At 62.7% G+C, this 229,768-nt stretch carries 205 protein-coding genes, 3 tRNA genes and 5 pseudogenes (2 of these 213 running past the window's edge); 115 read left to right on the plus strand and 98 right to left on the minus strand.

The window, feature by feature from the left end:
• Nucleotides 1–588, minus strand: partial view of a phospholipase D-like domain-containing protein gene (locus IWY39_RS09635; RefSeq protein WP_107125910.1) — the 5' portion only. The gene continues 888 nt to the left of window position 1, outside the view; the window shows 588 of its 1,476 coding nt (coding positions 1–588); it begins with the start codon at nucleotides 586–588; the stop codon falls past the left edge of the window.
• On the minus strand, nucleotides 585–1,487 hold the full coding sequence (gene ubiA / locus IWY39_RS09640) for a 4-hydroxybenzoate octaprenyltransferase (protein WP_107125911.1): 903 nt from the start codon (nucleotides 1,485–1,487) through the stop codon (nucleotides 585–587). The genes IWY39_RS09635 and ubiA overlap by 4 nt, the downstream gene beginning before the upstream one ends.
• A 96-nt stretch (nucleotides 1,488–1,583) precedes the next feature.
• On the opposite strand from ubiA, the gene IWY39_RS09645 reads away from it, so the two are divergent.
• Nucleotides 1,584–2,330 (plus strand): 16S rRNA (uracil(1498)-N(3))-methyltransferase, encoded by a 747-nt coding sequence (locus IWY39_RS09645; RefSeq protein WP_107125912.1) that lies wholly within the window; start codon nucleotides 1,584–1,586, stop codon nucleotides 2,328–2,330.
• A gap of 100 nt (nucleotides 2,331–2,430) precedes the next feature.
• Nucleotides 2,431–3,804, plus strand: coding sequence for a glutamate--cysteine ligase (locus tag IWY39_RS09650; protein ID WP_107125913.1), 1,374 nt, complete (start codon nucleotides 2,431–2,433; stop codon nucleotides 3,802–3,804).
• A gap of 18 nt (nucleotides 3,805–3,822) precedes the next feature.
• On the opposite strand, the gene IWY39_RS09655 is transcribed toward IWY39_RS09650, so the two are convergent.
• Nucleotides 3,823–5,124 (minus strand): methyltransferase family protein, encoded by a 1,302-nt coding sequence (locus tag IWY39_RS09655; protein ID WP_107125914.1) that lies wholly within the window; start codon nucleotides 5,122–5,124, stop codon nucleotides 3,823–3,825.
• Nucleotides 5,125–5,274: 150 nt separating this feature from the next.
• On the opposite strand from IWY39_RS09655, the gene IWY39_RS09660 reads away from it, so the two are divergent.
• On the plus strand, nucleotides 5,275–5,595 hold the full coding sequence (locus IWY39_RS09660; protein WP_107125915.1) for a hypothetical protein: 321 nt from the start codon (nucleotides 5,275–5,277) through the stop codon (nucleotides 5,593–5,595).
• Nucleotides 5,596–5,616: 21 nt separating this feature from the next.
• Here the strand turns inward: IWY39_RS09660 and IWY39_RS09665 are convergent, their stop codons facing one another.
• Complete coding sequence (locus IWY39_RS09665; RefSeq protein WP_107125916.1) at nucleotides 5,617–6,252, minus strand: DUF1345 domain-containing protein; 636 nt, start codon at nucleotides 6,250–6,252, stop codon at nucleotides 5,617–5,619.
• Between the two features lie 7 nt (nucleotides 6,253–6,259).
• Nucleotides 6,260–6,835 carry a peptidase S14 gene (locus IWY39_RS09670; protein ID WP_026002350.1) on the minus strand — a complete coding sequence of 192 codons (576 nt, stop codon included), beginning with the start codon at nucleotides 6,833–6,835 and terminating at the stop codon, nucleotides 6,260–6,262.
• A 127-nt stretch (nucleotides 6,836–6,962) separates the two neighbouring features.
• Here IWY39_RS09670 and ruvA point away from each other — a divergent pair, with 127 nt between their 5' ends.
• From ruvA to bla, 5 genes are all read left to right on the plus strand, one after another.
• A complete protein-coding gene (ruvA, locus tag IWY39_RS09675; RefSeq protein ID WP_107125917.1) occupies nucleotides 6,963–7,571 on the plus strand; it encodes a Holliday junction branch migration protein RuvA in 609 nt (202 codons plus the stop codon).
• Nucleotides 7,572–7,643: 72 nt separating this feature from the next.
• Nucleotides 7,644–7,970 carry a GIY-YIG nuclease family protein gene (locus tag IWY39_RS09680; RefSeq protein ID WP_107125918.1) on the plus strand — a complete coding sequence of 109 codons (327 nt, stop codon included), beginning with the start codon at nucleotides 7,644–7,646 and terminating at the stop codon, nucleotides 7,968–7,970.
• A gap of 37 nt (nucleotides 7,971–8,007) precedes the next feature.
• Complete coding sequence (gene ruvB, locus IWY39_RS09685) at nucleotides 8,008–9,027, plus strand: Holliday junction branch migration DNA helicase RuvB (RefSeq protein WP_107125919.1); 1,020 nt, start codon at nucleotides 8,008–8,010, stop codon at nucleotides 9,025–9,027.
• 126 nt (nucleotides 9,028–9,153) lie between these two features.
• Nucleotides 9,154–10,896: an AMP-dependent synthetase/ligase gene (locus tag IWY39_RS09690; protein ID WP_107125920.1), complete on the plus strand. Its 1,743-nt coding sequence runs from the start codon at nucleotides 9,154–9,156 to the stop codon at nucleotides 10,894–10,896.
• Between the two features lie 19 nt (nucleotides 10,897–10,915).
• Nucleotides 10,916–11,800, plus strand: coding sequence for a subclass B3 metallo-beta-lactamase (gene bla, locus IWY39_RS09695; protein ID WP_107125921.1), 885 nt, complete (start codon nucleotides 10,916–10,918; stop codon nucleotides 11,798–11,800).
• A 10-nt stretch (nucleotides 11,801–11,810) separates the two neighbouring features.
• Here the strand turns inward: bla and IWY39_RS09700 are convergent, their stop codons facing one another.
• Genes IWY39_RS09700 through IWY39_RS09710 form a run of 3 tightly spaced genes read right to left on the minus strand, consistent with a single transcriptional unit; the run spans nucleotide 11,811 to nucleotide 13,428 of the window.
• On the minus strand, nucleotides 11,811–12,212 hold the full coding sequence (locus IWY39_RS09700; protein ID WP_174827322.1) for a hypothetical protein: 402 nt from the start codon (nucleotides 12,210–12,212) through the stop codon (nucleotides 11,811–11,813).
• A gap of 53 nt (nucleotides 12,213–12,265) precedes the next feature.
• Entirely contained in the window at nucleotides 12,266–12,988 is a 723-nt protein-coding gene (gene gloB, locus IWY39_RS09705) for a hydroxyacylglutathione hydrolase (RefSeq protein ID WP_196871639.1), read from the minus strand.
• Nucleotides 12,989–12,993: 5 nt separating this feature from the next.
• Nucleotides 12,994–13,428 carry a VOC family protein gene (locus tag IWY39_RS09710; RefSeq protein WP_017182924.1) on the minus strand — a complete coding sequence of 145 codons (435 nt, stop codon included), beginning with the start codon at nucleotides 13,426–13,428 and terminating at the stop codon, nucleotides 12,994–12,996.
• Between the two features lie 102 nt (nucleotides 13,429–13,530).
• On the opposite strand from IWY39_RS09710, the gene IWY39_RS09715 reads away from it, so the two are divergent.
• The gene (locus tag IWY39_RS09715; RefSeq protein ID WP_107125924.1) at nucleotides 13,531–14,238 is read left to right on the plus strand and encodes an SIMPL domain-containing protein; all 708 of its coding nucleotides are present in this window, start codon (nucleotides 13,531–13,533) and stop codon (nucleotides 14,236–14,238) included.
• Nucleotides 14,239–14,279: 41 nt separating this feature from the next.
• Here the strand turns inward: IWY39_RS09715 and IWY39_RS09720 are convergent, their stop codons facing one another.
• Both IWY39_RS09720 and IWY39_RS09725 read right to left on the minus strand, forming a co-directional pair.
• Nucleotides 14,280–15,161 (minus strand): tetratricopeptide repeat protein, encoded by an 882-nt coding sequence (locus tag IWY39_RS09720; protein ID WP_107125925.1) that lies wholly within the window; start codon nucleotides 15,159–15,161, stop codon nucleotides 14,280–14,282.
• On the minus strand, nucleotides 15,161–15,916 hold the full coding sequence (locus IWY39_RS09725) for an alpha/beta fold hydrolase (RefSeq protein ID WP_107125926.1): 756 nt from the start codon (nucleotides 15,914–15,916) through the stop codon (nucleotides 15,161–15,163). Before IWY39_RS09725 ends, IWY39_RS09720 begins: the two co-directional genes overlap by 1 nt.
• A gap of 130 nt (nucleotides 15,917–16,046) precedes the next feature.
• Here IWY39_RS09725 and IWY39_RS09730 point away from each other — a divergent pair.
• Together IWY39_RS09730 and IWY39_RS09735 are read left to right on the plus strand one after the other, a co-directional pair.
• A tRNA-Leu gene (locus IWY39_RS09730) sits at nucleotides 16,047–16,133 on the plus strand.
• A gap of 162 nt (nucleotides 16,134–16,295) precedes the next feature.
• Nucleotides 16,296–17,519 (plus strand): tyrosine-type recombinase/integrase, encoded by a 1,224-nt coding sequence (locus IWY39_RS09735; protein ID WP_107125933.1) that lies wholly within the window; start codon nucleotides 16,296–16,298, stop codon nucleotides 17,517–17,519.
• A 10-nt stretch (nucleotides 17,520–17,529) separates the two neighbouring features.
• On the opposite strand, the gene IWY39_RS09740 is transcribed toward IWY39_RS09735, so the two are convergent.
• The gene (locus IWY39_RS09740) at nucleotides 17,530–18,600 is read right to left on the minus strand and encodes a hypothetical protein (RefSeq protein WP_229380743.1); all 1,071 of its coding nucleotides are present in this window, start codon (nucleotides 18,598–18,600) and stop codon (nucleotides 17,530–17,532) included.
• Here IWY39_RS09740 and IWY39_RS09745 point away from each other — a divergent pair.
• Nucleotides 18,590–19,761, plus strand: a protein-coding gene (locus IWY39_RS09745) for an IS3 family transposase (protein ID WP_107124077.1) whose coding sequence is annotated in 2 segments (ribosomal slippage) — nucleotides 18,590–18,854 and nucleotides 18,854–19,761 — 1,173 coding nt in all. Because the reading frame shifts where the segments join, the coding sequence is not laid out codon by codon here. The two genes, IWY39_RS09740 and IWY39_RS09745, sit on opposite strands and share 11 nt — an antisense overlap.
• A 31-nt stretch (nucleotides 19,762–19,792) precedes the next feature.
• Here the strand turns inward: IWY39_RS09745 and IWY39_RS09750 are convergent.
• The 3 genes from IWY39_RS09750 to IWY39_RS09760 form a co-directional block, all read right to left on the minus strand.
• Nucleotides 19,793–20,395, minus strand: a complete 603-nt coding sequence (locus IWY39_RS09750; RefSeq protein ID WP_196871426.1) for a hypothetical protein — start codon at nucleotides 20,393–20,395, stop codon at nucleotides 19,793–19,795.
• Nucleotides 20,395–21,024: a protein NO VEIN domain-containing protein gene (locus tag IWY39_RS09755; RefSeq protein WP_196871427.1), complete on the minus strand. Its 630-nt coding sequence runs from the start codon at nucleotides 21,022–21,024 to the stop codon at nucleotides 20,395–20,397. The genes IWY39_RS09750 and IWY39_RS09755 overlap by 1 nt, the downstream gene beginning before the upstream one ends.
• Before the next feature lie 101 nt (nucleotides 21,025–21,125).
• A protein-coding gene (locus IWY39_RS09760; RefSeq protein WP_107124775.1) for an IS5 family transposase occupies nucleotides 21,126–21,892 on the minus strand; the annotation gives its coding sequence in 2 pieces (ribosomal slippage) (nucleotides 21,126–21,568 and nucleotides 21,568–21,892; 768 coding nt in all).
• Between the two features lie 78 nt (nucleotides 21,893–21,970).
• Between IWY39_RS09760 and IWY39_RS09765 the strand changes: the two genes are divergently transcribed.
• Nucleotides 21,971–22,168: a hypothetical protein gene (locus tag IWY39_RS09765; RefSeq protein ID WP_107124774.1), complete on the plus strand. Its 198-nt coding sequence runs from the start codon at nucleotides 21,971–21,973 to the stop codon at nucleotides 22,166–22,168.
• On the opposite strand, the gene IWY39_RS09770 is transcribed toward IWY39_RS09765, so the two are convergent.
• From IWY39_RS09770 to IWY39_RS09780, 3 genes are all read right to left on the minus strand, one after another.
• Nucleotides 22,165–22,455 (minus strand): hypothetical protein, encoded by a 291-nt coding sequence (locus tag IWY39_RS09770; RefSeq protein WP_196871428.1) that lies wholly within the window; start codon nucleotides 22,453–22,455, stop codon nucleotides 22,165–22,167. The genes IWY39_RS09765 and IWY39_RS09770 overlap by 4 nt on opposite strands.
• Complete coding sequence (locus IWY39_RS09775; RefSeq protein WP_107126586.1) at nucleotides 22,452–25,475, minus strand: BPTD_3080 family restriction endonuclease; 3,024 nt, start codon at nucleotides 25,473–25,475, stop codon at nucleotides 22,452–22,454. The genes IWY39_RS09770 and IWY39_RS09775 overlap by 4 nt, the downstream gene beginning before the upstream one ends.
• 172 nt (nucleotides 25,476–25,647) lie before the next feature.
• Nucleotides 25,648–26,532, minus strand: a complete 885-nt coding sequence (locus IWY39_RS09780) for a WYL domain-containing protein (RefSeq protein ID WP_107126585.1) — start codon at nucleotides 26,530–26,532, stop codon at nucleotides 25,648–25,650.
• Nucleotides 26,533–26,655: 123 nt separating this feature from the next.
• Between IWY39_RS09780 and IWY39_RS24440 the strand changes: the two genes are divergently transcribed.
• From IWY39_RS24440 to IWY39_RS09820, 8 genes are all read left to right on the plus strand, one after another.
• The gene (locus tag IWY39_RS24440; protein ID WP_196871429.1) at nucleotides 26,656–27,090 is read left to right on the plus strand and encodes a nucleotidyltransferase domain-containing protein; all 435 of its coding nucleotides are present in this window, start codon (nucleotides 26,656–26,658) and stop codon (nucleotides 27,088–27,090) included.
• A gap of 101 nt (nucleotides 27,091–27,191) precedes the next feature.
• A complete protein-coding gene (gene istA, locus IWY39_RS09790) occupies nucleotides 27,192–28,745 on the plus strand; it encodes an IS21 family transposase (RefSeq protein WP_107126060.1) in 1,554 nt (517 codons plus the stop codon).
• A gap of 42 nt (nucleotides 28,746–28,787) precedes the next feature.
• The gene (gene istB, locus IWY39_RS09795; protein ID WP_231377638.1) at nucleotides 28,788–29,537 is read left to right on the plus strand and encodes an IS21-like element helper ATPase IstB; all 750 of its coding nucleotides are present in this window, start codon (nucleotides 28,788–28,790) and stop codon (nucleotides 29,535–29,537) included.
• A gap of 87 nt (nucleotides 29,538–29,624) precedes the next feature.
• A complete protein-coding gene (locus IWY39_RS09800; protein WP_196871430.1) occupies nucleotides 29,625–30,251 on the plus strand; it encodes a CBASS oligonucleotide cyclase in 627 nt (208 codons plus the stop codon).
• A gap of 5 nt (nucleotides 30,252–30,256) precedes the next feature.
• Nucleotides 30,257–30,772 (plus strand): HORMA-1 domain-containing protein, encoded by a 516-nt coding sequence (locus IWY39_RS09805; protein WP_107126168.1) that lies wholly within the window; start codon nucleotides 30,257–30,259, stop codon nucleotides 30,770–30,772.
• Nucleotides 30,772–31,707: an AAA family ATPase gene (locus IWY39_RS09810; RefSeq protein ID WP_107126169.1), complete on the plus strand. Its 936-nt coding sequence runs from the start codon at nucleotides 30,772–30,774 to the stop codon at nucleotides 31,705–31,707. The genes IWY39_RS09805 and IWY39_RS09810 overlap by 1 nt, the downstream gene beginning before the upstream one ends.
• Nucleotides 31,708–31,717: 10 nt before the next feature.
• Nucleotides 31,718–32,104, plus strand: coding sequence for a hypothetical protein (locus tag IWY39_RS09815; RefSeq protein WP_196871431.1), 387 nt, complete (start codon nucleotides 31,718–31,720; stop codon nucleotides 32,102–32,104).
• Between the two features lie 100 nt (nucleotides 32,105–32,204).
• Entirely contained in the window at nucleotides 32,205–33,221 is a 1,017-nt protein-coding gene (locus IWY39_RS09820; protein ID WP_196871432.1) for an SAVED domain-containing protein, read from the plus strand.
• 59 nt (nucleotides 33,222–33,280) lie between these two features.
• Here the strand turns inward: IWY39_RS09820 and IWY39_RS09825 are convergent, their stop codons facing one another.
• Complete coding sequence (locus tag IWY39_RS09825) at nucleotides 33,281–34,477, minus strand: Fic family protein (RefSeq protein WP_107126170.1); 1,197 nt, start codon at nucleotides 34,475–34,477, stop codon at nucleotides 33,281–33,283.
• A gap of 186 nt (nucleotides 34,478–34,663) precedes the next feature.
• Here IWY39_RS09825 and IWY39_RS09830 point away from each other — a divergent pair, with 186 nt between their 5' ends.
• The 14 genes from IWY39_RS09830 to IWY39_RS09895 all read left to right on the plus strand — a co-directional run bounded on the left by IWY39_RS09830 (nucleotide 34,664) and on the right by IWY39_RS09895 (nucleotide 47,763).
• Nucleotides 34,664–35,620, plus strand: a complete 957-nt coding sequence (locus tag IWY39_RS09830) for a HEPN domain-containing protein (protein ID WP_231377505.1) — start codon at nucleotides 34,664–34,666, stop codon at nucleotides 35,618–35,620.
• 161 nt (nucleotides 35,621–35,781) lie between these two features.
• Nucleotides 35,782–37,806, plus strand: coding sequence for a conjugal transfer protein TraG (locus IWY39_RS09835; protein ID WP_107126172.1), 2,025 nt, complete (start codon nucleotides 35,782–35,784; stop codon nucleotides 37,804–37,806).
• Nucleotides 37,807–37,813: 7 nt separating this feature from the next.
• Nucleotides 37,814–38,218, plus strand: coding sequence for a CopG family transcriptional regulator (locus tag IWY39_RS09840; RefSeq protein WP_107126173.1), 405 nt, complete (start codon nucleotides 37,814–37,816; stop codon nucleotides 38,216–38,218).
• Nucleotides 38,218–39,216 carry a P-type conjugative transfer ATPase TrbB gene (gene trbB, locus IWY39_RS09845; RefSeq protein WP_107126174.1) on the plus strand — a complete coding sequence of 333 codons (999 nt, stop codon included), beginning with the start codon at nucleotides 38,218–38,220 and terminating at the stop codon, nucleotides 39,214–39,216. Before IWY39_RS09840 ends, trbB begins: the two co-directional genes overlap by 1 nt.
• Nucleotide 39,217: 1 nt before the next feature.
• Nucleotides 39,218–39,553 carry a TrbC/VirB2 family protein gene (locus IWY39_RS09850; protein ID WP_107126175.1) on the plus strand — a complete coding sequence of 112 codons (336 nt, stop codon included), beginning with the start codon at nucleotides 39,218–39,220 and terminating at the stop codon, nucleotides 39,551–39,553.
• Nucleotides 39,550–39,810 (plus strand): VirB3 family type IV secretion system protein, encoded by a 261-nt coding sequence (locus IWY39_RS09855; protein WP_107126176.1) that lies wholly within the window; start codon nucleotides 39,550–39,552, stop codon nucleotides 39,808–39,810. Before IWY39_RS09850 ends, IWY39_RS09855 begins: the two co-directional genes overlap by 4 nt.
• On the plus strand, nucleotides 39,804–42,242 hold the full coding sequence (trbE, locus tag IWY39_RS09860; RefSeq protein WP_107126177.1) for a conjugal transfer protein TrbE: 2,439 nt from the start codon (nucleotides 39,804–39,806) through the stop codon (nucleotides 42,240–42,242). The genes IWY39_RS09855 and trbE overlap by 7 nt, the downstream gene beginning before the upstream one ends.
• A 6-nt stretch (nucleotides 42,243–42,248) precedes the next feature.
• Nucleotides 42,249–42,995 (plus strand): P-type conjugative transfer protein TrbJ, encoded by a 747-nt coding sequence (gene trbJ, locus IWY39_RS09865; protein WP_107126178.1) that lies wholly within the window; start codon nucleotides 42,249–42,251, stop codon nucleotides 42,993–42,995.
• A 111-nt stretch (nucleotides 42,996–43,106) separates the two neighbouring features.
• On the plus strand, nucleotides 43,107–44,411 hold the full coding sequence (gene trbL, locus IWY39_RS09870; RefSeq protein WP_107126179.1) for a P-type conjugative transfer protein TrbL: 1,305 nt from the start codon (nucleotides 43,107–43,109) through the stop codon (nucleotides 44,409–44,411).
• Nucleotides 44,412–44,430: 19 nt separating this feature from the next.
• Entirely contained in the window at nucleotides 44,431–45,231 is an 801-nt protein-coding gene (trbF, locus tag IWY39_RS09875; RefSeq protein ID WP_107126180.1) for a conjugal transfer protein TrbF, read from the plus strand.
• On the plus strand, nucleotides 45,228–46,088 hold the full coding sequence (trbG, locus tag IWY39_RS09880) for a P-type conjugative transfer protein TrbG (RefSeq protein WP_107126181.1): 861 nt from the start codon (nucleotides 45,228–45,230) through the stop codon (nucleotides 46,086–46,088). Before trbF ends, trbG begins: the two co-directional genes overlap by 4 nt.
• Nucleotides 46,085–47,305, plus strand: coding sequence for a TrbI/VirB10 family protein (locus IWY39_RS09885; protein ID WP_107126182.1), 1,221 nt, complete (start codon nucleotides 46,085–46,087; stop codon nucleotides 47,303–47,305). The genes trbG and IWY39_RS09885 overlap by 4 nt, the downstream gene beginning before the upstream one ends.
• A 9-nt stretch (nucleotides 47,306–47,314) precedes the next feature.
• Nucleotides 47,315–47,530, plus strand: a complete 216-nt coding sequence (locus tag IWY39_RS09890; protein WP_107126183.1) for a DUF2274 domain-containing protein — start codon at nucleotides 47,315–47,317, stop codon at nucleotides 47,528–47,530.
• Nucleotides 47,527–47,763, plus strand: coding sequence for a helix-turn-helix domain-containing protein (locus tag IWY39_RS09895; RefSeq protein WP_107126184.1), 237 nt, complete (start codon nucleotides 47,527–47,529; stop codon nucleotides 47,761–47,763). Before IWY39_RS09890 ends, IWY39_RS09895 begins: the two co-directional genes overlap by 4 nt.
• Here the strand turns inward: IWY39_RS09895 and IWY39_RS09900 are convergent.
• Nucleotides 47,760–48,374 carry a type IV toxin-antitoxin system AbiEi family antitoxin domain-containing protein gene (locus tag IWY39_RS09900; RefSeq protein WP_107126185.1) on the minus strand — a complete coding sequence of 205 codons (615 nt, stop codon included), beginning with the start codon at nucleotides 48,372–48,374 and terminating at the stop codon, nucleotides 47,760–47,762. The genes IWY39_RS09895 and IWY39_RS09900 overlap by 4 nt on opposite strands.
• A 200-nt stretch (nucleotides 48,375–48,574) precedes the next feature.
• On the opposite strand from IWY39_RS09900, the gene IWY39_RS09905 reads away from it, so the two are divergent.
• The 3 genes and pseudogenes from IWY39_RS09905 to IWY39_RS09915 all read left to right on the plus strand — a co-directional run bounded on the left by IWY39_RS09905 (nucleotide 48,575) and on the right by IWY39_RS09915 (nucleotide 51,716).
• Nucleotides 48,575–48,787, plus strand: coding sequence for a type II toxin-antitoxin system Y4mF family antitoxin (locus tag IWY39_RS09905; RefSeq protein ID WP_107126186.1), 213 nt, complete (start codon nucleotides 48,575–48,577; stop codon nucleotides 48,785–48,787).
• On the plus strand, nucleotides 48,784–50,037 hold the full coding sequence (locus IWY39_RS09910) for a type II toxin-antitoxin system HipA family toxin (RefSeq protein WP_107126187.1): 1,254 nt from the start codon (nucleotides 48,784–48,786) through the stop codon (nucleotides 50,035–50,037). The genes IWY39_RS09905 and IWY39_RS09910 overlap by 4 nt, the downstream gene beginning before the upstream one ends.
• 451 nt (nucleotides 50,038–50,488) lie before the next feature.
• A pseudogene (locus IWY39_RS09915) lies at nucleotides 50,489–51,716 on the plus strand (tyrosine-type recombinase/integrase).
• Nucleotides 51,717–51,900: 184 nt separating this feature from the next.
• Here the strand turns inward: IWY39_RS09915 and IWY39_RS09920 are convergent.
• The 4 genes from IWY39_RS09920 to IWY39_RS09935 all read right to left on the minus strand — a co-directional run bounded on the left by IWY39_RS09920 (nucleotide 51,901) and on the right by IWY39_RS09935 (nucleotide 54,283).
• A complete protein-coding gene (locus IWY39_RS09920) occupies nucleotides 51,901–52,821 on the minus strand; it encodes a nucleotidyl transferase AbiEii/AbiGii toxin family protein (RefSeq protein ID WP_107126188.1) in 921 nt (306 codons plus the stop codon).
• A complete protein-coding gene (locus IWY39_RS09925) occupies nucleotides 52,811–53,647 on the minus strand; it encodes a type IV toxin-antitoxin system AbiEi family antitoxin domain-containing protein (RefSeq protein WP_107126189.1) in 837 nt (278 codons plus the stop codon). The genes IWY39_RS09920 and IWY39_RS09925 overlap by 11 nt, the downstream gene beginning before the upstream one ends.
• Before the next feature lie 190 nt (nucleotides 53,648–53,837).
• A complete protein-coding gene (locus tag IWY39_RS09930; protein WP_107126190.1) occupies nucleotides 53,838–54,053 on the minus strand; it encodes an AlpA family phage regulatory protein in 216 nt (71 codons plus the stop codon).
• A complete protein-coding gene (locus tag IWY39_RS09935) occupies nucleotides 54,050–54,283 on the minus strand; it encodes a DUF2274 domain-containing protein (RefSeq protein WP_107126200.1) in 234 nt (77 codons plus the stop codon). The genes IWY39_RS09930 and IWY39_RS09935 overlap by 4 nt, the downstream gene beginning before the upstream one ends.
• A gap of 138 nt (nucleotides 54,284–54,421) precedes the next feature.
• On the opposite strand from IWY39_RS09935, the pseudogene IWY39_RS09940 reads away from it, so the two are divergent.
• Nucleotides 54,422–55,666 (plus strand): annotated as a pseudogene (locus IWY39_RS09940) (tyrosine-type recombinase/integrase).
• A gap of 36 nt (nucleotides 55,667–55,702) precedes the next feature.
• Here IWY39_RS09940 and IWY39_RS09945 read toward each other — a convergent pair.
• A complete protein-coding gene (locus IWY39_RS09945; RefSeq protein ID WP_107126201.1) occupies nucleotides 55,703–56,020 on the minus strand; it encodes an MbcA/ParS/Xre antitoxin family protein in 318 nt (105 codons plus the stop codon).
• A 188-nt stretch (nucleotides 56,021–56,208) separates the two neighbouring features.
• On the opposite strand from IWY39_RS09945, the gene IWY39_RS09950 reads away from it, so the two are divergent.
• Nucleotides 56,209–56,424, plus strand: coding sequence for a helix-turn-helix domain-containing protein (locus tag IWY39_RS09950; RefSeq protein ID WP_181316849.1), 216 nt, complete (start codon nucleotides 56,209–56,211; stop codon nucleotides 56,422–56,424).
• 2 nt (nucleotides 56,425–56,426) lie between these two features.
• Entirely contained in the window at nucleotides 56,427–57,737 is a 1,311-nt protein-coding gene (locus IWY39_RS09955) for a type II toxin-antitoxin system HipA family toxin (RefSeq protein WP_107126192.1), read from the plus strand.
• Between the two features lie 85 nt (nucleotides 57,738–57,822).
• On the opposite strand, the gene IWY39_RS24580 is transcribed toward IWY39_RS09955, so the two are convergent.
• Complete coding sequence (locus IWY39_RS24580) at nucleotides 57,823–58,080, minus strand: DUF262 domain-containing protein (RefSeq protein WP_107126193.1); 258 nt, start codon at nucleotides 58,078–58,080, stop codon at nucleotides 57,823–57,825.
• A gap of 213 nt (nucleotides 58,081–58,293) precedes the next feature.
• Between IWY39_RS24580 and IWY39_RS09965 the strand changes: the two genes are divergently transcribed.
• Complete coding sequence (locus IWY39_RS09965; RefSeq protein WP_409994384.1) at nucleotides 58,294–58,659, plus strand: peptide chain release factor-like protein; 366 nt, start codon at nucleotides 58,294–58,296, stop codon at nucleotides 58,657–58,659.
• On the opposite strand, the gene rtcR is transcribed toward IWY39_RS09965, so the two are convergent.
• The gene (gene rtcR / locus IWY39_RS09970; RefSeq protein ID WP_107126195.1) at nucleotides 58,651–60,234 is read right to left on the minus strand and encodes an RNA repair transcriptional activator RtcR; all 1,584 of its coding nucleotides are present in this window, start codon (nucleotides 60,232–60,234) and stop codon (nucleotides 58,651–58,653) included. The genes IWY39_RS09965 and rtcR overlap by 9 nt on opposite strands.
• 250 nt (nucleotides 60,235–60,484) lie before the next feature.
• Here rtcR and IWY39_RS09975 point away from each other — a divergent pair.
• The 4 genes from IWY39_RS09975 (at nucleotide 60,485) to rtcA (ending at nucleotide 65,293) form a co-directional block, all read left to right on the plus strand.
• Nucleotides 60,485–60,562: transfer RNA gene (locus IWY39_RS09975), tRNA-Pro, on the plus strand.
• Nucleotides 60,563–60,609: 47 nt separating this feature from the next.
• Nucleotides 60,610–62,157, plus strand: a complete 1,548-nt coding sequence (locus tag IWY39_RS09980) for a vWA domain-containing protein (RefSeq protein ID WP_107126196.1) — start codon at nucleotides 60,610–60,612, stop codon at nucleotides 62,155–62,157.
• A gap of 849 nt (nucleotides 62,158–63,006) precedes the next feature.
• Nucleotides 63,007–64,233, plus strand: a complete 1,227-nt coding sequence (locus IWY39_RS09985; protein ID WP_107126197.1) for an RtcB family protein — start codon at nucleotides 63,007–63,009, stop codon at nucleotides 64,231–64,233.
• 43 nt (nucleotides 64,234–64,276) lie between these two features.
• Entirely contained in the window at nucleotides 64,277–65,293 is a 1,017-nt protein-coding gene (gene rtcA, locus IWY39_RS09990) for an RNA 3'-terminal phosphate cyclase (RefSeq protein WP_107126198.1), read from the plus strand.
• 223 nt (nucleotides 65,294–65,516) lie between these two features.
• Here rtcA and IWY39_RS09995 read toward each other — a convergent pair whose 3' ends face one another.
• Together IWY39_RS09995 and IWY39_RS10000 are read right to left on the minus strand one after the other, a co-directional pair.
• Nucleotides 65,517–66,110 (minus strand): plasmid pRiA4b ORF-3 family protein, encoded by a 594-nt coding sequence (locus IWY39_RS09995; RefSeq protein WP_229380777.1) that lies wholly within the window; start codon nucleotides 66,108–66,110, stop codon nucleotides 65,517–65,519.
• Nucleotides 66,107–66,664, minus strand: a pseudogene (locus IWY39_RS10000) (IS66 family transposase); the annotation flags it as partial. The pseudogene IWY39_RS10000 and the gene IWY39_RS09995, both read right to left, overlap by 4 nt.
• Nucleotides 66,665–67,464: 800 nt before the next feature.
• On the opposite strand from IWY39_RS10000, the gene IWY39_RS10005 reads away from it, so the two are divergent.
• Genes IWY39_RS10005 through IWY39_RS10015 form a run of 3 tightly spaced genes read left to right on the plus strand, consistent with a single transcriptional unit; the run spans nucleotide 67,465 to nucleotide 70,684 of the window.
• A complete protein-coding gene (locus IWY39_RS10005; RefSeq protein ID WP_196871299.1) occupies nucleotides 67,465–68,703 on the plus strand; it encodes a site-specific integrase in 1,239 nt (412 codons plus the stop codon).
• A complete protein-coding gene (locus tag IWY39_RS10010) occupies nucleotides 68,700–69,671 on the plus strand; it encodes a tyrosine-type recombinase/integrase (protein ID WP_196871433.1) in 972 nt (323 codons plus the stop codon). The genes IWY39_RS10005 and IWY39_RS10010 overlap by 4 nt, the downstream gene beginning before the upstream one ends.
• A complete protein-coding gene (locus IWY39_RS10015; RefSeq protein WP_145169984.1) occupies nucleotides 69,668–70,684 on the plus strand; it encodes a tyrosine-type recombinase/integrase in 1,017 nt (338 codons plus the stop codon). Before IWY39_RS10010 ends, IWY39_RS10015 begins: the two co-directional genes overlap by 4 nt.
• A gap of 145 nt (nucleotides 70,685–70,829) precedes the next feature.
• On the opposite strand, the pseudogene tnpC reads toward IWY39_RS10015, so the two are convergent.
• Nucleotides 70,830–71,726: pseudogene (gene tnpC / locus IWY39_RS24585) on the minus strand (IS66 family transposase); the annotation flags it as partial.
• Here tnpC and IWY39_RS10025 point away from each other — a divergent pair.
• Nucleotides 71,646–71,831 carry a hypothetical protein gene (locus IWY39_RS10025; RefSeq protein ID WP_107126049.1) on the plus strand — a complete coding sequence of 62 codons (186 nt, stop codon included), beginning with the start codon at nucleotides 71,646–71,648 and terminating at the stop codon, nucleotides 71,829–71,831. The pseudogene tnpC and the gene IWY39_RS10025 overlap by 81 nt on opposite strands.
• 37 nt (nucleotides 71,832–71,868) lie before the next feature.
• Here the strand turns inward: IWY39_RS10025 and tnpB are convergent, their stop codons facing one another.
• Nucleotides 71,869–72,225 (minus strand): IS66 family insertion sequence element accessory protein TnpB, encoded by a 357-nt coding sequence (tnpB, locus tag IWY39_RS10030; RefSeq protein ID WP_409994392.1) that lies wholly within the window; start codon nucleotides 72,223–72,225, stop codon nucleotides 71,869–71,871.
• Entirely contained in the window at nucleotides 72,222–72,614 is a 393-nt protein-coding gene (tnpA, locus tag IWY39_RS10035; RefSeq protein WP_107126048.1) for an IS66-like element accessory protein TnpA, read from the minus strand. The genes tnpB and tnpA overlap by 4 nt, the downstream gene beginning before the upstream one ends.
• A gap of 200 nt (nucleotides 72,615–72,814) precedes the next feature.
• Between tnpA and IWY39_RS10040 the strand changes: the two genes are divergently transcribed.
• On the plus strand, nucleotides 72,815–73,000 hold the full coding sequence (locus IWY39_RS10040; protein ID WP_107126047.1) for a hypothetical protein: 186 nt from the start codon (nucleotides 72,815–72,817) through the stop codon (nucleotides 72,998–73,000).
• 266 nt (nucleotides 73,001–73,266) lie between these two features.
• Nucleotides 73,267–74,145 (plus strand): OmpA family protein, encoded by an 879-nt coding sequence (locus tag IWY39_RS10045; protein ID WP_107126046.1) that lies wholly within the window; start codon nucleotides 73,267–73,269, stop codon nucleotides 74,143–74,145.
• A 484-nt stretch (nucleotides 74,146–74,629) separates the two neighbouring features.
• Here the strand turns inward: IWY39_RS10045 and IWY39_RS10050 are convergent, their stop codons facing one another.
• The gene (locus tag IWY39_RS10050) at nucleotides 74,630–75,583 is read right to left on the minus strand and encodes an acyl-CoA desaturase (protein ID WP_107126045.1); all 954 of its coding nucleotides are present in this window, start codon (nucleotides 75,581–75,583) and stop codon (nucleotides 74,630–74,632) included.
• A gap of 86 nt (nucleotides 75,584–75,669) precedes the next feature.
• On the opposite strand from IWY39_RS10050, the gene IWY39_RS10055 reads away from it, so the two are divergent.
• Nucleotides 75,670–75,993: a metalloregulator ArsR/SmtB family transcription factor gene (locus IWY39_RS10055; RefSeq protein ID WP_107126044.1), complete on the plus strand. Its 324-nt coding sequence runs from the start codon at nucleotides 75,670–75,672 to the stop codon at nucleotides 75,991–75,993.
• A gap of 89 nt (nucleotides 75,994–76,082) precedes the next feature.
• Here IWY39_RS10055 and IWY39_RS10060 read toward each other — a convergent pair whose 3' ends face one another.
• Together IWY39_RS10060 and IWY39_RS10065 are read right to left on the minus strand one after the other, a co-directional pair.
• Nucleotides 76,083–77,252: a PepSY-associated TM helix domain-containing protein gene (locus IWY39_RS10060; RefSeq protein ID WP_229380763.1), complete on the minus strand. Its 1,170-nt coding sequence runs from the start codon at nucleotides 77,250–77,252 to the stop codon at nucleotides 76,083–76,085.
• Between the two features lie 17 nt (nucleotides 77,253–77,269).
• Nucleotides 77,270–79,381: a TonB-dependent siderophore receptor gene (locus IWY39_RS10065; RefSeq protein WP_107126043.1), complete on the minus strand. Its 2,112-nt coding sequence runs from the start codon at nucleotides 79,379–79,381 to the stop codon at nucleotides 77,270–77,272.
• Nucleotides 79,382–79,682: 301 nt separating this feature from the next.
• Here IWY39_RS10065 and IWY39_RS10070 point away from each other — a divergent pair, with 301 nt between their 5' ends.
• On the plus strand, nucleotides 79,683–79,970 hold the full coding sequence (locus tag IWY39_RS10070) for a hypothetical protein (protein ID WP_196871434.1): 288 nt from the start codon (nucleotides 79,683–79,685) through the stop codon (nucleotides 79,968–79,970).
• Between the two features lie 27 nt (nucleotides 79,971–79,997).
• A pseudogene (locus IWY39_RS10075) lies at nucleotides 79,998–80,804 on the plus strand (alpha/beta fold hydrolase); the annotation flags it as partial.
• Between the two features lie 297 nt (nucleotides 80,805–81,101).
• Here the strand turns inward: IWY39_RS10075 and IWY39_RS10080 are convergent.
• Entirely contained in the window at nucleotides 81,102–81,629 is a 528-nt protein-coding gene (locus IWY39_RS10080; protein WP_107124903.1) for an AAA family ATPase, read from the minus strand.
• 812 nt (nucleotides 81,630–82,441) lie between these two features.
• Between IWY39_RS10080 and IWY39_RS10085 the strand changes: the two genes are divergently transcribed.
• Together IWY39_RS10085 and IWY39_RS10090 are read left to right on the plus strand one after the other, a co-directional pair.
• Nucleotides 82,442–83,230 (plus strand): polysaccharide deacetylase family protein, encoded by a 789-nt coding sequence (locus IWY39_RS10085; protein WP_107124904.1) that lies wholly within the window; start codon nucleotides 82,442–82,444, stop codon nucleotides 83,228–83,230.
• 225 nt (nucleotides 83,231–83,455) lie between these two features.
• The gene (locus tag IWY39_RS10090; RefSeq protein ID WP_107125021.1) at nucleotides 83,456–85,150 is read left to right on the plus strand and encodes a glycoside hydrolase family 43 protein; all 1,695 of its coding nucleotides are present in this window, start codon (nucleotides 83,456–83,458) and stop codon (nucleotides 85,148–85,150) included.
• A 267-nt stretch (nucleotides 85,151–85,417) separates the two neighbouring features.
• Here the strand turns inward: IWY39_RS10090 and IWY39_RS10095 are convergent, their stop codons facing one another.
• The 9 genes from IWY39_RS10095 to IWY39_RS10130 all read right to left on the minus strand — a co-directional run bounded on the left by IWY39_RS10095 (nucleotide 85,418) and on the right by IWY39_RS10130 (nucleotide 100,016).
• Complete coding sequence (locus tag IWY39_RS10095) at nucleotides 85,418–87,016, minus strand: GH39 family glycosyl hydrolase (RefSeq protein ID WP_315897826.1); 1,599 nt, start codon at nucleotides 87,014–87,016, stop codon at nucleotides 85,418–85,420.
• Between the two features lie 41 nt (nucleotides 87,017–87,057).
• Nucleotides 87,058–87,960 carry a discoidin domain-containing protein gene (locus tag IWY39_RS24445; protein ID WP_196871435.1) on the minus strand — a complete coding sequence of 301 codons (903 nt, stop codon included), beginning with the start codon at nucleotides 87,958–87,960 and terminating at the stop codon, nucleotides 87,058–87,060.
• Nucleotides 87,846–89,687, minus strand: coding sequence for a glycoside hydrolase family 2 protein (locus tag IWY39_RS10105; protein WP_196871436.1), 1,842 nt, complete (start codon nucleotides 89,685–89,687; stop codon nucleotides 87,846–87,848). The genes IWY39_RS24445 and IWY39_RS10105 overlap by 115 nt, the downstream gene beginning before the upstream one ends.
• 66 nt (nucleotides 89,688–89,753) lie before the next feature.
• Complete coding sequence (locus IWY39_RS10110) at nucleotides 89,754–90,368, minus strand: hypothetical protein (protein ID WP_145169746.1); 615 nt, start codon at nucleotides 90,366–90,368, stop codon at nucleotides 89,754–89,756.
• Between the two features lie 88 nt (nucleotides 90,369–90,456).
• Nucleotides 90,457–91,953, minus strand: a complete 1,497-nt coding sequence (locus IWY39_RS10115; protein ID WP_107124907.1) for a tryptophan halogenase family protein — start codon at nucleotides 91,951–91,953, stop codon at nucleotides 90,457–90,459.
• 185 nt (nucleotides 91,954–92,138) lie between these two features.
• Nucleotides 92,139–95,570, minus strand: a complete 3,432-nt coding sequence (locus IWY39_RS10120; RefSeq protein ID WP_196871437.1) for a TonB-dependent receptor — start codon at nucleotides 95,568–95,570, stop codon at nucleotides 92,139–92,141.
• A 180-nt stretch (nucleotides 95,571–95,750) separates the two neighbouring features.
• Nucleotides 95,751–97,958, minus strand: coding sequence for a WD40/YVTN/BNR-like repeat-containing protein (locus IWY39_RS10125; protein WP_107124909.1), 2,208 nt, complete (start codon nucleotides 97,956–97,958; stop codon nucleotides 95,751–95,753).
• A 43-nt stretch (nucleotides 97,959–98,001) separates the two neighbouring features.
• On the minus strand, nucleotides 98,002–98,130 hold the full coding sequence (locus IWY39_RS24325) for a hypothetical protein (protein WP_261375991.1): 129 nt from the start codon (nucleotides 98,128–98,130) through the stop codon (nucleotides 98,002–98,004).
• Nucleotides 98,127–100,016, minus strand: coding sequence for a sialate O-acetylesterase (locus IWY39_RS10130; RefSeq protein ID WP_181316759.1), 1,890 nt, complete (start codon nucleotides 100,014–100,016; stop codon nucleotides 98,127–98,129). The genes IWY39_RS24325 and IWY39_RS10130 overlap by 4 nt, the downstream gene beginning before the upstream one ends.
• A 162-nt stretch (nucleotides 100,017–100,178) precedes the next feature.
• Here IWY39_RS10130 and IWY39_RS10135 point away from each other — a divergent pair, with 162 nt between their 5' ends.
• Complete coding sequence (locus tag IWY39_RS10135) at nucleotides 100,179–101,801, plus strand: alpha-L-fucosidase (RefSeq protein WP_107124911.1); 1,623 nt, start codon at nucleotides 100,179–100,181, stop codon at nucleotides 101,799–101,801.
• A 125-nt stretch (nucleotides 101,802–101,926) separates the two neighbouring features.
• On the opposite strand, the gene IWY39_RS10140 is transcribed toward IWY39_RS10135, so the two are convergent.
• The 3 genes from IWY39_RS10140 to IWY39_RS10150 are packed head-to-tail and all read right to left on the minus strand — an operon-like array spanning nucleotide 101,927 to nucleotide 108,985.
• A complete protein-coding gene (locus tag IWY39_RS10140; protein ID WP_107124912.1) occupies nucleotides 101,927–104,836 on the minus strand; it encodes a glycoside hydrolase family 31 protein in 2,910 nt (969 codons plus the stop codon).
• A 17-nt stretch (nucleotides 104,837–104,853) separates the two neighbouring features.
• On the minus strand, nucleotides 104,854–106,503 hold the full coding sequence (locus IWY39_RS10145) for a DUF5597 domain-containing protein (protein ID WP_196871438.1): 1,650 nt from the start codon (nucleotides 106,501–106,503) through the stop codon (nucleotides 104,854–104,856).
• Nucleotides 106,504–106,525: 22 nt separating this feature from the next.
• Nucleotides 106,526–108,985: a glycoside hydrolase family 3 protein gene (locus IWY39_RS10150; RefSeq protein WP_107124913.1), complete on the minus strand. Its 2,460-nt coding sequence runs from the start codon at nucleotides 108,983–108,985 to the stop codon at nucleotides 106,526–106,528.
• A gap of 442 nt (nucleotides 108,986–109,427) precedes the next feature.
• Between IWY39_RS10150 and IWY39_RS10155 the strand changes: the two genes are divergently transcribed.
• Nucleotides 109,428–111,557, plus strand: a complete 2,130-nt coding sequence (locus IWY39_RS10155) for a glycoside hydrolase family 2 protein (protein WP_229380647.1) — start codon at nucleotides 109,428–109,430, stop codon at nucleotides 111,555–111,557.
• Nucleotides 111,558–111,707: 150 nt separating this feature from the next.
• On the opposite strand, the gene IWY39_RS10160 is transcribed toward IWY39_RS10155, so the two are convergent.
• The 8 genes from IWY39_RS10160 to IWY39_RS10195 all read right to left on the minus strand — a co-directional run bounded on the left by IWY39_RS10160 (nucleotide 111,708) and on the right by IWY39_RS10195 (nucleotide 124,313).
• Complete coding sequence (locus tag IWY39_RS10160) at nucleotides 111,708–113,591, minus strand: glycoside hydrolase family 97 protein (RefSeq protein WP_107124914.1); 1,884 nt, start codon at nucleotides 113,589–113,591, stop codon at nucleotides 111,708–111,710.
• A 44-nt stretch (nucleotides 113,592–113,635) separates the two neighbouring features.
• Nucleotides 113,636–115,522, minus strand: a complete 1,887-nt coding sequence (locus IWY39_RS10165) for a glycoside hydrolase family 97 protein (protein ID WP_181316760.1) — start codon at nucleotides 115,520–115,522, stop codon at nucleotides 113,636–113,638.
• 134 nt (nucleotides 115,523–115,656) lie between these two features.
• A complete protein-coding gene (locus IWY39_RS10170; protein WP_107124916.1) occupies nucleotides 115,657–116,538 on the minus strand; it encodes an SMP-30/gluconolactonase/LRE family protein in 882 nt (293 codons plus the stop codon).
• Entirely contained in the window at nucleotides 116,538–117,320 is a 783-nt protein-coding gene (locus IWY39_RS10175; RefSeq protein ID WP_107124917.1) for an SDR family NAD(P)-dependent oxidoreductase, read from the minus strand. Before IWY39_RS10175 ends, IWY39_RS10170 begins: the two co-directional genes overlap by 1 nt.
• Nucleotides 117,321–117,374: 54 nt before the next feature.
• A complete protein-coding gene (locus IWY39_RS10180) occupies nucleotides 117,375–118,526 on the minus strand; it encodes a fumarylacetoacetate hydrolase family protein (RefSeq protein WP_107124918.1) in 1,152 nt (383 codons plus the stop codon).
• Between the two features lie 139 nt (nucleotides 118,527–118,665).
• Nucleotides 118,666–119,895 carry a cation:proton antiporter gene (locus tag IWY39_RS10185; protein ID WP_196871439.1) on the minus strand — a complete coding sequence of 410 codons (1,230 nt, stop codon included), beginning with the start codon at nucleotides 119,893–119,895 and terminating at the stop codon, nucleotides 118,666–118,668.
• A 474-nt stretch (nucleotides 119,896–120,369) separates the two neighbouring features.
• Nucleotides 120,370–123,246, minus strand: coding sequence for a beta-galactosidase GalA (galA, locus tag IWY39_RS10190; protein WP_107125024.1), 2,877 nt, complete (start codon nucleotides 123,244–123,246; stop codon nucleotides 120,370–120,372).
• A gap of 92 nt (nucleotides 123,247–123,338) precedes the next feature.
• Nucleotides 123,339–124,313, minus strand: coding sequence for an alpha/beta hydrolase (locus IWY39_RS10195; RefSeq protein ID WP_196871440.1), 975 nt, complete (start codon nucleotides 124,311–124,313; stop codon nucleotides 123,339–123,341).
• Between the two features lie 405 nt (nucleotides 124,314–124,718).
• Here IWY39_RS10195 and IWY39_RS10200 point away from each other — a divergent pair, with 405 nt between their 5' ends.
• The 3 genes from IWY39_RS10200 to IWY39_RS10210 all read left to right on the plus strand — a co-directional run bounded on the left by IWY39_RS10200 (nucleotide 124,719) and on the right by IWY39_RS10210 (nucleotide 131,366).
• Nucleotides 124,719–127,619: a TIM-barrel domain-containing protein gene (locus IWY39_RS10200; RefSeq protein ID WP_107124921.1), complete on the plus strand. Its 2,901-nt coding sequence runs from the start codon at nucleotides 124,719–124,721 to the stop codon at nucleotides 127,617–127,619.
• A gap of 233 nt (nucleotides 127,620–127,852) precedes the next feature.
• The gene (locus IWY39_RS10205) at nucleotides 127,853–130,222 is read left to right on the plus strand and encodes a glycoside hydrolase family 127 protein (RefSeq protein WP_107124922.1); all 2,370 of its coding nucleotides are present in this window, start codon (nucleotides 127,853–127,855) and stop codon (nucleotides 130,220–130,222) included.
• 58 nt (nucleotides 130,223–130,280) lie between these two features.
• Nucleotides 130,281–131,366 (plus strand): non-reducing end alpha-L-arabinofuranosidase family hydrolase, encoded by a 1,086-nt coding sequence (locus IWY39_RS10210; RefSeq protein WP_231377508.1) that lies wholly within the window; start codon nucleotides 130,281–130,283, stop codon nucleotides 131,364–131,366.
• Nucleotides 131,367–131,514: 148 nt separating this feature from the next.
• Here the strand turns inward: IWY39_RS10210 and IWY39_RS10215 are convergent, their stop codons facing one another.
• From IWY39_RS10215 to IWY39_RS10280, 14 genes are all read right to left on the minus strand, one after another.
• Nucleotides 131,515–132,321, minus strand: coding sequence for a class I mannose-6-phosphate isomerase (locus tag IWY39_RS10215; protein ID WP_181316763.1), 807 nt, complete (start codon nucleotides 132,319–132,321; stop codon nucleotides 131,515–131,517).
• A 202-nt stretch (nucleotides 132,322–132,523) separates the two neighbouring features.
• Nucleotides 132,524–133,690 carry a nucleotide sugar dehydrogenase gene (locus tag IWY39_RS10220; RefSeq protein ID WP_107124924.1) on the minus strand — a complete coding sequence of 389 codons (1,167 nt, stop codon included), beginning with the start codon at nucleotides 133,688–133,690 and terminating at the stop codon, nucleotides 132,524–132,526.
• 415 nt (nucleotides 133,691–134,105) lie between these two features.
• Nucleotides 134,106–134,606, minus strand: coding sequence for a L,D-transpeptidase family protein (locus IWY39_RS10225; RefSeq protein WP_107124925.1), 501 nt, complete (start codon nucleotides 134,604–134,606; stop codon nucleotides 134,106–134,108).
• The gene (gene ribA, locus IWY39_RS10230; RefSeq protein ID WP_107124926.1) at nucleotides 134,603–135,676 is read right to left on the minus strand and encodes a GTP cyclohydrolase II; all 1,074 of its coding nucleotides are present in this window, start codon (nucleotides 135,674–135,676) and stop codon (nucleotides 134,603–134,605) included. Before ribA ends, IWY39_RS10225 begins: the two co-directional genes overlap by 4 nt.
• Nucleotides 135,676–136,473, minus strand: coding sequence for an exodeoxyribonuclease III (gene xth / locus IWY39_RS10235; protein WP_017183147.1), 798 nt, complete (start codon nucleotides 136,471–136,473; stop codon nucleotides 135,676–135,678). The genes ribA and xth overlap by 1 nt, the downstream gene beginning before the upstream one ends.
• 275 nt (nucleotides 136,474–136,748) lie before the next feature.
• Nucleotides 136,749–137,384 carry a LolA family protein gene (locus IWY39_RS10240; RefSeq protein ID WP_019054603.1) on the minus strand — a complete coding sequence of 212 codons (636 nt, stop codon included), beginning with the start codon at nucleotides 137,382–137,384 and terminating at the stop codon, nucleotides 136,749–136,751.
• Nucleotides 137,385–137,485: 101 nt separating this feature from the next.
• Entirely contained in the window at nucleotides 137,486–139,804 is a 2,319-nt protein-coding gene (locus IWY39_RS10245; protein ID WP_107124927.1) for an FtsK/SpoIIIE family DNA translocase, read from the minus strand.
• A 250-nt stretch (nucleotides 139,805–140,054) separates the two neighbouring features.
• A complete protein-coding gene (locus tag IWY39_RS10250; RefSeq protein WP_107124928.1) occupies nucleotides 140,055–140,549 on the minus strand; it encodes a GNAT family N-acetyltransferase in 495 nt (164 codons plus the stop codon).
• Nucleotides 140,550–141,449 (minus strand): DMT family transporter, encoded by a 900-nt coding sequence (locus IWY39_RS10255; protein ID WP_107124929.1) that lies wholly within the window; start codon nucleotides 141,447–141,449, stop codon nucleotides 140,550–140,552. It lies immediately after the preceding gene.
• 20 nt (nucleotides 141,450–141,469) lie between these two features.
• Nucleotides 141,470–142,630 (minus strand): flavodoxin-dependent (E)-4-hydroxy-3-methylbut-2-enyl-diphosphate synthase, encoded by a 1,161-nt coding sequence (gene ispG / locus IWY39_RS10260; protein WP_017183155.1) that lies wholly within the window; start codon nucleotides 142,628–142,630, stop codon nucleotides 141,470–141,472.
• 120 nt (nucleotides 142,631–142,750) lie between these two features.
• Nucleotides 142,751–144,046 (minus strand): OmpP1/FadL family transporter, encoded by a 1,296-nt coding sequence (locus IWY39_RS10265; protein WP_107125026.1) that lies wholly within the window; start codon nucleotides 144,044–144,046, stop codon nucleotides 142,751–142,753.
• A 399-nt stretch (nucleotides 144,047–144,445) separates the two neighbouring features.
• Entirely contained in the window at nucleotides 144,446–145,828 is a 1,383-nt protein-coding gene (pgmG, locus tag IWY39_RS10270) for a phosphoglucomutase/phosphomannomutase PgmG (RefSeq protein WP_107124930.1), read from the minus strand.
• Nucleotides 145,825–146,250 (minus strand): J domain-containing protein, encoded by a 426-nt coding sequence (locus IWY39_RS10275; RefSeq protein WP_107124931.1) that lies wholly within the window; start codon nucleotides 146,248–146,250, stop codon nucleotides 145,825–145,827. Before IWY39_RS10275 ends, pgmG begins: the two co-directional genes overlap by 4 nt.
• Entirely contained in the window at nucleotides 146,250–147,056 is an 807-nt protein-coding gene (locus IWY39_RS10280; protein WP_017183159.1) for a division plane positioning ATPase MipZ, read from the minus strand. The genes IWY39_RS10275 and IWY39_RS10280 overlap by 1 nt, the downstream gene beginning before the upstream one ends.
• 109 nt (nucleotides 147,057–147,165) lie before the next feature.
• Between IWY39_RS10280 and panC the strand changes: the two genes are divergently transcribed.
• Nucleotides 147,166–148,011: a pantoate--beta-alanine ligase gene (panC, locus tag IWY39_RS10285; RefSeq protein ID WP_107124932.1), complete on the plus strand. Its 846-nt coding sequence runs from the start codon at nucleotides 147,166–147,168 to the stop codon at nucleotides 148,009–148,011.
• A gap of 157 nt (nucleotides 148,012–148,168) precedes the next feature.
• Here the strand turns inward: panC and IWY39_RS10290 are convergent, their stop codons facing one another.
• Genes IWY39_RS10290 through hemE form a run of 3 tightly spaced genes read right to left on the minus strand, consistent with a single transcriptional unit; the run spans nucleotide 148,169 to nucleotide 149,979 of the window.
• Nucleotides 148,169–148,609: a CopD family protein gene (locus IWY39_RS10290; RefSeq protein WP_107124933.1), complete on the minus strand. Its 441-nt coding sequence runs from the start codon at nucleotides 148,607–148,609 to the stop codon at nucleotides 148,169–148,171.
• Nucleotides 148,609–148,935, minus strand: coding sequence for a helix-turn-helix transcriptional regulator (locus IWY39_RS10295; protein ID WP_107124934.1), 327 nt, complete (start codon nucleotides 148,933–148,935; stop codon nucleotides 148,609–148,611). The genes IWY39_RS10290 and IWY39_RS10295 overlap by 1 nt, the downstream gene beginning before the upstream one ends.
• Nucleotides 148,936–149,979 (minus strand): uroporphyrinogen decarboxylase, encoded by a 1,044-nt coding sequence (gene hemE / locus IWY39_RS10300; RefSeq protein ID WP_107124935.1) that lies wholly within the window; start codon nucleotides 149,977–149,979, stop codon nucleotides 148,936–148,938.
• 289 nt (nucleotides 149,980–150,268) lie between these two features.
• Here hemE and IWY39_RS10305 point away from each other — a divergent pair, with 289 nt between their 5' ends.
• From IWY39_RS10305 to IWY39_RS10355, 11 genes are all read left to right on the plus strand, one after another.
• A complete protein-coding gene (locus IWY39_RS10305; RefSeq protein ID WP_017183163.1) occupies nucleotides 150,269–151,096 on the plus strand; it encodes a pyruvate, water dikinase regulatory protein in 828 nt (275 codons plus the stop codon).
• Nucleotides 151,093–151,686: a Maf family protein gene (locus tag IWY39_RS10310; RefSeq protein ID WP_017183164.1), complete on the plus strand. Its 594-nt coding sequence runs from the start codon at nucleotides 151,093–151,095 to the stop codon at nucleotides 151,684–151,686. Before IWY39_RS10305 ends, IWY39_RS10310 begins: the two co-directional genes overlap by 4 nt.
• A complete protein-coding gene (aroE, locus tag IWY39_RS10315; protein WP_107124936.1) occupies nucleotides 151,683–152,507 on the plus strand; it encodes a shikimate dehydrogenase in 825 nt (274 codons plus the stop codon). Before IWY39_RS10310 ends, aroE begins: the two co-directional genes overlap by 4 nt.
• A gap of 11 nt (nucleotides 152,508–152,518) precedes the next feature.
• On the plus strand, nucleotides 152,519–153,112 hold the full coding sequence (gene coaE, locus IWY39_RS10320) for a dephospho-CoA kinase (protein WP_107124937.1): 594 nt from the start codon (nucleotides 152,519–152,521) through the stop codon (nucleotides 153,110–153,112).
• 32 nt (nucleotides 153,113–153,144) lie between these two features.
• A complete protein-coding gene (gene dnaQ / locus IWY39_RS10325) occupies nucleotides 153,145–153,846 on the plus strand; it encodes a DNA polymerase III subunit epsilon (protein WP_107124938.1) in 702 nt (233 codons plus the stop codon).
• Nucleotides 153,847–153,921: 75 nt separating this feature from the next.
• On the plus strand, nucleotides 153,922–154,527 hold the full coding sequence (gene hpf / locus IWY39_RS10330; protein ID WP_017183168.1) for a ribosome hibernation-promoting factor, HPF/YfiA family: 606 nt from the start codon (nucleotides 153,922–153,924) through the stop codon (nucleotides 154,525–154,527).
• Between the two features lie 130 nt (nucleotides 154,528–154,657).
• Nucleotides 154,658–155,125, plus strand: coding sequence for a PTS sugar transporter subunit IIA (locus tag IWY39_RS10335; protein ID WP_017183169.1), 468 nt, complete (start codon nucleotides 154,658–154,660; stop codon nucleotides 155,123–155,125).
• A complete protein-coding gene (locus IWY39_RS10340) occupies nucleotides 155,112–155,582 on the plus strand; it encodes a PaaI family thioesterase (protein WP_261375994.1) in 471 nt (156 codons plus the stop codon). The genes IWY39_RS10335 and IWY39_RS10340 overlap by 14 nt, the downstream gene beginning before the upstream one ends.
• Complete coding sequence (locus tag IWY39_RS10345; protein WP_107124940.1) at nucleotides 155,572–155,925, plus strand: DUF1491 family protein; 354 nt, start codon at nucleotides 155,572–155,574, stop codon at nucleotides 155,923–155,925. Before IWY39_RS10340 ends, IWY39_RS10345 begins: the two co-directional genes overlap by 11 nt.
• Before the next feature lie 177 nt (nucleotides 155,926–156,102).
• The gene (locus tag IWY39_RS10350) at nucleotides 156,103–156,777 is read left to right on the plus strand and encodes a cell wall hydrolase (protein WP_107124941.1); all 675 of its coding nucleotides are present in this window, start codon (nucleotides 156,103–156,105) and stop codon (nucleotides 156,775–156,777) included.
• Nucleotides 156,778–156,888: 111 nt separating this feature from the next.
• Nucleotides 156,889–157,383, plus strand: coding sequence for an MmcB family DNA repair protein (locus IWY39_RS10355; RefSeq protein ID WP_026002392.1), 495 nt, complete (start codon nucleotides 156,889–156,891; stop codon nucleotides 157,381–157,383).
• 13 nt (nucleotides 157,384–157,396) lie between these two features.
• Here IWY39_RS10355 and IWY39_RS10360 read toward each other — a convergent pair whose 3' ends face one another.
• Nucleotides 157,397–158,023 (minus strand): ankyrin repeat domain-containing protein, encoded by a 627-nt coding sequence (locus tag IWY39_RS10360; RefSeq protein ID WP_229380651.1) that lies wholly within the window; start codon nucleotides 158,021–158,023, stop codon nucleotides 157,397–157,399.
• A gap of 41 nt (nucleotides 158,024–158,064) precedes the next feature.
• Between IWY39_RS10360 and IWY39_RS10365 the strand changes: the two genes are divergently transcribed.
• The 4 genes from IWY39_RS10365 to IWY39_RS10380 are packed head-to-tail and all read left to right on the plus strand — an operon-like array spanning nucleotide 158,065 to nucleotide 160,148.
• A complete protein-coding gene (locus IWY39_RS10365) occupies nucleotides 158,065–158,718 on the plus strand; it encodes an SCO family protein (RefSeq protein ID WP_019054486.1) in 654 nt (217 codons plus the stop codon).
• Nucleotides 158,719–158,721: 3 nt separating this feature from the next.
• On the plus strand, nucleotides 158,722–159,147 hold the full coding sequence (locus tag IWY39_RS10370; RefSeq protein ID WP_017183176.1) for a YcgN family cysteine cluster protein: 426 nt from the start codon (nucleotides 158,722–158,724) through the stop codon (nucleotides 159,145–159,147).
• Nucleotides 159,128–159,844: a M48 family metallopeptidase gene (locus IWY39_RS10375; protein WP_107124943.1), complete on the plus strand. Its 717-nt coding sequence runs from the start codon at nucleotides 159,128–159,130 to the stop codon at nucleotides 159,842–159,844. The genes IWY39_RS10370 and IWY39_RS10375 overlap by 20 nt, the downstream gene beginning before the upstream one ends.
• A 4-nt stretch (nucleotides 159,845–159,848) precedes the next feature.
• Nucleotides 159,849–160,148, plus strand: a complete 300-nt coding sequence (locus IWY39_RS10380) for a hypothetical protein (RefSeq protein ID WP_107124944.1) — start codon at nucleotides 159,849–159,851, stop codon at nucleotides 160,146–160,148.
• 47 nt (nucleotides 160,149–160,195) lie between these two features.
• On the opposite strand, the gene trhO is transcribed toward IWY39_RS10380, so the two are convergent.
• The gene (gene trhO / locus IWY39_RS10385) at nucleotides 160,196–161,053 is read right to left on the minus strand and encodes an oxygen-dependent tRNA uridine(34) hydroxylase TrhO (RefSeq protein ID WP_107124945.1); all 858 of its coding nucleotides are present in this window, start codon (nucleotides 161,051–161,053) and stop codon (nucleotides 160,196–160,198) included.
• Nucleotides 161,054–161,096: 43 nt separating this feature from the next.
• On the opposite strand from trhO, the gene pdeM reads away from it, so the two are divergent.
• Together pdeM and IWY39_RS10395 are read left to right on the plus strand one after the other, a co-directional pair.
• Nucleotides 161,097–161,756 (plus strand): ligase-associated DNA damage response endonuclease PdeM, encoded by a 660-nt coding sequence (gene pdeM / locus IWY39_RS10390; protein WP_107124946.1) that lies wholly within the window; start codon nucleotides 161,097–161,099, stop codon nucleotides 161,754–161,756.
• Nucleotides 161,757–161,944: 188 nt separating this feature from the next.
• Nucleotides 161,945–164,740: a TonB-dependent receptor gene (locus IWY39_RS10395; protein WP_107125027.1), complete on the plus strand. Its 2,796-nt coding sequence runs from the start codon at nucleotides 161,945–161,947 to the stop codon at nucleotides 164,738–164,740.
• Here IWY39_RS10395 and IWY39_RS10400 read toward each other — a convergent pair.
• Entirely contained in the window at nucleotides 164,718–165,464 is a 747-nt protein-coding gene (locus IWY39_RS10400; protein WP_107124947.1) for a YggS family pyridoxal phosphate-dependent enzyme, read from the minus strand. The genes IWY39_RS10395 and IWY39_RS10400 overlap by 23 nt on opposite strands.
• Before the next feature lie 23 nt (nucleotides 165,465–165,487).
• Between IWY39_RS10400 and IWY39_RS10405 the strand changes: the two genes are divergently transcribed.
• Complete coding sequence (locus tag IWY39_RS10405; protein ID WP_107124948.1) at nucleotides 165,488–166,045, plus strand: thiamine phosphate synthase; 558 nt, start codon at nucleotides 165,488–165,490, stop codon at nucleotides 166,043–166,045.
• A gap of 152 nt (nucleotides 166,046–166,197) precedes the next feature.
• A complete protein-coding gene (locus IWY39_RS10410; protein WP_145169749.1) occupies nucleotides 166,198–166,434 on the plus strand; it encodes a hypothetical protein in 237 nt (78 codons plus the stop codon).
• Nucleotides 166,435–166,781: 347 nt separating this feature from the next.
• Here IWY39_RS10410 and IWY39_RS10415 read toward each other — a convergent pair whose 3' ends face one another.
• A complete protein-coding gene (locus IWY39_RS10415; protein WP_026002396.1) occupies nucleotides 166,782–167,504 on the minus strand; it encodes a hypothetical protein in 723 nt (240 codons plus the stop codon).
• A gap of 240 nt (nucleotides 167,505–167,744) precedes the next feature.
• Here IWY39_RS10415 and IWY39_RS10420 point away from each other — a divergent pair, with 240 nt between their 5' ends.
• The 9 genes from IWY39_RS10420 to IWY39_RS10460 all read left to right on the plus strand — a co-directional run bounded on the left by IWY39_RS10420 (nucleotide 167,745) and on the right by IWY39_RS10460 (nucleotide 178,049).
• A complete protein-coding gene (locus IWY39_RS10420) occupies nucleotides 167,745–168,194 on the plus strand; it encodes a DUF3576 domain-containing protein (RefSeq protein ID WP_107124950.1) in 450 nt (149 codons plus the stop codon).
• Nucleotides 168,195–168,329: 135 nt separating this feature from the next.
• Nucleotides 168,330–170,858: a leucine--tRNA ligase gene (gene leuS / locus IWY39_RS10425; RefSeq protein ID WP_107124951.1), complete on the plus strand. Its 2,529-nt coding sequence runs from the start codon at nucleotides 168,330–168,332 to the stop codon at nucleotides 170,856–170,858.
• Nucleotides 170,859–170,980: 122 nt separating this feature from the next.
• Entirely contained in the window at nucleotides 170,981–171,484 is a 504-nt protein-coding gene (gene lptE / locus IWY39_RS10430; RefSeq protein WP_107124952.1) for an LPS assembly lipoprotein LptE, read from the plus strand.
• A complete protein-coding gene (gene holA / locus IWY39_RS10435; protein ID WP_019053133.1) occupies nucleotides 171,481–172,506 on the plus strand; it encodes a DNA polymerase III subunit delta in 1,026 nt (341 codons plus the stop codon). The genes lptE and holA overlap by 4 nt, the downstream gene beginning before the upstream one ends.
• 73 nt (nucleotides 172,507–172,579) lie before the next feature.
• Nucleotides 172,580–173,635, plus strand: coding sequence for a type III polyketide synthase (locus IWY39_RS10440; RefSeq protein WP_107124953.1), 1,056 nt, complete (start codon nucleotides 172,580–172,582; stop codon nucleotides 173,633–173,635).
• Nucleotides 173,632–174,306, plus strand: coding sequence for a methyltransferase domain-containing protein (locus IWY39_RS10445; protein WP_107124954.1), 675 nt, complete (start codon nucleotides 173,632–173,634; stop codon nucleotides 174,304–174,306). Before IWY39_RS10440 ends, IWY39_RS10445 begins: the two co-directional genes overlap by 4 nt.
• A complete protein-coding gene (locus IWY39_RS10450; protein ID WP_107124955.1) occupies nucleotides 174,285–175,367 on the plus strand; it encodes an NAD(P)/FAD-dependent oxidoreductase in 1,083 nt (360 codons plus the stop codon). The genes IWY39_RS10445 and IWY39_RS10450 overlap by 22 nt, the downstream gene beginning before the upstream one ends.
• Nucleotides 175,368–175,398: 31 nt before the next feature.
• Entirely contained in the window at nucleotides 175,399–175,803 is a 405-nt protein-coding gene (msrB, locus tag IWY39_RS10455; RefSeq protein ID WP_026002397.1) for a peptide-methionine (R)-S-oxide reductase MsrB, read from the plus strand.
• Between the two features lie 161 nt (nucleotides 175,804–175,964).
• A complete protein-coding gene (locus tag IWY39_RS10460; protein ID WP_107124956.1) occupies nucleotides 175,965–178,049 on the plus strand; it encodes a transglycosylase domain-containing protein in 2,085 nt (694 codons plus the stop codon).
• Between the two features lie 62 nt (nucleotides 178,050–178,111).
• Here IWY39_RS10460 and IWY39_RS10465 read toward each other — a convergent pair whose 3' ends face one another.
• A complete protein-coding gene (locus tag IWY39_RS10465) occupies nucleotides 178,112–179,101 on the minus strand; it encodes a retroviral-like aspartic protease family protein (RefSeq protein ID WP_107124957.1) in 990 nt (329 codons plus the stop codon).
• 299 nt (nucleotides 179,102–179,400) lie between these two features.
• On the opposite strand from IWY39_RS10465, the gene rho reads away from it, so the two are divergent.
• On the plus strand, nucleotides 179,401–180,657 hold the full coding sequence (gene rho, locus IWY39_RS10470) for a transcription termination factor Rho (RefSeq protein ID WP_017183196.1): 1,257 nt from the start codon (nucleotides 179,401–179,403) through the stop codon (nucleotides 180,655–180,657).
• A 16-nt stretch (nucleotides 180,658–180,673) separates the two neighbouring features.
• A complete protein-coding gene (locus tag IWY39_RS10475) occupies nucleotides 180,674–181,396 on the plus strand; it encodes a YjbE family putative metal transport protein (protein ID WP_107124958.1) in 723 nt (240 codons plus the stop codon).
• 263 nt (nucleotides 181,397–181,659) lie between these two features.
• On the opposite strand, the gene IWY39_RS10480 is transcribed toward IWY39_RS10475, so the two are convergent.
• Both IWY39_RS10480 and IWY39_RS10485 read right to left on the minus strand, forming a co-directional pair.
• A complete protein-coding gene (locus tag IWY39_RS10480; protein WP_107125028.1) occupies nucleotides 181,660–182,610 on the minus strand; it encodes a quinone oxidoreductase family protein in 951 nt (316 codons plus the stop codon).
• A 17-nt stretch (nucleotides 182,611–182,627) separates the two neighbouring features.
• Complete coding sequence (locus IWY39_RS10485; RefSeq protein WP_107125029.1) at nucleotides 182,628–183,326, minus strand: dienelactone hydrolase family protein; 699 nt, start codon at nucleotides 183,324–183,326, stop codon at nucleotides 182,628–182,630.
• Nucleotides 183,327–183,475: 149 nt separating this feature from the next.
• Between IWY39_RS10485 and IWY39_RS10490 the strand changes: the two genes are divergently transcribed.
• The 7 genes from IWY39_RS10490 to pepN all read left to right on the plus strand — a co-directional run bounded on the left by IWY39_RS10490 (nucleotide 183,476) and on the right by pepN (nucleotide 191,992).
• Entirely contained in the window at nucleotides 183,476–183,724 is a 249-nt protein-coding gene (locus IWY39_RS10490) for a DUF6489 family protein (RefSeq protein WP_107124959.1), read from the plus strand.
• 15 nt (nucleotides 183,725–183,739) lie between these two features.
• Complete coding sequence (mnmE, locus tag IWY39_RS10495) at nucleotides 183,740–185,023, plus strand: tRNA uridine-5-carboxymethylaminomethyl(34) synthesis GTPase MnmE (RefSeq protein WP_107124960.1); 1,284 nt, start codon at nucleotides 183,740–183,742, stop codon at nucleotides 185,021–185,023.
• A 61-nt stretch (nucleotides 185,024–185,084) separates the two neighbouring features.
• On the plus strand, nucleotides 185,085–186,935 hold the full coding sequence (gene mnmG, locus IWY39_RS10500; RefSeq protein WP_107124961.1) for a tRNA uridine-5-carboxymethylaminomethyl(34) synthesis enzyme MnmG: 1,851 nt from the start codon (nucleotides 185,085–185,087) through the stop codon (nucleotides 186,933–186,935).
• Nucleotides 186,932–187,576 (plus strand): 16S rRNA (guanine(527)-N(7))-methyltransferase RsmG, encoded by a 645-nt coding sequence (gene rsmG / locus IWY39_RS10505; RefSeq protein ID WP_196871441.1) that lies wholly within the window; start codon nucleotides 186,932–186,934, stop codon nucleotides 187,574–187,576. The genes mnmG and rsmG overlap by 4 nt, the downstream gene beginning before the upstream one ends.
• Complete coding sequence (locus IWY39_RS10510) at nucleotides 187,573–188,355, plus strand: ParA family protein (protein ID WP_017183204.1); 783 nt, start codon at nucleotides 187,573–187,575, stop codon at nucleotides 188,353–188,355. Before rsmG ends, IWY39_RS10510 begins: the two co-directional genes overlap by 4 nt.
• On the plus strand, nucleotides 188,352–189,275 hold the full coding sequence (locus IWY39_RS10515; RefSeq protein ID WP_017183205.1) for a ParB/RepB/Spo0J family partition protein: 924 nt from the start codon (nucleotides 188,352–188,354) through the stop codon (nucleotides 189,273–189,275). The genes IWY39_RS10510 and IWY39_RS10515 overlap by 4 nt, the downstream gene beginning before the upstream one ends.
• 119 nt (nucleotides 189,276–189,394) lie before the next feature.
• A complete protein-coding gene (pepN, locus tag IWY39_RS10520; RefSeq protein ID WP_107124963.1) occupies nucleotides 189,395–191,992 on the plus strand; it encodes an aminopeptidase N in 2,598 nt (865 codons plus the stop codon).
• A gap of 13 nt (nucleotides 191,993–192,005) precedes the next feature.
• Here pepN and IWY39_RS10525 read toward each other — a convergent pair whose 3' ends face one another.
• Nucleotides 192,006–192,521 carry an outer membrane protein assembly factor BamE gene (locus IWY39_RS10525; protein WP_026002401.1) on the minus strand — a complete coding sequence of 172 codons (516 nt, stop codon included), beginning with the start codon at nucleotides 192,519–192,521 and terminating at the stop codon, nucleotides 192,006–192,008.
• Between IWY39_RS10525 and IWY39_RS10530 the strand changes: the two genes are divergently transcribed.
• From IWY39_RS10530 to dinB, 4 genes are read left to right on the plus strand one after another with little or no spacing between them, the layout of a single operon-like run.
• Nucleotides 192,501–192,680 (plus strand): hypothetical protein, encoded by a 180-nt coding sequence (locus tag IWY39_RS10530; RefSeq protein ID WP_167383138.1) that lies wholly within the window; start codon nucleotides 192,501–192,503, stop codon nucleotides 192,678–192,680. The two genes, IWY39_RS10525 and IWY39_RS10530, sit on opposite strands and share 21 nt — an antisense overlap.
• Nucleotides 192,681–192,685: 5 nt before the next feature.
• Nucleotides 192,686–193,213, plus strand: a complete 528-nt coding sequence (locus tag IWY39_RS10535; RefSeq protein ID WP_107124964.1) for a ubiquinol-cytochrome C chaperone family protein — start codon at nucleotides 192,686–192,688, stop codon at nucleotides 193,211–193,213.
• Nucleotides 193,210–193,740 (plus strand): DUF177 domain-containing protein, encoded by a 531-nt coding sequence (locus IWY39_RS10540; protein ID WP_107124965.1) that lies wholly within the window; start codon nucleotides 193,210–193,212, stop codon nucleotides 193,738–193,740. The genes IWY39_RS10535 and IWY39_RS10540 overlap by 4 nt, the downstream gene beginning before the upstream one ends.
• A gap of 58 nt (nucleotides 193,741–193,798) precedes the next feature.
• Complete coding sequence (gene dinB / locus IWY39_RS10545) at nucleotides 193,799–194,887, plus strand: DNA polymerase IV (RefSeq protein WP_107124966.1); 1,089 nt, start codon at nucleotides 193,799–193,801, stop codon at nucleotides 194,885–194,887.
• Nucleotides 194,888–194,923: 36 nt separating this feature from the next.
• Here dinB and IWY39_RS10550 read toward each other — a convergent pair whose 3' ends face one another.
• Nucleotides 194,924–195,706, minus strand: coding sequence for a DUF1134 domain-containing protein (locus IWY39_RS10550; protein ID WP_017183211.1), 783 nt, complete (start codon nucleotides 195,704–195,706; stop codon nucleotides 194,924–194,926).
• A gap of 234 nt (nucleotides 195,707–195,940) precedes the next feature.
• Here IWY39_RS10550 and IWY39_RS10555 point away from each other — a divergent pair.
• Nucleotides 195,941–196,032, plus strand: a tRNA-Ser gene (locus tag IWY39_RS10555).
• Between the two features lie 20 nt (nucleotides 196,033–196,052).
• Nucleotides 196,053–196,604, plus strand: coding sequence for an arsenate reductase/protein-tyrosine-phosphatase family protein (locus tag IWY39_RS10560; RefSeq protein ID WP_107124968.1), 552 nt, complete (start codon nucleotides 196,053–196,055; stop codon nucleotides 196,602–196,604).
• Here IWY39_RS10560 and IWY39_RS10565 read toward each other — a convergent pair.
• The 4 genes from IWY39_RS10565 to IWY39_RS10580 form a co-directional block, all read right to left on the minus strand.
• On the minus strand, nucleotides 196,573–197,787 hold the full coding sequence (locus IWY39_RS10565) for a carboxylate--amine ligase (RefSeq protein ID WP_107124969.1): 1,215 nt from the start codon (nucleotides 197,785–197,787) through the stop codon (nucleotides 196,573–196,575). The genes IWY39_RS10560 and IWY39_RS10565 overlap by 32 nt on opposite strands.
• A complete protein-coding gene (locus tag IWY39_RS10570; RefSeq protein WP_107124970.1) occupies nucleotides 197,784–198,764 on the minus strand; it encodes a polysaccharide deacetylase family protein in 981 nt (326 codons plus the stop codon). Before IWY39_RS10570 ends, IWY39_RS10565 begins: the two co-directional genes overlap by 4 nt.
• Before the next feature lie 163 nt (nucleotides 198,765–198,927).
• Nucleotides 198,928–199,425, minus strand: coding sequence for a flavin reductase family protein (locus tag IWY39_RS10575; RefSeq protein WP_017183215.1), 498 nt, complete (start codon nucleotides 199,423–199,425; stop codon nucleotides 198,928–198,930).
• Between the two features lie 67 nt (nucleotides 199,426–199,492).
• On the minus strand, nucleotides 199,493–201,754 hold the full coding sequence (locus tag IWY39_RS10580; protein ID WP_107124971.1) for an NADP-dependent malic enzyme: 2,262 nt from the start codon (nucleotides 201,752–201,754) through the stop codon (nucleotides 199,493–199,495).
• Nucleotides 201,755–201,866: 112 nt separating this feature from the next.
• Here IWY39_RS10580 and mutS point away from each other — a divergent pair, with 112 nt between their 5' ends.
• Both mutS and IWY39_RS10590 read left to right on the plus strand, forming a co-directional pair.
• On the plus strand, nucleotides 201,867–204,518 hold the full coding sequence (gene mutS / locus IWY39_RS10585) for a DNA mismatch repair protein MutS (RefSeq protein WP_107124972.1): 2,652 nt from the start codon (nucleotides 201,867–201,869) through the stop codon (nucleotides 204,516–204,518).
• A 9-nt stretch (nucleotides 204,519–204,527) separates the two neighbouring features.
• On the plus strand, nucleotides 204,528–207,290 hold the full coding sequence (locus IWY39_RS10590) for a [protein-PII] uridylyltransferase (protein ID WP_107124973.1): 2,763 nt from the start codon (nucleotides 204,528–204,530) through the stop codon (nucleotides 207,288–207,290).
• Between the two features lie 113 nt (nucleotides 207,291–207,403).
• Here IWY39_RS10590 and IWY39_RS10595 read toward each other — a convergent pair whose 3' ends face one another.
• From IWY39_RS10595 to IWY39_RS10610, 4 genes are read right to left on the minus strand one after another with little or no spacing between them, the layout of a single operon-like run.
• Nucleotides 207,404–208,015 (minus strand): ABC-type transport auxiliary lipoprotein family protein, encoded by a 612-nt coding sequence (locus IWY39_RS10595; protein WP_107124974.1) that lies wholly within the window; start codon nucleotides 208,013–208,015, stop codon nucleotides 207,404–207,406.
• 17 nt (nucleotides 208,016–208,032) lie between these two features.
• Nucleotides 208,033–208,995, minus strand: a complete 963-nt coding sequence (locus IWY39_RS10600) for an MlaD family protein (protein ID WP_017183220.1) — start codon at nucleotides 208,993–208,995, stop codon at nucleotides 208,033–208,035.
• Between the two features lie 3 nt (nucleotides 208,996–208,998).
• Nucleotides 208,999–209,883: an ABC transporter ATP-binding protein gene (locus tag IWY39_RS10605; RefSeq protein ID WP_107124975.1), complete on the minus strand. Its 885-nt coding sequence runs from the start codon at nucleotides 209,881–209,883 to the stop codon at nucleotides 208,999–209,001.
• The gene (locus tag IWY39_RS10610) at nucleotides 209,883–210,992 is read right to left on the minus strand and encodes an MlaE family ABC transporter permease (protein ID WP_019053159.1); all 1,110 of its coding nucleotides are present in this window, start codon (nucleotides 210,990–210,992) and stop codon (nucleotides 209,883–209,885) included. The genes IWY39_RS10605 and IWY39_RS10610 overlap by 1 nt, the downstream gene beginning before the upstream one ends.
• Nucleotides 210,993–211,090: 98 nt before the next feature.
• Here IWY39_RS10610 and IWY39_RS10615 point away from each other — a divergent pair, with 98 nt between their 5' ends.
• Nucleotides 211,091–211,765: an HAD family hydrolase gene (locus tag IWY39_RS10615; RefSeq protein ID WP_026002403.1), complete on the plus strand. Its 675-nt coding sequence runs from the start codon at nucleotides 211,091–211,093 to the stop codon at nucleotides 211,763–211,765.
• Nucleotides 211,766–211,803: 38 nt separating this feature from the next.
• Here the strand turns inward: IWY39_RS10615 and IWY39_RS10620 are convergent, their stop codons facing one another.
• From IWY39_RS10620 to IWY39_RS10630, 3 genes are all read right to left on the minus strand, one after another.
• Nucleotides 211,804–213,651: an AsmA family protein gene (locus IWY39_RS10620; protein WP_107124976.1), complete on the minus strand. Its 1,848-nt coding sequence runs from the start codon at nucleotides 213,649–213,651 to the stop codon at nucleotides 211,804–211,806.
• A 71-nt stretch (nucleotides 213,652–213,722) separates the two neighbouring features.
• A complete protein-coding gene (locus IWY39_RS10625; RefSeq protein WP_107124977.1) occupies nucleotides 213,723–214,664 on the minus strand; it encodes a 2-hydroxyacid dehydrogenase in 942 nt (313 codons plus the stop codon).
• Between the two features lies 1 nt (nucleotide 214,665).
• A complete protein-coding gene (locus IWY39_RS10630; RefSeq protein WP_017183226.1) occupies nucleotides 214,666–215,985 on the minus strand; it encodes a cystathionine gamma-synthase family protein in 1,320 nt (439 codons plus the stop codon).
• A gap of 185 nt (nucleotides 215,986–216,170) precedes the next feature.
• Here IWY39_RS10630 and IWY39_RS10635 point away from each other — a divergent pair, with 185 nt between their 5' ends.
• Nucleotides 216,171–218,579 carry a ligase-associated DNA damage response DEXH box helicase gene (locus IWY39_RS10635; RefSeq protein ID WP_181316765.1) on the plus strand — a complete coding sequence of 803 codons (2,409 nt, stop codon included), beginning with the start codon at nucleotides 216,171–216,173 and terminating at the stop codon, nucleotides 218,577–218,579.
• On the opposite strand, the gene IWY39_RS10640 is transcribed toward IWY39_RS10635, so the two are convergent.
• On the minus strand, nucleotides 218,576–219,112 hold the full coding sequence (locus IWY39_RS10640) for a COG3650 family protein (RefSeq protein ID WP_107124979.1): 537 nt from the start codon (nucleotides 219,110–219,112) through the stop codon (nucleotides 218,576–218,578). The two genes, IWY39_RS10635 and IWY39_RS10640, sit on opposite strands and share 4 nt — an antisense overlap.
• 2 nt (nucleotides 219,113–219,114) lie before the next feature.
• Complete coding sequence (gene gyrB / locus IWY39_RS10645) at nucleotides 219,115–221,604, minus strand: DNA topoisomerase (ATP-hydrolyzing) subunit B (protein ID WP_107125030.1); 2,490 nt, start codon at nucleotides 221,602–221,604, stop codon at nucleotides 219,115–219,117.
• Between the two features lie 86 nt (nucleotides 221,605–221,690).
• Between gyrB and IWY39_RS10650 the strand changes: the two genes are divergently transcribed.
• Entirely contained in the window at nucleotides 221,691–222,173 is a 483-nt protein-coding gene (locus IWY39_RS10650) for a hypothetical protein (RefSeq protein WP_017183599.1), read from the plus strand.
• Nucleotides 222,174–222,187: 14 nt separating this feature from the next.
• Here the strand turns inward: IWY39_RS10650 and IWY39_RS10655 are convergent, their stop codons facing one another.
• From IWY39_RS10655 to yczE, 3 genes are all read right to left on the minus strand, one after another.
• Complete coding sequence (locus IWY39_RS10655; RefSeq protein ID WP_107124980.1) at nucleotides 222,188–222,694, minus strand: DUF1993 domain-containing protein; 507 nt, start codon at nucleotides 222,692–222,694, stop codon at nucleotides 222,188–222,190.
• Between the two features lie 14 nt (nucleotides 222,695–222,708).
• Complete coding sequence (locus IWY39_RS10660; protein WP_107124981.1) at nucleotides 222,709–223,893, minus strand: hypothetical protein; 1,185 nt, start codon at nucleotides 223,891–223,893, stop codon at nucleotides 222,709–222,711.
• A 68-nt stretch (nucleotides 223,894–223,961) separates the two neighbouring features.
• On the minus strand, nucleotides 223,962–224,564 hold the full coding sequence (gene yczE / locus IWY39_RS10665) for a membrane protein YczE (protein ID WP_107124982.1): 603 nt from the start codon (nucleotides 224,562–224,564) through the stop codon (nucleotides 223,962–223,964).
• Nucleotides 224,565–224,654: 90 nt separating this feature from the next.
• Between yczE and yczR the strand changes: the two genes are divergently transcribed.
• Nucleotides 224,655–226,118: a MocR-like transcription factor YczR gene (gene yczR / locus IWY39_RS10670; protein WP_026002479.1), complete on the plus strand. Its 1,464-nt coding sequence runs from the start codon at nucleotides 224,655–224,657 to the stop codon at nucleotides 226,116–226,118.
• Nucleotides 226,119–226,288: 170 nt separating this feature from the next.
• Here the strand turns inward: yczR and IWY39_RS10675 are convergent, their stop codons facing one another.
• Nucleotides 226,289–227,332: a quinone-dependent dihydroorotate dehydrogenase gene (locus IWY39_RS10675; protein ID WP_107125031.1), complete on the minus strand. Its 1,044-nt coding sequence runs from the start codon at nucleotides 227,330–227,332 to the stop codon at nucleotides 226,289–226,291.
• Between the two features lie 350 nt (nucleotides 227,333–227,682).
• On the opposite strand from IWY39_RS10675, the gene IWY39_RS10680 reads away from it, so the two are divergent.
• From IWY39_RS10680 to sufB, 3 genes are all read left to right on the plus strand, one after another.
• Nucleotides 227,683–228,627, plus strand: coding sequence for a helix-turn-helix domain-containing protein (locus IWY39_RS10680; protein ID WP_107124983.1), 945 nt, complete (start codon nucleotides 227,683–227,685; stop codon nucleotides 228,625–228,627).
• A 100-nt stretch (nucleotides 228,628–228,727) separates the two neighbouring features.
• Nucleotides 228,728–229,138: an RrF2 family transcriptional regulator gene (locus tag IWY39_RS10685; RefSeq protein WP_017183592.1), complete on the plus strand. Its 411-nt coding sequence runs from the start codon at nucleotides 228,728–228,730 to the stop codon at nucleotides 229,136–229,138.
• A protein-coding gene (gene sufB, locus IWY39_RS10690; RefSeq protein ID WP_107124984.1) for a Fe-S cluster assembly protein SufB crosses the window boundary here: on the plus strand, nucleotides 229,135–229,768 show its start. Its footprint extends 854 nt past the window's final position; only the first 634 of its 1,488 coding nucleotides appear in the window; the start codon lies at nucleotides 229,135–229,137; its stop codon lies off the right edge, out of view. The genes IWY39_RS10685 and sufB overlap by 4 nt, the downstream gene beginning before the upstream one ends.

Consider the following 229,768-nt stretch of genomic DNA (forward strand, 5'->3'; position numbering starts at 1 on the left):
CGCCGCGGCGACAGGTCCGGTCAGCGCCGTGGTCGCATCGTGCCAGGGGCCATAGGGCGACCCGTCCGGATGCAGCCGACCCGGTTCTTCATCGCGATGATGGCGCGTGTCCCATCGGTCGCCGGTCATGTCGATGCCGCCGCAAAAGGCGAAGCAATCGTCAATCACCACGATCTTCTGATGGTGGGAGGCAGCGGGCGGATGATGACTGTCCAGCTTCACCGTCACGCGCGGATGGGCCATCCATTTGAGCGTCGTGAACAGGTTGGTCGGCCGCACCATCGACTTCATCGCGCCGACATCCCAGCGCAGCAGGAAGATTTCCAGATCCGGCGTGCGGTCCACCAGCCAGCTGATGAAATCGCCGATCACCACCGGCGCGCCATCATGGACCTCATCCTCGCGCACCAGGCTGATCGCGGCGTCGAAATCCCAGCCGATCAGCATGATCCGCCGTTTCGCCTTGAGCATCGCCGTGCGGGCATGGCGGAAATAGGCGTCGGCGTCGATAATCGTGCTGGCGCGCGTCGCCCGTGCGATCTGCCAGCAATCCTCTCCGGCGACGGGGCCGGCAATTGGCGCGCTCATGCGCTGCCGACCGCTAGGCATCCCAGAAACATCAGCAATCCGGCAAAGCGGTTGGATCGGAATTTGACGAGTGGATCGACACCATCCTCGCGCAGGGTGGCGACCTGCCACAGCAGATGCACCGCCACCGGCAGCAATGCGGCCAGCGCCAGCATCTGGGGCCGCACCTGCCAGATCGCCCCGCTCCACAGGCCGAGCGCACACAGATAACAGAGCGCCACGCCCAGCCGGACGTGCCGCCCCATGGATAGGGCGCTGGAACCAATGCCGATCAGCGCGTCGTCCTCCCGGTCCTGCAGCGCGTAGATCGTGTCATAGCCCACAACCCAGAAAATGGTTCCGGCATAGAGTGAAATTCCCGGCAGCGTCAGCGCGCCCATCACCTCGCTCCACCCGACCAGCGCCGCCCATGAAAAGACGAGGCCAAGCCAGACTTGCGGCCAGCCGGTGATCCGTTTCATGAAGGGATAGGCCGCGACCAGCGCCAGCGACGCCAGCGCAACAACCTGCGCATAGAGGCGCAATTGCAGCAGCACGATCAGCCCGACCAGACATAGCGCAACCAGCCACAGCCAGGCCGTGCGCAGCGTCATCGTGCCGCTCGCCAGCGGGCGCGCGGCCGTGCGCGCCACTTTGCGGTCGAGATCGCGATCGACGATATCGTTGAATACGCAGCCAGCGCCGCGCATCGCGATGCTCCCCGCCAACAGCCAGAGTATCAGCGGCCAGCGCGCAAAGCCGCCCCCCGCCAGCGCCACCGCCCAGGCCCCCGGCCAGAAGAGCAGCCACCAGCCGATGGGCCGGTCGAACCGCGCCATCTGCACCAGCGCGCGCGGGGTGTCCGGCAGCCGCGCCAGCAGCCCACGCGCCTGGCTGTCGGGAACGATGGTCTGGCTCAACTGACGCACTCCATTCGGGCCGACTTGTCGAAGCCCCGTTCTTCTCTAAAGACTCCCATAGCCTCCGGGCAAGTTTCGTCGAACGGAAAGCGCATCATGACCGCAACTCCCGCCTGGCCGCCGCAAAGCGCGCCGCGTCTGCATGTCGAAACCCAGCTGGGGGATGGCGTGTCGGTGCCTGTCGATGGCAATCCGGCCCATTATCTGATCAGCGTCATGCGGGTGAAGCCCGACGACATCGTCCTGCTGTTCGACGGCCGGTCGGGCGAATGGGCCGCCCGCGCCCGCGACATCCGCAAGCGCGACCTGATATTGGAATGCATCCGCCAGACGCGACCGCCCGAATCCGTCCCGGATTTCTGGCTCTGCTGCGCCCCGATCAAGAAGGGCCGGATAGATTTGATCGCTGAAAAGGCGTGCGAACTGGGCGTGGCCAAGCTCCAGCCGGTCCTCACTCGCCGCGCCGTAGTGGACAAGCTCAATCTGGATCGTTTGCACGCCCATCTGGTCGAGGCCGCCGAACAATGCGGCCGCACCAGCCTGCCGGATCTTGCCGCGATGGTGAAGCTCGATGCGTTGCTGCGCGACTGGCCGCAGGACCGTCACCTGTTCTTTGCCGATGAAACCGGCGGCGCACCGCTGGCCGCAGCCTTTGCCGCCCACCCCGGTCCCGCCGCTTTCCTGATCGGGCCGGAGGGCGGATTCGATCCTGCCGAACGCGAAGCGATCCGCGCCCACCCGCGCGCCGTGGCGGTTTCGCTCGGTCCCCGCATCCTGCGCGCCGAAACCGCTGCCATCGCCGCAACGGCCGCGTGGATGACGCTGAACGGGGACTGGCACTAAGTTTCATTTCGCTATTGGATTGAACCGTTTATAGACAGGCCCTATCTGATCAACGCCAGTCGCTGTTTGACCGGCCGAGGGGAAGCATTAAGGGCGGGGCATGAGCACCAGAACCGACTCAGCGGGCGAAGATCCCGTCATCGAAAGCCGCGACCAGTTGATCGCGGCCTTTGCCAAGGGCGAAAAGCCCAAGGATCGCTGGCGCATCGGCACGGAGCACGAGAAATTCGTCTATAACCGCAAGGATCATCACGCCCCTTCCTATGAGGAAAAGGGTGGCATTCACACGCTGCTGATCGGCCTGACCCGTTATGGCTGGAACCCGGTGTTCGAGGGTGAGAATATCATTGCCCTGTCCGGCGCCGACGGCACGATCAGCCTGGAACCGGCCGGCCAGCTCGAACTGTCCGGCGCGCCGCTCGACAATATTCACCAGACCTGCGCCGAAACCGGCCGCCATCTGGAGCAGGTGAAATATGTCGGCGACATGCTGGGCCTGGGCTTTCTGGGCCTTGGCATGTGGCCCGACAAGACGCGCGCAGACCTGCCGATCATGCCCAAGGGCCGGTATGAAATCATGCTGCGGCACATGCCGCGCGTCGGCTCCATGGGGCTGGACATGATGCTGCGCACCTGCACCATCCAGACCAATCTGGACTATGGCAGCGAAGCGGACATGGCCAAGAAGTTCCGCGTCTCCCTCGCCCTGCAACCGCTCGGCACCGCGCTGTTCGCCAATTCGCCCTTTACCGAAGGCAAGCCCAACGGCTTCCTCTCCTACCGCAGCCATATCTGGTCGGACACCGATCCCAAGCGCACCGGCATGTTGCCCTTCGTGTTCGAAGACGGCTTTGGCTATGAACGCTATGCCGACTATGCGCTCGATGTGCCGATGTATTTCGTCTACCGCGACGGCAAATATATCGACGCTTCGGGCCTGTCGTTCCGCGATTTCCTGAACGGCGAACTGTCGGTCCTGCCGGGCGAAAAGCCCACGGAGAAGGATTGGGAGGATCATCTTTCCACCGCTTTTCCCGAAGTGCGGCTCAAAAGCTTCCTTGAAATGCGCGGCGCCGATGGCGGACCCTGGGGCCGCATCTGCGCCCTGCCCGCGCTGTGGGTCGGCCTGCTCTATGATCAAGGCGCGCTCGACGCCGCCTGGGATCTGGTCAAGGACTGGAGCATGGAAGATCGCCAGATATTGCGCGATTCCGTGCCACGCCTCGGCCTCGATGCGCCGGTCGGCAAGGGCCGCACGCTGCGCGACATCGCCCGTCCCGCGCTCGACATCGCGCGTTCAGGCCTCGCCGCCCGCGCCCGCCTCAATACGGCTGGCGACAATGAAACCGGCTATCTGTCCGATCTGGAAGAGGTCGTGTCGTCCGGCAAGACCCACGCCGAACGGCTGCTGGACCGCTATCATGGCGAATGGGGCGGCGACGTCAGCAAAATCTATGCGGAAGAAAGCTTCTGATCGCCCGATAAGGGCGGCTTATTCGGCTGCCTGAATCACCGCGGCGGCGGGGCGCTTGCGTCCCGTCACCCACGCGAAGAAGCGCGGCACCGGCGCGTTGCGCTCCATCCAGTCGCTATAGGCGCGATAATCGGGGTCGGCGGACAGATGCTGTTCTTCCGTCCGGGCGCGCCAGTAATAGACCGCGTTGGTGAGCGCCAGCATCGCGCAATTGCGCACTATGTCGGTCATGGACCCGGACACGCTCAGGAAAGGCAGCGCCGAAAACCACCAGAACAGATTTTTCGCCAGATAGGCCGGATGCCGGGTCCAGCGATAGGGACCGTGCGTCAGGATACCGCGATGGGTCAGGTTGGAAAAGCGCAGGCCGAACGCCACCGTCGCCCAGGCATAGATGCCGGTCAGCAGCACCAGCCATCCACCCAGCGCCCATTGCAGCACGCCCGACCCTTGCGTCCAATAGTCCCATTCCGCCCCGCCCGCATGATAATCGAGCGGCCCCCCGCCCCCCATCAGCACGAACGGCGGATAGCAGATCAACGCCGCAACCCAGCCCGCCAGATAGGGGTTGGCGGTGCGGATATGCGAATCCAGCGGCTTGAAGGTCAGAATATAGCCGACCGTGGCAAGGCACACGTCGATCATGAACATGACCGCAATCAGGAAACCGGCCATCGCCACGGGATTGGCGAAGGCCTCCTCGATCCGCCAGTCCACGACATTGGCGAAATTGCCGGGCACGATGGAGACCATGAAAGCCAGGAAAAAGCCCTTCACCGTCCAGGCGCGGGCATGATGGGCGACCTGGCGCATGTCGGGCACGCCCGCCGCGCCGCCGATCACCCATTGGCCGAAACTGTAACTGGCGTCCTTGGGGTGCACCAGCCGCCGGTCGATCCAGATGATGTAGGGGATGGACAAAGCGAGCAGCCAGGGCGCAGCAGCGGTGAACAGATCCATCGAAAATCGGTAGTTGCCGTTCCAGTACCAGCGCGCGATGCAATAGAAGATCGCGATGGCAAGCCAGGTCGCCCACAATCCCGCAATCTTGACGATGCTGATGTCCAGCACGTCGCGCACGGGACGCGCCGGGCCATGCCAGTCAATGCCGGTCGATGCGTTGCGATGCACCTTGTCCACCATCAGCGACCACAGCACCATTGGCAGGCCGCAGGCGACGACCGCGGCCAGCCCGGCATTGGGACCGTCCATGCCATAATGGCGCGCCACCAGCGTCCAGAGGCCAAGGCCGACAAGGCCAGCGATGCCCACGCCGTGGCTGACGGCGGATTTGGGGCAGGGATCGACGGAATCGCGCATGATCGCTGCTCTAGCGCAAAAGGGTAAGCAAGCGGTGAAAGGCATGGCGCGCGTCGGCCGACAGGAATCATCTTAACCTGTAGCAAGGCCATGAACCCTTTTTATCTCAGTGCGTTATCTCAACCTAAGCTTCGAAAATGGAGACAGGAGATGACGATTGCGGTGCGATTTCCCGATGGCAGCGTGCGCAACGTCCCTGCCCAGTTGAAGGAAGTCCCGTCCCTTGGCAGCGCCAATGGCCAACCCGTGTTTGAGCGTGTGCCGCTCAACTGCGATCCGGTCTGGCGTTTCCAGCGTGTCGGCGACGACTGGTACGCCGCGCCCCGCAGCGGCAGCCTTTCGGTGCTCAAGCCGATATTGCCCGAATGGTGGAGGACGGTACGGCATATGGGACTGGACGATTCGGCGCCCCGCTCCGCCAAGCAAAGCCAGTCGCAGGGGCGACGCGGCCCGATCGACACCGCCGCCTGATGGGCCGGGTTTGAATTTCGCTCAGCCGCCTAACACGTTGATGGTAAAGGCCAATATGCCAAGGTTGAATAGGAAGGCGGCAAGGCACTGAAACAATACGGTGCGCCGCACGCCGCTGTCGGTGATGGATATGTCGGACGTCTGGAACGTCATGCCCAGCGTGAAGGCGAAATAGAGAAAATCCCAATAGCCCGGCTCCTTCGTGTCCGGGAAATCCAGCCCGGCGCAGTCGCCGCCGCCCTTGTCCGCCCGATAGAAGATATGGGCGTAATGCATCGCGTAAATGAGGTTGGAAAATAGCCAGGCGACCAGCAATGTCGCCAGCAGCAACGCGACCACCCACGCCTTGGGCCCGCCATGCTGGCTCACGGCCACGCCGACCGCAACCAATATGACCAGGCTGACGATCCCGGTCAGCAACAGCATCAACTCGCGATTGGCGTCATTCGCCTGCGCCTTGCGCCGGATGGCGGCGGGATCGGCACGGATCAACGGCACGACCGACGCCATGAAAGCCAGCGCGGCGATGTCGAAACCCGCCATCACCGCTTCATGCCAGCGCAGCCAGAGGCCAAGCGGCGCTGCCGTCACCAGCAGCGCCAGGAACATGCCATAACGCCAGGGGAAGATGGGCTGGCGGGAAATCGTGCGGCTCATGCGCCCTTCATAGCACGGCGGCGATCAGTCCGCGCGCCTGCGCTTCATTGGCCTCCAGATACCAGTTTTCAGGCGCTTTCTGGAGCAATTCCTCCATGCTGATGTCCGATCCCAGGATCAGATTCTGGAACCCTTCATTCTGGATCGCGATCGACGATTCAATCTCGTTCAGCGTCGCCTTCAATGTCGCGATGCAGGTGGAAAGCGGCCCTGACAGCTGGATGTTCTTCGTGATCAGCCGCTCATGGATCATGATCCGGGTACCGCGTGTCACATAGCGATTTTCGGTGGCGAAAAAGCTCATGAAGGTCGCCCCCGCCGAATAGACTGCGGTTCGCCCCAGAAATACCAGCCGTCGTTCAGGATAAAGGTCGGAATGGAAACGAATATCCTCGCCCATCAGCCGGGCAATTTCCGGGTCGCCGCCCAGGGTGGAAATTTCCACCACCACCAAACCCTGCTGCGGCGCGTTTGACAGGCAGTTCTTGAAATGCAGATACATGCCATGGTCGACCACCCCCGACAGCATGATCGATGGATATTCAAAATCCTTTGGGCCCAGCATTGGTGCGGTCATGAGCATTGTCGCGTCCTTGGAAGATCGGTGTCGCGCTGCACTACGCATGGGCGCGCAAAAGGTGCCGCGCTTTTACGCTGGCGCCGCGCGCGGGAGCCTGTAAAGAACAGATCATGACCATGGGGCAGCGGACATGATCGCGAAATTGAAAGGACGGCTCGACAGCACCGGGCTGGACCATGCCATCATCGATGTGGGCGGCGTGGGCTATCTGGTCGGCGCGTCTTCGCGCACGCTCGCGGCGCTGGGCAGCATCGGCGAAGCGGTAACGATCCACACCGAAATGCTGGTCGCGGCAGATTCGATCCGCCTCGTCGGCTTCGCGCGCGCAGAAGAGCGCGACTGGTATCGGTTGCTCACCCATGTGCAGGGCGTGGGATCACGGGTGGCGCTGGCGATCCTGTCCGCACTCGAACCGCTCGAACTGCACCGCGCTGTCGCCATGGGGGACAAGGCGATGATCGCGCGCGCGAACGGCGTCGGCCCCAAACTCGCCCAGCGCATCGTCAATGAATTGAAGGACAAGATCGGCGCAACCCCGGCTGGTGGCCCGATCGACGCGGGCGGCGGCGCCATGCTGCCGACCGGCAGTTTCGCCGCCGACGCGCTCTCTGCGCTCCAGAATCTCGGCTTCAAACCCCATGAAGCCAGCACCGCCGTCGCGTCTGCCGAAGCCGAACTGGGCGATGACGCCAGCCTCGATGCGCTCGTGCGGCTCGCTCTGCGGAAGGCCGCGAAGTGATGCGGTTACACACCCGTCATGCTGAACTTGTTTCAGCATCCATTGGGCCGCACAAGCCGAAGGGGGGTGTCGATGAAGCAACCATGCGTCTATATCCTCGCCAGCCAGCCCTACGGCACGCTCTACATCGGCGTGACGTCCAACCTGATCGGTCGGCTGATGCAACACAGAACGGATGCACTGGCGGGCTTCACCAGCCGATATGGCGTCCATCGCCTCGTTCGCTTCGAGGCTTGCGATACGATGGAGCAGGCCATCCTGCGCGAGAAGCAGCTCAAGCGCTGGCATCGACAATGGAAGATCAATCTCATCGGATCGGAAAATCCCGATTGGGTCGATCTGGCGGTCAACCTCGGCTTGCCGCCGGTCCATCCACGATTGACGCACGATGGATGCTGAAACAAGTTCAGCATGACGAAGTTGGTGAGGGTCGCCCATGACCGAAGACCGCCTCCTCACCCCCACTCGTCGCGTCGAGGATGTCGACGCCGCGCTGCGCCCGAAATCGCTCGACGAATTTATCGGGCAGGAAGCCGCGCGCGGCAATCTGCGTATCTTTATCGAGGCTGCGAAGTCGCGGGGCGAGGCGCTGGACCATGTGCTCTTCTTCGGCCCGCCCGGCCTTGGCAAGACCACACTGGCGCAAATCGTCGCCAAGGAAATGGGCGTGGGCTTTCGCGCCACGTCCGGCCCGGTCATCGCCAAGTCCGGCGATCTGGCTGCCCTGCTCACCAACCTCGACGAAGGCGACGTCCTGTTCGTGGACGAAATCCATCGTCTCAACCCGGCGGTGGAGGAAGTCCTCTACCCCGCGATGGAGGACCGCGCGCTCGACCTGATGATCGGCGAAGGCCCGTCCGCCCGATCGGTCCGCATCGACCTGCCGCCCTTCACCCTGGTCGGTGCGACCACGCGGCAGGGGTTGCTCACCACCCCCCTGCGCGATCGCTTCGGCATCCCGGTGCGCCTGCAATTCTACACCGTGCCCGAACTGGAACTGGTGGTACGCCGCGCCGCCCGCTTGCTCGACCTTCCCATCACCCCCGACGGCGCTGTGGAGATTGCCCGCCGGTCGCGCGGCACCCCGCGCATCGCCGGGCGGCTGCTGCGCCGGGTGCGCGATTTCGCCAATGTCGCCGGCGTCCCCGCCGTCGATGCCAAGGTCGCTGACGCCTCGCTTCGGCGGCTGGATGTCGATGATCTGGGCCTTGACCTGATGGATCGCCGCTATCTGATGATGATCGCCGACATTTATCGGGGTGGCCCGGTGGGCGTCGAAACGCTTGCCGCCGGCCTGTCCGAAGCGCGCGACACGATCGAGGAAGTGATCGAGCCTTATCTCATCCAGCTTGGCCTCATCGCCCGCACCGCGCGTGGCCGTTGCCTCAACGGTCCGGGCTGGAAGCATCTGGGCCTCAACCCGCCGCAGGACGTCCAAAACGGGCTGTTCGACTGAGAAAAGCATGGCCGCTACGGCATGGCGGGGCTATAGCCATGGCCAAGATCAGGCGCGCGCCAGATGCGTCGGAACCGCAGGAGTCGAGCCTTGAGGGCCATCGAGACATTTCCCAACCTTGTCACCATGTTCTTCACGCGCGCCGCAGAGCGCGGCGACACCCCCTTTCTGTGGCGCAAGAGCGGCGGGACATGGCATCCGCTCAGCTGGAATGAGGTCGCCCGCCGGGTCGCCGCCCTGTCCACCGCGCTCAAATCCCTGGGCCTCAAGCCCGGCGACCCGGTCATGCTGGTCAGCGAGAATCGGCCCGAATTCTGCATCGCCGACCTGGCGATCATGGCGGCGGGCTGCATCACCGTGCCGACCTACACCACCAACACCACGCGCGATCACCAGCATATCCTGACCGACAGTGGCGCCCGCGCCGTCATCGTCTCGACCGCCAAGCTGGCACAGGCGCTGATGCCTGCCGTCGTCCGCTCGCAGGCCAGCTTCGTCATCGGTATGGAGCCGTTGCGCGGCGCACAGGGGCAGGCGACCTGCCATTTGTGGGACGATCTGATCGCCGCCCACCCCACCGACGTTGCCGCCTGCGCCGCCGCCCAGACCGCAACCCGCCAGGATCAGGCCTGCATCATCTATACCAGCGGCACCGGCGGCGCGCCGCGCGGGGTGATGCAGCATCATGGCGCGATCCTGCTCAATGCCGAAGGCGCTGGCACCATCGTTGCGGAGGATTTCGGCTGGGGCGAGGAGACATTCCTCTCCTTCCTCCCCCTCTCCCATGCCTATGAACATAGCGGCGGGCAGTTCCTGCCCATGCTGCTGGGCGGGCAAATCTACTATGCGGAAGGGTTGGAAAAACTCGCCAGCAATATCGAGGAAACCCGGCCCACCATCATGGTCGTCGTCCCCCGCCTGTTCGAAGTGCTGCGCGCCCGCATCATCAAGTCGATCGAGAAGCAGGGCAAATTCCCGACCTGGCTGATGGCGCAGGCGCTGCGCATCGGCGCAAAGGAACAGCAGGGCAAGGCGTCCGTCCTCGACCTGCCGTTAAAAGCCCTGCTTGCCCGCACGCTTCTTCCCAAGATCCGCGCCCGCTTCGGCGGCAGGCTCAAGGCGCTCGTGTCGGGCGGCGCGCCGCTCAACCCCGATGTCGGCCTGTTCTTCGATGCGATGGGCCTCACCCTGCTCCAGGGCTATGGCCAGACCGAAGCCGGTCCCGTGGTCAGCTGCAACCGGCCCAGCGCGGGCATCGCCATGGACACGGTCGGCCCGCCGCTCAAAGGGGTGGAGGTCAAGATCGCGGACGATGGCGAAATCCTCGTGCGCGGCGAACTGGTCATGCACGGCTATTGGCGCAACCCGGCCGAAACCGAAAAAGTGCTGAAGAATGGCTGGCTTCACACCGGCGATATCGGCGAATTCGATGCCAAGGGGCGCATTCGCATCACCGACCGCAAGAAAGACCTGATCGTCAATGACAAGGGCGACAATGTCTCCCCGCAAAAGATCGAAGGGATGCTGACGCTCCAGAATGAAATCGGTCAGGCGATGGTGCATGGCGACCGTCGCCCCTATCTGGTCGGCCTGATCGTGCCGGACGCTGAATGGACCCGCGAATGGGCGCAGGCCAATGGCGTCGTGCCCGCCGACGCGCCCGCCAATCCGGCCTATATGGCGGCGCTGCGCGCGGCAGTGGACCGGGTCAATGCCGACCTGTCTGTGATCGAACGGGTCCGCCGCTTCATCCTGGCCGACGAACCCTTCACCATCGACAATGAGGAAATGACCCCGTCGATGAAGATCCGCCGCCATGTCATCCGCAAACGCTATGCCGATCGGATGGACGCGCTGTACAAGGGATGAAGGATTGAAAGCTCTGCCTGTGCCAATCTTGGCCGCGATGGTCGCCAGCGCGCCATTGCACGCTGCAACGCCATCCGGCCCGGCCAGCATGGCCGAGCATCAGCGCCAGTGCGCGGGCAAGGATGGCTGGAGCGATCCCGCCCCGCCCGTCCGCATCTTCGCCAATGTCTATGACGTAGGCAGTTGCGGCATCACGGTACTGCTCGTCACCGGGGCGAAGGGCCATATATTGATCGACGGGGCCACCGCGCAGGCTGCCCCTTCGATCATCGCCAATATCGAGCGGCTGGGCGTTCGCCCCAGGGACGTTAAATATCTGCTCTCCACCCATGAGCATGTCGATCATGCCGGCGGGCTGCACGCCCTTCAGCAGCGCACCGGCGCCACCCTGATCGCGTCGACGGCCGCCCGGCCGATGCTGGAAAGCGGCACCCCGGCCCGCGACGATCCGCAACACGGCGGCCTCGATGCCTTTACCGGCGCGCGCGTCGGGCGCATCGTCAGGGATGGCGAAACCGTCACGCTGGGGTCGCTCCGCCTGACCGCCCATCTGACGCCGGGCCATTCGCCGGGCGGCACCAGCTGGTCATGGACCGCCTGCGCCGGAAAAAATTGCCGCAGGATCGTATATGCCGACAGTCTGAGCGCAGTATCGGCGGACGGGTATCGCTTTGCCGATCACCCCGCCTATGTCGCGCGCCTGCGCGCGACCATCGCCAAGGTCGCGGCGCTCCGCTGCGACCTGCTTATCACGCCGCATCCGTCCGCCAGCGCTCTTTACGATCGCCTCGCGGGAACTGCCCCTTTGATCGATAGCAAGGCTTGCGCCCGCTACGCCGCTGCTGCGCGTTCGAATCTGGACAAAAGGCTCGCCCGCGAAGCGGCTGCCGTCAAAGGACGATAAGGGCAGCCGTTCACTTGCCGGGCGTGCGATAAGGTATGAAATCCCCCAGTGCGCAACTGCCCGTCGTCATCCCCGACATCAAGTTGGCGCTGGCGGCCAGATCGCCCCGGCACAATTGCGTCCCGAAAACGCGCACGATCAGCGTGTCACCAAAGGTCAGGCCGTTGCAACTGCCCATCAGCTCATTCTTGTAGATGAGCCGCTTGTTCACGCGATAGAGCAGCACATTGTTGCTGATCACCGTCAGGTTGGTCTGCGGCTGTTGGTCGATGCAGTTGACCTTTTCGCCTGCAACCTTGCCGGCTAGCTCCTCTTCCAGCTTTGTCGCCTGCTTCTGGGTCAGGGGGGTGGGTTCGTAGCTACCGGTGCAGGCGGCCAGTAGCATGGGCGTCAGGCATATCCATGCACGCATCATGGCTCTCCTCTTTCTCTGCCCCCAAAGACGGCAACATAGCGCAGAATCCGTCAGGCCGCATCCTTCGCCGCACGCCGCTGCGCCAGCTCATCAACGTTCCGCGCCCGCATGAAGATGTTGGTCGCCCGCTCCAGTCCGATCGTCGTCGGCACGGTCGCCTCGCCACGCGCACGCGCAGCCTCCACTTCTACCATCCGTGCAGCCAGCGCCGCATTGTCCGGCTCCACCTCTAAAGAGAAACGACCGTTGGAGAGTGTATATTCATGCGCGCAATAGACCGCCGTATCCTCCGGCAGAGCGCCCAGCCTCGCCATATTGGCGAACATCTGCGCCGCGGTCCCCTCGAACAACCGCCCGCAGCCCATCGCAAACAGCGTGTCGCCGACAAAAACGATATGCTCGTCGGCCAAATGATAGGCGATATGCCCGGCGGTGTGAGCCGGGATTTCCATCACGGTCGCGACATGTGCGCCGATCCGCACCTCATCGCCTTCTCCCACCATCCGGTCGAGCGTGCCGATCTTGTCCGCTTCCGCCGCCGGGCCGGTAATCGTGCAACCCGTGGCCGCCTTGATCGCCGCATTGCCGCCGACATGATCCCCATGCCAGTGGGTGTTCCACACCTGCCCAATGGTCCAGCCGCGCGCCTGTGCCGCTGCCAGAACCGGATCGGCGACGGCAGGGTCGATCACCACCGTCTCACCACTTGCCGCGTCATGCATCAGCCAGACATAATTGTCGCTGAGCACCGGGATGCGGATCACTTCCAGCATAGCGCTCACCATGTACCGACATTGGGCATCGACGCCCAGGGTTCGGCCGGGTCCAGCCGTCCGTCCTGCAACAGTTCGATCGAAATGCCGTCCGGCGATCGCACGAAAGCCATATGCCCGTCGCGCGGCGGCCGGTTGATCGTCACGCCCGCGTCCAGGAAACGCTGGCAGGTCTCGTATATATTCTCGACCCGATAGGCGAGATGGCCGAAATTGCGCCCGCCATCATAGCTTTCCGGCTGGCTGCCGTCGGTCGGGGGCCAGTTATAGGTCAATTCAACCTGCGCCTCCTCATCGCCCGGCGCGGCGAGAAAGACCAATGTGAAGCGCCCCTGTTCGCTATCGAACCGCTTGACCTCTTTCAGCCCCAGCAGGTCGAAAAAGGCGATGCTTTTGTCCACGTCGGTCACGCGGATCATGCTATGCAGATATTTGGGCAAGGGTCACTCCGTTCGTCGCCATAAAGCAACGGTTCATCTCAGTTCTGGCACGACAACCCTATAGATAAGGTCGCGCATCCCCCGAAGGAAGAGGAAAGCATTATGGCATTGGAATTGCGGGACAAGGTTTTGCTGGGCAGTGCCGCGTTGCTGGCGCTGGGCGTCATGAGCGGCGGCTATCTGCTGGGCGACGGGCTGAAACGGGCCAGGGCGGCGGACCGCTCTGTCACCGTGCGCGGCCTTGCCGAAAAGGATGTGACGGCGGACCTTGCCACCTGGTCGATCAGCTATTCGGCAACCGGCTTCGACCTGCCTACGGTGCGCGCGGAAATCGACAACAACACGCGCGAACTCAAGGCCTATTTTGCCAGTCTGGGCTTCAAGCCTGACGCCCTCACCCCGGTCGGCGCTGGCGTGAACCAATATCTCAACAATGGCGTCAACAATATCACCATTACCCAGCGGATGCTGCTGCGCACCACCGACATCGCCCGCGCCCAGCGCGCCGTCGCGCAACAGTTCGACCTGGTCCGCCGCGGCGTGACGCTGCAGGAAGGGTCAGGCATGCGCTACAGCTTCACCAAATTGAACGACCTCAAACCCCCGATGGTCGCCGCCGCCACCAAGGATGCGCGCAACGCCGCCGAACAATTCGCGAAAGACAGCGGCACCAGCGTCGGCGGCATCAAAAGCGCGACCCAGGGCTATTTTTCGATCGACGCACGCGACGGCGAAGGCGGCGACGGATCGAGCGATACGCCCTACAAAAAGGTCCGCGTCGTCACTACGGTTGATTTTTACCTTAAATAACAATATCTTAGCTAAAAATCGGTAAAAATCATTGCATATGTCTAGTTCAGTGTCGGTTTAACCGCGCCCGCGGCGGGCAATCGCGACAGATTGTCCGCCGCTGCCTTCCCCGCCGCTGTCGTCGGCGCCAGCCTGACCGCGCGCTGCCAGGCCGAGCGCGCGACATCGTCATGCTGTGTCAGCACCGCGATATTGCCTTCCTCCAGCGCCACCGACGCATCGTCAGGCGACAGTTGCACGGCACGGGCAATATGCGCCTGCGCCAAGGCCATCTCGCCCGACCGCCGCGCCAGCGTCGCCGACAGCAGCCAGCCGAGCGGGTCTCTTGGGGCCTGCGCGAGCGCCACATCCAGCGATTCCCGTGCCGCTGCCGTATCGCCCAGCGCCACCAGCGCCCGCGCCCGATCGAGATGCACTTCGCCTTTCTCAAGTCCATCCGGCAGCCCCCGCGCCAGCGCCGCATCGAAATCCTGCCGCGCCTTGGTCGGATCACCACTGGCCAGCGCCGCATTGCCCGCCTGCGCCCACAACCGCGCGCTCTGCGCCATTTCGGCGCTACGTTCCGCCTCCTCGGCAGCCTGCTCAAACGCGACGATCGCAGGGCCCCAGCGCTCGGCGCGGGCATAGGCAAAGCCCATGCAATGCCGCGCATAGAAACTGCCGCCGTCGATCCGCCACTTCTGGGCAAAGGCGACGCCTGCATCGGGCGCTTCAATCGCCTGATCCAGACAGGCCTGAAAAGGCGCGGCATATTTGGCCGGAACCGGAATCCGTCCATCCTCCCGCGCCGCTGCTGGCTTGGGGGCCGCAGCCGTCGCAGCCGCCGCTGCTTCCTGCTTCTCCTTCCGGCTGCGGTTCATCACCGCCTCGATTTCCGGGTCATAACCTTGCGCAAGGAACAGGAGCGGCAGGAAAAAGGGCATCAGAGACTATCCAGCAGGCTGGCGACGGTGCGGATCAGCAGGGCGATGTCGCTGTCGCGGGAAAGGCGGTGGTCGCCGTCCTTAACCAGCAGCGTCTGCACATCGGATGAACGCGCCTGCGCCGCGATCCGCAATGCCGTTTCCCAGGGCACAGCATCGTCGCACTGCCCGTGCAGCAACCGCACCGGGCAGTCGATGGCGATCGGTCCGCCCAGCAGCCGCGACGCCTGCCCCGATTCCCAGAAGCCCCGCGTCGTCACATAGGGCTGGTCACTATAGGGCGTTGGCTCCTCGATCCGCCCCTCGGTCATCAGCAACGCCTTGTCCGCCTCGGTAAAGCCCCAGTCGGTAAAATCGGGTGCTGCGGCGATGCCCACCAGTCCCGCCATCCGCTCTGGCCGCGCCAGCGCCACCAGCAATGCCAGCCAGCCGCCCATGGACGATCCCACCAGCACCATCGGCCCTTCGACCAGCGCATCGACCAGCAACAGCACATCGTCCCGCCAACTGGCCAGCGTGCCATCCTCGAACCGCCCGTCGCTGGCCCCGCACCCGGCATAGTCCAGCCGCAACATCGCGCGCCCGCTGCGCGCCGCCCAAGCGTCCAGCGCGATCGCCTTGCCCCCTTCCATGTCGGACATATAGCCCGGCAAAAAGACGATCGTCGGCCCCGCGCCACTCCGCTGACGATAGGCAAGGCGCACCCCGTCAGGCCGGGTAAACAGGGCGGGCGGTACGAAATCGGCATGGGTCATGGCGGGGCATCCTGTCAGGCAAAGGGCTTGATCGCCCATAACCCGGCTTTTTGCCCAAGCCACAAAAATTATCCGCTTTCCTGCGTTGACAGCCCCAAGGCCAGCGGCTAGTTGCGCGCTCCTACCCCGTGCCCAGATGGCGGAATTGGTAGACGCACCAGCTTCAGGTGCTGGCGATCGCAAGGTCGTGGAGGTTCGAGTCCTCTTCTGGGCACCATTTGTTCTTCCGGCGACGTCCGGGGATGTCCCGAAAATGGCTGATTTCAGCCGTTTTTTGTGCTAAGGCCGTCCGGTCAAATCCGGGCTGATCCGGCACCAATCGGGAACAAATATGGTATCCTGCATGGTATCGAAGGCCCCTTATGGACGGGCCGATACCATGGGAAAACTCTTCGCGACCACCGTCACGAGCGCCAGGCCGAGGGAGCGCGAATACAAGCTCACCGACGGCGCCGGCCTCTATCTTCTCGTCAAGCCAAACGGTCGGAAGCTCTGGCGTCTTAACTACGCCTATCTCGGCAAGCAACGCACGCTTTCCTTCGGCGCCTGGCCCGACGTCGGCCTCGCCGATGCGCGCGAGCGGCGCGACGAGGCGCGCAAGCTGATCGCCGCCGGCCTCGATCCCTCGCACGAAGCCAAGCTCGCCGAGGCGCGCGCGATGCTGTCCGAGGAAAACAGCTTCAAGCTGGTCGCCGAGGAATGGGTGGCCAAGCAGGAACGCGAGGGCATGTCGGAGGTCACGCTCAGCAAGATCCGCTGGCTGCTCGCCAAGGCCTATCCCAGGATCGGCAGCCGTCCGGTAGCCAAGATCACCCCGCAGGAAGCGCTGACCGTGCTCCGCTCGATCGAGGCCACCGGACGCTACGAAAGCGCGCGCCGGATGCGCAGCGTCCTCGGTCGCGTGTTCCGCTACGCCATCGCCACCACGCGCGCCGAAATGGATCCATCCCGCGATTTGCGCGGCGCACTGACCGTTCCCAAGGCCAAGCATCTCGCCGCCATCACCACGCCCAAGGGCGCTGGCGAACTGATGCGCGCCATCGAGGGGTACACCGGCCACGCCATCACCCTGTTCGGGCTCAGACTGTCCGCCCATCTGTTCGTGCGCCCGGGCGAACTGCGCCAGGCCGAGTGGAGCGAATTCGACTTCGACCGCTCGGTCTGGAACATCCCCGAGCAGAAGATGAAGATGCGGCGGCCGCACCGCGTGCCGCTGTCCACGCAGGTCATCGCGCTCTTCGAACAGCTTTGGGAACTGACGGGCACGGGACGATACTGCTTCCCCTCTTTCCGCTCGCCGCTTCGCCCGATGTCCGAAAACACGGTCAACGCGGCCCTTCGAGCGCTCGGTTTCAGCCAGGAGGAGATGACGGCGCACGGCTTCCGGGCGATGGCGGCGACGCTGCTCAACGAAACGGGCAAGTTCAATCCCGACGCCATCGAGCGCCAGCTCGCCCATATGGAGACCAACGCTATCAGGCGTGCCTACACCCGCGGCGAATATTGGGACGAGCGCGTGCGGATGATGCAGTACTGGTCGGATCAGCTCGACGAGATGCGCGATGGCGCGAGGGTCTTGAAGCCCAACTTCCGACGCGCATGAGGCTCCCGGCCTAGCGGTCACAATAGGTCCTCTCCGTCACTTCGGCAATCGACTGGAAGACTGCAGAAGAATTCTGTGTGAGCGGATCATGGGCCTGCACATGCGCTTGCGCCCATTCCAGCCACTCGGCAGCTGGCCTGCCGCCAATTTCCAATGATGAGTCCGGGATCGCGGTGCGCAGCGCCATGAGGAAATCCCGCGCCAGTTCAGCTTCGCGCCATCTGCCGGCCTGTTCGAGAAAGCATCGGAAGCGGTCGCGGTCGAGCTTGAGCTCCTGCGCCAGGATCTGGCGACGCCGTTCCTCGGTCTCCCTTAGCCGCTGCCGCTCCTCGGCCTCTTCGCGTGCTGCGGCCATCATCGGGAATGCCGCAAGCAGGGTCGCGAGTATGTCGCCCACCCTGTCCTCGATCATGCCCTTGCGGCCGTCCTGCCAGACGCGCGGCAAGTCGCCGGGCAACCAGCGCTTGATCTCGAAGACCAGCACATCCGTCTCGACCAGTTCTCGCCGGTATTGCTTGCCGGAGCCATGCCACGGTCTCTCTTCGGCAGTGAGGAGCTGGCGCACTTCCTTGAGCCGGGGCCTGAGTTGAAATGTGATCTCGTCCTGTCCGCACCGCGCAACGGGACCATGCCGGTCTGTCTCGGCGACGACGATCTTTTCTGCTTCCAAGGCTTTGAACAGGGTGTCCAATATCCTGAGGCGACGCCGTTCGATCGGCGTGAAGGGCGCGCCCCGGACCGGCCGGTTGGGCCAGTTATCATAGACCAGCCGGCCCATGGCGATCGCCTCCCTTCGATTTGCAAGCCAGCCGGCAATGATGGGGTGGGGATCCGAGAGCCGATCTGCCACGCGCACCGCTTTGCCATTCTGGCGGGCCGCGGCAAGGGCGGCGTGCGCAGTTGACGACGCACCACCATCCGGGTGCCGGGCAATTTCTATCTTCTCGTCCATGCCGGCTTTTGCGGGCGGCAAGGCCGGCGCGGCGATCTCCTTTCCGGCCGCGACCTGATCTGCCCCCTGCTGAGTGGCCCAGAGACTATGATAGTCTGGACCACGAAGGGGAAAATGAATGCCGAGCAAGAAGCACAAGCCGGAAGAGATTATCGGCAAGCTGCGTGAAGTTGAGATTGTGCTGGCGCAGGGGGCCTCGACAGCGGAGGCCTGCCGGCGGATCGCGGTCAGCGAGCAGACCTATTATCGCTGGCGGAAGGAATATGGCGGGCTGAAGACCGACCAGGCGCGGCGGATGAAGGATTTGGAGAAAGAGAACCAGCGTCTTCGCCGGGCGATTTCGGACCTGACGCTGGACAAGTTGATCCTGCAGGAGGCTGCCAAGGGAAACTTCTGAGCCCTGCGCGGCGGCGGCGCTGCATCGATCATTTGCGACAAGAGCTTCCGGTGTCCGAGCGACGGATATGCCGGGTGCTGGGTCAGCATCGATCGACACAGCGCAAGGTGCCGCGCGGGGCGGATGACGAACAGGCACTGACAGAGGATATCATCGCTTTGGCGAAGCAATATGGTCGCTATGGCTACCGCCGGGTGACGGCATTGCTGTGCCATGCGGGATGGACGGTGAACCATAAACGCGTTGAGCGGATCTGGCGGCGTGAGGGGCTGAAGGTTCCGCTGCGCCAGCCAAAGCGCGGACGCCTATGGCTCAACGACGGATCCTGTATCCGCCTGCGGCCCGAATATCCAGGTCATGTATGGGCCTACGACTTCGTCGAAGGGCGCACGCATGACGGGCGCAAGTTCCGCATTTTGACGATCATCGACGAGGCCAGCAGGGAGTGCCTGGCGCTCATCGTCGCGCGGCAGCTCAAGCATGAGGATGTTCTGGCAGCGCTCGCCGACCTGTTCATCTCGCGCGGGCCACCGGCGCATATACGGTCCGATAATGGCAGCGAATTTATCGCGACTGCCGTCCAGAAATGGTTGGGGCAGATCGGCGTGAAGACGCTCTACATCACGCCGGGTTCACCATGGGAGAATGGCTATAACGAAAGCTTCAACGGGTCGCTTCGCGACGAACTGCTCAACGGCGAGATCTTCTACAGCCTTGCCGAGGCCAAAGTGCTGATCGAAGCCTGGCGGCGGCATTACAACACCGTCCGCCCGCATAGCAGCCTGGGCTATCGACCACCGGCCCCGGAAACGGCGACACCGCCATATCCGGCCTCCGGTTCCGCTTCGCTCCACCTCCACCCGGATATGGCGGCGATGAGCTTAATGCACTAACAAACCAATCGGTCCACTCGGTGGGGGCAGATCACCAGGTGTCGCGGAACGCCTTTACCTGCTCAGGCTCGCGACTGAAATGATCAGCTTTCTTGTCCTGAACCTTCGGATTGGTGGTGCTCCACTGGAAGTTGCTATTGAATTTGATGCCATAGGGCGGATCGATATAGATGCACTGCACCTGCCCCTTGAGCCCTTCGCGCTCGGCTAGACTCGACATCACCTTCAGGCCATCGCCCAAGATCATCCGGTTCGACCAATGCTGGTCATGTTCGTAAAATTCTGTACGCTGAGCCGGCTCGATCCCATTGAAGTCGGCAAACAGGTCAGGCGCGTCCTCGGGCTCGCGTCGTCGTTCACTTGCGCGCTTTAGATCCTCGATCAACGCCTTGGGGTGGATCTTCTCCTGGATATAAAGCGGCGGCGCCTCAACGATCAGGTCGGACCAGTCGGCCGCGTCTTTGCCGCGCCAGACGAGCTGCGGGTCTAGGTCCGGGTTACGCCGCTCATAGGCCGCGCGGATCGGCGTCTTCACCTCCGCCGGCACGAAGGCCTCTAGCTCGGCCGTCGGCGCATTGCGTCGCGTCGCCTCATCATGAGTCAGCGTTTCAACGGTGAGGGGCTTCTTGGCCATCAGGACTTTTCTTTCAGAGTGCCGCGCCAAGCATAGGGCGCCAGATCGAAGTTGCGTGTCATCTCGGTATATTTGTACTCGTGTACGGTCGGTGTTCCGAGCGCGTCGGACACCACCGCGAGCCGCCAAAGCGGTCGCCACGAACCATCCTTACTCTTCCTTGCCCGGTTATCGTTACGACGAAGGCTTTCGGCGTAACCGAGTTCTTTCTGGGTGAGGAAGAAGCAGGGCGCGGCCAGCGATGTGCCCTTCACTTCCACATGCAGGATCTCATCCGTCTCCCGATGCGTGAGAAGCAGATCGTAGCCGCACTTTTCCGCCTCCTTGCTTACGCAAGCGTAGTCAGAGAAATGTTGTTCGACGGCCTTGACCGCAGCCTTTTCGACAGCCTGTCGGCGCTCAGGATCCCCGGAAAAGCGCAAAGCCGGCTCGTCGTCTTCGATCGCCGCGCCAGCCAGAAGCGGTATCAGCTCGTCACGGTAACGCAAAAGCTCGCCGGCAAGGGTAGTCCGCCACGACTGATCCTCACCTGACCCCCGCACATAAGCATAGGATCGTTTGAGATGATCACCCTTGATCTTTCGGCTGCGAAGGGGAAGCGGAACCAGAAAGCCAGCAGTGGATGTCACCGTGTACAGGAATTTCCCGCCGTCCGAATCCGGACCGAAGCGCTCTGCGTCGGGACGAGGTTCATATGCCCTTAAGAAGAGCGCGTCCTCATACCAGCCTACTAGGCCGTAGACTCATAAACGCGCAGCCACAGGCGGATCGAGGCGAGTTTGACCATGGTAAGGAAGTTTTCGGCGAGCTTGTCGTAGCGGGTTGCGACACGGCGGAAGTGCTTCAGCTTGGAGAAGAACCGCTCGATCAGGTTGCGCTCGCGATAGAGCCGTTTGCTGAAGCAGGGCTTCCACTTTCGATTAGATTTGGCCGGTATGTTGGGCGTGGCTCCTTGCTCCTCGATCAGTGTGCGGATGCGATCCGCATCGTAGGCCTTGTCGGCAAGCACGACCATGTGCGGCCCGAGATGGTTGAGCAGTTCGTCGGCGACCTGCCCATCATGGGCTTGGCCAGCAGTCAGGCCGAGCCTGATCGGGAGGCCTTGCGCGTCGACGACGGCATGGATTTTCGTCGTGAGTCCACCGCGTGATCGACCGAGACAATGATCTCGACCCCCCTTTTTGCCGTCGCAGCCTGTTGGTGCGCCCGGATGGAAGTGCTGTCGATCATCTGGATGTCACCGTCATGGGCGGCGGTGATGGCATCCATCATTCGGTCCCACACCCCTGCCTTGCGCCAACGCACAAGGCGATTGTAGCAGGTGGTGCGCGGACCATAGCGCTCTGGCAAGTCACGCCAAGGTGCGCCCGAACGCAAGACCCAGAAGATGCCGTTCAGCACGCGGCGGTCATCAACGCGTGGGACGCCTCGGGGTTTGTTGGGCAAGAGCGGCTCGATCACGCGCCATTCAAAGTCTGTCAGATCATATCGGCTCATGCTGATCCTGAATCAGCTTTCGTGCATAAAGAAAAGCCACTGTAGGTGGCGCGACCGAAATACGATATTGTCTGCCTCATGTCAGACCCATTCAACGAGGACCTGATCGCTGCAAAGTCCGCGTTCGCTGCCATAGGTGCGGCGGCTGTTTTTGGGGCAATTCTGCTCTTCAATGCCGAAACCCAAACTATCTGGGGCGTAGCAAAGGGCATCGCAGGGATCGCTCTTTGTGTCGCCGCCATCTTCGGAGCGAGAGCCTTATACAAAGGGCTTTAGCCGCCGCCATTTATGGGTTCACGACCTAGATACAGACCATTCCGACCCGGTCGTTTCGATACAAAGAAGACCAGCCATCCCTCGGGATTCTCAGGCTTGGGGGGGCTCCAGGATTCTCCGAGCGGAGGAGCGTAACCATAGAAGCGCCCGTGCCGGTCGGACAGAAAATTGAAACGCTCATGGCCCACGCCATCGGCAAGATAACCGAAATCCCCGCGGACCTGATCTTCACGATAATCATCCGACCAGCCGGTATTGATTATGGCGATGCGGGGATAGTCCGTCATGCGGCTGCCCCTTCAGCCACTTCATCCAGCCACACCTCCACCTTCGCCGCAAACTCGGTGGCGATGGTCCACACATCGGTGAACTCGGCGAAACCCCAACGGCCGTGCTCGCCCAGCGCATTCACGCCAGGCACCCACAGCGTACGCATGGTCTCGGCCTTGTCCTTGTCGTCCTCGTCGCGGGCGCCCTTGATCTCCACCACCAAATTCAGCGTATCGTCGGGGCCGTACCCATCATCGATGCGCAGGATGAAGTCCGGACGGTAGCGCCGCGCCTCGCCCCCTGCGCTATAGGGCACCTCGTAACCGAGATTGTGATTCTTCACCCAGGCAAGTACCCGCGGGTGCTTGTCTGCTACGCGGCAGAATTCCGCTTCCCAGTCGCTGTCGATCACCGCGTAGTTGACGTGGCAGCGCTCGCCCGTCTCATAGCGGTCTTTGCTCGTCATGAAGCTGACGTGGCGAGTGCTGCCCTCCCGGTTATAGGGATCCAGCATGGCAATGACGCGTCCACCGCCTTCCTGGCCACGCGTGATGGCAGCCATGATGCGATCGGCGACGCGATCGGCAATGTTGTAGTAGAGCAGCTGCGCGGGCTGAGTGCCGCCAGCCAGAACGAGATGATGGGCCATCCATTGCCGCACGATCGATTTCGTCTGAATGATGAGGCCGACATTCGGCCGGTCGCCCGCGTTGGTCATCTTCCGTTTCACGATCCATTCGGCGAGCTTCAAATGGATCGTTGCCGCGCGCGTGTCGGCCAGATGCTCAATGGTCAGGTCGGCCGTCTCGCCGATGATGCCGGAATTTACGGTCTCGGTCGCGCCGACCAGCTCGGGGGTCAGTTCCAGCGTCGAGTCGGCGGAGAAAGACGCGGTCAGACGCTCGCTCGGCAGCTCGGTGCGATAGCCCTCGACGCGGGGGTAGCGGATCTCGGACACGTCGCGTGCCGGGCTGATCGCGTGGACGCGCTCCATATTCTCGGGCGGTGAGGGCTTTGACACCACTGGCTGCGCGGTGAAGTCGAACGGGATTCCGAGCACATCCGCATATTCAACTTTGAACTTGCCGGTATCGGGGCCATCGTTTTGCAAGCGGTACGATTGGCGCCGTAGCGCTCGGCCGATCACCTGCTCGCACAACAACTGCGTGCCGAAGGCACGGATGCCCAGAACGTGAGTTACTGTGTTGGCGTCCCATCCTTCGGTCAGCATCGACACGGAGACGACGCAGCGGATGCCTTCGCCGAGCTGTCCCTTGCGGCCTACGGTATTCATTACCTCGCGCAGAATGGTGGCGTCGTCGATTTTCTCGGCGGCCGCGCGGTCGCCCGTGCGCTGGATAAGTTCGTCCTTAAAGCGGGCGATTTCATCCTTGGCAGCGTCACGAAACTCGTTGCTGATGGCTTCGCCGCTTTCCAGTTGCTGGCTGTCTATCAGCAGGGTGCGCATCCGCGGAAGCGCGGTGCCGTCCGGATCGAAGTTGCGGAAAAGCGGGCACTTACCCTTCATCGGCGTGACGTTGCCGTTGGCGTCCTCAATCTCGTAGCCGGCGATATAGTCGTGGACGAGCTTCGAGGTGGCGGTGTTGTTGCACACCACGATGAACACGGGATCGACGCCGACCCCTGCCTCACGCCACAGCGCATGGGTTTTTTCGTAGTGACCATAGAGGGCGTCGATCGCGGTTAGTAGTTCGTTCGGAAGCTTCTGTGGGTCGAGGCCCTTGGCGCTACCGCGTCCTTTCTTCGGCAGCTGCTTACCGACGTGATCCCATAGGTTCCGGAACATCGGCGTGTCACCGCCGGGGACATTGTCCATCACTGGCACGCGCGGAAGCTTGACGATGCCGCACTCGATCGCGTCCATCAGGTTGAAATCGCTCATCACCCAACCGAACAGCGATCCCTCGCGATAGCCCGAGCCACGCAGGAAGAAGGGCGTAGCCGAAAGATCGTAGACCATAGACACGCCTAGCTCACGCTTCACCGCTTCGATGCCGGAGATCCACAGACGGGCGGCCTCGTTCGCTTCCTTGGCCTCGGCAAGTTCATCGCCCTTGAGCGCCTTCTGTTCCTCTTCGGTCAGGGGACGTTCGCGATAGCAATGGTGTGCTTCGTCATTAAGGACGACAACGTTCTTGAGCCCCATCAGCTCACCAGCGACCCGGCGGATCATGGCGCCGTCGCTCTCCGGCTTTGGTGTGGTGCGTAGCGCCGCCTGCTGGACCTTGTTGAGGGCCACTTCGTCCTTCTTCTTGAAGGCGTGATAATTGGTGATGACAATCTTCGCCCGGCCGAGATCGAGTAGCATATCTTCCGGCACGATCTCGCGACTCTTATAATAGCTGTCCGGATCGTTGGGCTGGAGGACGCGTAGGCGGTCCTTGATTGTAATGCCCGGAGCGATGATCAGAAACCCTTTCGAGAAGCGCTTTGCATTTGGATGACGTACGGCATTGAGCGTCTGCCACGCGACCAGCATCGCCATCACCGTCGTCTTGCCGGCGCCGGTGGCAAGTTTAAGCGCCATGCGCATCAGCTCGGGATTGGACGCGGCGTTTGCCGCCTCGAGGTGCGTCCAAAAGCGACGCCCCTGCGACGAAGAACGCGGCGCGACCTCGGTCAGCCAGATCACTGTCTCCACCGCCTCGATCTGACAGAAGAAAGGGCGCTGGTCCGCGAAATCATGCGTGCGCCAGTGTCGCAAAAGACGTGCCGTAGTCGGCGTCACCTGCCACTGGCTTTCTGGCAACCGCCGCCAGCTTTCCACGGCAGACCGAATGCCGTTGATGACCTCGGTCGGATTATATTCCTGACCGGACTCGTCCGTGAGCAGGTCAGCTTGCACAGCCTTCCCACGAACCTTCTTTGCCTTGGGAATTGGCGAAACAAGCGCGCTTTGTCGCCGGCGTTCAACTATAATGCTGGTGGGTTGACCATTCTCGTCGAGTTCCCAGTGACGATTTGGCTCCTTATATGGAGTGTTCAGGATCGGCGACTGAAAAAATAAATCACTCATTCAATGTCACCCATCCGTTGTATCGATTCCTGCGCCGATAATCTTCACTATTGAACGATTCTGGCCATCCACTCATCACGTTTAACGGTACACACCAATGTACTAAAAGCCGCTCCGCTTGTCGTATCGCGAAATCGAACTTCGATATTGTCTTCTTGGTGTCTTTCAAGGATCAAAACGACCAGTCCGCTGTCCGAAGAGCCTTACTCGTCTCTACATGGTTAAGCACGACGATATGCTGCGTACGAGCCGGCTTCTTTTCCGGGTTGTCCAGCAGCCCCAAGCGTTTGAGGACGTAGAAGAGCATCGCATAGCGCACTTCGAGCACCGTCGATCCGCCAACCATGCCATAATCCTTGGCGACGATAGCCTGCTGGTTGGGGCCGAGGTCGGGATGCGGTCCGATCACGACGCTGAATCGGTCGTTCCATATCGTGTCTTCGCTGCCGCCTTTGCCGGGAAGATCGAAGTCGCGGATGCCAATGATGCGTGGGACCAGGAAGTCTTTGAACAGGTCGGTCGAATGGCAGTACGCTCGGGCGTGCCACCGGAAGCCGTCATAGCCGAAGGCGTGCGGCGTGATCCGCCGCCAGGTGGGATCCGGCCGGTCCTTGCTCATCGATTGGTAACGGACCTCGACGGACCGCTTCTCCCGGACAGCCCTCAGAAGAGCGCGCAGGCAGTCCGTGTCGACCTCGCGAGCGGGGTTAAGCACCACATCGATCTCCGGCGGTGCGCCAAGCCACGTCTCGGCAGGCTCGATCAATCCCTCGCCCAAAGATCGTAAGCGTATCAAATACTCGGAAGGTCCCGGTGTTAGGAACACGGGCGCAAAGTTCGGCCCCGCGACGTACCGTTTGGAATTCTTGTCATAAACAGCATTGCCTGGCGCATGCTCCTGATAGAGCGTGAGGTCCTTGGACGCCTGCGGCTCGGAAACGCCGAAGGTCCTGATAATGTCGGAGCGGCGGATGCCGTCCTCCCAAAAGAGGCGAAACTCGATAAATTCGAGCCGTCGCTCGACGCCCCACTTCAATGTCGTCAAGCCATCCGTCATCCAAAATTTCCCTGGCACAAATCCATATAAAAACTATATGGACATATCTTTACGACCCGGATAGTTTCTATCCCTGATAGAGAATCGCGTCAAGGCCATGTTCTAAACCTCAGGGAGGCATCAGTGTCACGACAGCATGTTGATCATCGTGAGATCGCGGCGTTCGCGCAGGATAAGGTCAACCTGCCCAAAGACTGGGCGGACGAGTATCGTGCTCAGGCGCGGCGACTGCGGGAGCGCCTTGAAACCTATCTCGACGAGCATCCGGATTTTTCGCTGAAGCGGATGCAGTTGTCAGGAAGCTTGGCCAAGGGGACGGCGCTCAAGACGCTCAACGACATAGACGTCGCTTGCTACATCAGTGGCGCCAACGCGCCCCACGAGATCTCAACACTTCTCGATTATCTGGCGGAACGCCTGCGCAAGGCCTTCCCCAACTTCACCGCAGACCAGGTGAAGCCGCAGACCTACAGTGTCACTGTCTGCGTGTTTCGGAAAATTCCGGACAGTTATTTCACTAAATCGCGGACAGGCATTTCAGTAAATACGGGACAGTGATTCCGCTAAATCCCGGACAGGGTTTGGGACAGGATCAAGGTTAGGTTTTGTGATGCGCCGCTCTGGCATTGTTGCTCCTCATCGTTGCGATGGGAGGGGTGATGCCAAGGCGGAAGCAGACGAGACGAACCGACGTGAAGGACATGCGATCGATCCTCCGGCTGACCTACGATCAGGGTTTGTCGGTACGGGCCGTGTCAGAGCGGCTGAAGCTTAGCAAGACGACGGTGTCGACCTATTTACTGCGGGCGCGCGAGGCTGGGCTGACAGGCTGGCCGTTGCCGGCCGGCTACGACGACGACGCAGCGATCGAACGGCTGGTGTTCCGCCGTGTCGGCCGCCCTCCTCAGGATCTGGGCGAGCCGGACTGGCCAGTGGTTGCGCGGGAGATCAAGCGCAAGGGCGTGACGCTGGTTTTGCTGTGGCAAGAATATCGGGCTGCCCATCCCAATGGCTATGGCTATACCTGGTTTTGCGATCGGTTCCTGTCCTTCCAGCGGCGGACCCATGTCAGCTTTCGCAATCGGTATGAGGCGGGCGCCGTCCTGCAAACCGATTATGCCGGGCAGACTGTGCCGCTGATCGATCCTGTGACGGGCGTCATCACCCAGGCACAGATCTTCGTAGCGGTGCTGGGTGCTTCATCCTTCACCTTCGCAATGGCCAGCTTGAGCCAGCAGTTGCCGGACTGGATCGACGCGCAGTGCCGGGCATTGGCCTTTGTTGGCGGCGTTCCGCGCGCGATCGTGTGCGACAATCTGAAAGCGGGCGTTGCCAAAGCGCTATGGTTCGAGCCCACGCTCAGCGCGACCTTTGCGGCGATGGCCGAGCATTACGATACGACGATCCTGCCTACCCGGAGCCGGCGGCCGCGCGACAAAGGAAAGGTCGAGGGCGCAGTGTTGATCGTGGAGCGCTGGATCCTGGCGCGGCTGCGCAATCGGCGCTTCTTCAGTCTGGCGGATCTCAATGCCGCGATCGCGGACTTGCTGGTTGATCTCAATGATCGGCCCATGCGCCATGTCGGCAAATCCCGTCGCGCAATCTTTGACGAGATCGAACGGACGGCATTGGCGGCGTTACCTACGTCGGTGTTCGAATATGCCGAGTGGAAACGCGCCAAGGTCCATCCTGATTATCATGTCGAGGTCGACAAGACCTTTTACTCCGTGCCGCACGGACTGATCGGCCGGCAGGTCGATATCCGCCTGACGCATCGAGTGGTCGAGATCTTCTACGATCATGCGCGGGTCGCCAGCCATATGCGGACATCGCAGCGCCGTGGGCACGTTACCGTGAATGAGCACATGCCCAAGGCGCATCAGCGCTATGCGAATATATCGCCAGCGAGCCTGATCGAGCGCGCCAGGAAAACCGGTCCTAACACAGCGACGTTCGTGGAAAGGCTGATGATCGACAAGCCACATCCCGAGCAGGGCTATCGCTCCGCCATGGGCGTCCTCTCGCTGGCCCGGCGCTACGAGCGCGATCGGCTTGAAGCCGCCTGCGATCGAGCGCTGGTGATCGGCGCCGTTACCTACTCATCCCTCAACGCCATCCTCAAGGCCGGGCTCGACAAGATCCAGCCGACAGCGGGGCCGCTCAAACCAACACCGGCGCACGACAACATCCGTGGCGGGTCCTATTATCAATAATGAAAGGACGATCTTGTGCTGACGCATCCTACCCTTGATCAAATGCATAGCCTGGGGCTAGCGGGCATGGCGGCCGCGTGGCGCGACATTGCCGAGCAAGACACCGCTGGCGATCTGACCCGAGACGAATGGCTCGGGCTCATGCTGGACCGCGAGATCGCCACTCGCGCCGATCGACGGCTGACTAATCGTCTTGCCAGCGCGAAACTGCGCTTTGTCGACGCCTGTGTCGAAAATATCGACTTCGGGGCGCATCGCGGACTGGATCGCCGCAATATCCTCTCGCTCGCACAGGGTGCCTGGCTCAAGGCAAATGAGAATCTCATTATCACCGGCCAAACCGGCACGGGAAAAACGTGGCTGGGATGTGCGTTCGGGCGACAGGCGGCGCGCCAGGATCACTCCGTCTTATATCTGCGCATGCCGCGCCTGTTCGAGGATCTTGCACTCGCGCGCCTCGACGGTCGCTTCCCACGCGTCGTCGACAAGCTTGCCCGCGTTCAGCTGCTCATTCTGGACGACTGGGGTACCCATAGTCTCAACGATCAGCAACGCCTTGATCTGCTCGAAATCTTCGAGGAACGGTATCGCCGCAGATCCACGCTCATCACCGCCCAGCTCCCCGTGGCGGCCTGGCACGAAATGATCGGCGAGCCCACGATCGCCGATGCTATCCTCGACCGCATCGTCCACAATGCCCATCGCATCACGCTGAAAGGAGACAGCATGCGGCGACAAAAAGCTCCGCATGGCTTGACCCAGGAAGCAAATATCGAAATCACTCAACCCTGACAGCAACCAGGCATCCACTGCCTACACCAGCTGTCCCGGATTTACTGAAGCGCTTGTCCGGGATTTAGCGAAGCAGCTGTCCGACTTTTGCGAAATACGCACACTGTCTCCTTCAAGGGATCCGGGCTAGACGTCGATATCGTCCCCATCCTCTATGACGGGGATCCGCAATGGTATGGCAATCTGGTTAGCCAGGACGACGGCTCTTTCCTCAAGACGAGTATCCCGCTGCACCTCGATTTCTGCAAGAAGCGCAAGCAGGCGCAGGAGAAGCATTTTTCGCAGGTCGTTCGCCTGATAAAGTTCTGGGCACGTCGCATGAAAGCGGAGCAGGACGGATTCCGCTTCAAATCCTTCATGATCGAGCTGATCCTCGCCAAGCTCTGTGACGATGGGCTGGACTTCTCGGACTATCCCGACGCCCTCCAGCACTTCTTCTCGTATGTGGCGCGCACGAAGCTGCGCGAGAAGATTGCCTTCACCGACTGCTACGCAGCCTCGAAGGTCCCAAGCTTCACCGAGCCGGTCCAGATCATCGATCCGGTCAACGAACTCAACAACGTCAGCAAGCTTTACACCGTAACCAACGCTGACCTCATCGTGGACGCCGCGCTGGACGCCGGCGATGCGATCGACTCCGCCCTATACGCCCCCACCAAGCAGGAGACCGTCCGTTACTGGCAGAAGGCCTTCGGTCCCTCCTTCCAGGTGTAACGACCATGGCCTCCAGCTATACCATCTCCGCTTCGACCAGCTTCACGATCACCCACGCGCGGCACATGGCGGCGAAGGTTGCGGCCGACCTGAAGCGTATGCAGCGTCATTATGGGAAGCCTAGCGACGCCGATATCGCAACCTATGAGGAAGAGGTCGTCCAGCTCCTCAAGGCAGGATATCTCGGTACCGTTAGCTACGGCTACAAGCGCGACGGCAACTGGATCGAACCGACGCTACGCTACATGGCGAAGGATTTGTTGGGCATGAGCGGCACCGACGACGATCCTGGCAAGATCAAGCCGTGGGCGGATATCAGCGGCGCGTCGTTCTACAGCTTCCTGACCTATTCGCCGGCATGGGACGCGCTCACCAGCACGCAGCAGGACGCTTTCAAAAAGTCGCTTCCCTTTTACCGTGGCGGTGCATCCGAGCCGGGGATCAGCGGTTATCTCGAACAGGATCGAACCTATTCCGCAGGTGGCCACGCGCTGGGCCGCTCGTCTGTGAGGAGCTACTAATGTCCAATGGAATCGACGTCGCGGCGCTGTTCGAGCGCCGCATCAGCTACCCGGATCCTGGTGCAAAACAGCGCCTCGACCGCCTGGTCGGCATCGATGACCACAAGCAGCGCCTGTCCAAGATCCTCGGTCTGCTGGTTAATCCGGCCGGTCTTGAGAGGTGGGCCAAGGCGCATCACCCTGATGCCCATTTGCTTCTCGACACGGTGCTTCGCCGCCCCCCGCTCGTGATCCTCGCCGGAGACGTTGGATCGGGAAAGACCGAGCTCGCCGAGACCATCGGCGACGCGGTCGCACGCGCCGAGGATATCGACGTCACCCTGCTGCCGCTCAGCCTGTCTACCCGCGGGCAGGGCAAGGTCGGCGAGATGACGCAGCTTCTGACCGCCGCCTTCGACTATACCGCCTCGGAGGCGGCAAAGCTTAAATCCAGTGGCCGGTCGCGCGGCGCGCTGATCCTGCTTGTCGACGAAGCCGACGCGCTCGCGCAATCGCGTGAAGCGACACAAATGCACCATGAGGATCGCAGCGGCGTGAATGCCTTCATTCGCGGGATCGACCGTCTCGCCAACAACCGCCTACCGGCAGCCGTCATTATGTGTACCAATCGGCTGAGCGCGCTCGATCCTGCCGTCCGTCGTCGCGCCGCGGAGCTTCTTGCGTTCGACCGGCCCGATGACGCACGACGCCGCGAGGTCCTAGGGCCGCGGCTGGCGCCGCTCGGGTTCAATGCCACCCAGATCGACAACATGATCGCGTTAACCGGGCCGCGCGCGAAGAATGAAGCGGCCTTCACCTTCTCAGATCTCACCCAGCGCCTATTGCCTGCGATCGTCCTAGACGCCTATCCCGCTCGCGCTGTTGACCCAAGGCGCGCGATCGAGATCACCAAGCAGATGGCGCCAACGCCGCCCTTCCGCGACGGGCCGATATAAGGGGCGCGTCATGACCGAGGCCGTGACCGTCCGCCGCGATGGCGACACCTTCCAGGCGCGCATGTTCTGGCTGCGGGCGGGGCGCCTGCTAATTCCGGAAAGTGCAATTACGCGCGTCGCGTTCGAGACTGGTCCCAAAAGCTACGACGACATTTGGGTCGACTACATACCTGGTCGGGGTCAGCTCGATCAGGACGGGATGGCGCTCGTGCGCGAGCATATCCAGTGTAAATGGCACGTCTCGCCGGGCACCTACGGCTATACGCATCTAATCGATCCCGAGTTTGTGAACGCGAACGCGCGTTCCCTGCTGCAGCGGGCGCTCGCTGCGCAAACGGGTCGCCGGCAACCAAGCGGCCGGCACCCGGTTCAAGCTGCTCACCAACTGGACCATTGATCGCGACGATCCCCTGCGAACGCTGATCGGCACGCGATCCGGCGCGATCCGTGCTAAACGCCTGTTCGACGATACGACCGATCGCAGCCGGGTCGGAGGCGTGCGGAAACTGTGGCGTGAGCATCTCAAGTTGGATGACGTCGGGTTGCAGGCGTTCGCGGCCACGCTCGCTTTCGGCCAGGCCGGAGACTCGCTTGACGATCTGCGGGATCAGCTCGATCTGATCTTTTTTGTGGCCGGCATGCGGCGCATTCCGCCGAGCGACAGCGCCTTTCCGTATGACGACCTGATCTTTCAGTGGATGGCGCAAGGTCGGCTCGAATTTGATCGGGCGTCACTGCATGACGCGCTTCGGCGCGAGCGCCTGCTGGCGGACGCGACACCGCCGACGATCGTCTATGGCGTCAAGTCATTCGAGCATGCAATCGACCCACTTGAGCTGCGTTGCACCAAAGTACTCGATCTCACCCCCGAGTTCGACGACCGCTTCGTGCGCAACGAAGCCGATTGGGAGACTAGCATTTATCCACGCCTCGTTGCGTTCCTACGAGAAGCCGCGCGCGACGGCGATCGGCTGCGCCTTGCGCTGGATGCACATGCCACGCTTGCCTTCGCTGCGGGATCCGTGCTGGATATCAAGTCGGGGCGCGCAATCGAGCTTGAGCAGCGCAGTCCCAACCGTCAGATCTGGTCGGCCGACGATGGCGAACTACAGGATGGTTGGCCTGTCCTGGAAACAGAGCTGCGGGAGGTCGGGACAGGGTCTGAGATCGCGATCGCCGCCGGCTTCACCCACGATATCACGAAGGACGTCGAGCGCTTTCTGGCGGAGCGCTTACCCGATGTCGGCCGACTGATGCTGTGCGAACCTTCAGGCGGAGCGAGCCCGCAATCGATCCGATCGGGGCGACATGCAGCCAATCTCGCGACCGCATTGGTGGCGGCGCTCCGCTCAACGAGTTCTGCGCCTCGAGTACATCTGTTCCTAGCGGCACCAAATGCGCTAAGCTTCTTCATTGGTCAGCGTCGACCGCAGCTCGGCAGATTAACATTGTACGAATTCGATTTCGAAGGTGGAAGCGACCGAACCTATCGGCCATCGCTGGCGTTGCCCTAACCACGTTCTCGCATGCGCTCGAGCATTTTAGGCTGAAGCCTGAATGACAGGAATCAATATTATACCTGCCTACCTATGATTGGCGATGCCATTGGCTCCGTACCCTCACCGAGGATGGCGAGGTATCGACGATAACCGAACACCCGGCCCCGTTTCCTGCCAGTTACTTCATCAACGATAGCAAGGCGTTCGAGGTCCGCTAACACGGCATTGACCGTCGGCGCCGAGAGGCCGGTCCGTTCCACCAGATGATTCGCGGTGAGAAACGGGTTCTGCTGGAAAAGATCATGAACCCGTAGCGCCGAGCCGGCACGATCGCTCTCCGTCGTAATACGTTCGCGGTCTTCCTTGAAAAGATCGACTATTCGGGTGGCGGCGTCGAAGGCTTGATTGGCGGTGTCGGCGACGCCGGCGAGGAAGAAATCGAGCCACGCCTCCCAAGCGCCGTTCTCCCGCACTTCTTGAAGCAGTCGATAATATTCGGCGCGGTGTGATTTCAGGTAGAGGCTGAGGTAGAGCAGTGGCTTGCGCAGGACGCCGTTGACGCAGAGGTACAGCGTCACCAGCAGGCGGCCGATGCGGCCGTTGCCATCAAGGAACGGGTGGATCGTCTCGAACTGGACGTGAAGGAGACCTGCCTTGATCAGTGCTGGCAGGCGTGACTCGCTCTCGTGCATGAAGCGTTCGAGAGCATCCAGGCAGCCATCGAGTTCCGTAATCGGCGGTGGCACGAACAGTGCGTTGCCTGGGCGCGTGCCGCCGATCCAATTTTGCGAACGGCGGAATTCGCCGGGGCTCTTGGTGCCGCCGCGGCCGCTTTGCAGTAGGCGCTCGTGCATCTCTCGGATGAGACGAAGCGACAGTGGCAGCTCTTCCAGTCGATCGAGCCCGTACATCATGGCATCGACGTAGTTCGAGACCTCGCGGATATCGTCGATCGGCTGGCCGGCCTGCGCCTCAGTTTCGAATCGGAGCAGGTCCGACAAGGTCGATTGCGTGCCCTCGATCTGAGAGGACAGCACCGCTTCCTTTCGCACGTACATGTAGAGGAAGAGTTCCTGGCGCGGCAGCAGCATGGTGATGCCGTCGAGGCGCCCCAAGGCGCGCTCGGCCAAGCTGAGACGGTCGAGCAGGCCCAGCACATCGACGGGTGGCGCTGGTGGAAGCGGCGGCGGTACGAAGGCCCGCACAACCTCGCCCGCAACGGGGGTCTCGACGAAGCGGCCCAGCCGCAGATTCGGTTCAGGATCGGCCATGCGGACCCATATGCGGAAAACATCTTATTTAAGCAACTGGCGCTTGGCTTAATTAGCAAACAAGCTAAGGTAAGCGGGCTTAAATAAGGGAGACGACGGGGCGATGCACAGGCGTGTTCGATATCTACGAGGCCGCGCTCGTGCGTGAGGCAGGACCATCGGCGTGTCCATGCGCGCGGTCAAGGCTTGCCAAGCGCCTGGTCTCTCGCGAGAATCGCCGCCGTGCGCTCTAATGTTGATCATCTGCCCTCGGTCCAGCAAGGTGAACTGGATCGGGTGAAGCAATTGCTGATGGGCGAGTTCGCTGAGGCGACGGCGCGCGCGAACCAGCCGTGGAAGAAGAACGGCCGCATCCTCAAGGTCATCCTGTTCGGCAGCTATGCGCGGAACGATTGGGTCGACGAACCCGAGAATGGCTACCAGTCTGACTACGACCTGCTGATCATCGTCAGCCATCCCGATCTTACCGACATCGCCGACTACTGGTACGTCGCCGAAGACAAGATCCTGCGCGATACCGCAATCGCTCGGCCGGTGAACATCATCGTCCACACCTTGCAGGAGGTGAACCAGGCGCTGAGCCGTGGTGAATATTTCTGGGTCGATATCGCTCGCGACGGCATCGAACTCTACGGACTGCCCGGCAATGCGCTCGCCACGCCGCAGCCGCTGACGGCGGCTGACGCGTATGAAATGGCATCAAAATACTTCGAGGAGAAACTGGGCGATATCGACGTCTGGCTTGAAACTGCATCGGCGCAACAGGCCCGTACCGATGATCCAATTCGATATCGACGGCATGCGGCTTTCAACCTGCATCAAGCCACGGAAACGGCCTACGCCTGCTTCCTTCTCGTCCGCACTCTCTATTTCCCGCGCTCGCACAATATCAAGTTCCTGCGCTCGCTCGCCGAGGACAGCGAACCGCGCCTGATCGAGGCGTGGCCGCGCGCCACCCGGATCGACCGCCGCCGCTTCGAACTGCTGAAGCGCGCCTATGTCGAGGCGCGCTATTCGGCCAGCTACGAAATCGGCAATGACGACCTCGTGGCGCTTTCGCAGTCGGTCCGCGCTCTCCGCGATATCGTCGAGACCGTTTCGCGCGAACGCGTCGAAACGCTCCGGACAGAAGCCGGTCTCTAACCGCCTGGCGAAGCCTGCCAGATAGCTTCCGGTCCCCACTTCCGGCCGAAGTCGGCCGACACGAGCCCATCTGCGCCCATCAGCCCCGTTCCGTTTTTGGACCCCGTCACCGAGTCTGAATCCGCCCCAGCCGACCCTGTCCGGCGGGCGGGAGCTTCGACGTGACACCCACCAAATTGCTCATCGGCCAGATACTTGTCGTCCTCGCGATCGTCATCGCGGGGGTCTGGGCCGCGACGCAGTGGGCGGCGGCGATGCTCGCCTATCAGCCCGAACTGGGGTTGCCGTGGTTCCGGCTCGGCAATGTTCCGATCTACCATCCCTGGGCGCTGTTCGGCTGGTGGTATCACTATGACGCCTACGCCCCGATCGTCTTCGACAAGGCGGGCATGCTCGCCGGCGCCAGCGGCTTCATCGGCTGCGCGGCGGCGATCTTTGGTTCACTGTGGCGCGCGCGCCAGTCGAGCAACGTCACCACCTATGGTTCGGCGCGCTGGGCAAGCCCCCGCGAGATCGAGCGCGCCGGGCTCCATCGCGACGCGGGCGTCATGCTCGGCACGCTCGGCGGGCGCTATCTCCGCCATGACGGCCCCGAGCACATCATGGCGTTCGCGCCAACGCGATCGGGCAAGGGCGTGGGCCTTGTCGTCCCGACCTTGCTGTCCTGGACCGGCTCGACCGTCGTCCACGATATCAAGGGTGAGAACTGGACGCTGACCGCCGGATGGCGCGCGCGGTTCTCGCACTGCCTGCTGTTCAATCCGACTGACGCCGCGTCGGCGCACTATAATCCGCTGCTCGAGGTCCGTCGCGGCATCGACGAGGTGCGTGATGCCCAGAACATCGCCGATATCCTGGTCGATCCCGAAGGCGCGCTCGAACGCCGCAATCATTGGGAGAAGACCAGCCATTCACTGCTGGTGGGCGCGATCCTCCACATTCTCTACGCCGAGGAGGAGAAGACGCTCGCGCGGGTCGCGACCTTCCTGTCCGATCCGCAGCGCAGCTTCGTCGCCACGCTCAGCCGGATGATGACCACCAATCATCTCGGCGACGGCAAGAACCCCCGGGTCCATCCCGTCGTCGCTTCCGCCGCGCGCGAGCTCCTCAACAAGAGCGAGAACGAGCGCTCGGGCGTGCTGTCGACCGCCATGTCTTTCCTCGGCCTCTACCGCGATCCGACCGTCGCCGAGGTCACGTCGCGCTGTGACTGGCGGATCGACGACCTGATCGAGGCCGAGCGGCCCTTGTCGCTCTATCTCGTCATTCCGCCATCTGACATCAGCCGCACCAAGCCGCTGATCCGCCTCGTGCTCAACCAGATCGGCCGCCGGCTCACCGAGCGGCTCGACCAGCCTGGCACATCCACGCGCCGGCACCAGCTGCTGATGATGCTCGACGAGTTTCCGGCATTGGGCCGCCTCGATTTCTTCGAGACCAGCCTTGCCTTCATGGCCGGCTACGGCATCCGCGCCTTCCTGATCGCGCAGAGCCTCAACCAGATCGAGAAGGCGTATGGCGAGCACAACGCCATTCTCGACAATTGCCATGTCCGCGTTGCCTTCGCGACCAATGACGAGCGGACCGCGAAGCGCATTTCCGACGCGCTCGGCACCGCGACCGAGCAGCGCGCCATGCGCAACTATGCCGGCCACCGGCTCGCCCCCTGGCTCGCCCACGTCATGGTCAGCCGCCAGGAGACCGCCCGCCAGCTCCTGACGCCGGGTGAGGTGATGCAGCTTTCGCCCGACGAAGAGCTCGTGCTCGTGTCCGGGCTCGCGCCGATCCGGGCAAGCAAGCTGCGCTATTTCCGCGATCGCAACTTCGCCGCGCGCGTGGCGGCCGCTCCCAAACTGGCGTCGGGCCAATATGCCGATCGGCCGAAGTCGCGCGGCGACGACTGGTCCAACCAGGTGCGCAGCACCGACGACCGCCTGCACCAAGCGGAGGATGCCGCAGGCGGCGAGGACGATGGCGGCATGCAGCAGCAGCGTCACCCAGGCCTTCCCGAACAGGTTTCCAAGGCGACCGACGCCGCCGAAACGCGCGATCCCCAGATCGTGCCCGATGACGACGATGTCGCCGCCGACAAGCGCGCCATGGACCAGGCGCAAGGGCAGAACGCCGTCGTCCGGGGTCATGCCATCAACGAGGGCGCGAAGCGCGACCTCATACCGGATTTCTGAGGCCGCGATGAAGATCCGCCAGAACCTCTATATCGACCGCGAACTCAGCGACGCGCTGGAAGCAATCGCCGCCGGTCCGCGCGGCAACAAGAGCCACCTCGTCAACGATGCGCTGAAGGATTGGCTGGCGCGCCGGGGGACCAAGGAAATCGACGACCTCCTGAAGGTTCGCCTCGACCGTCTGACGCGCGAGCTCGCCGGCGCGCGGCGCGACATCGACGTGCTGCTGGAAAGCCTGTCGCTGTTCGTCCGCTACCAGCTGATGGTGACGGCGCCCTTGCCCGAAGCCGATGCCGCCGCCCGCGCGATCGGCCGCGATCGGTTCGAGGCGTTCGTCTCGCAGGTCGGCCGCCACCTCGCCGGTGGCACACGCACGCTGGCGCCCGCCCAACCCGATGGAGGCGCATCGTGATGTCCGCCCAGACGACAAGCGTCTCGGCGGAACGCCGTCGCGCCATGCTGCGCACCGCGATGGGGCCGGCGATAGCCGCCGCGCTCGCCGACCCGCGGGTGATCGAGATCATGGTAAATCCCGACGGGGCGCTGCGTGTCGATATCCTCGGCGAGGGCCTTGTCGATACCGACGTGAAGCTCGATGCGCCCCAGGTCGAGCGGATCATCCGGCTGGTCGCGTCCCATGTCCGGTCAGAGGTGCATAGTGACAAGCCCATCGTATCGGCCGAGCTGCCGCCGCTTGGTTCTGGCGCGGGCGAGCGGTTCGAGGGAATCCTGCCGCCCGTATCCACCGCCCCCTGCTTTTCGATCCGCAAGCCGGCGGCGCGGATCTATACGCTGATGGACTATGTGACCGACGGCATCATGTCGGCGGAGGCCGCACGCCTGCTGTCGCTCGCCGTCGTCGATCGCCGCAACATCCTCGTCGCCGGCGGGACCAGTTCGGGCAAGACGACGCTCGCCAACGCGCTGCTCGCCGAGATGGCGCATCTCGACGAACGGGTGATCCTGATCGAGGACACTCGCGAGCTGCAATCGCCGGCGCGCGATACGGTCGCGCTCAGGACTCGCCCAGGCGCCGTCACCATGGGCGATCTCGTGCGCTCGACGCTGCGCCTTCGACCCGATCGCATCATCGTCGGCGAGGTACGCGGCGGCGAGGCGCTGGACATGCTCAAGGCCTGGAACACCGGCCATCCCGGCGGGATCGCTACCGTCCATGCCAACAGCGCCGCTTCCGCTCTCTACCGGATCGAGCAGCTTATCCAGGAAGCCGTGGTCACTGTGCCGCGCCGCCTGGTCGCCGACGCAATCGACATGATCGTTTTCATCGCCGGGCGCGGCACCGCGCGGCGGATCGAAACGATCGCGCGCGCCGCCGGACTCGATCCAGACGGCGGCTATGCCGTCGTCGATCTCACCCCAACGCCGACCCCCAACAATGAAGGAGACTGACATGACCATCGTTCGTATTTCCCCCCGCGACCGCTTCTTCCTCACCGGGCTGGTGCTCGGCCTGTCGATCACCATGACCAGCCGCGTCTATGCCAGCGGCGCGGGTATGCCGTGGGAAGAACCACTCCAGCAGGTACTGGAGTCGGTCCAGGGCCCAGTCGCCAAGATCGTCGCGGTGCTGATCATCATTTCCACCGGGCTGGCGCTCGCATTCGGCGAGACCGCCGGTGGCTTCCGCAAGCTCATCCAGATCATCTTCGGTCTGTCGATTGCGTTCGCCGCCTCGAGCTTCTTCCTGTCCTTCTTCAGCTTCGGCGGTGGGGCGCTCGTCGCGTGAGCCACATCGAGGGATTCGAGGCGCCGATCCACGCCAGCCTGGGGCAAGCCATCCTGCTGGGTGGCGCGCCCCGGGGCATCGCGATCGTCAACGGCACGATCGCCGCCGCGGTTGGCCTGGGCTTGCAGCAATGGCTCGTAGGGATCGCGATTTGGGCCGTCGGCCACAGCATCGCCGTTTTCGCTGCCCGCCGCGACCCGGACTTCGTGCAGGTGCTGCTGCGCCATCTGCGCCAGAAAGGATATCTGGCATGCTAAACCTTGCCGAATACCGGTCGCGCGCCGACCGGCTCGCCGATCATCTGCCATGGGTAGCGCTGGTCGCACCCGGCGTCGTCCTCAACAAAGACGGCAGCTTCCAGCGCAGCTTCGGCTTTCGCGGTCCTGATCTCGAAAGCGCGACGGAGGCCGAACTGGTGTCGGCCTGCGCGCGAGCCAACAATGTGCTCAAGCGCCTCGGCTCAGGCTGGGCATTGTTCTTCGAAGCCGAGCGGCGCGACGCGCTCGGCTATCCCGAGAGCGTCTTTCCCGACGCGGCGTCCTGGTTGGTCGAGCAGGAGCGGCGTGCCGGGTTCGAGGCCGAGGGCCAGCATTTCGAGAGCCGCTTCCACGGCACGCTGGTCTGGCTGCCATCCGCCGACAGCAGCGACGCGGCGGGACGGACACTGGTTGAGCGGCCTGACGACGCGAAAGGGCGGGACTGGCACGCCGGCCTCGCCGGTTTCATCGCCGAGACCGATCGCGTACTCGACCTCTTGTCGGGCTTCATGCCCGAGGTGCGCGCGCTGGGCGACGCCGAGACGCTGACCTATCTGCACGGCACCGTTTCCAGCCGCCGTCACCCGGTCGCGGTGCCGGAGACACCGATCTATCTCGATGCGCTGCTCGCCGACACGCCACTGGTCGGCGGGCTGGAGCCGATGCTCGGCGCGAGCCATCTGCGCACGCTGACAGTGCTGGGATTCCCGAACCTCAGCCGGCCGGGTATCCTCGACGCGCTCAATCACCAAGATTTCGGATACCGCTGGGTCACGCGCTTCATCGCGCTCGATAAGACCGACGCGACCAAGGCGCTGACGAAGATCCGGCGGCAATGGTTCAACAAGCGCAAGTCGATCACCGCGCTGCTGCGTGAGGTGATGTACAACCAGCCGGTCCAGCTCCTCGATACCGATGCCGACAACAAGGTCGTCGATGCCGACCTCGCTCTGCAGGCGCTCGGCGGCGATCATGTCGCCTTCGGCTACCTCACCACGACGATCACGGTGTCGGACGCCGACCGTAACCGCGCCGAGGAAAAGGTCCGCGCGGCCGAGCGGATCATCAACGGCCTCGGCTTCACAGCGAAGCGCGAGGGCGTCAACGCGGTCGAGGCATGGCTGTCGTCGCTGCCCGGCCAGGCCTACGCCAATGTACGCCAGCCGCTGGTCCACACCCTCAACCTCGCCCATCTCATGCCGCTGTCATCGGTGTGGGCTGGCCCAGCGGAAAACCAACATCTCGATGGACCGCCGCTGCTCTATGCGCAGACCAGCGGATCGACGCCTTTCCGCCTCTCGACCCATGTCGGCGATGTCGGCCATATGCTCGTCGTCGGGCCGACCGGTGCTGGCAAGTCGGTGCTGCTGGCGCTGATCGCGCTGCAGTTCCGGCGCTACGGCGGCTCCCAGCTCTACATCTTCGACAAGGGCTATTCGGCGCGTGCGGCGGTGCTGGCGATGGGCGGCGCCCATCATGCCCTCGGGCTTGGCGCGGACAGCGGCGACACCCTGGCGTTCCAGCCGCTCCGCCGTATCGACGATTCGAGCGAGCGGAGCTGGGCCGCGGAATGGATCGCGGCGCTGTTGGCGCACGAAAAGGTCATGGTCACCCCCGAGGTGAAGGACGCCGTCTGGTCGGCGCTGGGCAGTCTCGCATCGGCGCCCCCTGAGGAGCGCACGCTGACCGGGCTCGCCATGCTGCTCCAGTCCAATGCGCTGCGTACCGCGCTTACGGCCTATACGCTCGACGGCCCCTATGGCCGCCTTCTCGACGCGGCCGAGCAGCATCTCGCGCTCGCCGACGTCCAGTGCTTCGAGACCGAGTCCCTGATGGGACAGGCCGGCGTCGTCGCCCCGGTGCTGACCTATCTCTTCCATCGCCTAGAGGAGCGCTTCGACGGCAGGCCCACGCTGCTGGTGCTCGACGAGGCGTGGATCTTCCTGGATCACCCGCTCTTCGCCGCGCGCATCCGCGAATGGCTGAAGACGCTACGCAAAAGGAATGTCGCGGTGCTGTTCGCGACGCAGAGCCTGGCGGACATCGCCGACAGCAGTATCGCGCCGGCCATCATCGAAAGCTGCCCGCAGCGCATATTGCTGCCCAACGACCGGGCGATCGAACCGCAGTCACGCGCCGCCTATGAGCGGTTCGGCCTCAACGAGCGGCAGATCGAGCTCGTCAGCCGCGCCACCCCCAAGCGGCATTATTATCTGCAATCCGCACGCGGCAACCGCCTGTTCGAACTGGGCCTTGGCCCGATTGCGCTGGCCCTGTGCGGTGCTTCGGATCCCGCGACCCAGACCCGCATCGATGGGTTGCTGGCCGAACATGGCGGCGACGATTTCGCGGCCCGCTTCCTCGATGGAACTGGCCTCGACTGGGCCGCCGACCTCCTCGCCGATTTTCCCGTCCCCCCAGCCAAGGAGTAATGTGTGATGCGTATTCCAACCCGCAAATATCTGGTCGCGACCGCGCTCGGGGCCGGCGCCATCGGTTCGCTCGCAATCACGCTGATCGTGCCGAGTGCGCCCGCCCATGCGCAGTTCACCGTGTTCGATCCGAGCAATTACAGCCAGAACCTGCTCACCGCTGCGCGAACGCTCCAGCAGGTCAACAACCAGATCCGCTCGCTTCAGAACCAGGCCCAGAGCCTGATGAACCAGGCGAAGAATCTCACCACGATCGGCTTTCCCGAGATTCAGGCGATCACAAGCACGCTCCAGCAGATCGACCAGTTGATGGGCCAGGCGCAGGGTATCCAGTTCCGTGTCGACGGCCTCGACCAGCAATTCCGCCAGCTCTTTCCCCAGAACTTCAACCAGGCGATGACCATGGACAGCCAGGTTGTTGCGGCGCGGACGCGGCTCGACGCCGAGATGGCGGCCTACAAGCAGACGATGAGCGTGCAGGCGCAGGTCGTCGAGAATGTCCAGGCCGACGCGCAGACCCTGAACAGCATCGTATCGCGGAGCCAGGGCGCCGAGGGCGCGCTGCAAGCGCAACAGGCGACCAACCAGCTGCTTGCGCTGACCGCCAAGCAGCAGTTCCAGATCCAGAACCTGATGGCGGCGCAGTACCGGGCGCAGGCGATCGAGCAGGCACGCCGCGCGCAGGCCGAAATCGACGCACGCGCCGCGACGACCAAGTTCCTCGGTTCCGGCTCGGCCTACACCCCCCAATAGGCCCGAGCCGGTGCGCGGGCGCCGGCGAATTCGCCTCTTCGCCGCTGCCGCCGCGGGGTTCGGTCCCGCTCCCCAGATCGGACCCCGCGGCTTCATTCCCAGGATTTCCCTATGAACGACCTGAACGTCATCGATCGATTCCTGCAGACCTTCATCCGCTACATCGACAGCGGGTTCGGGTTGCTGGGTGGCGATGTCGCCTTCCTGACCACGACCCTGATCGGCATCGACATCACGCTCGCCGGCCTGTTCTGGGCGATGGGCGGCGAACAGGACGTGATCGGCCGTTTTCTGCGCAAAATCCTCTATGTCGGCGCGTTCGCCTTCATCCTGAACCGGTTCTCGACGCTGGCCGACATCATCTTCCGTTCCTTTGCGGCCGCCGGCCTGACTGCCGGCGGCGGCACGCTCTCGGCGGACGACCTCCTGAAACCCGGCCGCCTCGCGGGCACCGGTTTCTCGGCCGCCTGGCAGCTGCTCGATCAGGTCGCGAAGCTGATGGGCTTCACCAGCTTCTTCGATCATTTCCTGACCATCATCGTGCTGCTGTTTGCCTGGGCGATCGTGATCATCGCCTTCTTCATCCTCGCCGTGCAGATGTTCGTCTGCATCGTCGAGTTCAAGCTAACGACGCTCGCCGGTTTCGTGCTGGTGCCGTTCGCGCTCTGGAACCGGACCAGCTTCCTCGCCGAGCGAGTGCTGGGCAACGTGGTCAGTTCCGGCATCAAGGTGATGGTGCTCGCCGTCATCGTCGGCATCGGCTCCAATTTCTTCAGCGAGTTCACCACCGCCCTGCAGGGCCAGGAACCCGACATCGCCCAGGCCATGAGCCTCGTACTGGCGTCGCTCACGCTGTTCGGCCTCGGCATCTTCGGTCCCGGCATCGCCTCGGGCCTCGTCTCCGGCGCGCCACAACTGGGGGCAGGCGCCGCACTCGGTACAGCCGTCGGCGCGGCCGGCATTACCATGCTTGCCGGCGGCGCTACGATCGGCGCCGCCCGTGCGGTCGGCGGTGCTGCGCTCGGTGCGATCCGGGCCGGCACGACCATGGGTTCGGCGGCTTCGGCCTCCTACCAGCTCGGCCAGACTGCAGCCGGATCGTCGAGCGTCGGCGCCGGCATCGGCGGCATGGCGCAGGCGGCGGCGGGCGCGGCCCGCCAGAAGGCCTCGGCAGCGCTGGGATTGGGCGAGGCTGCCGAGCGCGGTCGTGACGCCGCCTGGTCCGCGCTCAATGGCGGCGCCAATTCGAATGGATCATCTTCGGGCGGTGCTGTTGACGGCGCACCGCCCTGGGCACGCTCGCTGCGCCGCCAGCAGGACGCCCGCCACCACCGCCATGTCGCCATGCAGACACTGAAGGAAGGCGATCGCGGCGGCGTCTCCGCCACCCCCGACATCAAGGAAAGGGAAGATTGAGCCATGATCTTCATACCCCATGTTCTTTAAGCGCGCCGTCCAGCGCTACGCGCAGACGCCTGAGCCGGAGACACCCTATCAACGCGCCGGCCAGGCCTGGGATGACCGCATCGGGTCGGCCCGCGTCCAGGCCCGCAACTGGCGATTGATGGCGTTCGGCACGCTGTCGCTGTCGACCGCCATGTCGGGCGCGCTCATCTGGCAGTCGCTGCAAAGCCGGGTCACGCCCTATGTCGTCGAGGTCGATCGCCTGGGCGAGGCCCGGGCCGTGACCGAGGCCGAATCGGGCTATCACCCGACTGATCCCCAGATCGCCTGGCATCTGGCGAAGTTCATCGAGAATGTCCGGGGGGTTTCGCTCGACCCCGTGCTGATGCGCCGCGATTGGCTGTCCGCCTATGACTTCACCACGACGCGAGGAAGCCAGTTTCTCGGCCACTATGCGCGGGCCGCGGACCCCTTCGCCAGGATCGGCGAGCGCACCGTATCGGTCCAGGTTACCAGCGTCGTCCGGGCATCGGATCGCTCCTTCCAGGTCAAATGGACCGAGACAGCCTACGAACGTGGCAGTGAGGCAGGTTCCTCCCATTGGACTGGCATCCTGACGATCCTGACGAAGCCGCCGGCATCGGCCGACACGCTCCGGAAGAACCCGCTCGGCATCTACATCGACGCGATCGACTGGAGCCGCGAACTCGAGCCTGCGGCGTCGACTGCTCCCGCGCGTACCGCACCGCCGCTCAGCAACGTGCCGCTCGGCTCGCCGCTCGACCCGAATCTTGCCGCTCAACCGACCGTTAATACGGAGACCCAGCCATGACCCGAACTCTCGCAGCGACCGCGCTGCTGGCACCTTGCCTCATCCTTCTCTCCGGCAACGCAGGGGCGACCTCACCGAACCGCAACGTGTCGCGCGAAGCCACGCCGATCGCCATCGCCAACCGCGCGGCGACGATCGAGCCGACCGCTCAGGGGTTCATCAACGCCGTGCAGGTCTATCCTTTCACCGACGGCGCCATCTACCGTGTCATCACCGCCCCGGAGCGGGTGACCGACATCGCGCTGCAACCGGGCGAGACGCTGGTCGCCGTGGCGAGCGGCGACACGGCACGGTGGGTGATCGGCGATACCACCAGCGGGTCCGGCGCCGAAAAGCGGACCCATATACTGGTGAAGCCATTCAGTGCCGGCCTGTCCACCAACCTGGTGATCACCACAGATCGGCGCAGCTATCACATTGCGCTGACCAGCATGACGAAGACCGCGATGGCGGCGCTTTCCTGGACCTATCCCCAGGATGCGCTAATCGCATTGAAGCGCGCCGCCGCAGCGACCGAGACAGCGGCTCCCGTCGCGGCCGGGATCGAGGTCGAGCAGCTCCACTTCAACTATGCCGTATCGGGCGATCGACCGGCCTGGCGACCATTTCGCGCGTTCGACGATGGGCGGCAGACCTTCATCGAGTTCCCGGCGACGTTGGCCGTCGGCGAGGCGCCGCCGATCTTCCTGGTGGACGGAAAAGGCGAGGCTCAGCTCGTCAACTATCGCGTCAAGGGCCGCTTCTACGTCGTCGATCGCATCTTCGACGTCGCCGAACTTCGCCTCGGGACAAAGCACCAGCAGGTCGTCCGCATCAGCAGGGTGGCGGAAGGCGCGCCCAAGCGGAGGGGGTCATGACTGTCGAGACGGCAACTCCAACGGCACCTGAGACCCCCGCCGCACCGGGCAAGGTGGACCCGGAAACGCTCGCCCTTCGCGCCCAGCCGGCGCGGGCGATCCGCTTCAAGCGGGGCGCCGTCGTCGCGATCGCGGCGCTCGGCTCCGTCAGCCTGATCGCAACGGCCTGGGTTGCGCTGCGGCCGTCCGCGTTGCACCTCGCAGGGCAGGCCGACGACCAGACGATCGCGGCGAAGGCACCGACTGATGCACTGAGCGGGCTCCCGGGCAGTTATGGCGACGTGCCGAAGCTGGGACCGCCATTGCCGGGCGATCTCGGCCGGCCGATCCTCGATCATCAGCGCGCGATGGGCGTCGCGCCGGCGAGCGGCGAAACCGGTCGCGCGGAACAGGCCGCCGCGACCGAACGCGATCGGCGCGCGGAGGAACTGAAGGCGGCGCGCGAGTCGGGATTGCTGGTACAATCCGGCAACCGCACCGATCCGACCCGCAGCGCCGATGCGACACCATCTTCTCCGCCGGCAGCGGCTGCGGAGGAGGCCCGGCTCGCGATCGATCCAGATCGCGACCCCAATGCCCAGCGGCGCAAGGCCGACTTCGTCGCTGCGCGCGACACCGGCGGCGACGTAAATGAGCATCGGTTGAGCCCACCGGCGTCGCCGGACATGCTGTCCGCTGGCAGTGTCATCGCGGCAAGCCTGATTACCGGGCTCAGGTCCGATCTCCCCGGCCTCGTCACCGCCCAGGTGACGGAACGGGTCTTCGACAGCGCAACGGGCAGCATTCTTCTCATTCCGCAGGGCGCGCGGCTGATCGGCAGCTACGACAGCGTCGTCGCCTTCGGGCAGAAGCGCGCTCTGGTCGTGTGGCAGCGGATCATTTTGCCCGACGGCAGCTCGATCCGCCTCGACAACGTGCCCGCAACGGACCCGTCAGGCTATGCCGGGCTCGCTGACAAGGTCGATTTCCACACATGGACGCTGCTCAAGGGCGTCGCGATTTCGACCCTGCTTGGCGTGGGTGCGAACGTGACCTTCTCCGGGGAGAGCGATCTCGTCCAGGCGATCCGCGAATCCACGCAGCAGAATGTGTCCCGCGCCGGCGACCAGATCACGTCCCGCAATCCGCAGATACAGCCGACCATCACCATCCGGCCGGGCGCGCCGGTCAGGCTCATCGTACATCGCGATCTCATTCTCGCGCCGTGGCGCGGTTAGGAGGAACACATGCCGGAACTCAAGCTTCCCAAGCTGCCGGACAGGACGCCGATCAAACTGCCGATCACCGTCACACCCGACCTGCACCAGATGCTACAGGAATATGCCGCACTCTACGCGGCAGCCTATGGGCGTGAAGAACCGATCGCAGAACTCGTCCCTGCGATGCTGATGGCATTCCTCGAAAGCGATCGCGGGTTTGCGCGTTCGCGGACCAGATCATGACCCGCGGGTTGAGTGACGACGAGCGTCGCAAGCAGGCGCTCAAGGCGATAGCCGAGCAGGATGCACTGCCGATGGAACCGCTCACCGTTCGGATCAAGACGGCGGTCAAGTTGACGGGTATCGGCCGTTCGACCCTCTATGAGCTTATCCAATCCGGCGAGATCGAAACTCTCAAGATCGGGCGATCCACGTTCATCCCCTACCGATGCATCAAGCGATTGGTAGAGCGCTAGCAGGTGAGAGCCTCGAGATAAGGCCGCATGATACGCCATGCGCCGCCGGCGATGGCCGCTTGCGCGATCACGCCCGGGGTCGCTCTGCGTTGGGCAAGGGCCGCGCGCAGCCCCTCCACCGCTATGGAGTGTTCGACCAGTCTGGAGTTGCGAAACAGATCGGCGAGCGTTTTCGGAACCGAGTAGACCGGGACACTGACGCCCGAAATCATGTGATGCTCGACGCCTTGATGGAGATATTTCTCGCTGAGCCGGATAATCCGCGTGGGAGGATAGAAAGCGACTGGCGACCAGTCGCCGCGGCCGATCGCAACCCACACTCTGCGCGGCATCTGGTCGGTGAGTTCGTGGAATGCGAGCGCCGAAACCATGGCGATCACGCCCTTGGGGATTTTCTTCGCGGTCTCCGCGAGTGTGTGTGCGGCATCAATCGGTGCGTCCGGGCGCTGATAGAGTCCACGCGCGACCCGCTCGATCTCGCCGGCCTTCACTGCACGCGCGATCGTTTCCGAGGCTATTCCGGCGCTGCGAAGCTCCCGCGCACGCACAAGGGCGCTGCATTGGAGCAAGCACGTTAGGCGATCACGCTGGTTTGCGGCGTTAATGGTCATGTGACAATTCCTATGGCAAAATTAGAATATGTCAGAGGTTTTGTCACATGGATTTGCTTGGGCCGATTTCGTCGAGTTGCCATGAAATTCTCGATCGGGAATAATTCAGCCCTTCGAAGATCCGCGAGTCATAAATTTCCCGTTCGGGAATAATCGCCTTGTTCAGGCGGGTCGGATGATTTATGTTCCCGCTCGGGAATATGGATAGCAACGCACTTGGCAGGATCGTTCGAGAAGAACGCAAGGCGCAAGGGTTGCGGCAGCAAGAGCTCGCCGCAGCTTGCGGTGTCGGAGTGCGCTTCATCGTCGATCTCGAGGCAGGCAAGCCCACGCTGCAAGTGGGCAAGGCATTGCAGGTTCTTGCGACCCTCGGCTGCGATGTTTCCATTGCAACGCCGGCACGCATCAAATGAGCAAGCAGCTTTCCATATGGTGGGGCGGTAAGGTCGCTGGATTCCTGCACCTCAACCACTATGGCGACATGGGGTTCAGCTACGCACCCGAATGGCTCGAAGACGCCGACGCGCCCGCGCTGTCCTTCTCGTTGCCAAAGCAGGTGGAGCCGTTCGGCAGACGGGTATGTCATTCCTTCTTCGGCGGTATTCTGCCGGAAGAGGGGCAGCGTAGCGCGATCGCCAGGGCATTAGGCGTTTCGGCCGGGAATGAATTCCAGTTGCTGGAGCATCTCGGCGGCGAAGTCGCCGGCGCACTGATGCTGTTGCCGGAAGGTCAGCTTCCACCAGCACCTGCGAGCGGAACGCCTGACATTCTTGATGACGAGCATTTGCTGCAATTGCTGCAGCATCTGCCGATGAGGCCCATGCTCGCCGGTGAAGGCGGTCTGCGCCTATCCCTGGCGGGCGCGCAGTCCAAGCTGCCCGTCCTGCTGATCGACGATCATATCGCGCTCCCGGCACCGGGGCAGCCCACCAGCCATATTCTCAAGCCACCGATCGCGCGGTTCGAGCAGACGACCGAGAACGAATATTACTGCATGACCTTGGCCCGAGAGATCGGGCTGGACGTGGCATCGGTCACCATGCGGAGGGTCCAGGATCAATCCTTCCTGCTGATCGAGCGTTACGACCGAACTCGGGACGCCGATGGCCGATTGGTTCGCCTTCATCAGGAAGATTTTGCCCAGGCGTTGGGCGTCCCGTCACAGCGCAAATATGCCAGCGAAGGCGGTCCCACGTTCAAGGACAGCTTCGCTTTGCTACGCCAGGCCGCCACCCGCCCCGCGCGCGACATATTGAAGCTGGCGGATGCGGCCATCTTCAATCTGATCATCGGCAATGCCGACGCGCACGCCAAGAATTTCAGCCTGCTGCACATCGACGGGGCAATCCGGCTTGCGCCGCTCTATGACCTACTTTCCACGGTCGCCTATCGCGATCTGTCGCCCAAGCTGGCAATGAAAATTGCGAAGAAGGCAACGCTGGAAGAGATCGAGTCACGCCACTGGGATCAGTTCGCGGAGGACGTCAATATTGGTGCCCCTTATCTTCGGCGTCGCATACGGCAGTTGTGCGAGGCGACCTTGGCGCAATTGGATGCGCCCGACAGCAGCCTGAAACAGAGGCTGCCAGGCAGTGAGAACTTTGTCAGGTTTGCCGATCTGATCGCCGATCGGGCCAGGCGCTTGCTCATCAAGGCGGGATGACCCGGCCAGCCTCTGGGCTTGGGTCGAGTTGTCTGGGGCGTTCGGATTTTAGGTTATTGTGCTGCGCCGAAATTAGGCTTTCGTGCCGATCAACGCCTGGAGCGAATCACGCGGCTGACGGGCTCGATTTCGCACTTGAACATGCGCCAAGGGACTCGAACCTCCGGAGTAAAAAGTCCCAGGGTATCGACTATGGTATCGACCGACGCTAACCATAGTAAGATACTGAATTATAGAAATAAATATGCTGTTTTCGAGTCCTCTTCTGGCACCAATACTGGCTCTGGATACGTCCAGTAGCGTCCAGTAAGCGGCTGGTTTCACAGCATTTTCAGACCGAGAATCGCCAGACACCGTCCGGCGAAATCCGGCTAAGGGCATCAGCAGCGACTCCAAAATGCTGCCCTTTTTGATGCCTTCGGATCGACCCGGCCTTGCTGGGAAAACGACCATGCTGACCTACATTCAGATCAATGCCGCCAAGCCGAGAGCGAAGGCTTGGCACCTTTCCGATTCACAAAACCTCTATCTCGTCATCCAGCCAAACGGCTCGAAGCTGTGGCGCTTCAATTGCCGCTTTCTGGACAAGCAGAAGAAGCTGCACCTCGGAGGGTGGCCAACCGTAAGCCTCGCAGAAGCCCGTGTCCGGCGCGACGAAGCCAGGAAGAAGATTGCTGAGGAGATCGATCCAGCACTCGAGAAAAAGGCGCGCCAGGATCGCGGCCAAGTACGCCGCGGCCAATACCTTTGAGGTGGTCGCCAAGGAATGGCTGGTGAAGTGCGAGCGGGACGGCCTCGCGCCAGTGACCGTCGACAAGATTCGCTGGCTTCTCGCCAAGGCCTATCCCTTGATCGGGAGCATCCCGATTGCGCAGATTACGCCACACGAGGCGCTCGCCGTGCTTCGAAAGGTCGAGGCGACCGGCGCCTACGAGACTGCCAGGCGGATGCGCAGCGTGCTCAGCCGCATATTCCGCTACGGCGTGGCAACGGTTCGGTGCGAAAAGGATGTCGCGGCCGACCTTCGTGGCGCGATCGCCGTGCCTAAGGTCAAGCATTTCGCGGCCATCACGCGACCGTCCGAAGTCGGCACGCTGCTCCGCGCTATCGATGGCTATACCGGGCACAAAGTGACAATCATGGCGATGCGGTTGTCGCCCCACGTGCTGCTGAGGCCAGGTGAGCTGCGGCAGGCCGAGTGGACCGATATCGATTTCGAGGAAGAGATCTGGTTCATCCCTGCTGAGCGGATGAAGATGCGTCGACCTCACCGTGTGCCACTGTCGCGACAGGTAATTGCGATGCTCAAGGAACTGCACGAGCACACACACTGGTGGAAGTACCTTTTCCCCTGCCTCGGCAAGCCGCGCAAGCCAATGTCGGAAAATGCCGTGAACCAGGGCTTGCGCAAGCTTGGCTACACCAGCGACCAGATGACCGCGCACGGGTTCCGGGCGATGGCGGCCACGCTGCTCAATGAAATGGGCGAATGGAACCCCGACGCGATCGAGCGCCAGCTCGCGCACGTCGATACCAACCAGGTCCGCCGCGCCTATGCCCGGGGTGAGTATTGGGACGAGCGCGTGCGGATGATGCAGCACTGGTCTGACTATCTCGACCAGTTGCGCGACGGCGGGACTGTCCTTCGGCCCGATTTCAGGGCTGGTCGAAAAGCATAGGTCCGGAAGGTATCGAGGCGCCGGGCATTGAGCCCGGCGTTTCGATCCGGCGATCGGGGCAGTGACAAATCCTCTGGCTCAGCGCCGCCCAGTCCGAGGTTTTGTCACAGCGCGAGCGTTGCGGCTTTTACCTGTCGAACGGGAGACCTCTTTTCATCCGAGTCTGCCGAGCCTTGATGCCGTCTCAAATTCGCAAAGCGGCCAATAGCCTGGCGCGCTGGTCAGCATGCTTATCCGGGTTGCCGTCCTTGAGCTTTCGCAGGTTGAGCAGCTTCCATCTGATCGCCGGCAGTTCTGCGGCGCCCGGCAAGCGGATCAGGTCGAAATCAGGCTCGACGTCGTGGATCGAAAGCAGGAAAGCGGCGGCCGCGCCGGTCATCCGGGATCCAATATCCTCGATCAGCCGCTCGCGTGCTGCAAGCAGCGTTGCAAGCGGAACGGGCTCGATCGTCATGCCGTCGAATTCGTCGGCGAAGGCGCGGTCGATAGCGATCCGGTTGGGATCGATCAGTTCGTGCAAGGGCCGGCCCGAACAGGCGGCATAGACGAGGAATGTGCGGAACAGCGCGCCGGTGAGGCCTTCATGCTGGTACAGCAGATGGACATCGTACAGGTCGCGCGGATGCTGGCGGTCGAGCGCGGCGCACAGCTTGCCCGCGAAGAGGTCCTCGAAGGCAAGCACGCTTGTTTCCGCGAAGCCGAAGACTTCTTCGACCGCGTCGGTCACACGCATCACGCGCGGCGGCGCGACCGTACCGCGAAGCACCGGCGACACCTCGACCTTCACTTCGGCGCCGGCAGCACGCAGCAGCAGCCGTGTATCGACGTCACCGCCTCCGTTGATGCGATGCGCATCGACACCGGGCAGAAGCTGCCGCGCCCGTTCGACCATGCGGTCGAAGGCCGTGTCGATGGCCGCGAGAGCCGTGGCGCGTTCATCGAGCGGCAGATAAGTAAGGTCGATGTCGACCGAGAGCCGCGGCATGTCACGATAGAAGAGATTGATCGCCGTGCCTCCCTTGAGGGCAAACGACGGCTCGTCGGCGATCACGGGAAGCGCGCGGACGAGCAGCGCGACCTGCGCCGTGTAGCGCTCACGCGCCATCGTCGGCCTCGTTCGATGGCGATGTGGCGAACTCTTCCGGAACAACGAGTTGATAGGCGGCGGCGTAGCGACCGCCCTCGACCAGCATCCGCGGCCCCTTGCCCAGATCGACCCCGGCCCGGTCGAGATGAGCAAGCCAGCGGTGCCCGTGCCGGTCGGCGAACAGGAAGAACAGCCGCTTCACCTTCACGCTTTTGCAGGCGCGCAGCAGCGCGGCAAGGCGGCCGGGCCGAAGTGATGTCATTCCTTGGAAGAGCATGTCCACCTTGTGGAAGCTCTCCTTGTCCGGAAGTTCGTTGAGCACTTCGAGCAGCGCCCGCTCCGGACTCGATCGCCGGAACGGCCAGTCCCACGGGTTGGGAGCATCCTTCGCGGTGGGGTCGAAGTCCTGATCGTCGATGCCGAGAGGTTCAGAGCCGAACAGCTGCCGTCGGCGCAGGATGACATGGGCGTCGAGGCTGAGGCGGGGCATCCATGCCGGCACATCGCCATAGAGATAGACATTCGCGCTGCGTCCCAGGCCAAGATAGTGTTCGTGTCCTTCAAGACTGAGTGCGGTCATCCCTCCGACGTGAAAGTCATAGCCCATGAGCCACTGCGCGGAGAGTACCGCCAGCTTCCAGTCGCCCACGTCTTGTGATGGCTTTTTCGGATAGGGGCGGCGATAGACGCCCCGTGCGACGCGATCGAGCCAGCCTTCGCGATGATAATCCGACGCCGAACTCTTCGCCACATCGCTATCAGCGAGCCAGCGCGAGTCGACCAGGAATCCGGGCGGAACCTGATCGAGGACGCGTTTCAGGCGATGGCTATTTGGTCCGCCCATGACGGACTAAATGGCATTTCTATAAAATAAAATCAAGTCTGTCATTTCATGATTGACGCTGAATGTCCGTTCAAGACGGACTTATTATCAATTATCCAAAATATGCCTTGCTTGATCAGGCCGATCGGGAGCCGACCGAGATCGGCATGCCGTCGACAGCGGCGGTACTGCGTATCGGTCTTGAAGCAGCTCAATCCGGCTCGTCCTTGCTCGATGTTTCGTTGCCCGTCAGGAGCTTCAGGCTTCGATATTGCACCAGTGTTGCGCGTCCGACCTTCGTTGCCTCGAGATCGCCCGACTGGATGAGCTCATAGATCCGGGATCGGCTGAGCCCGGTAATCCGGACGGCAGTGGTAATACGGACCGTTAGCGGCTCGATCTTGCTTTCCCATGCCCGCTCGATCATTGTCGGCCCCGCATTCTCGCATCCCGGCTGCGCACGAAGTTGCGGTCGCCTTCGAGAAACGCGGCCAGCATCGCTGGTACGAGCTCTACGACCGGCTCCTCGACACCATAGGGTTCGGCATAGACCGCCGCATAATCCTGCAGAGATGCCTGCAGGTCGGGCGTAATGGTGATCGAGAGCTTCACTGGGGTTCGGTCGGGCAGCTTGCCAAGCTTGAGTTCTTCTGGCACCTTTCCGGACACTTCCGCAAGTGCCCGGAAAAACCAAGAAAACAGCTACTTACGACAAGTTTGGCGTCCATCGGCATCCAGCCGAATTCGTTGAAATTGGCGGTACATGACGGTATCAAAACCGACAGAGGTGGCACCATGCTGACCGATCTGGCCGTCCGAAAAGCCGCGCCACGCGACAAGCCCTACAAGTTCTCTGATGGGGGCGGGCTGTACCTGCTGGTGACGGCCGCGGGTCAACGATACTGGCGGATGGACTATCGTTTTGGTGAAAAGCGGGCCACTGCGGCACTCGGGGTTTATCCGACCATCACCCTTGCCGAGGCGCGAGCCAAGCGACTGGAGATCAAGAAGCAGATCGCCGAGGGCATCAACCCCGCCGCCAAGCGCAAGATCGATAAGATCACCGGGCCGCTCGCCAATGTGAACAGCTTCAAGGCCGTGGCGGAAGAATGGCTCGACAAGGCCCGACGCGAGGGCCGTGCCGATGTGACTGTGGGCAAGCTGACATGGCTGCTCGAATTCGCCTACCCCGTGATCGGAGATCGCAAGGTGGGCGAGATCAAGGCTCCCGAATTGCTGGCCGTGCTGCGCGCGGTTGAGAAACGCGGCCATTACGAAACCGCACGACGACTGCTCAGCACCTGCGGACAGGTCTTCCGCTATGCCATTGCCACCGGCCGCGCGGACCGCGACGTGTCGGCAGACCTGCGCGGCGCGCTGATCGTGCCCAAGGTGACGCACCGCGCCGCCATCACCACGCCGAAGGAAACGGGCGCTCTGCTGCGGGCCATCGATGCCTATTCAGGCTGTCCGGTTACCCATGCGGCGCTGCGGCTTGCCCCCTATGTTTTCGTGCGTCCGGGCGAACTGCGGCAGGCAGAATAGAGCGAGTTCGACTTCACCCGCAACATCTGGACCATCGCCGCCGACAAGACCAAGGTGCGCGTCGCGCACTGTGTGCCGCTCAGCCGTCAGGTCCTCGCCATCCTGGAAGAGCTGCGCGAGATCACCGGCAACCGCCGCTTCCTCTTACCCGCCCAGGGCAAGCGCGATAGACCCATGTGCGAAAACACGATCAACCTCGCGCTGCGGCGAATGGGTTTCGACGGCACCACGATGACCGCCCACGGTTTCCGCGCCATGGCGAGCACCTTGCTTAATGAGCAGGGTCACTGGAACCCCGACGCGATCGAGCGCCAGCTCGGCCATGCCGAGACCGATGACGTCCGCCGCGCCTACGCGCGCGGCGAGCACTGGGATGAGCGGATCAGGATGATGCAGAGCTGGGCGGACTATCTCGACCAGCTAAGGTCCGGTGCAAAGGTGCTGCAAGGCAGCTTCCGCAAGCCATCGGGCACTGCGAGCTCGTTGCCAGGTTGATCCTGCCGCACCGCTCAGGGTCTGTCACCAATCTGGTCAGCTGGCGATTTCCGCATCCAGGTAGGCCTTGACGCGCCGCATACCTGCGAGGCCATCTGCCAGCATGAGATCGAGCGCGCTGGCCCCATCGAAGGCCTCGTTAGGTGCAGCGATCCACCGCGCGGCTCTATCGCTGTCAGCGAACACGCATCGCAACGCGCGATGAATGCCGAGCAGCGCTGCAGCCCGCCCTTCGCCGTTGAGAAGCCGCTCGGCTGCTTCATCCTGAACGCCCCGGCGCGCGACCAATGCAGCGGCCGCCCGTGTCATGGCCAGTATTTCTTCATCGTCGTATGGAGCGCTGGCGATCGACACGGACAAGATCCAATGACTTCGACGCGCCTTCGATAACACGGAACGTCCGCCCAGGCCACCAATAAACTTACCGATCGGTAAGAATTTCCGTATAGGCCTCAACATCAGGGGGCTTCCTTCCCGATCGGGAAGAAATGCTCTTGAATCTTTACGGCATATATGGGAACTTCCCGCTCGGTAAGAATGACATGATCGACAACGCAACCCAATTCGGCGCAGCCGTCGCCTCGGCCCGCAAGGCCCTTGGCCTTACCCAGCGGGAGCTGGCGCTCGCCATCAACAGCGGCGAACGCTTCATTGTCGATCTGGAAGCAGGCAAGCCCACCGCGCAACTCGGCAAGGCACTCGCCGCAGCCAAGGTTGTGGGCCTGCGGCTCACCGCAACCGGCACTCCGCAGGCCTGACGTTGGAACTTCCCGTCCACTACGAGAACCGCCTGGTCGCCAAGATCAGTGCCGATGCACGGGCGACCCGCCTCGCGTATGACGAAGCATGGCTGTCTTCCCCAGACAGCTTCCCGGTCTCGCTGGCAATGCCGAACCGGCCGGAGCCGTATGACGGGGAACAGGTCCTTCCCTGGCTGATGAACCTCCTGCCGGAGGGCGAACCGCTGCGCGCCATGACGCGCGCGCTCGGTGCAGCACCGGAGGATGCGCTTGGCCTGATCGCGCATACCGGCAACGATCTGGCAGGCGCGCTCAGCATCGCGCCGCAGCAGCCGCGCGGCGAGCCCGGCTATCGTCCGATCCCGGATGGCGGTGCACTGGAACGGATCATCGAGGAACTGCCCTCCCGGCCATTCCTGGTGGGCGAAGACGGCGTCTCGATGAGCCTTGCCGGCGCACAGGAAAAGCTGCCGGTGGCCGTTATCAAAGGCCAGATTGCGGTGCCTATCAACGGCGCGCCATCCACCCATATACTCAAGCCCGACAATCCACGCCTGCCCGGCAGCGTCCAGAATGAAGCACTGTGCATGGTTCTTGCCCGCCGCATCGGTCTCAATGTCGCGCCGGTGACCACAGGCGTAGCAGGGGAACGCAGCTACCTCCTTGTTGAGCGCTACGACCGGATAGGCACCGGCAACGATGTCCGCCGCCTGCATCAGGAGGATTTCTGCCAGGCCCTCGTCCGTCCTCCCGCCGCCAAGTATGAGTTCAACGGCACCGGCGTTCGCGGCCCCTCTATCGCCGACATGTTCGCCCTTGTCCGCCAGCATATGACCGCGCGCGACATCACCCGCCTGCTGGACGCCGTGATCTTCAATATCGCCATCGGCAACGTCGACTCCCACGCCAAGAATTACTCGATCCTGCTCGGCCCGGGCGCGCCGCAGCTTGCCTCGCTCTATGATCTGATGTCCGGCCTCGCCTGGACCAACATCACCCAGAACCACGCTCAGGCCATTGGCGGGCAGCGCCGTGGCCGCCACATCTACGGCCGCCACTGGCGGCGCATGGCAGAAGCCGCAGGACTGGCAGCACGGGGGACGGTGCAGCGGGTCGAACAAGTGACGGCGCGGTTGCTGCGCGAATTGCCCGCGACGGTCGAGGAGGTGGCGGCGATGCCAGCAGGTTCCTCAATGCTGGAGGTCTTCGCAAAGGAGATCGAGGAAAGGGCAACCGAAGTCAGAACGCACGCCGGGCAGGAAGGTGTACCAGAAGTAAGCGGAGGCGTAGATGAGGCACCTTCATTGGGAAGCTCGGCATATGGTCAATAAGATCTGACCACTCGCGTCCTGGTCAGGCCCTGCGATATCGGTTATCGAAATAGAAATGCACCTTGATCGGCCGCTTCTTGGCCGTCTAGGTAGCTACCGGCATAGGCGAGAAGGTCGACTGATACAGCGAAGTCATCCGCTGTTGGCCATCGAGCAAGTACGCTTCGAGGGGCTTGATCGGTGCAGGAGCGCCTTCTACGGGCCGAACGGCAAAAGACACTTCTCCCGACGCATCTAATGTCATCAAGGCGCCAACAGGAAAACCCTCGGAGATTGAGGCAAGCAGATCAATAATCCGGTCCTGATCCCAAGCCCATCCGCGTTGAAAATCGGGGAGCTGCAACTTCCCCTCAGGCCCGGCGCTTGCTTACCGAAGTGGCACTCGACGGTCTGCCCAAGCGCGCAGTGGTCAAGGCGACGCCGATCCTCTCAGATTTTGTCAATACCTATTGGGATGACTTGTCACGGGTCTGGAAAGCCTCGACGACCAAGCGAAACTGGAACGCGTGGAAGACTGTCATTGCACCGGCCAGGGCACAAACGACAGAACTGGTTCGTGGGCGTATCGCTGGCCCCCGAGCCTGAGGCGTTTGCCGATCTGAACGAGGCGGACATCGACTATCAGGCGATGCGCGCGAGCGGGCCGGGCGGCCAGCACGTCAACAAGACCGACAGCGCCGTGCGCGCGCACCACCGGCCCACCGGGCTGGTGACCACCGCGCAAGAACAGCGATCGCAGCACGCCAACCGCAAGCTTGCGCGGCTGAAGCTGGCGATCATGCTGGAGCAACTGCGCGGACAATCGCAGGACGAAACTCGCCGCGCGCAGTGGCAAAAAAACCACCGCGATCTGGAACGCGGTAACCCGGTGCGCGTCTATGTTGGTACCCGGTTTGAACTGCGTAGAAGGGGGTCAGGCTAGATCGCGCCAGTCGATACCGAAGCGCGCCAGATACTTGCGTAACCGGTCGGCATCGTTGGTACTGGCGCGCTTTGCCCGCGATGCGGCGAACAGTTTACGGCCGGAATCCGAGAGCGAACGGCTGGCCCGGCAGGTTTCGACAACGAAAGCCAACTGGACGCGGTCAAAGGGGTCGAGCGCTTCCAGCGCATCGATTGCCAACAGCGTGCCGAGTTCGTCGGATGGCTGGCCGGCTCCCGACCACAGTCGCTTCAACCGCGCGATCTCGCTTGCCACAACCTCGCCATCGATCCGGCCCTTGGGCGAAAAGGTCGCCATGCGGGTGACGCTCGAGGCCAGATCGCGAAAATTACCCGGCCAAAGCGCTTCGCCAGACATCGCGAATGCCAGGTAACGATCGCGCGCTTCCTTGTTGAAGGTCACTCGCTCGCCCTCGCGCTCGGCGTGGCGGTCGAGCTCATAGTCGAGGTTGGGCGCGATATCTTCGCGGCGGTCGGCGAGGCCGGGGAGCGCGAAGGTCCAAAGGTTCAGGCGCGCGTAGAGGTCTTCGCGAAAGGTGCCGTCAGCGACGCACTTGGCAAGATCGCGGTTGGTGCCCGCGATCAGTTGGAAATCGCTGTCTGCTTCGCGATCGGCTCCGACGGGCAGGAACCGCTTGTCCTCGATCGCGCGCAGGATCATCGCCTGCTCGTCGAGCCCGAGCTCTCCGATCTCGTCGAGGAACAGCATCCCGCCATCGGCGGTGCGCAGCAAGCCCGGCCGATCCGCGGCTGCGCCGGTGAAGGCCCCCTTCTTGTGTCCGAACAGCGCCGACATCGCGCTGTCGCCGCGCAGGGTGGCACAGTTCACCTCGACGAACTGGCCGCTAACCTGTCGTTTGAGCTTCTTCAGTTCAAAGATCCGCCGGGCGAGCTGGCTCTTGCCCGCGCCAGTCGGCCCCATCAGCAGGATCGGCGCGCGGGTGCGACTGGCCACATGCTCGATCTCGTCGATCATCGTGTTGAATGCCGCGTTGTGCGTCTCGATGCCCGACTTGAGGAACGAGGTGCTCTCGACCACCTCGCTGGCAAAGCGCGTGGCAATGCTGTCGTAGCGCGACAGATCGAGATCGATCACGCTCCAGGTCCCTGCCGCATCAGGCGCGCCGCGCTTGGGCTGGGTCTGGAGCAGGCGGCCGGGCAAGTAGTGCGCCTCAGTCAGTAGAAACAGGCAGATCTGCGCGACGTGAGTGCCAGTAGTGATGTGGATCAGGTAGTCTTCGACATCCGGGTCGAGCGGCTGTGCTCGCGCGAAGTCGAGCAACTTGCCGTAAACCTCCTCGAAATCCCAGGCGTCGGTGAAGTCAATCACGTGCCGTTCGACCAGGGTCTCGGGAGAAACCGAGGCGATGTCTTCGCTGACATATGCGGCGAGGCGGCTGTGCGCCGAGCCGTGGATCATGATGAAGCGGTCAACCCGCAAATCCTCATGCATACACAGTCCGACCGACGGCCGCCATTTCATCCAGCGCGACGGGCCGAACTTCGAGGCATCGAGCGTTGAGCCGAGAAAGCTGATAACTGTAGCGGGCTTCATGCGCCTGACGTATATCATCTTATACCATGATATACAATTTCAATGCAGTGGCGCGAGATCGGTTCGCGCCTCTCACAGTCAAGTTCCTAAGATTTTCTTTGTATTACAATGAACTAGAAAATATTTACGCACTCTCGCACAAAACTGGCACGCCTTCTGCAAACACTATTGTGTCGGGTCGGTCGAACAGCCCGGCACACGCGGAACCGAGGGGCGGCTGGAATGGGCCAGCTGCCCCCAAGGTCCAAGACAGGGTGTAGCTCAGGTGCGCCAGAGCGCCGGCCTTGGGAGCCGGAGGCCGCTGGTTCGAGTCCAGCCGCCCTGACCAGTTTTTCCCTCGGCGGCATTGCCGAGAGCAATTGAAGGAGTTGGACTATGGCCAACAAGAGTCTTTTCGCTTCGGCGCTTTCGCGGTTTCTGCCGCGCGCCGACACGGTCAACCAGGCGGGCGGGTCCGCTTATGCCTATGGGCCCGAAGCCAGGCTGGCCCAGCTTGCCGTAACCGGCACGCTGGCCGACGGCTTCTACTCGAATGCCGAGACCCAGCTCGCCGATGTCGTGTTGGCGGCCAAGGACGTCGATCCCGATTGGGTCGCCAAGTGCGCGGTCTATTCGCGTAAGTCTGGCGCCATGAAAGATATGCCCGCCTTGCTGGCCGCCTATCTGACCATGGCCGATCCTGACCTGTCGGTGCGCGTCTTCAAGCGCGTGACCGACAACGGCCGCATGCTGCGCACCTTCGTGCAGATCATGCGTTCGGGTCAGGTTGGGCGAGCTTCGCTTGGCTCGCGGCCAAAGCGGCTCGTTCGCGAATGGCTGGAGCAGGCGTCGATGGCGCAGCTGATGCACGCTGCGACCGGTAACGATCCAAGCCTGGCGGACATCGTCAAGATGGTCCACCCGGCACCGGCCTCGGCAGAGCGGCGCGCGTTCTACGGCTGGCTGATCGCCAAGCCCTATGACGTCGCAGCGCTGCCGCCAGAGATCGCGGCGTTCGAGGCCTGGAAGCGTGCGCCGCAAGGCGAACTGCCCCAGGTGCCGTTCGAATGGCTGACGGCTTTCCCGCTCTCGGCAGAGCAGTGGGGCGTGCTTGCCAACCGCATGGGTTGGCAGGCGCTGCGGATGAACCTCAACACGTTGGCGCGCAACGGCGCGTTCGCGGTGGATGGGGTCACCGAAGCAGTCGCAGCCCGGCTGGCCGATGCGCAGGCGATCGCCAGCGTACGCCCGATGCCTTACCAATTGATGGTGGCGATGGGACAGGTGGGTGACGGTGTGCCGCTGACGGTGCAGGCAGCGCTCGAAAGCGCGCTCGAAGCATCGCTCGCAAGCGTGCCTTCGCTCGAAGGCCAGGTCGTGGTCTGCCCCGACGTCTCGGGCTCGATGAGTTCGCCGGCGACGGGCTACCGGAAGGGGGCCAGCTCGAAGGTGCGCTGCATCGACATTGCCGCGCTGGTCGCAGCCGCCGTGCTGCGCCAGAACCGCGATGCCCGGGTGATCCCGTTCGAACAGACCGTGGTCAAGCTCAAGCTCGATCCTTACGCCCGCCTTGCCGTGAATGCGGCGAAGCTGGCGGGGGTCGGTGGTGGCGGGACCAATGTCTCGGCTCCGCTGGCGCTGCTCAACAAGGAGCGGGCGCGAGTGGATACGGTGGTGATCGTCTCGGACAATGAGAGCTGGGTCGATCCCTCGCGGCGCGGGGCTACGGCGACGATGGCGGAGTGGAACAAGCTGAAGGCCCGCAACCCGGGCGCGAAGCTGATCTGCATCGACATCCAGCCCTATGGCTCCACGCAGGCCAAGGACAGTGCAGACATCGTGAATGTCGGTGGCTTCACCGACGCGGTGTTCGACGCAATGGCGCGTTTTGCCTCCGGGCAATCGCGTGACTGGGTCGAGATCGTTCAGAATACGGAGGTATAGGAAAAGGGGTCACGGCGAATGCCGGATAGGACTACAACGATAATGTGGGTGTCGTGGGTTCGAATCCCACCTGTCTGGAAACGGACAGTAGCTCAGCCTGGTAGAGCACCAGCCCTTTGGGCAAGTCTTGTTCAACTCTCGTCGCCGTAACCCTTTGACGAAATTCGCAGAATTGCCGTGGCGAATGCCGGTGGGACTACATGTCTCCAACCGAAGGTCCGACGAGTAAAGCGCCCTGATCCGCCAAATCTCCTTCGGGGGACGCGGTGACGGGAGATGCGGGTTCGAATCCCGCCGCCGATACGTAGCTTAAGGACCGCGTCTCGCCATCCCTTGTCGCCACGGCAACTCCAATTCACGGCGAATGCCGGGTAAGGACTACATCCTGTCACGATGCAGACGCGGGTTCAAATCCCGCCGGGTCCACCAACTATGGGCCCGTAGCTCAGCGGATAGAGCGGCGCCCCTTCGGGGGCATGTCTTTCCCACACCTCGTCGCCGTGAACACTTTAAATGCTGGCGAATGCCGACGGGACTACATCGGTAAAGGCCGAAAGGCCGAGCGGTTCGATTCCGCCCCGGAGTAATCCGGGATGTCTCGTCAAACCTTGTCGCCAGTACCCAATCAACGTCGGCGAATGCCGGCGGGACTACATGGGTAGAGCGCCCGCCTTCACGGCGGGAGGTCGGTGGTCCGAATCCACCCTCGGAGCAATCCGAAGTAGCTCAGGAAAAATGTCTCGCCAAAACATCGTCGCCGGCAACTTATTGTTTGGTCGCATTTTCGAACCGCAAAACCGGTTCCCACTTTTGTTGAAAATGCTCCATGATGACTACAGGAGGTCAGCGATGACCAATACGACTTTTGAATTCCAGGCCGTTGAAGGCGGCGTGCCGATCAAGATGTGGACGCGCGGCGTGCCGGTCGATGACAAGGCGCGCGACCAGCTTTCGCGTGCGGCGAAGATGCCGTTCATCTTCAAGCATGTCGCGGCCATGCCCGACGTGCATGTGGGGATCGGCGCTACCGTTGGTTCGGTGATCCCGACCAAGGGCGCGGTAATCCCGGCGGCCGTTGGCGTGGATATCGGCTGCGGCATGATGGCCGCCCGCACCTCGCTGATGGCGCATGATCTGCCCGACAGCCTGGAAAGCATCCGCTCGGCGATTGAGCAGGCGGTGCCGCACGGGCGCGATGTCGGGCGCGGCAAGCGCGACAAGGGTTCGTGGGGCTCTCCGCCCCCGGCAATTGTCGATGCCTGGGCCGTGCTGGTGCAGCGGTTTGACCGGATCTGCGAGAAGTTTCCGCGGCTAAAGAACACCAACAACCTGGTGCACCTCGGTACGCTGGGAACGGGTAACCACTTCATCGAGCTGTGCCTCGATCAGGAAGCCCGCGTTTGGGTGATGCTCCATTCCGGTTCGCGCGGAGTGGGCAATGCGATCGGTTCGTTCTTCATCGAACTGGCCAAGCAGGACTTGCGCAAGTGGCACATCAACCTGCCTGACGAGAACCTCGCCTACTTCCCGGAAGGGACCGACCACTTCGACGATTACGTCGAGGCAGTCGGCTGGGCGCAGGACTTCGCCGCGCTCAACCGCCGCATGATGATGACAAACGTCGTCGCCGCGCTGCGGGGCCAGATCGCCAAGCCGTTCGAGGCCGAACTCGAAGCGGTAAACTGCCATCACAACTACGTGACGCGGGAAAACCACTTCGGCGAGAACGTGCTGGTGACCCGCAAGGGCGCAGTACGCGCGGCCCAGGGCGTGCTGGGAATTATCCCGGGCTCGATGGGGGCGAAGAGCTTCATTGTGCGCGGGTTGGGCAACCCGGAAAGCTTCGACAGCTGCAGCCACGGCGCGGGACGGATCATGTCGCGTACCGAGGCGAAGAAGCTGGTGACGCTCGACGAGCACATCCGCGACACTGAAGGCGTTGAATGCCGCAAGGACGTGGGGGTGATCGACGAGACGCCCAAGGCCTATAAGCCGATCGAAGCCGTGATGGCCGCCCAGGTCGATCTGGTGGAGATCGTCCACACACTGAAGCAGGTGGTCTGCGTGAAGGGGTGATCCCCTTTGCGCAGGCTGCCACTGGATTTTGATTGATGGGGCAATGATCACAATCGATGGATCGGAAGGCGAAGGCGGGGGGCAGATGGTCCGCAATTCATGCGCGCTGTCGCTCGTGACCGGTGAGCCTTTCCGGATCAGTAACATTCGCGCCAAGCGCTCAAAGCCCGGCCTTATGCGGCAGCATGTCACGGCAGTCGAAGCCGCTTGCGTTATCTCGGGATCGGAGTGCTCCGGCCTCACCGTCGGCGCGTCCGAGCTCGAATTCCGTCCCGGCCGCGTGACGCCGGGCGAGTATCGGTGCGCCGTGGGCACGGCCGGTTCGACCGGGCTCGTGCTGCAAACGGTGTTGATGCCACTGATCCTGGCGGACGGGCCCTCGCGGCTCATCCTGGAAGGCGGCACGCACAACATGCTGGCGCCACCGTTCAACTTCATCGAGCGGACCTTCCTACCCGTGATCAATCGGATGGGGCCGAGCGTTTCCGCCCGCATAGTGCGACACGGTTTCTATCCGCGCGGTGGGGGGCGCATCGAGATTGATATAACTCCCGCGCTACTTGCGCCGATCGATTGCATCGAGCGCGGTGAGCAGCTTGGCATCTCCGGACAGGCAGTCTTCACCGGGCTACCCTTTGAGATCGCCGAGCGCATGCTGGCGCGCGCCCGGCGCGACCTGTCCGACTGGCCTGACAGCGCTTTTGCTGTGCATGAACTGCCCGCCGATCAGGGGCCGGGGGTGATCCTGATGCTCGAGGCGCAGTACGCCAATGTAACGGAGGTCGTCAGCGGTTTTGGTCAGCTCGGCGTACCAGCGGAACGGCTTGCGAAGACCTCGGCTGCGCGCATGAAGGGCTACATTGAAGCCTCCGCTTTCGCGGGGCCGTATCTTGCCGACCAGTTGGTGCTACCCTTCGTGCTGACGGGAGGCGGAAGCCTGACGACTGTGAAGCCGAGTCAGCACACACTGACCGCTATCGACATCGCCAAGCGATTCACCGGCAGGCGAATAGAGCTGACCAGGCAGGACAGTGGTGAGCATTTGCTGACGGTTGGATAGGGCGAAGGCACGACAGCGAATGTCGCGCAATTCACGCGACCAAAGCGCCTTCGTTCATCCAAGGCACCATCCCCTCCCATGACTAATCCACGCCCCTGACCGAACCCGGCCTCATCGGGGCTCAGTCAAAGGGATGGTCCCTTGGACGGAAGAACGGCTTGGAAAGGTCTGTATCATTAAAAACACTGTAAGCGCCGACGGAAGGTGGCGTTGACGCGGCCTGTCAGGCTTTCCGGCGTGTTCGCGGCGCCCATTTTTTCGCGAGCGCTTCCAGCCTTGCCTCGATCAGGGGGATATCGGGCTGGGCGTTGGGATCATGGTCTTCGCCGAGGGTATCGAGCGCTTCTTCATGATACTCATGCTGGGGGTCGCCGAGCGCTTCGAGCTTTTCGGCGTAACCCCATGGGCCGCCACAGTCCTCTGGAGGCCGCATGCCTACTGCGTCGAGGATGAGTGGATATGTCAGGTGCGGGCTGGCCGGGCTGACGCGCTCGATCTTGACGCTATGCTCCCAGGCGTCGCCAAAGTCATAGAGATATCGGAAGGTCTTGCGCCTCGTATCCGCCAGGACCTGGGCGAGAGTGGCCTTACGGGCATCGAGCGGCCCGTCGAAGCCATATTCAGGATCAGGGATGCCAAAGCCAGTCTGCCCGAAGCTCATTTCCCACAGGTGAGAGTCCGTCCACGAGAAGGCGGTCTGGATGACGGTGTGCAAGCGGTCCAGGCGGATATTGAGCGGCACCTCCAGCGTTCGGCTGACGGCCGGTGTGACATCGTCCAGCGCAATCTTCATCCGCACCACAGTGCCGTTGCTCACGCAGCCTTCTCCAGATCGTTGCTCAGCTTTGATGCCTGCCATTTCCACGGCAGGAAGTCATCGATCCGATTGATCGGATGGTTGCCGATGCGCTCAATGACGTCTGTGAACCACGCTTCAGGCTCGACGCCGTTGAGCCGGCATGTGCCGGCCAGGGAGTAAAATAACGCGGCCGCCTCTCCCCCCTTCATGGAGCCGACGAACATCCAGTTCCGGCGCCCGAGCGCGACACCGCGCAGGGCATTTTCCACCAGATTGTTGCTGATCTCAAGCCGACCGTCATCGCAGTAACGGATCATGGCCTGCCAGCGGTTAAGCGGATAGCGACACGCACGCGCCAGATTGCTGTCAGACGACAAGCCTCGGTTCTGGGTTTCGAGCCAGACGCGCAGCGCCTCCAGCTTCGGCACCGCCTTGATCTGGCGGATGCGTCGTCGCTCATCGGGTGGCGCGCTCTTGATGTCGCGCTCGATGGCGAAGAGCTCGGCGATCCGCACAACCGCCTCCGCCGCGATCGGTGACGGGCTCTTGTCCAAGATGTCGGTAAATTTCCGGCGCGCGTGGCTCTTATGTCGATCTCGACATAAGAGCCATTATCCAGAGCATGGTTTTATCTGGGGTATTTTGGGATATAGTCCGTGCTTGCCGGAGATTTCGGCGCGCTGGGCTCCAGATAAAAGCCGCGACCTTGCTGTTGGCGGCCGCCGCGTGCGGGGGCGAAGTTGCAGATACCATTGCGTACCAGGTCGACGATCGAGGACTATGTCGCCACACAGGAGTGGCGGCGCGCGCGACTGTCGCGCTGCCCGCTCCACCCGAACGGTGGCTGTGCATTTCGGCGTCACGGCAGTTATGCGCGCCTGACCAGCCCGGGTGTACGGATCGCTCGCTGCTATTGCCCACAAGGGCGCATAACATTCAGCTTGCTCCCGGATTTTCTCGCCGCTCGCCTGCCCGGTTCGCTTGCCGCGATTGATCGCAGCGCTGGGATCGCCGCGTCGGCGCGGAGCATGGAAGCCGCCGCAGACGCAGCACGCGGGCCCGATATTTGCCTTCCAGGCGCGGTGCGCTGGCTTCGCCGCCGTGTGGTCGCGGTGCGCAGATCCGTTGCCGCCGTTGAAGTGATGGCGCCCCAGCTGGCAAGGCCGGGCTTGCCGGTGGGTGACGTTCCGGCCCTTGCAATGCTTCGCCGAGCTCTTTCCCCGCAGCTGTTGCACTGCATTCCGGCGCCCCTGGGATTCCGGCCTATCCAGAGGATTGGCAGTGGCGACGCCGCCGGTGGCTCTTGCCAACACGATGCGGGGCGTGATCACGCGTTCATCGCGAGCTACGCTTTGCCGATCGAGGTAAAGCCATGCCCATACATGTCGATCATATCGCCGCAGCCGACCCTGCCGCGCCCACCCCCGACGATATCCGCCGCATCTGGAGCGCGGAGCGGCGGCTTGGGGCAGGAACAACGATTGTCTATCTGAACCGCATCCAGCAGTTTCGTACCTATTGCGCCTTGCACGGCTTGGTCGAGCGAGAAGAGTTGACCCTCGAACGAGTTGGCCGGTTCATAGACTGGTATGCGAAGCGACGGGGTCTCGACCCGCTTTCTCTCCGCCTTTCCAGCACCGCCCTGCTGTCGCTCAGCCGTGTCTATCATCGCTTGGGGCTTGCCCCACCTGACTGGCGACCGCCTCGTCCGGTGAAGGCTCTGCTGACGCCGTTGCTCGCGCAATATGCCGCCTATCTGACCCAGCACCGCGGTAATCCAGAGGTGACGGTTCACAAGAAGCTGGGCCACATCGGCAGACTTCAGGATCATTTGATCCAGGCCGGCAAGGACTGGCACTCGATGCAGCTAACCGATGTCGACGCATTTCTGGTTGGCTGCGCCGCGCGATATTCCCGATCGCATGTGAGCGATCTCGCTTGCACGGTACGCTGCTTTTCCCGTTTCCTGCACTGGAGTGGCCAGAGCCCGGTCGATATCAGCGAGGCCGTGATCGCGCCCGTGCAACGACGGCACGAGCGACCGAGACGGTCCCTTTCCTGGGACGATGTGAAGCGGCTCCTGATGGCCGTGGACAGATCGAGTCCGTCGGGCCTTCGCGACTACGCGATCCTGCTGATGATGAGCACCTATGGCTTTGGCGCCGGCGAGATCATCCGCTTGCAGTTTCAGGATATTGACTGGGATAGCGGCACGCTGTCAGTCCTTCGCCCAAAGACGGGCGTCGCATTCACGCTGCCGCTGTTGCCACCCGTCGCCAAGGCGCTGGCAGAGTATCTACGCCACGGCCGGCCCGCTGATACACCCACCCGCCATCTTTTCGTGCAGATGAAGATGCCGCTGGAGCCATTCGTCGCTTCGAGCGCGATACGCCACATCTTGATGAAGCATGCGAAGATCGCGGGGATCGATGCGCCATTTCTGGGCAGCCATGTCTTGCGACACTCTCACGCGGCGCGCCAGATCGACCTTGGTGCGCGGCCCCAGGTGGTATCGGATCTCCTTGGTCACCGGGATCCAGAGTCGGTCTCGGCCTATGTGCGGATCGCCACCGCATCCCTGCGCGAGATCGCATTGCCGGTGCCAACATGACCACCGTCGTCGTCCTGGAAGAGTTGAGGAACGACGCCGCGAGCTTTCTGGCATTCAAGCGCGCCATGGGCTATCCCTATCGACGCGGCGAGTTTGAGATCGAACGCTTCCTTCGCTTCGTCGAAGACCAGTGGGGCGACGATGTCGATATTCCGCTGGCCGAAGCGATTAGCCGCTGGTGTGGCCGCTTGCCCGACCGCAAGGCCGTCACGCTCGGCAATGAGTTCGGGGTCATTCGTCAACTTTGCCTGCATCGCCGTCGTCGCGATCCCACCAGCTATGTGCCCGAGCACGCCTTTGCGCCGGTGAAGGAGTCGACGTTCTTTCCTTATATTTTCAGCCGCGACGAGATCCGCTGCATTCTCGCCGCCGCGTCAGCGCACCAAGGCCGCTTCATATGGGCATCGATGCTGCGAAGGCTGATTCTCGTGCTTTACTGCACCGGCCTCAGGCTCGGCGAGGCGGTGCGTCTGACCATGGATGATGTCGATCTCGACCGTGGGACCTTGCTCATCCGCAACAGCAAACGGCGTACGCGGATCGTCCCCATGCGCGACGATCTTGTCGCAGAGCTTCGCCTCTATGTCGATGATCGATGCCGGTTACTTCACGATCGTGGTCAAGTGGATTCCGAAGCGCTGTTCGTTCGCCTCAACGGCGCGCCACTCCATACCCACGCTGCGTCCGAAGCTATTCGCAAGCTCCTGCGCCGCCTCGATATCAAGCCTGCGCAAGGGCGCGTCGGAGCGCGTCCATATGAGTTTCGGCATGCATTCGCGGTTCACCGCCTGACGGCATGGGCGGAGGAAGGTGCTGACATTCACGCCAAGCTCCCTTGGCTTTCGGCCTATCTCGGGCACCAGAACGTCATTGGGACCGAGGTCTATCTGAAGGCGACGCCGCAACTCCTGGAACTCGCGAGCACGCGCTTCGAACAACATATGCGACACGCCCGGCAGCCACGATGAGTAAGGCCGGACCTCAGATGCTGTTCGCTCTGGTGGAGTCGTTCTTCTCCAACTATCTGCCGCGTCAGCGCGGCGCGAGCCCACATACGACGCGCGCCTATCGCGACACGCTCAAGCTGCTGTTTCAATTCATTGCCCAGCATCGCAGCCGCGAGGTCGCCGCGCTTGTGCTGGAGGATCTCGATGCCGACACCGTCGCTGGGTTCCTCGATCATCTCGAGGGCGGAAGATCGAACTCCACCGCGACGCGCAACTGCCGCCGTGCCGCGCTTCGCAGCTTCTTCAAGCACCTCTTGCGCAACGATCTCGACAATGCCCTCCGTTACACGCAGGTGCTGGCGCTGCCGTCGAAGCGGGCGAGGCAAAAGCCCGCAACTTACCTCGAAGCAACCGACGTGCGGGCCATCATCGCCCATCCCGATCGGCGGACCCGCAGTGGCTGGCGCGACTACACGCTGCTGCTTTTCCTCTATAATTGCGGCGCCAGAGTGAGCGAAGCAACCGGCCTGCTGTGGCAGGACCTTCAACTGACGCCGCCACACCAGGCCCGACTACATGGGAAGGGCCGCAAGGAGCGGTTCGTTCCGCTATGGCGCGAGACGGCCGACGCGTTGCGGCGCCTGCAAAACCTGTCGGGTGCCGCGGGTCAGCAGCATGTTTTTATGAACCGACACGGCCAGCCGCTGACCCGCGATGGAGCGGCGTACATCCTTACCAAGCATGCCTCGCCAGTCGTCCAGGATCGGCCAAGGTTGGCGCGTGACCGCATCACTCCTCACGTTTTCCGCCACAGCTGCGCCGTCGCGCTCCTGCAGTCAGGCACCGACGTGACCGTGATCCGCGATTATCTCGGTCATTCCAGCATCGCGACCACGAACCGGTATATCTTAACGAACCTGAAGATGAAGCGCGATGCGCTACAGAACTTTTGGAAGCACGCTGGCATCGAACCCGCAAAGGCCACGCCTTGGAAGCCAAAGCCGGATCTGCTTTTGTACCTCCGGTCCCTATGATTTTATCACGAGGTCCACGCAGAGCTTTTTCGCCGATCCCGGACATCAGCATCGCGTGGCCCCAGATAAAACCATGCTCTGGATAATGGCTCCAGCATCCCACTTCGACGATATCCCTGGGCGCCTTGGTCTTGGGGTCACGGTAAAGTGCGTTGTACCCGGCAAAGCCGTCTGCCTGTAGATACCCCCGATAGTCGGCGAGATGTTCTGCCGGATGCGCTCCGCCACGATCGGCGCTGAAGCGGAAGACCACGGCAGGCGGGCTCATATCGCCGCTGGAGCGGTCATCACGCAGATATACCCAGAAGTGCCCAGTCCGGCTGCCATCGCCATTGCCCAGCAGCGTGACCGGCGTGTCGTCACCGTGGATCTTGGCGGCTTCCCGGATATAGGCGAACAGCCGCTCACCCAGCGGCGCCAGCAGCCATGCCAGTTTTCGGGCCCAGCGGCTCATCACGTCCCGATCGATGTGGAGTCCCACGCGGCGGAAGATCACCGACTGCCGATGCCAGGGCTGATGATCGACAAAGCGATTGACGACGAGATGGGCCAGCAAGCTGCTGCTCGCCATCACCTTGGGGAGTGGCAGATCGACAGCGGGGGCCTGGCGGATCTGTTCGCAGGACCGGCACACCAGTCTTGGTCGCACGTGGCGAATGACCCGGAAGCGCGCCGGGACATAGTCGAGAACCTCAGTGACAGCCTCGTTAATCTGTACTGACGGCCCGTTACAACCGGTACTGCACGGGCTGGGCTGATGATCGACTGTATGACGCGGGAAGTGCGCAGGAAGCGGAACACGGCCGCCGGATTTGCGGGCCGATTTCGCCACAGACGGTGCCGCCACCTCATCGTTGGCGGGTTGCGGTGCCTCGACCTCCTCGAACATCAGCCGCAGCTGGGCGATATCCATTTTCTCTGAGCTACGACCGAACTGGACGCGCAGCAGCCGCGCGACGCGATGCTCGAGCTTTTCGATCCGCAAGGTCTGGGCTTTGACCGTGGCTTCCGCGGCCCTCCGTTCGGCCCGTTCCTGCTCCATGGCATCGGCCATCTCCAGCAGCATTTTCTGCAGGAGGACTGGGTCTGTGGGAAGGCGATCAAGGGCGAACCGCATGCCACCGATAATAGCCCAAGCCCACGGTAAATCCTACATAAAATGGCGGCTTTCCTGATCTTTTTGGCTATGCGAGCCTCGGCGTGATGACCTCGTCGTGGACGATCGCCTGCTTCCAGTTCATGCCTTCGAGCAACATCGCAAGCTGGGCTGCCGACAGCCGCAGCGCACCCTCATGGGCACGTGGCCAAACAAACTTTCCGCGCTCGAGACGCTTCGCATACACGCATAGCCCTGAGCCGTCCCAGACCAGAGCCTTCAACCTGTCGCCCCTTTTCCCGCGGAACAGGAAAACCGCCCCCGAGAAGGGATCAAGCTGAAGAATATTGCGCACCTGCGCCGACAGCCCATCAAACCCCTTGCGCATGTCGCACGGCGCCAGCGACAGATAGATTTTCGTCGAAGGCGGGAAAGCCAGGCTCAATGATCCAGCTCCCGCAAGACATCGAGCACCTGTTTCAGGGCGGCCCGATCGACCTCGCCATCAACCAACACCGTCAGGCCGCACCGCCCTCGAACCTCAATCCGCCCTGGCTGCCGAGCTTTGGCCGACGGAGAAGACGATGCCAGTTCGACAGGCACGAAGCCCGCCATCGCCCCGCGAAGCAGCTGCTTGCGCCAGGTATAAAGCTGGCCTGTTCCAACGCTGTGCCGCCGAGCCACGGCCGAGACGATCGCCCCCGGCACCGTCGTCTCCTTCAGGATCGCCAGCTTCTCCTCGTCGCTCCAGTTCCGACGCCGCTCCACCCGTACAAGCGCTCCGCCATCACCGCGACCGCTCATACGAGGCTCGTTTGACTGCTCGATGTCCATGCTCACACCTCCTCAAAGGCCGCGAGCTTTCCTATTCCGATGCCGGCAACAAGGCCGCCTTCCGTCGGCGCTTACAAAACACCGTCACTCTCGTCGGCTTCGTCGGCAACAATCCCGCCTTCAACCTAGGCTGTGGTGTGGCGTAGCGCTGGGCAACAGCAGCCTGCTGGTTTAGGCATTGCCTGTAACGGGGAGCAGCTATGAACGGATATGTGCAATTCGAGTCGCCGGACGGCGAGCCTATCGTCGTCAATACGGATCGGGTCAATTTCGTGCGCCGGTTCAGAGGCGAAAACGCCGCTTGCGCCATTAATTTCGAGAAAGGAAATTATATCGTCGTGAGAGGCGGCCTTGATGAGGTAATGAATGCACTCGCTGAAAGTTGAGATGGAACGAAGCCATGGATTGATGGCCGCAAACCTATGTCGGCTCGTCGCGTGGCGAACGCAAACTATCGATGCTATTATCGATTCTGGCATCTGTTCATCTGTTGGACAGGTTATCCTCAACAGTCTGAATGTCACGTTCGCAGAGCATAATTTCAGGCTGCGAATCCAGTGAGTAGACGGCGGGTTAATGTTTTTTGCCCGCGTCCGGCAGATGGGTCGACGATTAACGTTGATCCACGGCTCAATTGCTGAAGAGGAACGCGATGAGTATCATTTCTAATAGTACAAGACTTCTGTTGCTGAGTGCGCTGTTTACTGGCGCAGCGACTAATGCATCAGCACAGACGCAGCCGCTTCCTGACGCCCCCCTTGAAGTGACCGTTACTTATCCGACCCCGGCGGAACGGTCAGAACTGTCCGAAGGCCCGAAAGTAGAGGGCATCATTTCTGCGCGCAGCGGTGCCAAAGTGCAGGTCACTGCCGTTGATGGTACTAAATCGATCGTCACGATCGACGACATGACCCGCATCACCGCCAGCAAAGGCCTCTTTGGCTTGAACAGCGACAAGCTGGCAGCGACCTCGCTGATTAACGGCCTGCCGGTGACCATCAAAACGTTGCGGTCGGGCGACGCCCTTCTGGCAAGCCAGATCAAGCTGACCGGCAAGGATCTCAAGACTGCCACGATGATCCACAACGGAACCGATCAGCGCTTTAACGAACAGACCGCTGCAACAGAGGCGCTGCGCGGACGCATGGGCGAGATCGATCAGTATAACATCAAGAGCACAACCAGCGTGAATTTTGAAACTGGCAAAGCTGTTTTATCCCCGCAAGCGAAGAGCGACCTGTGCAATGCTGCGAGCACCGCGCAAGGCATGGACAATGCCCTCCTGCTCGTCGTGGGATATACCGATTCCACAGGCAGCGCTGAATTCAACCAGGCACTTAGTGAGAAGCGAGCCGGTGGCGTCGTCAATTATCTCCAGCAAGCCTGTCACTGGAAGCCCTATCGCATGTTGACCCCCACCGGCATGGCACAGGCAGACCCGCTGGCGGACAATAGCACGGAGGAAGGTAAGGCACAGAATCGTCGCGTCGAGGTGAACGTTCTAGTCAGCAAGGGGCTGGACGGCCTTTGAAGTAAGGGATGGGGCGCCCGGCCCCATCTTATACCAGCCGTTGTGTCTCCCATCTCGAGTGGGCCATGCGCCATTTATTGTCATTCCGGGGCGAATTTTCGTTTCCCAATAGCCGACTTAAACTGTCAGCTTCGCCGCAGCACAAGCAGCCATTCGACCGTGCTATGGGGTTTTTGGCCCCCCGTTTGATTAATCCGAACCACGGCATGTCGCGCCGCGTGATTGCCCGGAGCTTTCGGCTATAATACAACTATGGACCGGATCACCACGAGGAACAGGCACGCCGCTGGCGACGATCAATGTGACCGAATGCGCACCTCCCATGCTGGGCGGCATGTGTGCGATCGGTCGAACAATCCTTAACGCGCCGTTGGATTTACGCTCAATGGCGCCTGATCCAAGCAATTGTGAAAGTCCCATCTGGCTCGGCAGAACCTTGTAGGCTTCGACAGATCCTTTCGCCAGAAAGAGGACGGCGCATGGGCTATATCTCTTTCAGAGTTATCGGGCTGGCGGGGAGGAACTGAGGCGCGTTCGCTATCTGCGTTACAGCTTCGGCGCGGTCCAGATGGTGCGGGAGGACGATGTCCCATGCTAGCCCAAGCTTCTGAAGCAACTGAATAGAGGCGTAACCCCAGTCGCTTTGACCGGGATGCAGGCCGATTCGCGCCGATCCCGGAAAGGCATGATGGTTGTTGTGCCAAGCCTCACCCATCGTCGGCATCGCGGCCCACGGCACGTCATGGGCCTGAACACCGGCACCATTGACCAGCCAGCTTTGCGGTCCCGTGCGATGCGCCAGATGGCCCACGAACCAGTGTCCGGTCACCGAAATGCTGACACGGGCGCAGATGCCCCAGACCACCCAGCTCCAGCCGCCGCCGATGAATAGTAACGCGGCGACAGGGATTTGCTGCGCCATCCATGTGGCTTCCAGAAAGCGGTAGAAGGAGTCTTTTCCCGCCTCGCCATACTCAAAGGTCGGCGGATGCTTGAGATCCAGTCGGCAATGGAGTTGCCAGAAGGCATCCCTTGGCATCGACCGGCGATGGGCGAGATAGTCATGGCAGTCGGGCTGGCGCTGAGCCCAGTCGCGCATGTCATGGGTACGGATCATCCAGAGCGGGCCGCTCATGCCCACGCTGGTGCCGATCCAGACCAGCGTCCGTTCCAGCCATTTGGGGCAATCGAAGCTGCGATGGATCAGGCGGCGATGGAAACCGACGCTGTGCCCCAATAGCAGCGAGGCGCCGGTCAGGAACAGGAAGATCGCGACGGCGCTCCAGCTGAAAAAGATCGGGGCGAGACAGACAGCCCCCAGCAACATGCCGCCATTCCACAGGGAATGCGTAGCATCCCACCGGACGGTCCCGTCCACAGGGTTGCAACCCGGCACTTCCCTTAAGCTGTTCACGCTGCACCGATCAGTGATGTCCATAGCGCTAACCTCCAAGGTATTTAACTCAATTCTTAAATGATAGCCGAGGCTTGTCAAGTGGTTAGCTTATTCCTTAAATATGCCCCATGCAGAAAGTCTTCGAAGCTCTCGCCTCAGCGCCGCGCCGCAAGATACTGGCGTATCTCGCGCATGCCGAACTCAACGCCGGCGACATTGCGTCCCGGTTTGAGATGTCCAAGCCTGCGGTGTCACAGCATTTGGCGGTACTGGAGAATGCAGGCTTGATCGTCAGCGAAAAACGCGGCCAGTTCGTCTATTACAGCCTCGTCCCCGACAGCCTCGCGAACACTCTCAACGCCTATGTCCAGGAGGTCTGTCCGGTGTCGCGGCCACTCAAGGCGGAAAGCGCGAAGATTGCGAAATCTCGGAAGGGTCCTACCGAGACCTGATCAGTGACCTAGTCGCGGGACCGAAGCAGAATGTCCGCTGGTGGGTGAGAGAATTTGCATCCCGAGCGGCCGGAATGGGTCGACTTCCTTCAACTCGCTCCCCCAATCGCCCCCGGCGTCAGGATCAGGGTGAGGAGAATGAGGGCAATGCCGATATATCCCCAGGCACCCATGCCCTGCCAGGCGATCTTCACGGTGCTCGCATCGGATCGCGACGATCTGGCCAGCCGCATTGCGTAGATCATCGTGCCGGTGACGGCCATCGCCGTCAGCAACGCGCCGAACAGGAACCAGATGACTTTCGTCCACAGGCCGCCGAACGTGCCGAAATGCAGCGGATCGGCCATTTCGGAAATGCGCTGATGCGCGCTTAGCGTGCGTCCGTCCAGCTGCGCAACGACGCGCGACGTCGCCGGATCGACGACCACTGCATTGGCGCGATCGCGCACCAGCCAGGCGGATGACTGGCCCAGGAGGATTACGCCATTGTCGGGCGTGAAGCGGACTTCCCGAACGTCGAGCGCAGGATCGGCTCTGCGCGCTATGGCAACCAGCCGGTCCAGCGCAACGCCGGTCGGCATGGGACTTGCCTCGACGTCCGGCACTTTGGGCACCCTGGCGTTCCCGCCCAATGTCTCCACCAGATACCACAGGCCCGTGACCGCAATCAGCGCCACAAACCACAGGCTCCACAGCCCGATCAGGCGATGCAGGTCACCGGTCATCCGTCGGCCATCTCCGCCGCGCGGTGCTCGAAAGAAGCCGCGCCACCATTTCTTGTAGGTGACCATGCCCGACACCAAAGATACCGCCAGCAGGAGGGCCAGCGAACAGACGATCGGTATGCCGATCTTCGTCGGCAGCATCAGGTGGCGATGGGCCTGCCGCAGGAAGCGATGGACATTGGCCCAGCCATGCCGGCCTGTAACCTTTGCTGTCCACGGATCGACATAGACCCGCTCCGGCGCGCCCTTGCCACGACTGACCCAGGCCTCGACCGCGAACCAGGGGTCGATCGGCGCATAGAGCGTCTGTAGCCGGGCGTCGGGCGCGGCGCGGGCCGCCGCCTGCGCCAACGCCCCCCAGGACGCGACGGGTTCAGACCGGGGCGATACCCGCATGGCGGGCGTCGCCAGCCAGTCGATTTCATGCGCGAACACGGCGAAGGTGCCCGTCGCCAGAATGAAGGTCAGCAAGATCGACAGTTTGAGGCCAATCCAGCTATGCACCACCCACCACAGCGATCGGCCCTTTTTCACGCGCAGCTGATCCATGGTCAGAACTGAAAGCGCAGTTCGGCCAGGAATGTCCGCGGCTCGCCGGGAAAGTGCCCGCTCTGCGCAGAAAAGCCCGATGCCGCATAGACTTTGTCGAATATATTATCGACGCGCAGCATCAGTTCGGCAAAGCCAAGCCCCTTGATGATCGATGCGTCAAAGATCGTGTAGGGCTTGACGGTCTGCCCCGACAGGCTGATCCGCTTCGACACATGTTCACCGCCCACCGCAAAGGCGGCGTCGATCGCCGGCACCTGGTAGCGGGTCCAGAAGCCCACTTTATGCTTGGGCGCATTGGCGAAGCGATTGCCGACGGCATTGGTGATCGCCTGGCCCGCAATCGTGCCGGTGATCTTCGTGTCGTTATAGCCATAATTGACCAGCGCCACCCAATTGGCGGTTATGTCGGTCGACAGGTCGATCTCGAACCCCTTGCTCGTCACCTCGCCGATCGGGCGCAACTGGTCCTGGCCGTTGACGGGCGGCAGGCTGGTATCGGCCTGGAGGATATTCTTGCGCACGATGCGGTAGGCCGCCAGATTGGCCTGGAGCCTGCCGTCTAACAGGTCGGTCTTGATGCCGCCTTCGAACTGGTCGCCGGTAACAGGCGCGAAGGGACCACCGACATCGCCATTCTGGCTAGCGGCCGTCTGTGGCTCGAAACTTTGCGACCAGCTCAGATAGACGGACACATCCTTGCGCGGCTTGTAGATCGCGCCGGCGCGGAAGGTGATATCCTCATCCTCATAAGAAGCAGCGTTGACAACCGCGTCCTCGAACTTGTCGTAGCGCACGCCACCGACCAGCATGAAGGCTTCGCTCAGGCTGATCTGGTCCTGCAGATAAGCGCCCTGGCGCTTCGTGCGCGTATCCGTGACGGTGAAGGGCAGCAAAGCGGCCCTCGCGACATCGCGCGCGCTGTTGGTGTAGACAGGATTGCTGAGGCTGAGCGGCGTCACGCCCGCCCGCAGGATACGCGAATTAAGCACGCTCGTTTCGTCATACCAGTCCGCCCCGGTCTGGAATTTATGCTCCATCCCGAGCAGATCGACCCGCGCCGTCAGATTGGCGGAAAAGGACAGGCCATCGACATTGCGGATCTGGTCGCGAAACTCGCGCGCGACCAGATCGTCGCTACCCGCCACCAGTCCGCGCGGCTCATGATATTGCTGCGTCTCGGTCGCTTTGAAATAGCGGACACCTGCGTCGAACGTGACCCGGTCGCTGATCGCGGTCGCATACCGCGCCTGATAGGCCTGCGACTTGAGGTGGAGAAAGTCGGTGGGTTCGTTGGCATTCCAGCGAATATCGGTCAGAAAATTGCCGTCATTATCGGTCAATATGCCGCGCAGACGGTTGGCCTGAAGATCATTGTCATAGACCGTGGCCTGAAGCGTCAGCTTGCCGCCGTCGTTGGTCTTGATGGCAAGGCCGCCATCGCCGATCAGCGATACATTCTTCGTATTGCGCCGATAGGGATTCATCGCCTCGTAAAAGCCGCCGAGGCGGTAAGTGACGATTCCGTCTTTGTCGATCGGGCCGGTCGCTTCAGCCGATATACCGCGACGATCATAATTGCCCGCCGTCGCCACCAGACGCATGGCGCTAGTGTCGCCGGGCACCTTCGACACATAATTGATGATGCCGCCGGGCGAACCGGGACCAAAGAAAAGCCCAGCCGGTCCCTTCAGCACCTCTACCCGTTCGATATTGAACAGCTGCGGCACGGAAAAGCCGATGAACGGATTGCCACGCATCCCGTCGTAGAAGGACTGGTCCTGGCGAAATCCGCGAAAGGTGACCCCTGCATAGCTGAAGAAACTGACGCCAGAAATATTGCGATAGATGTCGGTCGCGTCGCGCGCGCCCTGATCGGCAAACAGATCCTTGTTGATCACCTGCAAGGCCTGCGGAATGTCGAGCGGATCTTCGGCGCTTTTTCCGACGGTGGTGGTTTCTGTGCGGTAGAGGCGCTGGGCGCGGCCGGTTACGATGATCTGATCGCTCTCGGCCGTGCCCACATCCGGCGCCGACGCGGGGGCGTCCTGCGCAGAAGCCACCGACGCGCAGAAGGAAACAGACACAAACAGCGCCGCGCGGAATATGGACAAGATAACCCCCTTATCGGCTTCGCTAATGATAGTGATTCGCGATAGAGAGTTTGAATGGTCAGGGCAAGTCGCCAAACTCTATTCTCGCTGTTCACGATAGCGAGAGACAGACACGGCGCTAAGCTGGCAGCCCGTTAAGAGCGGACCTTCCGCACCTGGAATCGTTCATTGGCAGGCTGAACGGCAAACAAGGGTCGGCCGCTGCCGGAATATCTGGTCATGTCGGCCCAATCGATGATGGACGGGCGGTCAGAAAATTTGGCAAGCTGGCAGTCCGATATCCAAGATGATTGTGAAGTGTATGAAAAAGCTAGTCGCACTAGCCGCAACTATCGCCGCGTTTCCCGCAGCCGCCCAACCACAGATCCAAGAAGGTTTTGTGGGGCCGCACAACCGGGCGGAAGCGGTCAAAATCATTGCCGATCTGCGGGAGATCGTCAGCCCGGAGGGTTTGCAGGCGATTGAGACGGTGCCGATCGGTGGCATTTCCCAAGCCGTATCAATCCGCAGCCAGGATTTGCGAAACCCCGTGTTGATCTACTTCCATGGCGGTCCCGGATTCGTCGAGATGCCCCTCGATTGGTGGTAGGATCGCGGGTGGGACGAGTATTTCACTGTTATTCATTGGGACCAGCGCAACGCTGGCAAGACGTATACATTGAGCGGCGCGAGTGATCCTGCCACGTTGACGCCCGAGCGCTTCCAAGCCGATGCCGAAGAGTTGGTGCAGTGGGCACGCAAGCGGTTCGGTAAGCGCAAGGTGTTCGTGCTCGGACACAGCTGGGGCAGCATGTTAGGACTGAAGCTTGCGGTAGCGCATCCCGAATGGCTCTATGCCTACATTGGGATGGGCCAGCTAACGGACGGACTGGAGAGCGAGCGGCGCGGTTGGCAATGGACAATTTCCAAGGCGCGGGCCGACGGTAACACGCAAGCCGTGCACGAAATGGAAGCAATCGCCCCCTACGGCGCCGCTGACCGTCCGCTCACCGTTGCCGCTATCCTGACGCAGCGCAAGTGGCTGAACCATTACGGCGGTGCGGCGTGGCGCAGGCCGGGCGGCGACTTCGAGGCGGCCGCTTTCAAGCTGGCTCCGGAATACACCGATGAAGATGTCCGAAACGCGTTCAAGGGTCAGGAACCGGTCACCCAGGCCCTGCTGCCCAAGGTTTTAGCAACCGACCTCTCGACGATACGGCGATTGAATGTCCCGCTGGTGCTGCTGCTTGGCCGGCACGACGTGAATGTGTCGAGCGAGGTGGCAGCCGAGTGGTTCGCGAGGGTGGACGCGCCGTCGAAACGATTGATCTGGTTCGAGCGATCAGGCCATCACATCACCAGCGAGGAACCGGGCAAACTGCTATCGACGCTGGTGACCGAGGCCCGGCCGATCGCTGCAAGTGCCGGCGATTTTGCCCCGTAGATTATGCCAATTCGGCAAACGTCTTTGGCGCCTGTCCAAAAAGCTTCGTTCGGATTTTCGAGATCAGCAGTCATGCCCTCATCCGACGAAAGGGCTAATTTGGTCGACACCTGCCCGGAGACCCGCGAGAGTGAAATTCAGCCGCTGAGCGTCCGACAAGGGTCGATTTCACCCTGGGCCAACGCCGCGTCGTGGGACTTTGCATTCGTTTACAAAGAATTCGTCAAAAGGCGGGTTCAATCGAGAGCCGCCGTTCGCGCGAGTCCCGATCGGGATGCCGAGACGAGAATGTGCGGCCTAACGCCCCAGGCCGTTGGCGTGGTAGAAGGCTGCCAGCGCTTTGGTCGTAGTGATGTGTATCTTGGGCAGGCCTATGCCGTCGATCATGTCGCGATGACGAGTGCGGTTGGCTCTGGTGGCGAAGACGATGTGTCGGATCATATCCCATTTTACGCTATCGCGACCGCCCTCCAGCGCTCCGCGACGATCGCGCTCGAACCAGCAGCGCCGAATGTACCTAAACAGGCTGATTGTCATTGGAACGTCGAAAAGGATGAAGTCGGTCGCTCGTTTCAGCCGTTGGAGGAGCAATCGGGAGTAATTGCCTTCGACCACCCAGTGGTCGCCAGCGATCGCCGTATCGTGCAGCGCCGCGAACTCGTCTGGCGCTCGTGGAACCCAGTCGGTGTGCGGGAGATGGCGTAGCTGGTCGAGATGGATCACCTCCAAGCTCTGCGCTCGCCCTATTGCATCCGCAAGTGCCGACTTGCCGCTGTTCGACGGTCCCATGATGCAGATGCGTGTGCCCAACTCGTCCAGCGTCATGGCGCAAAATAACTCCTCGCGGCGTTAGATATGTCCGTGGCGGGTTCGGACAAGGGTTGTTCCCGATTGCGTTTTCCCGAAACGGCATATCGAGCTTGGAGAAGCAGGACGGTCGCGCATTCCTAAAACGGCCTGTTTCGGCAAGCTGGCAATGTCTGAGCGGCTGTCGACCGGCGGTTACATGACGCTCGGCCGACGACTCCTGGCAAATCCGGACGCTTACTTAACCGCAGAGTAACGACGACGCCTGATCGTGAATTGCCGTCTGGGCCGATGCGACCAAGCTTTATTTGGGCAAAAAATATTAGAGTAATCACGTTCACAATAATGCTCGAGAAGTGTAAATCGTCCAATTCATTCACGCTCGCTTTTTTCCGAGATTCTCCAACTTTCTAAATACGATCTAGGCGATTTATTGAACAGTAATTCGCTGTTAGATTAATAAATTGCTTGTCCATGGCGAAAGCTCTTCTGGCGCCATTTGTTCCTCCAGAGAAATCCGCAGAGATCAAAAAAGACCGCTGAATTCAGCGGTTTTTTGTGTCCAGCGTCCACCGGTTTCCGCTGGTGGATTTGCGAATTCAGGGTAGCTGAGGGTATCGGCCAACAGGGCTGAATCACATCGCCCCGCAGCTAGTCAGTGCGTCCCAAGGCTGAATACGCGCCGACAGTTTTATCCTCGCCCGGCGTGGCTCAATATCCAAAGCGCTTCGATCCTCATCGCCCGTATCAAAGCATATTGATGTATTGTCGGCAGACAATTTATGGTACCGCTATCAGAATCAATAAACTGCTTGATCGAGGGGATGATAATGAAAGGAATTTTGGCGCTCGCGCTGAGTCTGGTGTGCGGCGTGTCTGCGGCGTCGGCTAATAAATGGCCCAATGGGGCCAAGGCGGCCATCGTGCTGACATATGACGATGCGCTGGATTCCCAACTCGACAACGCCGTGCCGGTACTGGACGAGGCCGGGTTCAAGGCCACCTTCTTTCTCGCCAGCGTAAAACCCTCCGCGCTGTCGCGTTGGCGCGATGTGGCGAAGAAGGGACACGAACTTGGTAACCACACCAAATATCATGCCTGCCCAGCTTCCAGCAACGCCACCGATCTCAGCCACACATCCAACGTCTATACAACCGAGCAGATGCTGAAGGAGATTGAGGAACAGAATGTGTTTCTGACCTCGCTGGATGGCAAGTCGACCCATGGGTTCGCGTCGCCATGCGGTCAAACCCTGGCAGGCGGCGTGAATTATCTGGAGGCGTTGCGGGACGCAAAGCTGGTGACATATGTGCGCGGCGTCTACACTTCGCCTGAGAATTTGCGCGCCGACGTCGCAAAGATGGACCCGATGCGCATGCCCTCGCGCGGGTTCGAAGAGGGCGTCACAGGCGCAAAGCTGATCGAGTTCGCCAAGGAGGCGGAAGCCGGTGGCGGCATGGCCGTCTATCTGTTCCATGGTGTCGGCGGCGATTATCTTCAGGTTTCCAAAGCGGCACACCGCGAACTGATCGACTGGCTCGCCGCCCATCGCAGCGATGTCTGGGTGACCACCCTACAGGGCGCACTGGACTGGGCCAAGGCGCACCCGAATCCCTGAAATAGAGCGCCCCATCAACGGCTCGCGGAGGACGAAGGCAACATAATTGGGTGCGCAAGAGGCTACCATAGCAACCGTTATCACGGGAATGCATGTGATTGGCCGGAACGGCTCAAACTCCGCCCCCCTCCCGACTATGCGACGCAATGACATATGGCAGCGTCATACGCTGGACTGTGCCGCCCATCGACCTGCCTGGACACACCAAATGAAACGGAGATGCCGATGATCAGGCTCACCGCCCTTGCGACCATCGCATTCACCACCGTTCTGCCTCAGAGCGCCGCCGCCGGGGACGCACGCTTTGACTATTTCAGTTATGCCGGTCGCAGTCAGGAAAGAATTACGCTGGGGCCAGGGCAATATCGCAACCCGATCTTGTCAGGCTATGCACCGGATCCAAGCATCGTCCGCGTCGGGCAGGACTATTATCTGGTCAATTCCAGCTTCACCAACTTTCCCGGCCTACCGATCTATCACTCTCGCGATCTGGTGACGTGGCGCCAGATTGGTAACGCCATAAGCCGTTTCGGCCAGTTCGATTTTTCAAATCAATGGGTTTCGGGCGGCATCATGGCGCCTGACATCTCCTATCATAACGGCACCTTCTACATCGTCTCGACAAATAACCGCAATTTCGTGATCACGGCAAAATCTCCGCAAGGCCCCTGGTCGGATCCGGTGTGGCTGGATTTTGACGGGATCGACCCGTCATTATTCTGGGATGAGGACGGAACGGCCTACATTGTAAACAATGGCCCGCCCGACGGCCCTGCAAAATTTCCCGGACACCGGGTTCTATGGCTCCAGGCATTCGACCCGGTTGCCAAAACGACGGTCGGGCCGCGCATCCCCCTGGTAGGGGGCGGGGAAAATCCGCCGCATCTGTTCTGGCCAGAGGGGCCGCACATTTTCAAGAAAGATGGATGGTATTATCTGATTGCTGCCGAGGGCGGCACAGGCCCGGACGAGAAACATTCCCAAATCGTTTTCCGCAGTCGCATGATCGGCGGGCCTTATGAGGCCTTCAAGGGCAATCCGATCCTGACGCAGGCCGATCTGCCGACGACGCGGCCCCACCCGGTCGAAGCCGCCGGTCATGCAAAGTTCGTTACCACGCCGTCAGGTGACTGGTGGGCGGTCTTTCTGGCAGCCCGCGCCTACGCGCCAACCTTCTATAATATCGGGCGGGAAACCTATCTGTTGCCCGTCAGCTGGTCGGCCGACGGATGGCCCACCATATTGCCACATGGGACAGCGATCCCCTTCGCTCTGGACAAGCCAGCATCGGCGGGCGTGACTGAACCCGGCACACCGCAGAATGGCGATTTCTCCTATTTCGATAATTTCGACGAAAAGCGTCTGGGTCTGGGCTGGATGGGCATTCGCGTACCGGCCAAGTCCTTTTACGACCTTAGTGAAGGCCGCCTGATACTGGCGCCGGGTCATCGCTTCGGCGATCTTTCCGCAGCGCCAGCCTTCATTGCGCGCAAACAGGCGCACGCGACGGCAGAAGTATCGACCGCGCTGGACTATGAGCCTGACCATGAAGGCGACCGTGCAGGCCTCGTCGCGCTGCAAAGCGATAATGCCTATCTCTTTCTCGGCGTGATCAAAAGTCAGGGCAAGCGGCAGATTGCCGTCATGCGCCGCGAAACGGCGGGCGATCCGCAGGCCGGGAAGGCCGTTTCGTCGGTGGTCCTGCCACGCGGAGCACGGACAGTCCGGCTCAAGTTGACAATCGACGGTGGAGCGCTCAGCGCATCCTATGCCTGGGGCAGGTCGGGATGGAGGCCTTTGCAGACAGGTGGGGACGCAACGTTCCTCAGCACGAAAAAGGCGGGAGGCTTTGTTGGCACGATGATCGGATTGGCGAACGAAACCCATCGGTCGAACCACCCTGCCCCCGCCGCACCTTAGCTATATCGCTCGCGGCCGTCACTCTCTGTCCATCCGTCGCCTGTTGGCCATTTCACGCAGAATATGCGCGGGGTCGTCGTCTCGGCCAGCGGCATAGACCCATCCTGGTTCGGACAGGTTTTGAACTTTCGCAGTCCAAACCTGTCCGAGCCTCATAAAGGCCGCGCAAATCTGCGCTATCACCCGAAAAACGGCTGATCGGGGCCGATAGCCCATCCTTCCTTGTCGAGGACGTCCGAAAGCGGGTGCCAGATCAAGCCGCGATAGTTAGCTCCCTGCTCTCTCAAGCTTCACCAGCAATACGTCGTTGCTTCGGAGCGGAATGCTGCGGCGCATGCCGCCATCTGCGCCCACCTTGACAGTCTGGTCGATCTCCGGCGCGTCGCTGGTCAGCCCCTGCAAAGTGCTGATCTGGTCCGACGTCAATTTGTCAGGGCGGCCCCATTCCATATATTGCGTATAGGGGTCATTGGCCTTGTAACCAGTGCGATAGACCCGCAACCTGTAGCTGCCCGGCTTGAGCGAAGAGAGTTTCAGGTCAACCGGCGCCAGATTCGTCGCTGGATGAACCTTGGTGAAATAGGGTCGGTTGCTCTCTTTCTGGTCGGGGATGGTGTAATTCCAGATCACCCCGGCGAAATTGTCTCCATCGCGCGTCAGCCAGGATTCCTGGTCGCTGTTCCGCAACTCCTGCGAACCCAGCGCATGCAGATATTTATAGGCGAAGAAGGCAGATTTGCGGATGCCTTCCCGGTTGACGAGGCCAAAGCCACCATGGAAAGGCGTCGGCGGCGGACCGGCTTCCTCGAACAAGTCGGAATAGACCCAGTAGCTCATCGACTGGGCGTCCTTTTCCGTCCCTTTCAGCTTGTTGAGGATGAAGGGAGCGCTCAGATAGGCATCGTGAATGGGGTCACGCGGATTATAGCTGGTGCTCCATTCCGTAATGTAGAGCGGCAGACCCGGCTTGGATGACGCATCAATCTGGCTGCGCGCCCTGCGTATATCGCCGATCACGGCATTTCGATCGGGCACCAGCTTGTTGTCGCCCTGGCCCTTTTCGTCGAGGAAGCCCCCCGCGACACCATAGGTATGGGTGGCGATGAAATCGACAGGGAGCTTGTTCGCTTCGGCATAGGCGATGAATTCGGGAATCCATGCGACGCCTGCGGTAGCCGGACCGCCAACTTTCAGCGCGGGGTTTACGCCCCTTATGGCCTTCACCGTTTCCCCATAGAGACGGAAATAGGCCTGCTGGTCGGCATTGACCCAGAACCCGTCGAGATTTGGCTCGTTCCACATTTCGAAGCGCCAGCTTTCGACCTCTTTCCTGCCGAAATTGGCCTCCAGATTCTGGACGAAGGCCGTGATGAAGTCGGACCATTTCTTCCAGTCCTTGGGCGGCGACACATTGCCCCGCCAGTAGAAGATTGTGCGGTCCTGCGACGCCAGATCCTTGGGCATGAAGCTTACTTCGATCATCGGCTTGAAACCGGCCTTCAGCACCTCGCGGTACACCTGGTTGACCCGGTCGAAATTATAATAGGGCCGTCCGTCAATCTCGCGATAAGCATCCGTATCTTCGGTAAAAATGCCGTGGAAGCGGATATATTCGAAACCAGTCTCGTCATGCACCAGGCGCATCTGGTCCTGATTTTCCTTGCGCAGCAACAGCCCAGCATGACCCGAACCCACGCAATCCCGCCAGACCGTGCTCATAGGCCCGGAAATCGACTTCATGTTAGCAGAAATTGTGCGCGTGCCCTGTGCCGACGTCTGGGCGGACGTTAGCGAGACTATTGCCGCCATCGTCGCGACCGTCATTTTCCCGGCGAGAGATTTCATTGGAAAGTGCCTTTCATTCATTCTGAACTGAAAGAGAAAATCTCTCTTCCCTGTTGCCAAGCCTACATCGCGCCAATGATGCGGATGTCGGCAACACCCGCAGCAGCGCCAGCCGGCGCCATGATTTTCATCCGCAGGCGCGATCCAACGACCCGTTTCACATCGATGATCCGCTTCTGTGCCGTCTCAGTAGTTGCTGATTGATCGGCCACGACGATCCACCGTCCATTCTGATCTTCCACCTCAGCAACGAAGCGATAATTGCCGGGCTGCGGGAAAGTGATTTCCAGCTTTCGGAATTGCAGAATCTTTTCCGGACTGACCGAAACCCATGGCGCATCATCGCCCTTCGCCGCCATCCACGACGTTCCCGGATCGCCGTCATTGACCAGCCGGGATGAATGCCCCTGTTCACTGGAACTCGCGCCTGTCGGGTTATCCTTCCCAAAACTGGCATCGGGAGCGAACATGAATTCAGCGTCTGTTCGCTTGGCTTCGGTATAAGGTCGATCGGGCGCAATCGGCGTTACTCCGGGGACGAATGCCGGTCCGCCGATCGTTTCGGTCGTCAGTATTGCGTCCTTGAGGCCGGGCGAACGGGCGCGCAAAATGCTCTTCCCCGATTGCCAGCTCCGCATCGTGATGGCCGCCTGCCCATCGCGGATGGGAATGTCACTGTCAGGCGCAAAGCGGATCGTCCGGCCGGTGGGCAATTCGCCCGGCCCCGATTCGATCGACAGCGTTACCGGCGGGCTGTTGCTCAGCGCGCGGCCCTGCGCATCGAGCACGGTGACCACCACATGCACGTCATCGGTCCCATCGGCCCGTTCGATCACTGCGCTGTTAGACGTCAGGCGCAGCGCCGCTGGCTCACCTTGTACAGGCCATTGGGGCGGCGCGACGCCGCGATAAGCCTGACGGTACCAATAATAGCTGCGTTTGGGCAGGCGGGCATAGTCGACCACCCCCATGGATCCGAATTTGCGTCCCACGATGGAGCCGTGATCAAACCCGGCCCAGACAGCTTCACCCGATCGCCACCTAGGCGCCAGGGGTACTCCCCTTCCCCCTCCGCCGCGCCGGGCGTTCTGGGCAAGTCGCCCCAGCCTGGATCGAATTCGCCGGGCCTATCCAGCATGGTGGAGCCATATTCCGACACCATGTTGGGAATGCCCGGATTGGGGAAAAGCGCAGCCCCGTCGCCATTATAACCGGCCACATCGCCCAGCTTGTCGATCTCACCGCGCTGCGCGCCACCGATTGCGGCGGGCCTTGTCGGATCGAGCTTATGGCTCAACGCGACCAGATCTTTGAGGAAATACCGCACCTCCGGCATGACCTCGCCCGCCGAGAAAAATGGCTCGTTGCTCATGCTCCAGGCGATGACCGACGGATGATTGCGGGAAATGCGGATCATCTCCCTCAACTGCTGCTTGACGCTCTCTTCAAAGCCCGCCTTGTATCTGGGATCGACGGGGTAGGCGCTGGACATCCAGCTTCCGTCAGGCCCGAAACCGCCAATCCCCCAGAACGACGCTTCGGACCAGAACAACATGCCGATCTGGTCGGTTGCCTCGGCGAAGTGGGGATCGTGGGGATAGTGCGAACCGCGGATGAAATCGAAACCGGCATCCTTCATCATTTGCACGTCGCGTTCCATGGCGCGGTTGGACACGGCATCGCCCCAACCAGCCTGGTCCTGATGCACGTTCGCGCCCTTCAAATAGCGGTGTTTCCCGTTGAGGAAAAAACCGCGATCTGCGGTCCATTCGAACCAGCGGAACCCGAATGGCGTTTCGTATCGATCCACCGGCCGACCATTGGCCAGCACCGTGGTCACCGCCTTGTAGAGGATGGGTGTTTCCGGGCTCCAAAGTGCTGGAGCCATGATCGGCCCGGACGACTGGCTCAACGTGGCGAGGGCACCGGCTTCAAGCCGCCGTCCGTCCTCCTTCATCGTTGCGACGATCTTGCCGGCCGGATCGTGGATATCGGTGCGCAGCGATACGGTCACGGCCTTGCCGCCATCATTGCGCACTTCGGTATCGATCGCAACGGTACCGCTTCGTTCAGACAGTGCAGGCGTCGTCACCCTGGTTCCATACCAGGCGACGTGCACCGGATCGGTCGTCACCAGCCAGACGTCGCGATAAATGCCACCCTGAAACACATGCTCGCCCGCTCGTGGGGCGAGGGTCGGGTCCCATAGATTGTTGACGCGCACCGCAATGCTATTCTCGCCGGTCCTCACGGCCGATGTTATGTCGACGGAAAAGCCGGTATAACCGCCGCGATGACGCCCGACAGGGATGCCGTTGACGAAGATTTCAGCGTCCTGAAAGGCGCCCTCGAATTCCAGGGCGATCCGTCGGCCGCGCCATGCGGCGGGCACGGTCAGACGTTTCCGATACCAACCGTAGCCGGTGTAGAACTGAGACGCCTGGAAATATGGGATGCCAAAGCTGTGCGGCAAGCCAACAGGCTGCCACGCACGATCGTCATATCCCGCCTCCTTGGCACCGGGCGCATCGCCAATTTGGAAGCGCCAGTCGGCGTTGAAATTGCTGCGCAGGCGCGTGATCGACGCCGGCCTTTCCTCACCGGGGCGACTGGCGGCCTGCACCGACATGACCGTAGCCATGCCAAGAAGCGCCGCTGCTGGCGGCGTCAACCATTTCCTTAGTCGATTCATCGGCCTCTCCGCCGCGGATGGCAGAACGCTGAAGAATCGGCGCAGCCAACCAGAGTGTGGACCGCTTTACGGCGCAGGCGTTTCTCGCTGGGTTTCGAGCACCTGGGGATCGCTGGCCAATTGGTGGATATAGTTCCGACGCGCATCGGCGCCGCCCTTCATACTGCTATATTCGTTGCGCTGATCCGCGGTCAGGACGATTTTGTTGTAACCCAACTTAAGCATGCATTTGCGCACGACCGTGAACATCATTTCCTTGATTCGCGCATATTGCTGCTCCGGCTGGGCAGTCGCAATAACAGTCTGCTGGTCGGCAGCCTTGCGTGCAGCAACATCCAGCCCGTTCTGAACTCGTACACTGTCCAAATCAGGCCGGCCAAACTGACTGGAGCCATCGGTCAATGCGGCCATTGCGGAAGCGTCGATTGCCTCCAGTTGCTCGGACGCCCGCGCCAGTGTTTTGACTTCCTCGGTATTATCGATGTTCACCGCCAGACCCTGCATGCCGCATTCCAACGCATCGGCGCTGAACTGTTCACGACCGACACCGGCTTTGGCCCATATGGTGCTTGGAGCTGATACCTTGGCGCTAACACCGGTGACCGGCACGGCAAGCACAGTGACGCATGCCAGAAGTCTCAAGTTTAGAGACCCGGCGCGATTTCTGAGAGGATGGTTCACAATATCTCCATTAAGATCAGTGAAACTCCGCTGCGACAAGGAGGTCGCGGAACGGTGCTGCAGGCAGGGTAATCGCCACAAGGTCATATCAATCAAACTCCAATTGAACCGCCTTGCAGTGGCCATCAATGAAATCCCGATGCGACGTGACCGCTCGCGCCGAACGCACAATCTCCTCACGACGCAGTTTCATACCGTTACGGATCTGGTCGAGCGGGTGCTTGTCGGCCGATACGGAGTAGCGAGATGGCACGAGGTTGTTGCCCAACAAGATGGCGACCCAACTCGGCTCCATGTAAGATTCCAAATCTCCCAACGGAATTTGCCCGCTTGCTTTCCAGATTTCGATCTTGTGCCGAAGACTGTCGGGAATTTCGATATTGCGGCACGCGGCCCATAACGGCTCGGGACGGCGCGAAAGGTAATAATGCGCAATGATAAAATCGCGTATCCGTTCGATCTCAATGGTAGAGAGTCGGTTATATTCGTTGCGTAAAACGGGGTCGATGACCCGTTGGGGGAAGTATCTGAGCAACTTCAAAACACCCATAACGATCAATTGTATTCCCGTGGACTCCAAAGGCTCAAGAAAACTGGAGGCAAAGCCGATCCCCACACAATTGCGGTTCCAGAACTGCTTGCGATGCCCGGAGGTAAAGCGGAACAGCCGCGGTTCGGCAAGCGGCTCACTGCTGATGCTGCCCAGCAATTCATCCCGCGCCGCGTCGTCGCTCCAGTAATCCGAACTATAGACCATGCCATTGCCGTTACGATGCTGCAGCGGGATGGTCCAGCGCCACCCGCCGGCGTGCGCGGTAGACCGGGTAAACGGCATGGGGGTATCAATGCGGGTTGACGGCACAGCAATGGCGCTGTTGCATAGCAACCAGTGCGACCAGTCAACAAAAGGCGTGTCCAATGCTTTTCCCAGCAATTCGGACGCAAATCCGGTGCAGTCCAGAAAGAAGTCGCCGGGAATCGTTTGGCCATCGGCAAGATGGATAGCGGAGATGTTGCCGGATTCGGGGTCCAGATCGAAATGCGTCATCTTGCCTTCGATACGCTGCACACCCAGTTCAGTCGCGACGTCACGCAGATAACGGGCATATAGCCCGGCATCAAAATGATAGGCGTAGTGATAGCGTTCGTTGTGCGGGGCGAAATTGTTGTTTTTCCCGACGGCGTAGGCAAATGAATAATCCTCGATCGGATAATCTTCACCTGATTGGCGCAATCTCAGCCAATAGTGGTGGGTCGAAATTCCTTCGACAGGGTGACCAAAATCGCTGAATGCGTGGAAATGGCGGTTTCCGGCAGTGCCCCAGTCGCAAAATTCAATGCCCAGCTTGAAGGTTCCCTGGGTGCTGCGAACAAAATCGAATTCATCAATGCCGACCATGGCGTTGTACTGCGCCAGGATAGGGACCGTTGCTTCGCCAACGCCGATAGTACCGATCTGCTCCGATTCGACCAGAGTAATGCGCGTTTGTTCGCAATCAATTTTCTTGGCCAGCAACGCGGCCGCTATCCACCCCGCCGCACCACCACCCAGAATGACAATATCCCGAAGATGACCACTATTCATAAACATGCCTTACCATGAATATCTCAGTGCCTTTATCGAACAGGTATCAAGGGTATGCGGCATTCGAAATGTCGGTCAATGTACATGCCATGCGGCTATGCTTACGAGTCGATATACCCAAACAAACCAATATAAGAAAATAAGGAGGGCGCCCTATCAAGTAGCGCCTCCTCCTCTTCAAGCCGTTAGAACCTCACTCTCATGGTGAGATCATATCGCTGATCGCTAACATTATAGTCGTACGGTACGAGAACGCCCGGTACAGGCTCCTGATATGTTCTCGAAATCGTGTTAAGAATGTTGTTCGCGCGGAACGACAACGACACCTTGTCACTCACCTTGTAATCCACGCCCAGATCCAGATAACCGGCCGCCGCAGTCCACGCTGGAACCATGTTGTACACAGGCCACGAATGATCGGCATCGAAGTTGGTCGGGCTTGTATTGAGCGTGTAGGGGTTGTTGCCGCTCGTCGCAAAGGACAACGGATTAACATTAGTCGACAGCAATGCCTTGTCACGCCAGTTATACGCCAGACGAACATTGAGTTTGTTACGGCTGTACAACAACTGGATGTTGTAAGCCCATTTCGACAATCCGGCATAAGGCAGGTTGGGATAGGTCTGCGGCACCGTGCCGTCCGGATTGAGACCGCCGTTGGGCGTGGCAGGGCTCAACATATTGTTAGCCTGTTGGGCCGGGTTCTTGCTGTCAATGTAAGTCAGGTTTGCCTCAATGCCAAACCCGCTAAGCAATCCTGGCAGCTTGTCGAAGAATGTCCGTCCGCCAATCTCAAAACCCTTGATATAGGCTTTTTCCGTCGCGGTTCTGTTTTGCAGATAGACCCACGGAACGTCCAAAGTCGTATCCGTTTCCACCCCGCTTGGGCCACCTTCTATTGCCGTCGCCGGAATGGGCAGATTGTTGGCAATGAACGAATAGAACTGCGGGTGGTCCTTGATCTGCTTGGCGAACACATCGAGATAGATGAGGCTGGATGATGACGGATAATATTCGAACACCAGATCCTGGCTCGTGATCATGGTCGGCTTCAGGGTTGCACCACCGCTGTTGACTACAACACCCGTGAGAATGTTGGGCGCTTGCGAATTCAAGGGATTCTCGAGTGAGCGGGCAGTGATCGAGCCGCCCGCACGAATGTCATTGAGATTCGGCGGAGCAGACGCCAGCGACGCCGCACCGCGAACAATGAATTTGTCAGTCACGTCAAACTTAATATTGAACGAAGGCAGAACGCGGGTGTAATCATAGCTGCGTGTCTGCATGCTATAAGCTTCGGTTAGCTTATAGAGCGTCGGGAATGTCGTCGCACCCTGAATACCATTTGATGCGTTAAAATATGCTGTACTGTCTTCTTCGGTCAAAGCAAGATTAGCTGTTAGCGGTGTGTGCAGAAGACCACTCGCTCGTATTGAATCACGGAATATACGAACGCCGATATTGCCCGAGAATCGCGGAATAATTCCGATACGATCATGCGCGAAACTGGCCTGGACATAGGCAGCCATATTTTTGACGCGGGTATTGGTCTTATTAAGACCTTGATCGATATATTTTGTCCAATAATTCTCTGGCGTGTCTTCTGTTACATTGCCGTTAGCGTCCGTCTCAGGCAACTGGCCATTATACTTCTGGAGTAAATAGTACCAATCGTAACTCTGCATGAGCGACTTGCTGGGAACCAATAGCTGTGCCGGAACGGCCCCTCTGCCGCCGAAGTAGTTCGGGAATCGTGAAATATTATAGTCCGACGGTGAGACATTTGGGTTGTTGAGAAATTGAATGTTACCCGGCCCCGCCGCAGCCCATTCCGGCCCCAGCGGTTTCCTCAACCACGGCTGACTGAGGGGTGCATAATATGTCCCTATGAAGTTGTCGTTTTCGTTGCGCCTGGAGGCACGAACACCAACCCCGATCTTGCGCAGAAATCCACCATCGCTGACCCTGTATTCAAGGTCGAGATTGCCCGCCAGCATCGTTCCTTTATTATGGGGTTCACGATAAGACATACTGCTGAGATATGCCGTGCTCGGATCGAGCAAACCGTCAGTGGACAAACCGGATACGGCTGGCAGCGATCCCGTCAGGTCAACATCCATCGAACCAACCAAGGGGCTGTCCTGGGAAATGCCGACAGACATGCTCTTCCCAATCGAGGTGGAACGGACATATTGCACGCCGCCACGCACCGCCAGCCGGTCAGCAGGGGTCCAGACGAAACTTTCCGAAATATCCAGTGTGGAATTCTTGGTATGCGATGTCGACGTCCTGCCGCTGGGCTGCAGTGATGTGTTGGGGGGGGTGCACTGGGCCAGAATCCTCCCATTCCATCCTGCGGGAGGATTCGACGGATCGATACCTGCATCAGCCGTCCAGTCCCACAGGACCGATGATGCGGGAGTGCCATAGGTAGCGCCGCAATCTATCTGATAATGGGCGGGCAGCCAGCTACCGAACGTCGTGTTGTCGAACAGCTTTGCCTTGCCAGTAGATAGCGCGGCGAGCGTTCCCTTCCTGAAGGCACCATTGGCATCATATTCGACCGGGCTGCCAGGCACCGGCATAACCGCAATCGTCGCGGATGGTCTTTTGCCCAAGGAACCGCTGATCCCATAACTATCGTCGATATATTGCGAGAAGAATACCGTGTTGGTCAGCGTAAGGTTGGAAGACGGCTTCCACTGAATGGCCTGGTAGGCACCGTAACGGTCGCGCTTGCTCCGGTTGTAGTTCCAGTTAAACGAACCAGGAATAATGGCCAGACCATCCTCACGCACGGAAGTCGGCGCATATTCGCCAAACATGGCGCCTACCTGGAGATTGCTGCTCTGCTGATACAGACGGCTGAATGCCAAATCCCACAGCACGCCAATTTCGCCAATGCCGGTATCGAAACGCCTAGAATACATCGCGGAAAGGCGGGGCGAGTTCTTTTTCACCTGAGTACCGTAGCTACCGCCCAAGGTGAGGTTGAACTGGGTGTCCTTGAAATCGAACGGCACATGCGTGCGAAGATTGATCAAGGATGCGCCACCTTCGATCAGATCGGCGCGCGCCGCCTTGTAAACGTCAACCCCCGCCATCAACTCGGGCGTGACCTCGTTCCAACTGATGGAGCTTGCACCGTTGGCGCTGAACACCTGCCGTCCGTTGAGCATGCTCGAATTGAAGGGCAGGCCGCGCACGGTAATTCCCGACCCCTCGATCTGGAATGCGGTATTACCGCCGTTTGCCCCCGCGAAGCGAGAGATCGAGACACCTGACACGCGCTGAAGAACTTCGGTGACCGAATTGTCGGGCAGTTGGCCCGCGTCGTCGGCAACGACGGAATCAACGATCGTGTTGGAGTCCCTCTTGATGCTGATGGCGTCTTTCAACGCTTGTCGGCGCGCCGTGACGATGATCGATTCATCGGTTGCCCCGGCGTCGGATGCCTTGGTCGCGCCAGCATCTTGCGCATAAGCGGGCAACACGAGCCCGGCTCCGCATATAGCGAGCGCTACGCTGCTGACACCAACCGAAAATTTCTTCGCAAACATCGCCGCCTGCCCCTCCCAGAGTGTGATCTTTATTGTCCCGTTTTTACGCTGAACCATTCTCTGATCCTGCTATTTGTCTGACTAGTCAAGATAGAATCTGATAGCGGTACCAAAACATTTCCAAATTGTTCCAAAAAATGTCGATTTCTACGCGCAAGTCGCTGAATTTCGCCCGCGAGCCTTCAATCCGACTACCTGTCACCCGCACGAGTCGCGCGGTAGCGATATAGCGACGGATCAGTTTCCCTGCCCCGCCGGTCGCCCCACAATCACGCCGCGGCCATGCGGCGCGAGATAGACCGTCCCCGGTTCGACCATGTCGCCTGCAATCGCCCTCAATTCGCCATAACGGTGCGCGTCGTCATTGATGCGGACCCAGTTTGATCCCGTATCGTCCGACCGCCACAATCCTTCGGCGCCCTTGACCTTGCCCCACAGATAAATGGCAGGATAATTGCCCTTGACCATTGGCGCGCCGAACGAAATTGCCCAGGGTTCATCCACATTGCGGATCTGGGCCATTTTCGACTTGCTGTCTGGCGAATGGAACAGGCCGATCGACGTCGCCAGCCACAGGTCGCGGACGCGGCCCGGTACTACGGCAAGCTTCGCCTGCTGCCAGGGCTCAAGCTTGGGGAACCCTTCGACGAGGACGTTGAATTGCGCGCCGCCGTCGCCGCTCGCGAGGATGCGCGAGGTCGACCGGTCAAATACATAGAAAATGCGATCATATGTCTTGTCGGCAACGGGCTTGAGCGATTGTTCCTTGTCCACCGGCCATCCAGCGGAACGCTGCCAGCTTTTCCCGCCATCGGCCGAATAATAGGCGCCGTCCTTTTCCGGTGCCCAGACCAGCGCGGTTCCACCTGCGGAAATCGCGATGCTCCCGGGGTTGCGCCAACCTTCCCCCTGCGCGGGTTTCCGGTAGGGAGTCGATGCAAAGGACTCCCACGTCACGCCACCGTCGCGCGAATGAAAACCGTTATTCGGCGAGTTGGCGGTCGTCCGCACAACCATATCGGGCTTCAATCCCGCATAATCGACGCTGAAAACATTCTCCCTGTTCGGTGTGAACAGGCGCTTCGATGGTGTTTGCGTCAGGTCATCCCACGCCCCGCCGGCGATGTCGCCCATCGCGGCCATCAACCGCGCACCGCGGGTCGGCGCAACCAGCTGCAATGTCGCGGTTTCTTCAAGATTGTTGACCGCGAAGTCGAAATCGACCTTCTGCTCCCCCTTTGCCGATGCAAAGTTGCGGCTCATCCAGACGCCGTAACCCGTGCCGTACACCATCTCGTCGGGATTGAAGGGGTTGAATTTCAGGTCTGAAATCCAATGGCCCATTTTATCCTCGCCATTGAGGTAATTGACCAGCCAGGGATAGTCGTCGGGCCGGTGTCGCGCCTTTCCCTGCATGCCGGTCCAGCTTTCACCGCCGTCACGAGACACGTAGATGTCGTCACTTGGAAACCAGCGCCCCAAGGTCGAAACAGCTACAGTTCCGTCGCGGGCAACGTCGATGCCGGAAAATCCGCCGGATGCGTTGGAACCTGGCCCCTTGGGCGTCACATCGCGCCACTCGCCGCTCTTGGCATCGCGTTTCCATACCGCACCCTTTTGGGCATTATTGGGGTTGATCGTCCCTTTGCCATCGCCCTTGGAAAAGGCGACGTACAATGATCCATCGGGCGCAAAGGCCAGTCGTTGCGGCACCATCGCCGGCGGCCCTGCGACAGGCTTGAACGATTGCCCCCCATCCTGGCTCAGCATGAGGCCGCCCTGGCCATCGGCGGTCCCGGCCCACAGCGACGAGGCGTCAGCCGGGTCGGCCGCGACCAGGCTGAACGAGCGCAAGCCGGCACCCGTTCGGGCGAAGGTCCGCCCGCCGTCGACGCTTTTCCACAACCCGTCTTCGTTTGAACCATAATAGAGGGTGTCGGGATTGCGCGGATCAACGACCAGGCGTTCGCCACTGCCGCGTCCGTCCGCATTGCCACCCACATGAATCGGCAGTTCGGCGACCTGCCACGTTTTGCCGCGATCATTCGAACGCAGGATTGCGCCCTTGCGCGACCATTGGTTGAGATAGAGGCCGCAGGCGGCATAGACACGGTCGGGATTTGCAGGATCAAGCGCGATGCCGAGCACGCCCATGAGATCGCCGTCCTGGCGGCTCAGATGATCCAGCAGCGGCAACCAGCGCTTTGCTTCATAGTCATAACGATATAGCCCGCCGATATCGGTGCGCGTATAGAGAATATCCTTGGCGTGCGGATGATACACGAACCCGTCGACATAGCCGCCGCCACCAAAGGGCACCGTCTGCCAGGCATAGGGTGTTGCCTTCTGCGCCGATGACGGCGCGGCGGTGAGCATGCTGGGCAGCAGGACAGCGCATCCCAGCAAAACCTTGCCTGACCAACGGCGTGTACCTTCGATTTTCATTGCATGCTCTCCCCAATCATTATGTCACTCTGTTTATTCCGGATCATTCTTGCGGCCGGTTGAGCTTTGAAAAACGGATGCGTCTCTTGATAGATTGTTGGAAAGGCACCGGCATCGCGCGTCGGCCTGAATACCCTTCCGCCGACATCGCGATGACAGCGCCGATGGTCATTCGATCGGCATGGAAAACCCCGTCGCAGGCAATTCCGCTTTGTTATAGAGGTTCACGATCGGGCTGGCCTGCCACAGATAGCGAACCGTGCGAGCGCTAGCATCGGCGGGCAGCAAGATGGTGTCCTCGCCAAGATCGCCATTGACGAACCGGCAACTGGATGCGGCGTCGCATAGTTCAAATCCGATCGCGGACCCGCCGCCGACAAGCTTGAGTGGGCCATGGGCGAAGCGAACGGCAATCCCCTTTGCCGTGCGCGTGACGGAAATCGGCGCGGGCCCCCGATCCTCGACATCTTCGCCGAGCGCGATATGTCGCGCGGCCAAGGCAAGCCGCTTGCCTACATCCTGCTTGTTGGTCGGGTGGATATCGGTGACCTGGCCGATATCAACCGCGCTTGCCATGCCCACTTTGTGATCGGCATCTGCAACGCGCCGCTGAACATCGCGCAACTGGCCCCATGAATCGTTCGAAGGCGTGGAGGCAAGCGGTCCGAAATTGGCGAGTTGCACCATCAGGAAGGGAGATGTCTCGAACCGCTTGCGCCAGTCGGCGATCAGCAAGGGCATCAACTCCGCATATCCCTTCGCGTCGCCCGCATTGGCTTCGCCCTGATACCAGGCAAAACCCTTCAGCGGATAGCCGCCCAGCGGCGCGATCATGCCGTTGAACAGTGTCGTACGACCTGCACCCCCGGTCCACGGCACGCTTGGCGGCGCCTCGCCGTTCTTGAGCGGCCGCCCCTTGGCAAAGGTCCAGTCGGAAAGCGGCAGCACCGTGCCGTCGCCCAGGGTCAGCGTACGCGCCGCATCACCCACCAGGCCGCCACCGCCGCCCGTGTCGACGACCGTCACGTCGATGATATTTTCTCCAGCCTTCAACGCGCCGGCAGGCACCTCATAATCCCGCTTCTTCTGCCAACCCTGGTCGGCACCCACGATCTTGCCGTTGATCCGCGTCACGTCGATGTCGTCGACCGCTCCAATCACGATCCGTGCGGATTTTGCCGCCTGCGCCGCGGTCAGCTTCACACGGGCACGATAATAACCAATGCCATCGAAGGTCGCGAGCGAGGCGTCACCCCATTGTTCCCACATCTGCTTGTTGGGAACCGTGCGCCAGGCCGCCTTGGCAGGGGCCGTGGCATCGCCACCCAACCACTGCTGCAACAGTTTGGCCCAGCTACTTGCGGCGATACCCGCATCGCGGGCATATTCGTCCATCAGCGCAAGGTCTGCGCGATAGCGCGGCACTGTCTGCAACGCATCGCGACTGATCCATTCCTCGATCGGCGACCCGCCCCAGCTTGCCGCGATCAGACCGACGGCAATTTTCTGCTGTGCCTGGAGTTCGCGCCCCATGAAGTAGCAGACAGCCGAGAAATCGGCCACGCTCTCCGGCGCGGAACGTTGCCAGCCCGTTGTGGCTGAAAACCTCTGTTGGGGCTTGGTGCTCGACTGGCGCGGGACGTTGAGCAGCCGCAGCATCGGGCGATTGGAATAAGGCACTTCGAAAGCGGCATTGGTTGCATAGCGAACCGCGAATTCCATGTTCGACTGGCCTGAACAGAGCCAGACATCGCCGACCATGAGGTCATCCAGGCGCTGCTCTTCGCCGTTGCTGCTCACATTCATGACATAGGGGCCGCCCGCCTCACGGCTGGACAGGGAGACCTGCCACCGGCCTTTACTGTCGGCCTTGGCGGTATGTGCCTCACCATCGAATGTGACATTGACGGTGCTCCCCGGCTCTGCGGTGCCGCTGACCGGGATTTCCCGGCCGCGTTGCAAAACGGCGTGGGACGAATAGACCGGGTCAAGGTCAAGCGGCGCCGCATGGGCGGCTGCCGGCAGTGCGGCCAGAAGGATTGCCGGAACGATCTTCATAACGTGCCTTTCATGCAAAGAGCGGTTGCCGGCGCACATCAAGGTCGTGCGATTGCGATCCATCCGCGCCCTATGTCCTCTTCCTATGCCCTAGCTTATATGGTAGCGGTACCAACAATAGCCGTCTGCACGCAAGCGGAAATTGAAGGGAGCGGGTCTGAAATGTGGAAGATTGGTCGGCGCGATTTGATCGCTGGCGCTGTTGCGATGAGCGGCGCTGCATCGGCGCATGCCGCAACGTTTAAGCCGAACTGGTCGTCTCTTGTCGCGGGTTGGGACACCCCGGAATGGTTCCGCGATGCCAAATTCGGAATCTGGGCGCATTGGGGGCCGCAGTGCCAGCCGGAAGCGGGCGATTGGTATGGCCGCCTGATGTATGTGCCCGGAAGTCCGGCCTACAAGCATCATGTCGCCAATTATGGGCATCCGGCCGATACCGGCTTCATGGACATTATCGGCAAATGGAAGGCCCAAGCATGGGATCCGGCGGCATTGTTGCGGCGCTACAAGCAGGTTGGCGCGAAATATTTCATGGCTATGGCGGGCCATCATGACAATTTCGACCTGTACGACAGCGCGCATCACGCGTGGAACGCAACGCGGGTCGGTCCAAAGCGGGACATCGTAGGGGGTTGGGAAAAGGCGACCAGAGCCGAAGGCCTGCCCTTTGGCGTCAGCAATCATATCAGTCATGCCTGGCACTGGTATCAGACCGGCTATGGCTATGATGCGGAGGGCGCCAGGGCAGGAGAGCGCTACGACGCGTTCAAGCTGCGACGCGAACAAGGCCATGGCAAATGGTGGGATGAGCTCGATCCCCAGGATCTCTATACCGGCCCCAGCTTCGTGGCACCCGACGGGATCGCCAGCAATGCCTCGATGGAGGCGTGGCATGAGGTGCATGACGGGCGCTGGTTGGAACATGCTGCCTCGCGAAACCCGGCGTTCATCCAGAAATGGCTCCTGCGTCAGAATGATCTGGTCGATAAATATCGACCGGACATGATCTATTTCGACGACACCAGAATACCGTTCGGAACCGTCGGGCTGGAGGCGATCGCGCATTATTACAACCGCGCCATCGAATGGCATGGCAGTCCCAACGTCGTCCTGACGTCGAAACTGCTGACCGACTATATGCAGGGCGGGCTGATGAATGACGTCGAACGCGGCTTTTCGCCCGTGATGCGCGCGCAGCCATGGCAGACCTGCACCTGCATCGGCGACTGGCATTATAATCGCGCGCGCTACGACCATAAATATTACGTTCCGGCGCAAAAGGTCATCCAGCGCCTGTGCGACATCGTCTCGAAAAACGGCAATCTCCTCCTTTCGGTCCCGCTCCGGGGTGAAGGCACGCTCGACAGTGAGGAGGAAAAGATTCTCGACGGCATCGCCGCCTGGCTGCGGATCAATGGTGACGCCGCGATTTTCGGCAGCCGCCCCTGGCGCATCTTCGGCGAAGGGCCGACAGACCTGCCCGGTGGCAAGATGGAGGAAGACAAGGCCAGCGACTTCACCCAGCAGGATGTGCGCTATACCGTCAACAAGGGCGCGCTCTACACCGTGTTGATGCTCTGGCCCAAGAGCACGTTGCGTATCGCGTCGCTGGGTCGTCGTGCTCTGGGCGGTGCCTCGATCGCAAAGGCAGAACTGGTAGGCGGCGGCAACCTTTCCTGGAAGCAGGAGGAGCATGCACTGGTGCTGACGCTCCCGCCGGCCAAGCCCGGCCAGATGGTTCCTGTCGTCCGGTTGCGCGGTGAGGGGCTCACCAGTCTGGCCTGAGCACGGATTTTGAGGAACATATGAAAGAGCCGGGCGCGACAGCATCGCACCCGGCTCTTTCACTATATGCCGTTATGCAAGGATGGCGGGATGGTGTCGAAGCAACGTCCCGCCAGCACCCGTCATCAGGGCTTGCGCACCGTGACCGCGCTTCCGTCATAGACGACAGCGCTTTTTCCATTTTCCGCGAAGTCGACTTGCCGGGACGTGCCCTTGTCATAAAACCGGACGGAAATGGCACGCTTGGAGGTCATGCCGCCATGGCCGCCTTCGCGCTTGCCGATGGTCAGTTCGCCCTTGGCCTCGTTCCACTGGATGGGAATGCGCGTAAATTCGCCGCGCTTATACCCTTCGCTGGTGCCATCATCTTCATAGAGCGAGAAACTGCCGTCAGCGCCGGTGAATATGTGCAGCACGATGGGGCCATCGGGCTCTTCGCGGGTATATTCGATCTCAGGCCCGGTCGGCACGATCGAACCGGAGCGCACGAACAGTGGCATGCGTTCATAGGGCGCTTCAGCACGGATTTCCTGACCGCCCTTGTAATAGGCGCCGCTGTTGAAATCATACCAGTCGGCACCGGCTGGCAGATAAACCTGGCGGCTGCGGGCCTTGAACTCCGTTACCGGCGCGACCAGGAACGCACCGCCGAACATATATTCGTCGTTGATGTTGCGCGCCTTGATGTCGGCAGGGAAATCCATGACCAGGCCGCGCATGATCGTGCCGTCCTTCTGCCATGTATCGCCCGCCAGCGTGTAGATGTAGGGCATCAGCCGGTACCGCAGCTTCAGATACCATTCCATCGAAGAGTACATGGGCGAGCCGGCGGGCGCGATTTCGTATATCTCGCGCTTGGGGGCTTCGCCGTGGCTGCGGAACAGCGGCGTAAAGGCACCGAACTGGAACCATCGCAGATTGAGCTCCCGCCATTCGTCAATATGGGCGGGATCCTGTTTGGTATAGCGATCCTCCAGCGCGAAACCGCCTATATCGTGCGTCCAGTTGGGAATGCCCGACATCGACAGATTGACGCCCGCGGATATCTGGTCCCTGAGGTCGTCCCAGCGCGATGCGACGTCGCCGGACCAGACCGCTGTTCCAGCACGCTGGATGCCCCCGAAGCCGGACCTGGACAGAATGAACGGACGCACATTGGGCTTCGAAATCAACTGGCGCTGATAGACGCCTTCGCTATGCACCAGCGGGAAGCTGTTGAAGAGCGCTGCCCCCGGTCCTTTCGCAGTCGGGCTCATGCGGTAGGCGCGTTCCTCGATCGAAAGGTTCGAGTGGAAATCCGGCTCGTCCGCGTCGAGCCACCAGGCATCGAAGCCCAGATCGCCCAGATTTTCGCGGATTTGCCGCCAGTAGATGTCCTGCGCCTTGGGGTTGTAGGGATCATAAAAGGCGTTAGCGTAACCCGGCCCGACCCAGTCGCGGTACATTTTCGATATATATTTCGGATCCTTTGATTCGCCGGGCCGCTGCTCGACCATGCGGCGATAGATGCCGCCGATCTTGTCGAGTTCCTTGTAATTGTCCGTCGTGGGATAGAATTTCGGCCAGACCGAAATCATGATCCGCGCGTTGAGCGCATGGACCTCATCCACCATGCCCTTGGCATCGGCAAAGCGCGTCTTGTCGAAACAATGGCAACCCCAATTGTCATCCTCCCAATAGCGCCAGTCCAGAACGATATTGTCGAGCGGCAGGTTGCGGCGGCGGAACTCGCGCACGACGTCCAGCAGTTGATCCTGCGTTTCGTAGCGCTGGCGGCTCTGCCAGAAGCCATAGGCCCATTCCGGCAGCATCGCAGACTTGCCGGTGAGCTTGCGATAGCCAGCGATCGCCCCGTCCATGTCCTTGGCCGCGGTCACAAAATAATCGACCGCTTGTCCCAGCTCGGACGTAAAGGAAAGCGAGTAACGATCCGCATCGGGGATCGGCTCATTGTGGACGAGCGCGATATAGCCCGCATTGGGCTCCCATTCGACCCGGATGTCGGCGGCCTTGCCCGCCGTCAGCGGCACGTCGAAATTATGATACCAGGGGTTCCAGTTCTGGCGCCAGCGTTCCAGCACCTCCTTCCCGTTGACGAACACCTTTACATAGCTCGACGAATAGAGGCGGAAGCGGTGGAGGCCGCTCTTGCCGGGCGTGACCTTGCCGGACCAGATCACCCGCTGCGTCTGGACCGCGTTGCCGGCGGTGTTCTGCCCCGCGGTCGAGGCGACGGTCTGCGCCTTGGCGGCTTCGGGCCAGCGCATATTGTCCCGGATATACTGGTAATTGATGACCTTCTCGCTCTGCGTGACGGCCAGCCTGTCGCCCAGATAATATTGGGCGGTCCAGCCGGGCTTGCCATCGGTGCCCACGATCTTCAGGCCGTCGCCTTCGCTGCCTGCCAGGGCATAGGACTTGGGGTTGCCGAAACGGGTGATCGAATTATTGTTCCAGAGCAGGCCATAGTTGCGCGTCGAAACGACGAATGGAACCGCAATGTCCATATTGTGCTGGGCAAGTTCGACGTCCTCGCCACGATAGTTCATCTGCCCGTTCTGGTGCTGGCCAAGCCCGTAAAAGCCTTCGTCCGTCCCCCGGTTGAACTGCTGGCGAACGGCGAGAAACTTCTGCCCCTCGACCGTCTTGGGCTCGAATGCGGCGCGGGACGATTCACTCAGAATGGCCTTGCCGCTACCGTCCAGAAAGCTGACCTGACCGCTGGTCAGATTGACGCGCGCGGTCGCCGAAGGGAGCTTGAGCGTAACCGTGCCTCTGTCCTCGCTGACCACAGGGTTGCCGTCCGGCTTGGCCGTGACCATCACACCATCGGACACGGCCTCGAAATTCTCGTTAGGAATAGCGGTGACGCGAAAGGCCTCATCGCCGAAGGCAAGAATGCGGACCCGCTTGGCGGGGCCCTTGTCGGGCGATACGATGATGCCGTGATCGACCTTCTGGAAACTGCCCGCGAGTGCGGCGGTGCTCGACGTCGCAAGCAGCGCGCAAAGGGCGAGGCGGGAAAGCGTTTTCATTATCCTGCTCCGGTTCTTCAATTGGGATTCCCGACGGGGATAGGCGGCGTGCCCTTGTAGGTTGCGAGGGTGACACGAAGGACTTGCTCGCGGTCTGTGAAATTCAGGCCATAGTCGGTGGAATCGCCGTTCCACACGCGACGGAAAACCCATTTGCCCTTGTCGAAATAGCCTTCCTCCACGCGCAGCGTCATCATCGATTCAAGCGGCGCGGGCTTGGCGAGGCCGAAATAGACGCGGGAGTGGAAACCGGTGACAAGGAATTCATTCTCGCCCAGTTGCGCTACCGCCACGCCGCCCGAAGGCTGCGGATTGCCGGTGGGCTTGTCGGTGCCGAACTGCCACTGACCGAAGGTCACGGTCATATTATATTTGCCCATGGCGATATGCTGGGTGTGCTCGGCCTTGGGATCGGTCGGCTCGGCGACGCCCCAGGTCTTGCCCTGCGCCGCCCAGGCCGCCCATTCCCGCTGCATCGGCCCAAACAGGCGATAATTGCGCGCAAACGGTTCAATCGTCTCGTCGTCTAGCTTTTTCGCGCCCAACGGGAAATTTTGATAGCCCGTATAATCCATGCCGAAGGGTGCGAAACCGATCGCCCCCTTGCCTACGGTCGGGAAGAAGAAGCGGGCAAAGTCCTTGTCATTGCCGGTTTCCGGCACGAACAGTGCATTGTCGGGCCGGTCATAAAAGTTGAGATACGCCATATAGTCGGCATGATCGCGCGCGTAGATATCCGGCGCTACGATATCGATCGCCGGAGCGGCGGCCTTGTAGACATCAATGACATGATGCACCGGCCCGCCGCTGGCATAGGTCATCGCCGGCTGGCGGCCAGAAGCTGCGGCCAGCGCAGCGTTCATATACATGGGCAGCGCTTTCACCGCCTTGCCTGCGGCGGCGATCTCGCTGGTATAGCTGGCGATCGACCAGGCATGGAAATATTCGTCTGCATCCGCGCCGAACACGTTGCGCCATGTGCCGGGCTTTTTCTTCATCTGCTTGAGCAGCGGCGCGGGAACCGGTCCGTCGAACAGCTTCTGAGCGACAGGCGAGAAGTCGCGCACGCTGCCATAGCTGCCTGCTTCATTTTCCGGCTGCACCATGATCACGGTGTTTTGCGGGTCGTTCTTCTTGAGATATTCCATCAGCTTGACGAAGGCGCGCTTGTCCGCCTCCAACGTCGTGCGATAGTGCGGCGAGAGCGCGTAATGCACCTCTCCCTTGGCGTTGATCATGCGCGGAAAGCGTTTCTGGTTCAGCTTCACCCATGAAGGCGCGTAGCTGGGCGCCGTGTTCTTCCATGTGCCGAACCACAACAGCACCAGTCGCACATTATGCTCGCGTGCCTGGGGCAACAGGGCGTCGAGGAAGGAGAAATCGAATTTGCCCTCTTCCGGTTCGATCTGTTCCCAGCCGACAGGCACTTCGACCGTATTGGCATGCATTTTTTCGATCGCAGGCCACACTTCGGGCAGCATGGCGGGATAGTTGGCGCTGTTGTTGACTTGCGCGCCCAGCATCAGGAAAGGCGCACCGTCTACGATCAGCGCATGCTGGCCGTTGCGGCTTTCCAGGCGCGGCAGCGCATTGCCCTCGGCGGCCGTCGCAGTGACCGGCGCGCATGTGGCGGCAATCGGCAGCAGCCAGCTGGTCCATCGGCGCATGGGAAATCTCCGTTCCATGATCTTACGGCTGTGACGGGCAGACGCCGCCAGGCGCTTGGGTGGCAAGTTCGATTTCGGAGAAGGAAATCGTCAGGGGACCGGCGGAAGACAGCGTCCACACAGGCTGGAGATGCGCCATGTCCGCACCCCTTTCAGCGAAGCATTTCAGCGGAATCCGGACCGTGCGCCAGCCCGCCCCGGCCTTGAAGATCTCATCCGCATTCACCATGCCCTGACCCATGGCCAGCTTGATGCTGCCGCCCGCGGGGGTGTCGACGCGATAGGTCATCTTGAGCATCATTTCCGCGCTGGATTCAAAACGAAGGTCGACGCCCTCGCCGTCGATGCTTGCCTTGGCCATGGCACCCGCGTTCCAGCTGAGCTGAATCGCGCCCTCCTGCCGGCTGGCGGAATCGACCGGACGTTGGGCAATGCCGGCGCCCAGAGCGAGCGAGAAGGGCGCATGCACCCGACCGTCCGCGAAATAGCGGCTCTTGTTGGCAGGCGTGGCGTCGATGCCCGCCACTTCACTTAGCTGACCGACCTTGCCAGGCACCGCATAGCTGAGGCCGTGGTTCAGCGGGAACAGCGGATCATAGCCTGCCTGTCCCTTGTTCAGCGTGAACTGCGCGGCGGTCTTGGGCCAGCTGTAGGACAGTTGACCGGTGAAATCAGCCCTCGGCTTGCCCTTGGCATCGCCAATCAGCACGTCCGCAATGCCGCCGCCTTCGCTGCCGGGCAGCCAGGCCGCGACGAAGGCGTCGGACTGGTTCAGTTCCGGATTGACCCATAGCGGCCGCCCGGACAGGAACACCGACACCACCGGGATACCCGCCGATTTTAGCTTCTTGAGCAGCGCCAGCGATTGTTTGTCGCCCGCCTCGAACTCCAGGCTGCGTAGGTCGCCCAGGCCCTCGGCATAGGGCTTTTCGCCGAACACGACGATGGCAAGGTCGGGTCTTTGAGTGAAGCTTCCGTCAACGCTCAGGGTTGCGCTGCCGCCACCGGCCTTCATCGCTTCGGCAATGCCCGCATAGATGGACTGCGCGTTGGGGAAATCGGCGTTCGTATTGCCGTCGCCCTGCCACGACAGCGACCAGCCGCCCGATTGCTGCGAAATATCGTCCGCCGCGCTACCTGCGACCATGATGCGGGCAGAAGCCTTGACCGGCAAAACGCCGTCATTCTTGAGCAGGACCAGCGATTTGCGCACCGCCTCGCGGGCGATCGCCCGATGCGCGGGCGAACTGATGACGTCGGTACGCGCTTCATAGGGGCGGGCAGGATCGAACAATCCGGACTTGAACTTCACGCGCAGGATACGGCGCACCGCATCGTCCACCCGCGTCATGGGGATCACGCCATCACGGACCTGCTTGACCGTGGTTTCGAACAGGCCCTTCCAACTGTCCGGTGCCATCGCCATGTCGAGACCCGCATTGAAGGATTGCGGGCAATCCGTCGCGGTGCAGCCTGGTACTTGCGCATGGCCGTTCCAGTCGCCGATGATGAACCCGTCAAAACCCATGCGCTGTTTCAGCACGTCGGTCAGCAGGCTTTTGTTGCCATGCATCTTGACGCCCTGCCAGCTGTTGAAACTCGCCATGATCGTGCGGGCCCCGGCCTTGATCGCGGGCGGATAGCCAACGGAATGAATGGCGATCAATTCGCTTTCAGGAATATCGGTATTGCCCTGATCCACCCCGTTCAGGGTGCCGCCGTCGCCCAGAAAATGCTTGGCGCTCGCGGACACATAGCCGTTTTGAAGCTTGCCCTTCCCCGGCGCGCCCTGAAGCCCCTCGATCATCTTGGCGGAATAAGCGCGGACAAGCGCCGGATCTTCGGAATAGCCTTCATAGGTCCGCCCCCAACGATCGTTCTGGGGGACCGCCAGCGTCGGAGCAAAGGCCCAATCCATCCCGGCGGCAGCGGTTTCCCGGGCGGTGGCTTCACCGATTCGGCGAATCAGGTCAGGGTCATGTGCGGCGCCAAGAGCGCTGTTATGCGGAAACAAGGTGGCACCGACGACATTATTATTGCCATGCACCGCATCGATCCCGAACATGATCGGAATGGGCTCATGCCCCGGCCGCTTTTCCATCGCGATCGCGTTGAATGCCTGGGCGGTCTTGATCCACGGTCCGGCCGCCGAACGGTCCGGCGCGTTGATCGGCGGCGAACTGCCACCCGCCAGGATCGAACCTAGCGGATATCGACGCAGATCCTCAGGCTTTATCGATGCCGTGTCAGCCTGGATCATCTGCCCCACCTTTTCCTCGAGCGACATGCGCTTCAACAGGGTGGTGATGCGGGATTCGGTTTTCGCGTCGATCAGACCCTGGCTCTTGGCCTGGGGCCAAAGCGCCGGGTGGGCTTTACCCGGCTCGGCTGACTGCGCACCGGCGGACGCCGCCCAAAGCGCAAGACTCGCCGCGGACAAGGAGACGCCAAGCAAGGCGGTTTGCGCACGATTCAATAGCATTTCACTCACTCTCCCTTGAGCGCCATTCTGCAATTCTCATTACTCATACTTATTAAATGATAGCGCTATCAAGTCAAAATCTGGATTTGCCGCCTCTGTCCGACCTGGATCAGGCCCCCTCAGATGGATTTGTGCGGCGTCCTTCGTCCCGACAACCGCTCGGAGCGGATACCGTCCGCAGCGCCTTGGGTATTGCTGAAGCTCTGGTCGGGAAACAATGTCCGTGCAGCTTTTGGCCCAACGGCTTACGATCGCTTCACTTTTTCGCTGATCCGGACTGCGGCGCCTCCCCTGAGTGGACTTCTTGATTATCGAATGATACCGATACCATTAATGGCGTCCGGGTCAACGACCTATACGATTGCCCTCATATCCTTCGCCATCACAGGCCTTGTTCAGAGAAAAAAGCCCGCGAAGTGGGTTTGGGGAGATAATTATCGCTATGTCCTGCAGCATCGGCAACGTCATCGCCCGGCATCTCAAGCTTCTGCTGTCGATTTTTCTCGGTCTTTCTGGCTTGTTGGCAATGGACGAAGCCTTGGCGGCGGAGCGCGGAAGGACGCCAATTGACGCCGTCTGGTCCTTCCTGCGCGCAGATGCGCCCGACGCTGCGTCGCCCGATTTTGACGATTCAGGCTGGTCGCGGGTAACCCTGCCCCACAGCTTCAATGGCAGCGATGGCGATGATGGCGGCAGCTATTATCGGGGTCCGGCCTGGTATCGCACGAATGTAGTGATGCCGATAAAGGCGTCCGATCGCCGTTACTTCCTGGAATTTGACGGCGCTGCGCTGGCCACCGACCTATGGGTCAACGGTCACCGGATCGGTCGGCACGAAGGCGGCTACGCCCGCTTCCGCTTCGATGTCACCGATGCGTTGCAGGCTGGCCGCAACAGCGTCGCCGTCCGCGTGGATAGCACCCGCCTGCCCGATATCGCTCCGCTGGGTGGGGATTTCACGGTTTTCGGGGGGCTATACCGCCGCGTCTGGCTGGTATCGGCCGATGCGCTGCATTTCGACATGAAGGATAGCGGCGGTCCCGGCGTCTATGTCTCCACACCCGACGTAACCGCGGGCGCCGCCCGGATTCGCGCGCGCTTGCGGCTGGCCAATGATATGAAGGCCGACGCAGGCGTGCGCTTTCATATAAGCCTGCACGATGCCGATGGCCGCGAAGTCGCGCGTGCGGAAGACCGGACCCGCTTGCGATCGGGTCGCACGAGCGAGGTGACCGCAGACATGGCGCTGTCAAACCCGCACCTCTGGAACGGCATCGCCGATCCCTATCTCTACACGGTCGTGGCCACCCTGTCCGACGCCAGGGGCAAGGTCCGCGACCGTATCGAACTGCCGCTCGGCATCCGCACGATCGATGTGACCGCCGACAAAGGGCTGTTGCTGAACGGCAGGCCCTATCGCCTCCATGGCGTGAACTATTTCCACGCCCAGCGGCCCGGCCGGGGAACAGCCGTCACTGACGAGGAAATATCCGATGACATGCAGATCATCGCTGATATGGGCGCGACCGCGGTCAGGTTCGTGCATTACCAACACCCTCAGCGCGCCTATGAAGAGGCGGATCGCCGGGGCTTGCTGGTGTGGACGGAAATTCCCCTGAACGGCGTGATCGACAAGGGCGAGGCTTTCGAACGCAATGTGGTTCAGCAAATGCGAGAACTGATCGCCCAGAACGCCCAACATCCCTCCGTCGCCGTCTGGGGGCTTGGTAACGAGGTCTATGAAGTAAGCGACGATGTGCTGCGCCTGCTGCGCGCTGCGCAGGCGACGGCGCATGCCGCCGATCCGTCGCGTCCGACCAGCTATGCGCATTGCTGTCAGAATGACGACAACCCCAAGGCGCTCGTCGCCGACCTCAGCGCCTTCAACCGCTATTTCGGCTGGTATCCCGACCAGAAGGGCTCACTGGGCGAATGGGCGCGGAAATTTCATGCCGCTTTCCCCGACCGTCCTTTCGCGATCGGCGAATATGGCGCGGGTGGCGGTATTCGTGCGCAGGAAAGCGACCCCGCCCCACCTGTCACGACCAGCGCCTGGCATCCCGAACAATATCAGGCGCTTTCCCATGAACAGAGCTGGCGCGGAATCCGGGATCTTCCCTATCTGTGGGGCTCCTTCATCTGGGTCGCCTTCGATCTGGCGTCCGATGGGCGAAGCGAAGGGGATCGTAGCGGCATCAATGACAAGGGATTGGTGACATATGACCGCGCGGTCAAAAAGGACGCCTATTACTGGTATCAGGCAAACTGGTCCGACCGGCCGATGCTGCACCTGACCGAACGCCGCCACAGCTACCGGACGCGGGATCGGGTTACGATCCGCGCGTACAGCAATCAGCCGTCGGTTCGCCTGACCGTGAACGGTCGATCCTATCCCGAAGTCCCCGTGGTCGATCATGTGGCGACCTGGACCGACGTGGCCCTGACGCCGGGAAGCAACCGGATCGCTCTGTCGTCGGGTGACCTGCGGGACGAAGCCGTCTGGACCTATGATCCGAACGCCCCGCTCCCCAATCTGCCGGTCGGGAATGTCGATCCTCCGGCCAAACAATAATGGAGGGCGGCGGCCGGATCGCCGCATGGCGCGGCGAACGATCCGCATCTGCGAGGGTGGGAAATCATACCCGCGGAGAATCGTACCAAATGACAGGAAGGCCGCCATGCTGACGGAGCATGGCGGCCTATTTTGTTGCGCCGGAATGGTTCAGGAAACGGGCCTGATGTGGATGGCGGCACCGCCCCCGGCGCTCATCTGGACCGACAGCGTATCGCCGCTGGTGACCTGCCGCGTCGTGCGATCCACCATGTTGGGCGAGGCGCCGTCCTGCCAGACCGTCGCTTCAAAACGTCCCGATCCCAGCAGGGAGAGCGGAATGTCGACGCGCCGCGCGGTTCCGTTCGTCATGGCCCCGATGTACCAATCCCTCCCCTTGCGCCGGGCGAGGACGATATGGCTTTCCGGCGTGCCTTCGATGAAGCGGGTTTCGTCCCACGCGGTCGGCACTTGCTTGATGAAATCGAAGCCGCTGGCATTCACATAGGCTTCGGGCGCATCCGACACCATTTGCAGCGGACTGTCATAGACCACATACATTGCCAGCGCCTGGCCGCGACTGTGCTGCGATGTCGGCATGGAGCCGTCGCGCGGTCCTGGCGATGTTGCGCCATTGCGGAACCCGCCCGGTGTGTAATCCATCGGACCCAGCAGCATGCGCGTATAAGCGAGCCTCACATTATGGGCCGGGTTTACGCGGCCCCAGGCGAACTTGTCATGTTCCGCGCCCATCACGCCCTCTTGCGTAATATAATTTGGATAGGTTCGCTGAAGTCCCGAAGGCGGGAACGCGCCGTGCATGTCTAGCAGCATATGTCGCTTCGCCGTGGCCTCCGCGACCCGCACATAGAAATCGACCATCTCCTGATCGTCTCGGTCCATGAAATCGACCTTGATGCCCTTGATCCCCCAGCGCTGGTAGAGGTCGAGCGCCTCGTCGAGCCGCGCATCGAGGGGGAGCCAGTGCACCCACAGCAGCAGATCTACGCCCTTGCCCCGGGCATATTGCACAAGGGCAGGAATATCGATGCCCGCCTCCGCGCGGGTGATGTCATTTTCAGGATGGGGCCACAGATCGCAACACTGGCCGGTCTTATAGGCCCAACCGGCGTCGATCAAAAAATAGGGAAAGCCCGATTGCGCGGCGAAATCAATGAAATGCCGATAGCGGTCCATGGTAGGGGGCGGCGTTTCCATCGGACCCGACCACCAGTCCCACGCCGCCTTGCCCGGCTTGACCCAGGAAAAATCTCCACTGGCCTGTTGCGACAGATTGCCCACGATCGGGGAGGCGATCAGGTCGCCCGCGCGGTCGCCCGCCATGATGACACGCCAGGCGCTGTGCAGGCCGTCAGGCGATTGCACCGCCACATAGGGGCGTCCCTTGCGCGGGAACAGGCGAACGTCGAGGCCGCCTGCCACCGGCTTCAGAGCAAAGCCGGCATAGCCCCCTATGCCGGCCTGGGTAAGCGCGAAATGCGTCTTGCCCGATGCGGACGCACAAAGCATGGGAAGATCGTAGAGCTTCGAGCGATCCAGCGCGGACACCGCCTTCAATTGCCATGGCCGTTCGTGCGAGCCTGTCAGTTCCGAGACTTCGCATTGCGGATCGCCAACCAGGCGGAACCCGGTTTCCTCACCGGCAATTTCCACAGGCTTGCCGCCGGGCAAGACATAACGGAAGGCCACCCCTTCATTATAGGCGCGCGCTTCGATCGACAGGGTCCGGCCGCCTGCCGCACGTTCGCGAAAGCGAATGACCGCACCATTATAATGATCCCTGGCCTTGCTCGCTTTCGTGGCGACAAGGGGAATGGTGCGGTCCACCCGTTGCTTCGCGACATCAACGAGCGTCAGCGGCCCAATGTCCGGTTCATTGGCGATGTCCAGGCCCAGCGGCGCATCCTTGACGATCATCTCGCCCTTGCGCGTCACCGAATAGCTTTTGCCATCCGGTGCTACGCTGATGGCCATGCTATGATCGGGCGACAGGATGGCGACGGGCGCTGCTGCCGCCAGTAGCAGGGGAATCATCACGATTGTCCTTTGGTGGAGCCCAGGCTGGCGTGTCGCGCCGGTTAGCGGATTGGCCGGATATGGATGGCAGCACCGCCCCCAGCGCTCAACTGAACGGACACCCTATCACCGCTGGTAACCTGCCGCGTCGTGCGCGCCACATCGTTGGCCGAAGCACCATCCTGCCAGAGCGTCGCTTCAAAGCGACCGGCCCCCAACAAAGACAGCGGGATTTCGACCCGACGCGCCGTCTCGTTGGTCATGGCTCCGATATACCAGTCCTTCCCCTTGCGACGGGCAAGGACAATATGGCTCTCCGGCGTGCCATCGATGAAACGCGTTTCGTCCCAGGCGGTCGGCACCTGCTCGATGAAATCGAAGCCGCTGGCGTTTGCATAGGCTTCCGGCTTGTCCGACACCATCTGGAGCGGGCTGTCATACACCACATATTGGGCCAGCGCCTGTCCGCGCGTATGCAGCGTCGTCGGCATGGACCCATCGCCCGGTCCTGAGGCCTTCGCGCCGTTGCGGAACCCGCCAGGCGTGTAATCCATCGGCCCCAGCAGCATCCGCGTGTAGGCCAGCTTCACATTATGGGTTGGCGTTATGCGACCCCAGCCGAACTTGTTCCATTCAGCGCCCATCACGCCTTCCTGCGTGATATAGTTGGCATAGGTGCGCTGAAGCCCCGAAGGCGGGAAGGCGCCGTGCATGTTGAGCAGCAAATGCCGCTTTGCCGTCGCTTCCGCCGCGCGCACATAGAAAGCGACCATCTCCTGGTCGTCGCGCTCCATGAAATCGACCTTCACGCCCTTGACGCCCCAGCGCTGGTAGAGGTCGAGCGCCTGGTCCATGCGGGAATTGAGATGTGCCCAATGCACCCACAGCAGCAGGTCCACGCCCTTGCTCCTGGCATATTGCACCAGAGCGGGGATATCGATGCCGGGTTCGGCGCGGGTGATGTCGGTATCCGGGTTCGGTTCGACCCCGCAGCACTCGCCCGAATTATAGGCCCAGCCAGCATCGACCATGAAATATTGAAAGCCCGATTGCGCCGCGAAATCAATGAAGCGGCGATACCGATCCATGCTCGGCTTTTCCGACGTCGACGGACCGGACCACCAGTCCCACGCCGCCTTGCCCGGCTTTACCCAGGAAAAGTCACCAGTGGCCTGCTGCGACAGATTGCCGATGATGGGGGAGGCGATCAGGTCGCCTGCACGGTCGCCGGCCATGATGACGCGCCACGCGCTGTGCAAACCATCAGCGGACCGGACAGCCACATTCGGGCGATCCTTGGGCGAAAACAGATGAACGTCTAACCCGCCCTCGACCGGCTGCAACGCCGAGCTTGCATAGCCTGCAATCCCCGACTGAGCCAAGGCGAAATGGGTCCGTCCGGTGGATGAGGCGCAGACCATGGGCAGGTCATAAAGCTTGGCCCGATCAAGCGCCGCGATCGTCATCGAATTCCATGGCAACTCGTGCGAACTGGCAAATTCGGTCACCTCGCAGCGCGTGTCGCCAGCCAGGCGAAAGCCGGTTTTTTCGCCAGCGATGGCGACCGGCTTGCCGCCGGGAACAACGTAGCGGAAGGCGACGCCCTCATTATAGGCGCGCGCCTCGATCGACATGGTCCGCCCGCTGCCGCCCTTTTCGCGAAAACGGATGACAGCGCCGTTATAATGATCCTTGGCCTCGCTCGCCTTCGTGGCGGTTAGCGGAATGGTGCGATTGACCGCCTGCTTACTGGCATCGACGAACTTGAGGTTGGAGAATTGCGGCTCATTCGCCATCTCCAGGCCCAGCGGCGCATTGCGGATGATGATTTCACCCTTGCGAGTCACCGAATAGCTTTTGCCATCGGGGGCGACGCTGATGACGATGCTCTTGTCGGGCGACGCTACGGCCACCGGCGCAGTCGCGGCTGCCAGCAAAATGGGGATCACGTCCGTCTTCCTTTCCTTATTCGTTTATCACTGCCGCCGTGGGATATTGACTTGCGCCGACGCGGTTTCGGGCATGTCCTTCTCTCCCCCATGGCGCGCACCATTCCGTCGGAACATTGCGCAACGATTTTGATCTAGCTGGCGGTCAGGGCGACCTTGGGTGCCGGAAGGCCCGGCACATCCACACGGAAACTGAAAAGGTCGCCCGCACCCGGCTGCTGCGCACGTTCGGCCGCCGACAAACCCTTGTGCGCCGTCGTCGCATAGGCCGTGCAAAGATCCGCACCGCCGAACGCGATCTTCGTCACATTGGCCACGGGGAAGCTGACGGTGTCCAGCAATTCCCCGGTCGGGGCATAGCGATGGGCTTTCCATCCACCGAAAAGGCCGATCCAGATGCAGCCTTCGGAATCGACGGACGGCCCGTCGGGATAACCTTGTGCGGGGTCGATGGTGACAAGACGGCGTTGGGAAATAGGCAAGCCGTCATCGCCCAGCGTACAGGCGTAGATGGATCCACCCAGCGTATCGACATGATAAAGGGTGCTGCCGTCAGGGGACAATGCAGGGCCGTTCGTGATCGCGCAGGGCGCGATGTTCGTGGCGACGACTTTCCCGTCAGCGAAGCGGTAAACGCGGCCCGTCGCCCGCGTCTCGCCATCATCCATGCTGCCGAACCAGATGGCGCCAAAACGATCGATGACGGCGTCGTTCAGCCGGTTGCCGGGCTCGGACGCTTCTGGCGCGGCGAGCAACTCAAAGCTGCCACTTGCCGGATCGAACATATGGATGCCGCTTTGCAGGCCCGCCACCATCCGTCCGCTGTCGGTCGGAAAAATCCAGCCGGGCTGGGCAGGGGCATTCCAGCTTTCGAGCCGATCCGTCCCCGGATCGAAACAATGGATTTTTTGTTCCTTGATATCGACGAACCAGAGCTTGCCTTCACCCTCGGACCAATAGGGTCCTTCGCCCAGCGTCGCGCCGACCTTGCAAGCCTGTTCGACAGGACCAGGCATCAACGCCAGCCCGCGTCGACAAAATATTCATGGCCCGTGCACATGCGCGCATCGTCAGAGGCAAGGAACAGGGCGAGCGCGGCGACATCATCGGGCTGGATTCGATCCTTCAGGCACTGTGCTGCAACGATCTCCTTTTCGCCCTCCGGCGTGTACCATTGCATCTGGCGCGGAGTCTGGACATTGCCGGGAACGATCGTGTTGACGCGGATATTCTCCGGCCCAAGATCGCGCGCCAGTGCGCGGGTCAAACCTTCGATCCCCGCCTTGGCGGTCTGGTAGAGTACAAGGTCGGCCAGCGCGAGATGCCAGCTGATCGAACCAAGGTTGATGATGGCCCCGCCACCCGAACGCCGCATTCCCGGAACAACCGCCTGCGCCGCGAAGAACTGGTGTCGCAGGTTCACGGCAATGCGGTCGTCCCAATATTCGGGGGTAATATCGTCAATGCTGTGACGGTCGTCATTGGCAGCGTTGTTGACCAGAATGTCGATTGCGCCCTGTTCCCGTTCAACATCAGCAATCGTCTGCCGGATCGCTTCGATGTCGCGCAGGTCGCAGTAGCGGTACAGGGGCGCGTGCGCCACGTCGCCGCTCAGCCGTTCTACAAGATCGTGTGAAGGGGAATCGAGAATGTCGATGAACAAGACCCTGGCACCCTGACGGGCAAAGGCTTCCACCAGCGCCTCTCCGATACCGGCGCCGCCGCCGGTCACAAGCACATGCTTGTCCGTCAGGCTGGGATAGACAGCGCGCACAGCTGTCGGGGTCTTGAGCTTCAACAATGATGGTCTCCGGCAGAAACGGGGAATGGGAATCGACGGGCCGGGCGCATGTCAGGCATGGTCCTGCATGACAGGCGGCTGCAACAACCCACGGCCAGCAAGGTTAGCCATCAACGTGGCGATACCCGTCGTCCAGGGCGGCGCGCTCTTCGACGTCGTGACGCGATTGACCAGGGTACCGAGGCGCTCGGAGGAAATACGCACGACGTCGCCGGTTCTGTGGGTAAAACCGCGGCCGGGCACGTCGCGGTCCTGCGTCGGCGCGAACAATGTGCCGAGCATCAGCGCGAAGCCGTCGGGATATTGATGTTCGCTAAGCGCCTGACGGACGAGTTCTTCGGGATCGCGGCTGATTTCGCGCATGGAAGAAACACCGGCCAGATGATAGCCGTCGCTGCCCGAGATCGTCAGTTCCACCACCGCATCGCGCACATCATCCATCGTAAAGCCCTGATCGAACAGCCGGATGAACGGACCAAGCGAGCATGACGCATTATTGTCCTTTGCCTTGCCCAGCAGCAGCGCGCTGCGTCCCTCGAAATCGCGCAGGTTGACATCGTTGCCCAGCGTCGCGCCCATGATACGCCCGCGCGGATCGACGATCAGGACGATTTCAGGTTCTGGATTGTTCCATGATGAATCCGAACGCACGCCAATTTCATCACCCCAACCCACGGTCGAAAGGACGGGAGCCTTCGTGAAAATTTCCGCATCCGGGCCGATCGCGACTTCCAGATATTGCGACCAGAGGCCCTCATCCGCCAATGCGGTCTTGAGCGCAGCCGCCTCTGCCGAGCCCGGCACGACGGAACGGATGCTACCCCCGATCCGGTCTTCCAGCTTGGCGCGCACCGCCGCCGCGGCATCGGCGTCGCCACGGGCCCGTTCTTCGATCACCCGCTCCACCGCCGAGACGGCAAAGGTCACACCTGCGGCCTTCACGCATTGCAGATCGACGGGCGAAAGGATTTTCAAGGCGGGCAGCAAGTCGTCAAGCGCGCCCAGATGGTCGCCCGTTGCGGCGGCGGGATCAGGCATGGCAAGCAGCGCGGAGACGGTCGGTGCCGTGGTCGCGACATCATAGACCTGGCCATCGCGGATGAGGATCGGTGACGGTCCCGCAACTGTCGCAATTCGCCCGACAAATACCGCCGACCGCCAGTCGGCGCACAGCAAATCTGCCGCTGTGGAAGCGTCCTTCACCTACTGTTCCTCCCGCTAGACATTATGATAACGCTACCATTTCCTGTGTGTACGTCTTTTGTCAAGAGAATTTCAATTTCGGCCTTGGGCAGGCCGATCCGTTCAGCATCACAGATGCGGCCTGACGGGGGCATTGAGTTCATCGATGCCGGTTCGCTTCAACCGGTTCCCGCGCAACCCCCGGATCGGCCATCAAGAGCCGAAGCTTTGGCGCCGCCAGCGGGATGCTCAGCATCGTGCTTGCAATTGCCATCAAAAGCAGGGCGGTAAAGCTTTCCGGCGAAATGATCTGCCGGTCCAGCAGGATATTGGCGAAGATGATCATGATCAGCGCCTTGGTCTGGAGCAGCCAGCCGATCAGAGCGGCTTCGCCCTTGCGCCATTTCAGGACGCGGCCCGCGTACCACAAACCCAGCAGCTTGCCGCCAACGGAAGCTATCAGCAGCAGCGCCGCCGCGCCGAAAACGGCGATGCCCCCGACGTCCCACTGCGTCTTCAATCCCGTGCTGAGGAAAAAGACCGGCATGACCGCCAGCAGGACATGATCGCGAAAGAGGTCCATTCGTTCCCGATCGAACCATTCCGCATCGAGCACGGCGCCGGCCAGGAAAGCCCCGACCATGAAATGCAGTCCGCACCAATCCGCCGCAAACCCGCAGGCGGCGAGCCAGACAAGCGCGCCATACCAGCGATCGCGCTCAGCCAGTCGCGGGGCTACCCGACGAACCAGCCATGCCGCAGCGACGAAGGCCATGATGAACATCGCTTGCCGACCGATGCGATCCCAGTCGAGAAGGATCAGCGCCAGCACGCCCCAGATAGCGATATCATCCAGGCTTGCATAGCGCAGGATCCGCTGACCCAGAGGTTCCCTCAATATTGCGAGCTTTTCCAGAAACAGGACGAGGATAGGAAGCGCGGTCACCGCACAAGCCATGCCGATGCCGAGCACAACCTGCCAATCTTCGCCAAGCGGGCCGCGCCAACCGCCGTCAAGCGCCAGCAGCACCAGGGCCGCCACGCATCCCAGAACAAGCGGTACCATCAGCGCCAGGCCGGACGTCACACCCGTTTCATAACGATGCCGCCACGCATGTCTCAAATCTAGCTCAAGGCCGGCAATCCATACGAATATCATCACCCCCCACCAGGCAATGCCGTTCAACGCCGCTACCACTTCGGGCCGAAATACGAAGCTGTAATAATCAGGGAAGGCCGCACCGATGACACCGGGGCCAAGCACCACACCGCCGATGATCTGCATGACGACCAAGGGCACATAATAGTCGATACGGGCGATGCGCCAGACGAGATAGGGGATCGAGAAAATGATCAGCAACGCGATGAGAAAGACCTCCGTCGTGGACATGGTTCCGTGCATGCGTGCTGCCCCTCCCAGGACGCCGGCCAACAGGGAGTCCCACGGATCGGCGCGCCAATCGCCCGTCCTCGACTCGGTGTTTATTTCTCGTACAAAATGTCAGGCAAAATGCATCAGTTTTTTGCTGTGGTAAGGGATCGAGATGACGTGAAAGGATGCTGCATGATCCACATACTTCGTCGAGAGCTTTGACCAGGGGATCATAAAGCCTTGGCGGGGATCAGGGTGCTGACTCAAACTCGTCTGGCCATGTTCAATCCTGTCCAGCTACAAATTCATTTTGTGCGCCAGTTCGTCCAAATTGCGCCGTAATGTCGGAGTTATCATCCAACTATGGAGGAGTCGAATGGTCGGTGGTAATCATCGGGATGTCATAGTCGCCCTCTTCCGAAGGAGCTGATGCCTGCCACATGGGTGAGCAAAGTGAATTGGGACATCGCGCTGCGCAGGCCAGCGGGGGTATCAGTGATTGGCGACCGCGACCGGCTGGACCAGCCCCCCCGGCTTGGCGGCTTCATTTTCCACCAGCAGCGTCACAATCCGTTCGCCATTCCCCGGTGGTAGCGCAATGGCCAGCGCAGCCTCGTCATATCCCGGTTTGGTCGCGACCTGCCTGCCGTCCAGCCAGATTTCCGCGCGACCGATGATCCCGCCGAATTTCAGCATGCCGCCACGCGCCTGCACCCTGCGGCGCGGCGTGAAGCTTGTGCGCAGCACGATCCAGCGCTTGTCTTCCGGGGCGGCCTGAAGCTCGCCCGCGCCCAGCCAAAGCCAGCTGTTCATGTCGGTTTCGGCAGGCTTCATGTTCGGATCTGGCTTTTCGGGGAACGTGGGCGACTGGCGCCAGCCCTCTATCACCTGCACCGACGCCGTCGGCGGAACCTGAGCGCGTGGGATCGCTGGAAGGCGGCCTATGCTAGTCCGCGCTAGGCGCAGACCCGGCGCGTTCACCGTCACCACCAGTGGCCCCGCGCCCGCCTGCGTCCGCACGATCAGCTGTGCCAGACCGTTGAACAGACGGCGGCTCTCACCCTTTTCCGCCTCATGACTGTTGGGATCACCATTGCCGTGCCCGATAATCTCCCCGCCCGAAATCGTGAAGCTGACCGGGAGGTTCGCGGTGGCGACGTGGCGCCCCTTGGCATCGATCGCGTCGATCGTGATCGGCTGCACATCCTCGCCGTCGCCCGCCATCAGCATCCGGTCTGGCGTCAGGCGCAATGCCACGGGCGCACCTGTCGTCTCCACCACCGTGCGCGTGACCTCCCGCCCGCCGTGATAGCCGATCGCCTCGATCCGCCCCGGCGCATAGGGCACTTGCCAGCGCGGCATCTCGAACCGATCGACGTCCTGCTCGCCTATAGTCTTGCCGTTGAGGACAAGCCGCACACGATCCATATTGGTCAGCACCATCACCGTGACAGGCTGTCCCTCGCGCCCCGGCCAGTTCCAGTGCGGCACGATGTCGATCAGCGGCTGGTCGTCCACCCATTGCGCACGATGGAGCAGGAAAGCGGTCTTGGGAAAGCCGCACAGATCCATGATCCCGAAGAAACTTGACGCCGACGGCCATTCATAGGGGGAGGGTTCACCCCGATAGTCGAACCCGGTCCACACAAACGCGCCCGCGACGAAGGGGCGGGTGGCGATCGCCTTCCACGCCTCGCGATGCGTGTTGCCCCAGCTTGACCGCACATCGTCATAGGAAGCAAAGACGTGCGCCGCCGGGTCGCTTTCATAGGCGCCGCGCGTCATGAAGGCGCTCGTATCTTCCGAACTGATCATTGGCAGGTGCGGATTGGCGGCATGGAACCGGTCATATTCGCCGGGCTGGTAGTTGAACCCCACCACATCGACCGCCTGGCTGACATTTTTCGGCGCATAGAGGCCCGCGTTCATTGCCGCCGTGACGGGCCGGCTGTCGTCCAGCGCCTTCACCTCGGCGACCATGCGGCGGACCATTTCATAGCCCGCCTCGCTGCCCTGCATCGGTTCTTCGTTGAACACCGACCAGATGAATACGCTCGGCCGGTTGCGGTCGCGCCGGATCAGCCAGCGGAGTTGCTCGATATAGTCAGGGCTGGTGTTGAAATTACGATTCTCGTCCATGACGAGCATCCCCAGCCGGTCGCACGCATCGAGCAACTCGGTCGCTGGCGCATTGTGCGAGCAGCGGATCGCGTTCGATCCCATCGCCTTCAGCCGCCCAATCCGCCATTCCCACAGCGCATCGGGAACGGCGACGCCCACGCCCGCATGATCCTGATGATTGCACGTACCCTTGATCTTGAGCGGCTCGCCGTTGAGGAAAAAGCCCTTGTCGGCGTCGAAACGGAAGGTGCGAAAGCCGATGCGCAGGGTACGCCGGTCGTCCTGCTGACCCTCGCGCGTCAGACGGGCGCGCAGCGTGTAGAGGTTGGGCGCATCGACGGACCAGAGCTTGGGGTCTGGTACCACCAGATCAAGATGAGCCTCCTGCCTGGCCAGTGGCGGCACCGTCACCCCGGTGCTTCCCTGTGCGACCACGCGGCCCGCGGCGTCGGTCAGTTCGACCGAGACAGTCGCATTTGCCTGTGCCTTCAATATGTTGCCCAGCGTCGCCGTGACAGGCACGCTCCAGCGACCGTCCGGCCCCAGCCGTGGATCGGCGTGGATGCCATCAGTCTCGATATAGACGGACGGACGCTTCGCCAGCCACACATGGCGATAGATGCCCGCGCCTTCATACCACCAGCCTTCCATCTTTTCCGCATCGACGCGCACGACGATGGTATTCAGATGATCGCCAAAGCGCGCGGTGGGAGTCAGGTCGAGATAGAGGGAATTATAGCCGCTCCAGTTATGCGCGATGACCGATCCGTTGAACCAGATCGTGGCGTTGGTCGCGATCGCGCCGAATTGCAGCTCGATATATTTTCCCCGATCCTCCGGCTCCAACCGCAGGGTGCGCCGATACCAGGCATAGCCGCGTCGACGGTATCCCTGCGAGGGGTTGGCGTCCCTGTCGAACGGCATAGCCACCGCCCAATCATGCGGCAGGTCGACGTTCGGCCAGTCCGAATCGTCGAAATTGGTTGCGGCCGCGCCTTGCGCCTGCCCTGCCTTGGCATTGGAATAGCTCCAGCCATGGCCCTTGATCTCAGGAGCGGGGATGTCGCCCTGATGGAATTGCCAGGCGCGATCCAGCAGCAGGCGTCCCGGCTCATCAGGCTCCGGACGGGAGGGCAGGACCGTTCGTGACGCTGGCATTGGCAGGCCCGGATGCGGACCGGTCCTGACACTGGCCGCCTCGGCTCCCGCCACAGGAGCCATCGCGGCGACCGATCCCGCAACCACCATGAATTCCCTGCGTTTGAGGACAATCGGCGACTGGCTGCCCGACACGGACTTTCCTCTCAAACCTGTTATTTCCCGTCTGGCATGACGAAGGATCAATGCTGCTGTGGCGGGAGAATGCCGTGCCGGGCGGCGAAGGCCGCAAATAATGTCGGCCATATGGACGCGGGTTCGCTTGCCGGCAAACGCACGCCGAATCCGTGCCCGCCATGCTCGAAGACATGCAGCGCGACTGGCCGTGCCTTGGCTTGCATCGCCTGAAACAGGGCGATGCTGTTGGCCACCGGCACCGCTCCATCGTCGGCAGCGTGCATCAGAAAGACTGGCGACGTGTCATCCGTGACCCGCAGTTCGACCGATCGCGCCTTGCGGGACGCTTCCGTCGGGTTCTGACCGAGCAGGGCCGCGCGAGACCCCTCATGCGTGAACGGCGCATCGACGCTGATCACCGGGTAGATGAGGCCGGCAACATCGGGCCGCGCCGAAAGGCCATCGGCCGCATCGACCGGGGCATAGACGGGCTCGGCATGGCATGTGGCGAGCGATCCTGCCAGATGACCGCCAGCCGAAAAACCAAGCACCCCCACGCGCTCCGGCATGATGCCGAACTGCTGCGCGCGCGACCGGATCAGGCGCATGGCCCGCTGCGCGTCCTGCAAGGGCACATTTTCCCGCTGCCGCCAGCCTTCGCCCGGCAGGCGATACATCAGGATGAACGCGGTCACCCCTTGCGCATTGAGCCAGTCGGCCTGGCTGACCCCTTCATTGTCATAGGACAAGAACCAGTAGCTTCCGCCTGGAACGACCAGCATCGCAGTACCGTTGGGATGTTTCGGGCGGCGCACGACCAGGAAAGGCCGATCGATCCCGCTGATCCAGCGGTCAGGTTTGGCGGGATCACGCGATTGATCCTCAACCTTGCGGGCGATCTTGTTTCCGGATGCACCGGGTGGGGAAGCGGGCCACAGGTCGATCACCTCGTCGGCGGGCGCCGACTGCGCCAACGCTCGTACGGGCACCGTCGCCAGCGCCGCACCGGCACCTATCACCATACGTCGGGTGATCGTCATACTATCCTCTCTGTCGGGTGGCTGACGGTGATGACCGCGCCCGTCCGATCCAGCGCCCATCACATTTATGGGCAAATATATTTGTATGAGTATAATCGGATGACCATTTCGTCAATATGAAAGCCGACCGGTTTGCATGGATTTGGTCTCATACCAGGTTGATGATGGAATGCGCCATATCAGCGGGATATGACGACCCGCTCCCCACAGGCGTATGGCGAATATGCGTCAATTGAGCGCCCTTGAATGCCTATGTCTCCATCATTCAACCGTCGCTCAACAGCGTGTTGCCCTCGGCCCTGCGGTTTTTGCTCTCACCTTGAACTGATGTCTCAGTCATGACATAGCCGGAAAAACTACTCATACAATTTTAGGGTCAGGATGCGGTATCGGTTACGCTTGTCTGTGGCGATTGTTGGTCTCGCGCTTGCGCTGCCAGCAGCGGCCGAAGAGGTCCATAGCGGGCTTACCGCAACCGGCGAGATCGCCAATGTCGCGATTGCGTCCTCGCCCGCCTTCCATTTCGTCCAGTTGCGCAACGGCGTTCAGTTTCAACTGAACGGAACGGTCAAGACGGTCCTTTTCTACGGGCCGGACGTCGTCCGCGTGAATGCAAGCCTTGGCCAATCACACTGGGGCCAGCCAAGCCTGGTCGTCACCCAAACACCCCAGCCAGTCCGCTTTGCCGTGGCGGAAACGGACGCAACGCTGAGCCTGACTGGCGACAAGGTGCGGGTGGCGATCGACAAGCGCGACGGGGCAATCAGCTTCTTCGACGCAAAGGGCCGGCTGTTGACGCGCGAAAAAGCCGGCGCGCCGCAGTCCATCACCGCACGCACCGTCGCTGACTCACCGACCTATGAGGTCGAGAATCGCTTCACCTTGAAACCCGGCGAGGGCATCTACGGCTTTGGCTTTACCGACGATGCAGAGGTGAACCGGCGCGGCAAGGATCTGCTGCTCGTCCAGACCAATATCGGCATCATCATCCCCGTCATGCTGTCGACTGAAGGCTATGGCGTCCTATGGGACACCTATTCGCAAATGCGCTTTACCGACAATGCGCAGGGCGCGCGCTTGTGGGCCGAGGACGCGCCGGGCGGCGTCGACTATTATCTGATGGCGGGCAACGGCATGGACGATGTGGTCGGCGCCTATCGCCGGCTGACGGGTCAGGCGCCCATGTATCCCAAACAGGCGTTCGGCCTGTTCATGAGCAAGGAGCGCTACCCGACGCAAGACCGCCTGGTCGAGGTCGCCCGCACCTTTCGCAAGGAAGGCTTCCCGCTCGATTACATCGTGCAGGATTGGCAATATTGGGGCAGCGACAAGGATGGCACCTGGTCGGGCATGATCTGGAACCCGGAACGCTATCCGGACCCCGAAGGGATGACGCGGGCGATCCACGATCTCCACATGAAATTCATGATCTCGATCTGGCCGTCAGTGGGCAATGACACGGCGCTGGCGAAGGAGTTGGACCAATATGGCCTGCGCTTCGCCCCGCTGCACTGGATTTCGAAGAAGGCGCGCGTCTATGACGCCTACAGCGCCAAGGGACGCGAAATCTATTTCAAGCACATCAAATCGGGCTTGCTCGACAAGGGCGTCGACGCCCTGTGGATGGACGGAACGGAAGTGGAGGCAAGCTCCGCCATGTGGGACCCCCACTCCAACGTCGTCGATACAAAGGCGCTGGGCCGCAACGCCATGGGCGATTTTTCGCGATACCTGAACCCCTATACGCTGCTGACGACGCAGGGCACCTATGACGGCCAACGCGCGACGAGTGACAAGCGCGTGCTGACGCTGACGCGATCCGCCTGGGCGGGCGCACAGCGGACGGCGGCGGCATCCTGGTCCGGCGATACAAAGGCAAGCTGGGATACGCTCAGGAAGCAGGTCGCGGGCGGCGTCAACGTCACCGTCACCGGCAACCCTTATTGGACGCAGGATATTGGCGGCTTTTTCGTCGATGATTTCCCCGGCGGTGAAAAGAACCCGGCCTACCGCGAACTGTTCGCGCGCTGGTTCCAATATGGCGCCTTCAATCCGCTGATGCGCGTGCACGGCACCAGCATCGAGCGGGAACCCTATATCTTCAAGGATATGGACCCGGCGATGTACAAGTCGCTGCTGGACACCGTCCATCTGCGCTACCGCCTGCTACCCTATATATACAGCCTGAGCGCCAGAGTGACGTCGGACGGCTATACGCTGATGCGGCCGCTGCCGATGGACTTTGCGAACGACCCGGCAACCTACGACATCAACGGCAGTTTCATGTTCGGATCATCGCTGCTGGTCCACCCCGTCACGCGGGCCATCTATCATATCCAGCCGCCACCACCCCCGACGATCCCCGCGGCCTATCTGCGCACCGGGGACGGCAAACAGGGGTTGAACCTGCAATATTTTCAGGGTCGCAACTTCGACGCGCCCAGGGGGACCGGGCAGGTCGACGAGCGGGTCGACCATATCTGGCCGGGACCGCCGCTTGCGGAAATGCCCGCCGGACTTACCGCCCTCACCGACTTTTCGGCGCGTTGGGAAGGGGAACTGGTCGCGCCAGAGGACGGCGAATATGAAATCGGCCTGTCGGGCGATGATGGCTATCGCCTGTATCTGGACGGCAAAAAGGTCTTGGAGGACTGGAACGACGGGCCCAATCGCTATGCTGGCGTGAAGCGCGTGCTGCGCAAGGGGCAGCGCGTCCCCATCCGCATCGACTATTATCAGGGCGGGGGCGGTCGATCGCTGCGGCTGGCGTGGCGCACGCCGGGCGAGCTACGGACCATGGCGGCGACCAAGCCAGCGCAAGACCTGTCGATGACCACCTACTTGCCCAAGGGCAGCGACTGGTATGATTTCTGGACGAACCAGCGCCTGGCGGGCGGGCAAAGGGTAACGCGCGACGCACCGTTGGACGTCATTCCCTTGTACGTCCGCGCCGGGTCGATCATCCCGATGGGGCCGATCGTACAATATGCGACAGAAAAGCCGGACGCTCCGCTGGAAATCCGGGTCTATCCCGGCGCTGACGGCCGCTTCACCATCTATGAAGACGATAATGAGACCTACGCCTATGAGCATGGTCAGTCCGCCCGTTACGATTTGCACTGGAACGATGCGAAGCGGACGCTGTCCATCGGCGCACGGCAGGGCAGCTTTCCGGGCATGGTCCGGCGGCGACAACTCAATATCGTCATCGTCGATCCCGCCAATGCGACGGCCATAGCCCCCGCCCGCGCCAACCGCAGCATCACCTATGACGGGCACGCGATGACGTTGCGGTTCGGCCATTGAGGGCAACCGCACAGATCCAGGCGCCCATTCGGCAATGAAGGAGATGGGGGCGAACTCAGCGTGCGCTACGACGGCGCGGTCCATCGGGTCAAACTGGCAGAAAATGGCACTGGTCGGCTCACGCTGCCGCAATAGCGCAATTTCATGTTCAAAGATTTTGTCTGAGTATTTACAGGCCACCTTCGCGCAGATAGACTCGGCATGATCTCGACAATGCATGGCAGAGGATTTGGATGAGCAGCTTTTCGCGGCGCGGGGTCCTTGCAGGGATGACCGGCCTGACCACCATGGCCAGCGCCGGACTGGCAGCGGAGGAGGTTGGCCAGTTGGCTGCGCCCAACGGGCCCGCCAAGCCCTTTCCCCTGTCGCAGGTCCGCCTGAGGCCATCCATTTTTCTTGATTCGGTCGAAGCCAACAAACGCTATCTGCTCTCGCTCGATCCAGACCGTTTGCTCCATAATTTCCACCTGTTCGCCGGTATCGCGCCCAAGGGTGCGAAATATGGCGGCTGGGAAGCGCAGGGAATCGCCGGACACAGCCTGGGCCATTATCAATCCGCGCTCAGCCTCGTCTTTGCACAGACAGGCGACAGCCGCTTTCGCGACCGTTCTCTCGCCATCTCGCGCGAACTGGCGGCGGTGCAGGCGGGACATGGCGACGGCTATGCCGGGGCGACCACGGTGGATCGCGATGGCAAGACGGTGGACGGCAAGGCTGTGTTCGAAGAGCTTCGACGCGGAGACATTCGCACATCCGGGTTCGGGCTTAACGATGGCTGGGTGCCCATCTACACCTATCACAAGGTCTTTGCGGGCGCGCTCGACTCCCATCTGCATTGTCAGGACAGTGTCGCACTTGATGTCGCGATCGGCCTCGCCGACTATCTCGGCACTATTATCGAAGGGCTGAGCGATGATCAGGTTCAGCAGATACTGGTCGCCGAGCATGGCGGCATCAATGAAAGCTATGCCGAACTCTATGCGCGCACTGGCAACGCGCGCTGGCTGAAGATTGCGGAACGCCTCCGCCATCGCGCGGTGCTCGATCCGCTGGCGCAAGGGCGCGACGAACTGAACGGAAAGCATGCCAATACCCAAATTCCCAAGCTGATCGGCCTGGCGCGCCTGTACGAAGTCGCGCCATCGGAACGGCATCGCCATGACAGCGCCGGGGCAGCCATGTTCTTCTGGGACACGGTGACGCGCGACCACAGCTATGTGATCGGCGGCAATTCCAACTATGAACATTTCGGGGAGCCACGCAAACTTGCAGGACGATTGGGCCAGCAAACCTGCGAGGCCTGCAACAGCTACAATATGCTCAAGCTCAGCCGTCATCTTTACGGCTGGACCGGGGATGCGCGCTATTTCGACTTTTACGAGCGCGCGCATCTCAATCACATCATGTCGCAGCAGCATCCTGCGACGGGGATGTACAGCTATTTCACCCCGCTTGCGTCCGGCTTCGGCCGCGTCCGCTCCACGCCGGATAATTCCTTCTGGTGCTGTGTCGGCTCCGGCATGGAAAGTCATTCCAAGCATGGCGACAGCATCTGGTGGCATCGGGACGACAGGCTGCTGGTCAACCTTTACTACCCTTCCTCGCTCGACTGGACGGAAAAGGGCGTCCAGATCGAAATGGACACGGGCTTCCCCTTCAAGGACAGGGTGCGCATCCGTTTGGTCAAAGCGAATGCCGCCGTCGATCTGGGCCTGCGCATGCCGCTATGGTGCGCAGCGCCCCGGATCAGGATCAATGGCAAGCTCGCGCGCGCGAAGATTGCGAATCGTTATCTCATGCTGGACCAATTGGCGGCGGGCGATGTCATCGACCTGACGCTGCCGATGAGCCTTCATCATCAAACAATGCCCGATGACGACCGCATCCTGGCCTATCTCTACGGGCCGATGGTCCTTGCCGCCGACCTTGGCCCGTCCGACAAGCCCCGCGATCAATATTTCGATCCCGTGGTCGTTTCCGGTAGCGCCAAAGACGGTGTGCGCCAGGTCGGCGGGGAGCCTGTATTTGCGCTTGGCGGCCAGAGCAGGCCGGAAGAGCTGATGCTCAAGCCCTTTTTCAATCAGCACGACAGCCGCACTGCCGTCTATTTTCGCCACTTCACCCCGACGCAATGGACGACGGCGGAGGCCGGCTATCTGGCGAACGCGCGAGAGCAGGCCGAAGCGCTGGCGCGAACCATCGACACGATCCGCTTGGGGGAAATGCAGCCAGAGCGCGACCACGCCTTTTCCGGCACGCCCAACACAGGGACGGTCGAGCATCTCGCCGAGCGCGGCCGCGTCGTCATGAAAGGCTTTTTCCAGTTCAAGCTGGCGATCCGGCCTGGGCCGGTCGAACTGCGCGTCGTCTATGCCGGGCCGGATCGCCACAGAGACTTTGCCATCCTCGTCAACGGCGAGCCGCTCGTCAGGGAGAGGCTGGCCGGGGAGCCGACCGTTCAGCGAAACATCGTGAGCTATCCCCTGCCCGATCATCTGCTGAGCGGCCGCGACATCACCGTCCGTTTCGAGGCGAACAGCGACCAGTGGGTGACCGTCTATGAATGCAGGACCGTTGCCGGCGGGAAAGCGCCATCAACCTGACATGCCACGGCCGTCTGAAGCGATTGCCAAGCCATCGGCCGCAAAGCCGGAAACCATCATGAGAGGATTTAGGACATTGAGAAACAGGCGTTATTCCGGATCGATACTGACAGCCATTGCCGCACTGGGCGCAATGGCATCGGCAAGCGCATGGGCCGGTTCTTCGCAACCGGCCGGGTTTCGCTGGGAATCCTCTCTTCCGCTGATTACGCCCCCGGCGGACGGCGCGCCGGGCTTTCACGGCGTGAAAGACCCGTCGATCGTCTATCATGACGGCAAATATCATGTCTTTCTGACGACAGCGACAAGCAACGGCTGGGGGGTCGCCTATACCTCGTTCGCAGACTGGAAAGACGCACCGAAAGCGCCGATCGTCGGGCTGGAAAAGGCACCAATGGGGCCGGGCTACTGCGCCGCGCCGCAGGTCTTCTACTTCGCGCCGCAAAAGCTGTGGTATCTGGTCTATCAGGGTGGGGATCCACTCTATTCCACCAGCAGCGACATCGGCGACCCCACTTCGTGGAGCGCGCCCAAGCCCTTTTACGATACGATACCCGAAATCGTGAAGCAGCCGAACGGCAAGCCGGGATGGCTTGATTTCTGGACGATCTGCGACGACCAGAACTGCTATCTCTTCTTCACGAACGACAATGGCAGCTTCTACCGCGCCGAAACATCGCTGGCGGAATTTCCCAAGGGATTCCACAACACCACCCGCGTCATGGAAGGCCGGAAGGAAGATATATTCGAAGCCAGCAATACCTATAAGATCGCGGGCACGAACAACTATCTGACGCTGATCGAAGCAATTGGTCCCAAGGGCCGCTATTTCCGCGCGTGGACCAGCGACAGTCTGGCCGGCGAATGGAAGCCGCTAACCCCGGACCCGATGAATATATTCGCCAGTGCCGACAATGTGCGCTTCAAAGGCCGGGTCTGGTCAGAAGGCGTTTCCCACGGTGAAATGATCCGCTCGACGAGCGATCAGACCCTGGCGATCGATCCCTGCAAGCCTCTTCAGTTTCTCTACCAGGGACTCGATATGGTGAAGGGCAAGACATATGAATATATCCAGTTGCCCTACAGGCTCGGCGTGATCACTGCCAAGGGCCCCAATCCGATAAGCAAAATGTGCCCTAAATAACCTACAGCTCACCGCGCCTGCCGTAAGAGATTGTAGCAGGATAGGGTCGAGGCGTATTAACATCGTCTTGGGACGCATGGAGCCTCAATTGAGGCTCCATGCGATCGACAATGTTGGCAGGTCAATCAGGTCGCCTGGCGCAGCGCATCTATCGCGGGGTCGCCAGCAGGATCGAGGCAGGCGTGGTAACGTCGATTGTGCAGTCGCCAGTCAGCAGCAGGCAATCGCCCTTCGCCCATACCTCCCCATTGACCGTCCCCGCCCCGCTTAGCGGCGTGAACCACATCTGCTTGCTATCTGGCAGGCTCACCGACTTTTCGCCGTGCCAATGCACCAGGTCGAGCGTAAACGGCGCCTCCGTATCGGCGATAATTTGGCGTTCAGTGCCTAACGGCGCTTCGATTAGGTCGCGCGCATATGGCGCAAGGTGGCTGACGGCAGCACCATCCTCCAGATGCAACGCACGCGGCCTGCCATAATCATAAAGCCGGTAGGTGATGTCTGCATTTTGCTGAATTTCAACCAAGGTAATGCCTGCCCCGATCGTATGAACCGTCCCTGCAGGAATGAAATAGCAATCGCCCGGTTTCACCGGCTTCCAGTCGACAAGCTGTTCGATCGATCCATCCGTCGCGGCCGCGCGAAACGCCTCGGCCGTCATGGGGCGGATCAGACCGATCCCCAATGCTGCGCCCGGCTCACAATCCAATATATACCAGATTTCCGCCTTCCCCCGATGCAAGCCCCTGGCCATAGCCTGCGCATCATTGGGGTGAACCTGGATCGACAGTCTTTCGCTGGTGAAGATATATTTCACCAGCAGCGGCAAATCCTGTCCATCTGGGCCTTCAAACCACACTTCCCCGATCTGGCGGCTTTCGGTCGCCGAGAAAATGGACGGGAGGTCAGTCCGGCCCCACGGCTTTTCGACAAAATGTGGGCGAAGCTTCAGCATCAATATCCTGTCGGGCTTTATTCCCGATTTCCAACACGGTGCCAGCAATAGGAGATGCTCGTTCTGCTATCAACAAATGGCGGGATTAAACCCGTTGCGCACAGGCATCGTCGTTTCTCACCCAAATGGCATGATGCACGACAGCTCTAGCGGCCGGTCGTTCATCATCGCAAACGGTGCAAAGCAATCGCCGGGCAGAGGATCAATCCGATCCGAACAGGTCCCGGGTGAAGATCTTGTCCGCCACATCGGCAACGTCCGGCGTCATGCGGTTGGCAATGATGATGTCGCAATCTTCCTTGAAGGCAGCCAGATCACGCACGACCTTTGAGCCGAAAAATTGATCGTCTGCCATCGCGGGTTCGAAAATCACCACTTCGATACCCTTTGCCTTGATCCGCTTCATGATGCCCTGGATCGAAGACTGGCGGAAATTGTCCGAACCCGCCTTCATGACGAGACGGAAAACACCGACTTTTCTCGGCCCCTTGGCGATGATCTGGTCGGCCAGGAAATCCTTGCGGGTCCGGTTGGCGTCCACGATCGCGCGGATCAAATTCTGCGGCACTTCGGAATAATTGGCGAGCAACTGCTTGGTATCCTTGGGCAGGCAATAGCCGCCATAACCGAAGCTGGGATTGTTATAGTGCGACCCTATGCGCGGATCGAGACCAACGCCCTGAATGATCTGGCGCGAATCCATGCCGTGCGCGATGGCATAGCTGTCCAGTTCGTTGAAGAAGGCGACGCGCATGGCAAGATAGGTGTTGGCGAACAGCTTGATCGCCTCGGCCTCGCGCGGATCAGTGAACAGGATTTCGACGTCGGTCTTTTCCGCGCCCTGCAACAGCATATCGGCAAAGATGCGCGCCCGTTCTGACCGTTCGCCCACGATAATGCGCGAGGGATGAAGATTATCGTGCAACGCCCGGCCTTCACGCAGGAATTCCGGGCTGAAGATGACTTGTTCGGTCGCCAGGCGCTTGCGCACATCTTCCACGAAACCGACCGGGATCGTCGATTTTATGACGACCGTGGCATCGGGGCTGCCAACCTTGGCTGTCTCGATCACGGCTTCGACCGAGGATGTATCGAATTTGTCGCTGCTCACATCATAATTGGTGGGCGTAGCGACGATCACATAGTCGGCGCCGTCCAGAGCCTCCTGCGGATTGAGCGTCGCGGTAAGGTTGAGCGGACGCGTGGCAAGAAATTCTTCGAGTTCAGCGTCGATGATCGGCGACTTGCGCGCATTGAGCATGTCGACCCGTTCAGGCGTGATATCGACGGCGACCACCTCATTATGCTGCGCCAGCAACACTGCGTTGGAGAGACCCACATATCCAAGCCCAAAAACCGCGATTTTCATCTGTCGTCGCTTCCTCGCATTGCTCAAACCCGGTGAAACCTACGTCGTCACCCAAATAATGATTCATGTCCTGCATAGGCATTTTACATCAAAAAAAATACGCAAGCGTTACTGCGCTGCACAATATCCAGCCAAAAGCACTTTGATCAGAGAATATGCCTCGGCTGAGACGGGTGTAGGATCAGGCGAACATTGGCTGAACCGGGGCCACCATCCGTTTGATATTTCAAGTCGGGATCGCGGCGCAACGTGAGAGCGTCGCTCCATTCACAGCGTGCAAGCCATGCGCTGCCATATGCAAATATCATGCTGTTGGGATGCCCGCCGCCTCGAATCTCAACGATGTCCGGCAATATCGCTATCAACTTCACGACCACCCGCGAGTCGACGGACGATCGAACACGCCGCCTGGGCGTCAAACAATCTCCATGGCATCGCTAGGTTCCAGCAGCGGCAGCAATTGCACCATGTCACCGCGTTCCACCGCGACACAGCCCGCGGTCGCCCGTCCTTCCGACAAATGGAAGAAGATCGCGCTGCCCTGCCCCGGCACCGGCGGCCCGTCATTATGGCCCAGAATGACGATCACATCATAGGCGTCGTCAGCGCGAATCAGGCTTTCGGCCGAAAAGCCGCGCGGCAAGCGGACCGGGCGGTTATAGGCGGGATCGGTCGGGTCATCCGACCAGCCATCGCCCGCCCGTATCCAGCGCCATGGCAAACGCAGCCCCGCCGGATCGATCCTGCCGGGTCGCAGCAATATGCCCCGGATCGGCCAGACGCCCAGCGGGGTGCGACCATCGCCCTCCCGCTTGTCACTCGCGGCACAAACACCGCTCCGGCCGATGGCGCAGGGCATGGCGATCGTGCCGAAGCTCAGGCGGCCCGCGCCGCTATCGACGCGGATCAGCCTCATAGCTGGTGGCCGGTCCGGTCGCGCTTGGTGGCAAGATAGCGTTCATTATGCGGGTTGGTCGGCAGGATGATCGACAGTCGTTCGGCCACGCTGATCCCCGCCGCCTCCAGCCCCGCCACCTTTTGCGGATTGTTGGTGAGCAGGCGGACGGTATGAACCCCGATCAGGTCCAGCATGCGCGCCGCGACCGAAAAATCGCGCGCATCGATGGCAAAGCCCAGGCGGACATTGGCATCCACAGTGTCAAAGCCCTGATCCTGCATCGCATAGGCGCGCAATTTGTTGACGAGGCCAATGCCGCGCCCTTCCTGCCGCAGATACAGCAGCACGCCCCAGGGCGCGTCGGCGATCTGGTGAAGCGCCTCTTGCAGTTGCGGGCCGCAATCGCATTTCAGGCTGCCAAGCACATCGCCGGTCAGACATTCGCTGTGGAGGCGAACGACGGGGGGCGACGAGTCCCGTTTGCCGACAATCAGTGCGACATGTTCGCGCGGTTCATCGGGACTGCGAAAGGCAATGATTTCCGCGCTTTCACTGGCCGACACCGGCAGTCTGGCACGGGTGGCGATAGCAAGGTGGATGGCATCGTCATAGGCGTCGATCGCGTCGACGCTGACGTCGATGTTCCGGTCGCCGTCGCCATCCAGCGCGAAATAGGCAGGAAGGATACCGGCAAGCCGTGCGAGGCGCAGCGCCGCCTTGGCAGCCAGGGGTGCGGCGAGGGCGCGGGCCTGAAACGGTCCCTTGAGCGGCGACGCAAGGTCCAGCACGGGATCGGATATGGCGGTCGCGACATCGGCGTCGATCCATGGCGCGCGGGCGATCATCACAGGCATGTCGGGATCGGCCGCCGCGATCTGGTTGGCGAGTTTGAGCGTCTGGCCGCGCGCGGCGGAAATCAAAATGTCGGCTTTGCCCGCCGGATCGAAATCGCCCAGCGTTACCGCGTCAGCGCCCTCCACCGCCATCAGCCGCAGCGCACCGTCGGCGGCCGACACCCGCACCGCCCAGCCACGGCGCAGCGCGTCGATAGCGCGCGCCGCGTCACGCCCTGTCGCCCGCCCACCCATCAGAAGGCGAAGTCGGTGATGATGGGGATATGGTCGGACGGCTTGCCCCAGTTGCGCGCGGGTTCGACGACGCGGTGGGCGACCGCCTTGTCGGCAACGTCGCGGGTCATCCACATATGGTCCAGCCGCCGACCGCGATCGGATTCGGCCCAGTCCTTTGCGCGATAGCTCCACCAGGTATAGAGCCGCGCCGGCGCGGGATGGAAATGGCGGCCAATGTCGACCCAGTCGTTCGATGCCTGAAGGCGGGCGAGCGTTTCGCATTCGATCGGCGTATGGCTGACGACGTTGATGAGCTGCTTGTGGCTCCACACGTCGCATTCCAGCGGCGCGATGTTGAAATCGCCGGTCAGGATGGTGGGCTTGTCAGCCAGCGTCGACGACCATTGGATCATGCGTTCGAGAAAATCGAGCTTCTGGCCGAATTTGGGATTCTGATCCCGGTCGGCAATGTCGCCGCCAGCGGGAACATAGACATTTTCGATCCGCACCCCGTTGTCGAGCCGGACGCCGACATGACGGGCTTCGCCATTGGCCTGCCAGTCGAGCCGGTCATCCTCGTAAATCGGCACCCGGCTCATGATTGCGACGCCATGATGCATTTTCTGCCCGTTCAGCACCTGATGGACATAGCCCAGCCGGCGGAACATATCGGCCGGAAAAGTCTCGTTCACGACCTTGGTTTCCTGAAGGCACAATATGTCGGGCGCTTCCTGGGTCAGGAATTGTTCGACAATGTCGATACGCGCGCGAACGCTATTGATGTTCCAGGATGCGATGGAAAGAGTGTCGGCCATGGTCCGGCACTAGGGGCGTAATCCGCGGCTTGCAAGATCGCTGCTCGGCCATGGGGCTGCATGGATCGCGGACAAAGTAAGACCCCCGCTCCGGGGGCATGGAACGGGGGTCTCGATCGCGCCCTTGAAGCGCTATGCGACGGGAGGAGTGTGCCGGGTAACAGGGGGGAAATCCCGGTTGGCCTCTCGCCGTGGAGTTCTAGATAGCGCTCCGGATATGAGCGGCAGATGAACGGAAAGCCAAGTTTTTCCGTCCATCGTGCAGGGCGCTCGTTTCAGCCGCCTGCGGAGCGGCCTTTTGGCCGGGGATCGGTCCAGCGGAAAGCGGAATCGGCGACCGGCACGCCATAGCGCTGGTTGGAAAGTCGGATGGCGGTGCGGTTATTCTGCGAATCGAGCGCAACCCAGCCATAAAGTTGCAGGCCAGCCGGGCTGGCCGCGTCTCGCCGGAAAATCATGGTGATCGTGCCATATTCGGGCCGCTTGGGATCGCGCGCCTCCACGCTCAGGATCGACGGGTCGCCGGTCGGCACGACCTTGCCATATTTGGACAGATCCTTGTTCGGATCGAGCAGCGCGCCCAGCGGAGAGTTGCCGATCGGCCAGCGCTGCACCTGCCGCACTTCATAATCGATCATGGTCAGCGCCTTGCCATCGCCAACGATCAGCAGCGGCACGCCCTTCTGATATTGAAAACGGATCTTTCCCGGTTGCTTGAGCGTCAGCTGGCCGGTCAGCGTCTGGCCATTGCGATCGGTCTGGCTGAAATCGGCAGTCATGCTGGTGACCGCGCGGATATAGGCGTTGACCCGGCTCAATTCGGACTGGTCCTGCTGCGCAAGCAGCGGCGCAGCGAGCGGGACGGCAAGCAGGACAGGCGCGGCGGCCAGCGCGAGACTGATGCGCTTCATGGAATATTCTCCGGTTGTTACGGATGCCGTGTAGAACGAAGCGATTGAACGACCTGTGAACTCCCCCGTTCCCTGCCGTTCAGCCAGGCGGTCCGGTCAGGCTATAGCGGATTGCCATTTTCATCGCGCAGAACTTCGCGGCGGCCGACATGGTTGGGGGGGCCGACCAGTCCTTCTTCCTCCATCTTCTCGATCAGGCGCGCGGCGCTGTTATAGCCGACGCGGAGCTGGCGTTGCAGCCAGCTGGTCGAGGCTTTCTGGTTTTCGAACACCAGCTGGCACGCCTTGCGGAAGAGTTGCGCGTCGGGGCTGTCGTCGCCCAGGTCCACGCCATCGAGTGCGAAGCTGCCTTCTTCCGGTTCCTCGGTAACGGCCTGGATGTAGTCGGGCTGGCCCTGCGCGCGCCAGTGATCGGCGACGACGCGGACTTCATCGTCGGACACGAACGGGCCGTGGACACGCATCAACCCCTTGCCGCCGTGCATGTAGAGCATGTCGCCCTTGCCCAGCAATTGTTCGGCGCCCTGTTCGCCCAGAATCGTGCGGCTGTCGATCTTCGACGTTACAAAGAAGCTGATCCGGGTCGGCAGGTTGGCCTTGATGACGCCGGTAATGACGTCGACCGAAGGGCGCTGGGTCGCAAGGATCAGGTGGATACCGGCCGCGCGGGCTTTCTGCGCCAGACGCTGGATCAGGAATTCGACTTCCTTGCCCGCAGTCATCATGAGGTCGGCCAGTTCGTCCACCACGACCACGATCTGGGGCAATGGCTGGAAATCGAGCTGTTCTTCCTCATAGATCGGCTTGCCCGTTTCGGGGTCATAGCCAGTCTGGACCCGTCGGCCGAGCGGCTTGCCCTTGGCCTTCGCCGCCCGGACCTTTTCATTGTAATTGGCCAGGTTGCGGACGGAGATGGACGCCATCATGCGATAGCGGTCCTCCATCTGCTCGACCGCCCATTTGAGCGCGCGGATCGCCTTTTGCGGTTCCGTCACGACCGGGGAGAGGAGATGCGGAATATCGTCATAGGTCGACAGTTCCAGCATCTTGGGGTCGATCATGATCAGGCGCAGCTGATCCGGAGTCATGCGGTAAAGCAGGGACAGGATCATGGCGTTGAGGCCGACCGACTTGCCCGACCCGGTGGTGCCCGCAATCAGCAAATGGGGCATGGGAGCAAGGTCGGCGATGATCGGTTCGCCGGAAATATTCTTGCCCAATATGATCGGCAGCGTGCCTTCGCCGCCAAATTGTTCGCTGGTGATCAGTTCGCGGAAGGATACGCCTTCGCGATGGGCGTTGGGCAGTTCGATGCCGATGACGGTGCGGCCCGGAATCGTCGCGACGCGGGCAGAGAGCGCCGACATATTGCGGGCGATGTCGTCGGCCAGCGCGATCACCCGGCTGGCCTTGATACCGGGGGCTGGTTCCAGTTCATACATGGTGACGACGGGGCCGGGTCGAACCTCGACGATATTGCCCTTCACATGGAAGTCGTCGAGCACGGATTCGAGCAACCGGGCATTGCGTTCCAGCGCCGCCTTGTCGATCTTGCCGCCCTGGCTGACCGGAACCGGGTTGAGCAGGTCGGGCGACGGCAGCGAACTGTGGCCGAACAGGTCGTCCTGGCTGACCGGGGCCATGGGCCGCTGGGCCGGTGCGGGCTTGGGCGTCTGGATGGTGATGGGCGGCTTGGGTTCGTTCGACACGGTCTTGCGCGGAGCGATGACCCGTTCGCCGATCACTTCGTCCTCATCGTCATCCTCAGCGCTGCTGCCGGCAAGGCCGAGGCTGGGCCTGGGCAGGCTGAGTCTGGGCAGGCTCGGGCGACGGAGCGCAAGGATCGGCTTTTCCAGCGCCAGGCTGCGATAGCAGGCGAACAGGCCGCCGATCATGGCGAGGATGACGATAGCGCCGATGATCCACGGCTGCGCCACCGGCACCTGCGTGGTCAGGCTGATGATCCCCTTGGCCGTGACGAGCGCGATCACGCCGCCCCAGCCAGCGGGCAGGCCAACCAGCGGATTGCTCTGAAACAGGGCCAGCGCGATTCCGATCAGGATGATGCCAAACAGGCACTGGCCAAACTGGCCCTTCCACGCGCTCATATCCTGATCGCCCCACAGGCGGCGCGCGGTGATCGCCATCAGCGGCAGGATCAGCGCGATGGGCACGCCCAGCAGCCAGAGCAGGAAATCCGCGGTCCAGGCACCGGGCGCCTGCATGACATTGGCGACATGATCGCCCGCCACGGTGTTCATCGACGGGTCGCTGGGCGTATAGCTGAGCAGTGCCAGCGCCAGGAACAGGGTCGCCAGCATCAGCGCGATCGCCCCGATCAGCGCACCGCTGCGAAGCAGGCTGCGCTTGAGCATTTCGCGCCATTCGGGCGTGCGCTTCACTGTGCGGCTGACAGCCATCTTAACCCCATGTCCCCCAAATGTTCCGTTTGCGCACATTGCGCCGAGCGGGGAGTCGGCGTCAAGGGTGCGCGCCCACGGCTCGTCCCGCCCGATCCGTAACATTCCGTATGGCGAACGGGGTTCGCGGCAGGGCAGGAACAGGCCCGAAAGGAATGTGCCATGATCGCCGAATATTTCCCCACCGTGGTTGCCCTGTCGCTGGGCGCCTTTGCCGCCATGCTGATTTTCGTCAGCGTCGAGGACGCGATCAAACGCTGATCGCTGCCGTGGCGGCAAGCGCGCGCAGGGCTTCCCCATCGAGCCGCTGGACCGTCCATTCATCCATCGGCTGCGCGCCGATCGCGCGGTAAACCGCGATGGCTGGCGCGTTCCAGTCCAGCACTGACCATTCCAGCCGGGCGCAGTCGCGTTCCAGCGCGATCTGCGCCAGCCGCGCGAGCAACGCCCTGCCCGCGCCGACGCCGCGCGATTCCGGCTGGACAAACAAATCCTCCAGATAAAGTCCCGGTCGCCCTTCAAAGGTCGAGAAATTGTGGAAGAAAAGCGCGAAGCCGATGGCTGCGCCGCCCGATTCCGCCATCAGCACTTCGGCCATGGGACGCGGGCCGAACAGATAATGCGCCAGCGTCTCCGGGTCCGCCTTCACCGCATGGGACAGCTTTTCATAGTCCGCCAGGGCGCGGATGAAGCCGATGATCATGTCGATGTCGTCCGGCATGGCGGGGCGGATGGTCAGGGTCATTCAGGCAGTTCCCGGTTCGACATGGGCGATGGCGGCCCGCTTGCCGCGCGCGGTGATCAGGCAGGCGGCGATGATAAGGGCCGCGCCCGCCACTGTGGTCAGGGTCAACCGCTCGCCAAAGGCCAGCCAGCCGACGACGGCTGCCCAGAGAAAGGCGCTATATTCGACCGGGATTAGCCGCTGCGCCTCCGCGCGCGCATAGGCCCAGGCCAGTGCGGCGAGCGAGGTGAAGGCAAGACCCGCCGCCAGCAGGATCAGCGGTATGGCTGACGGAACTGGCAGTCGCGCGTAAAAAGGCGCGCCGATGGCGAACACGCCCAGCATGACAAGATGCTGGAAGAAGGCGACCTCGATCGGCGAGGCGCGCTGCGCCTGCTGGCGTTGCAGGATGAGGTTCCAGGCGAAGAGCACCGCCGACGCCAGCACCGCCAGCGCGCCAAGCAGGGCGTCGCGATCATAGCTGCCCTGCAAACGCCCCGACAGGATCACCCCGACCCCCAAAAGCCCCAGCAGCGACGCGAAGATCGCCTGTCGCCCGATGGTTTCGCCCAGCAGCAGGGCAGCGAGATACAACGCGATCAGCGGCGCGATGAAGGATAGAGCGATCGCTTCGGCCAGCGGCATCCGCATGAGCGCCCAGAAGAACAAGCCGGCCATCAGCGCCACGACCGATCCGCGCAGCAGGTGCAGGCGCAATACCATGGCGTCGGGCCAGCGCTGGCGGGTCATCAGCATCAGGCCAAGCCCCAGCAGCGTCCCGGTCAGCGCCCGCCAGAACAGGGCGTTGTAGAGGCCGATGGCGAGGCTGAGGCCCTTCATCGCCGCATCCATCACGGAAAACAGCGCGACGCCCATGCAGCAGACGGCAAAGGGAATGAGAAATACGCGCGATGACGACATGGCGGCTGCGATGCCCTGCGCTATTCCGCCGCCTCCGCCTTGCCCGCATCGGTCATGTCGGATTCGGCGCTGGCCGCCTCGATCTCGGCGGCCTTGGTCTCGACCAGCCGGACGATGTGGTCGATCATATTTTCGTCCTGGATCGTGTGGTCGGTGACGCCCGACAGATAGACCATATGCTTGCCATTGCCGCCGCCGGTGAGGCCAATGTCGGTCTCGCGGGCTTCGCCGGGACCGTTGACGACACAGCCCAGGACCGAAAGCGAGAGCGGCGTGTGAATATGCTGGAGCCGTTCCTCAAGCGCCTGGACCGTGCGGATGACGTCGAATCCCTGTCGCGCGCAGGAGGGGCAGGAGATCACCTTGACCCCACGGGTGCGGATGCCGAGCGATTTGAGAATCTCATAGCCGACCCGCACTTCCTCTTCCGGTTCGGCGGACAGCGAGACGCGGATCGTGTCGCCGACCCCGGCCCAGAGCAGGTTGCCGATGCCGATCGCGCTCTTGACCGTACCGCCGATCAGCCCGCCGGCTTCGGTGATGCCAAGGTGCAGCGGACAATCGACCGCATCGGCCAGTTGCATATAGGCAGCGACCGCCAGGAACACGTCGCTGGCCTTCACCGCGACCTTATATTCATGAAAATCCTGGTCCTGCAACAGCTTGATATGGTCGAGCGCGCTTTCGACCAGCGCTTCGGGGCAGGGTTCGCCATATTTTTCGAGGAGGTCGCGCTCCAGGCTTCCTGCGTTGACGCCGATGCGAATAGCGCAATTATTCGCCTTTGCCGCGTCCACCACTTCCTTGACCCGCGCGGACGAACCGATGTTGCCGGGGTTGATGCGCAGGCAGGCCGCGCCCGCATCGGCGGCTTCAAGCGCGCGCTTATAGTGGAAATGAATGTCGGCCACGATCGGCACGCGCGCGGCGCGGACGATCTGCTTGAGCGCTGCGGTCGATTCCTCATCGGGGCAGGACACGCGGATGATGTCGACGCCCGCCTCCTCGCAACGGCGGATCTGGTCGATCGTGCCCTTGATGTCATGGGTCAGCGTGTTGGTCATGGTCTGGACCGTGACCGGCGCGCCGCCACCGACGGGCACATTGCCGACCATGATCTGGCGGCTGTTGCGCCGCGCAATGTCGCGCCAGGGGCGCAGGCCGGGATTATGGTCGGACATCTGTAAGCGGCTCCATCAATATGGAGCCGCTATAGGGATGTTTGGTGACGGTTAAAACCGTTGCTGTTTTTTGTTTCAGCCAAGCCGAAACGCGCAGCCCTGACCCGCTGGTGCGGCCCGTTAAAAACGGACCGTCAGGGACGCGGCCAACTGGTCCGCATTGCCGCTGGCGCTCGACAGGGTCGTGGTCGTCACCGTGGCGGGTGCGGGATAATAATGATCCGGGCGAATGATATTCGCCTTTTCCACGAAGGTATGCGCGTAGCTCAGGTTCAGCGCCATTGCGGACGACATGTTCCAGGTCGCGCCACCGCTCAGCCAGACGCGGTCGCCATCGGGAACGCGGGTGGTGAGAAATTGCGGATTGGTCGGCGTGCGGTCGAACATTGTCCCCGCACGCAGGGTCAGGCGGTCGCTGACATCATATTCGCCGCCAGCGCTGACACTGTAGCTGTCATGATAATGCATTTCCTTGACCGAAGCGCCGGTGGCGGTGTTGATGGTGATCGCCCGGAACACCGACCAGTTATACCAGCGCGCGGTCAGCATCGCCCGCAATTTCGGGGTCAGCCGGTGCATCATGCTGACGGTCACGATGTCGGGCAGTTCCAGCGGGGCATTGGCGTCAAACGTGCCGTTGGCGGCGGCAAGCGGCCCCACCAGTCCCGAAATCGTCTGGTCGCCCTTCAGATTGTGGGTCATGCGCGAACGATAATGGACGCCGAAATTGGTATCGCCGGTCGTGTAGAACAGGCCCGCATTCCAGCCGACCGACAGGTCGTCCCCCTCGACCGAGGCATGGCCGTCGGCGAGCAGCGGGGACAGCTGGGGCAGCGCGTTGGTGAGCTTCACCTTGACATATTGCACGTCGACGCCGCCGCCGATGGAGAGGTTGTCGGTCAGCTTATAGGCGGCAGAGGGCTGTATATTATAGGTTTTCAGGTCGGTGTGCAGGGAATCATACCGGCCAAAATAGCTTTCGTCATAATCCAGCTTCAGACCGAAGGGGGCGTTGACGCCCAGGCCAAGCCAGAGCCGGTCGCTGACCTGTGCGGTGGCATAGAAGCTGGGAATGGGAATGACTTTGGCAAACGGGTTGCCGCCATCATTGCCGGTGACCGGCACCGATACAGGCAGGCCCGGCACGGAACGGCTCGACCCGCGATTGCTCTGCTGGGCGGTCGCCGACAGGATGACGCCGCCTACCGACGTCTGGATGCCCGGCAATTGAGTCATGGCCGATGGGTTGAAATAGATGGTCGATGGATCATCGCCCGCCGCCGCACCGCCCGACAGGGCACGCCCGGTTTCCTTGGGCGATTGTTCCTGAAGATAGAAGCCGCCCGCCAGCGCCGGGACCGGGGCTGCCAGCATGCCTGACAGGAGGAAGGGAAGAAGGCGACGGCTAAACGACATGGGCGATCCTCTTTTGACTATCATGCCGACGCCGTCACGCTGATGCGCGCACAGGTCGACTTTGCGCAGCGCGGATAGCAGCATCATGGTTAATTTCCAGTATCAGGCCTGACCGATTCATCGCATTTACAGGTGGTTGCGTGGGTCGGGGGCGGCCGGACGCTACGGCAGGCCCGCGCGGCGACTGGACAAAAAAAAGCCGCCCCGAAGGACGGCTGTATAAGTTTTAGGAGAGGATGCCTGAAAGGCGAGTTTCTTTTGCGGCGCAGCGACGATTGTTGCAAATGCGAAATATGATGGAGTGATTGCATAAAATGCAACGATGACTGCGTTGTCAGCTTTCCGTAAGGGAAAGGCGCAGGATGAGATGATAGCGATATCGAATTTTTCGGTGTCGGCTCATGCCCCCAAGCCGACGTAAGGTCGGCTGATCCCCGATTCGTGCAACTGGGCGTCGATCTGGGCGACAAGCCGCGCCAGCCCCGCCTGATCATGCGATTCGGCACGGGCGACCAATGCCGCCTGCGTATTGGAGGCGCGGAGCAACCACCAGCCGTCGGCCGTGCGGACGCGGGCACCGTCAATGGCGTTCACGTCGGCGCCCGCCCCGCGCAGCCGGGCCAGTATCTCGTCGATCACGGCGAATTTGCGATCCTCCGCCACGGGAAAGCGCAGCTCCGGCGTATTGGCAAGATCGGGCATCGCGCCGCGCAGGTCAGTGATGCTGCGACCGGGGCGAGCGGCACGGATCAGGCGGACAGCGGCATAGAGACCGTCGTCATAGCCATAATAATCGTCGGCGAAGAAGAGATGCCCGGTCATCTCGCCGCCCAGCGGGCTGCCAATCTGCTTCATTCTGGACTTGATATGGCTGTGGCCGGTTTTCCACATATCGGGGCGACCGCCCAGCGCGGCGATGCCGTCGAACAGCGACTGACTCGCCTTCACATCAGCGACAATCGCGGCACCGGGCCGCTTTTCCAGCACCGCCGGAACGAACAGGCCCAATAGCTGATCGCCCGCAATCACCCTGCCCTGCCCGTCTATCACGCCAAGCCGGTCGCCATCGCCATCGAAAGCCACGCCGAAATCGAGTTGCTTGGCAAGGACAAGGGCGCGCAGGTCGGCCAGATTCCGTTCCTCGGAAGGATCGGGATGATGGTTGGGAAAATGGCCGTCTATGTGGGTGAAGAGCAGATGATGCTCACCGGGCAGGCGCTGCACCAGCTGCTCGACCACCTGCCCGGCCGCGCCATTGCCCGCGTCCCAGCCGATGCGCCAGCCGCAGCCGTCAAATCCATCGACCAGCCGATCGACATAGCGGTCGATGATCGACGCGCTCCGGCTCTGGCCAAAGCCCTCGTCCCAGTCGCCCGCTGCCGCCATGACGCCCAGTTGCCGAATGGCCTCGCCGAAAAAGGGCGCATGGCCCTGCACCAGCTTGAAGCCATTTTGATCGCCGGGATTATGGCTGCCGGTTATCTGAATGGCGCCATCCACCTGGCCGACCATTTCGGCATAATAGAGCATCGGGGTCGGTCCCACCCCGATGCGCAGCACGTCGATGCCGCTGGCGCACAGCCCATCGACCAGCGCCTCTTCCAGCATGGGTGAACTCAGCCGCCCGTCATAGCCCAGGGCGACGCGCGATCCCCCTGCCCGCGCGATGACCGTGCCAAAGCTGCGCCCCAGCGCCCAGGCGTCGGCAGCGTCCAGCGTTTCGCCCACCGTGCCGCGCATATCATAGTCGCGCAGCAGCGTCGGATCGAACCGGTGGGTCAACGCTCCGCCTGATGACGCAGCAACAGGTCGCGGGCAGCGTTGATCTGGGCCGCCAATGCCTCCGTCCCGCCCTTGTCGGGATGGACCGAGGCGATCAGGCGGCGATGGGCGGCGCGGATCATGTCCGCATCGGCATCGGGCGCGACGCCCAGCAGGGCGCGGGCCTGGGCAATATCCTGCGGCGGCAGAGGCTTGGGCGTGGCGCTCCTGCCCTTGCGGCGCAGCTTGCCCTGCCCTGCGAAAAACAGCGCCGCGCCGATCAGCATGGGCGCGCCGATCACCGGCTTGCCCTTTGCCGACAGCACGGCACCCACCAGCGCCGCCCCTAGCGCCATCCCGTCCTTTGCGCTCATGCGTTGCAGCCTTCCTGTCCAGATCAGCCAGCCCGCAAGGCCCGCCAGCAACAGCGCAAGCCAGCCCATCAGGCCGCGCCGATCAAGTCCATGGAGCCGACGCCGCTGCGTTCGGGAAGCGCCAGGCCCGCTACCATTTCGCGCAACTCCTGCCGCGCGGCGATGTGGCTGACGCCCAGTTCGCCCAGATGCCCCTTGTCCAGCAAGGTCAGGCCGGACGGGAACAGTTCGCGGAAGATCACGCGTTCCGACAGGCCCGGAATGACGCGGAAACCGACGCGGCGGGACAATTCCATCAGCGCGTCGCCGACCCGCTTCTTGTTGCGGGCATCCTGATGCTGGACGCGGTTGCGCAGCACGACCCAGTCGATCGACACGCCATCGGCCTTGGCCCTGGTCTTGCGCGCTTCAAAGATGAGTTCGGAATAGAAGGACAGGCGCTTGACCTTGAAACTTTCCGCATCGACCTGCCCGATCAGGTCGAAATCGACGAAACTGTCGTTCATCGGCGTGACCAGCGTGTTGGCGCGGGCGGCCATGTGGCGGGCAAACAGATCGTCGCGGCCAGGCGTGTCGACGATCAGGAAATCTGCGTCCTGCGACACGGCGGCGGCTTCGGATTCCAGCGCGTCGATACTGTCGCCCTTCAACACCGTAAAGCTGGGCGCGACCAGTTCGATGCCGCGACGGCGCGCGGTTTCGGCGCGGTTTTCCAGATAGCGGGTGACGGTGCGCTGGCGCGGATCGAGGTCGATCATGCTGACGCGATGGCCCAGCGCCGTCAGCGCGATCGCGGTGTGGACGGCCGTGGTCGATTTGCCGGTTCCGCCCTTTTCATTGGCGAACACGATGAGATGTGGCTGCGAATTGGCCATTGGACCCCTGATAACCCCGTTATTGTCGCAATGATTCTTGACCGTCCAGCGACTGCGCGCCTAGCAGGACGTCCTTGTCACCCCTGCCCTTATCGGAGCCGTTCCTCCCGTGCAAACTCTGTCTGACCTGCCAGCGCTGCGCGCTGCCATCGCCGCGCTGAAAAGCGACGGAAAGCCGCTGGCGCTGGTGCCGACCATGGGCGCATTGCATGACGGGCATATGGCATTGGTCGAGGAAGCGCGGCGGCACGGGCGGCATGTCGTCGTGTCGATCTTCGTCAATCCCAAGCAGTTCGGCCCGAACGAGGATCTGGCCGCCTATCCGCGACGCGAGGCGAAGGACGCGCAGATGCTGTCCGCCGCCGGGGTGGACATTTTATGGGCGCCAACGGTCGACGTCATGTATCCGGCAGGCTTTGCCACCAATATCAGCGTCAGCGGCGTCAGCGAAGGATTGGACGGCGCGGCGCGGCCGGGTCATTTCGATGGCGTGGCGACGGTGGTGACCAAATTGTTCAATCAGGTCCGGCCCGACGTCGCGATATTCGGCGAGAAGGATTATCAGCAACTGGCGGTCATCCGGCAGATGGTGGCCGATCTGGATCTGGGCATAGAGATTATCGGGCTGCCAACCCAGCGGGCGCAGGACGGCCTGGCCCTGTCATCGCGCAACGCCTATCTGAACGATGAGGAACGCAAGGCGGCGCTGGCCTTGCCACGGGCGCTGGGCGAGGCGAAGCGGCAGATGGAAAAGGGCGGATCGGTCGAGGAGGCTCTGACGCGAGCCGGCGCGACGCTGATCGCCCAGGGCTTTGATCCGGTCGACTATGTGATGTTGTGCGATGCGGTGACGCTGGAGCCGATGCATGTGCTGGACCGCCCGGCCCGGCTGCTGGGCGCCGCCAAGCTGGGCAGGACGCGGCTCATCGACAATATCGCGGTAGATACAGCCTAGATACTATCTCAACCGGATCAAAGTGAAGTCATTCCGCTTAACTTCGCACTTTTCCCGGTGAATCGGACATTTTATTGCGCCGGGCTGATCCTATCGGAAAATGACCAGGGGATAATAGCAGCACAGACCGGTGTAGGACAGACGACCCCTCCCCTACTCAAAAAGGCTTGACGATCACGGCGATGACGATGACCGCGGCGGCGATGCCGGGGACTTCGTTGAACAGGCGCAGCTGGCGGTCGGTCAGGGTGCGCTGTCCCCTGGCCAGTTTTTTGGCATAGCCAGCGATCCAGCCATGATAGGCCGACAGGCCCAGCACGAAGAGCAGTTTGAGGTGGAACCAGCCAAAGCTCCACGCGCCAATCTCCACCATCAGCATCAGCCCGAAAATCCAGGTCAGCACCAGCGAGGGGTTGAGGATGATCTTGAGCAGCCGCTTTTCCCGATCGATCCATTTGCGATCCTCGTCCGATCCCGGCGCGCTTTCCTGATGATAGACGAAAAAGCGCGGCATCATGAACAATCCCGCCATCAGGAAGATGACGAAAATCACATGGGCAGCCTTCACCCAGAGATAAGCGGCACCAAGATAAGCCATCAGTCACTTACTCCTTTGCCAATCAACGCTTCAACTACGCGCAAAATCTGCGCCTGCTGATCCGCACTGGCACTTCGATATAAATCATTCAGACGGCGGGCGTCACCGCGCAAGCGATCGGGATTATCCTCATCCGATAACAAGTCTGCGGGAGCAACATTGAACACTCGCCCTAAAATCCGCATCCATTTGTCACTGAAACGCAGCTTTCCTCGTTCCAAGTCATTGATCGTAGGAATCGAACAGCCAGCCTCTAGTGCCACATCCTCCAGAGTCATACCGCGTGCATTACGTAACTCTGTGATCCGATTGGGAGCTTTTGTCATTTACCGCCGGACATAGGCGATCAGCGCCTCGACATGCGCGATCGGCGTGTCGGGGAGGATGCCATGGCCCAGATTCATGATGTGCGGCCGGTCGGCGAAGGCCGCGCGGATATTGTCCACCGCCTGTTCGACGGCCTGCCCGCCCGCGATCAGCGCCAGCGGATCGAGATTGCCCTGCACGGCCAGCCCCTTGGGCAGGACGCGGTTGGCCCAGTGGGGATCGACCGTTTCATCCACGCCGATCGCATCGACCCCGGTGCCAGCGGCATAATCGGCGAGCTTCGCGCCTGCGCCCTTGGGGAAGCCGATGATCGGGATAGCAGGATGCAGCGCCTTCAACTTGCGCACGATCGCGGCATTGGGCTGGATCACCCAGCGGTCGAACTGAAGCGGGGCCAGGCTGCCGGCCCAGCTGTCGAACAATTGCACCGCTTCGACCCCGGCATCGATCTGGCCCGACAGATAGGTGACCGTCGCATCGACAATGGCATCGATCAGCGCGCCAAAGCGGACAGGATCGCCATAGGCGAGGCGACGGGCCGCGCCCTGATCCTTGCTGCCCTGCCCTGCGACCATATAAGTGGCGATGGTCCAGGGGCTGCCTGCAAAGCCCAGGAAGGTGACGGAAGGGTCAAGCGCTGCCTTGACCTGCCGGACCGTCTCATAGACCGCGTCGAAGCGGCTGAAATCGGGTTTGAGGGCGGCAAGGTCGGTCTCGGCCAGGATGGGCGCGAGGCGCGGGCCTTCGCCAGCCTCGAACCACAGATCCTGTCCCATGGCGTAGGGGACGATCAGAATATCGGAAAAGAGGATCGCCCCGTCAAAGCCGAACCGGCGCAGGGGTTGCAGCGTCACCTCGGCAGCGGCGGCGCTGTCATAGACGAGTTCGAGGAATCCGCCCTTGTCAGCCCTAAGCGCGCGATATTCGGGCAGGTAGCGCCCGGCTTGGCGCATGAGCCACATGGGCGGCACGGCCGGACGGTCGCCAGAGAGGACGCCAAGCAGAGGCTTGGTAGCAAGGACCGGCGGCGCGTCGAGGCTCATCTATTCTCTCTTAATATAGGATTCAGAAGGATGATGGAGATAGTAGGGACGTTGGCAGCGGGGTTTATGCGCTGTGCCCGGATTTGCCAACAGCTTGACTCCCCTGCCTGACGCTTTGCCGTCCGAGTCAGCCACTCTATCCCCGTTATCCACAGCCTGTGGATGAAATTATCGGTCTGTTGGGGGTCTGTGGATAAGATTCCGGGCTTCGTGGACGGAGCGAAAGGCGGGATTTTGTCCCCAACTCCTCCCTTGCTTTATCCACAGCCTGCCCACACAGATATGGGCCATGTCGCGCATCCATCTGCACCTTCTGTCGGACTCCACCGGTGAAACGCTGGAGAATATAGCCAAGGCCGCGATCGGCCTGTTCGAAAATGTGGAAGCGATCCGGCATTTCTGGCCGATGGTGCGTTCCGAAGTCCATCTCGACCGGATCATGCAGGAAATCGCGGCCAATCCGGGGCTGGTGCTGTTCACGCTGACCAACCATATGTTGCGGCGGCGGCTGGAAACGCGCTGCCGGGCGCTGGGCCTGCCCCATGTCGCCGCATTGGACAGCGTGGCGGACGCGCTGTCCAACATATTGGGGCAGGAAACGCGGACCCGGCCGGGGCGCAAACATATATTGGACGAAGCCTATTTCGCCCGGATCGAGGCGATCCAGTTCACCATCGCCCATGATGATGGCGTGGGCCATGAAAATTGGGAGGAGGCCGACATCGTGCTGGCGGGCGTGTCGCGCGCGTCCAAGACGCCGACGTCGATCTATCTTGCCAATCGCGGTTACAAGACCGCCAACATCCCGCTGGTGCCGGAATCCCCGCCGCCCAAAAGCCTCTATAGCCTGAAGCATCCGATGATCGTTGGCTTGACGGTCAGCCCGGATCGGCTGATCCAGATACGGCGTAATCGCTTGCTCTCGCTCAATCAGGCGCCGGAAACCGCCTATGTCGACAATGAGAAGGTGCAGGAGGAGCTGGCCTTTGCCCGGCGGATGTTCGCCGACAATGGCTGGCCGGTGATCGACATGACGCGCCGGTCGATTGAGGAAGCGGCCGCGGCGATCATCAACCTGTTCAACGACCATGTTCTGGATGAAGGGGCGGCATCATGATCGTGCTGGCGTCGCAAAGCGCAAGTCGCCGGGCGCTGCTGGAGGCGGCGAAGATAGAGTTTGAAGCGCTTTCGCCCGGCGTTGACGAGGAGGCAGCCAAGGAGGCGTTGCGCGCCGACGGGCTGGACGCGCGGGCGCTGGCCGATGCGCTGGCGGAGTTGAAGGCGCTCAAGGTTTCGCGCCGGGTGCCGGGCGGGCTGGTGCTGGGATGCGACCAGACGCTGAGCCTGGACGACGGATCGATGATCGACAAGGCGGTCGACCGGGCGGACGCGGCGCGGATATTGCGCCTGCTGTCGGGGCGGGTGCATCATCTGCACAGCGCAGCGGTGATCGTGCTGAATGGCGAACCGATCTGGCGGCATGTCGAGCGGGTGCGGATGACGGTGCGGCCATTGTCCGACGCCTTCATTGACGCCTATCTGGAGAGCGATTGGGAGGAATGCCGCTGGTGCGTGGGCTGTTACCGGATCGAGGGGCCGGGGGCGCAGCTGTTCAGCAAGGTGGAGGGCAGCCAGTTTGCGATTCAGGGCTTGCCGTTGCTGCCCCTGCTTGACTTTCTGCGCGTGCGCGGCGTTCTGGCGGCATGACCGACACGCTCCCCTATGCCGAAGTGATTGGCGACCCGATCACGCACAGCAAATCGCCGCTGATCCATAATTTCTGGCTGAAGGCGCTGGATATAGAGGCGGAGTATCGCAAGACGCATGTGACGCCCGACGGGCTGGCCGCCTATTTCCTGCAACGGCGCGCCGATCCCGACTGGCTGGGTTGCAATGTCACCCTTCCGCACAAGATTGCGGTGATGGACTATACCGACGATCCGGGCGGGGTGCGCGCGCGGATCGGGGCGATGAATACGATCGCCAGCGAAACCGGCGGGCCGCTGATCGGCACCAATACCGATGCGGGCGGCTTCCTCCAGCCCCTGCTGCGCGACAAATGGAAAGGGCAGAGCGCCGTGCTGATCGGCGCGGGCGGCGCGGCGCGGGCGATCCTGTTTGCGCTGTCGAGCCTGGGCGTGGCCGACCTGACCGTCATGGTGCGCGATGTCGCCAAGGGGCAGGCCTTGTTCGACCGGGCGGGGCTGAAAGGTCGTGTCATCGGCATGACAGATCCGCTGCCCGCCTGCGACCTGCTGGTCAACAGCACGTCGCTGGGGATGGTCGGCCAGCCGGTGCTGGACCTGGACCTTAGCCCCCTGCCCGCCAGCGCGACCGTTTACGACATTGTCTATGCGCCGCTCGAAACGGACTTGCTGAAGGCGGCGCGGGCGCGGGGTCTCAAGACGCTCGACGGGCTGGAAATGCTGATCGGGCAGGCGGCGCTGGCCTTTGACATCTTCTTCGATGCGCAGGCGCCGCGCGAGCTGGACGAGCAATTGCGCGCGTTGCTGCTGGCGGCGGACTGACGGATAGCGTCATGAAGATTTACGGACTGACCGGATCGATCGGCATGGGCAAGTCCGCAGTCGCAGCGATGTTCCGGCGGGAGGGCGTGCCCCTGTTCGATGCCGATGCGGAAGTCCATCGGCTGCAAGGGCCGGGCGGCGCGCTGATTCCCGCGATCGAGGCGCGCTTTCCCGGTACGACCGGACCCGATGGCGTGGACCGGGCGAAACTGGGCGCGGCGGTCTTTGGCCATCCCCATGAACTCAGGGCGCTGGAAGCGATCGTCCATCCGGCGGTGCAGGCGGCGCGGCGCAGGTTCCTGCAACGGCACCGTTCGCGCCGTTTCGTGATTCTCGATGTACCTCTGCTGTTCGAGACCCATGGGCACAAGCGGCTGGCCGGTGTCATCGTCGTCACCGCGCCGGCGTGGAAACAGCGCAAGCGGGTGCTGGCGCGGCCGGGCATGACGCCCGCCAAATTCCGCCGGATCGTCCATCTCCAGACCCCCGACGCGGAAAAAAGGCGGCGGGCCGATCATATCATCCACACCGGCACGACCTTTACCCAGACTCGCGCGCAGGTGCGGCGTCTGGTCGCTTGCCTTGGGGCAAAGATAGGCCGATAAGGGTTTGCCCAAGAGTCGATATGAAGAGGGCGATGCGCGAGATTATTTTCGATACCGAAACGACCGGATTCGATCCGGCCTCCGGCGACCGACTGGTCGAGATCGGCTGCATCGAACTGATCAATCGCGTGCCAAGCGGGCGGACCTTCCATGCCTATTACAACCCGCAGCGCGACATGCCTGCGGCGGCCGAGGCGGTGCATGGCCTGTCGTCGATTTTCCTGAAGGACAAGCCGCTGTTCGCCAGCGGCGTGGACGAACTGCTCGCCTTTCTGGAGGATAGCCCGCTGGTCGCGCATAATGCGCGCTTCGATTTCGGCTTCCTGAACCATGAATTGCGGCTGTGCGGGCGGCCCGACGTGTCGATGACGCGGATGATCGACACGGTGGCGATCGCCCGCACGCTGCATCCGGGCGTCAAGCACAGCCTGGACGCGCTCTGCACCCGCTACGGCATCGATCGCAGCCATCGCATCAAGCATGGCGCGCTGCTGGACGCCGAATTGCTGGCGCAGCTTTACATCGAACTGACCGGCGGCCGTCAGATCGGCCTGGGTCTTGCACAGGAGGAGGAAAAAGCAGCCATCGACGGGGAACTTGGCGCTGGCGCCATGGTTCGCCCTGTTCGTCCCGCGCGCGTTTTTGCAGCGAGCGCGGCGGAGCTGGAACGGCATGGCAGGTTCATCGCGACCCTGGAAAAGCCGATCTGGCTGGAGGAGGCGCAGGCGGGCTGACACAAAAGCCCGTGCCCGTGCCTCCAGTTTATCCGGGCCGCTTCCTGCGACCCGGCAAGAATAAGGAGAAGGCATATGGATATTCGTGTTTCCGGGCATCAGGTCGACACGGGCGATGCGCTCAAGCAGCATGTCGCAGACCGCATGGAGGCGATGGCCGAGAAATATTTTTCCCGCACGATTTCGGCCCATGTGACCTTTCGACCCGCGCCGCACGGCGCCTTCCACTGCGACATCATCTGTCATGTGATGACCGGCCTGATCCTGAAGGGAGCAGGCGAGGCGCAGGAGGCGCATCCGTCCTTTGACCAGGCGGCGGACCGGATCGAAAAGCAGCTGCGCCGCTATATGCGCCGCCTGAAGGACCGGCACAGCCAGGCCAGTGCGGCCGAAGCGCAGCGGGTCAGCAGCTTGAGCGTCGATGATATTGACGGGGCGGGCTACACCATCTTCGCCTCGCCCGCGGACGAGCAGGAGGAGGTCGAGGATTCCCCGCTGATCGTTGCGGAAACGCGCGTCGATATTCCCGAAGCCAGCGTGTCCGACGCGGTGATGATGCTGGACCTGCGCAACACCAATGCGCTGCTGTTCGTCAATGCCGGCACCGCGGCCTACAACATGGTCTATCGTCGCCATGACGGAACCATCGGTTGGGTCGAACCGCGCATGACGGCGCGCTGAACCAGCCAGTCGCCATGGGCCGCCTGTTGACCTGATGGTGCAGGCGGCTTATGGGGCCGGGCTTTCTATTCCCCGATCACCGCGCATCTAGACCCCAGGCTGAGCGCGGCTCGGCTGGTTCGGACAGACCATGGTTGATTTCCACGACATCGTTTCAGCGGACGCGCTCGCCACCGGCCTGACGGTAAACGGCAAGAAGCAGTTGTTCCAGAAGATCGCGACGCTCGCGGCGTGCGCCTATGGGCTGGACGCCGACGAGGTTGGCGACGCGCTGTTCGAGCGGGAACGGCTGGGTTCGACCGGATTTGGCGGCGGTGTCGCCATTCCCCATGCCAAGATTGCCGGGCTGGACCGAATGTGCGGGCTGGTCGTGCTGCTCGATCCGCCAGTGCCGTTCGATGCGGTCGACGATGCGCCGGTCGACATCGTCTTTGCGCTGCTGTCGCCGGTCGATAGCGGAGCAGAACATCTCAAGACGCTGGCGCGGGTGTCGCGCTATCTGCGTGACGATAATCAGGTCGCGCGGTTGCGCGGGGCCAAGTCGGACGCGGCGCTGCACGCGCTGCTGGCCGGTGGCGGGGCGCGTGACGCTGCCTGAGGCAGACACGCCCGCAAGCGGGGAGACCGCGCATTTCCGTGCGCTGGAAAATCTCTATCGCTCCGCGCCGATCAACCGGCTGTTCCGGTCGGATATCGCGATTCAGGAACCGGGGCGTTGCATCATCGATTTCGATGTAGATGAAAGCCAGTTTCATGCCGCCGGGGCGGTCCACGGCACTGTCTATTTCAAGATGCTGGACGACGCGGCCTTTTACGCGGCCAACAGCCTGGTCAGTGACCGATTCCTGCTGACCACCGCGTTCAACCTGCTGTTCACCAGGCCGATCGCACCCGGTCGAATTCGGGCCGAGGGACGCTGGATCAGTGGCAAGCGCCGCGTCTATGTGGCCGAGGCCAGCCTGATCGATTCCGATGGCGAGGAGGTCGGGCGCGGCACCGGCACCTTCATGCGGTCGCAATTCCCGCTGTCATCGCTGCCGGGATATGGTGGCTGAGTCGCAGGACAGCGCGCGGCTGACCAGCGCGATCCTGGTCAATGCGCTGGTGCGGCGCACCAATGCGGCTGGCGGCTTTGCCACGATCATCGTCAAGGGCGACGAAACGAGCGGCGTCATATTGGTGCAAGCCCTTGAAAAGGGGAAAGAAACTGGTTGGTTCGAGCGTGTATCGAACTTTGCCGGCGGCTATTCGTTAATGCGCTGTGGGCCGTCCCCGGAGGATGGCCCGGAGGCGCTCGCGACCTATGTGGCGCGTCGGCGCAGGTCGGACCCCGACCTGTGGATAATCGAACTCGATATCCCGGAAGCAGAACGGTTCGCCGCTGAAACGATCTGCTGATCGTTGACATAGTGCAATGGTCCGTGCAGAGGCCCCGCCAACGCTGAACGCGCAGGTTGCTGCATTCGTCCAAGGGGGGCGGATTTGGTAAACACGCAGACGGGGGGCGGCCAGACGTCAAGGAATATGGGTATAAGACGACGTCCAAGGCCAAGAACCGCACGTTTTTGAGTCATAATGAGTTTTCGATTGAGGGCCGCGATCATCGTGGCATTTGCGCTGTCCGCTACAGCGGCGGTGACCGCTTCCGACATGTCGATCGCCGGTGAGTCGATCCATTCGGTAGCCTCCCTGTCCAGCGACGACGCGCTGACGACAGCGCCTGCGGTGGCCCCGAAGCCCGCAACAATCACTTTTGCCGCGCCGCGCGAAATCGTGCAGCCGCTGGCTTCGGCCTCCAAGGCCGATCTGACCTATTCCACCGAATCCGACATGCAGGCGAGCAGCCTGGCCGCGCTGGTCGACGCCCATGGCGACGCCGAAGCCGTGGACGGCGACATGAAATGCCTGGCCGGAGCGGTCTATTTCGAATCCAAGGGCGAAAGCCTGGAAGGCCAGCTGGCCGTGGCACGGGTGATCATCAACCGCGCCAAATCGGGCCGCTTTGCCGACAGCCTGTGCGGCGTCGTCTATCAGCCGAGCCAGTTCAGCTTCGTGCGCGGGCACGGGATGCCGCCGATCCGCATGGAAAGCAATGCCTGGCGTCAGGCCGTCGCCATCGCCCAGATCGCCATGGACGACAGCTGGAACAGCCGGGCCGAAGGCGCCCTGTTCTTCCACGCCCGCCGCGTTTCGCCGGGCTGGGGCAAGGCCAAGCTGGCGATGATCGACAATCATATCTTCTATCGTTGAAGAACGGCGCGCGATTGGCGCGTTTCCTTTGGGGTGGATCATGAAAAGGCCGGTTTGGGTTTTACCGAATCGGCCTTTTCTTTTGTTCCTGACTTGTTCTAAAGTCGCGTCATGAGTAGCGCCCCGATCGAAAGCTGTTCCCCCCTGACCGACGGCACCGCGCTGGCGGTGGCGCGGGGGACGTTGCGGCTGTTTTTCCGCCACGACATGAGCGGCATAATGGAAGTGCCGCTGCCCAATGGGCGGCGCGCCGACATCATGGCGATCGACGGGGCCGGGCGGCTGACGATCGTGGAGATCAAGTGCAGCCGGGCGGATTTGCTGGGCGACATGAAATGGCCCGATTATTTCGACTATTGCGACCGCTATTATTGGGCAGTGCCGATGGGGTTCGACCTGTCGCTGTTCGACAGTGAATCGCTGTGGCCCGCGCGCACCGGCCTGATCGTCGCGGATCAATATGACGCCGAACTGGTCCGCCCCGCGCCGATCGAGCCATTGGCCGCGGCCCGGCGCAAGGCGGAGACATTACGCTTCGCCCGGCGGGCGGCGCGGCGGCTGACGGCGATCAACGATCCCGATCATGCAGCCGAGATCGGCTGGTAGGTCGGGCTTTAGCTCAGAATACCGGACCCTGCACCGGGCCTTTGGGCGTGGTGCTGGTCTTGGCGGCGGCGAGCGCTTCGGCAAGGCCGGGCGTGCGGTTGTCGCGGTTGGCATAGTCCCGGGCGGACATGCCGGCGATGGAATCGCGCTTGTCGGGATCGGCCCCCTGCGCCACGAGCAGCCGGACCAGCCCCAGATCGCGCAGTTGCACCGCGCGGATCAGCGGGGTTTCGCCGCTGCCATTGGTCTTGTCCACCTGCGCGCCGCGCGCGATCAGCGTGCGCGCGCCCTCTTCGAACCGGCCCTGGACCGCCTTCATCAGCGGGGTGTTGCCTTCATTGTCGGTCAGATTGGGGTTCGCCCCCTTGGCGAGCATGAAGGCGAGCCAGGTGGCGTCGCGCCGTGCGATGATGATGTGCAGCGCGGTCTCGCCCGATGTGACGTCACGGCTGTTGACCACGGTGGAGCCGGGCTTTTGCAGCAGGTCGGTGACCTTCTGCCCGTCGGCATCCTTTACAGCCTTCAGGAAATTATAATTGTCGGAAAATTGCGCCTGCGCGGCGACCGGGGACAGCAGCGCCAGCGTCAATGCGGCGGCGCGCCCCAGACCCATCCATGCGCTCAACCCGGTCTTGCTCATCATCTGCCCCGTATCATTTGCAAATCGGCCCATAGCAAGGCATGGCTGGCGGCACCATGAACAAAGCAAAGATTGCGATCGCCCTGCCGCTGCTGGCCCTGCTGGCTGCGTGCAATATGGGGACGGACGGGAACGCATCAAGCGGCGATAGCGCGCAGGGCGAACTGGCGGGCGCGCGGATCGGCGCGCCATTCACCCTGACCGATCAGGATGGCAAGCCCAGAAGCTGGGATGATTTCAAGGGCCAGTATCGCCTGGTCTATTTCGGTTACACCTATTGCCCGGATGTCTGCCCGGTCGACCTGCAACGCATCATGCAGGCGTTCAGCCAGTTCGAAAAGGCGCAGCCCGCGCTGGCGGCGAAGGTCCAGCCGATCTTCATCAGCGTCGATCCGGCGCGCGATACCCCCGCGGTCCTCAAACCCTATGTCGCGGCTTTCCACCCGCGCCTCATCGGCCTGACCGGCACGCCGGAGCAGATCGCCAAGGTCGCCAAGGATTTCGTCGTCCTCTACAATGTGGAGGGTAAGCCGGGGGACAAGGATTATCTGGTCAGCCACAGCCGCACGCCATATCTGTTCGATCCCGACGGCAAGCCGGTTGCGCTGGTCCCGGTCGATGATCCGGGCACGCCGGACGTGGACGAAGGCGCGCCGGACAAGGTGCTGGCTGCCCTCAGGAAATGGGTGAAATAGGGCTTGGACTTCTGGGAAAAGCCTCTCCACACGCTGGATGCCGCCCAGTGGGAGGCGTTGTGCGACGGGTGCGGAAAATGCTGCCTGCACAAGGCGGAGGATGAGGATACGGGGCATATCTACCCCACCAATGTCGCCTGCCGCCTGCTCGACCGCCATAGCGGCCAGTGCACCAGCTACAGGAATCGCCGCAAATTCGTGCCCGATTGCGTGCGGCTGACCCCGGCCAAGGTGAAGCAGATCAGCTGGCTGCCGCGCACCTGCGCCTATCGCCTGCGTGAGGCGGGTGAGCCGTTGCCCGACTGGCATTATCTGGTCTGCGGCGACCGGGAAGCGGTGCATCGCGCGCAGGAATCGGTGCGCGGCTGGACCGTGGCGGAGGCGGAAGCGGGCGACCTGGAGAATCATCTTGTCGACCGGGACATCTGATCCCGACGTCGCGATCCTGATCGACGGCGTGGCGATGCCGGTGCGGGTGCGCCGGTCCGCACGGGCGCGCGCCTACCGATTGACGATCGACGGCGCGCGCGGCGAATTGCGCCTGTCGATGCCGGTGCGGGCGAACCTGAAGCGCGCACTGGGCTGGGCGCAGCAGCATGAAGGCTGGGTCCGTACCCAGATGGCGGCGCAACCGGCGATGACCCTGCTGGACGATGGCGCGACATTTCCGCTGGAGGGACGGGACGTCCGCATCTGCTGGGTCGAGGGCGCGTCGCGTACGATCCGGCTGGCGGACGACCGGCTGATGCTGGGCGGGGCGGCGGAGTCGGTCAGCGCGCGCGTGCAGCGCTGGCTGGTGGCGCGGGCGCGGGCGGTGCTGGAGACCGAAACGACGGAACTGGCGCGCGAACATGGCCTGATCGTCGCGTCGGTGGGCGTGGGCGATCCGCGCAGCCGCTGGGGCAGTTGCAGTTCGTCCGGTGCGATCCGCTATAGCTGGCGGCTGATCCTCTGCCCGCCCGATGTACGCCGGTCGACCGTGGCGCATGAACTGGCGCATCTGCTGCATATGGATCATAGCGCGGCCTTTCACGCGGCACATGCGCGAATCCTTGGGGCGGACCCCCGGCCTGCACGGGCGTGGCTGCGCGCCAACGGGGCGGGGCTGCACCGCTATCGGGCCTGAGCCGATGGCGCGCCGGAAACGCTATCTGACCGCCACCATGGCGGACGGCTATGTCAAGACGATCGGGCCGACGGCGGATCCCTTCACCCATTATTGGCGGATCGTCGCGGTGCTGGACAATGGCAAGACGGAAGTGTTCTGGGGCCATGTGCGCTCGCTCGCCGAAGCGAAGAAGAAGCGTGGGGCAGCCGAAGACGGCGCGCGGATGCGGGGCTGGAAAAGCTATGCGTTCGAGATTGCGGAACTGGTGGAGACGGAGACAGCGCCTAAACCCGTTCGTTTCGAGGGAAGTCGAGAAACGTAGCGCACAGGTTTCTCGACTTCGCTCGAAACGAACGGAGTTGGGTGTTTCTATCCCCGATGCGGCCACACGCCTGATCCGTCGGCGGCGCATATATGGGCCGCATCGCGGGGATAGGGCAGGCCGCAGGCACGGCAGGTCACATAGTCGCCAACCTTGAGGCCATGGCCCACCGCCACCCGTTCATCGAACACGTAGCAATCCCCCTGCCAGCGGCTATCGCCTTCGGGCATTTCCTCCAGATAGCGCAGGATTCCGCCCTTCAGGTGGAAGACATCGTCGAAACCGCGCGACTTGACCAGGGCGGTGGATTTTTCGCAGCGTATGCCGCCGGTGCAGAACATCGCGATCTTCGGGCTGCGCCCCTGCGCCTTCAGGTCGGCGGCGAAGGCGTCGAACCAGCCGGGAAAGTCGCGAAAGGCGCGGGTGCCGGGGTCGATAGCGCGATCGAAGGTGCCGACAGCGACTTCATAGGCGTTGCGTGTGTCGATGACGATCGTGTCGGGATCAGCGATCAGCGCGTTCCAGTCGACCGGGTCGAGATGGGTGCCGGCCTGATTTGCCGGATCAAGATCGCCCACGCCCAGCGTCACGATCTCCCGCTTTACCTTCACCTTCATCCGGGCGAAGGGCGCGGCCTGCGCGGTTGCATATTTGACGTCCAGATCGGCGCAACCGGGCAACTGGCGCAGATGATCGATCAAGGACGTAATCGCGTCCGCACGGCCAGCGACCGTGCCGTTAATCCCTTCGCCCGCGACGATCAGCGTGCCGCGCATGTCTAGCGCCCCACAGAGGGTGCGCAGATCCGCCGCGATGCCCTGGGGATCATCGAAGGTGGCGAAGCGATAGAGGGCGGCGACGGTGAAAGGCGCGGTATCGGACATGGCGGCGCTATAGGCGTTCATCGGCCCTCTTGAAAGCGGGACCGCATCGGCGCATAGCCGGGCCATGGTTCCCCTTTCGTTCGCTGGTGAGGCGTTTCTGGCGCTGCCGCAGGCTGCGCTCTTCTGGCCCGCGCGCGGGGCCTTGCTGGTCGCCGACCTGCATTTCGAGAAAGCGAGCTGGTATGCGCGCTTTGGCCAGTTCCTGCCGCCCCATGACAGCGAGGCGACGCTGGACCTGATCGAGGGGCTGGTGGCGCAGACGGGCGCGCGTTCGGTCTGGTCGCTGGGCGACAGTTTTCACGATGCCGATGGCGCCGCGCGGCTGGACCCGCGCGCGCGCGAACGGCTGGTTTCCCTTACGGAAAGGCTGGACTGGACCTGGATTACGGGTAATCATGACGTCGGCGTGGCGGACATGCCGGGAGGACGCAGGCTGGTCGAGGCGGAACTGGGCGGGATCATCCTGCGCCATGAAGCGCAACCGGACGATCCACGGCCTGAAATCTCCGGCCATTTTCACCCCAAATTCCGCCTGTCGGTGCGTGGACGCCATGTCGCGCGCCGCTGCTTCGTGGAGTCGTCCACAAAGCTGATTCTACCCGCGCTGGGGGCGCTGACGGGAGGGCTGGATGCGGGCCATGGAGAGATTCGGCGGGTGGTGGGACCGGGTGCGAGCGCGTTGGTCCCTGTTTCCGACCGATTGTTACGCTTTCCGTTATCGTAAAGAAACGCTACGGAAACCGGATTTTAAGCTGTTGCTGATAAGCAACAAGGTGTGAATATCACGCCACCAGACATCGCAAAAGGCGCAGAAAAGCTAGGCTCTCTTGCCTTCGCCCTGCTGTGGCATCATAAACTAGGGCAGCACCCGATACGTCGAAAAGGCGTGCGGGCAGGAGAGGAACGACCATGATGACAGACAAGAGCCTTTGGCTGACGACCGCCGGCATGATCGCATTGACGATGGCGATGCCCGCCGCCGCACAGGACACGACCGCGCCACAAGCCGCAGTCGATCAGGACAGTGCGGAAATCATCGTGACCGCCACCCGGCGCGCGAGTCCCCTGTCCGACGTGCCGATCGCGGTGTCCGCCGTCAGCGCGCAGGCGATGCAGAATAGCGGCGCCAGCGACATCCGCACATTGAACCAGCTGGCCCCGTCGCTGCTGGTGTCATCGACCGGATCGGAAGCCAATGCGTCGGCGCGTATTCGCGGCATCGGCACGGTCGGCGACAATCCCGGCCTGGAAAGCTCGGTCGCGGTGTTCATCGATGGCGTGTATCGCTCGCGCACCGGCGCGGGCCTCAACGAACTGGGCGAGATCGAGCGGGTCGAAGTGCTGCGCGGGCCGCAGGGGACGCTGTTTGGCCGCAATGCGTCGGCGGGCCTGATCAACATCATCAGCAAGGCGCCGGAAAACACGTTCAGCGCCAAGGGTGAGATCACCTACGGCAATTATGACTATTGGCGGCTGTCGGGCCGTGTCACGGGGCCGGTGGCCGATGGCATCGCGCTCAGCCTGGACGGGGTATGGTCCAAGCGTGACGGTTTCTACAAGCTGGTCGATACGGCCGGGAACAAGGTGGGCGACACCAATGACCGCGACCGTTATTTCCTGCGCGGACAGGCGCTGATCGAGCCGAACGACAATCTGTCGATCCGTCTGATCGGCGATTATACCAATCGCGACGAAAGCTGTTGCGGCGCCGCCTATACCGAGGCGCGCGAACGGACCCCGGCGGCGGGTGGCGGATATAACACCGCGCCGTTCAACCGCATCGCCGCGATTCTGGCAGGGCAGGGCAGCGTGATTGCGGCCGACCCTTATGATCGCGAACTGACGATCACGCCGGGTCGCGACTATGTGAGCAAATTGAAGGACTGGGGCGTGTCGGGCGAGGTCAATTATGACCTGGGCGACGTGAAGCTGACCAGCATCACCGCCTATCGCGATTACAAGTCGAGCGACTATGGCGATTATGACTATAATCGCGCCGACCTGCTCTATCGCGATCCCAACACCTATCGCCAGTTCAAGACCTTCACCCAGGAATTGCGGGCGCAGGGTTCGGCCTTTGGCGACATGCTCGACTGGCTGGTCGGTGGCTATTATGCCAATGAACGGCTGACCTTGCAGGATAATATCCGCTTTGGCGCGGATTATGGCCGCTTTGCCGCCTGCCGCCTGATGGCAGGGGCTGGCGCGACGAGCAATTTCCCGGCGTCGACGCTGGCTGCCTGTGGCAGCGGGCTGGCGACCGGCGCGCTGATCACGGGCACGCAGGCGAACCTGAACGCCGGGCTGAACGCCGCTTTCCTCAACGCCGGCCTGCCAGCGCCAGTCGCTGCGGGGCAGGCGGCCGCGATCTCGACGGGTCTGGGCAACGGTCTGCGCGCGCTGGCGGCGATCCCGTCGGGCACGGGCGACATCGCGTCCATCTATCGCCAGAAGAGCGAGAATTGGGCGCTGTTCACCCACAACATCGTCCACATCACCAATCGGCTCGATCTGACGCTGGGCCTGCGCTACACGCATGAGAGCAAGACATTCTCCGCCGATTTCAACAATAATAATGCGACCTGCGCCGCATTGCAGCCCGGACTGGCGCCGATCGCGACCAACCCGGCGCTGGGCAGCGCGGCGGCGCTGGCGGGCGGCATATTGACGCTGGGATGCCTGGGCAACGGATCGACCAGCCTCAATGCGCTCGACCTGAACGACAAGATCAGCGACGGCGAATTTTCCGGCACGGCGGTCCTGTCCTGGAAGGCGACCGACGACCTGATGGTCTATGGCAGCTATTCCAAGGGCTATAAGGCGGGCGGCTTCAACCTCGATCGCTTCCAGCTGGGATCGACCGGGCTGAACGTCATCCCCGCCGTGTTCGCGCCGCGCACCAACGCCGACGTGACCAGCCTGCGCTTTGCCGCGGAAAAGGTGGATTCGTTCGAGGTGGGCCTGAAATATAGCGCGCCCAAATGGAGCGTGAACCTGGCCGGCTTCCGGCAGGAGTTCAAGAATTTCCAGCTCAACACCTTCAACGGCACCAGCTTCGTCGTCCAGAATATCAATGGCTGCGACAGTGCGCTGAGCGCGGCGCGGACCTGCGCGGCGGGGGATGTCGGGCCGGGCCTGATCAGCCAGGGTGTCGAACTGGAATGGTCGGTGACCCCGGCGCGCAATTTCCGCGTGGCGGGCGGCGCAACCTATGCCGAAGCGAAGTTTGCCAACCGGCTGGTGGGCAGCGGCAATGGCGCGGTCCCGCTGGACCCCGCCCTGTTCCTGCTGCCCGGCTCCATCAACAGCAACGCGCCCAAGATGGTGACGACCGCCAGCATGGCATGGACGCCCGACATCGGGACGAGCGGCCTGTCAGCGCTCTTCTATGTCGATGGCCGCTTGACCAGCGACTATAATACCGGGTCGGACCTGTTCCCCGAAAAGCGGCAGGATGGCTTTGCCATCGTCAACGCGCGCGTCGGCATTCGCGGTCCCAACCAGCGCTGGGCGGTGGAGTTCTGGGGTCAGAATATCTTCAACCAGGACTATACCCAGGTATCGTTCAGCAGCCCGCTCCAGTCGAGCAGCCCGGCGACCTCCACCACTGGCCAGTTCGCAGCGGGCGCGCCGATGGCGAACCAGCTTATTTCTTCCTACCTGGCCGAGCCGCGCACCTACGGCATCACGCTCCGGGGGAGTTTTTAAGCATCCCCAGCCCGCTCCGGGGAACGGGGCGGGCTGGCGGGGGACGATCCCCGAACAGGGCGGTGCCGACGCGAATATCGGTCGCCCCCAGCATGATCGCGGTTTCATAATCGCTCGACATGCCCATCGAAAGGCGCGGGAGACCTTCTTCCCGCGCCATTTTTGCAAGCAGCGCGAAATAGGGGGCTGGCTCCACATCGGCGGGCGGGACGGCCATCAGGCCGAGCAGGGGAATGTCGGCGGCGCGGGCGGCGGCGATCAGCGCGGGCGTGTCCGCGATCGCGCAGCCCCCCTTTTGCGGCTCCGCACCGATATTGACCTGAACATAGCAGGGGACACGCTTGCCCTGCGCGTCCATCGCCTTGGCCAGCGCGCTCAGCAGCGAAGGGCGATCAAGGCTGTGGATGACATCGAACAGGGCGACGGCATCGGCGGCCTTGTTGGATTGCAGCTGGCCGACCAGATGCAGGCGGATGTCGGGATGCGCCTGTCGCAGCGCGGGCCATTTCTCCTGCGCTTCCTGCACTCGGTTTTCGCCGAACACGCGCTGCCCCGCATCGATCAGCGGCTGGATGGCGGCGGCATCCTTGGTCTTGGATATGGCGATCAGGGTGATGGCGTCCGCGGTCCGGCCAGTCAGGCGGGCGGCCTTGGCGATCTCATCCTGAATGGTAGCCAGGCGGGTGGCGGCGTCCTGGGTGGCAATGCTGCTGTCTGTCGTCATGCGCGCTGCTATAGGGCAGGGTCATGACCTGTCGCCACCGCAAAAATATGCCGATGATCTGGCTGATGACCGACGAGCGGATCGGCGAGGCGGCCTTGCTGGCGGCCGTGGCGCGATTGCCCAGGGGGCGGGCGGGAATCATCTTTCGCCATTACAGGACGGAACCGGGCGCGCGGCGGGCGCTGTTCGATGCGGTACGGGCGATCGCGCGGCGACGGCGGCTGACATTGCTGCTGGCGGGGACGGCGCGGCAGGCCGCGGCCTGGGCAGCGGATGGCTGGCACGGGCGCGACGTACGCCGGGCAGGCCGACCGATGCGGCACAGCGCGCCGGTGCATGACGCGCGGGAGATGGCGGCGGCGCGGCGGGGCAGGGCGGACATGGTGCTGGTGTCGCCCTTATTTCCGACACGCTCGCATCCGGGAGGGGCGAGTCTGGGGCGGGTAAGGTTTGCGAAGCTGGCGAGGGGGGCAGACATGCCCGTCATCGCGCTGGGCGGCGTGATGCGAAAGCATGGCCGGATGTTGCGCGGCGTCGGGGCTGCGGGATGGGCGGCGATTGATGGGCTGGCGGGCGAGTAGGGGGGCAATTTGTTGGTCTTGGATGGATTGCGGAATGTCAACATTTGGGGAAATGACCCGCGACAGCAGACGCAGCATGGTACAAAATCATTCGATAGCAATCGTCCCAGTTGCTGTTGTTCTGCCGATGTGTTTTAGTTTTGAGAATGAGATTGAAGACCGACCTTGAAAGTTTTCGGCAGACGGTCGCTTGGCGTCGCTGCGACGGCTGGGAGGCACTGGAAAGATTCTTTCGGATATTCTCAATTTTCAGCTTTCTCCATGTATCTTGGGACGCGCTCTCAAAGGACACGATCGATTTCGAGAATGCCTTCATTCTCTCTCTAAGCTACGCGTTCGGATTTGCGGTCGCCTCGCTCATCATAAAGACGAAACCCGTTTATATTTGATAGCGGGATTGAACTCTTTAGAACTTGTCGAATGCACGCTACCCACCAGTTTTGGTAATCCCGCCTCCGCTTTAGCGACTGTATAAGGCGAGCGCCTAGGCACCGACGACGGTGGTCGAACAGCCAGAAATCGTCGCCACCTATCGACAACAACCCCTCGCCATCCTGACGACCCGAACGGCAGCGTAGCTAACGTCAGGATCCACTGGCGCGATCTTCACGCATAATCGCAACGCTTGCGTGAATGGATCCCGGATCAAGCCTGTCCTGAGCTTGTCGAAGGGGCCGGGATGACGGAGGGAGAAGGCGACACGCCCGTCCCTCTCTCCACCCAGCCTTTCAGCCGATCAGAATTTGAAGACGGTGCCCAGATAGACGGCCTGGCTGTCCTGGCGGTCGTCGGTCATCGGGGTCAGGCGGCCTGCGACGCTGTTGTTGTAGCGCACGCCTGCGGTGACGTTCAGGTTGCGCGTCAGCGAATAGGAGCTGGCGAGATCCAGCGAATAATCCTTGTCGGCCGCCGGATTGCGTGTCGCGGCAACCGCGTCGCGGCGGGTTTCGATCAGCATCTTGGTGCTGAACCGATCCTTCTTGCCGCTATCCAGCGAGAAATTCTTGGCATCGACCATGGTTTCGACCGGCACCGGATCGAGCGCCTTGCGGCCGATCGCTTCGGGCAGGGCGAACTTGCGCCAGCCATGCGCGCCGTTCAGGCTGAAGGCGACGGGCGCGATATTGACCGGGGTGAGGGTGGTGTTGACCGCAACGCGATCATTGTCGCCCGCACGGACCATCACGGTGATCGCCCGCTGGCCGCTGAGCGAGCCGCTGGTCGGCGTGAAGCGGAAGCCCTGACGGCTGGCCGACGCTGCGATCTTCGCATAGGCGGCGGCAAGGCGCGGGTCTTTGGTCGTGGGCGTGAAGGAAGAGATGCTGCCCAGCGCGCCGAGCGAAACCGGCGATTGCGTGCGCACCAGATCGGTCGCTGCGCCGATGGCAGGAGACAGCATGAAGCCAGCCACGGCAACCGCCGCGCCCGCCAATGCCAAATGTCCCCTATTCACGCGCATGATTCGATTCTTTCCCCGCCACTTATATTGCACAACGCTCTACACGTACAAAGCCGCTACTGGCTAGTGCCGCCCCCTTCTTGCACCCCTTTTTGTCAAAGATGTTGCACGGAACACACAGGCGCGCAGAATGATCCGTGCCGGATCGCATGCGCCGTCGCCCGCCGCCCCTTGCTCCTTGGCGCGGGACCACTATAGAAGGCGCGAGCATTTTTCGTCTTTTCAGCTAGGACATGCCTGATGGCCAGCCGCCTTTTTCGTTCCGTTTCCGCAGGTCTGCTGCTGACCGCCCTGTTGCCGCTGGCCGCCTGCGGTGGCGGGGCCAAGGACCGGCCCAAGGCGGATCTGGCCGCGTCCAGGGTCACCACGATCGGCGTCAACGCCTATCTGTGGCGCGCCAGCCTGGACACGCTGTCCTTCATGCCGATGGTGCAGACCGATTCCAACGGCGGCGTCATCGTCACGGACTGGTATGCCAATCCCAACAGCCCCAATGAGCGGATGAAGCTGACCGTGTCGATCCTGGATCAGGATCTGCGCGCCGACGCGCTGCGTGTCGCGGCCAGCCGCCAGGTGAACCAGAATGGCCAGTGGATCGACGCCCCGGTGAAGGCGGCGACGGTGCAGAAGCTGGAAGAGGTCATCCTGACCAAGGCCCGCGACCTGCGCCGCACGGCGATTGCGGGCTAAACATCGGACTATTTTTTCCGTTCGGGCTGAGCGAAGTCGAAGCCTTCCGCTGAGCGAAGCGAAGTGCCTTCACTTCGTTCTGGCGTGCCCTTCGACTTCGCTCAGGGCGAACGGATGTGAGGGAACAGGATAATCATGCAAAGGCGCTTCAATCCGCTGGAGGCCGACGCCCGCTGGCAGGCGATCTGGGACGAGAGGCAGAGTTTTCGGGCGGACGATGCTTCGCCCAAGCCACGATCCTATGTGCTGGAGATGTTCCCCTATCCGTCCGGGCGCATCCATATCGGCCATGTCCGCAACTATTCGATGGGCGACGTGCTGGCCCGGTTCCGCCGGATGACGGGGCATGAAGTGCTGCACCCGATGGGCTGGGACGCCTTCGGCATGCCGGCCGAAAATGCCGCGATGGAGAAAAAGGTTCATCCGGGCAAATGGACCTATGAAAATATCGCCAACATGAAGGCGCAGCTCAAGAAACTGGGCTTTGCGCTGGACTGGAGCCGGGAACTGGCCACCTGCCACCCCGATTATTATGGCCATGAACAGGCGCTGTTCCTGGACATGCTGGACGCAGGGCTGGTCTATCGCAAGGAATCGGCGGTCAACTGGGATCCGGTCGACATGACCGTGCTGGCCAATGAGCAGGTGATCGACGGCAAGGGCTGGCGATCGGGCGCGACGGTCGAGAAGCGCAAGCTCAATCAATGGTTCCTGAAAATCACGCAATTTGCCGATGATCTGCTGGAGGGCCTTAAAGGTCTGGACCAGTGGCCCGACAAGGTCCGCACGATGCAGGAAAACTGGATCGGCAAGTCGGTCGGGCTGCAATTCCGCTTTCAGCCGGTCGCGCCGTTCGAGAGCGAAATAGAGGTGTATTCGACCCGGCCGGACACGATTTTCGGGGCGAGCTTCGTTGCGATCGCGGCGGACCATCCGGTCGCGCAGCAGCTGGCGGCGGACAATGCGCAGGCGCAGGCCTTTATCGATCTGTGCAAGGCAGGCGGCACCACGGCGGCGGAGCTGGAAACAGCGGAAAAGCTGGGTTTCGACACCGGCCTGACCGTCACCCATCCGTTTGATCCCGACTGGCAGTTGCCGGTGTTCATCGCCAATTTCGTGCTGATGGACTATGGCACCGGCGCGGTGATGGGCGTTCCCGCGCATGACCAGCGCGACCTCGACTTCGCGCGCAAATATATGCTGCCGGTCGAGCGCGTGGTCGCGGCCGAGGGGGACGAAGCAGCGCCGATCCACGACGAAGCCTATGTCGGGCCGGGCAGGCTGGTGAACAGCCGCTTCCTCGACGGCATGGCGGTCGAGGAAGCCAAGGCCGCGGTCATCGCGCGGGCCGAATCCGAAGGATGGGGCACGGGCAAGACGGTGTTCCGCCTGCGCGACTGGGGCGTGTCGCGCCAGCGTTATTGGGGGACACCGATCCCCGTGATCCATTGTGCCGATTGCGGCGTGGTGCCGGTGCCCAAGGCGCAATTGCCGGTGGTGCTGCCCGACGATGTGACGTTCGACATCCCCGGCAATCCGCTCGATCGCCACCCGACCTGGAAGCATGTGGCATGCCCATCGTGCGGCAAGCCGGCGGTGCGCGAAACCGACACGCTGGATACGTTCGCCGATTCAAGCTGGTACTTCATCCGCTTCGCCAGCCAGCCCAAGGACAAGCCGTTCGACCGTGCGACGGTGGAGCAATGGTTGCCGGTCGGCCAATATATTGGCGGGGTCGAACATGCGATCCTGCATTTGCTCTACGCCCGTTTCTGGACGCGCGCGCTCCAGCATATGGGGCAATTGGGCTTTGCCGAACCGTTCACCGGCCTGTTCACGCAGGGGATGGTGACGCATGAGACCTATAGCCGCGAACAGGGCGACGGCCTGCCGCCGGTCTATTTCGCGCCGGGCGAGATCGAACGCACCGCCGACGGCGCGACCCTGATCGCCGACAAGGCGCCGGTCGAGATTGGCCGGGTCGTCAAAATGTCCAAGTCCAAGAAGAATGTCGTCGATCCCGATGACATCATCGCCCAATATGGCGCGGACGCGGTGCGATGGTTCATGCTGTCGGACAGCCCGCCAGAGCGCGACCTGCCCTGGACCGAAAGCGGGATCGAGGGATCGTGGCGCTTTATCAACCGGCTGTGGCGGCTGTTCGGTCAGGTCGAGGCCGGGGCCGCAGGGCAGGACAAGGCGCTCGACCGCAAGCTGCACCAGACGATCGACGGGATCGCGAAGGACATAGAGGCGCTGTCCTTCAACAAGGCAGTCGCCAAGATTTACGAACTGGCCAATGCGGTTGAAAAGGCGGCGCCGTCCGCGTCGCGCAACGCCGCCATTCGTGCGCTGGCGCTGCTGGTCGCGCCGATGACCCCGCATCTGGCGGAGGAAGCCTGGGCCGATATGGGCGAAACTGGCCTGATCGCGGACGCTGCCTGGCCCGAAGTCGATCCGGCTTTGCTGGTGGATGACGAAGTGACCATCGCCTGCCAGGTGATGGGCAAGTTGCGCGACACCATCACCGTGCCCAAGGGGACGGCGAAAGACGAGTTGGAGCGTCTGGCGCTGGCCGCGCCCAATGTCATGCGCATCCTGGACGGGGCGACGCCCAAGAAGGTCATCGTCGTGCCGGATCGTCTGGTGAATCTGGTTGTCTAGATGCAAATATCCGTTCGCCCTGAGCGAAGTCGAAGGGCTTTGCTGAGCGCAAGCGAAGCAGCTTCGCTCCGCTCAGCAAAGGGCTTCGACAAGCTCAGCCCGAACGGATAAGAGTTCAGGTCATGAAGCGCATATTCCCCCTCCTTGCCGTTCCGCTCCTCCTCACCGCCTGCGGCCTGCGGCCGGTCTATGGCGGGGGCGCGAACGGGGCGGTGGCGCGGACGCTGGGCCATGTCGATGTTCAGCCGATCGCGGGCAAGAATGGCTGGCTGATGCGCAATGCGCTCAATGACCGGCTGGCCGCGATGCAGCAGGGCGGGTCCGGCCCGCGCTACAAGCTGGTGGTCAAGCTGGACGACCAGATCAGCGGTTTCGGTCTGCGGTCCGACGCCGCCGTCACCCGCGAACGCCGCACCTTGCGCGCGCGCTATCAACTGCTGGACGAAGCGACCGGCGCGCAATTGCTGGACGACAGCGCCGGATCGGACGCGGGCATCGACGTCACGTCCAGCGAATATGCGACGATCGCGGCGGAGGATACCGCGCTGGAACGCCTGTCGCAGACCGTGGCGGACCAGATCATCGCGCGGCTGGCGCTCTATGCCAGCCGGGACGCTGCCCCTTGAAGGCCAATCGCGGCCAGATTGAAAAGGCGCTCGACGCGCCATCGGCGGCGCTGCGCTTCATCCTGCTCTACGGCCCGGACGAAGCCGCCAGCCAGGCGCTGGTCCGGCGGCTGGAACGGGCGATGGGGCCGGGGGCGGAGCGGGTGGACCTGGACGGGTCGACGCTGCGCGACGATCCGGCCCGGTTGGCGGACGAAGCCGCATCCTTTTCCATGTTTGGCGACAAGCGCTGGATTCGCGTCCATGGCATGGGCGAGGAATCGCTGCCTGCGCTGACCGCGCTGCTGGAGGCGGAGGCGGCGGGCAATCCGGTCATCGCGGTGGCGGGCGCGCTGAAAGCCACGTCGAAACTGCTCAAGCTGGCGCTCGATCACAAGGGGGCGCTGGCCTTCGTTTCCTACCAGCCCGATGCGCGCGAATCGGAGCAGATCGCGATCGGCATCGCGCGCGAAGGCGGGCTGCGGCTTTCGACCGAACTGGCGCGGCGGATCGTCGACCTGGCCAATGGCGACCGGGCGCTGATGAGCGGCGAGGTGGAGAAGCTGATCCTCTATCTGGATGCCGCGCCCGACCGCCCGCGCGAGGCGACGGCGGAAGCGCTGGACGCATTGTCGGCCGACAATCCCGATACGGAGGTCGCGCCGCTGGTCAATGCCGTGCTGGGCGGTGACCTGAAAGCCATGCACCGCGAACTGACCAGCCTGTCGGAGGTCGGCGCAAGCATGGCGTCGGTCATTCGCCCGCTGCTGACCCGCGCCATGCTGCTGGCCAATATCCGCGCCGATTTCGACAGTAGCGGACGGCTGGAAGGCGCGGTCGAGGCGGCGGGCAAAGCGGTATTCTGGAAGGAAAAGGGTGTGGTCACGCGGCAGGTACGGCTGTGGGACGCAACCGGCATCGCCCGTGTCATCCAGAGGCTGGCGCAGGCCGAGCGCGCGACCCGGTCCGGCCGGGGCACGGGCGACCTGCTGGTAAGGCACGAATTGTTGACGATCGCGCGGCAGGCGGCACGGGAACGATAGACGCCGACGTGCGCTTTGACGAATAAGACAGGGTAGAGCGTGGCCATGTGCCAGCGCGCAACAAAGGCAGCGCATCATTTCGTCCACCGCCACCATCCAAGCCATCGGCACAGCCGTCCCCGCCACTGACGTCCACCCGGCCTTTATCGATTGGGCAGGCGCGCGCATAACCGACCCGCGGGAGCGGGCGCTGTTCATGCGGATGGCGCAGCGCAGCGGCATCCATCATCGCTGGTCGGTGCTGGACGGCGGCGGAGGATCGCCGACCGCGCAGGGCGGCTTTTACGGTGACGCCTGGCCGACGACGGCGCAGCGCATGGCCATCTATGCCGATGAAGCGCCGGCCTTGGCCGCGCGGGCTGTGGCGGCGCTGGGGGATCAGGTCGCGATCGACGGCATCACCCATCTGGTGGTCGCCAGCTGCACTGGCTTTACCGCGCCGGGCATCGACCAGCAGTTGATCAGGCTGTTGGGGCTCAATCCTTCGGTCGAGCGGCTGATGGTCGGCTATATGGGTTGCTATGCCGCGATCGTCGCATTGCGATCCGCGCGGCATATCGTCCGGTCCGAACCGGGCGCGCGGGTGCTGGTGGTGTGCGTGGAACTGAGCAGCCTGCATTTGCAGGCGAATGCGGAGGTCGAGCCGTTGCTGGCGATGCTGCAATTTGGCGATGGCGCGGCGGCGGCCTTGGTGAGCGCCGCGCCGGGCGGCATCGCGCTGGGCCAGCCCTTTGCCATGACCGTGCCGGATACGGCGGGCCTTATTCGCTGGGATCTGGGCGACCATGGCTTTGCGATGCATCTGTCGGGCGAAGTGCCGGGCGCGATCGCGCAGGCGCTGGCAGGAACGGTGACGCTGCCGGTTCCGGCCGACAGCGTCGACATGTGGGCCGTCCATGCCGGGGGACGATCCATTCTGGACGCGGTGGCGCGCGCGCTGGACCTTGCCCCGGACGCGCTGGACCATAGCCGTGCGGTGCTGCGCGCGTACGGCAACATGTCGTCGGCGACGCTGATGTTCGTGCTGGCGCGGATATTGGCCGGGCAGGCGACGGGGCAGGGCGTTGCGCTTGCCTTCGGGCCGGGCCTGGCGGCGGAGGGGCTGACCTTTAGACGTGAAGCGACATGAAACGGTCGCTTGCCGACGAGCAGATGGACGCAGCCGACCTGCCTGCCAATGTCTATGCGCAGGTGCTGGCCGATCTCGACCGGGTGAACCGGGTGACGATGGCGGCGCGGCCGACGCTGGCCTTTCTGGATCGCGCTGTGACCGGGCCGTTCCGCCTGCTGGACGTCGGCTATGGCGATGGCGGTATGCTGCGGCAGGTCGCGCATTGGGCAAAGCGGCGCGGCATGGTCTGCGAACTGGTGGGCATAGACCTTAATCCGCGCAGTCAGGCCGTGGCGCAGGCGCGGACCGATCCGGCCATGGCGATCGACTATCGCACCGGCGACTATGCCGCGCTGGCGCATGAACCATGGGACATACTGATTTCCAGCCTGGTCACGCACCATATGGACGATGCGGAGCGGCTGGCGTTCCTGCGCTTCATGGAGGATCAGGCGCGCATGGGCTGGTTCGTCAACGACCTGCACCGCCATGGCTTTGCCTATCATGGCTATCCCTGGCTGGCCCGGCTGCTGCGGGTGCATCCGATCGTGCGGGCGGACGGCCAACTTTCCATTGCGCGGAGCTTCGTCGCCGCCGAATGGCGGGCGATGCTGGACGCGGCACATATCAGCGACGCGCGGATCGCGCGCGTTTTTCCGTTCCGGCTGTGCGTATCCCGGCGCCGATAATCGTCGGCGCGGGGCCGGCAGGCGCGGCGGCGGCCATGCGGCTGGCGCGGGCAGGGGCGGCACCGTTGCTGATCGACCGGCAGACTGTGCCGGGCGATGCGCTGTGCGGCGGGTTCCTGAGTTGGGCGACAATCGCGCAGATCGAGGCGCTGGGGATAGATGCGGCGGCGCTGGGCGGCCACAGGGTCGATAGGCTGGCGCTGTTCGCGGGCGGGCAGGAAATCGTCCTGCCGCTCCCTGCGGCGGGCATGGGCCTGTCGCGCCATCGGCTCGACACGATGTTGCGGGCTGCGGCGCAGGAAGCGGGCGTCACGTTCCGCCTGGGTCGCGCGGTGCGGACGCTGACGCCCAGCACGATCACGCTGGACGATGGCGACGCGATCGACTGGGACAGCCTCTTTCTGGCGACGGGCAAGCATGACCTGCGCGGTGCGGCGCGGCCCCATGGCGGCGTAGACCCGGAACTCGGCCTGCGCCTGCGCCTGCCGTCCAGTCCTGCGCGGCACCGACTGATCGGCAGCCGGATCGAACTTCATTGGATCGATGGCGGCTATGTCGGGCTGTTGTTGCAGGAGGATGGCAGCGCCAATCTGTGCATGGCGGTACGCAAGAGCGCGCTGGCAGCGGCGGGCGGGCGTCCGATCGCCCTGATTGCGCGGCTGGCCGACCTCTCGCCCGCATTGGCCGACCGGCTGGGCGCAGTGCCGGACGATGCGCAGGTCGATGCGATTGGCGATGTGCCCTATGGCTGGCGCGCGACGACAAGCTGGCCGGGGCTTTACCGGCTGGGCGATCAGGCAGCGGTGATCCCGTCGCTGGCGGGGGAGGGGATCGGCATCGCGCTGGCCAGCGCGGCGGCGGCGGTGGCGCGCTGGCAGGGGGAGGGGCGCGATGGCGCGGTCCGCTATCAGAGGGATTTTTCCCGTCGCGCGATGCTGCCGCTGCGCGCGGCGGCCGGGTTTCGCGCGCTGGGACGCTCGCCGGGGCTGCTGCGGCTGCTGACGGCGACACCGGGCGCGGCACGCCTGGCGATGCGGCTCACCCGGATCGCGGATGCTTGATCGGCGCGCTGCCAGCGCCCATATTGCGGCCATGGACAAGATCAATCTGACCGATGCCGAATGGCGCGAGCGCCTTTCTCCCGACCGTTATCATGTGTTGCGCGAAGGCGGGACGGAGCGGGCCTTTACCGGCAAGCTCAACAGCAACAAGGCCGACGGCGTCTATTATTGCGCCGGCTGCGGCGCGGAACTGTTCGACGCGGAAGAAAAATATGACAGCGGGTCGGGCTGGCCCAGCTTTACCGCGCCCGTGGATATCGACGCGGTCGAGGAAATTCGCGACACCAGCCATGGCATGATCCGTACCGAGGTGCGCTGCGCGAAGTGCGAGGGGCATCTGGGCCATGTGTTTCCCGATGGTCCGGGCGTCAACGGTCTGCGCTACTGCATGAACAGCGCTTCGCTGGACTTCAAGCCGCGCGACGGCGACGCGTAGCCGTTCGGCACGAAATGCGCTTTGGCGCGCAATTTCATGGATGGATCGTTCATCGCCCGTAAAGCGGCCATCGCCATGGAGACGATCTTGGCAATTTTCCGGGCGGGACGCATGAAACATGCTGGCCGGGGCCGGGATTAGCGGGTATCCGGGGCGCACAGATGGCAGGATCAGGCAAGAGCAAGGGCACGCCGGGCAAGGCGAAGCGATGGCTGGTTCGCGGCCTGAAGATCAGCGTCGCGGCGGGTGTAGCCGGGCTGCTGGCGGTGGTGATCGCCGTCGTCATCGCGATGCAGTCGCTGCCCGACTATAATAGTCTGAAATCCTCCCCCAATGGCCAGATGATCCGCGTACATGCCGCCGACGGCAGCGTCATCGTATCGCTGGGGCCAAGTTTCGGGCGCTGGATGGATTATGACCAAATCCCCAAGGTCATGGTCGACGCGATGATCTCTACCGAAGACAGGCGTTTCTACCTTCATCCCGGCGTCGACCCGATCGGCATGGCGCGCGCGGCCTGGGTTGCGGTGGAAAATCGCGGCAAGGGCCGCCGCTGGCAGGGCGCATCGACCATCACCCAGCAGGTGACGCGCAACATCTTCCTGAACAACAGCTATAGCTGGGGCCGCAAGGTGCGGGAAATGGTGCTGGCGATGGCGCTGGAGCGCAAATTTTCCAAGCGCCAGATTTTGGAACTCTATCTGAACAAGGTCTATTTCGGCGGCGGCGCCTATGGCATCGACGCGGCCAGCCGCAAATTTTTCGGTCACTCCGCCACGACGCTCGACCTGCCCGAAGCCGCGATCATCGCGGGGCTGGTCAAGGCACCGTCCAGCTATTCGCCCACCGCCGACGCCGAAGCCGCGATCGGCCGTGCGGGCGTGGTGCTGGACCTGATGCGCGACAATGGCGTGATCAGCGCATCGGAACGGGCGGCGGTCGACATGCAGGGGGTGAAGCTGGCCCCCGAACCGCCGCAGAACAGCGTGCGCTACTTTACCGACTGGGCGCTGCCCCAGCTCGACGTGCTGATCGACGAGCCGAACGAGCCGCTGGAAGTCTATACCACCATCGACCTTAACATGCAGAAGGCGGCGACCGCCGCGATCCAGGCCAATGTGCCCGCGGGCACGCAGGGTGCGCTCGTGTCGCTCGACCGTGACGGGGCGGTGCGGGCGATGGTCGGCGGCCTCGATTATGTGACGTCCAATTACAACCGCGCGACCACCGCGACGCGCCAGCCCGGATCGGCGTGGAAAATCTTTGTCTACATGGCCGCGCTGGAGGCGGGCTATACCCCCGACACCGGGATCACGGACGAACCTGTCGACATTAACGGCTGGAAGCCGCGCAACAGTTCCGGGCGTTTTTCCGGCGATATCGATATCCGCACCGCCTTTGCCTATTCGATCAACACGGTCGCGGCGAAGCTGGGCGTTGAAGTCGGCTTTCCGACCGTCGCCGACATGGCGCGCCGGTTTGGCATCACCACGCCGATCAACACCCATCCGTCCATGGTGCTGGGCACGTCGGACGTGCGCCTGATCGACATGACCCGCGCCTTCGCCTCGATCGCGCGCAAGGGGATTGCGGTGACGCCCTATGGCATCACCAAGGTGACGACCGCCGACGGGCGGCTGTTGTACGAGCATCAGGACGATACCAGCCGCGTGCTGGTCGCGCCCTGGGTCGCGGCGGGGATGACGGACCTGATGCAGACCGCGGTCAGCACCGGCACCGGCAAGGCGGCGCAGATCGGACGGCCCGTGGCGGGCAAGACCGGCACGACCACCAGCAACAAGGATGGCTGGTTCCTGGGCTTTTCCAGCGGCGTCACCACCGGCGTATGGATGGGCCGCGACGATGCCCGCGCGGTCGGCGGCTTGCAGGGGGGGCGCGCCCCGGCCCGCGCCTTTGCCGACTATATGAAGGTCGCGGTTGCCAAACGCCCGGTCGAACCGTTCGAAACCGAAGTGACCTTGCCCGAATGGCAATTGGAGCCGGACGCCGAAGCCTATTATGGCAGCCCCGACAATGGCGTCGATGACGGCATGATGGTGGACGAGAATGGCTTGCCGATCGAGCGCGCCCGTCCCGTGCAGCCTGATCCGCGCGACGATCAGGATATGGAGGTCGATCCGCAGGACCGGCTGTCGTCGCAGCGGATCGACCAGCAATGGATCGACAATGTGCTGGGCCGCGACCGTCAGCGCCAGCCGCCTCCCCGGCCAGCGCCTAGTCCGTAGGGTTTGATCACGTCACCTTGGTCCGCTCGAAACGAACGGAGGTTTTTGCTCCGCTCGCTCGATTACTGACCGGGCAGTTTATCCGGCGGGACTGCCGCCGCCAGCTGCGTCTGGCTGATCGCGCTGGCGTCGGGCAGCAGGAAATCCACCTTGCCCCGGCCAAAGTCGATCGCCACCCGGTCGAATATCCGCAGCGCGCTGATCCCCAGCAGCAAGGCGGGCTTGTCCTTCATGCCCAGTTCGGCAAAGGGGCTGGCGTCGGCGAACAGCACGGGCACCTGGATCAGGTTGACGCGGCCCATCCGCACCGATTTGATCCGCCCGACCTGGCCCGTCAATTGCCCGCCGGTAACGCTGGTCAGCACGGCCTCCACCATGTCCGGCGCGCGCTTCTTGGCGATCAGCCGGTCGCGCAGCGCCAGATTGCCGATGCTGAAATGACTGCCTGTGTCCAGCATGACGGCGACCGTCATGCCGTTGACTTCGGAATCGAGCAGGATCAGCTGGCCGCGCCGCCGCCGCGCTTCCACGACGATGGCGTCGGGGTCTATCGCGATGCGGCGGCGTGATCCGCCGCTGGCGCTGATTTCCATCCGCCCGGTGCGGAAATTGAGCAGCAGCCGCTTGGCGTGCAGGCTGTCCAGCCCCAGCAGGCCGGGCGCGCCGAGATTCTCACCCTCCAGCACCGGCGCCTCGATATCGTCGATCGTCCCGCCGCCAAAACCCAGCTTGGGCACCGCGACCGTCTCGGCCTCCGTCCGGCCGGTCATGCTCAGGATCGTCACATTGGCGCGGGGCGGCAGCGCCAGCTGCTCGGCCAGATCGCGGGCAATGACGGTGCGCTGCGATCCGGTGTCGATGATGAAGTTCCACGGCCCCTTGCCGTCGATATGAATGGGGATGGTCACCCGTTCGTCAGGCGACGGGCCGGTACGGACGATGGCTGGCGGCACGGCGGGATCGAGCGCCGGCGCGTCCTGCGCGGCCAGCGGCGCTCCGGCGGTCATCAGGCCGACCATCGCCAGACCGATGGCCAGCGCCCCCAGCCCCATGGCCCCTGACCCTGTGAGCCGGTGCCGTCCCATTGCCGCATCCTTTCCCGATTTTATCGGCCCGCTATAGCATGAAGCCGCGTGGTCGCACCAGCGACACTCTTTGACCCGAAACCGCGCTGAAAAGCCATTTTCTCTGGTCCCTGCCCATAGTCCCGCCTTGACTTGGGCCGGCCCGCTTCGCTAAATGCGCGCATTATCGACCCTGTCCGTCCTGGGCAGGCGTCTGGCGGCGTCCTGCTTGCCTGTATCTCGCCGTTTCCGGCACAATTCTCCTCTCGTCATCGGACCGACTCGCAATGCATCTCAAGGACCTCAAGAAAACCGCGCCAGCCGACCTCGTGCAACTTGCAGAGGAACTGGGCGTCGAGGGCGCGTCGACCCTGCGCAAGCAGGATCTGATGTTCGCGATCCTGAAGGCCGAGGCCGAAAATGGCGAGCAGATCATGGGCGAGGGCACGATCGAGGTGCTGCCCGATGGCTTTGGCTTCCTGCGCAGCCCGGAAGCCAATTTCCTGGCCGGTCCCGACGACATCTATGTCTCGCCCAATCAGGTGCGCCGCTTTGGCCTGCGCACCGGCGACACGGTGGACGGCGAAATCCGCGCACCTAAGGACGGCGAACGCTATTTCGCGCTGGTGAAGCTCAACACCGTCAATTTCGACGATCCCGATGTGGTCCGCCACCGCGTCAATTTCGACAATCTGACGCCGCTCTATCCCGAACAGAAGCTGACGCTCGATCCGGGCGACCCGACCCAGAAGGACAAGTCGGCGCGCGTCATCGACATCGTGTCGCCGCAGGGCAAGGGCCAGCGGACGCTGATCGTCGCGCCGCCGCGCGTCGGCAAGACGGTGATGCTCCAGAACATCGCCAAGGCCATTACCGACAATCACCCCGAAGTGTTCCTGATCGTCCTGCTGATCGACGAGCGCCCGGAAGAAGTGACCGACATGCAGCGCAGCGTGAAGGGCGAGGTCGTGTCCTCCACCTTCGACGAGCCGGCCACCCGCCACGTCCAGGTCGCCGAAATGGTGATCGAGAAGGCCAAGCGCCTCGTGGAGCACAAGAAGGATGTGGTGATCCTGCTCGATTCGATCACCCGCCTGGGCCGCGCCTACAACACGGTCGTTCCTTCGTCGGGCAAGGTGCTGACCGGCGGTGTGGACGCCAACGCGCTCCAGCGGCCCAAGCGCTTCTTCGGCGCGGCCCGCAATATCGAGGAGGGCGGTTCGCTCTCGATCATCGCCACCGCCCTGATCGATACGGGCAGCCGGATGGACGAAGTCATCTTTGAAGAATTCAAGGGCACCGGCAATTCCGAAATCGTGCTGGACCGCAAGGTCGCCGACAAGCGCATCTTCCCGGCGCTGGACGTCGGCAAGTCGGGCACCCGCAAGGAAGAATTGCTGGTCGACAAGGCCAAGCTTTCCAAGATGTGGGTGCTGCGCCGCATCCTGATGCAGATGGGCACGATCGACGCGATGGAGTTCCTGCTGGACAAGATGAAGGACAGCAAGACCAACGAAGATTTCTTCGATTCGATGAACCAGTAAGCGGGATTACGCCGAGATGTTCGACCTTCTCACCACCGCCGCAGCCGCCGCTCAGGGGCTGGGTTCGCCCGCTGATGTCTGGGGGCATATCGTCGATGATTTCAGCAATATCACGTCTGCTAGCCAACTTCAGGCTTTTGGCGCGGTGTTGATGATCGACATTATGCTGGCGGGCGACAATGCGATCGTCGTCGGTGCGCTGGCGGCAGGACTGCCCGCCGCCCAGCGCAAGAAGGTCATCCTGATCGGCATCATCGCCGCGCTGGTGCTGCGCATCGCCTTTGCGCTGGTGGTCAGCCAGTTGATGCAGATTGTCGGCCTGATCCTGGCTGGCGGCCTGCTGCTGCTGTGGGTCAGCTTCAAAATGTGGCGTGAACTGCATCCCAAGCGGGGTGGCGAAACGCCCGGCGACACCAGCGACGATGATATATCGGGCCTGCGCCCGGCCAAGAGCTTCGCCGCCGCCGCCTGGGCAGTTGCCGTCGCCGATGTCAGCATGAGCCTGGACAATGTGCTGGCGGTCGCTGGCGCGGCCAAGGACCATCCTGGCATCCTGATCATCGGGCTGATCCTGTCGGTGGCGCTGATGGGCATCGCGGCGAACATCATCGCCAAATATATCGAGCGTTTCCGCTGGATCGCCTATCTCGGCCTGGCGGTGATCGTCTATGTCGCGGTCAAGATGATCTACGAAGGCTTCGTCGATCATCAGGTAGGCATATTGACGCTGTTCGCCTGAGGCGGAACGCAGCGACGCCACAAAAAGGGGGGCGGAACCACACAGGTTTCGCCCCCCTTTTTTGTGGCGTTTATGGCCCAATGAGGCTGTCGCATATGGAGCCATCCCCACTATACTCGTCACCCTGAACTTGTTTCAGGGTCCATTTCTCGCCCCAAACGGTGGCGTTTGGGGCACAATGGATGCTGAAATGAATTCAGCATGACGAAGTAAAATGAGGTCCGTTCCGTACGCGATAGCGGTGCTTCCCCATCGGGGGAGGATCACACCACCAGCACCGTCGCCCCGGTCGTCTGCCGCGCCTCCAGCGCGCGGTGCGCCTGCGCCGCGTCGCTCAGCGCGAAACGCTGGCCGATCACCGCTTTCACCACGCCGCGCTGCATCCGGTCGAACAATCGCTCGGCGGTGTTGGCCAGTTCCTGTGGCGTCGCGATATAATCGAACAGGGTAGGGCGGGTGACATAGAGCGATCCGCCACGGCTGAGTTCCAGAAGGCTGACCGGCGGCACCGCGCCCGACGCATTGCCATAGCTGACCATCAGTCCGCGCCGCTTGAGGCTGGCGAGCGATGCGGCCCAGCTATCCTTGCCCACGCCATCATAGACGACATCGACGCCCTTGCCGCCCGTCAGGTCGCGCACCGTCGCCGCCAACCCGTCAAAGGGACCGTGCAGGCTATGGTCGGCATCGACCTGCGCCGCCTTTTCGGCGGACCCGCAATGGGCGATGACGGTCACGCCCTTGTCGCGCAGCCAGGGGACCAGTATCGATCCGACACCGCCAGCCGCCGCATGGACCAGCGCCACCTGCCCGGCGTGCAGGTCGATACTGTCCTCGGCAAGGTAGCAGGCGGTCATGCCCTTGAGCATCATCGCAGCGGCATCTTCGTTCGACACGCCATCGGGAATCGTCACGGCCTTGTCAGCGGCGATGATACGGTGGCTGGCATAGGCGCCCAGCCCGCTGACACAGCCAACCCGATCGCCAACGGCAAAGCCCGTAACGCCTGCGCCGACAGCCACCACCCGGCCCGCGCCTTCCGACCCCAGGGGGGTGGGAAGGGGCGCGGGATAGAGGCCGGTGCGATAATAGGTGTCGATGAAGTTGAGGCCGACGGCGTCCTGCGCAACCAGCAGTTCGCCTTCACCCGATGCGCCGGGATCGAAATCCTCGCGCACGATCACTTCCGGCCCGCCATGGCTGCGGGCGACCATGCGCCACGCTCCCGCCATCAGGCGAGATGCTCGGCAAAGAAATCCGCCGTCCGCTTGTCCGCCAGTTGGGCCGCATCCTCGTCCCGGCGATTGCCCATTTCAGCGGCAAAGCCGTGGTCCAGACCGTCATAATCGTGCAGCGTGACATGGCGATTATCGTCCAACCCGGCATGCATCGCGGCCTGCGCCTCGGCGGGGACGAAGCCGTCCGCGGTCGGAATATGCAGCATGGTCGGCTTGCCGATCGCATGTTGCTCACCCAGCAAGCCGTCGATGCCCACGCCATAATAAGCCACGAACGCATCGCCATCGGTCCGGCACGCGGCCATGAAAGCCAGTCGCCCGCCCAGGCAATAGCCGACCAGCCCGACCTTGCCGCCGCCGACAGCTGCCCGCGCCGCCCGGATCGTCGCCTCGATGTCGCGGATCGCCTGGTCTTGATTCAGCTTTTGCATATGGCCCAGCGCGGCCTGGAAATCCTCCGGCACGTCGGCGTCCAGTTCGACATGCGGCTTTTCGCGCCAGAACAGGTCGGGGGCATAGGCGACATAGCCCGCCTTGGCCCAACTGTCGCACTTGCGGCGGATGCCTTCATTCACGCCGAAAATTTCCTGAATGACGACGATCGCGGCGGTGGCGTCCTCTGCCGGCTTGGCGACATAGGCGTCGAATGCGCCGTCCTCTTCCAGCGTGGGGACGGAAATAAAGCCTGCCATGGGAATCCCTTCCAACTGTTGTGCCCGGCCCATATTGGCCTGATCGACAGGCAGCGCAACGGGCGTATCGCCCAAAATATTTGCCATGACCGCCCCACTTGCGGCATGACGGGCGCAACGGAATTTTCCGCGCTGGAAGGGCTTTGAACATGAAAGTGACCGTCGATGTCGATTGCAGCCCGGCCGAAGCGCGCGCTTTCCTGGGCCTGCCGGACGTGACCCCGATTCACGACAAATATATCAAGACGATGCTGGAAGGTTTTGAAGGCGTCGGCAGCGCCGAACAGATGGAAACATTGTTCAAAAGCTTCTCCCCCATGGGCGATGCGGGCGTGCGCCTGTTTCAGCAGATGATGAATATCGGCCTGTCGGGCATGTCCGCCACCGAGAAGAAATAAGCCACGCCACCGACCGTGACCGACACGATTTTCGCCCTGTCGAGCGGCGCGCCGCCCGCAGGGATTGCGGTGATCCGCGTCAGTGGTCCCGCCGCCCGCGCCGCGCTGGAACGATTGGCCCGCCGCGTCCCGCCACCGCGAACCGCTAGCCTCGCGCTGCTGGTCGACCCGCAGGACGATGCGCCGCTCGACCGGGCCTTGACCCTGTGGCTCCCCGGTCCGGCAACCGTCACCGGCGAAGACCTGGTCGAGTTGCACTGCCATGGCGGCCGCGCCGTCGTGGCGGCAGTAGAGGCGGCGCTCGCGGCGATGCCGGGGCTGCGCCGCGCCGAAGCGGGCGAGTTTACCCGTCGCGCCTTCGCCAATGGCCGGATGGACCTGAATGCGGTGGAAGGGCTGGCGGACCTGCTGGCCGCCGAAACCCAGCAACAGCGCCGCGCCGCGCTGATGATGGCGGAAGGGCATTTCTCCCGACGGATAGAAGGCTGGCGCGCGACCCTGCTCGACCTGTCGGCGATGGCGGAGGCCGCGCTCGATTTCTCCGATGAGGATGATGTGCCCGACGCCGCGATCGAAGAGCGGATCGGCGCAGGCATCATGGCCCTTGCGCAGGATGTAGCCGCTGTGCTCGCCGCGCCGTCTGCCGAGCGGTTGCGGGATGGTGTGCGAGTGGTACTGGCCGGGCCGCCCAATGCGGGCAAGTCGACCCTTCTCAATGCGCTGGTCGGACGGGATGCAGCGATCGTATCCGACATTGCCGGGACGACGCGCGACCGGATCGAGGTGCCTGCGGCGATCGGCGGCGTCGCTTTCCTGTTCACCGACACGGCGGGACTGCGGGACGAGACAGGCGATGCGATCGAGGCGATCGGCATCGACCGGGCGCGATCGGCGCTGGCGGCGGCGGATATCATCCTGTGGCTGGGCGATGACGCAGACGCACCGCGCGACGATGCGATATTGATCGCGGCGCAGTGCGACCGCGACGGCGCGGCAGAGCGTCCGGGCCTGCGCCTGTCCGCGCGCACGGGCGAAGGGATGGACGCATTGGTGGCGTTGCTGCTGGAGCGCGCCGCGCACATGTTGCCGGGCGAGGGCGATTATGCACTGCACGCGCGACAGCGACAGCGCGTTGGACAGATTGCGGCGTTTCTCCATTCCGCCGCTGGCGCGCATGACCTGCTGATCCTGGCCGAGGAGTTGCGACAGGCGCGGCGAGAGATCGACGCGCTGACCGGCCAGGCCGGAACCGAGGATATGTTAGACCGGCTGTTTGCGGGCTTCTGTATCGGCAAATGAGCGGCATGTTCCACGTGGAACGCTTTTGCTCCGCGCGCCCCTTTCTGATAAGGGCGGCACCATGCGAACAACCTATGATGTGATCGTGGTCGGCGGCGGCCATGCCGGGTGCGAGGCGGCCGCTGCCGCAGCGCGGAAGGGCGCGACGGTGGCGCTGCTCACCTTTGAACGGGCGACCGTGGGCGCGATGTCCTGCAACCCGGCCATCGGTGGTCTGGGCAAGGGCCATCTGGTGCGCGAAGTCGACGCACTGGACGGACTGATCGCCCGCGCCGCCGATGCCGCTGCAATCCATTATCGCATGCTGAACAGCAGTAAGGGCGCAGCGGTACAGGGGCCGCGCGTTCAGGCGGACCGCAAGAGGTATCGCGCGGCGATCCATCAGATGCTCGACGCGCAGCCGGGACTGACGATCGTAGAGGGTGAGGCGGATGCGTTGCTGCTCGACGGGGAGGCTGTTGCCGGGCTGAAGCTGGCGGACGGGCGGCTCTTGTCCGCCCCCGCCATCGTGCTGGCGACCGGGACGTTTCTGGGCGGCAGGCTGTTCCGGGGTGACGAGCGCGAGACCGGCGGTCGCGTAGGCGAGCGCGCGGCAACGACACTTGGCCTTCAGCTGCGCGAGATTGGCTTGCCGATCGGCCGGCTCAAGACCGGCACGCCGCCGCGCATTGATGGTCGCACGATCGATTGGGCGCGACTGGAGGCGCAGCCGTCGGACGGCGCAGGCTGGACCATGTCCCCACTATCGGATGGTCGCGTCCTGCCGCAACTCGCCTGCGCCATCACCCGCACCAATGAACGCACCCATCAGATCATCCGCGACGGGCTGGGGCGCTCGCCTCTGTTCAGCGGCGCGATAGAGGGGCGGGGGCCGCGCTATTGCCCGTCGATCGAGGACAAGATCCAGCGCTTCGGCGATCGCGATGGCCATCAGATTTTTCTGGAGCCGGAGGGGCTGGACGACCCGCTGGTCTATCCCAATGGCATCAGCACGTCGCTGCCGACCGATGTGCAGGCCGCGATGGTCCGCTCGATGCGCGGGCTGGAGCAGGCCGAGATCGTCGTACCAGGCTATGCCGTCGAATATGATCATGTCGATCCGCGCGCACTGGACTCTTCGCTGGAAGTGCGCGCCATCCCCGGCCTGTTCTGCGCGGGACAGATTAACGGCACCACTGGCTATGAGGAAGCGGCGGCGCAGGGACTGATCGCCGGTGCTAACGCCGCGGCGCGGGCGCGTGGGGAGGCGGCTTTGGTCCTTGATCGCGCCAGCAGTTATATCGGCGTGATGATCGACGATCTGGTTTTACAGGGTGTGACGGAACCCTATCGCATGCTGACGGCGCGCGCCGAATATCGACTACGCCTCCGCGCCGACAATGCCGAAACGCGATTGGGTGCGATCGGCCTAGCGCATGGACTGATCGGCTCGGTGCGAGAGGCGCGGTTGGGGAGTCGCGCGGCGCAACGTCGGGCGATCGAAACCGAACTGGCGCGCATGAGGACCGCCACGGAAATGGCTCGTGCGGGGGCATCGGTTCGGCAGGATGGCGCGCGGCGCAGCCTGTTCGAATGGGCGCGTTTCCCTGAGGTGAACGAGGCGCTGTTGCTCGAACTGGTGCCCGGCTTGCGCAATGCGCCGGACGATCTGCGCGCCGAGATTTTGGAGGACGCCCATTATGCCCCCTATCTCGAACGGCAGGATGCCGAGATTGCCGACATGCGCCGCAACGAGCGGGTGATAATTCCCGCCGATTTCGACTTTGCACGGATTGGCGGTCTGTCGACGGAGATGATCGAGCGGCTGGATGCGGCGCGACCCGATACGCTCGCAGCGGCTGGCCGGATCAGAGGCATCACCCCGGCGGCACTGGCAGCAATTCTTGTTCATGTCCGCCGGGTGGCCGCGTGACGGAAGATGAAGCGCGGGCCTGGCTCGATACACAGTTCGTTGTTTCACGTGAAACATGGGATCGATTGGAGCGCTATGTCGCGATCCTGCTGGCCGCGATGGACGAGCAGAATCTGATCGCCCAATCGACCCGCCCCCATGTCTGGGCGCGGCATATCGTGGATTCCGCGCAATTGCTGCGCCATGCGGAGGATGCAGAGGAGGGGGATTGGTATGATCTCGGCTCTGGTGCGGGGCTGCCCGGCATCGTCATCGCCTGCCTTTCTACCAGGCCAGTTGTGATGGTGGAATCGCGGCGCAAGCGGATCGAATTTCTGGACGGCGTGATCGACGAACTGGGTCTCAAGCGCGCGCATGTGTTTGGTGGACGGGTCGAAGCGGTTCCGCCAACGGCAGCGGCGGTCATCAGCGCGCGTGCCTATGCGCCCTTGCCCAAACTTCTGTCGTCCGCGGCGCATCTGGCGAATGAAAAAACGCTATGGGTGCTGCCGAAGGGACGAAATGCGCAAAATGAACTGGAGGCCGTGCGCCCATCGTGGCAAGGTGACTTTCACATGGAAGCCAGCGTAACGGATGCCGATAGCGCCATCCTGATCGCCCGATCCGTCAAACCCGTCGCCAGGAGGAAAGGCCGCGCATGATCTGCATCGCCATCGCCAATCAGAAGGGCGGCGTGGGCAAAACCACCACCGCCATCAATCTGGCCACGGGATTGGCGGCCACGGGGTTGCGCGTGTTGCTCGTCGATCTCGATCCGCAGGGTAATGCGTCGACCGGCCTGGGCGTCATGCAGGCGGATCGGGCGCAGTCCAGCTATGATCTTCTGGTCGGTAATTGCGCGCTGGAGGACGCCATTGTCGCGACCCGCGTGCCCAAGCTGGACATCGTTCCCGCGACGCAGGATCTGTCCGGCTGCGAGATTGAGCTGATCGAATATGAAGAGCGGACGCACCGACTGGAACGGGTCTTGTCCGAAGCTCCGGCAGGTCGATGGGACATCTGCCTGATCGATTGCCCGCCGTCGCTCGGCCTGCTGACGATCAACGCGATGGTGGCGGCGCAATCGCTGCTGGTGCCGTTGCAGTGCGAATTTTTCGCGCTGGAAGGGCTGTCGCAGCTGCTCCAGACGGTGGAGCGCATCCGGGGCCGGTTCAATCCCAGCCTGTCGATCATGGGTGTGGCGCTGACCATGTATGACCGGCGCAACCGGCTGACCGATCAGGTTGCCGACGATGTGCGCGCCTGCCTGGGCGATCTGGTATTCTCCACCGTCATCCCGCGCAATGTGCGCTTGTCCGAAGCGCCCAGCCATGGCGTCCCGGCGTTGATCTATGACTTCCGCTGTTCGGGGTCGGAAGCCTATATGCGACTGGCGCGCGAACTGATCGCGCGCCTGCCCCGGCAGGAGGTAGCGGCTTGAGCGACGAAACCAGCGAAAAGCCCAAAATGGCCAAGCGCCCGCACGGGCTGGGCCGTGGCCTGTCCGCGCTGCTCGGCGATGTCGCGCGCGAAGAACCTGTCGCGGCGGTCGCGCCATCGCCATCGGGCAAGGCGATCCAGTCCATAGAGGTCGCGCTGATCCAGCCGCACCCGGAACAGCCGCGTCGCCATTTCGACGAAGGCGCGTTGCAGGAACTGGCCGAAAGCATCGGCAAACGCGGCGTGATCCAGCCGATCATCGTCCGGCCCCATGGCGGCGGCTTCCAGATCGTCGCGGGCGAACGCCGCTGGCGCGCGGCGCAGCGCGCCCATCTGCACCGCATCCCCGCGATCGTGCGCGATTTCGATGAGGCCGAAACGCTCGAAATCGCGCTGATCGAGAATATCCAGCGTGAGGATCTCAACCCGATCGAAGAGGCGGAAGCCTATCGCAAACTGATCGCCGAATTCAGCCATAGCCAGGAAGCGCTTGGCCGCCTGGTCGGCAAATCGCGCAGCCATGTGGCCAATCTCATGCGCCTGCTCGATCTGCCAGCAACGGTGCAGCAGCAGGTGGTCGAACAGAAAATCAGCATGGGCCATGCCCGCGCGCTGATCGGCGCGCCCGATTGCGAGGCGCTGGCGCGGCAGGTCGAACAGAAGGGACTGTCCGTTCGTGATACCGAACAGCTGGTTCGCCGGGTCAAGAAGGGCGAGGACGCACCGGCCGCACGGCGCGGCGGCGGTTCGGGCGACAAGGATGCGGATATTGCCGCGCTGGAGCAGCATCTGGCCGACATATTGGGGCTGAAGGTCGATATCGATCATGCCAGCGGCGCGGGCGGTACGCTGTCGCTGCGCTACTCGACGCTCGACCAGCTCGATATGCTGTGCCAGCGCCTGTCGGGCGAACGCATTTAGGCGATCACGGGGTAGCGCGCTGCCGACCGTGAATCGCCATATGCGACATGGGCGAAGTTTGAAGAGTTTGAACCAAAGCAGACTGGTCTTTTACCCACCCGCTCCCTAGGTTGCGGGGCATGGCCGACATGCAAAGCTCTACCGCCGCTCCCACGATCATCCGTCGCTCGGATTATCGCCCGCCCGACTGGCTGGTCCCCGCCATCGCGCTGGATTTCGATCTCGACCCGGCGCTGACCATCGTTCGCGCAACGCTGTCGGTCACGCGCAATGGCGATCATGACAGGCCGCTGCGCCTCGATGGCGACGGGTTGGTGCCGCTGGAGGTGAAGGTCGACGGCACGGCTCTGGCTGCGGATGACTGGCATATGGAGGCCGGGTCGCTGATCATCGCGCTGTCCGGCGCGGCGCACAGCATCGAAACGCTCGTCGAGCTGGCCCCGGAAAGCAACAGCAAGCTGATGGGCCTCTACGCCAGCGGCGGCCTGCTCTGCACCCAGTGCGAGGCGGAAGGGTTCCGGCGCATCACCTTCTTCCCCGATCGGCCCGATGTCCTGTCGCGCTACAGCGTCCGGCTGACCGCCGACAAGGCGCGCTATCCCATCCTGCTGGCCAATGGCGATCCGGTCGAGCAGGGCGTGCTGGACGATGGCCGCCATTGGGCGCTCTGGAACGATCCCTTTCCCAAGCCCTGCTATCTGTTCGCGCTGGTTGCCGGCGACCTGGCCTGCAACGCCGATCGCTTCGTGACGATGAGCGGACGGGAGGTGCAGTTGGGCATATGGGTGCGCGAAGCCGATCTGCCCCGCACCGCGCACGCCATGCAGGCGCTCAAGAACAGCATGGCGTGGGACGAGCGCGTCTATGGCCGCGAATATGATCTGGACGTGTTCAACATCGTCGCCGTGGCCGATTTCAATTTTGGCGCGATGGAGAACAAAGGCCTCAACATCTTCAATTCGCGCTACATATTGGCCGATCCCGAAACCGCGACCGACATTGATTATGACGGGGTCGAAGGCGTCGTCGCGCACGAATATTTCCACAACTGGTCGGGCAACCGCGTCACCTGCCGCGACTGGTTCCAGTTGAGCCTCAAGGAAGGATTCACGGTCTTTCGCGACCAGAATTTTTCCGCCGACATGGGTAGTCACGCGGTCAAGCGGATCGAGGACGTCCGCATCTTGCGCGCCGCCCAGTTCCAGGAGGATAGCGGCCCGCTCGCGCATCCGATCCGTCCTGAATCCTATATGGAAATCAGCAACTTCTACACCGCGACCATCTATAATAAGGGGGCGGAGATCATCCGCATGATGGCGCTGATGCTGGGTGCTGAACGCTTCCGCGCCGGCAGCGATCTCTACTTCGACCGGCATGACGGGCAGGCCGCGACCTGCGAGGATTTTGTGGTCGCGATGGAAGAGGGCGGAGGCATAGACCTGACCCAGTTCCGCCGCTGGTATGAGCAGGCGGGCACACCGCATGTCCGCGCGCTGCTGCGCCATGACGCGGCGACCGGCACGGTTGACCTCGATCTGCAACAGAGCATCCCGCCAACCCCCGGCCAGCCCGACAAGCAGCCCATGGCCATTCCGCTGCGGGTCGCCTTGTTCGATCCCGCTACCGGCACGCATCATGGCGATGAATTGCTGATGCTGACGGAGGCGCAGCAGAATGTTCGTTTCGAAGGTTTCGCCGCCCCGCCGATCCTGTCAATCAACCGTGGCTTTTCCGCCCCGGTGATCGTGGAAACCAACCGCAGCCAGGATGATCTCGCGTTCCTGTCGGCGCGGGATGACGATCCGTTCGCGCGCTATGAAGCGATGCAGCAGCTGATGGTCAACGTTCTGGTCGGCGCGATCGCGGGGCAGCCAGTCGATGACGCCGCCGTCGTCGCAGCGGTGCGCAATACGATCAGCGATCCCGTGCTGGACCCTGCCTTCGTCGCCGAAGCCATCCGTCTGCCCAGTGAAGCCTATCTGGGTGACCAGATGGCGGTCGTCGACCCCGATGCCATCCATGCAGCGCGGGAATCGCTGCAACAGCGGATCGGCGCGGATCTGGCGCCGCTATGGCGCGACATGCACAGCCGCACCAAGGCGAACGGCTTTTCGCTGTCACCGGCGGCCAAGGGCGCGCGCAAGCTGCGCAACGCAGCGTTGCATTATCTGGTGGCGTCGGGCGCGGAGGATGGCCCCGCCATTGCCTTCGCCCAGTTCCACGAGGCGGACAATATGACCGAGCGGCAGGCAGCGCTCGCCACGCTGGCCAATGGGACCAGCATGGAACGCGACGCTGCGATCGACATATTCTACAACCGCTATGGCCATGACGCGCTGACGCTCGACAAATGGTTCCAGACCCAGGCGTTCGCGCTGCATCCCGATACGGTCGATCAGGTCGAGGAACTGGGGCGGCACAAGGCCTTCACTCTGTCCAATCCAAACCGGGTGCGGTCCCTCTATGGCGCATTTTCGGGCAACCAATGGGCGTTCCACCATCGGTCGGGCAAAGGGTATCAACTGGTGGCCGACTGCATCATCGCGCTCGACAAGCGCAATCCGCAGACCGCGGCACGGCTGGTCCCGCCCCTGGGGCGTTGGAAGCGTTTCGATGCTGATCGGGCCGCGCTGATGCGCGCGCAATTGTCACGCATCCTGGCGCAGCCGGGCCTGTCGAAGGATGTCACCGAACAGGCCAGCAAAAGCCTGGAGTGAGGGGCAGGCGGGCTTAGCTGCCGTTCGGGCCGCCGCCCGGACCGCTGCCGCCGGCATTGCCGCCCATGCCGCCAGCGCCGACTGCACCGATATTGCCGAATATCTCGTCAAACAGGCTGCGATTGCGGCCCAGCGTCGGCGTCTTGTCGCCCATGGGCGAAATATGGGCGACCTGTTCCAGCCCCATGCGATCCACCGCTGCGACATTGCCCGCCGCGTCGAAATGGACGCGCAGCACCGTCTGGGCGACGGGCTTGGGGTTGGAGAAGGCCAGCGCGCGCATGTCGCGCGACACATAATACCAGTCCTGCTCGCCAAATTGCGAGACGAAGCTGGGACGACCCAGCGTGCCTTCCACCGATGCGCGATTGTCGATGCCCGGCTGGACCGAATCGACCAGCAGCTTGTCGACCTGATAGCCCTGATGGGTGCGGATGCGGGTGCAGCCCGATGCTCCCAGCACCAGCGCGCCCAGGCCAAGAGCCAACAGGACACGCCCGCGTGTGGAATGACGGCTGAACTGACGCATGGACTTCTCCTGGCGGAACGCTCCCGCGAACCCAATAAACATGACGCCGCCATTGCATTGGGCAGCGGCTCGATCAATATGGAAATGCGTCGCTCCCGGCAAGGGGCGACACTTGGCAAGACGGTGCTCCGTCGAACGATCCATCTTAAAAAAGCATAGTCCCCATGTCCACAGCCTCCCCTTCCTTCCTCCAGCGCCTGTTTGGCCGCACCGATCCCAAGGATGGATTGCTGCCGCTCTACAACGTCATCGTCGCGCAGGGGCGGCAGCCGCACTGGTATATCGACGGCGCGGTGCCCGACACGCTGGACGGACGATTCGACATGATCGTCGCGGTCCTGGCGCAGGTGCTGATGCGGCTGGAGCAGCAGGGGGCAACGCAGGAAAGCGTCTGGCTGACCGAATTGTTCGTCGATGACATGGACGGTCAGTTGCGTCAGGAAGGCATAGGCGATGTCGTAGTCGGAAAGCATATCGGCCGGATGGTGGGCGCGCTGGGCGGCCGGATCAGCGCCTATCGTGCCGCGCTGGCCGGGGAAGCCGACATGGCCGACGCGCTGCGCCGCAACCTCTATCGCGGCGCGCCGGTGAGCGACGCCGCGCTCGCCCATGTCGAAGGCGCGTTGCGAGAACGCTGGACGCGGCTGGGCTGCCTGACCCGCGATGCGATGCTGGCGGGGGACCTGGGATGAGCGCGCTGCCGACGCCCGAATTTTCGCGCCCCGTCCGGCTGGACCAGATCGGCCATATCAGCGGCAGCACCAGCATCGTCGCCGACGCGGCCGAGCGGGAAGCGCTGATGCGCCGGTTCGGCCTGCTGGCGCTCGATGCGCTGGAGGCGGACTATCGAATCAGTGAGGAGAATGGCAGCATCTTCGCACGCGGTCGGGTGCGGGCCAGCCTGGCGCAGGCCTGTGTCGCGACTGGCCAGCCGGTGGCAGAAACTATCGACACAGATTTCCTGCTCCGCTTCGTCCCTGACGATGAGGAACTCCTCGAAGGGGCCGAAATGGAGCTGGATGCCGAAGATTGCGACACGATCGGCTATAGCGGCAACAGCATCGACATGGGCGAAGCCGTCGCCGAGACAGTGGCGCTGGCGATGGCGCCCTATCCCCGCGCGCCCGATGCCGACGCCATTTTGCGCGAAGCAGGCGTGTTGCAGGAGGATCAGGCCGGTCCCTTTGCCGCTTTGCTGGCACTTAAGGGCAAGGAATAAGCCGCGGTCGCGGCTACGCTGTTTCCCTTTCGTTCCTGTCATGGCATAAGATCGGGCCATGGACGCCCCGCCGCCATCGCCGCGCAAGATCATCCATATCGACATGGACGCTTTTTATGCGTCGGTGGAACAGAGGGACAATCCCGCGCTGCGTGGTCAGCCGATCGCGGTTGGCGGGGGTGGCCCGCGCGGGGTGGTCGCCACGGCCAGCTATGAGGCACGGGCGTTCGGGGTGAAGTCCGCCATGCCGGGCGCACGGGCGCGACGGCTCTGCCCCGACCTCATCTTCGTGCCTCCGCGATTCGACGCCTATCGCGCGGTGTCCGGGCAGATCCGGGCGATCTTCGCGCGCTTTACCGACATGATCCAGCCGCTATCGCTCGACGAAGCCTATCTGGACGTCACCGTGAACAAGCCGGGTATCGCGTCGGCGACGCAGGTAGCGGCGGAGATTCGCGCGCTGATTCGCGCAGAAACCGGGCTCACCGCCTCGGCCGGCGTGTCCTATAACAAGCTGATCGCCAAGCTGGCGTCGGACCAGAACAAGCCCGACGGCCTATGTGTCGTGCGGCCAAGCGAAGGCCCGGCCTTTATCGCCGCCATGCCGGTGCGGCGCATTCATGGCGTGGGTCCAGTGACGGCGGCGCGGATGCACGCGCTGGGGATCGAGACGGGGGCAGACCTGCGCGCGCGCGACCTGCCCTTCCTTCAGGCGCATTTCGGCAACGCCGCCCAATATTATTACCGGGCCGCCCGCGGGCAGGACGACCGGCCAGTGCGCGAACGCGAGCAGCGCAAGTCAGTGAGTGTCGAGGACACATTTTTTGACGACCTGACCGATCGGGATCGGCTGGTGGCGGAGATAGAGCGAATCGCCGCCAGTCTGTGGGGCCGGATCGAAAAGGCGCAGGCCTGGGGCCGGACGGTGACGCTCAAGATCAAATTCGCCGACTTCCGTATCATCACCCGCTCGCGCAGCTTTGCTACGCCGGTGCGCTCCCCCGACTTGCTGGCGCAGGCGGCGCGGGACTTGCTGCTGGCCCAGCTACCGCTGCGCATGGGCGCGCGGTTGTTGGGACTGGGGGTGCATAATCTGGAAGTGGAGGAGGAGGCTGGGCAGGGCGATCAACTGGCGCTGGGGCTGTAAGCCGCAGCCGTCAGTCCGCACGCCGTTGATCGCCCCTTAAAATGGCAGCCAGGTCCGCTTTTCGCTGAACTTCATGTAACCGGCGTTGACGCCCAGCCGATAGCCGACGCCAAGACGGATCGGGATCAGCACGACATTGCCCCAGCGCAGATAGCTGGCGGTGAAGCCGCCGACCAAATAGGCGGTGCCTTCGGCCGCCGGGAAGCGGTGATAGAGATCCTGCGTGTCGTAGAGATTGTAGACCAGCACGAAGGTGTTGGCCGCGTTGCCGCCGACATCGAAGCCGATCGATGGCCCTGTCCAATAGACTTCGCGCTTGCCCTCAACCTTGTGATTGAGCGTGCCGGACCCATAGCGCAGGCCGACAACGAAGGCACCTGACGCCTCACGCCCGGCGATATAGGCGTTCGGGCGACCCTGATCCTTCAATATTTTTTCGATGAGGCCCGCCAGCCCTTCCGCGCCCTTGCCGAACACGCCTTCCGCCGCGCCGATCAGATCGTCCTGCTGATAGGAATCGCTGGGCGCGATGGCGGCAGGCGGGGATGATTCCGTAACGGGTGCGCCGGTTGCTGTGGTGCCGGACGTGACGGCGCTGTTGGCCGGGCTGTCATTATAGACGCTGGGATCGACGCCGGGTTCTGTAGGGGCAGGGCGCGCGGGTGGCGGCGGCGCGAGATCGGCGTCGATCGCGGTGTTGGGATCGATGGTGCGCACCTGGGCAGACGCCACCGGGCTGAGCGCCAGCCCCGCCAGCGCCACGACCAGCGCGCCTGCGCGTGCCAGGCGGGCGCCCTTCCGTCCCATAATCCCGATCATGCCCGATGCTCCCCGCAAACTTCCATCTTAACCATCCCCCAGACTATCGGCTTTCAACCTGAAACGACAATGAACGAACGTCCACCTGAGTCGATTCCGGGCCGGAACGATTTACAAGCATTACATTAGCGCAAAAAATCCCCGAACAGGACCGTTGCCATGCGCCAAAGCCGTCGCTATAGGACACGTCGCCTAGCCGCAGCCCCGCCCCATGCGGGCGTTCAGGCCATGTTTGGAGACGTGGGTGAGTGGCTGAAACCAACGGTTTGCTAAACCGTCGTAGGGATAACTCCTTACCGAGGGTTCGAATCCCTCCGTCTCCGCCACCCTTTTTCGGACTGAACCGATGATCCGCGCCCGTTTCGGCACTTTGCGCGGCCTGGTCCGCCTGATCCTGTCCTATCCGCAACTGGCGCTGGGCTTGTCCGCAAGTCGCCCGGCTGATCCCGCGCAGGTGCGGCGGCTGGTGTTCGTGTGTCAGGGCAATATCTGCCGCAGCGCCTTTGCCGATGTCGTGGCGCGCAGGGTGGGGCTGCGGTCCGCGTCTTTCGGGCTGTCGACCACCACGGGGCGGGCCGCGCATGATCCCGCCATCGCCGCCGCCCGCGCCTTGGGTCATGATCTGGCGCAGCATCGTGCGGTCGACATGGCGGATTATGTGCCGCGGGCGGGCGACCTGCTGCTGGCGATGGAGGTGCGGCAATTGCACCGGCTGGCCACCGATCCGCGCCTCAACCATCTACCGCGGACATTGCTTGGGCGGTGGACGGTGCCGGTGCTGCCGCATCTGCACGATCCCTATGGGTTGGACGACCCATATATGGCGACCTGCCTCGCCCGAATCGAGCGGGCGGTCGAGGGGCTGGTCAGCGCTTTCCCCCGCGCACGGCTTTCCTGAACATCTGCGCCATATCCCGCATCCAGGGGCGGGGATCGGACAACGTCAGCACATAATAGCGGGTTGCCGGGTCGAAAAAGCCCAGCACATAGCCGATCAGATCCCTGACTGGCCGCCGTTTGAAGAACGGATCGCTGATGCGTCCCGGCGTGATCCACAGGCGTATGAGACGCTTGGTTTCCGGCACCATATAGCGCGCGCGCAGATCATCGCGCGGCGGTGGCGCCGGGTCACGCTGGCCCAGCACGGTACGGCGATAGGCTTCCCAGGCGAAATGCGCGCCACAATGGCGGGCCAGCGGCAGGCTGCCCCAGAAACGGCCATTGACCTCCATCAGCCAATAGCGTCCGCTGTCCGGCTCATAGCGATATTCGACCATCGCCTGCCCGTCCCAGTCGAGCGCGCGCAACAATTGTTCGGACAGCGCCATCTGATCGCCATGCAGGTTCGCCGGTTCGGCCCGGCACAGCGTCGATACGCCTCCTTCGGGGGGCCATTCGTGCAGGCGGCGATGCTGGAAGCGCAGCGTCGCCTGTCCCTGTTCCATGTAGAGCATCTGCCCCAGGCCGACGCCCCGGCAATATTGCTGGATCAACGGCCAAAGGCCTACAGGCGCGTAGCGGTCCAGCAGTGCGACCAGCTCTTGCGGCGTGTGGACATATTCGGTCTTGAGCCATTCGAGCCCGGCCTGCTCCAAGATTGGCATGATCGCGGGCGGATTGGCCCATTTGGCGACCAGCGGATAATGCATCGTCGCGACACCGGCGGCAAAATCCTCGCCGATCTGCGGTTGCCAGGTCTGCGGCACGCGCAGGCCAGCCTTTTCGGCAATGTCCAGCGTACGGAATTTGTCGATGACCTTGGCCAGCCGGTCGGGTCGGGGCACCAATATGTGGCAATCGCCGATCGTGGGTGGCAGCTCTGCCAGTTCCAGAAGGTCCGATTCGGACACGGCCAACACCGCGCCCGCGCCGGTGCGGGCGATCAGGTCCGGCAGCCAGAGCGCGGCGGGGCCGTCGGGGCGCAAGTGCGACCGGGTGCAATGGCGAGAGGCCGCACCCACGCTGTCCGCATCGCTCGCGACGCCGTGCACGGGCACGCCATGCTCGCCCAGTTCACGCACGACCGTCAGGCCGATGGCGTTTTCCAGACCCAGGACGATGGCGCCGGGCAGGGCTGTCACGCAGGCACCAGCCGATGTTCGTAGCGCCATGTCGACCAGGCCTGCTGGGCGATCCGCAACCCGGTGCGCAGACGACTGGGCGGCACGCGGGTCAGGCTGCGGCCAGCGCGATCGGCCAAATCGTCGGGCAGGTCGTGGAAGCCTGCGCCACGGATCTGCGGCAGGCGGGCCGCCTCCCGGCATAGCGCGACGAACCGAGCCTTGACCGCGCCATTGGGGCGTTGCCGGTCGCGGGACAGCATTTCGAAACTATGGGTGACAATGACGAAGGCATCATGGCCTTCCTGCGCAGCATGGCGCAGCCCCGCGCGCATTTCGGCGGCGGACATGGCGCAGATTTGCGCCGGACGAAAGCGGCCGGGCCGGTCGGATATGCCCGATACCGGCAATTCTCTGATACCGTGCAGCCGGCTTGCGCCTATCTCGCCCGGATCGGCATCGATATGGCAGTCATGGCCCAGATAGGCAGGATTGACGCTGCTGTCCCAGGACAGGCCGATTGCCGCAAGGGCGCGCAGCGTGTCGTCATTGGCCCCGAAATTACCCGCGCGAAAGGCGGTGATGGCGGGCGCCCCGGCCTGTTCCAGCAGCTGCCTGGCCAGGCCCAGCAGGACGATCTGGTCCGCCAGCGTGAAATCGCCGATATTGCGGCCCTGTCGTCCACCGATCGGCGATTCCTTCGCCCAGGCGAGCCATTCGGTGTGGATGTGCATCTGCACTTCATGGCCGCGCTCCACGATCGCGGTGACGATCGGGGTCAGGAAATCGGCGCCGTGGACCAGCGCGGGCAGGGGATCGAGGAAGAACACGCCTTTCAGGCCATGGCGGTCGAGCATGTCCATCTGCCAGCCTATGCCATGCGCCTGCCCCTGCGCTTCGGCCCAGATCGAACGGCGGATATTGTCATCCAGGTCGACGCCGCGCTGCTGGAGCGAGGCGGACAGTTCCGTATCGACGGTGATGAGCAGCGCGGTCATGGGCGATCCGGTCGTGGGGAGGCAATTGGACAGCAATAGGGATCAGGAGTTAAGGACCGGTGATATGTCCCCAATATGTCCTCTGGTCCACATATTGGAAAGATAGCATCGGGCCGTCAATCCGCCGCCATCCCTATCCTACGCTGCGACAATGACCACCCCGTCACGCGAGCAGCGAAAATTCCCCGTAATTGCCCTGAAAGAACAGCAAGGGGCTTTCAGGCCGGTCGACTTCCAGCGCGATGACCTTGCCCAGCACGATATAATGGTCCCCTGCCTCGTGGACCGCGTCCAGCGTGCAGTCGATCCAGGCGACGACATTGTCCAATATCGGTGATCCATTGGCCGATACACGGTGCGAGACGCCGGCAAACTTGTCCTCGCCGCGCCCGGACAACTGGCGGCACAGCGCCTGCTGGTCACTGGCCAGCACATTAACGCAGAATTTGCCGACCGCAGCCAGGCGTGGCCAGCTTTGCGATGTTTTGGCGGGGAAGAAGGCGACCAGCGGCGGATCAAGCGAGACCGAGGTGAAGGAGCCGACCACCATGCCGACGGGCGCGCCGTCCGCCTCTACGGCGGTGACGACGCATACGCCGGTGGGATAATGGCCCAGCACCCGGCGGAAGGTTGCGCTGTCGAAACTGATCACGTCATTCATGCGGACTCTCCCCTGCACCCCATCATGTTTCCTTGCTGCCACAGGATGGGGTGCGATTTTATGTCGATCAAAGCGCGATCCCGCCCGCCGCCAGCACTGCCAGCGTCAGCAGTTCCGATGCGTTGGACGCCATCGTCGCAATCTGTACCGATTTTTCCATGCCCACCAGCACCGGGCCGATCATCGACGTGCCGCCCAGTTCGCGCAGCAGCTTGGCCGAGATATTGGCCGATTGCAGGCCGGGCATCACCAGCACATTGGCGGGGCCGGACAGGCGGCTGAACGGATAGCTTTTCATGACCGCCGGGTTGAGCGCCACATCGGCGGTCATTTCGCCTTCATATTCGAAATCGACGCCGCGTTCGTCGAGCAATTTCACCGCGCCGCGCACATTTTCCAGAAACGCGCCGGGCGGGTTGCCGAAATTGGAGTAGGAGAGGAAGGCGACGCGCGGGTCATGGCCCATGCGGCGGGCCACGGCGACAGTGCCTTCTGCTATATCGGCCAGTTCGTTTGCCGTCGGGCGCTCGTTGACGGTGGTGTCGGCCAGGAACACGGTCTTGTCCTTGGCCACCATGACATGAATACCGAACGGGGTGCGTCCTGCCGCCGGGTCCATCACCCGCTTCACCTCCCGCAATGTCTGCGCATAGGGGCGGGTCATGCCGGTGATCATCGCATCGGCCACGCCCATCCTGACTAGCAATGTGCCGAAAATATTGCGATCGCGGTTCACCATCCGCTCACAATCGCGGCGCAGATAGCCGCGCCGTTGCAGGCGCGCGTAGAGCAGGTCGACCATTTGCGGGACCAGCGGCGAATTGACGCTGTTGTGCAGTTCGAAACTGTCGGGATCGCGCACGCCCAGCGCCTTGAGCTTGTCGAGCACATCGCCGCGACCGACCAGCACCGGGATGCCATAGCCCAGGTCGCGGAACTGGATCGCCGCGCGCAACACCACTTCCTCCTCCGCTTCGGCAAAGACGACGCGCTTGGGATTGGCCTTGGCCACTTCATAGGCCGTGGTCAGGACCGATGTGGTCGGGTTCAGCCGGCCCTTCAAAGACTGGCGATAGGCGGCCATGTCGGCGATCGGCTTTTGCGCCACGCCGCTGTCCATCGCCGCCTGCGCGACGGCAGAGGGCACCACTTCCATCAGGCGCGGGTCGAACGGGGCGGGGATGATATAGTCGGGTCCGAAACTGTGCGAACGGCCATAGGCCTTGGCCACTTCCTCCGGCACCTGTTCGCGTGCCAGTTCGGCGATGGCATGGGCGGCGGCGACCTTCATCGCTTCGTTGATCGTCGTCGCCCGCACGTCCAGCGCGCCGCGGAAGATGAACGGGAAGCCGATGACATTGTTGACCTGGTTGGGATAGTCCGACCGGCCCGTCGCCACGATCGCTTCGGGGCGCACCGCCTTCGCATCGGGCGGGGTGATTTCCGGGTCGGGATTGGCCATCGCAAAGATGATCGGCTTTTCGCCCATATCCTTGACCATGTCCGGCGTCACCGCGCCCTTGACCGACAGACCAAGGAATACGTCCGCGCCCTTCATCGCTTCCTTCAGCGTGCGCGCGTCGGTCCTGACTGCATGGGCCGATTTCCACTGGTTCATGCCTTCGGTGCGACCCTGGTAGATCACGCCCTTGCTGTCGCACATGATGACATTGTCACCCGCCACGCCCAGCGCCTTGATCAGTTCGGTGCAGGCGATCGATGCCGCGCCCGCGCCATTGACCACGACTTTCAGGTCTTTCAATTCACGCCCGGTCAGCATCGCGGCGTTGATGACGCCTGCGGCCGCGATGATCGCGGTGCCATGCTGGTCGTCATGAAATACCGGAATGTTCATCCGCTCCTTGAGCGCCTGTTCGATGATGAAACATTCGGGCGCCTTGATATCCTCAAGGTTGATGCCGCCGAATGTCGGTTCCATCAGTTCCACCGCCTCGATGAAGCGGTCGACATCCTCGGTCTTGAGCTCAATGTCGATGCTGTCCACGTCGGCAAAGCGCTTGAAGAGCACCGCCTTGCCCTCCATCACCGGCTTGGATGCGAGCGCGCCGAGGTTGCCAAGGCCCAGAATCGCCGTGCCGTTGGTGATGACGGCGACCAGATTGCCCTTGGCGGTATAATCATAGGCGGTGGCGGGGTCCGCCGCGATGGCCAGCACGGGCACCGCAACGCCGGGGGAATAGGCCAGCGACAGGTCGCGCTGGGTCGCCATGGGTTTGGACGCGATGATCTCGATCTTGCCGGGGCGTCCGGTCGAATGGAAAAACAGCGCCTCGCGCTCGGAAAATTCCACACTCGACTTGTCGGTCATCACTCATCCGCCCTTTGCTGTCCGTTCCGTCGGCCCTAGCGGCAAGCGCGCCTTGTGGGCAAGTGCGAGAAGGCTTCTTTCCTGCTGTGCAGCTTGGCGCTATCCGGGCTTCATGCCCAGCGCCCCGAACGACATCGCGATCCAGCCCGCCCCCACGCCCATGATGGCGCAATATCTGGCGCTCAAGGCTCAGGCGAATGACTGCCTGCTCTTCTACCGCATGGGGGATTTCTTCGAACTATTCTTCGACGATGCGAAGGCAGCGGCCGCGACGCTCGACATTGCGCTGACCAGTCGGGGCGAACATGGCGGCGTGCCGATCCCGATGTGCGGCGTGCCGGTGCACAGCGCGGAAGGCTATCTGGCCCGGTTGATCAAGGCGGGCCACCGGGTCGCCATCGCCGAACAGACCGAAACGCCGGCGCAGGCCAAGGCGCGCGGCGGCAAGACGCTCGTGGCGCGGGACATCGTCCGCTATGTGACGGCGGGCACGCTGACCGAGGAAACATTGCTCGATTCCCGTCGCGACAACATGCTTGTCGCGCTGGCGCAGGTGGGCGGAGAGGGCGAGGTCGGCCTGGCCGCCGCCGACATCTCGACTGGCCGGTTCGAAACGATGACATGCCGGCCCGCCGATCTGCCCGCCGAACTCGCCCGCCTGCGCCCCAGTGAGACGGTGGTGGCGGAAGGGGCGACGCTCGACATAGCCGACGCGCATATGTTTGATCGCGCCGCCTTTTTCAGCAGCCGCGCCGAAACCGCGCTCAAACGGCTGTTCGGGGTCGCGACGCTGGACGGGTTCGGGCAGTTCAGCCGCGCCGAACTGGCGGCGATGGGCGGGTTGATCGGCTATCTCGACCATGCGGGCAAGGGGACATTGCCCTTCCTTGCGCCACCCCTGCGCCAGACGAGCGGTGGCCATGTCGCCATCGATGCGGCGACGCGCGAGAGCCTGGAAATTGTCGCGACGATGAATGGCGCGCGGGCGGGCAGCCTGCTGGGCGCGGTCGATCGCACCGTGACGGGGGCGGGGGCGCGGCTGTTGGCGCAGGATCTGTCCGCGCCGCTCATGGATATGGGCCTGATCGACGCGCGGCTGGGACTGGTGCAATTGTTCCATGACGATGCGGGACTGCGCGACCAGTTGCGTGGCGCTTTGCGCGCACTGCCGGACATTGGCCGGGCGCTGGGCCGGGTCGCGGTGGGCCGGGGCAGCCCGCGCGACCTTGGCCAGTTGCGCGACGGACTTGGCGAAGCGCGCCTGTTGCGGGAGCGGCTGGGGCGTCTGCCCGACCAGCCGCTGCTGCTCGCCCGCCTGCTGCCCGCGCTCGATGGCCATGGCGCGCTGGTCGACAATCTGGCGCGCGCGCTGGTGCCTGCTCCGCCGACCGAAACGGCGAGTGGCGGCTATATTGCTGATGGCTATGACCCGGCGCTGGACGAATTGCGCCGCATGGCGGGCGATGGCCGCCGGGCGATCGCTGCGCTGGAGGCGAAATATCGCGCACAAACCGGCATCTCCGCCCTCAAGATCCGCCATAATGGCGTGCTGGGCTATCATGTCGAAGTTCCCGCCCGCGCCGCCGACACGCTGATGCAACCCGACAGCGGCTTTACCCACCGCCAGACACTGGCGGGCGTCGTGCGCTTCAACTCGGTCGATCTGCATGAGGAAGCCGGGCGCGTCGCGCAGGCGGGGGGGCATGCGCTGGTCGCCGAAGCGGCCCATCTGGAAGACCTGATCGCCGCCGTTCTGGATCGCAAGGCGGACATTGCGCGCGCCGCCCAGGCCCTGGCCCGGCTGGATGTCGCCGCAGCGCTCGCCGAACGGGCGGCGGAGGGCGGCTGGCAGCGGCCCCATTTCGTGGTGGCGGACGGAGCCGGGCCATGCCTGGACATTGTCGGCGGCCGGCATCCGGTGGTGGAGGACGCGCTGCGGCGCGAAGGGCAACCCTTTGTCGCCAATGATTGCCGTCTGGTGCAGGACGACCGGCTATGGCTGGTCACTGGCCCCAATATGGGCGGCAAATCCACTTTCCTGCGGCAAAATGCGCTGATCGTCATATTGGCGCAGGCGGGCGCCTATGTCCCGGCGCAGGCCGCGACGCTCAGTCTGGTCGACCGGCTGTTCAGCCGGGTCGGCGCGTCCGACAATCTGGCGCGGGGCCGCTCCACTTTCATGGTCGAGATGGTGGAGACCGCCGCGATCCTGGCGCAGGCGACCGCCGACAGCTTCGTCATTCTGGACGAGGTCGGGCGCGGCACATCCACCTATGACGGGCTTGCGCTCGCATGGGCGGTGGTGGAGGCGGTGCATGAGGTCAATCGCTGCCGCTGCCTGTTTGCCACCCATTATCATGAACTGACCCGGCTGGCGGAAAGCCTGTCCTCGCTCTCGCTCCATCATGTGCGTGCGCGCGAGTGGAAGGGCCAACTGGTGCTGCTGCATGAACTGGCCGACGGGCCGGCCGATCGCAGCTATGGCCTGGCCGTCGCGCGGCTGGCGGGCCTGCCGGCCGCGGTCCTCAAACGCGCCAAGGACGTGCTGGCCCGGCTGGAAGCGGGCAAGGCCAGGACGGGCGGCATCGCGGCGGGACTGGACGACCTGCCGCTGTTCGCCGCCGTCGCCGCCCAGCCCGAACCGCTGGTCGATCCGCTGCGCGCCGCGCTTGATGGCATTGATGCCGACGCATTGTCGCCGCGCGAAGCGCTCGATCACATATATCGGCTGAAACAACTGGCCGCGACCAGCGAGCAAGACTAGATAGCCATCATGGTCATGCAATTTCCCGCGCTGGGATCGCGCCGCGCGATCATCGATCGGCGTGCGATTTCCGACAATATTACCGCACAGGCGCAACTGCACCGGAGCGATCCGATGCTGCTGCGCGGCGTGATCGTCAAGGAATTGAAGGCAGCGCTGGACGACGGCCGCGCCGAAATCGCCCGGCGGCTGCATGCCAAGCCCACGCGTGGGCGGGAGTCGGTGACGGCCTTTGCCTTCCTGATCGACCAGATTTTGCGCCTGCTCTATGACGCGACGACGCATCATCTCTACCCGTCGGGCAATCGCAGCACGGGCGAACGGATCGCCCTGATCGCGGTTGGTGGCTATGGCCGGGGCGAAATGGCGCCGCATAGCGACGTCGACATCGGCTTCATTACCCCATGGAAACCGACCGGCTGGACCGAGCAGGTCATCGAATCCATGCTCTACTCGCTCTGGGATCTTGGTCTGAAAGTCGGGCACTCCAGCCGCTCGATTGACGAGACGATGCGGATGGCCAAGGCCGACCTCACGGTCCGCACTGCCCTGCTGGAGGCGCGCTATGTCTGGGGCGACCGGGCGCTGTACGAGGAAACATCAACCCGCTTCGACGCGGAAGTGATGCAGGGCACTGCCCGCGCCTTTGTCACCGACAAGCTGGCGGAGCGTGACGAGCGCCACAAAAGGATGGGCGACAGCCGCTATGTCGTTGAACCCAATGTGAAGGAGGGCAAGGGCGGCCTGCGCGACCTGCACACATTGTTCTGGATCGGCAAATATGTGAACCGGGTGCGCTCGGTGGCCGAACTGGTCGATGTCGGGCTGCTGACCCAGCTGGAACTGCGCCAGTTTCAGAAGGCGGAGGATTTTCTGTGGGCGGTGCGTTGCCACCTGCACACCATCACCGGCCGGGCGGAGGATCGGCTGACCTTCGACCTCCAGCTGGAAACCGCGACGCGGATGCGTTTTACCGGGCGGCATGGCCGGTCGGGGGTGGAGCGCTTCATGCGCTATTATTTCCTGAACGCCAAGATTGTGGGCGATCTGACGGCCATGTTCCTGGCCCATCTGGACGATCAGTTGGGGGCCAGGGGGCGGCGCTACATCCCCGCCCTGTTTCGCCGACCCAAAAAGCTGGACGGCTTCGTCCTGGAACGCGGTCGGCTGTCGCTGCCCAGCGATGATTTCTTTCAGGTCGATCCGGTCCGGCTCCTGGAAATCTTCGCCGTCGCCGACCGCCATGGCCTGGCCATCCACCCCGGCGCAATCCGCGCGGCCAGCCGCGACGCCGGACTGATCAACGCCAAGGTGCGCAAGGATCCGCGCGCCAATGCGGCCTTCATGGATGTGCTCACATCCCCGCGAGATCCCGAAACCGTGTTGCGCTGGATGAACGAATCGACCGTTTTCGGACGCTTCATTCCCGATTTCCGCCGCGTCGTGGCGCAGATGCAGTTCGATATGTATCACCATTATACGGTGGACGAACATACGATCCGCGCCGTTGGCCTGCTGGCCCGGATCGAAAAGGGCGACCTGCCCGGCGATCATCCGCTGGCGAGCGAACTGATGGGCAAGCTGCTGTCGCGCCGCGTCCTGTACGTCGCGGTGCTGCTGCATGACATTGCGAAGGGACGGGGCGGGGACCATAGTATCCTGGGCGCGGACGTCGCCAAGCAACTGTGCCCGCGGCTGGGCCTGACCCCGGCGGAGACGGAAACGGTCGCCTGGCTGGTGCGCTATCATCTGCTGATGTCGGCCACCGCCTTCAAGCGCGATCTGGCCGATTACAAGACGATCCTGGATTTCGTCGATGTCGTGCAAAGCCCGGAGCGGCTGCGCCTGCTGCTCTGCCTGACCGTGGTGGATATTCGCGCGGTCGGGCCGGGGGTGTGGAACAGCTGGAAACGGCAGTTGCTGGGCGACCTGTACGAGGCCGCCGAAGAATTGCTGCGGCTGGGTCACAAGCAGAAGGGGCGCAGCGAGCGGGTCGCAGCCAAGCAGGAAGCGACGCGGCAGGCGTTGGGTCTGCCTGATGCGGAATTTGAACGGCTGCGTCGTCGGCTGCCCGAATCCTACTGGATCGCCGAGCCAGAGGATATTCTGATCCACAATGCGCAGCACATCATGGCGTCTGCCGATGCGCCCCTGTCGATCGCCGCCCATTATTATCCGCAGCGCGGCGCGACGCTGGTGACGGTCTATGCGACCGACCATCCGGGGCTGTTCTATCGCATCGCGGGCGCCATCCACCTGGCGGGCGGCAACATCATCGACGCGCGCATCCATACGACACGCGACGGCGTGGCGATCGACAATTTTCTGGTGCAGGATCCGTTTGGCGGTGCCTTTCACGATCCCGACCAACTGACCCGCATCCGCAACGCGATCGAGGATTCGCTGTCCAATCGCCACCGGATGATCACCAAATTGTCGGCGCGCCCGTTGACCCGAACCCGCGCCGAAGCGTTCCGCATCGTCCCCAACGTGCTGATCGACAACAAGGCGTCGAACCGCTTCACCGTGGTGGAAATCAACGCTGCCGACCGGCCAGCCCTGCTGTTCAGCCTGGCCAATGCGCTGTTCCAGTCGAAGGTAACCGTCCATAGCGCCCATGTCGCCACCTATGGCGAACGCGCGGTCGACACATTCTATGTCACCGACCTGCTCGGCGGCAAGATCGAGAGCAAGGCGCGGTTGCAAACGCTTGAGCGCCGCCTGCTCGAAGCGGCAGGCGGCGAGGTGAATGAAGCGCTGGAGCGGGCTTAGGGTGCGACGCCTTCACATCAATCCGTTCGTTTCGAGCGAAGTCGAGAAACGTTAGTACGCAGTTTCTCGACTTCGCTCGAAACGAACGGAAGTTGGCGTGCGTCTACCCAACTTTAACCCGGCTGCGTTGCCAGCCAGGCCGCGACATCGGCCGCGACCTTGTTCGCCGCTGCGTTGAGCGGCACGCCGATCGTGCCTGCCTCGATCTTGGCGCCGACCGGCACGGTGGCGGTAAAGCGCTGCCGCGCGATCACGGTGCCGCTGCCCTTGGTCAATATCGCGTCATAGGTCACGACCGCGCTGTTGCCCGGCGCATCCAGGCCAAAAGCGACCAGTTCGCCCATCAGCCGCTGGCCAGCGTCGCCCGTATATTGGCCTGGGTCCAGCACGATGCGGTTGCTGGTCGCGGAAATCGTCTCCGCCAGCAGTTTCTGGAACAGATGGCGGGGCGTGTCGGCCCATTGCACCTTGGTCACATAGGCGATCGAGGTGGGCGACAGCTTCACCGGCACCCGCACCGTATCGAGCGTCTTGGGCGCTTCGGGATCGGCCACGGTCAGGCTTGGTCCCTGCGCGCCAGTCAGTAGGCGTCCCGGCGCGACGCTCTGCGTGGCGCTCAGCGCCAGCAATTGTTCTGGCGGCTTGGCCCCGAAGGAGACGCAGCCAGCCAACAGGAAGGCTGCGGTGAGCGCAACCGTGGCGCTGCGCGTTTGGCGGTTGAACATACGCCTTGTCCCTCTCATCATGGCTTGTAATCCGGCAATTTGGGCGATCCTACCAGCGAACCAGCGCCTTGCTGATCCAGCTTTTCGGCCACGCCGCGGAAGGCGCGCGACATTTCGCGCAGGTCGCGGACCAGCTGGTTGACCTCCGGCATGGTCTGGTTGCTGAAGGCGCGCACGCCCGGCTGGGCTTCGGCAATTGTCTTATCCAGCGTGTCGATGCTGCGCGTCGCCGACTGAACGCTCTTGCGCAGGTCGGCCATCAGCGGCTTGCCCTCGTCGGTCAGCAGCGAATCGGTCGTCGCGGCCAGCTTGCCAATCTGTTCGGCCGCAACCCCGGTGCGCTGCACCGCGATGCGCGCTTCAGCCAGCGTGGCGGAGATTTCGGGGCTGCGATCCGCCAGCGAACTCGAAATACGCTCGACATTGGCCAGGATGCCGGCGATCGACTGCTGATTCTTGTCGTTCAGCAATTCGGTCAGCCGCTCGGTCAGGGTCGACAGGCGTTCCAGCAGTTGCGGCGCATTATTGAGCAATTCGCCCAGCGCGCCCGGCTTGGTCGGGATGACCGGCACGCCATCGGGGCAAACCGTCAACGGATTGTTGGCCGGGCAAATGATCGGCGGCGCGCCCTTGACCGCGCCATCCAGCACGATTTCGCTGACGCCGGTAAAGCCCACACCCGCGATCGTCGCGGTCGTGCCTTGCAGGACAGGTGTGCCGTCCTTCACCGAAATGCGAACCTTCACAAATCCGGGATCGCGCTTCCACAGCTCGATCTTTTCGACCTGGCCGGACGGCACGCCCGAATAATTGACGCTCGATCCCTTCGCCAGGCCGTTGACCGACTGTTTGAAGAAGATGTCATATTCCTTATTCTCGCCATCGGACAGGCGCGAAAACCAGAAGGCGGCACCGATGATCGCCGCCAGCAGCAGCAGCGTGACCGTGCCCACAAGCACATGGTTGGACCGGGTTTCCATATCCTATTGCCTTCCATCGGGCGACGTCTGGGCCACCCTATCCTGTTCGCGGTCATGTTGACGGGTAACCGCCGCCGTCGCGGCGCGGCCGCGCGGGCCGTTGAAATATTCCTGAATCCACGGATGATCGGTGGCCAGCAATTCGTTGATCGTGCCGACGGCAATCACCTTCTTGTCGGCCAGAACGGCGACCCGGTCGCAGATCGAATAGAGCGTATCAAGGTCATGGGTGATCAGGAACACCGTCAACCCCAGCGTCTGTTGCAACTGGCGGGTCTGTTCGTCGAACGCAGCCGCGCCGATCGGGTCCAGCCCGGCCGTCGGCTCGTCCAGAAACAACAGGTCCGGGTCCAGCGCCAGCGCGCGCGCCAGCCCCGCCCGCTTCTTCATCCCGCCCGACAGTTCCGACGGATATTTGGGACCAGCCTCGGCAGGGAGACCAGTCATCCGGATCTTGTAGGCGGCGATTTCGTCGCGCAGTTCCGCGCCGATATTGGGATAATATTCGCGGATCGGCACTTCGACATTTTCCGCGACGGTCAGTGTGGAAAACAGCGCGCCGCCCTGAAACAGCACGCCCCAACGCTTGCGGATCGCCAGCGCCTCGTCGTCGGAACGGCCGATCATCGATTCGCCAAAGACGTGGATTTCCCCTTCGTCCGGGGTCTGCAGGCCGATGATTGCCCGCATCAGCACCGATTTGCCGGTGCCGGACCCGCCGACAACGCCCATGATCTCGCCCTTGCGCACGTCCAGGTCCAGCCCGTCATGCACCACCTGATCGCCAAAACTGTTGCGGATGCCGCGCACCGAAATCGCGATGTCGCTTTGCTCCATCACGGTTTCGATCCGCTCTTCCTCGGCGACGATGTCGTCATGCTCGGCCATCAGTTCCACCCCACCCAGGTAAAGAACACGGCGAATATCGCGTCGAGGACGATGACCAGGAAAATGGCCTGCACGACCGCAGCCGTGGTGCGCAGCCCCACTTCCTCCGCATTGCCCTTGACCTGCATCCCCTGAAAACAGCCGGAAATGGCGATGATCAGGCCGAATACCGGGGCCTTGATCAGTCCCACCCACAGGTCGGTGATCGGCACGACTTCGCGCAGGCGCTGGACAAAGGTGATCGGGGGTATGTCGAGCGCGATGGCGCAGAGGAAACCGCCGCCGATGACCGCCATGATCGATGCGTAAAAGCCCAGCAGCGGCATCATGACGACGACCGCCAGCGTGCGCGGCAGCACCAGCGCCTCCATCGGCGATACGCCGATCGTGCGCATCGCATCGACTTCCTCGGTCAGCTTCATCGTGCCAAGTTGCGCGGCGAACGCGGATCCGGACCGGCCCGCGACCATGATCGCGGTCATCAGCACGCCCAGTTCGCGGAAGGTCAGCCGACCGACCAGATTGATCGTCAGCATCTCCATGCCGAACTGGCGCAACTGCACCGATCCCTGCTGCGCGATGACGATGCCGATCAGGAAACTCATCAGGCCGATAATGCCCAGCGCCGACACGCCGACAACCTCGAACCGCTGGACCACGGCATTGACGCGGAACCGGCTGGGGTGGCGGATGATGTTCCAGGTCGCGACCAGCGTGCCGCCGAAAAAGCCCAGCAGGCCCAGCATGGTCGATCCCGCCATGCTGACCGCCTCGCCGATCTGGCCGACGACGCGGCGGATCGCCGGGACATGATCGGGCCGGATCGATACAGGTTCATCCAGCGCCCCGACCGCGTCGATCAGCCGCATCGTATCGTCGCGCCCGCCGGTGATCGGGGCGCTCAGCCGCCTGGCCGTGCGATGCACGGTCCATGCGCCGATCGTGTCGATATGGTCGACCTCCGACAGGTCGATCGCGCTGACAGGGCCCTGCACCGCATCCAGCCGACCGGGCAGGTCATGCAGGCAGGCAACGGCCAGCGATCCGGAAAGTCGGATCACTGTGCCGTCGTCACGCATTTCTTCGGCAAGATCGGCGGCTTTGTTCATGCGATGGGATTACTGGTCCAATATCGGTTGCGCGGCAAGCCGAAACGGCCCAACTGCAAGTCAGAACGAAGGACAAGGGCAAAAGTTTCGGACACGGCATGACGCACCGTCTGGCAATTTACGACATGGACCGCACGGTGACGTTCAGCGGTACCTATACCGGCTTCCTCATTCACATGGCGCGCGCCATGGCCCCGTGGCGATTGGCGCTGCTCCCCTGCGTCGGATTGCTGATGCTCGCTTATGTGGTCAAGCTGATCACGCGCCAGCGGTTGAAAGAGCTTAATCAGGCGCTGATGATCGGCTTCAATGTCGAGCGTGCGCGGCTCATGCCGCATGTCGAAACCTATGCCGACAAGGTGGTGGCGACCAATTTGCGGCAGGGCGCGGTGGCCCAGATCGCGCAGGACCGCGCCGATGGCTATCGCCTCGTCCTCGCCACCGCATCCTACCGCCTGTATGTCGAGCCGATCGCCCGGCGACTGGGTTTCGACGCCGTGATCGCCACCGATCATCTTTCGCAGGACTTGCGCTATGTCCGTGCCAAGATTGCCGGTGAAAATTGCTATGACACGGGCAAGCTGCGGATGATCAAGGCGTGGATGGCGGCCGAGGCGATTGATCGTGGCCAGGCGCATATCCGCGCCTATTCCGACCATGTCTCGGACGCGCCGATGCTGGAATTCGCCGACATCCCCTTCGCATCAAACCCGCACAGGAAGCTGGCGAAACTGGCGGCCGCCCGCGGCTGGACGCGGGTGGACTGGGTTTAATATCCCCACATCCGTTCGAAACGGACGGAAATATGTGTTTAGCGCATAGCCGTTTTGGCCAGCCCCTCGCAGTCCGCGTCGCGCGCGCGCGGCACCTTGTCACCGGCAATCGCCTTGCCGATCATCTTCAATATGCCCTTGGCCGATCGCGCCTCGGTCGGCACGCGAATATCGGGCTGCTTGATCGTCCCGCCAATCGGCACCATGCCGTTCAGCCGCAACAGGCTGCCCTGCTTGGGCTGACCGCTCGCTTCCAGCGCCATCACCTCGTCCGTCAGACGGATCGTCCCGGCAATGCGCGTCTGGGCGCGTGACGTGTCGATCAGCACCGGGTTTGCGCGCGCTACGCCATTGCTGACGTCGAAGCGCGCCACCACGCAGCGCAGGACCGCCATCTTGTCCTTGTCCACTGTCAGCCCCTTGCCGACATCCTGTCCCATCAGCGCCGCCGTGCGCGCCGGGATCGATCCGTCGCGACCGACCAGCGCGATGGTGCCGGACGATCGCCCCACCGCCTGCCGGATCGTGCGGCCCGGTCCATTCAGGGCAACCCGCCCGGCCAGCCCGCCATCGATCCGCGCTTCGGGGAAGAAATCCAGCAACCGCGCCGACCGCAGATTGAGCGCCAGATCGAGACGTGGCCCTCCCTGCCGCTGATCGACCGCCAGGCGGCCCGTCAATATGCCGCGCGTCAGGCCGAGCCGCAGCGGTTCGACCACCAGTCGGCTGCGTTCCAGACTCAATGTGCCGCGCAAGGATCGGAACGGGCTGGAACCGGGCCATAACAGCCTGTCGGCCCGCACCTCCAGGCGTCCATCGGTCCGCGCCATGTGCGACAGGTCGATCGCCGTATCGGGGATCAGCCGTTCGCCCAGCTTCGCGCGTTTGGCCGCCGCCTTGCGCTTGCCTTCGTTGGACGACAGATCGTCGAAATCGAACCGTGCCGACGCGATTGCGCCGTCGATGCGCGTGCGGCCATCGCGTTTGCGGATGGTGGCACGCCCTGCAATGTCGGACCGGCCGATCGTGCCTTTCAGATTTTCAATGGTCCAGTCGGGCCGGTCGCGCGCGACCTGCGCCGCAAGCCGCACGGGCTGGGTGCCGGGCAGGCCCGCCTCTATGATCGCATCCAGCACGCGCAGGTCGATCGCATGGCCAGTCACCTTGCCGCGCAAATGGCCGATGTCGAGCGGCCCATCCATCGTGCCGTCGATGGTCATGCCCACGGCCTCGCCGGCAATCTCCGCCTTGAACGGCCAGCGCGCACCCGTCTTGTGCCCGACGATCGGCGCGCCGCTGGCGGTCACCCTAACCGGATGGCCGCGGACATCGCCCGTGCCCGACAGGCGCAATCCGCTGGCGTCGACCATCAGCGCCGCGTCGACCGATCGACCGCGCTTGTCGTCGCGATAGGCGATCCGGCTGTCGCTGACCGTCAGGCTGCGCAGGGCCGGGCGCTGCCCCTTGTCGTCACTCGCGCGGCTGCGCTCGCCGCTCCAGCTTTCGCGTCCGTCCGCGGCGCGATAGAAGGACAGGCGCGCATGCGCCAGGTCCAGCCGTTCCAGCACCGGCCCGCCGGTCAGCAGCGCCAGCGCGGAAAAGCCGACCCGCGCCTCGCCAACCCGCGCCAGATCGGCGTTGCCCGGCGCCCAGTCGGGCTGCGGCACCCTTATATCGGTCAGGCGCACGACAGGGTGAAAGGACAGGCTATCCTCGCGCACCATGGAGCCGATCGTGACCCGCTTGCCGATCCGGTCCGACAGCCGATCCTCGATCCGGCCCTTGAACATGCCCCATGGAAATGCCGCCAGCAGCAGGATCAGCAGCCCGATCAGGACAAGCAGCCCGACGCCAATGCGGACAGCCCATCGCGATCCTGCTGTCATCCCCACGGCGCACCCCCTCCTGCAACGGCCTCATCGCCGTGCCGCGCTCAACGCACGACTCGACGCAGGGTTCAGAGGCGAACGGGGGAGGGGAGCGGCTCGCCTGCGAAATGGGCGGACAGATTGGCGATCAGCATCTGCGCCATCCGCCCGACCGCCTCGTGCGTCGCCCCGCCGGTGTGCGGGGTCAGCACCACATTGGGCACATCCACCCAGCGCGCGGGGTCAGTCGGTTCGGGGTCGAACACGTCGATCGCGGCTCCGCCCAGAGCCCCCGATTTCAGCGCAGCGATCAGCGCTGTTTCATCCACCAGCTGCCCGCGCGCGACATTGACCAGCAGCCCGTCCGGCCCCAGCGCATCCATGATCGCCCTGGAAATCATGCCCCGATTGCTTTCGTCCGCGCGCGCCGCGACCAGCAATATGTCGCTTTGCCGCGCCAGCGCCTCCAGACTGTCGGTGCGGGGCCAGGGGAGGGCAGGCTTGTCGCGCGGCCCCCACCAGCTCACCTGCATCCGCATCGCCTGCGCCCGCTCCGCCACCGCGATGCCGATCGACCCCATGCCGATAATCCCCAGCCGCGCCCCTCCCATCGACCGGGTGCGCGTCTTGGCCTCGATCGTCCACAATCCTGCCCGCAAATGCCGATCGCCGCCGACGATCCAGCGACGATGGGCGATCATCAGCCCGATTGCATGGTCCGCCACATCCTGCGCATTGGCGTCGCCCGCATGGGTGACCGCGATGCCCTTCGCCTTGGCCAGCGCCAGGTCCACCCCGTCATAGCCCACGGTGAAGCAGGCGATCAGCGACAGGCGCGGCATCGCGTCGATCAGCGATCGGTCCAGCGCGAATTCGCCTGCCCATATCACCGCATCGACGCGCGCCAGTTGCGCGGCGTCGGGCTTTTCCCACAGGGCGATGACGTCATGATCGCTTGCCAGCAGCGGCAGCAAGGGGGCCAGCAAGGGCTGGCCCACCAACAGAAGCGGTCGATCCACCTTGTCGCCCATCTCAGCCGATCGCCCGCAACGCCTGGGCAAAATCGGCGATCAGATCATCGGCATCCTCGCATCCGATCGAGATACGGACCATATTGTCGCCAATCTCCAAAGCCGCCTTGCGCGCGGCCGGCACCGACAAATGGGTCATCGCGGCGGGATGGCTCGCCAGCGTCTCGGTCCCGCCCAGGCTCACGGCCAGCTTGGCAATCTTGAGCGCGTCGAGAAAGGCGAACGCCTCCGCTTCGCCACCTTTCAGGTAAAGCGAGAAGGTCGATCCCGCCCCGCTGCAATGGCGCGCATAAATATCGCGCTGCCGTTCGCTTTCGGGAAAGCCCAGATAGACGATCTTTTCCACCTGCGGCTGGTCCTTCAGCCAGGCGCACACCTTGGCGGCATTTTCGCCCGCCCGGCTCATTCGCAATTCCAGCGTTTCCAGCGACCGCAACAGCATCCAGGCGCTATGCGGGTCCAATATGGTGCCGATCGTGTTGCGCATCAGCCGGATGGTGGTGATCAGCGCGTTGGACCCCAGCACCCCGCCTGCGACCAGGTCACTATGCCCGCCGGCATATTTGGTCAGGCTGTAAATCACCAGATCCGCGCCATGGGCCAGCGGTTTCAGCCATAACGGCCCCAGAAACGTATTGTCGATCGCGATCGGCGGCACATGCGCTTCGCCGTCGAACAGGAAGTTGCGCCGCGCGACAACCGCTTCGATGTCGACCAGTACGTTGGTCGGATTTGCCGGGCTTTCCAGATAGATAAGCGCGACGCGGCCAAGCCCCTTGGCCTTTTCGATCACTGCGCCAATCTCTTCTTCGGTCGCGCCAGCGGGAAAATCGAGCCACTGTACGCCAAACTTGCCCAATATCCGCCCGATCAGCGATTCGGTCGCGGCGTAGAGCGGCGCTGAATGGACGATCACGTCGCCGGGCTGCACCATCGCCAGCAGGGTGGTGGCGATGGCCGACATGCCGCTGGAAAAGAGCAGGGCATCCTCCGCTTCCTCCCACACCGACAGGCGGTCTTCGGCGATTTCCTGATTGGGGCCATTGAAGCGCGAATAGACTAGGCCGTCCGATCCGCCCGGCCGGATGCCCGTCACCCCCTCGAAATGCCGCTTGCCCGCCGCCGCGCTCTCGAACGCGAAAGTGGAAGTCAGGAAAATCGGTGGCTTGAGCGACCCTTCCGACAAAGTGGGGTCATAACCATGGCCCATCATCAGCGTCGCGGGTTTCAGCGGTCGTCCGTCAATCTCCATGATCGGCGGCTTGGGACGGCGGCGGTTGGGTTCGACCCCGCTAAGGTCGGCTTCGGTTTCGCCCGGCATATATATCTCCTGCTCGATACGGCGTCTGTTGCGCCGTTCCTGATGGCATGATGATAACGCAGGGATGGGGCGGAGGGCCAGAGGCGTGCGTAAGAATATTTCGCCCGATGGTATTTTAGTTACCGGGGTTGCAGGACTTGGACGAAGGCGGTGACACCGGGCCAGCGCCTCCCTACATCGCTGTCATGGACATCCTCCCCCCGGTGCTGGAGCAATGGTTCGCCGCGCGCGACTGGACCCCGCGCGTCCATCAGCGCGCCATGCTCGCCGCCGCGCGCCGGGGCGATCATGCGCTGCTGGTCGCCCCCACCGGCGCGGGCAAGACGCTGGCCGGGTTTCTGCCGACGCTCACCGACCTCATCGAACAGCCGACCGATCGGCTGCACACCCTCTATGTCTCCCCGCTCAAGGCGCTGGCGGTCGATGTCCGCCGCAATCTCCTGACCCCGATCGAGGAGATGGCGCTGCCGATCCGCGTCGAAACCCGCACGGGCGACACGCCATCGGACCGCAAGGCGCGCCAGCGGATCAAGCCGCCGCACATATTGCTGACCACGCCCGAATCGCTCTCGCTGTTGCTCAGCTATCCCGATGCGGCGCTGATGTTCGCGGATCTGCAAACGGTCATCGTCGACGAAGTCCATGCCTTTGCCACGCAAAAGCGCGGCGACCTGCTCAGCCTGTCGATGGCGCGGCTCCAGAGGATCAATCCCGGCCTGCGCCGCGTCGCCCTGTCCGCGACCGTCGCGGATGTCGACGCCTACCGGGCCTGGCTCGCGCCCGATGGCGATATCGACACGGTCGCCACGGTGCTGGGCGAAGCCGGCGCGGAGCCGAACGTCACCATCCTCATCCCGCAAGGGCGTGTCCCCTGGTCGGGCCATTCGGGCAAATATGCGGCCAGTCAGGTCATGGCGGAAATCGCCGCGCACCAGACCACCTTGGTATTCTGCAACACGCGCGGCCTCGCCGAACTCATCTTTCAGGAATTATGGTCGGCGAACGACGCCAATCTGCCCATCGCCATCCACCATGGCAGCCTGTCGATCGAGGCGCGGCGCAAGGTGGAAAGCGCCATGGCCGACGGCAAGCTGCGCGCGCTCGTCGCGACCGCCTCGCTCGACCTTGGCGTCGACTGGGGCAATGTCGATTGCGTGATCCAGATGGGCGCGCCCAAGGGATCGTCCCGCCTGCTGCAACGCATCGGCCGCGCCAACCACCGGCTCGATCAGGCGAGCGAGGCCATACTGATCCCCGGCAACCGCTTTGAATATCTAGAAGCCCGCGCGGCCCTCGACGCTGTTGAAGCGGGCGAACGCGACGCCGATGATTTTCGCGCGGGCAGCCTCGACGTGCTGGCCCAGCATGTCATGGGTCTCGCCTGCGCCGGGCCGTTCCGTGAAGAGGAGATGCTGGCCGAAATCCAGTCCGCAACACCTTATAGCGCATTGACGCCCGACGCCTTCGCCTCCGTCCTCCATTTCATCGAAGGCGGCGGCTACGCCCTGCGCGCCTATGACCGGTTCAAGCGGCTGACGCACGACGCTGACGGCACCTGGCGCGTGTCCCATCCCCGATTCATCCAGCAGCATCGCCTGAATGCGGGCATCATCGTCGATCAGCCAGCGCTCGCCGTCCGTTTCGCCAATGGTCGCAAGCTTGGCACGGTGGAGGAGGGGTTCGCCGCCCAGCTTACCCCCGGCGACAGCTTCTTCTTTTCCGGCATGGCGCTGGAAGTCGTCAGGATGGACACCAGCGACCTGATCGTGCGGGCGACCTCCAAACAGGCCCGCATCCCCAGCTGGGGCGGCACCCGCATGGCCATGTCCACGCGCCTTGCCGAAAGGGTCCGCACGTTTCTGGCGCAGCCCGATCAATGGCACCGCTTCCCGCCGGACGTGCGCGAATGGCTCGACATGCAGAAACTGCGCTCCGTCCTGCCGCAACCGGGTCAGCTGCTCATCGAAACCTTCCCGCACGAAGGGCGTCATTATCTGCTCTGCTACAGTTTCGAAGGCTGGAACGCGCATCAGTCGCTGGGCATGTTGCTGACCCGGCGGATGGATGCTCAGGGGCTGATGCCGCTGGGCTTCGTTTCCAATGACTATGCGCTGGCCATCTATGGCCTGAAGCCTGTCACTGATCCCAAAAGCCTGTTTTCCGCCGACATTCTCGACCATGAATTTATCGACTGGATCGAACAGTCGAGCTTGCTCAAGCGCGCTTTCCGCGACGTCGCCGTCATATCCGGCCTGATCGAGCGCCAGCATCCGGGCAAGCGCAAGACCGGGCGGCAAGTCACCTTTTCGACCGACCTTATCTACGATGTGCTGCGCAAATATCAGCCGGACCATCTGTTGCTGAAGGCCGCCTGGGCCGATGCACGCGCGCGCATGACCGATGTGGGGCGGCTGGGCGACCTGATCGACCGTGCGGCCACGACCATGTTGCATGTCAGCCTTGACCGGGTCAGCCCGCTCGCCGTCCCGGTGCTGATCCTGATCGGTCGCGAACAGGTCGCGCAAAGCGCGGCGGAGGACGCGTTGCTGATGGAGGCGGAGGCGCTGGTTAATACAGCCATGCGCGCGGATTAGCCGGGCGGGCTGTCGCCTGCGTCCCGCTCACCCCCGCAGCCCTTCAGCACGCCATCGGCAAAGGCCACCGCCACCCGGTCTGACCATAGCGCGTCGCTCATGCCGTCGCTGCACGGCCCCTGGCTGATCGTCATGGCGAAGCCGTCGCCAACGTAGCGGATCGTCCGCTTCTTGCTCGCGCGCGCCACCGCAAATTGCATGGGGTCTTGGTCGGGCCGTTCGAGCGTCGCGACCGTTCCGCGCACCGTCACAGCCCAGAACGGCTCGGTGCCGATGGCGCGATAATCGGGCTGCGGCTGCGCTTTCACCGGGGGTGCTTTTGGGGGTGCCAGCGTTTCACGTGAAACAGGAAAGTGATTATTTTTCAGATTCTTGGGCGGCGAAACAGGCGCAGCGACATTCTCCGGCGGCGCGCTGTTCACCACCACCGGCACCGTCTGCATGACCGACGCTGCATCATTGTTCGGCTTACTGTCGCAGCCAGTCAGCCCCGCGCCCATCGCCACGAGGCCAGCCAGCCGCAGTCCGATCATGTCTAGACGTCCAGATTGGCGACGTTCAGCGCATTGTCCTGAATGAACTCGCGGCGCGGTTCGACCACTTCGCCCATCAGGCGGCTGAAAATCTCGTCGGCGACATCCGCCTGCTCGACCTCCACCCGCAGCATCGATCGATTGTCGGGGTCCAGCGTGGTTTCCCACAGCTGTTCCGCATTCATCTCGCCCAGCCCCTTGTAACGCTGGATCGCCAGACCCTTGCGCCCGGCGGCCAGGATCGCGGCCAGCAATTCGCTTGGCCGGGTCACCAATGTCGAACCCTTCGCCGCGACCGCTGGCAGATCATCCTCGCCCGCATCCTCGGCCGCCTGCGCAGCCTTCGCACTCACCAGCCGCGATGGCGTCACATAGCTTTGCGATTCCTCGCTCGCCAGCGTGTGCAGCTTGCGCGCTTCGGCCGAACCGACAAAGCCATGCTCGATGACATGATGGTCGGTCACGCCGCGCCACAGCCGCTCGAAATGGAAGCCGCCTTCCTCCGCGATCCGGCCGGTCCATTTGCCCTCCGCATCCTGCGCGCCCATCCATGCAACCGCAGCCGCCAGCCGCTCTGCCTGCGCATCTTGCGACAATTCGGGGTCCAGCGCGCCGGTCAGGCTCAGCGCTTCGATGATCGCGGGATCATAGCGGCGCGGGACATAGCGCATCACCGACCGCATCCGTCGCGCATGATCGACCAGATTTTTAAGGTCATGGCCGGTCCGGCTACCGCCCGGTCCATCCAGCACCATCGATTCGACGCCATTGTCGACCAGATATTGCTCCAGCGCGGCGTCGTCCTTCAGATATAGTTCGCTGCGCCCCCGCGTCGCCTTGTACAGCGGCGGCTGGGCGATGAAGAGATGCCCGGCCTCGATGATCTGCGGCATCTGGCGGTAGAAGAAGGTCAACAGCAGCGTGCGGATATGCGCGCCATCGACGTCGGCGTCGGTCATGATGACGATCTTGTGGTAACGCAGCTTTTCGATGTTGAAATCGTCGCGAATGCCGGTGCCCATCGCCTGAATCAGCGTGCCGACTTCCTTGGACGAAATCATCCGGTCGAACCGCGCCCGCTCGACATTCAATATCTTGCCTTTGAGCGGCAGGATCGCCTGATTGTGCCGGTTGCGGCCCTGCTTGGCCGACCCGCCTGCCGAATCGCCTTCGACCAGGAACAGTTCGGACTTGGCCGGATCGCGTTCCTGGCAGTCGGCCAGCTTGCCGGGCAGGCTGGCAATGTCCAGCACCCCCTTGCGCCGGGTCAGTTCGCGCGCCTTCTTGGCCGCTTCGCGCGCGGCGGCGGCGTCGATCACCTTCTGGACGATCATCTTGCCATGGGTGGGATTTTCTTCCAGCCATTCGGCCATCTTGTCGGCCATCAGGCTTTCGAGCGGCTGGCGCACTTCGGAACTGACCAGCTTGTCCTTGGTCTGCGACGAAAATTTGGGATCGGGCAGCTTGACCGACACGATCGCGGTCAACCCTTCGCGCATATCCTCGCCGGTCAGCGACACCTTCTCCTTCTTCAACATGCCCGATTTATCGGCATAATTGTTGAGGGTGCGGGTCAGCGCCGCGCGGAATGCGGCCAGATGGGTGCCACCGTCGCGCTGCGGGATGTTGTTCGTGAAACACAGCACATTTTCATAATAGCTGTCATTCCATTCCAGCGCGACGTCGATGGTCACATCGTCGCGGGTGCCGGAAATGGCGATCGGCTCCGGCATCATCGCGGCCTTGTTGCGATCGAGATATTTGACGAAGGCCGCGATGCCGCCTTCATAATAAAGCTCGACCGTCTTGCTTTCCTCATGCCGCGCATCGGTCAGGAACAGGCGCACGCCGCTGTTGAGGAACGCCAGTTCGCGATAGCGATGCTCCAGCTTGTCGAAATCATATTCGGTGACATTCTTGAACGTCTCGGCGGAAAACAGGAAGGTGACCTTGGTCCCCTTCTGCCCCGGCGCCGCCGGACCCAGCACCTTGAGCGGCGCTTCGGCGTCGCCGTTGCGGAACCGCATCCAATGTTCCTGCCCGTCGCGCCAGATGTTCAGTTCCAGCCAGTCGGACAGGGCGTTCACCACGGACACGCCCACGCCATGCAGGCCGCCCGACACCTTGTAGGCATTGTCGTCCGACGTATTCTCGAACTTACCGCCCGCGTGCAGCTGGGTCATGATGACCTCCGCCGCCGACACGCCTTCTTCGCTGTGGATGCCGGTCGGGATGCCCCGGCCATTGTCCATGACGCTGACCGATCCATCGGGGTTCAGGGTGATGTCGATCCGGTCGCAATGGCCGGCCAGCGCCTCGTCGATCGCATTGTCGCTGACCTCGAACACCATATGGTGCAGGCCCGATCCGTCGTCCGTGTCGCCAATATACATGCCGGGCCGCTTGCGCACGGCGTCCAGCCCTTTCAGCACCTTGATGCTGTCGGCGCCATATGCGTTGCTGTTCGGGCTATTCTGGGGTTCGTCGCTCATGCCGAGCATATAGGGAAAGCCTCGCTGAAACTAAAGCGAAACATGGTGCCTTTCCCCGCACGCCAGACCAGTCTATCCCCTGTGCCATGACGCGCGCCATCGCCCTGATTTTTCTGCTCGCCGCCTGTTCCGACAGCCGCGAGGTGCTGGATGAATTGCCCAACAGTTCGCTGGCGGGCGCACCGCGCGCCGACGTGTCGGAAAGCCGCATGGACGCGCCGGTCGCGCGCGCCGTGACGATTGGGGAGGATGGCCCGCGCCTCGACGCTTGCGGCGGCATGGGACAGGTGCTGCGCACGGGGGCAGGGGGGCAGCCGCTGCGCGCCGCCCCCTTTGGCGATGCGAAGGTGCTGGCCACCCTCAACGAAGGCGATCGCGCCTATATCTGCACCCGCAGCCTCGACCAGAAATGGCTGGGCGTCGTGCTGGCACCGCCGCCTGCCGCCGACAATGGCGCGCAAGCCCCCGATTGCGGCGTCTCCTCCCCCGTCGATCGCAAACAGCCCTATGACGGCCCCTGCGTCAGCGGCTGGGTCGCCAGCGCCTATGTCCGGCTGATCGCCGGTTAAGCGCTAGTGGACCACTAGACCCCGCCCAGAAAGTCCATTTTCCCGATCGGCACACCGGCCTGGCGCAGCAGCGCATAGGCCATGGTCAGGTGGAAATGGAAATTGGGCAGGGAAAAGGTCAGCACATGGGACCGGCCGGTAAAGGGAATGTCGGCGCCCGGCACCTTCAACACCACATCGGCATCCTCGCGCCCGTCAATCCGGTCGCGCGGCACCGCTTCCAGCAGCGCGATCGTCTTGGCGATCCGCGCCTGCAACTCGGCAAATGTCTGCTCGGTGTCGGCCATCGCCACCGGCTCCAGCTCGCCCAGCCGCGTCACCGTGCCCTTGGCGGTATCGCAGGCGAACTGCACCTGCGCGGTCAGCGGCTTCATGTCGGCGATCAATTGCGCGCCGGTCAGCGTCGCCGGGTCGATCCCCTTTTCGGCGGCAAAGGCAGCACCCTTGTCGAGCAGCCCCGACAGCGCGTTCAGCCCGCGGATGAAGACGGGCACGGTCAGATCATATAATGCGGTCGCCATGAAGCGTCCCTCTCTCACTGGATGCCGGTGAACACCAGCTTCTGCACGCGCCGGCCGGTATTGACCTCGGTTGCATAGATATTGCCCTCGCTGTCGGTATCAATGCTGTGCAGCCAGGTAAATTGTCCCGTCTGCCGTCCGACCCGGCCGATCGCGCCCAGCACGGCATGCGTCTTGCGCTCCAATATCCAGATGCGTCCGTTCATCATGTCCGCGACATAGAGATAGGTCTGGTCGGGATCGGGCGAAAAGGCGATGTCGGTGACTGTGTGGGTGCCGCCCGTCTCGCCCGCGATCACCAGGTCGCGCACGAACGTCAGGTCGCCATCCTTCCCCCGCTTGAAGAGTTGCGCGCGATTATTGTTGCGATCGCAGACATAGACGTGGCCGTCCCTGGTCGGCACGACGCAATGGACGATGTCGGCGAAGGTCTGCGCCTTGGGATCGGCGACCTTGCTGGGGTCGACCGCATGGCTCTGGTCGAACGCGCCCTGTCGCGTCGGCGCGATCGGCGGCCTGGCATAGGCACCCCAGCGGCCCTTATAGCCATTGGTGCGCGCGTCATATCCGATCACCCGCCGGTTCACATAGCCGTCCGAAATCAGCACCATGCCGTCGGAATGATTGACATCGGACGGGTTGCCCAATTGGTCCGTCGCATCATTGCCGCCGGTCTTGCCGCGCTGGCCGAACGCGCGGATGAAGGTGCCGTCGGCACGGTAATTCAGCACGACATGGTCGTCCTTGCCATTGCCGCCGAACCAGACCGTTCCCGCTGCATCGACGAAGATGCCATGCAGGCTGGCTGGCCACTGGTTGACGCCGCCGACGCTTGGCGCGCTGTCTGGCCCACCCCAACCGCCCAGATAGCGCCCGTCGCTGGCAAAATGGACCACGGGCGGGGCTGGCTTGCAACAGACCGCGATCGGCGGGCTTTGCGCCAGGCCCGTGTCGGTCGCGGTCAGGCTGTGCGGGCGATGAACGACCCAGACCGAATCGTCGGGCGCGACCGCCACGCCGCTCACCTGGCCCAGCAGCAGGTCGGTGGGCATGGTCGGCCATGCCGCATCGACCTTGAACCGCGGCATTTTGGTGCCCGCTGGCGCGACCTGTTCAAAGGCCAGCGGGGCGAGCGCGCGCTCATCGGGCGTCGCTGCGGTCAGGGTCAGTAACAAGGCGGCGGCGAGGAGGGGGCGCATCGGTCGGCTCCGCTATCAGGATGGGGCAGGCGGATCATGCCCGGATAGCCGCCCCGGTCAATCACTGTTCAGGCGATCGCTGCACGCTCCGGCGCGTCTATGCGGAACCAGGGCAGGGCGTGGTGGACGATCCAGCCGATGCTCATGGCATAGAGGATGGTCCCGACGCCCACGGTCCCGCCCAACAACCAGCCGATCGCCAGCACGCTGATCTCTATGCCGGTACGGACCCATTTGACTGGCCACCCGCTGCGGCGGCAAAATCCGGTCATCAACCCGTCGCGCGGCCCCGGCCCCAACCCCGCGCCGATATAGGCACCCCCGGCAATGCCGTTGAGCACGATGCCCGCAGCCAGCCAGGTCGCGCGCATCATATAGCCTTCCGGCACCGGCAGCAGCATCAGCGACAGGTCCACCGCCATGCCAATCACGATGATATTGGTCACCGTGCCGATGCCCGGCCGCTGGCGCAGCGGCCACCATAGTAACAGCACGATGGCGCCGACCAGATTGACCGTCATGCCGAAACTTAAGCCAAGCCGGGGCGCAATCCCCTGATGCAGCACGTCCCAGGGATCGAGGCCCAGATTGGCGCGCAGCATCAGCGCCATGGAAAAACCATAGAGGCCAAGGCCCCAGAATAGCTGGAAAAGGCGGCGGTACATCATCATGGGCAGGCTTCTTCTTCACAATTGGCCTTTTCCAAAAGGACCATTTCGACATAAATGGCCCTGACCATCCGCCAATTGGATCAGATCATCATGTCCACTTCCTTCCTTCGTCCGCCTTCCCTGCTCCGCCTGCTGGGCGCATGGCGCGCGCAGGACAGCGCCCAGCCCGCCTATCGCCAACTGGCGCAGGCGTTGCGGATGCTGGTGCTCGACGGGCGCGTGGGGCTGAACGTCCGCCTGCCGGGCGAGCGGGAACTGGCCGCTGCGCTTGGCCTGTCGCGCACGACGATCGCGGCGGCGTTCGACCGTCTGCGGGACGAAGGCTATCTGGAAAGTCGGCAGGGGTCGGGCAGCGTCACCCGCCTGCCGCCGGGTCGGGTCGAACCGCCCCAGGCAGACATTGACATGATCACCGGCGGCAATCTGCTCAACTGGACCCATGCCGCGCTGCCCGCTGCGCCGGGCGTCGGTCGCGCGATGCAGGCGGCGGTCGAGGCGCTGCCCGCCTATCTGGGGGATCTGGGCTATGATCCGCTCGGCCTGCCCGTATTGCGGCGCGCGGTCGCTGCCCATTTCGATCGGCGCGGCTGCCCGACGGACGCGGATCAGATCATCATCACCAATGGCGCGCAGCAGGGCTTTTCGCTGCTGCTCCACTGGCTTGCCGGGCCGGGCGATCGCGTCGTGATCGACCACCCGACCTATCACAACGCGATTCAGGCGTTGCAGCGCGCGCATGTCGTGCCGGTGCCGGTCGGCCTGCCGGCCCATGGCTGGGATATTGACGCCATGGACGCGGCTTTTCGCCAGACCGCGCCGCGCTTTGCCTATCTGATCGCCGATTTCCACAATCCCACCGGGCGTAGCATGGACCCTGCGACTCGTCGCGCGCTGGTCGCGGCCGCCACGCGCAGCCACACGCCGCTGGTGATCGACGAAACGATGGTGGCGATGGGGCTGGACTTCGCCCCGCCCCCGCCGGTCGCGATCCATGATCCGTCCGGGCGACAGGTCATCACCATGGGGTCGGCCAGCAAGATTTTCTGGGGCGGGCTTCGGGTCGGCTGGATTCGCGCCGATCCGCAGACGGTCGCGGCGCTTGGCCGCCTGCGCACGACGACGGATATGGCCAGTCCCGTGGTCGAACAGCTTGCCGTGGCGCACCTGATCGACGCCGACGAAGGGCTGGGCGCGCGCGCCGACATGCTGCGCGGGCGGCGCGACCATCTGCTGGCGCTGCTCGAACAGCATCTGCCCCACTGGCGGGTCGAATCGCCTGCAGGCGGCCTGTCGCTCTGGGCCGAATTGCCCCGTGCGGAGGCAACCGCGCTCGCCGCGCTGGCCGAAAGCCTGGGGGTGCGGGTCGCCGCCGGGCCGCGCTTCGGCGTCAGCGGCGCGTTCGAACGCTTCCTGCGCCTGCCCTTCACCCTGCCCGAGGCCCAGCTTGCGATCGGCGTGGAACGGCTGGTCCAGGCGGACGCCCATCTTCACGCACGGACCCCCAGGGGCCGCGACTCGCTGGCGCTCGCGCTGGAGGCGGACCGATTAATCTGAAGAGTCTGTGTCGAAATGCGCCTTTGGCGCATCCGCACCGGCCCACACCCCCACCCGACCGCCCACAGAGTGTATCCTGAATGGGAGGTCGGGTGGGGGTGTGGGCCGGTGCGGCAACTGAAATGCGCTCTTTCGCGCATTTCGACACAGACTCTAAATGACAGCGCCCGTCAGGCGTCGATGCCGACAATCTGGTCGATGGTGGCAAAGCCGTCGCGCGCCATCAGCGTCTTGAGACCCTGATTGATCCGCTTCGCCAGATACGGCCCTTCATAGACCAGCGCGCTATAGAGCTGGACCAGCGACGCGCCCGCGCGGATGCGGGCATAGGCTTGCTCCGCATTGCCAATCCCGCCAACGCCGATCAGCGGCAGTCGCTTGCCCAGCAAGCGACGGAAATCGCGTAATTTTTGTAACGACAGGTCAGTCAGCGGCGCGCCCGACAGCCCGCCTGTTTCCCCTGCATGGGCCGACCGCAGCGCCGGGCGCGTGATCGTGGTGTTGGACACGATCAGCGCGTCGATCCGGTGGTCGAGACAGGCGGCGGCAATATCCTCCACATCCGCCGGTTCCAGATCGGGCGCGACCTTCAGGAAAATCGGCGTGGCGCGGCTACCCCGTGCCGCCATCACCGCGCCCAGCAACTCGTCGAGCGCAGCGCGATCCTGCAAGGCGCGCAGGCCCGGCGTGTTGGGGGAGGAGATGTTGACCGTCAGATAGTCCGCCAGCGGGGCCATGACCTGAACCCCGGTGGCATAATCGGCGATCCGGTCGGTCGCATCCTTGTTCGCGCCGATATTGATGCCGATCACCGGCCCTTCCCCCACCGGACGGCGATAGCGCGCGATCCGGTCCGCCGCTGCGCCCTGTCCGCCATTGTTGAAGCCAAAACGGTTGATCACCGCCCTGTCTTCGACCAGCCGGAACAGCCGCGGGCGGGGATTGCCCGGCTGGGCCAGGGGGGTCAGCGTCCCCAGTTCGGCAAAGCCAAAGCCCAGCCCGTGCATCTTGTGCGCGACTCGCCCTTCCTTGTCATAACCAGCCGCCAGGCCGACCGGGTTGGGGAAATGCAGTCCCGCAATCGTGCTGGCGAGCGCCGGATCGGGCGTCAGCGGGGCCGGAGTCGGCATCAGGCGCAGTGCGGCGATCGACAGATTATGGGCGCGCTCGGCATCCAGAGCGAACAAAAGCGGGCGGATCAGACGGTAGGGCATGGCCGCGCTATGCCAGCGGCGGGGCGGCCCGTCGAGTCGCTGTTGCAGCATGGCAACAGACTCGCCCCACGTCATTTCATAACAGGAAACGTCATGTTTGGGATCGTTTTCGGCGAAAAAATGTCTGATCCGTCCAATAATATTGCCGCGATTCGGGGGTAAAGCGTCCCTGCGACCCGAAGGCTCTTAGGCTTCCAGCCGATGAGACCTTTTCCTGACCCGGCAATGCAAATTGCCGGGTCATTTTTTTGTGCAGCGCAACAGAAAACAACAAAAGTTACGATTCATTATCCATCCTGCTTGCGCGGCGGCGATGTTGGCGCATAGTAAATCCCAACTGGGGTAAGAATATGGGGTCGCATAACATCGACAGGACCGGGGGCGGTGTCGCTCTGCCGGACGACCGGGGGCCACTATCCTATACCGTGGCGGCTGCGCAGGGGCCGGTGCGGTTGCGTTACTTTGCCCCACCGGAACATTTACGCGCCTATTTCGGCTCGCTCTATCTGTTCACTGTGTCGGCGGACCAATATGCCGACGCGACCCGTGCCGATGTGCCACAATTGCGCTTCATGCTGAGCGGCGGGGGCCAGTATCATTTTCAGGACGGCGTAGCGATGGCGACGCCCGACGTCTGCCTGCTTGGCCCCACCATGGGCGCGACCCGGTTCGAACTGGACCGGCCAGCGCGCGTCGTGGGCATTTCGCTGCTGCCCGCCGGCTGGCTGGCTCTCTATGGCAAGGATGCGAGTCTGCTGGCGGACCGCTTGTGCGACATGGCGGCGGAAAAGGGCGATGCCTATACACGCCTGCTCGATGATCTGCGCGCGCTGGACGATGATCAGGCGGACGTTATGGCGGCGCTGTGCTGGGCGCGACTGGGCGCCAAGATCAAGCCGCCGCGCCGGGCCATCTGGACGCTGCTCCATGCGGTCGACGCCTGGCTGATGGACGAAGGGTCGCCGCGGATCGAGATTTTGGCCGAAACCACTGGCCTGTCCCCGCGCCAGCTCGCCCGGTTGACCAACAAATATTATGGCGCGCCGCCCAAATTGCTGGCCCGCAAATATCGCGCTTTGCGCTGTTCGGCCAAGATCGCGCTCGATCGGGAAAGCTGGCAACTCATGTGCGAGGAAGCGGGCTTTTACGACCAGTCCCACTTCATCCGGGAGATCAAGCATTTCATCGGCCTGACCCCGCACCAGTTGCAGACCGAACCGTCCGCCGTCGCGCAACTGACCCTGCTGCGCCGGTCGCTGGGCGGGGATGTGGCGACGCTCAACCGGCTGAGCTGAGGCAAGGGCAAAGCCAAAAAAGCCTTGATAAATGATGCGGGCGGGACCAAATGCCCAATCAGACGAAATTAGTCTGATTTGAGAATGGTTCGCAACGCGCATGAAATTGTCCAGCTTCGCTGACTATGCCGTGGTCCTGATGTCGGCCGCCGCGCGCCATTGCGGCGCGGCCAAGATGAACGCGACGACGCTGAGCGCGGAAACTGGCATTCCGCTGCCTACCGCGCAGAAGCTGGTGAGCCGCCTGTCTGCTGCGGGCCTGCTCGAATCAAGTCGTGGCACCGGGGGCGGCGTGCGCCTGTCGCGTCCCCCCGCCACGATCACGCTGGCCGACGTGGTGGAGGCGGTCGAAGGGCCGATCGCCATGACCGCCTGTGCCGACACCGGCGCGCATGACTGCACGCTGGAGCAGGACTGCCGCATCCGCCCGCATATGAATGTGGCGAACATGGCGATCCGTTCGGCGCTGGCCGGGGTAACGATCGCGAGTTTGACGAGAGAATTGGCATGACCGAAGTGACGACCAGAGAAGCGCGCAATGCCCAGGCGCAGGAGGCCGCCGATCGTGCGTCCACCTACGAACATGGCTGGGCGTCGAACATCGAACAGGACTTCGCGCCAAAGGGGCTGAACGAAGACACGGTGCGCTTCATCTCCGCCAAGAAAAACGAGCCGCAATGGCTGCTCGACTGGCGGCTGAAGGCTTTTGCGATGTGGCAGACGATGACGCCGCCCGACTGGGCCAAGCTCAACGTCCCGCCGATCGACTATCAGGACGCCTATTATTACGCCGAGCCCAAGAAGAAGGTGGAACTGGATTCGCTGGACCAGGTCGATCCCGAAATCCTCGCCACCTACCAGAAACTGGGCATCCCGATTGCCGAACAGGAAATGCTGGCCGGGGTGAAGGGCAGCCGCCGCGTCGCGGTCGACGCCGTGTTCGACTCGGTGTCGGTCGCCACCACGTTCCGCAAGGAACTGGAGGAAGCGGGCGTCATCTTCCGCTCGATCAGTGAAGCGGTGCGCGAATATCCCGATCTGGTGAAGAAGTGGCTGGGCAAGGTCGTGCCGATGCACGACAATTATTTCGCGACATTGAACTGCGCGGTCTTTTCCGACGGTACCTTCGTCTACATCCCCA

Source organism: Sphingobium sp. JAI105, from assembly GCF_015752145.1.
GTDB lineage: Bacteria > Pseudomonadota > Alphaproteobacteria > Sphingomonadales > Sphingomonadaceae > Sphingobium > Sphingobium xenophagum.

Excerpts from the sequence above, each read along its gene's own strand:
- IWY39_RS09645 (WP_107125912.1), top strand. The coding sequence starts at position 1,584 with ATGACCGCAACTCCCGCCTGGCCGCCGCAAAGCGCGCCGCGTCTGCAT.
- IWY39_RS09650 (WP_107125913.1), top strand. The coding sequence starts at position 2,431 with ATGAGCACCAGAACCGACTCAGCGGGCGAAGATCCCGTCATCGAAAGC.
- IWY39_RS09655 (WP_107125914.1), bottom strand. The coding sequence starts at position 5,124 with ATGCGCGATTCCGTCGATCCCTGCCCCAAATCCGCCGTCAGCCACGGC.
- IWY39_RS09660 (WP_107125915.1), top strand. The coding sequence starts at position 5,275 with ATGACGATTGCGGTGCGATTTCCCGATGGCAGCGTGCGCAACGTCCCT.
- IWY39_RS09665 (WP_107125916.1), bottom strand. The coding sequence starts at position 6,252 with ATGAGCCGCACGATTTCCCGCCAGCCCATCTTCCCCTGGCGTTATGGC.
- IWY39_RS09670 (WP_026002350.1), bottom strand. The coding sequence starts at position 6,835 with ATGCTCATGACCGCACCAATGCTGGGCCCAAAGGATTTTGAATATCCA.
- ruvA (WP_107125917.1), top strand. The coding sequence starts at position 6,963 with ATGATCGCGAAATTGAAAGGACGGCTCGACAGCACCGGGCTGGACCAT.
- IWY39_RS09680 (WP_107125918.1), top strand. The coding sequence starts at position 7,644 with ATGAAGCAACCATGCGTCTATATCCTCGCCAGCCAGCCCTACGGCACG.
- ruvB (WP_107125919.1), top strand. The coding sequence starts at position 8,008 with ATGACCGAAGACCGCCTCCTCACCCCCACTCGTCGCGTCGAGGATGTC.
- IWY39_RS09690 (WP_107125920.1), top strand. The coding sequence starts at position 9,154 with ATGTTCTTCACGCGCGCCGCAGAGCGCGGCGACACCCCCTTTCTGTGG.
- IWY39_RS09700 (WP_174827322.1), bottom strand. The coding sequence starts at position 12,212 with ATGCGTGCATGGATATGCCTGACGCCCATGCTACTGGCCGCCTGCACC.
- gloB (WP_196871639.1), bottom strand. The coding sequence starts at position 12,988 with ATGCTGGAAGTGATCCGCATCCCGGTGCTCAGCGACAATTATGTCTGG.
- IWY39_RS09715 (WP_107125924.1), top strand. The coding sequence starts at position 13,531 with ATGGCATTGGAATTGCGGGACAAGGTTTTGCTGGGCAGTGCCGCGTTG.
- IWY39_RS09720 (WP_107125925.1), bottom strand. The coding sequence starts at position 15,161 with ATGCCCTTTTTCCTGCCGCTCCTGTTCCTTGCGCAAGGTTATGACCCG.
- IWY39_RS09725 (WP_107125926.1), bottom strand. The coding sequence starts at position 15,916 with ATGACCCATGCCGATTTCGTACCGCCCGCCCTGTTTACCCGGCCTGAC.
- IWY39_RS09735 (WP_107125933.1), top strand. The coding sequence starts at position 16,296 with ATGGGAAAACTCTTCGCGACCACCGTCACGAGCGCCAGGCCGAGGGAG.
- IWY39_RS09750 (WP_196871426.1), bottom strand. The coding sequence starts at position 20,395 with ATGGCCAAGAAGCCCCTCACCGTTGAAACGCTGACTCATGATGAGGCG.
- IWY39_RS09765 (WP_107124774.1), top strand. The coding sequence starts at position 21,971 with ATGTCAGACCCATTCAACGAGGACCTGATCGCTGCAAAGTCCGCGTTC.
- IWY39_RS09770 (WP_196871428.1), bottom strand. The coding sequence starts at position 22,455 with ATGACGGACTATCCCCGCATCGCCATAATCAATACCGGCTGGTCGGAT.
- IWY39_RS09775 (WP_107126586.1), bottom strand. The coding sequence starts at position 25,475 with ATGAGTGATTTATTTTTTCAGTCGCCGATCCTGAACACTCCATATAAG.
- IWY39_RS09780 (WP_107126585.1), bottom strand. The coding sequence starts at position 26,532 with ATGACGGATGGCTTGACGACATTGAAGTGGGGCGTCGAGCGACGGCTC.
- istA (WP_107126060.1), top strand. The coding sequence starts at position 27,192 with ATGCCAAGGCGGAAGCAGACGAGACGAACCGACGTGAAGGACATGCGA.
- istB (WP_231377638.1), top strand. The coding sequence starts at position 28,788 with ATGCATAGCCTGGGGCTAGCGGGCATGGCGGCCGCGTGGCGCGACATT.
- IWY39_RS09805 (WP_107126168.1), top strand. The coding sequence starts at position 30,257 with ATGGCCTCCAGCTATACCATCTCCGCTTCGACCAGCTTCACGATCACC.
- IWY39_RS09810 (WP_107126169.1), top strand. The coding sequence starts at position 30,772 with ATGTCCAATGGAATCGACGTCGCGGCGCTGTTCGAGCGCCGCATCAGC.
- IWY39_RS09815 (WP_196871431.1), top strand. The coding sequence starts at position 31,718 with ATGACCGAGGCCGTGACCGTCCGCCGCGATGGCGACACCTTCCAGGCG.
- IWY39_RS09825 (WP_107126170.1), bottom strand. The coding sequence starts at position 34,477 with ATGGCCGATCCTGAACCGAATCTGCGGCTGGGCCGCTTCGTCGAGACC.
- IWY39_RS09840 (WP_107126173.1), top strand. The coding sequence starts at position 37,814 with ATGAAGATCCGCCAGAACCTCTATATCGACCGCGAACTCAGCGACGCG.
- trbB (WP_107126174.1), top strand. The coding sequence starts at position 38,218 with ATGTCCGCCCAGACGACAAGCGTCTCGGCGGAACGCCGTCGCGCCATG.
- IWY39_RS09850 (WP_107126175.1), top strand. The coding sequence starts at position 39,218 with ATGACCATCGTTCGTATTTCCCCCCGCGACCGCTTCTTCCTCACCGGG.
- trbE (WP_107126177.1), top strand. The coding sequence starts at position 39,804 with ATGCTAAACCTTGCCGAATACCGGTCGCGCGCCGACCGGCTCGCCGAT.
- trbJ (WP_107126178.1), top strand. The coding sequence starts at position 42,249 with ATGCGTATTCCAACCCGCAAATATCTGGTCGCGACCGCGCTCGGGGCC.
- trbL (WP_107126179.1), top strand. The coding sequence starts at position 43,107 with ATGAACGACCTGAACGTCATCGATCGATTCCTGCAGACCTTCATCCGC.
- trbF (WP_107126180.1), top strand. The coding sequence starts at position 44,431 with ATGTTCTTTAAGCGCGCCGTCCAGCGCTACGCGCAGACGCCTGAGCCG.
- trbG (WP_107126181.1), top strand. The coding sequence starts at position 45,228 with ATGACCCGAACTCTCGCAGCGACCGCGCTGCTGGCACCTTGCCTCATC.
- IWY39_RS09885 (WP_107126182.1), top strand. The coding sequence starts at position 46,085 with ATGACTGTCGAGACGGCAACTCCAACGGCACCTGAGACCCCCGCCGCA.
- IWY39_RS09890 (WP_107126183.1), top strand. The coding sequence starts at position 47,315 with ATGCCGGAACTCAAGCTTCCCAAGCTGCCGGACAGGACGCCGATCAAA.
- IWY39_RS09895 (WP_107126184.1), top strand. The coding sequence starts at position 47,527 with ATGACCCGCGGGTTGAGTGACGACGAGCGTCGCAAGCAGGCGCTCAAG.
- IWY39_RS09900 (WP_107126185.1), bottom strand. The coding sequence starts at position 48,374 with ATGACCATTAACGCCGCAAACCAGCGTGATCGCCTAACGTGCTTGCTC.
- IWY39_RS09905 (WP_107126186.1), top strand. The coding sequence starts at position 48,575 with ATGGATAGCAACGCACTTGGCAGGATCGTTCGAGAAGAACGCAAGGCG.
- IWY39_RS09910 (WP_107126187.1), top strand. The coding sequence starts at position 48,784 with ATGAGCAAGCAGCTTTCCATATGGTGGGGCGGTAAGGTCGCTGGATTC.
- IWY39_RS09920 (WP_107126188.1), bottom strand. The coding sequence starts at position 52,821 with ATGGCGCGTGAGCGCTACACGGCGCAGGTCGCGCTGCTCGTCCGCGCG.
- IWY39_RS09925 (WP_107126189.1), bottom strand. The coding sequence starts at position 53,647 with ATGGGCGGACCAAATAGCCATCGCCTGAAACGCGTCCTCGATCAGGTT.
- IWY39_RS09930 (WP_107126190.1), bottom strand. The coding sequence starts at position 54,053 with ATGATCGAGCGGGCATGGGAAAGCAAGATCGAGCCGCTAACGGTCCGT.
- IWY39_RS09950 (WP_181316849.1), top strand. The coding sequence starts at position 56,209 with ATGATCGACAACGCAACCCAATTCGGCGCAGCCGTCGCCTCGGCCCGC.
- rtcR (WP_107126195.1), bottom strand. The coding sequence starts at position 60,234 with ATGAAGCCCGCTACAGTTATCAGCTTTCTCGGCTCAACGCTCGATGCC.
- IWY39_RS09980 (WP_107126196.1), top strand. The coding sequence starts at position 60,610 with ATGGCCAACAAGAGTCTTTTCGCTTCGGCGCTTTCGCGGTTTCTGCCG.
- IWY39_RS09985 (WP_107126197.1), top strand. The coding sequence starts at position 63,007 with ATGACCAATACGACTTTTGAATTCCAGGCCGTTGAAGGCGGCGTGCCG.
- rtcA (WP_107126198.1), top strand. The coding sequence starts at position 64,277 with ATGATCACAATCGATGGATCGGAAGGCGAAGGCGGGGGGCAGATGGTC.
- IWY39_RS10005 (WP_196871299.1), top strand. The coding sequence starts at position 67,465 with ATGCCCATACATGTCGATCATATCGCCGCAGCCGACCCTGCCGCGCCC.
- IWY39_RS10010 (WP_196871433.1), top strand. The coding sequence starts at position 68,700 with ATGACCACCGTCGTCGTCCTGGAAGAGTTGAGGAACGACGCCGCGAGC.
- IWY39_RS10015 (WP_145169984.1), top strand. The coding sequence starts at position 69,668 with ATGAGTAAGGCCGGACCTCAGATGCTGTTCGCTCTGGTGGAGTCGTTC.
- IWY39_RS10025 (WP_107126049.1), top strand. The coding sequence starts at position 71,646 with ATGCTCGAGCTTTTCGATCCGCAAGGTCTGGGCTTTGACCGTGGCTTC.
- tnpA (WP_107126048.1), bottom strand. The coding sequence starts at position 72,614 with ATGGACATCGAGCAGTCAAACGAGCCTCGTATGAGCGGTCGCGGTGAT.
- IWY39_RS10040 (WP_107126047.1), top strand. The coding sequence starts at position 72,815 with ATGAACGGATATGTGCAATTCGAGTCGCCGGACGGCGAGCCTATCGTC.
- IWY39_RS10045 (WP_107126046.1), top strand. The coding sequence starts at position 73,267 with ATGAGTATCATTTCTAATAGTACAAGACTTCTGTTGCTGAGTGCGCTG.
- IWY39_RS10050 (WP_107126045.1), bottom strand. The coding sequence starts at position 75,583 with ATGGACATCACTGATCGGTGCAGCGTGAACAGCTTAAGGGAAGTGCCG.
- IWY39_RS10055 (WP_107126044.1), top strand. The coding sequence starts at position 75,670 with ATGCAGAAAGTCTTCGAAGCTCTCGCCTCAGCGCCGCGCCGCAAGATA.
- IWY39_RS10070 (WP_196871434.1), top strand. The coding sequence starts at position 79,683 with ATGAAAAAGCTAGTCGCACTAGCCGCAACTATCGCCGCGTTTCCCGCA.
- IWY39_RS10080 (WP_107124903.1), bottom strand. The coding sequence starts at position 81,629 with ATGACGCTGGACGAGTTGGGCACACGCATCTGCATCATGGGACCGTCG.
- IWY39_RS10085 (WP_107124904.1), top strand. The coding sequence starts at position 82,442 with ATGAAAGGAATTTTGGCGCTCGCGCTGAGTCTGGTGTGCGGCGTGTCT.
- IWY39_RS10090 (WP_107125021.1), top strand. The coding sequence starts at position 83,456 with ATGATCAGGCTCACCGCCCTTGCGACCATCGCATTCACCACCGTTCTG.
- IWY39_RS10095 (WP_315897826.1), bottom strand. The coding sequence starts at position 87,016 with ATGAATGAAAGGCACTTTCCAATGAAATCTCTCGCCGGGAAAATGACG.
- IWY39_RS10105 (WP_196871436.1), bottom strand. The coding sequence starts at position 89,687 with ATGAATCGACTAAGGAAATGGTTGACGCCGCCAGCAGCGGCGCTTCTT.
- IWY39_RS10115 (WP_107124907.1), bottom strand. The coding sequence starts at position 91,953 with ATGAATAGTGGTCATCTTCGGGATATTGTCATTCTGGGTGGTGGTGCG.
- IWY39_RS10120 (WP_196871437.1), bottom strand. The coding sequence starts at position 95,570 with ATGGTTCAGCGTAAAAACGGGACAATAAAGATCACACTCTGGGAGGGG.
- IWY39_RS10125 (WP_107124909.1), bottom strand. The coding sequence starts at position 97,958 with ATGAAAATCGAAGGTACACGCCGTTGGTCAGGCAAGGTTTTGCTGGGA.
- IWY39_RS24325 (WP_261375991.1), bottom strand. The coding sequence starts at position 98,130 with ATGACCATCGGCGCTGTCATCGCGATGTCGGCGGAAGGGTATTCAGGC.
- IWY39_RS10130 (WP_181316759.1), bottom strand. The coding sequence starts at position 100,016 with ATGAAGATCGTTCCGGCAATCCTTCTGGCCGCACTGCCGGCAGCCGCC.
- IWY39_RS10135 (WP_107124911.1), top strand. The coding sequence starts at position 100,179 with ATGTGGAAGATTGGTCGGCGCGATTTGATCGCTGGCGCTGTTGCGATG.
- IWY39_RS10140 (WP_107124912.1), bottom strand. The coding sequence starts at position 104,836 with ATGAAAACGCTTTCCCGCCTCGCCCTTTGCGCGCTGCTTGCGACGTCG.
- IWY39_RS10145 (WP_196871438.1), bottom strand. The coding sequence starts at position 106,503 with ATGCGCCGATGGACCAGCTGGCTGCTGCCGATTGCCGCCACATGCGCG.
- IWY39_RS10150 (WP_107124913.1), bottom strand. The coding sequence starts at position 108,985 with ATGCTATTGAATCGTGCGCAAACCGCCTTGCTTGGCGTCTCCTTGTCC.
- IWY39_RS10155 (WP_229380647.1), top strand. The coding sequence starts at position 109,428 with ATGTCCTGCAGCATCGGCAACGTCATCGCCCGGCATCTCAAGCTTCTG.
- IWY39_RS10160 (WP_107124914.1), bottom strand. The coding sequence starts at position 113,591 with ATGATTCCCCTGCTACTGGCGGCAGCAGCGCCCGTCGCCATCCTGTCG.
- IWY39_RS10170 (WP_107124916.1), bottom strand. The coding sequence starts at position 116,538 with ATGCCTGGTCCTGTCGAACAGGCTTGCAAGGTCGGCGCGACGCTGGGC.
- IWY39_RS10185 (WP_196871439.1), bottom strand. The coding sequence starts at position 119,895 with ATGTCCACGACGGAGGTCTTTCTCATCGCGTTGCTGATCATTTTCTCG.
- galA (WP_107125024.1), bottom strand. The coding sequence starts at position 123,246 with ATGGTGGTTGCGGGATCGGTCGCCGCGATGGCTCCTGTGGCGGGAGCC.
- IWY39_RS10195 (WP_196871440.1), bottom strand. The coding sequence starts at position 124,313 with ATGACGATCACCCGACGTATGGTGATAGGTGCCGGTGCGGCGCTGGCG.
- IWY39_RS10205 (WP_107124922.1), top strand. The coding sequence starts at position 127,853 with ATGAGCAGCTTTTCGCGGCGCGGGGTCCTTGCAGGGATGACCGGCCTG.
- IWY39_RS10210 (WP_231377508.1), top strand. The coding sequence starts at position 130,281 with ATGAGAGGATTTAGGACATTGAGAAACAGGCGTTATTCCGGATCGATA.
- IWY39_RS10215 (WP_181316763.1), bottom strand. The coding sequence starts at position 132,321 with ATGCTGAAGCTTCGCCCACATTTTGTCGAAAAGCCGTGGGGCCGGACT.
- IWY39_RS10220 (WP_107124924.1), bottom strand. The coding sequence starts at position 133,690 with ATGAAAATCGCGGTTTTTGGGCTTGGATATGTGGGTCTCTCCAACGCA.
- IWY39_RS10225 (WP_107124925.1), bottom strand. The coding sequence starts at position 134,606 with ATGAGGCTGATCCGCGTCGATAGCGGCGCGGGCCGCCTGAGCTTCGGC.
- ribA (WP_107124926.1), bottom strand. The coding sequence starts at position 135,676 with ATGGGTGGGCGGGCGACAGGGCGTGACGCGGCGCGCGCTATCGACGCG.
- xth (WP_017183147.1), bottom strand. The coding sequence starts at position 136,473 with ATGGCCGACACTCTTTCCATCGCATCCTGGAACATCAATAGCGTTCGC.
- IWY39_RS10240 (WP_019054603.1), bottom strand. The coding sequence starts at position 137,384 with ATGAAGCGCATCAGTCTCGCGCTGGCCGCCGCGCCTGTCCTGCTTGCC.
- IWY39_RS10245 (WP_107124927.1), bottom strand. The coding sequence starts at position 139,804 with ATGGCTGTCAGCCGCACAGTGAAGCGCACGCCCGAATGGCGCGAAATG.
- IWY39_RS10250 (WP_107124928.1), bottom strand. The coding sequence starts at position 140,549 with ATGACCCTGACCATCCGCCCCGCCATGCCGGACGACATCGACATGATC.
- IWY39_RS10255 (WP_107124929.1), bottom strand. The coding sequence starts at position 141,449 with ATGTCGTCATCGCGCGTATTTCTCATTCCCTTTGCCGTCTGCTGCATG.
- ispG (WP_017183155.1), bottom strand. The coding sequence starts at position 142,630 with ATGTCCGACCATAATCCCGGCCTGCGCCCCTGGCGCGACATTGCGCGG.
- IWY39_RS10265 (WP_107125026.1), bottom strand. The coding sequence starts at position 144,046 with ATGTCGTTTAGCCGTCGCCTTCTTCCCTTCCTCCTGTCAGGCATGCTG.
- IWY39_RS10275 (WP_107124931.1), bottom strand. The coding sequence starts at position 146,250 with ATGGGCTGGCTTGCGCTGTTGCTGGCGGGCCTTGCGGGCTGGCTGATC.
- IWY39_RS10280 (WP_017183159.1), bottom strand. The coding sequence starts at position 147,056 with ATGGCCAATTCGCAGCCACATCTCATCGTGTTCGCCAATGAAAAGGGC.
- IWY39_RS10290 (WP_107124933.1), bottom strand. The coding sequence starts at position 148,609 with ATGGCTTATCTTGGTGCCGCTTATCTCTGGGTGAAGGCTGCCCATGTG.
- IWY39_RS10295 (WP_107124934.1), bottom strand. The coding sequence starts at position 148,935 with ATGACAAAAGCTCCCAATCGGATCACAGAGTTACGTAATGCACGCGGT.
- hemE (WP_107124935.1), bottom strand. The coding sequence starts at position 149,979 with ATGAGCCTCGACGCGCCGCCGGTCCTTGCTACCAAGCCTCTGCTTGGC.
- IWY39_RS10305 (WP_017183163.1), top strand. The coding sequence starts at position 150,269 with ATGTCGCGCATCCATCTGCACCTTCTGTCGGACTCCACCGGTGAAACG.
- IWY39_RS10310 (WP_017183164.1), top strand. The coding sequence starts at position 151,093 with ATGATCGTGCTGGCGTCGCAAAGCGCAAGTCGCCGGGCGCTGCTGGAG.
- aroE (WP_107124936.1), top strand. The coding sequence starts at position 151,683 with ATGACCGACACGCTCCCCTATGCCGAAGTGATTGGCGACCCGATCACG.
- coaE (WP_107124937.1), top strand. The coding sequence starts at position 152,519 with ATGAAGATTTACGGACTGACCGGATCGATCGGCATGGGCAAGTCCGCA.
- dnaQ (WP_107124938.1), top strand. The coding sequence starts at position 153,145 with ATGCGCGAGATTATTTTCGATACCGAAACGACCGGATTCGATCCGGCC.
- hpf (WP_017183168.1), top strand. The coding sequence starts at position 153,922 with ATGGATATTCGTGTTTCCGGGCATCAGGTCGACACGGGCGATGCGCTC.
- IWY39_RS10335 (WP_017183169.1), top strand. The coding sequence starts at position 154,658 with ATGGTTGATTTCCACGACATCGTTTCAGCGGACGCGCTCGCCACCGGC.
- IWY39_RS10345 (WP_107124940.1), top strand. The coding sequence starts at position 155,572 with ATGGTGGCTGAGTCGCAGGACAGCGCGCGGCTGACCAGCGCGATCCTG.
- IWY39_RS10350 (WP_107124941.1), top strand. The coding sequence starts at position 156,103 with ATGAGTTTTCGATTGAGGGCCGCGATCATCGTGGCATTTGCGCTGTCC.
- IWY39_RS10355 (WP_026002392.1), top strand. The coding sequence starts at position 156,889 with ATGAGTAGCGCCCCGATCGAAAGCTGTTCCCCCCTGACCGACGGCACC.
- IWY39_RS10360 (WP_229380651.1), bottom strand. The coding sequence starts at position 158,023 with ATGAGCAAGACCGGGTTGAGCGCATGGATGGGTCTGGGGCGCGCCGCC.
- IWY39_RS10365 (WP_019054486.1), top strand. The coding sequence starts at position 158,065 with ATGGCTGGCGGCACCATGAACAAAGCAAAGATTGCGATCGCCCTGCCG.
- IWY39_RS10380 (WP_107124944.1), top strand. The coding sequence starts at position 159,849 with ATGGCGCGCCGGAAACGCTATCTGACCGCCACCATGGCGGACGGCTAT.
- trhO (WP_107124945.1), bottom strand. The coding sequence starts at position 161,053 with ATGAACGCCTATAGCGCCGCCATGTCCGATACCGCGCCTTTCACCGTC.
- pdeM (WP_107124946.1), top strand. The coding sequence starts at position 161,097 with ATGGTTCCCCTTTCGTTCGCTGGTGAGGCGTTTCTGGCGCTGCCGCAG.
- IWY39_RS10395 (WP_107125027.1), top strand. The coding sequence starts at position 161,945 with ATGACAGACAAGAGCCTTTGGCTGACGACCGCCGGCATGATCGCATTG.
- IWY39_RS10400 (WP_107124947.1), bottom strand. The coding sequence starts at position 165,464 with ATGACGACAGACAGCAGCATTGCCACCCAGGACGCCGCCACCCGCCTG.
- IWY39_RS10405 (WP_107124948.1), top strand. The coding sequence starts at position 165,488 with ATGACCTGTCGCCACCGCAAAAATATGCCGATGATCTGGCTGATGACC.
- IWY39_RS10415 (WP_026002396.1), bottom strand. The coding sequence starts at position 167,504 with ATGCGCGTGAATAGGGGACATTTGGCATTGGCGGGCGCGGCGGTTGCC.
- IWY39_RS10420 (WP_107124950.1), top strand. The coding sequence starts at position 167,745 with ATGGCCAGCCGCCTTTTTCGTTCCGTTTCCGCAGGTCTGCTGCTGACC.
- leuS (WP_107124951.1), top strand. The coding sequence starts at position 168,330 with ATGCAAAGGCGCTTCAATCCGCTGGAGGCCGACGCCCGCTGGCAGGCG.
- lptE (WP_107124952.1), top strand. The coding sequence starts at position 170,981 with ATGAAGCGCATATTCCCCCTCCTTGCCGTTCCGCTCCTCCTCACCGCC.
- IWY39_RS10445 (WP_107124954.1), top strand. The coding sequence starts at position 173,632 with ATGAAACGGTCGCTTGCCGACGAGCAGATGGACGCAGCCGACCTGCCT.
- msrB (WP_026002397.1), top strand. The coding sequence starts at position 175,399 with ATGGACAAGATCAATCTGACCGATGCCGAATGGCGCGAGCGCCTTTCT.
- IWY39_RS10460 (WP_107124956.1), top strand. The coding sequence starts at position 175,965 with ATGGCAGGATCAGGCAAGAGCAAGGGCACGCCGGGCAAGGCGAAGCGA.
- IWY39_RS10465 (WP_107124957.1), bottom strand. The coding sequence starts at position 179,101 with ATGGGGCTGGGGGCGCTGGCCATCGGTCTGGCGATGGTCGGCCTGATG.
- rho (WP_017183196.1), top strand. The coding sequence starts at position 179,401 with ATGCATCTCAAGGACCTCAAGAAAACCGCGCCAGCCGACCTCGTGCAA.
- IWY39_RS10475 (WP_107124958.1), top strand. The coding sequence starts at position 180,674 with ATGTTCGACCTTCTCACCACCGCCGCAGCCGCCGCTCAGGGGCTGGGT.
- IWY39_RS10480 (WP_107125028.1), bottom strand. The coding sequence starts at position 182,610 with ATGGTCGCCCGCAGCCATGGCGGGCCGGAAGTGATCGTGCGCGAGGAT.
- IWY39_RS10485 (WP_107125029.1), bottom strand. The coding sequence starts at position 183,326 with ATGGCAGGCTTTATTTCCGTCCCCACGCTGGAAGAGGACGGCGCATTC.
- IWY39_RS10490 (WP_107124959.1), top strand. The coding sequence starts at position 183,476 with ATGAAAGTGACCGTCGATGTCGATTGCAGCCCGGCCGAAGCGCGCGCT.
- mnmG (WP_107124961.1), top strand. The coding sequence starts at position 185,085 with ATGCGAACAACCTATGATGTGATCGTGGTCGGCGGCGGCCATGCCGGG.
- IWY39_RS10510 (WP_017183204.1), top strand. The coding sequence starts at position 187,573 with ATGATCTGCATCGCCATCGCCAATCAGAAGGGCGGCGTGGGCAAAACC.
- pepN (WP_107124963.1), top strand. The coding sequence starts at position 189,395 with ATGGCCGACATGCAAAGCTCTACCGCCGCTCCCACGATCATCCGTCGC.
- IWY39_RS10530 (WP_167383138.1), top strand. The coding sequence starts at position 192,501 with ATGACGGCTGAACTGACGCATGGACTTCTCCTGGCGGAACGCTCCCGC.
- IWY39_RS10525 (WP_026002401.1), bottom strand. The coding sequence starts at position 192,521 with ATGCGTCAGTTCAGCCGTCATTCCACACGCGGGCGTGTCCTGTTGGCT.
- IWY39_RS10535 (WP_107124964.1), top strand. The coding sequence starts at position 192,686 with ATGTCCACAGCCTCCCCTTCCTTCCTCCAGCGCCTGTTTGGCCGCACC.
- IWY39_RS10540 (WP_107124965.1), top strand. The coding sequence starts at position 193,210 with ATGAGCGCGCTGCCGACGCCCGAATTTTCGCGCCCCGTCCGGCTGGAC.
- dinB (WP_107124966.1), top strand. The coding sequence starts at position 193,799 with ATGGACGCCCCGCCGCCATCGCCGCGCAAGATCATCCATATCGACATG.
- IWY39_RS10550 (WP_017183211.1), bottom strand. The coding sequence starts at position 195,706 with ATGATCGGGATTATGGGACGGAAGGGCGCCCGCCTGGCACGCGCAGGC.
- IWY39_RS10560 (WP_107124968.1), top strand. The coding sequence starts at position 196,053 with ATGATCCGCGCCCGTTTCGGCACTTTGCGCGGCCTGGTCCGCCTGATC.
- IWY39_RS10570 (WP_107124970.1), bottom strand. The coding sequence starts at position 198,764 with ATGACCGCGCTGCTCATCACCGTCGATACGGAACTGTCCGCCTCGCTC.
- IWY39_RS10575 (WP_017183215.1), bottom strand. The coding sequence starts at position 199,425 with ATGAATGACGTGATCAGTTTCGACAGCGCAACCTTCCGCCGGGTGCTG.
- IWY39_RS10580 (WP_107124971.1), bottom strand. The coding sequence starts at position 201,754 with ATGACCGACAAGTCGAGTGTGGAATTTTCCGAGCGCGAGGCGCTGTTT.
- mutS (WP_107124972.1), top strand. The coding sequence starts at position 201,867 with ATGCCCAGCGCCCCGAACGACATCGCGATCCAGCCCGCCCCCACGCCC.
- IWY39_RS10590 (WP_107124973.1), top strand. The coding sequence starts at position 204,528 with ATGGTCATGCAATTTCCCGCGCTGGGATCGCGCCGCGCGATCATCGAT.
- IWY39_RS10595 (WP_107124974.1), bottom strand. The coding sequence starts at position 208,015 with ATGTTCAACCGCCAAACGCGCAGCGCCACGGTTGCGCTCACCGCAGCC.
- IWY39_RS10600 (WP_017183220.1), bottom strand. The coding sequence starts at position 208,995 with ATGGAAACCCGGTCCAACCATGTGCTTGTGGGCACGGTCACGCTGCTG.
- IWY39_RS10605 (WP_107124975.1), bottom strand. The coding sequence starts at position 209,883 with ATGGCCGAGCATGACGACATCGTCGCCGAGGAAGAGCGGATCGAAACC.
- IWY39_RS10610 (WP_019053159.1), bottom strand. The coding sequence starts at position 210,992 with ATGAACAAAGCCGCCGATCTTGCCGAAGAAATGCGTGACGACGGCACA.
- IWY39_RS10615 (WP_026002403.1), top strand. The coding sequence starts at position 211,091 with ATGACGCACCGTCTGGCAATTTACGACATGGACCGCACGGTGACGTTC.
- IWY39_RS10620 (WP_107124976.1), bottom strand. The coding sequence starts at position 213,651 with ATGACAGCAGGATCGCGATGGGCTGTCCGCATTGGCGTCGGGCTGCTT.
- IWY39_RS10625 (WP_107124977.1), bottom strand. The coding sequence starts at position 214,664 with ATGGGCGACAAGGTGGATCGACCGCTTCTGTTGGTGGGCCAGCCCTTG.
- IWY39_RS10630 (WP_017183226.1), bottom strand. The coding sequence starts at position 215,985 with ATGCCGGGCGAAACCGAAGCCGACCTTAGCGGGGTCGAACCCAACCGC.
- IWY39_RS10635 (WP_181316765.1), top strand. The coding sequence starts at position 216,171 with ATGGACATCCTCCCCCCGGTGCTGGAGCAATGGTTCGCCGCGCGCGAC.
- IWY39_RS10640 (WP_107124979.1), bottom strand. The coding sequence starts at position 219,112 with ATGATCGGACTGCGGCTGGCTGGCCTCGTGGCGATGGGCGCGGGGCTG.
- gyrB (WP_107125030.1), bottom strand. The coding sequence starts at position 221,604 with ATGAGCGACGAACCCCAGAATAGCCCGAACAGCAACGCATATGGCGCC.
- IWY39_RS10650 (WP_017183599.1), top strand. The coding sequence starts at position 221,691 with ATGACGCGCGCCATCGCCCTGATTTTTCTGCTCGCCGCCTGTTCCGAC.
- IWY39_RS10655 (WP_107124980.1), bottom strand. The coding sequence starts at position 222,694 with ATGGCGACCGCATTATATGATCTGACCGTGCCCGTCTTCATCCGCGGG.
- IWY39_RS10660 (WP_107124981.1), bottom strand. The coding sequence starts at position 223,893 with ATGCGCCCCCTCCTCGCCGCCGCCTTGTTACTGACCCTGACCGCAGCG.
- yczE (WP_107124982.1), bottom strand. The coding sequence starts at position 224,564 with ATGATGATGTACCGCCGCCTTTTCCAGCTATTCTGGGGCCTTGGCCTC.
- yczR (WP_026002479.1), top strand. The coding sequence starts at position 224,655 with ATGTCCACTTCCTTCCTTCGTCCGCCTTCCCTGCTCCGCCTGCTGGGC.
- IWY39_RS10675 (WP_107125031.1), bottom strand. The coding sequence starts at position 227,332 with ATGCCCTACCGTCTGATCCGCCCGCTTTTGTTCGCTCTGGATGCCGAG.
- IWY39_RS10680 (WP_107124983.1), top strand. The coding sequence starts at position 227,683 with ATGGGGTCGCATAACATCGACAGGACCGGGGGCGGTGTCGCTCTGCCG.
- IWY39_RS10685 (WP_017183592.1), top strand. The coding sequence starts at position 228,728 with ATGAAATTGTCCAGCTTCGCTGACTATGCCGTGGTCCTGATGTCGGCC.